Origin of the sequence: Candidatus Amarolinea dominans, from assembly GCF_016704685.1 — a bacterium.
Classification (GTDB): Bacteria; Chloroflexota; Anaerolineae; order SSC4; family Amarolineaceae; genus Amarolinea; species Amarolinea dominans.
Genome location: NZ_JADIZS010000014.1, coordinates 1 through 183,785, shown reverse-complemented (window position 1 = coordinate 183,785; position 183,785 = coordinate 1). Strand labels below are relative to the sequence as shown.

The window sequence follows — 183,785 nt, the reverse complement described above, 5'->3', positions numbered from 1 at the left end:
TGGCCTGGCAGTTCGAAGCCCGCGGGCACATCGTCATTGAGACGCAGAAACTAGCTGAAGACAAACTCTTTGAGATCGCCCTGGAAGCCGGCGCCGATGATATTCAGTTTGCCGACGGGGAAGCCGATATCTACACCAATCCCGGTGATCTGCAACTGGTACGTGAGGCTCTGACCAAGCAGCATTTGCACATCACCGTCTTCGAGCTGATCATGGTGCCCAAGACAACCCTGGCCATCGAGCCGTTCGATGCGGTGCAGGTCATGCACCTGATGGAAAACCTGGAGGAGTTGGACGACGTGACGAAAGTCTACTCCAACCTGGAAGTGACAGACGAGGCGCTCGCCGCGATGGAGGAGGAGTAGGGGAGACGGAGAGAGAGCGGAGACCGGAGAAGCGGAGAAGCGGAGAAGCGGAGAAGCGGAGAAGCGGAGAAGCGGAGAAGCGGAGAAGCGGAGAAGCGGAGAAGCGGAGAAGCGGAGAAGCGGAAGAACTCCCTTCTTCCACGAAACCCGATCTCTGATCCCTGATCTCTGTTCTCAGAGTGGAGATCAGGGGTTGTTGATTCTTGGGGTTGATCCTGGCACGGCATCCACCGGCTATGGGTTGGTGGATGATCCTGATGATGTGTTGACTATGGTGGCTTATGGGGTGATTTCGACTACACCCGCGCACACCATGCCGGTGCGCCTACGTTCGATTTATGAACAATTATCGGGTATCATCAGTCAATTTCACCCGGAAGCCGTGGCGGTGGAGGAGCTTTTTTTCAGCCGCAATGTCACTACGGCGATTGCGGTGGGACAGGCGCGCGGAGTGGTTCTGCTGGCCGCCGCAGAGGCGGACATCCCGGTGTTCGAGTACAAGCCCCAGGTGGTCAAGCAGGCCATCGTGGGCTACGGAAGGGCCGACAAGGCTCAGGTACAGCAGATGGTACGTATGCTGTTGAACCTGGAAGAGATTCCGCGGCCAGATGACGCCGCCGACGCTATCGCCATTGCTGTTTGTCATCATCATTCAGCGCGTTTCAATACGTTGCTTGCACGCGCTTAGAAACAGCGAGGAGGAGAGTTTCATGGCACCAAAGACGGCCTCAGACGTTCAACATCACTGCCGCATCTTGTTGGCCGAAGATGAAGCACCTTTACGAAACCTGATTCGGCTGTCGCTCGAGACCCACGGCCATACCGTTTTTGCGGCCGCCGACGGCGTGGAGGCGCTCCAACTGTTCGAGAAAACGCCAGTGGACCTGGTCATTCTGGATGTCATGATGCCTCGCATGGATGGTTTTCGAACGTGTGAGGAGATTCGCAGGCGTTCCGATATTCCTGTCATCATGCTGACCGCCTTGGGCAGCGTGGACGATGTGGTGCATGGCTTCGAATTGGGCGCTGACGATTATATTACCAAACCGTTCGCCTTCAAGGAAGTGGATGCCCGCATCCAGGCCGTCCTGCGCCGGGTCGAATGGACCGAACAAGCACCGGCCATACAGATCTTGCGGATTGGCCGCGTGACGCTCAATACCAGCCTGCACCAGGTCATGGTGGAGGGCGAAACGATCCACTTGACGCCGATCGAATATCAACTACTGTCTTATCTGATGACGCGGGCCAACAAGCCGACCTCCAAAGAGCAGCTGTTCCGCGATGTATGGGGCTACGACGTGATGGGCGGCACTAACCTGGTCGAGGTTGGCATTCGGCGCTTGCGCGAGAAGATCGAAGAAAACGCCTCCAAACCCACCCACATTTTAACCGTGCGCGGGGCCGGTTACAAGTTTTGCGAACAGCCCGGCCTGGAATGAGTCACCGCAGCACGATGGATCAACCTCAGCGCGGGGCGCCAGCTGGACGCCAGGGACAGGGAGGCAGAAGATGATCGCTCGTCTGCGTGGACAAGTCGTGGCGCGTGGCAAAGACTATCTCATCGTGGACGTCGGCGGGATTGGCTACAAGGTGTTTGTGCCCGCCGATGTCCTGGTGAGCACGCGCACGGTCGAGGAAATCACCCTGCACACCCATCTGCAGGTGCGCGAAGACAACCTCAGCCTGTTTGGCCTTGCCAGTGAAGAAGCGCTCGATCTGTTCCACCTGCTGCTGACCGTGCCCGGCGTCGGGCCGAAAGGCACGCTCACGCTCCTGTCGGCCATGTCCCCAGAGGCAATCCGGCTGGCCGTCAGCCAGGAGCAGCCCGGCATCCTGGCGCGCGTGCCAGGCGTGGGCAAGAGGACGGCCGAAAAGATCGTCATGACACTCAGGGATCGCATCGGAACGGTGGCGGCCACCGAAGAACTGCTGGCGATGACCACCGCGGATGCCGAAGTGATTGATGCGCTGACCGCGCTCGGCTACAGCGTCGTCGAAGCACAGCGCGCGGTGCAGCGCATCCCACGCGAAATCAGCGGCGTCGAGGAACGCCTGCGCCATGCCCTCTCTCAGTTTGCCGAATAACTGTTTGACAAAAGCGATGGCCTGTGCTACTATCGCCCGGCTTGTAACAATTTAGAACTGGAAACTCATCCAGAGGAGGGGAGGGAGCGGCCCATTGAACCTCCGGCAACCTGTGATTTTCGCTGGTGCCAATTCCGGCAGGGAGTGTAGGCTACGCTCGCCTGAAAGATGAGAGTTGGCTCTCGCATCTTTTTGCGCCTGCTGGCCGTTGCCAGGGGCGCTTTTTTATTGACCGCGAGCAGACGCCCGCCGCGCGGCACGATGAGTACCCGGAGTTTTCATGCGCACGATTTGGTGGAATAGCAATAACCGCACCGTTCAGATGATTGACCAGCGCCTGCTCCCGCACCGGCTGGAACTGCCCGAATTCGCCGACTATCGGGCCGTGGCCGCGGCGATTCATAACATGACGATTCGCGGTGCGCCGGCCATCGGTGCGGCCGGTGCTTATGCCATGGCCCTGGCTGCGCTCCAAAGCCCGGCGCAGACACGCGATAGCCTGTTGATTGACCTGCAAGCCGCCAAGACCGTGCTCGATGCGGCCCGTCCCACCGCCGTCAACCTCAGTTGGGCCACCCAACGCTTGCTCGACCTCGCGTATCACCTGGTTTTGCCAAACATGGATGACCTCCGCAGCGCTTTGCTGGCCGCGGCCGAGCGCCTGGCCGACGAAGATGTCGAGATCAACCGGCGTATGGGCGCGTTCGGCGCGGCCGTCATTCTCGATGGCGCCAACATTTTGCACCATTGCAACACCGGCTCGCTGGCCGCGGTGGACTACGGCACCGCGCTGGGCGTCGTGCGTGCCGCCGTCGAACAGGGCAAAAAAGTACACGTCTGGGTAGATGAAACTCGCCCGCGCCTGCAGGGCGCGCGCCTGACCGCCTGGGAACTGATGCAGGACGGCATCCCCATGACCCTGATTGCCGACAATGCCGCCGGGCACCTGATGCGGACCGGCAAGGTGGATGTGGTGCTGTTCGGCGCCGATCGGGTGGCGGCCAATGGCGATGTGGCTAACAAAGTGGGCAGCTACAGCCTGGCCGTGCTGGCCCAAGAGAATGGCATTCCCTGCTATTCCGTGGTTCCCACCTCCACGGTTGACCTGAACCTCCCCTCTGGCGACCACATTCCGATCGAGGAGCGGGCGGCCGACGAAGTCACCCATGTCGGCGGCGTCGCCGTGGCGCCAGCCCAGGTACCCGTGTTGAACCTCGCGTTCGATGTGACTCCGCATCGTTACCTCACCGGCATCATGACCGAAGAGGGTATTTGTTATCCGCCTTTCACCGTCAGCCTGCGCCAGGCCAAAGAAGCCGCCGAAGCGCGCATCCGGGCTGCGCGGTCGCGCAGCCGGGCTGCGCGGTCATAGGGGCGGCAGAGCGTAGGAGGAATTACAAGAACGATGGCTGTCGTTGTTACCGGATCGCTGGCCTATGATTACATCATGTCCTTCCCCGGCCACTTTACCGATCATATCCTGCCTGACCAATTGCACACCCTGAGCGTGAGTTTCCTGGTGGACTCGATGCGCCGCCAACGCGGAGGCTGCGCCGCCAACATTGCCTACAGCCTGCGCCTGCTCGGGGCGCAATCCTATCTGTTCTGCACGGCAGGCCAGGATTTTGGCGATTATCAGCGCTGGCTCGAAGACCAGGGGATTGATACCTCGGGCATCACCATCTACCCCCAGGATTTCACCGCCTCCTTTTTTGTCAACACCGACCTGCGCCAGAATCAGATCGCCTCGTTCTACACCGGGGCGATGGCCCGCGCCTCTGAGCTTTCTCTGCGTGACCTGCGCCGCGCCGCTGTTGACCTGGTCATCATCTCGCCCAACGACCCCGCGGCCATGACCAAGTACGCTCAAGAAGCGGCGGACCTAGCCATCCCCTACATTTATGACCCCAGCCAGCAGATCATTCGCCTATCTGCTGAGGACTTGTTGATCGGTATGCGCCACGCACGTATTCTCACCTGCAACGATTATGAGTTCGCCATGATCCAAAACAAAACGGGTCTTGACGAACAGGCGCTGCGGGCGCTGCTGCCCACCATTGTGGTGACCCGCGGCGAACACGGCTCGGTGATCTTCGATCGCGGCGCCCAGGTTGAGATCCCGGTGGCGCTGCCGGAAAAACCGGGTGAACCGACCGGCGTGGGCGACGCGTACCGCGCCGGCCTGATCGTCGGCTTCCTGCACGGCTTCCCCTGGTCGGTGACCGGGCGCATTGCCAGCCTGGCCGCCACCTATGTGCTGGAGCAGCATGGCACGCAGGAACATCACTATTCTTTGGCCGATTTTGTGGCACGCTACCGCCGCGTCTTTGCGGACACGCCCGAATTGGAGGCGCTGGCGCAATCGGCGGCCGCCAGCAGCGCCCAGTAGGGCCATGTGGCACGTTGACAACCTGAACGACCCCGAGACGCTGCTCGCCTTCCTGCAACGCGATCGCGCCTACGCCGCCTATGCCATTGGCGACCTGGAACCGGCCCTCTTTGGCGCCTGCACCTGGTTCGGGGCTTGGCGCGGCGTGACCCTGCACACGCTGGCGCTGGTCTATGCCGGGCTGCAGCCGCCCGTGCTGTTCACCATGGGCGCGCCGGCGGGCCTGCAGGCGATTGTCGCGACCGCCGCGCTGCCGTCAACGGTGGTCATTGCCAGCCGCTGGCAGCATGTGCCGATCTTACAAGCGCGCTACGCCTTCGACGCATTGTCCCCCATGCGGCGCATGGCCGTGCAGCCGCTTGATTTCCGGCCCATCGTGGGCGCGACGCCGGTGCAACGCCTGCACCTGGACGCGGCGCCGGCCCTGCAGGCGCTCTATGCGCTTGGCGGCGAGCACGCGCCCGATGCCTTCAGCCCATCGCAGGTGGCCGAGGGCGTTTTTTATGGAATTTTCGCGGGCGCCGAGCTGGCAGCGGCCGGGGGCACACACCTGGTCGCACACCAGTTGGGGGTGGCCGCAGTGGGAAACATCTACACCCATCCCGCGCACCGCGGTCACGGGTTCGCAACGAGCATTACCAGCGCCATCACAGCGCAGTTGCTGGCCGACGGTCTGACCGTTGTCCTCAATGTCAGCGAGCACAATGCACCGGCATTGGCCGTGTACACCAAGCTCGGCTATCGTTCCGTGTGTCGGTTCGCTGAAGGGGAGGGGAGAGGTCAGAGATCGGAGATCGGAGATCAGAGACCAGAGAGCTGTGTGGAGAGCGGTTGATTTGTGGTTGAAAGTGAGGGGTGAGGGGTGAGATTGGAGATTGGAGATCGTGAGGAGTGAGGAGTGGGGAGTGAAACGATGGAGTGGAGCGTGGGCATACGCACCCCGTATTACGCATTACGCATTGCGTATTACGCATTACGAAAACCCTATAATTGAGTTAAGGAGTAGATTGTGACACAGAATTACGATATCAAGGACCTTGAGTTGGCGGAGAAGGGGCGTTATCGGATGCAGTGGGCGGCGAAGGAGATGCCGGTGCTGGATCTGATCGAGGAGCGCTTTCGCCAGGAACAGCCGCTGCGCGGGCTGCGCATGGCGGCCTGTCTGCACGTGACGGCCGAGACCGCGAATCTGATGCGGGTTTTGCAGGCCGGCGGCGCGGAAGTGGCCCTCAGCGCTTCCAACCCGCTTTCCACGCAGGATGACGTGGCCGCGGCCCTGGTAGCCTATTACGAGATGCCGGTGTACGCCATCAAGGGCGAAAACAACGAGACCTATTATAAGCATCTCAACGCGGTGCTGGACATCAAGCCGCACATGACGATGGACGACGGCTGCGACCTGGTGTCAACGCTGCACAAGACGCGCACGGAACTGCTGCCGGGTATCCTGGGCGGCACCGAGGAGACAACCACCGGTGTGATTCGCCTGCGGGCGATGGCCGCGGAAGGCGCGCTGAAATTCCCGGTGATGGCCGTCAACGACGCCATGACCAAGCACCTGTTCGACAACCGCTATGGCACCGGTCAATCCACGATTGATGGCATCATTCGCGCCACCAATGTGCTGCTGGCCGGCAAGAACTTCGTCGTGGCCGGCTACGGTTGGTGCAGCCGCGGGATTGCCAGCCGCGCCCGTGGCATGGGCGCGAACGTGATTGTGACCGAAATCCAGCCCTTATCCGCCCTGGAGGCGGTCATGGATGGCTTCCGTGTGATGCCGATGCGCGAGGCGGCCGTGGTGGGCGACATCTTCTGTTCGGCCACCGGCGATATCCATGTCTTTGATAAATCCCATTTCGAGGTCATGAAAGATGGCGCCATCCTTGCCAATTCGGGCCATTTCAACGTGGAGGTCAACATCCCGGCCCTGGAAGGCATGTCCAGCGAAGTGCGCCGCGTGCGCGAATTTCTGGACGAATATCACCTGGAAGATGGCCGCAAGCTCTATCTCATCGGCGAAGGGCGCCTGGTCAACCTGGCCGCGGCCGAGGGCCATCCCAGCGCGGTGATGGACATGAGCTTTGCCAACCAGGCGTTGGCCGCCGAATTCATCGTCAGCCACCGCGAGCAGCTGCAAAACAAGGTCTACACCGTACCCGTGGAGATTGACCAGGAAATCGCCCGCTTGAAGCTGAATGCGATGGGCATCCGCATTGACACGCTCACAGTCGAGCAGCAGGAGTATCTGAACTCCTGGCAAGAGGGGACGTAGGAGGGGGGATTCGGAGACCGGAGACCGGAGACCGGAGAGGAGACCGGAGACCGGAGACCGGAGATCATCCGCCTTCCACGGCCCGACCGTCTCAGATCTCATACCCCTGGATAATGAGAAATGATAAGAGGGGAGTAAGTTGAAATGACAACGACGTTTATGGCGTCGCCGAAGCTGTTCTATACGTCAGAATCGGTGACTGAGGGACATCCTGATAAATTGTGTGATCAAATTTCCGATGCGGTGCTGGACGCGATCATCGGTGCGGACCCCAATGCCCGTGTGGCGTGCGAGTGTGCCACGACCACCGGCCTGATCTGCGTGATGGGTGAGATCACCACCAGCACGTATGTGGACATTCAGACGATTGCGCGCGAGACGCTGCGCAACATTGGCTATACCCGCGCGAAGTACGGCTTCGATTGCGACACCTGCGCGGTGCTGGTTTCGATCAAGGAACAGTCGGCCGACATTGCCCTGGGTGTGGATAAGGCCTACGAAGCCAAGCACGGCGAAATCTCCGACGAGGCGATCGAGGCCATCGGCGCGGGCGATCAGGGTATGATGGTGGGCTTTGCCTGCAACGAGACCGAGGAGTTGATGCCGATGTCCATCGTCCTGGCGCATAAGCTGACGCGGCGCCTGGCGCAGGTGCGCAAGGATGGCGAACTCACCTACCTGCGGCCGGACGGCAAGTCCCAGGTGACGGTGGAGTATCACTACGGCAAGCCGGTGCGTGTGGACGCAATCGTGATCTCCACGCAGCACGCGCCGGATGTGACGCAGGACGAAATCCGCAGCGACATCATCGAGTACGTCATCAATCATGTCATTCCCGTGGCGATGATGGATGACCAGACCAAGATCTACGTCAATCCGACCGGCCGCTTCGTCACCGGCGGGCCGTTGGGCGACGCCGGTCTGACCGGGCGCAAGATCATCGTGGACACCTACGGCGGTGTGGCCCGGCATGGCGGCGGCGCCTTCTCCGGCAAGGACCCGACGAAGGTGGATCGCTCCGGCGCGTACATGGCCCGCCACATTGCCAAGAACGTGGTGGCGGCCGGCCTGGCGGACCGCATCGAGCTGCAGATCTCCTACGCCATCGGCGTGGCGCGGCCGCTCTCCCTCAGCATCGAAACGTTCGGCACCGGCCGCGTGCCAGACGAGCGCATCGTGGACTTGATCCACCAGCACTTCGACCTGCGCCCGGCCGCGATCATCCGTGACCTCAACCTGCGCCGGCCGATCTACCTGCAGACCGCCAGCTACGGCCACTTCGGTCGTCACGACCTGGACCTGCCGTGGGAAAAGACCGACAAGGCCGCAGCCCTGCGCGCCGAAGCGGGACTGGGGTAAGGGCCTCTCCTCATCCCCCGGCCCCTTCTCCTCTCCGCGCAGCGGAGAGGAGAAGGGGGGAAGAGGGGAAGAGCGCGGCTGAGGTGTGGTCCGGTCTCCTGACCGGACGACGTCGTCCCCGTAGGTCCGCCCTCCTGACCGGACGACGTTGTCACGCCGGCGGGCCGCCGGGTAATCGTCCAACCTTGCGCAGGCCCGCCGGGTAAGGAGCGGGTGTCGCGGGGGCGATTTCGACTTGCCCGGCGATTCGAGCGGCAGCCAGCCTGCGCAAGGGGGCAGCCCGACCATGTAAGGTCAAACGGCGGAGGCGGATGGCGCTACCACCACGCGCAGGCCGTAGTCCTCAAGTCCGAAATTGGGAGGATTTCCATGGCGCAGGGCACAGCGCACGCGTGCCCGGCTGACAAAGTACGATCCGCCGCGCAGAACGCGGCTCTCAGACGCCGCAGCCGTCAGGTTCTCGCGCTCTTCTCGTTTGGCGCCGCTCGCGGGGTACGGGTACTTGCCATACAGCGACCGCGCCCACTCCCACACGTTACCGCTCAGCTCCTCCACCCCATACACACTCGCGCCGCCGGGAAAACAACCCACCGCGCTCGTGGTCCCGATCCCGCTCTCGTCGTAGTTTGCCCGATTGGCGTCAGGATCGTTGCCCCACGGGTAGCGCTGCCGTTCCTGCGGATTGAGATGCAATGGCGGCGTTTCCTTGCCGATTGACCCCTTCGCAGCCGATCGAATCAGCGGTTGCGCCGGAATCTCCACGCCGCCGCGCGCCGCCTTCTCCCACTCCGGCTCGTTGGGCAGCTGCACCGCCCAGCCGGCCGGTATCTGCCCTGCCAGTCGTTCATTTAGCCAGCGCGTGTAGGCCAGCGCCTCGTACCAACTTGTCCCAACGACCGGATGATTCGCAACATGGTGTGGCTCGCCAAAATCGTACGGCTTCTGGCGCGGCCCCTTGTCTCGCCACCCCGCGAACCCGGCTACACTCCACAAACCAGCCGCCTCTGCCTCGCGCCAGTAGCGCGGCTCGCGGTAGCCGCCAGCGGTCACAAACTCCTCAAACTGCGCGTTCGTCACCGGGTAGCGGCCGATCCAATAGCCGTAGGACAGATCAATCCCTTTGGGGGATTCGTCCTTCCCCGCATCCGGGTCGTCCTGGCTTCCCATCCAGAATGATCCCGCCGGGATATAGCAGAACTCCATCGCCGCGCTGGACAACACCTCATCCCGCGGGTCGCCCAGTCGCGCCAGGAGCACCCCGGCTTCGGCGCGTTCGCGGGGCGTCAGCGCGCCGGAGCGCATGAAGGCCAGCAGCCACTGCTGACCGCGGCGCAGTACGGCCTGATAGTGACGCTGCCCCAGGGCCTGCGCAGGAAAGTGCAGCTCCAGCAGGGCCTGGCCGGCGATGACCGCCACGCGCCAGCGCGTCGCGGCGATCTTGGGATCATCCGCGGGCAAATCCGGAATCAGCGCGCTGACGACGGCGACCGCGCCGCCCAGGCCGCCGCGCTTCTTCTTGCCGGCCGCCAGGATAGCCACCTCACGCCACCAGGCAGGGTCGTCATTGACCAGGCGCACCAGGGTTTCGGTGGCGTCCGGTTGATCGGCCAGGTAGCAGGCGGCCAGGAATTCCTGGAACGAGCGATGCGGAAAGGCGTAGACGCCGGGGCGCCGCGCCAGCAGCAGGCCGGCGCGTTCCCGCGGGTAACGCAGCAGAGCTTCGGTATCTACCTTGCCCAGCAGCGGCTTGAACGCGACCAGCACCTCCCCCTCGCTGATATCAGCCGCCTCATCCCCGGCCGTGGTCGCGGCCCGCTGGCGCCGATGAACGGTGTAGGCCAGGGTTTGCAGCGCACGGCGAATCTGATCCTTGCCCACCTGCAACACCTGGGCGATGCCAGGTTCGATGACTGGCTGACCGTCCGGCCCGTTCACCTCTTTGGCGCGCTGCCAGCGTTCGAGCAGCAGCTCCACTGTTTCTTCGTACAGGTCCGCGCGGTCCGCGGGCAGCTCGCCCCAACTGGAGTGCAGCGTGGCCATCAGGGTCAGCAGCAGGGGCCGCGAGGCCAGGTCCGCCAGGTAGGGGCGGTCCTGCAGCGCCTGGCGCAGAAGGCTGCCGCGGGCCTGCGCAACGGCCAGGCTCAGGCCCACCGCGGGCGCGGCCGCTTCGTACCAGCGCGCAATGAAGCGCTCTACCTGTTCGGGTGCAAAGGGCGCCAACGTGAGCACCCGGAAACCGGGCAGGCGCCACTGCGGGTCGGCGTACGCGTAGGGTCGCGCGGTCACCAGCAGGCGCGCGGCCGCGGGCAGCATGGCGGCCAGCGCTCGCACGGCTTTCAGGATTGTCTGCCGCCGCTGGTTGGCCTCCGGCACTTCGTCCAGGCCATCGAGCAGGAACAGGCCGCCCTGCTGCAGCAGGCGAGTCTGCAAATGGCGGAACACGCGATCGGCCGCGTCCTGGCCCAGGCGCCGCGTCACATCGGTCTTGAGCGCGTCCCACAGGAGCTGGCCGGCCGCAGAGGGGTTGGCCGGCGCTTGCCAGGCCGTCACTTCGCGCAGGAGCAGGCGCACCGGCAGCAGGCCGGAGAAAGCCGCCGGCGTGCGCGGACTTTGGGTGGCGAGCAGAAAGGTGAGGTAGCTGACGAAGGTGCTCTTGCCGGAACCGGCGTCGCCGAGCAGCACCAGGGCGCGGGCGTCGGGCGCGGCCACGGCATCCAGCAGCGGCGTGCGGTCGCGGCCTTCGCCGCGGGCCAGGCGCTGCGCCAGCTCGCGCTCGTCCTGGTCCCGGCCCAGGGCCGGCGTCACGACATCGAGGTCCACGTAGACGTCGGGCAGCGCAATCTGCCGGTCCTGCGTGGTGCGCACCCATTTCGGGTCCATGACGCCGAGGGGCAGACGGCTGCACTCCTCGGCCAGCGCACGCAGGTACGCGGCCTGCAAGACATCGAGCGGCACCTTGCCGACCGGCGCCTTTTCGTAGACCGCGCTGACCCATCTCTGCCACGGAAAATTGAAGATCGTGACATTGCCGTAGATTTTTTCGGCCACGACGCTGCCGCCGCTGGCGGCCTGCGCGCCGGCGCCCTGGGCAATGGCGCCAGAGCCGGTCAGGAGCGCGTGCTGCTGGGCGGTCAGTTCGGCCTGCTGCTGGTTGACCCACGCGTCGCCGTACCGGCTGCGCAGCACTTCCAGGGCCTGCACCTGGCCCTGCAAGTCTGCCACCTGCGCCTGCAGCGCGGCGTCCTGGGCCAGGGCCGGCGCCAGGTCCGGCGCGGGCGACCGAAAATCGAAGACACCGCCGTGGCGCGAGTAGAAATTGGGCGCACGCTGCATCACCTGGCGCCAGAGGTCCTCTGTCACCCAGAAGAGCAGGCCGTGGGGATGCACGGTGTAGGCCTCGCGCTGGAAATCGAGATAACCGAAGAGTTCGGGCAGGGCCTGTTCCAGGCCGGTGAAGGAGATGACCAGGCGCTGCGCCTGGGCGGCCGGCGGCAGTTCGTCCAGGTAGCCCAGCGGATCGCGCCGCGTTGGGCCAAGCGCGTAATCGAGGATTTGCAGGTTGAGGCACAGCGCCAACTCGGCGCGAATGCGCTGCAGATAGGCGGTGGAGGTGAAGCGGGCAAAGACCCAGGAACTGCGTTCGACCTCGTTGAAGTGCAGCGCCAGGCGCTGCAGGTTTCTTTCGTGTGCCGCGTCGTCGAGCATGACTTTGGTTCCCTCTGTGCGATCAGGTCGCGGGCGTGACCTGCCCTCGTGCCCGGCTGGCCTGTTCCTGATCCAGGAGAGGAACTACGATCGGGTGGACATCGCACCAGCGCCGGTCGTTGGCGTATTCGAGCAGGCTCAGATTGTGGAGCACTTCGCGCACGGCCTCTTCATTTTCCAACCCCCCCCCCCCCCCCCCCCCCCCCCCCCCCGCCCCCCCGCCCCCGGCCCCCGCCGCCCCCCCCCCCGCGGCCCCCGCCGCCCGGGCGCCGCCCCGCCCCCGCCCCGCCGCCCCCCCCGCGGCCGCCCCCCCCCGGGCCCGCCCCCGCGGCCGCGCCCGGTCCCCCCCCCCCCCCCCCCCCCGCCGCGCCCCCCCCCCCCCCCGCCCGCGGCGGCGGGGGGTGCCGGCCCCGCTGCTGGCCGCCGCCCGGGCCCCCCGCGTCCCCCCCGCCCGCCCCCCGGCGCCCGCCCCCCGGCCGCCCCGCCCCCCGCCGGCCCCCCCCGCCCCCCCCCCCCCGCCCCCCCCCGCCCCCCCCCCGCCCCCCCCCCCCCCGGTGCGGCGCCCCCGCGCCCCCCCCCGCGCCCCGGCGGCCGCGGCCTGGGGGGGCCCCCGCCCCCCCCAAACCCGCCCCGGACCTCCCCCCCGCCCCCCTCGCCGGCTGCCGCGAGGCGGTCACCGCCAACCCCCCCTGCCCGCCGTGCGTGCAGCCGGGGGCGTTCCGCCCAGGGCGGCCCGCCGGGCGGCGCGCCCCCCCCCCCCCCCGCCGGCCGCCCCCCCGGCGCCACCCAAAAGCCGCGCGCCCGCCCCTGCGGGCCGGGGCCCGCCTCTGGCCCCCCCCCCCCCGCCCCCTGCCCTGGGGTCCCGTCCGCGTCCCGCCGCCGCGCGTGGTGGGGGGTAAAGCGGGTGAGAATCCGCTGCCCGTCCGGGTCCACCCGTTTCCGTGCGCCAGGCCGCCCGGAAGTGTAAAGAAAGTGGTCCCCCCCCCCCCCCGGCCGGGCTGCCCCGCGCCGGCGGTGGCTGCCTGCCGCCCGCCCGGGCTCGCCTGCCTCCCCCCCCGTCGCCCCCCCGCCCCCCCCCCCCCCGCCGCCCCCCCCCCGCCGCCCCCCCCCTTTTTTTTGATAGTTCCGGCGGGGCGCCCCCCCCCCCGCCCCCCCCCGGCGGCGCGGCCCCCCGCCCTCGGTGCTAACTTTGCCTTCCAGTTTAACAAAGAGCAGATTGAAATTGGCAGACAGGCTGGCATCCACCTGCGGTTCGATGATTTTCTCCAGGACAATTTCTTGCGTGAACCAGCGATACACATCATCGAGCAGGGCATCGCCGATCAGGGCGCGCTGGCGGCGACGGAGAAGGCGCTGATCGGTGACCTGGCGGAAGAGGCGAATCGCCATAGAGAGTAGCAGATCGGTGTAAGTTACGTCCAACGGGTCGAGCACGCTTCGCACCGAGAATTGAACGGTAAGGAATTTGTTGCCCAAGACAGACGTGAGCTTGTTCAACTCGGTTGATTTGCCGCTGCCCCGATGCCCGGTAAACAGAATCTTGACCGGTTCATGTTGATCTTCCAGAAAGATGCGCATCGGTTCGATCTGGCCCTTGGGGCGCGCCACGTAGAATTCAGCGAGGCCGCGGCCCTGCAAAGGCTCGTTGTGGACGAAAACGTTCATGACTTCGGTGAGATTCGTGGCGATCATGGGTATCTCCTGCTTGGAAAAAAGCGACAGCACGGATGAGCAGGATCATACATCATGGTGGGCGTTGGTGTCAATCCCGCGCCGCGTCAGATTTTGCCACGAATTGCACGAATTGACACGAATGGGATTGTCGCCCGCACCCCACCGAATGAATTCGGTGTCTGATACTTAAGCGGGTTGCGGTGGTGGGAACCTGTCTTGACAGCGGAGGTTTGCTCAACGCAGGGACGCCAGGGCGCAGGGACGCAAAGGATATTCGGAAGAGCGCTGCACACCCACGGGTGGTTCAGCCCGTCAATTCGCTCTCCGCAAATTTCACGAATTGAGTCGTCACACCCCACACCAACCTGCTTCAGCAGGTTTCGGTGTATCAGACCGTGAATTCATTCACGGGTGTGTATCATACCGTGAATTCATTCACGGGTGGCTCAGCCCGTCAATTCGCTCTCCGCAAATTTCACGAATTCAGCCGTCATACCCACACCAACCTGCTTCAGCAGGTTTCGGTGTATCAGACCGTGAATTCATTCACGGGTGTGTATCAGACCGTGAATTCATTCACGGGTGTGTATCAGACCGTGAATTCATTCACGGGTGGTTCAGCCCGTGAATTCGCTCTCCGCAAATTTCACGAATTCAGCCATCACACCCCACACCAACCTGCTTCAGCAGGTTTCGGTATATCAGACCGTGAATTCATTCACGGGGTGTATCAGACCGTGAATTCATTCACGGGGCGGTGTATCAGACCGTGAATTCATTCACGGGTGGCTCAGCCCGTCAATTCGCTCTCCGCAAATTTCACGAATTCAGCCATCACACCCCACACCAACCTGCTTCAGCAGGTTTCGGTGTATCAGACCGTGAATTCATTCACGGGGTGTATCAGACCGTGAATTCATTCACGGGGCGGTGTATCAGACCGTGAATTCATTCACGGGGCGGTGTATCAGACCGTGAATTCATTCACGGGACCGCCGGGCAATCGTCCAACCTTGCGCAGGCCCGCCGGGTAAGGAGCGGGTGTCGCGGGGGGCGATTTCGGCTTGCCCGGCGATTCGAGCGGCAGCCAGCCTGCGCAAGGGGAGCCCGCCGCCGAATGAATTCGGCGGCTGTCACTTCACCACCGGCAGCTCCGCGGGCACGACCGAGGGCAGCGGCACATCGGCCAGGTTGATGACTGCGGCGCCCGGGGGTGGGTCGAAGGTGAAGAGGGCGGCGTCGAGCGTGGGGTTCAGCTCGATCTCGCCCTGCACCTCGGCAAAGCCGCGCACGGTGAAGTTGCCGTAGGTCACTTCGATTTCCACCCGCTGCGGCAGGTGGGTCTGCGCATCAATGTAGAACACCGTGCCGATTCCTTCCAACTTCTGCGTCGGGTCCGCAGTCGGCTTGAAAGTCACCTGTACTTTGTAGGTGGCCCGGCCGGCGATGGTGGCCGCGCCCTGGTTGACCGCTTCGGTGTCGGTGAAGCCGCGCGCCATCAGCTTTTCCACAAACCCGGCAATCTCGCGCAGCTCCGGCTGACGGCCCAACTGGCTTTGCAGCAGGCTGCGGTCCGCGACCAGCACCAGGTCATCGCGCTTGCTGTAGGCCCAGCCTTGATCGCCCGCGGTCACCGCGAGGATGCCATCCACGCTGCCCAGGTCGCTGCGCAGTTGAATGCGGCGCTGACCCGGGCGCTGCGCCCAGACCTCGGCCGTGCCGGTCACCGGCCCCTCCGCGGAAGCCACCTGGAAGCGCAGGGTCAGGTGCGCGCTCTGAGCGTCAGCGATGGCCTTTTGCATCTGCGTCATCAACTCCGCGCCGCTTGGGCCGGTGGGCGTGGGCGTGGCAGCGGGTGTCTGCGCCGCGCAGGCCGTCAGCGCCAGCAGCAAAAGCCCCATCAAGAGCAGGGTCAGACCCTGCGTTCGTGTCTGTTTCATCTGTTTCATCTGTTTCATCTGTTTCTTTCTTCGCCTCCGTATTCTCGTGCGCTCACTTGGGTGGGAACGTCTTGGATCCCAACAGCTTGCCGGTGCGATCGAAGCTGGCGGTGTAGGTCCAGCCCTGGTAGACCAGGCCGATCGTGGCGCAGTATTGGCCGGCGCGATCGGTCGCGCTGTACCAAGTCCAGTCGGCAGAGGCGCCGGGCGCGATGGCCGGGACGTTGTTGGGGTCAATGCCGTTCTCCCAGCCGTCGGCCTTGGAGTAGAAGCTCGCCAGGTACCAGCCGTCCTCGGAGCCGTCCGCGTTGACAATCTGAACGCTGGGCCGGTATTCGGGCCAGCGCGCCGCGCGCTTGGACTTGTTGACATAAATCATGCGCGTTTGACACCAGCGGCTGTCGCCCTCGCGCCCCTCGTACGACATATCGGCCCAGGTGATTTGCAGCGGCGAGGCCGCGGTGGTCGTGGCGGGCGGTTTGGTGGCAGTCGGTTTTGGGGGCGCAGACTTGGCGGGCGTTGGTGTCGCCGCGGCCGTGTCGCCGGAGCCGCCCACGCTGGCGCCCCCGACAATGCCGCCGGCTGCACCCGCACCCGCGCCGTTGGTCTTCATGCTGTCGGGAATGGGGCATTCACCCGGCGTGCCTGGCTTGCCGGTGGAACTGGCGATGCCAAAGACACCGTTGGCAATGGGCACCCATTTGCCGGCTTCATCTTGCAGGAACATCGTCACCAGGAAGACGCGACCGCCCACATCCTGATTGAACGACACCGAGGCATGGGGCAGGGTGTTGGGCGCCAGCACCGCGCGCGCGGTCGCCACCGGGTCTTCCTGCACGGTGTTGTCAACGGCTTCCTGCCAGATCACCACGACGGGCAGTTCCTGTTTGACCGTGGCCGGCAAATAGCTGTGAACCGTGCGCGTGCCTGTGCGGAAAATGGGCGGGTAACCGGGGCACTGGCCCGGCAGATCATTTTTCCATTCGTAGCTGCTGTAGAGCGTCAGCAGTTGATCCTCCTGCCCGCGTGCGGTCAGGGTGGGGCCAGACCGCTCCGCCGGCAGAGGCGCCGCCGCCGCCATCAACGGCCACAACAGCAGCACCATCGTCAGCAGTCCCATGCATCGCCATCGAAAACCAGACTTCATCATGTACCTCCATGTACCTTTTTGAAAATCGAACTCATACCGATATCTCCCACCCCGAATGACACTCACTTACACGAAAACAAATACCAATTCGTGAAAATTCGTGAAATTCGTGGCAGAAAACCTCTGCGAATCAACGCGCATCCTGTCGTTTGAGGGCCACGACGGTCAGCGCCATACAGACGACGGCCAGCGCCAGCAGGATGCCCAGGTTCTGCCGCAGATAGGCGCTGGAATGGTCGAACGGGAAGACCAGCGCCTCCACCGGCATGACGTAGCTGGCGATGCGGTGCAACTCCGGCAGGTTGATCGTCGCGCCCATGGCCTCGATGCCCCAGCGGCTGAAGGTCAGCCAGGAGACGAAGCGGGCGCTGCCTTCGAGCTTGAAGACAACGCCGGCGAAGACGATCTGCGGAATCAGGAAGAGCGGCATCAGGCTCATCACCCGGTCCTCGCGGCCCACCGCGGCCGAGAGCAGCAGGCCCAGGCAGGTGGAGGCAAAGGTGACGAGGAGCACCGCGGCGAAAATCTCGATCACGCCGGGCAGGCCGCTGGCGCCCACGGCCGGGAATTGCCCGCGCAGGTGAACGATGGCGACCAGCAGGCCGGCCTGGACAATGCTCAGCGCCAGCAGAACCACCAGCTTGGAGGTGACGTAGGCCGCCACGCCCAGGTTGACGAACCGCTCACGGCGATAGATCGGCAGCTCCTTGACGATCTCGCGCACCGCGTTGATCAACCCGAACCAGGCCGCAATGCAGGCCAGCACGAACAGAACCTTCTGCATCTCCGCCAGGTCGCTCACCTCCACATCGAGGCCCTGGTTGAACAGCCCCGGCTTCATCACCAGGAAGAGCAGCAGGGCGATCAGCGGCGCCTGCAGGAGCAGGAAGAGCAGATTGCGCCGGTCGCGCAGCATGATCGTGACGTAGCGCTCGATCAGGATGCTGGTCTGGCGGCTGAAGGTTGCCAGGCCGGCGCGCCAGGGCGTGGGCCGCGCGACAGGGACAGGCGCGGCCTGAGCCGTGGTCGTCGCAGACTGGCGCTGATAGCCGCAGTTGGCGCAGATCATCTGCTCTGGCGCCAGCGGTTCGGAGCAGCGCGGGCAGGTGGTCGCCAGGCGGCGCTCGATGTAGGCCGCGTAGAAGCCGGATGCCTGGAAGGCCTGCTGCCAGCGGTCTGGCTCCAGCTCCACCAGGTGATAGATTTCGGCAAAGTCATGCACACCGAAAAAGGTCAGCGCCTCGGTCGGCGGGCCGTAGAAGATCAGGCGGCCCCGTTCGGCCAGGAACGCGACCAGGTCGCAGTCCTGGATGTTGTCAGTCGCGTGCGTGACCAGGATGACGGTGGTGCCGGCGTTAGCCACCTGGCGCAGGGTGAACATCATCCGCTTGTCCAGGCCGGGGTCCAGGCCCGAAGTCGGTTCGTCCAGGAAGAGGATGCCGGGCGCAGCGATCAACTCCACGGCCAGGCTGATGCGCTTGCGCTGGCCGCCGCTGAGCTGGCGCACCAACACCGTGCGGCGATTGCTCATCGCCACCTGCTGCAGAACGGTCTCGACCCGCTTTTCGATCTCGGCCGGGCCGGTATCGGGCGGCAGGCGCAGGCGGGCGACAAAGCGCAGCGCCTCTTCCACGGTCAGCTCGCGGTGGATGATGTCATCCTGGGGCACGTAGCCGATGCTTTGGCGGTAGGCATCGAAGTTGCGGTAGAGGTCATCACCGTTGATGAGCACGCGGCCATTCACGGGCCGGAACGCGTTGAGCGCGTCGAGCAGGGTGGATTTGCCGGTGCCGCTGCCGCCAACAATGGCAATGAACTCGCGCGGATGAATGACCAGGGAAACGTCGCTGAGCAGCAGCTTGAAGCCGCTGTCGCCGGCGCTCGCCTTGGCTGCGGGCACCTGTTTGCGCAGGCTCACGCCATCCAGGCGGATGCCGGCGCGGCGCAGATCAACCAGCGCCAGGTGGTGACCGTCGTAGCGCAGTTGTACCGAGCCGATCAGGATATCATCGTCGGGCTGCAGAGCATGCTGCGCCACGCGTTGGCCGTTGACGAAGGTGCCGCTGGCGCTGCGCAGATCGCGCAGGAGGTGCGTCTGCCCCAGCGGCGTCACCGTGGCGTGGAAGGCAGAGGCGGTAGGGTCGTTGATGACCAGGTCGTTGCGCGGGTCGCGGCCCAGGCTGATCTCGTGCGTCAGGCTGACCTGCGTGCGCTGGCCGGGGCTGGCGGCCGCGGCGTCGAAATAGAGCAGGGAGACGAAGTCTTCGGCCGGGCCGGGGATGCGCACGATCTCGCCGTTGTCGAGCTTTTCATCCACTACCGGCTGGCCGCGGCAGCTCAAGCCGTTGGGGCTGCGCACCCACTGGCCGTCGCGCTCCTGCCCGTCGAGCAGATGATAGCCGTCGGCCTCCAGGCGCAGGGTCGCGTGGTAGGGCGCCACGGCCGGCGCTTCGATGACGATGTCATTGCCATCGGGATGGCGCCCCAGGCGCAGGACCGGCGCGGTCAGGGGCGCCGTCAGTTGATGACCGGGCCAGGCAATGATCAGTTGTCGGTCGCTCTGCGCAGCATCAGGATTGGGCATCGCGTCGTTTCACCTTTCAGGTCGAGGCGGCTGGCGTCCAACGTGCGCCCCGACCTCGTTGATGCCCTATTGTAGCAGAGGATCGTAAAGAAATCGTAAATTGCGGAGCGCATCCTCAGACTCTTGCCACGAATGACACGAATTCACACGAAGACAAATACCAATTCGTGAAAATTCGTGAAATTCGTGGCAGAGACCGTTTTCCCTCTTGCCACGAATTACACGAATTCACACGAAAACAAAAAACAATTCGTGGCAGCTACAGCTTCATGAACTTGTTCGTCAGATAGCGCATGAAGGGGCCGGCGTCCAACTCGCCGCCGGTGGCGCGCTGCAGCAGTTCGTTGGCGCTGAACTTGCGGCCATGCATATGGATGTTGCTGCGCAGCCAGCCCAACAGGTTGCTGAAGTCGCCGCGCCCGATGTCGTCCCAGAGCGCGGGGAACTGACGCTGCGCGGCGTCGAAGAATTCCGCGGCCATCAGGTTGCCCAGGGTGTAGGTGGGGAAGTAGCCAATGAGCGCCTGCGACCAGTGGACATCCTGCAGCACGCCGTCGGCGTCGTTGGGCGGCGTGATGCCCAGGTAAGCGTCCATGCGTTCGTTCCACAGCGCGGGCAGATCGGCCACACGCAGGCTGCCGTCCAGCAGGCCGGTTTCCAGCTCGAAGCGCAGCATGATGTGCAGGTTGTAGGTGACCTCGTCCGCGCCGATGCGAATCAGCGAGGGCTGCACGCGGTTGACGATGCGGAAGAAGGTATCCAGGCTCACGTCGCCCAGCGCGTCGGGGAACGCGGCCTGCACCTGGGGATAGAAGTAGTTCCAAAAGGGCCGGCTGCGGCCGATGACGTTTTCCCACAGCCGCGATTGCGATTCATGCACGCCCAGCGAAGCGCCGTGACCCAGGGGCGTTCGCCCCAGCGCCGGGCTGACGCCCTGTTCGTAGAGGGCATGGCCGGTTTCGTGCAGCGCGCTGAAAAGGAAATAGGCCAGGTCGTCCGCGAGGATGCGCGAGGTGATGCGCACATCGTCCATGCTGAAGCTGGTGCAGAACGGGTGCGGCGCGGCATCGTGGCGCCCACGCGTAAAATCGTAGCCGAAGCGCCGCATCAGGTCGTAGACCAGGGTGCGCTGGCGCTCCACGTCGTAGCGCCGACGCAGCACGCCGTCGTCCACGGCCGCGCCGTTGGCCCTGATGGCCTGCAGCAGGCCGGTGATCCGGGGCCGCAGGTCGTCGAAAATGACCGTGATCTGGCCGGTCGTCATGTCCGGCTCATACTCGTCGAGCAGGGCGTCGTAGGGATGCTCGTCGAACCCCAGGTAATCGGCGCGCTGCCGCGCCAGGGCGAACATGCGCTCCAGGTTCGGTTGGAAGAGCTTGAAATCCGAGGCGGCCCTGGCCCGCACCCAGGCATTGTGGCTCAGCGCAGCGGCCTCGGTCATTTCGGCCACGAAGCTGGCCGGGATTTTGACCGCCCGCTCGTAATCGCGCTGTGTGACCTGCAGCAGGCGGACCTCGTCGCTGTCCGGCGGCAGGTCGGCCGCGGCGCTGTGCAGATCGGCCAGCAGGCGTCCGGTCTCCTCGGCCACGAAGATTTCATGCGCAAGGCGGTGCAGGGTTGCCAGTTGACGGGCGCGGGTGGCATCGGCCGCCGGCGGCATGTAGGTTTGATGATCCCATTCCAGCACGGCGGCCGCGCGTCCCAGGTCATCTACCTGGGCCAGGCGAGAACGTAGTTGTTGCAGTTGTGTTTCCATTCCAGCAAATCTCTTTACGCGAGTTGTTTTGCTGAAAGATTCAGGCCGGCTCTTGTCTGAATTGGGTTTCGTACAGGCTGGCATAGAGGCCATCCTGCGCCAGTAGTTCTGCGTGCGTGCCCTGTTCCACCAGCCGGCCCTGGTTCATCACCAGGATCAGGTCCGCGGCCAGGATGGTGCTCAGGCGATGGGCGATGACCAGGCTGGTGCGGCCCTGCATCAACGGCTGCAGCGCATCCTGGATCAACGCCTCGGAATGCGAATCGAGGTGACTGGTGGCCTCGTCCAGGATCAGCACGGTGGGATTCTTGAGCAGCACCCGCGCAATGGCCAGGCGCTGTTTTTCGCCGCCGCTGAAGCGATAGCCGCGCTCGCCCACAATCGTGTCGTAGCCGTCCCTCAGGCTGGCGATGAAATCGTGGATGTTGGCCGCGCGGCAGGCCGTTTCCAGCTCGGTCTGGGTAGCGTCGGGCCGGGCGTAGAGCAGGTTGGCGCGCACGGTGTCATGAAACAGGTACGATTCCTGCGTCACCATGCCGATGGTGTGGGCCAGGGTCGCGCCGGAGAGGTCGCGCAGGTCATGGCCGTCCAGGGTGATCTGCCCGGCCGTGCAGTCATACAGCCGCGGCAGCAGGTAGGTGACGGTGGTTTTGCCCGCGCCGGATGGGCCAACCAGGGCTACCAGTTGGCCCGGCTTGATCTCGAAGCTGATGTCGTCGAGCGCCAGCAGGCGCGGGGCCAGGGTGGGCGCCGGCGCTGAGATGACCGGGTCGCTTTCCTCTGCGTCCCCTGGCCGCTCATCGCGGCCAGCCGGGGGCGCGGCCGGTTCCTCGCTCTCCCCGGCCTGGGCCGCGAGCGCCAGACCGGCTGCGCCATAGCCAAAGGAGACGTGTGAGAACTGCACATGGCCGGCCACCTGCGGCAGCGTGACCGCGCCCGGCCGGTCGGCAATCTCCACCGGCAGATCGAGGTATTCGAACACCCGCTCGAAGCTGACCATGGCGGTCTCGAATTCGACGCGCACGTTGGCCAGCGCGGAGATGGGGCCGTAGAGCTGACCCAGGTAGTTGACGAAGGCGACGATGGTGCCCACGGTGAACGCGCCTTGCAGCGCCAGGCGGCCGCCCCACCAGAAAACCAGCGCGCTGCCGATCGAGCCAACGATGCCGAGGCCCAGGAAGAACCAGCGGCCGACCAGGGCGCGGCGGATGCCGATGGCGCGCACATTGGCGTTGATCTGACCAAAACGCTGCACCTCGTCCGCCTGGCGGCCAAAGAGCTTGACCAGCAGCGCGCCGTTGACATTGAGCGTTTCGTTCATCAGGGTGTTCATGTTGGCGTTGTATTCCATCGCCTTGCGCGCAATGTCACGCAGGATGACGCCCACGCGCCGCGTGGGCAGGAGGAAGAGCGGGAAGATGGCAACGGCAAGGATCGTCAGGCGCCATTCCAGGGAGATCATGATGGCAAGCGTGGAGATCAGGCCGATGACGTTGGTCACGATGTTGACCAGGGTGCCGGTGACCGCGTTCTGCGCGCCGATCACGTCGTTGTTGAGCCGCGACATCAGCTCGCCGGTCTTGGTGTTGGTGAAGAAGCGCAGCGATTGGCGCTGCATGTGGGTGTAAAGCTCCTGGCGCAGGTCATAGATGATGCCTTCGCCCACGCTGGCGCTGAGGAAGCGCTGCCAGACGCTGATCAGGCCGCTGACGATGGGGATGGCGATCATGCCGAGCGCCAGCCAGTTCAGCCGCGTCAGGTCGCGGTTGGGGATGGCGTTGTCAATCAGGTCGCGGTAGAGCAGCGGCGGCGCCAGGCCCAGGACAGAGGTGAACGCGATGATGAGCAGCATCAACGCCGCGCGGGGCAGGTAGGGGCGGGCATAGCTCGCCACACGGCGCAGCAGGCTGCGGGTGATCTTCGGTTTGCCCTTGGTCTCGTCGTAGCGCAAGAATGCCGACCAGTTGCCGTGTGCCATCGCCCTCCTGATAATCTCTCCAGTGAGCCTCGTCATGAAACAGGCGTGGTTCCGCTATCCCGCCAGACGGGTCCGCTGACTCCACTCGATGTTCGAGATCGGACTAGCCGCCAGGCCGACCAGCGCCGCCAGCAGCAGGAGGCTGCCGCAGCCCAGGCCGGCGAACCGGCTCTTGGTGCGCGTCTTCTTCGCCACTGCAAAGCGCTGGCCGCACGTGGGGCAGCGCTCGCTGCCGTCAGGCACCGGCTGGCCGCAGTTGTAACATTCCATCGCTTGCTCCTCCCCGCTTTTCCTCACGCCTCGCCGGCATTGGTGAGCGGCAACACCAGCGAAAAGGTGCTGCCGACCCCTTCCGCGCTGGTGACCAACATCTGGCCGCCGAGCACTTGGACCAGTCCATGGGCAATGGCCAGCCCCAGGCCGGCGCCCTGCTGCTCGTACTGCGAGCGGTTGATCTGCTGCAGCACATTGAACAGGTGCGGCAGTTCGCCGGACGCCATGCCGACGCCGTGATCCACGACATCAATGCGCACCGTGTCGCCCTCGCGGAACGCACGCATCCACACCTGGGCAGCGCGACCGCGCGAAAACTTGATGGCATTGTCCAGCAGCCGTGTCAAGATGTCGGTCGCATAGACAGGGTTGGTGCGCACAATCAGACCGGGTTCCGCGGTCACGCTGACGGTGATATGCGCTTCGGCCGCCTGCGACGCACGCGTCCTGGCTGCGTTGTGTACCATGTCCGCCAGGCTGACTTCCCCCTGGTTGGCCAGCATGGCTTCCTCCATTTGATTGGTTTCCAGCCGCACCAGCAGCAAGAAATCCTCGACCAGCCGGTTGAGCCGCTCGCTCCCGCGGCGAATGCCGCGCAAGAACTCCTGAAAAGAATTGATGTCAATGCCAGGCCCGGACATCTCCAGCAGCTCGCTGTAGCCCTGGATGAAGGTGAGCGGTGTGCGGAATTCATGGCTCAACGTGCGCACGATGGAGGACTTGAGGTCGTTGATGGCCGCAACCGAGAAGGTCTCCAACTGTCGTGAGCGCTTCAGCTTGCCCTCGACCGCCACCAGCAGGTCTTCGGAGTCGAACGGCTTGGTCAAATAGTCATCCGCGCCTAGCTGCTTCCCCATACGGACGTCGGCCCGTTCCCCTTTGGCCGTCAAGAAGATGAAGGGGACGGCATTCCACGCCCGGTTTTGGCGAATCGAATCGTACAACTGATAGCCGTCCATCTGTGGCATCATGATGTCCGAGATGATCAGATCGGGCGTGTGGGTGCCCATCAGGGCAAGCGCCTGGTCGCCATCACCGGCCGTCATCACGTCATAGCCGGCCAATTCCAGAATGTCGCGTACGCCATCGCGCATGGCGTCATTGTCTTCGACAAGCAAGATACGCTGTTTGGATATTGCCATTTGATCCCTCACTCGCTCCACCCAATCCCAAAGACAGGCGGCAGTTCATCGCTGAGTACGAACCACGCCGGAGAATCAGCAGGGGTCTGCCAGGGCGCCCGCAACAAGGCGCCCGTGCCTTCGATGCCAAAGATCGTCAGCGGGGCCAATTTGATTTGGCGCAGGTCAAGCGGCGCCGCGATGGGCGCGGGGAACCAGGTGCGGCCGCCATCCTGACTGCCGATGAGGGCCGGGTGTCCGGAGGTGGTTCGAAGCAAGCCGGCGCACTGAGCCGAGGATGCCGCGGGGAATGCGCTGACTGCACAGGCGGCCCGTGTATTCCGGGCCAGTTCCCAGGTGGCGCCATCATCGGTGCTGCGCTGAAGTCCGTCATCTGCAGCCAGTAGGAGCAAGCGGGGCAAGGCCGTCAACTCATGCAGGCGTCCGGCGTTGGCAAGAGAGACCAGCCAGGTACGGCCACCATCGGACGAGCAATGCAACGCTCCTCCGACGCCGGCGTCAAGCACATAAACCTGTCCGGTCTGAGTGGGGTGGGTCACCACCTGGGGCGGCCTGGGCGCCGCGGCGGCCGCCAACGCCAGGTCGGGCAACGGTTCCCAGGTTTCGCCGCCATCACTGCTGCGATAGACTGCGGCCGGCAGGGTGGTGACAAAGATCACGCGCGGGTCGGTGGCGTCGAAGGCGATGCTGTGTACATACGGGCTTTCCAGCCCCCGACTCATGGGGCGCCAACTGCCGCCGCCGTTGACACTGCGAAACAGACCATGCCCATCCGCGCCGGCAAAAATCACGTCTTTCTGATGCGGACTGACGGCCACCGTCCAGAACGCACGCCCCTGCAACTGCGCATGGCGCACCTGCCAGTCGGCGTCGTCTCGCCGCATCACCCACACGCCATCCGCGGTGGCTGCACACAAGCGCATAAGAATCGTTCACCTCAACCCAAGTATAACCTCGTCTGCACGAGAACGCAAACAGCCCTACGCCATCAGCTTACCGCCGTCCACGTGAATGGCCTGGCCGATGATGTAGGCGGCGGCCTCGGAGGCCAGGAACAGGACCAACGGCGTCACGTCTGTCACCTCACCCAGGCGCCGGGCGGGGATTTCGCTCAGCCAGCGCGCCATCTGCTGTTCGTTGTGGCGCAGATGTTCGGTCATGGGCGTGACGATGACGCCCGGACAGACCGCGTTGACCCGCACGCCATAGGCGGCAAACTCACGCGCCGCCTCTTTGGTAAAACCGACCTGGCCGGCCTTGCTGGCGGCATAGCCCGAGCGCAGATAGAGCGGCTGCGCCTTGCCGGCCGTCGAGGCGATGTTGATGATCGCGCCGCGGCCCTGCGCCTGCATGATGCGCCCGACGGCCTGGGTACACAAGAATGTACCCTTGAGGTTGGTGTCCAGCACCACATCCCAGTCGGCCTCGCTCATCTCCAGGATCGAAGCCACCGGCTCCACGCCGGCATTGTTGACCAGGATGTCCACATGACCCCAACGCGCCAGGGCTGCGGCCACCAGGGCGTCAACAGCGGTCCGGTCGCGCACATCGGCCGTCACGGCCAGCGCGTCCGCGCCTTGCGCGTGCAGCTCCGCGGCCACCGCCTGCGCCGTCTGCGCATCGAGGTCGTTCACCAGGACGGCGGCGCCGGCCGCAGCAAACGCCAGCGCCAGGCCACGGCCAATGCCGCGCCCGGCGCCGGTGATGAGAGCCACCTGCCCAGTAAAATCAAAGGTGAGCATGATTCCCGCTTCTCAGGCAATGACGCCCAGCGCGCGGCCGGCGCGGGCAAAGGCCGCCAGCGCATCCTCGATGTCTTCCGCCGTATGCGCAGCCGTCACGTTAGCACGGATGCGGCTGGTGCCATCCGGCACGGCCGGCGGCAGGACGCTCAGGGCAAAGATGCCATCTTCCTGCAGGAGATGGGTCATGGCCATCGCGCGCTCGTCGGTGCCCACGATGACCGGGATGATGGGCGTCACCGTGCGGCCGGTGTTGAAACCGAGCGCCTTCAGCCCGCCCAGGAAATGCTCCACATTGCGCTGCAGAATCGCCTTACGCGCCGGCGCTTCTTCTTCCAGCACCTCGAACGCAGCCTTGGCCGCGGCCGCGACCGGCGGCGGCAGCGCGGCCGAAAAGACAAAGGCCCGCGCCACATGCTTGAGATAGGTGATGGTGCGCTTGTCGCCGGCGATGTAGCCGCCAATGGCGGGAATGGTCTTGCTGAGGGTGCCCATCTTGATGTCAATCGCGCCGGGCATGTCGAAGTGCTCCTCGATCCCGCGGCCGGTCTTGCCCAAAACGCCCAGGCTATGGGCCTCATCAACCATCAAGCGCGCACCGTAGCGCCGGCACACATCCACCAACACCGGCAGGTTGACGATGTCGCCGTCCATGCTGAAAACGGCATCTGCCACCACCAGCTTGCTCACGCCGGCCGGCGCCTTGCGCAGCTGCCGCGCCAGGTCATCCATGTCGTTGTGGCGAAAGCGCACGAACTCGGCGCGACTCAACAGGCAGCCATCCACGATACTGGCATGGTTCCATTTGTCAGACAGCACCCAATCGTTACGCCCCACCAACGTGGAGATCGTCGCCAGGTTGGTGGCATAGCCGCTGGAGTAGGTAATGGCGTCGTCTGTGCCTTTGAAACGGGCGATGGTCTGCTCCAGCTCCTCATGCAAGGTCAGGGTGCCGGCCAGGATGCGCACCCCATGCGTTCCGGTGCCGAAGCGATCAATCGCCGCCTTCGCGGCTTCATTGATCTTGGGATGATTGAGCAGTCCCAGGTAGCTGTAGGACGCAAACATCAGTTTCTTGCGGCCACGCACCAGTACATGCGCGCCGTCAAGTTCGGCTACGGGCTGCAAAAAGTAATAGACATTATCTTCCTGACCACGGCGCACGCGTTCGGCCATCTCATTGATGCGCCACTGCACCGTATCTTGCCAGGAAGTCGGCTCCGTCGGTTGGTCTGGGGCAGCAGCCAAAGGTTGTTGCAACATGGTAATCTCCTGCTTCGACTCTCTTCTCTTGTCACGCGGCAGCTTTGCCACCACCACAACACGGCGTTTTGCGCGCAATATCGCCAGCGAACAGGCTTCTGTGGACAGAAACATCGGGAAAAACACGCGCCCGTGACAAAGGTTACGGGAAGTTTAACACAAGGGTATTGCATTTACAAGGTAGGCATGTCCCTGTTATAATGGGGCAGCAACTTCAACCACGGAGGCGGATCAGTTTCGATGCGACCAACCTTCGACGCGCTCATGCTGGCGCTGCTTGTCATTGCCCGTGTACGCATTGACACCCTGGCCGATGCCGCGGTGCTGCCCCTGCGCTTTCAGGATGTGGCGCGGCAGCCGTTCCTGGGCCGGCTGCTCTCACCGGCTGCCATGAATGCCTTCGGCGCGGTCTACGCCGATCCCCTGGCGCTCGTGCTCATCGCGATCAGTTTTGTCAGCCTGGCCCTCTACCTGGTGGTGGACGGCCTGCGCGACCGCCTGTCGGTCGGCCTGACCGCGCGCCTGAAATGGCTCCTGCTCATCGTGATCGTGCTGGCAACCGTCGTCGCGCCCACCCTCAAGCTGATCCTTCTGCGCCAGGGCAGCGGCCCGGCCAGCTACAGTCACGACGGCGGCGTCATCCAGACCGAGGCCACGATCCAGTTCTTCCTGGACGGCCGCAACCCCTACCAGGCCGACTACACCCAGACCCCGATGGCCGAATGGGGTTTCAACGAGTACCGCACCGCGCTCTACCATTACCCCTACCTGCCCTGGACATTCGTCTTTTCCACGCCCTGGTACCTGCTCAGCCAGGCCCTGCTCGGCTGGTACGATCAGCGCTTCGTCTACCTCCTGCTCTTCCTGCTGATGCTGGCGCTGACCCCCGGCCTGGCGCGGCGCGGCGAAGCGGGCGATTCGCCCCACGCCGGTTCCCCCGCGCTGGCGCTCACCGCGCTGCTGGCGCTCAACCCCATCATGGCGAACGACATCCTCTTTGGGCAAAACGACAGTTTTGTGCTCTTTTGGCTGCTGCTGGCGCTCTGGTTCTGGCGCCGGGCCAATTCTGCGCCCGCGCTGGGCTGGCTTTCGCCGCATACGCTCTCTGCGGTCTGCTTCGGCCTGGCCTGCGCCAGTAAACCGACTGCCTGGTTTCTGGCGCCCTTCTACGCCCTGCTGCTGCTGCGATCAGGCTTGGCTGACCGCCGCCTGGCTTGGCGCGGCCAGTTGACCGGCTTGATCTGGCGACTGCTGCCGGCCGTTGTGGCCTTCGCCGCCCTGGTGTTGCCCTACGCCCTGTGGGATTTCGACGCGCTGCTGGATGATGTCTGGCGCTGGTCCAACGGCACGGCCAGCCAGGCCTATCAAATCTGGGGCTGGGGCGCCAGCAACTTCGTCCTGGCCCTGGGGCTGGTGCGCGACCGCTTCGCCTACTGGCCGTTCTGGATCCCGCAACTGCTGCTGGCGGGACCGGCCCTGGTCTGGCTGCTGCGCCGGCAGTGGCTGGACAACAGCCTGGCCGGCGCAGCCTGGCGCTACGGACTCTTCCTCTTCTTCTTCCTGCTCGTCTCACGCTTCCTGAACGAGAACTACCTCGGCTTCATCCTGGCCTTCTGGGCGCTCGGCTATTTCGGTGCAGACCATGAATGAATTCACTACTGACGATCTGCCGCCATCCGGCTATGATTCGGACCAGAAAGAGGTATTTCGATGATGGAATCATTCGTCCCAACCAATCACGTTCACCGCCGCTTCAACCCGCTCACGGGCGAGTGGGTGCTGGTCTCGCCGCACCGCACGCAGCGCCCGTGGCAAGGCCAGGTGGAAAAACTCCCGTCGGAAACCCGCCCCAGCCACGACCCCACCTGCTATCTCTGTCCGGGTAACGGTCGCGCCGGCGGCGCGCACAACCCCCTGTACGACAGCACTTTCGTCTTCACCAATGACTTTGCCGCCCTCGTGCCCGACACCCCCGACGGCGAGGTGGACGATCCGCTCTTCCGCGCCGCGCCCACGCCGGGCGCCTGCCGCGTGATCTGCTTCTCGCCACGTCATGACCTGACCTTGCCCGAAATGCCAGTCGCACAGATTCGGGCCGTGGTAGATGTGTGGGCCGCGCAATCCGCAGAACTGGGGCAGACCTATCGCTGGGTGCAGGTGTTCGAGAACAAGGGCGCGATCATGGGCTGCTCCAATCCCCATCCCCACGGCCAGGTCTGGGCGCTGAACGCGCTGCCCAACGAACCGGCCAAAGAAGAGGGCCAGCAGCGCCGCTATTACGCACAGCACGGTCGGCCGCTGCTGTTGGATTACGTGGCCCGCGAACTGGACCTGGCCGAGCGCGTGATCGTGGCGAATGACGACTGGGTTGCACTGGTTCCCTACTGGGCAGTGTGGCCGTTCGAGATCCTGCTGCTGCCGCGGCGGCCGGTGCTGCGCCTGCCTGACCTGGGCGCCGCGCCGCGCGCCGCGCTGGCAGACATCCTCAAGCGCCTGCTCACGCGCTACGACAACCTCTTCGAGACCTCGTTCCCCTACTCGATGGGATGGCATGGCGCGCCCTGGTCAGCCGGCGACTACAGTCACTGGCAGTTGCACGCGCACTTCTACCCGCCGCTGCTGCGCTCGGCCACCGTCAAGAAATTCATGGTCGGTTACGAGATGTTGGGCGAGGCGCAGCGCGACATCACCCCCGAACAGGCCGCGGCGCGGCTGCGCGAGGTATCGGAGATTCATTACAAAGTCGCCGCCGAATGAATTCGGGGCGAAGGCGTCCTGCTGCCCCCCCCCCCCCCCCCCCCCCGGCCCCCCCTCCCCGGGCTCCGCCGCCCCGCGCCCGCCCGCGCCGGGCCGGGTGCTGGGGCTCCCCCCCCGCCCTGTCCGCCCGCCCGGCCCCCCCGTCCCCGGCCCGTGTGAGGCCATCCCCCTGTTTACGACTCCACAATCAGTTTCCCGCGCAGCATACCCATCTGGCACTGGAAGCCGTACTCGCCCGGCTTGTCTGGCGTGAATTCAATGCTGACTTCCTCGCCTTCCGGCAGCCTGGCGCTGCGGCTGAAGTCGGGGAAGAGCACCGTTTCGGAGCAGGAGGAGCTTTCCTGGCGGGTGAAGCGCAGGCGCACCGGCCGCCCGGCCTTGACGACGATGACATCCGGCGTGTAGCCGCCTTTGACGGTGACGGCGACTTCCTGGGCGCCACCTGCACCAGCAGTGGCGCGGGTTTGGCCTTTCGGCGCGAACCAGAAGAACCAGGCGATGAAGCCGCTCACGGCGATCCCTGTCAGCGTGACGGCGATTTGACTTGCAGTCATGGGTCGTGTACTCCTTTGTTCTAGCGGGCGCTGAACCGCGGCTTGAACGCGCGCAGCCGGTTGGCGTTGGTCACCACGGTGACGCTGGAGAAGGCCATTGCGGCCCCGGCGAGCAGCGGGCTGAGCAAGATGCCGAAGAACGGGTAGAGCAGCCCCATCGCCACCGGCAGGCCCAACACGTTGTAGATGAACGCGCCGACCAGGTTCTGCTCGATGTTGCGCATGGTCGCCCGGCTGACTTCGATGGCCGTCACCACCCCACGCAGGCTGCCTTTGATCAGGGTGATATCGGACGCCTCGATAGCGACGTCCGTGCCCGTGCCGATCGCCAACCCCACATCGGCCTGCGCCAACGCCGGCGCGTCATTGATGCCGTCGCCCCCCCCCCCCTGCGCCAGGGCGGTGTCCTTGCCGACCTTGGTCGTGCGGAACTTGAACGCGCCGGTCTTGTTGAGCGTCGCGCCGATCACTTCGTCACCCGCCTGCTTGCTGACCGGCAGCGATTCGCCGGTGAGCATGGACTCGTCCACCGCCGAGCTGCCCTCCAGGATCACGCCATCCACCGGCACCTTTTCGCCGGGGCGCACTTGCACCACGTCGCCGACCAGTACCTCTTCGACCGGGATGTCAAGTTCCTGACCGTCGCGGATCACGCGGGCGGTCTTCGCCTGCAACCCCATCAGCTTCTTGATGGCCTCGCTGGTGCGGCCCTTGGCGCGCAATTCAAGCGCCTGGCCCAACACGACCAGGGCGATCACCACGGCCGCCACGTCGTAGAACGGCTCCGAGGTGCCTTCGGGGAACAGGCGCGGGAACAGGACGGCGACGGTGGAGTAGAGCCAGGCCGCGCCCGTGCCGAGCGCGATCAGGGTGTTCATGTTGGCCGCGCGGTGCTTGAGCGCCGCCCACGCGCCGGTGAAGAAGTGGCCGCCCGACCAGAAGAGCACTGGCAGGGTCAGCAACGCCGCGGCAAGCCAGGCCAGGCGCAAGGTCGCCATGTTCCAGTCGCGCACGAACGGGATGTACTGGGGGTAGGCCGTCAGCAGCACCGGCACCGAGATGAAGGCGGCAAAGAGGAACTTGTGGAACAGGCTGCGGTACTCGCGATCGTGCTCCGCCTCTTGCTTGTCAACCGGTTCCACGCTGGCGGCCGGCCGGGCCTGGTAGCCCCAGTCCTGAATCACGCTGTGGAGTTGTGCCAGGGTGGTCTGTTGGGGCAGGTACGCGACCGTGGCTTCCTGGGTGCCGACGTTGACGGTCGCGCTGAGCACGCCCGGCGTCGCCCGCAGGTCCTCCTCGATGAAGCCGACGCAGGACGCACAGCGCAAGCCCGCGATACCGATGCGCGTCTGCGCGCCGCCGGCCCGGAAACCGGCCGGCCGGAGCGCCGCGGCCAGGGCGGCGGTGGTGGCGCGTTGTGGGTCGTACTCGACCGTGACCACGCTCGCGCCGATGTTGGCGTGCGCGCTGCGGACCCCCGACACGCCGGCCACGGCCGCCGCGACGGCCTGCCCATCTTGCTCCCGCTTCAGACCGAGCACTGGCAGTTCGACGCGGACCAGCGGCAAAGCCGGGTTGAAGCCGGTCGTGGCCGAACCAACCGGCAGCGGCGTCTCCGTCGCAGCAAGCGTTGCCTGCGCGTACCGGTGCGGGTCGGCGTCGAACTTCTCGACGCACTTGGGCGAGCAAAAGTAAAACGTCTGCCCCATGTGCGCGCGGCTGGCTACCGCGTCCTGGGGTTCGATATCCATGCCGCAAACGGGATCTTTGACCATGATGCCAGTTCCTTTCCCGGCGCCTTTGCGCCAAGTATCATGATAGCAGATCAACCCGTTCCGTACACGCGCCGATTGCTGGGAATTGCCATACGCCGAACGACCTATGGTCACCTGGACCGCCAGAATCTCGGTTGTGCAGCCTGGATCCCACGTGGACCCATTATCAAAAAAACAGGAGATCCATCGCACTCCGCCCTCAATCCGGCGCAGCAGGCGAACTAAGGGCGGGCTGCTCGACCTCGCTGGCAATCGAGCCGGCGAGCAGCCCGCCCTGCACGGCGAGACAGCTCAGGCCGCCCGTGGTTAACCCGGTGATGAAGGCAAGGATGATCGGGCATAGCTTAGCGTTTTCCACCATCCCAGACGACGAACGGCATATTGACGACGATCCCTGGCTGCTCGATCGTGACTTCCCCGGCGTCCTTCGCCGCCATGACCTCCGCTACCGCCTTGAGCTCGCGCGCCTTGGCCGGATCCGCCCAGGTCACCGCGTTGATGTTACGGAGCGGGCTGTAACCGTCGGTCCCCGGCGGATTGGGGAATACGTCCGACTGGAAGCCGAACGGCCCCTTGCCGGCCACCCCATTGGTGAACACGTAGACCTGCGCCAGCGCGTCGGCGGGCATCTTCGCCAGCGACGGGACGAAGATCACGGGCGACTTCATCATGCTGGTCAGCTTCTCGGCGACGCCGGAATCGGATGCCTCGGTGTGGACGAAGAAGATCTCCTTGCCCTCGGCCCAGGCCTTGCCGGCCGGCAGTGCGGCGGTGGGTATCCGCTCGGTTTGGGGCGTGCATCCCGCCACGACCAGGACGGCGAATACGGCTACGAACAAGAGGACGGCAAATCGTTTAGTTTTCATCTTTTTCTCCTTGAAGGTGGTTAGGGACGTACCCTTGGGTCGCCCCCATTCGGGCAGGTGCGAGGCCATGCCTTTACGATCAAATCTTCTGCCCGCGCAGGCGCAGGCTGTTGCTGACCACAAAGACGCTGCTGAACGCCATGGCGCCGGCTGCCAGCATCGGGTTCAGGAAGCCCAGCGCGGCGGCCGGGATAAGGATGATGTTGTAGATGAAGGCCCAGAACAGGTTTTGCTTGATGGTCCGCAGGGTCTTGCGCGAAAGTGAGATGGCGCGCGCCACCCCGCGCAGATCGCCGCTGATGAGGGTGACCGGTGCAGCTGCCATCGCCACGTCGGTGCCGGTGCCGATCGCGAGGCCCACGTCCGCCTGCGCCAGGGCCGGCGCGTCGTTGACGCCGTCGCCGACCATCGCAACCACTGCGCCGGTCGCCTGTAGCTTCTTGACCTCGGCCGCCTTACCTTCTGGCAAAACCTCGGCGAGTACCGTATCCACGCCCACCTGGCGGGCGATCGCTTCGGCGGTGCGCCGGTTGTCGCCGGTGATCATCGCGACCTGCAAACCCATGCGGTGTAGGTCGGCGATCGCAGCCTGTGAGCTGTCCTTGACCGTGTCGGCCACGGCGATCACGCCGCGCACGCTGCCGTCGGCCGCGACCAACATGGCGGTCTTGGCCTCGGTCTGCAGGCGATCGACGACGCCTGTCAGGCCGTTCAGTGCATAGCCCCGCGCGGCCATCATACGCAGATTGCCGACGGTGATGCGGTGGCCATCCACCTCGGCCTCCACGCCGTGGCCTGCCTCGGCCCGGAAGCCCTGTGGTTCGGCGAGGATGAGGCCGAGGCGACCCGCTTCGGCCCAGATCGCTTCGCCGAGGGGATGCTCGCTGCCCTTTTCCACCGAAGCGGCGTAACGCAGCAACTTGTCAGCCGCGAACTCGCCATCGGTGACGATGTCGGTCACGGCCGGTTGGCCCTTGGTGATGGTTCCTGTCTTGTCCAGCACGACGACCTTCACCTTGCCGGCGCGCTCCAGGGCTTCGGAATTGCGGAACAGGATGCCCATCTCCGCGCCCTTGCCCGTGCCCACCATGACGGCGGTCGGCGTGGCCAGCCCCATCGCGCACGGGCAGGCCACGACCAGCACGGCGACCGAGTAGATCAGCGCGCGCGTGAAGACGGTCATGTCGGAGTTGATCGGCAGCGCCGGGCCGAAGAAGTACCACCCGAGAAAAGTCAGCGCCGCGATCCCGAGCACGATCGGCACAAAAATGGCCGAAACCTGGTCGACCAGCTTCTGGATCGGCGCTTTGCTGCCCTGCGCTTCCTCCACCAGGCGGGTGATCTGCGCCAGCGCAGTCTCCTTGCCGACTTTGGTCGCTTCAAACTTGAGCAGGCCGAGCTTGTTGAGGGTCGCGCCGATCACCGGATCGCCGGGCTTCTTCTCCACCGGCAGCGATTCGCCGGTGAGCATCGACTCGTCCACGGCCGAGCGCCCCTCGACGACCACCCCGTCCACCGGGATCTTCTCGCCCGGCCGGACGAGCACCACGTCGCCGACCATGACGTCGTCCACGGGGACTTCCAACTCCACCCCGGCGCGTACGACGTGCGCAGTCTTGGCGCGCAACCCCATCAGCTTCTTGATCGCCTCGCTCGTGCGCCCCTTGGCGCGCGCTTCGAGGAACTTGCCCAGCTTGATCAGCGTGATGATGACGGCGGCGGTTTCGAAGTAGACGTGCCCGCTCAACCAGCCGAAAACAACCGGCAGGCTGTAGAAGAACGCCGCCGAGGAACCCAGCACGATCAACACATCCATGTTGGCGGAGCGGTTGCGCACGGCCTTGCCCGCGCCGACGTAGTACTGCCAGCCAACATAAAACTGCACCGGGATCGCCAGCGCCAGCAGCAGCCAGTTGAACCACGGCTGGGGTGTGGGCATCCCGTGTACGGCTGAGGTCGAGGCGTAGAAGAAGGGTGGTAGCAGGCCCCAGTCCATGCCCATCGAGAGGAGGAAGAGCGGCACGGTGAAGATCACACCGATGATCAGCAGGCGCCGCTGGTTGTCGATTTCTTCCTGGCGGGCGGCCGCCTCCGCATCCTCGGCATCGCCGCCCAGTTCCAGCGCCTCGAAGCCCGCCGCGGCCACCGAGCGGCGGATTTCCGCTTGGCTGATGACCGTGGGCACGTACCGGACGCGTGCTTTCTCGGTCGCGTAGGTGACCTGGACTTCGAGCACACCTTCGAGCTTGCGCAAGGCGCTTTCCAGCCGCCGCGCATCGTTGTCATCGTCCAGGCGCTTGATGATCAGGTCTGCCTCGCCGGTCGCGACGCCGTAGCCCGCGCGTTCGACGCGCGCGATCAAATCGGTCAGCCCCAGCTTGGCCGGATCGAACTCCACGGCGGCGCGCTCGGATGACAGATTCACGGAAGCAGTCTGGACGCCATCCAGTTTTTTCAGATTGCGTTCCACCGTGCCAACGCAGTTGGCGCAGGTCATGCCGGTAATGGGCAATGTAAGCTGTCTAGACAAATCTACCTTCTCCTATTCTGGGACCCAGCCGTGTTGATCGCGGTTCAGAACCGATACGCAATATATAACATCCGCTGACCGGGCGCAACGGCCGTCCGGCGCGGAACGACCGCGCTATTTGGCGCGTCAAGCGGGACGCGTCTGCCTGAATAACGCTGCGGGCAAGCCGCGCGGGGCGTTACCGGTCTGGGGGCGCCGGTTCCATCCCCGGGTTCCAGCCATCTGGCGTAAGGGAATGATCGCAGTTTGAAGTAGAGACTCGTGGGGACCGAAGGGGATATGGCGGAGCGCGGCCCGAGCACACCGCAGGTGAGTGTAGGTGCGGCCGCCATCGTCGTTGCGGCTGTCTTCCTGTGGGTCGGCATCGGTCAGCGTAAGCCTGGGCTGCCAGGCGCGCAGAAAGTCGCAAACCACGCCGAACCCAGGCGCGGCCCTGAGCCGCACTCGTCAAGACATAAACTGAGTCCAGAATGAGCCTCGCACCTCCGTCTGGAAACTCTAGTCGGATGTGTTTCCCGCTGGAGGCAATCATGCTCATCGCTCAATAGCCGCTCATCTGGATCACTTGAGGCTTGCAATCACACGCTGCAGTCTGGTTCTGGCTTCCACGGCAACCTCGTGCGCCATCGGGTCTTCTTTGAGGACGCCAAGGATTTCCACCGGGTCCGCGGCGGTGACAACAGAACCTTCGCCTTCTTCGTACACGGTGACATTGCAAGGCAGCAGCAAGCCCACGTCCAGGTTGGCCGAGAGCGCACGATGAGCGAGCGGGGGATTGCACGCGCCCAGGATCACATAACGGCGGAAGTCCGCGTTGATTTTCTGTTTCAGTGTGGCCTTCACGTCAATCTGCGTCAACACGCCGAAGCCTTCTGCCTTGAGCGCATCCGTGGTTTTCTGGACGGCTTGCTCGTAGGGCAGATTTATTCTAGCGCGTATACCAATATCAGTCGCCATAGGGTTTTCCTCCTTATCAGGGTAGTGTTTTGAGGTAGACGATCACGTCGGCCAGATCGTCGTCGCTGATTGTCTAGCGCGGCATGTCCGACTTCAACTGCGTGCCGTCGGGATCTTGACCCTTCACTACCGCCAGGCGGAACTTTTCGAGGTCGAATTCGCCCTGCAAGACCGCCCAGCGAATGTGCTTGGCGTCCATCACTTGATTCATGCCCATGCGGTGTACGCCGCCCCGCCCATCCGTGCCGTGGCACGAGGCGCACGCCAGTTGCCCGCTCCCCATCATCCAGCCGCTCGACGCCGGGCCGCCCGTGTAGGTGATGGCCGTACCGCGTTCACTCGTGGCGGTGAAATAGATGCGTTCACCGTTCGTAGGAACAGCATAACCGAAGGGATCGGCCCTGTCATCAGCGCAAACGATAGACCCGGTATAGCAAAAAGGCCGCTTTTCTGGGCGGACCTTTTAACTTTTGTCGTACGATGTTTGGTGTAATCGTGGCCGGAATCGGTCTGTCGGGATCTCATTCTGGGGTTGTGACGCCCGGCTGGATTTACCCCCCAAGGTCCACGGCGCGACGGAGCGACTTACTTACGGCCGCGATCAGTCTACCCCCACGTGCCAGGCACTTCGCAAGTGCCTGGCACGTCCGCTGATAGCGCGCGATCCACGATGGGCAGCAGCCAGAAGATCAGGCCGAACGCGGCCAACAGGCCGGTGCCCAGCCGCGCCAGGGAATTGAAGGAACCCCAGGCGTCCCCCGCGTAAAACGTCGGCGGCAGCAGGTTGCCGGTCAGGACCGCCAGCCAGGCGTTGCTCTGGCGAAAGCCGGCGGTCACGCCCCACAGGTCGCTGATCACGTGCGTGATTCCGGCGGATCAACTGTGTGCTGACTCACAGGCCCTCTCGGGCTACCCGCCATGCCCCATATTCTGTTCCATTGCCGGGAGCTTCAGTTCGATCTGACCCGACAGGGCCGGGGCTGGCGCAAGCGGCAGAAAACTGATGCCGTTCGGCGCTGCGCCGGTCGGCGTTCGGGCGACGATCTTGCGGGCTGCGATGTCCAGCACCGCAATGTCGTTCCCATACAGGTTGGTGATGTACGCATAGCGACTCGACGGCTCGATCACGACGCCATGCGCGCCCTGGCCGGTCGGCACGGTGTCCAGGACGGTGAAGGTGGCCGTGTCAACAATGGACACCGTGGTGCTCGGCTTATCCTTCGTGCCCTGGTTCGCCGCCAGCAGATACTTGCCGTCCGGCGTCACGTAGACCTGGATCGGGCCGACGCCGACCTGGACTTTACCGGCGAGCTTGCGCGTGCTCACGTCCACCTTGCCCACGGCGTTCTCGCCGTTGAGCGAGACGTAAACGAACCTGCCGTCCGGGCTGAAGCCGACCTGCACCGGCTTCTGGCCGACCTCGATATCGGCGACCTTGCGGTTGGTCGCGGTATCAATCACGCTCAGGGTGTTGTCGTTGACGTTGGCGACATACACCCACTTTCCGTCAGGGCTGGGGCGCAGGCCGTGGGGGAACTTGCCGACCGGAATCGTCGCCGTGACTGTCATAGCAGCCGTGTCTATCACCGTGATCGTGTCGTCGCTGCTATTGGTCACGTAGACCGTCTTGCCGTCGGGCGCCAGGATGACGTGAGCCGGGTCGCGGCCGGTCGGAACCACGCCGCGCACCGTGTAAGTCGTCGGGTCAATCGCCACCGCCAGCGCCGAGTGCCCACTGATCGCCCAGACGCTCTTGCCGTCGGCCGCGGTCTGGAGGTTGTGCGGCCCGGGGATGCCGGTCAGCGTGGCGGCGACCTGGTTCGTAGCCGCGTTGATGACGCTGATGCTGTCGCCGTCCTCGTTGGCCACCCAGACGCTGCCCTGGACGCCGATTCCTTGCGCGGCCGCCGGGTCGGTGACATTCACCAGCGCCACCAGCCCGCCCGGCTCCGTGCCATCGTTGGTGACATGGTGCAGCACGTGGCAGTGGAACATCCAGGTTCCCACGTTGTCGGCCACGAATTCGATGTCCACCAGCTCGCCAGGGTTGACCGGAACCGTGTTGCGCACGATCTGCTGCTCCGGCGGCAGCGGCACACCGTCGTAGGCCACGATCTTGAAGTTCATGCCATGCAGATGCATAGGATGCGTGAATTGGCCGACGTTCGCCAGCCGCACGCGCACGCGCTGGCCCTTCCCCACCTCGATCGGCGCGGTTTCCGGGAAGCTCTTGCCGTTGATGGTGAAGTAGTTCGGCTCGCCGCCGGCCATCGGCATCGCCGGATAGGTCTGGCCGTCCGGTCCGATCCGCCACTCGGAGAGCATCCAGGTCACGTCCACTGCGGGTGTGTTGGTCGGCGGGGTCTTTGGGTCTACGATGAACGGCGCGTACAGGCCGACCATCACCTGCTTGTCAGCGGCAATGTGTGAGTGATACATGAACGTGCCGGCCGGCGGCGCGGTGAACTCGTAGGTGAAGCGCGCACCCGGCTGAATCGGCGTGACGCCGTCCATGGCGTTGGGAACCGGGATGCCATGCCAATGGATGCTGGTGGCTTCGGGCAGCTCGTTCTTGAGGACGATGCGCACCTTGTCGCCCTCGGTGACGCGGATCATGGGGCCGGGCACCGTGCCGTTGTACGTCCAGGCGGTCACCTTGACGTCCCCCAAGATCGCCCAGCGTACGGGGCTGGCGGTCAGCTCGAAAACTTTGACGCCGTTCTCGACCTTGAAGGTCAGCGGTTGGCCGCCGACTTTCGCCGTGGCCTCTGGCACGCCGGCCGAGGGGATCGCGGCGCCGTGGCCGCTCATCCCACCCATGCTGTCCATGCTTCCCGCGCCGCCCATCATCTGCATCATCTGTGACATCATGCCCATCATCTGTGGCATCATTTGGCCCTGGGCGTCGGGGGACATGGTCTTCATCATGGCCATCATGTCCTGCATCTTTGCCATCATACCCATCATGTCGCCTGACATAGGCATCGTACCTGACATGGGCGTGGTGCTGGTGATCGCGCTGCCAGACCCCATCATGCCTTGCATCATCTTCATCATCTCGGCCATCATGCCCATCATGTCACCCGACATCGGCATCGTACCGGACATGGGCATTGTGCCGGTGACGGCGTTGGTAGATCCCATCATGCCGCCCCGGTCCATCGGCATCGTGCCGGTGACAGGGGCGGTCGTGGCCATCCATGCGTTTTCGGAGAAAACGCAGCCCATGTTGCCGCCGGTCGCCGCGCCGGCCGGCCCCAGGTCCCAGGCGAACTTGCGCTCCGGGACGCCGGCCAGGTTACGAATCACTACGGTGATGCTGTTCACGCCCTCCAGGATCGGTTTTCCTGCCGCGGTTACGCTGGGGAAGCTCAACGTGCCTTCCACGTGGTGTCCGCCGCCGGCCGGGGCCTGCCACAACTTCGTCGTCACTTCGTTGTCGCCAATCTTCAACACGGCCAGCTTCGCCAGGTCACCACCCAGCTCCACTGAATGCGTATCCATGACAACCTTGAAGTCGAGGGTGCTGGCTTTGGCGTCGCCCAGATTCAGCGGGGTGATGTCAACGGTCACCGCGCCGGCCTCCGCGCTCTGAGTCAGATTGCCCGTCGGGGCCGGCGCCGCCGGCTTGGCCTGAGTTGCTGCAGGCGTCTGGGTTGGCGCCGCCGTGGGTTGTGTGGCGGCGGCTGGGGCCTGGATCGGGGTGGCGGTCGGTTGTGCGCCCGAGCAGGCAGCCAGGATCAAGGCCAGGAGGGCCAGGCTGATGAAGACCGCCAGCGAACGGACTGTGCGCCGGCTCGGTTGGATGTGATGCAAGGTCATGTGGGTTCTCCTCACTCGAAAGAAATTCTAGCTTCGGCAGGGAAGCGCCGCGTCTCTGCCAACGGATACCTTCAGATTACCGCAAACTGCCGTCCGGGGTAAGCGCCAGTATGCGCATCAGTCGTCGGGCCAGCAGCACCAGCGCCAACAGCCCAACCAAAGTCACAAGCCATACCGGCGCAGCTAAGTAGAGCACCGCGGCGAGCGCCGCGAGCGGCACCAGGCAACAAACGGCGAGCAGAGGGACGAGCATCTTGTAAACAGTCTGGTTGCGCATGGCAGTCCTCACCTCGAAATCGGACTTTCTCAGGCTGGCGAGGTCTATGATAGGAAAAAGGCGCTGCGATGTACAGCGCCAGGCGGCGCGTCTTGCGCTCAGCCATTCGGCGCGATTGTGGGAAGCGGAACGAGGGCGCCGTTGCGCTGTGGGAGGAGGTGCAGGTGAGAAATGGCAGATGGGCGGCCCGTGGGCCCTTCTCAGCCGAGCAGCGGGAGCTGCGCGGTAATGGTGACGCCCTGACCGGGGCTGGACGTGATCGTGAGCTGCCCACCGTAGAGCAGGACACGCTCGCGCATGCCCATCAATCCGAAATGGCCCCGGTGGACGAGGTCGGCCGGCGGATCGGGTGGGGTGAAGCCGCGTCCGTCGTCGCGGGTGACCAGTATGAGGTGCTCGGGGGTGAAGGTCACATCCAGCCAGACGTTGCGGGCTTGCGCGTGGGCGGCCACGTTGGCGAGCGCCTGCTGCACGATGCGATAGGCCGCCATCTCGACGTCGGGCGCCAGCCGCACCACCTCGCCGTGGACCGTCAGATGCAGGCACAGCCTGTGCCGTTCCTGCATCTGGGGCGGCAGCATCTCCAGCGCCGGCACGAACCCGAGATCCTCAAGGTAGATTGGGCGCAGATCGCCGATCAGCTGGCGCAGGCTGGCGATCTCCTCGTCAATCAAGCTGTTTAGCTCCTGAAGGCGCGCACCAGCGCGTGCCGGGTCATGGCCGAGAGCTTTCAGGGCCATCTGGCCGCGTTGCTTGAGGGCGATCAGCCCCTGGATGGTAACGTCGTGCAGCTCGTGGGCCAGGCGGGTGCGCTCCGTCTCTTGGCCTTGAGTGATGGCGCTCAGATAGTTCCGCATGCCGCTCTGGTAGGACCGGATGCGCTCGGCCATCTGGGCCAGGGTGATGCGCAGGTCGTCAATTTCCTGCACGCCGCCCACCGGCTGCTCGATGGCATCGAAATCGCCCCAGGCGACCCGCGCGGCCCGGCGATCCAACTCCTGCAACGGCCGCACAACGCTGAGCACGCCGAAAGAGACAGCCAACAGCGCAACTACCGCCACGAAGAGCAGGAGCAACGGCAGCACCTCGACCGTGCTCATGCCCATCGCGGTGATCGTGTGAACATCTTCGACGGTTGCCAGGGTCCAGCCCGGGGGTTCCACGTGCGCATACGACACGAGCAGTTCCCGCCCCTGGCGATCGCGCAGATAGGTCGAACCGGTGCTGGCCGGTGGCAAGCTGCCCAGCACCGCCGAATCCACAGCCAGACCGGCAGGGTCATGGTGGTGAACGCGCCGCCCGGTCTGGTCCAGGACGAACATGGCGCCCTGCATCTGGCCCTCTAGCAGTAGATTGCTTTCGGCCAGGCTCAGGGCCTCCACCGGCAACGCGCCGACCAGGACTTTCCCGCCGGACGCCGGCACGGCGATCAACAAGCGCGCGGTATCGTCACCGGGCAGATCGGTCTCGTATTGCGTCTGGCCGACAGCCGCGGCGCGTGCGGCCAGGAGGCGCGCCGTGTTGCTCGCCGCCCAAGCAGTTGCGGGCGGCGAGGCTGCCACGAGTGCGCCCTGGTCGTCCAGCCAGGCCAGGCCACCGGTGAAACTACCAATAGCATCAAATGGTTGATCTGATAGGGTTGCGGGGAGCTCGGCAGCGGGTAATGCCGCCGCCAGGCGGGCCAGCACGGCGACCTGTTGCGCGATCTCGCGGCCTAAGCGGTTTGCTTCGGCAGCCGCCACGCCCCGGTCGCGATCTTCTACCAGGCGCGTCATCGCCTGGCGATGGCGCGTGACGCCGGCGAGTGACAGTGCGATCAACACCACTGCCAGCGGCAGGATGGTCCAGAGCAACAGTTGGGCGCGCAGGCCGCGCAGGAGCCGATGGCGCCCACGTGGCGGTCCGGTTGACTCAGGCGTCATCCAACACCAGCCAGCCCAGCTTCAGCGCCTTCGTCACCGCCTCGGTGCGGCTGGCAACCGCCAGCTTGCCGTAGATGCTGGCTAGATGCCCCTGCACGGTGCGATCGCTGACGCCCAATTCGGCTGCAATCGCTTTATTGGTCAGGCCGTGGGCGGCCAGGCGCAACACCTCCAGCTCGCGCTCGGACAGTGGCTCGACCTGCTTGGCGGCCGCCGCCGGTTTGCCGGAGGTTATCTGCGCAACCACCTTAGCGGCGATATCTGGAGCCAACACCTTGCCGCCGCTCGCCACCGTCTTCACCGCCCGCACCAGATCGTCAGGGTCGCTGTTCTTCAGCACATAGCCGTCGGCGCCGGCGCGCAGCAGGGCGAAAACGTACGGATCCTCATCGTAGGCGGTGAGGATCAGCACCCGAATCTCCGGGTAGGCGGCCTTGATCTGGCGCGTGGCCTCGATCCCGTTCACGCCGGGCATCTGCACGTCGAGCACGACCACGGCCGGCCGGTATTCGCCAGCCAGGCGCACGGCCTCCGCGCCGCCGGACGCCTCCGCCACCACCGTGACCTCGCCGTCCTCTTCCAGGAACTCACGGATGCCTTTGCGCACGATGGCGTGGTCATCGGCGAGCAAGACACGCAAGGGTACAGAACTCGTCATGGCACACTGTCCTCTGTCACGCGACAGGATTAACGTTGAACCAGGGAGCGTCCGCTGGCTTCCCAGGCGACCATGGCGCCGACCAACCGTCGCGCAGCGATATCGCTCATCCGGCCGCTGCGGCAGTATAGCACAATCTTGGCGTCAGCTTCAAACGCTCAGCTTCTGCCGCAACGCATCGAACTCCTGCGCTGTAATCTCGCCGGCCGCCAGCCGGCGCCGCAGGGTCTCCAGCGCCGTGTCGGGCTGCGCGCTGCGGCTCGCTCCGCTCTGGCCCGAACGCGTCAGCGTCACAACCAGCCAAACCACCAAACCGATGATCAGCCCCCAGAACAGGAGCATGCCTAAGCCACCCCAGAGGCCCATGCCCCAACCCCATCCACCCATCATAAATCTACCCTCACTTTCTGGATCAAAGCGGCAGCGCTCAGCATCTCGCTACGCGCCCTTTCGCAACCTGGTCTCTATCGTCGCGCATCCCGGGGGGGCATGCCAGGGCTTTTCGGCGCGGAGCGCGTTAGGCCATTCGGCGCGGTGATGAGAGGACCTTGAAGGTCTTCGAGACCTCCGAGGTCCGATTAGCTTACTCGGTGACTTTGACCAGCGCCACCAGCCCACCTGGCTCCGCACCGTCGTTGGTGACGGGGTGCAGCACGTGACAATGGAGCATCCAGGTTCCTACGTTGTCGGTCACGAACTCGATGTCTGCCAACTCGCACGGGTTGACGGGAATCGTGTTGCTGTTGCTCAGGCGGCAACGGCATACCGTCGTAGGCCGCGATCTTGAAGTTGATGCCGTGCAGGTGCATGGGGTGCGTGACCTAACCGACGTTCGCCAGCCGCACGCGCACGCGCTGGCCCTTCTTCACCTCGATCGGCGCGGTGTTTCCTGACTCCGCAGCTTGTCCGGCGCAGCATTTGACACACATGCCCAATCGCGGTATCATTTCCATACTTGAGCAAGTATGCAACTGTTGACTTATTGAGAGCGGTCTCACCGGAGATGGAGAGAATGCCTGGAATAGAGACCCTTGATATTCCTGTAGCCGGCATGGATTGCGCCGAATGCACACAGCACGTCCAGCATGCAATCGCGGCGGTTACTGCGCCAGCGCCAAGTTCGCTCGCCACTCATTGGATGATATGTAGCCGTCGTGTGATGCCGCGTCGGCTGCCTGGTAAAGGAGAGTTCGGATGCCTGAGATCGCCCTGAAGACCGTTCCGCCGCCAGTCGTTGAGACCCAGGATGACGTCTGCGAAATCTTGTACGTTGACGAGGCCCGCGTGCGGGCGGTTGCCAGCCGGATGCCAACCGCTGCTGCCATCACGCACGTTACGGATATCTTCAATATCCTCGCAGACCCGACCCGCGCCAGGATCGTGTTCGCACTCTCCCAGGCCGAGCTGTGCGTCTGCGACCTGGCGGCGTTGGTAGGCATCAGCGTGTCGGCCGTCTCCCATCAACTGCGGCTATTGCGTAGTCTGGGGCTGGTCAAGTTCCGCAAGGAAGGCCGGCTGGCCTACTATACCCTGAGCGACGCACATGTCGAACAGTTATTGGGCGATGCCCTGGCGCACGCCCAGCATCTACGCAGAGAGGCCTAGCGAATGTCCGCATCCACCCTTCAATTAGAAATCCCCGTCGTGCTGCCTCACATCGAGGACGAACGCGACCAATGCGTGGGCCGGCTCACCGAGCTGATCGCCGCCCGCAAGGGCATCCAACAGGCTCATATCGAGCGCCAAAACGGCCAGGCGTTGGTCTGCCTGCACTACGATCCCAATCTGCTGTCTCTGGAAGCCGTGCAGCGCCTGGCGCAGCGGGCCGGCGCACAGATCACCGACCGTTTCCATCACATCCACCTACCCATCGCGGGGATGGACTGCTCGGACTGCGTGACGGTGATCGAGCACGGCGTGGGCCGGCTCGACGGCGTGCTGACGGTGAGCGTGAATTACGCAGCCCAGAGCATGCGCGTAGAGTTCGACGGCCAGAAGGTCAACCAGGCGGCCATCGAGCACCGCGTGCGTTCGCTAGGCTACACCATCCCGGTCGCTGGCTTGCGGAGCTGGTTCCAGGAGAACCGGGAACTGCTCTTTAGCCTGGCCGCGGGGCTGCTCGTGCTGCTCGGTTGGGCCGGGGGCGGCTTCTTGGGGCTGCCTGGGCCGGCGAGCCTGGCCTTGTACCTCGGCGCCTATCTCCTCGGCGGGTGGGACGTCGGCCGCCACGCCTTCCACGCGTTGCGCGAGCGGCGCTTCGACACCGATCTGCTGATGGTGATCGCGGCCTTGGGCGCGGCCGCGTTGGGCGACTTCGCGGAGGGCGGCCTGCTGCTGTTCCTGTTCAGTCTGGGACATGTGCTGGAGGAACGCGCCCTCGATCGCGCCCGCGCAGCAGTACGAGCACTGGCAGACCTGGCCCCAAAGACCGCCCTCGTCCGCCGCGATGGAAAAGAGCAGGAACTTCCCGTTGAATCTTTGCGACTCGATGATGTCGTCATCGTCCGCCCTGGCGTGCGCATTCCCATGGATGGCATCATCCTGGATGGAAATTCTGGCGTGGACCAGTCCTCGGTGACGGGCGAATCTCTGCCCATTGATAAAGCGCCTGGCGACAATGTTTTTGCAAGCACGGTCAATGGCGAAGGCGCGCTGGAAGTGAAAGTGACGCGCCTTGCCAAAGATTCAACGCTTGCCCGCGTGATGAAAATGGTCGAGGAAGCCCAGGCGCAAAAATCACCCACGCAACAAATCGTCGAAAAATTCGAGCGGGTCTTTGTTCCCGCCGTGCTGGTCCTCACCGCGCTGATCATCATCGTTCCCCCGTTGTTCAGTTTTCCGTTCCACGACTCTTTTCTCCGCGCAATGACTCTCCTCGTCGCTGCCTCGCCCTGCGCCCTCGCGCTTGGCACGCCTGCCACGATCCTCGCGGGCGTCGCGCAAGCCGCGCGCAACGGTGTGCTGGTCAAGGGCGGCGTGCATCTCGAAAACCTGGGTCGTCTCAAAGTCATCGCCTTCGACAAAACGGGTACGGTGACTCATGGTCAGCCTGAGGTAACGGATATCGTCGTGGTCCCAGCCTCGGGGTGGAAGGAGGCGGATTTATTGTCCCTCGCCGCGGGAGCGGAATCACGATCCGCGCATCCCCTCGCCCAGGCAGTCGTCCGCTCGGCTCAGACTCGGGGTCTGCCTGTTTCCGTTATGGATGAAGTCGAGTCGCTGACGGGACGCGGCTTGCGCGCCGTCTCGAATGGCAAGACGGTTTGGATCGGCAATCAAAAATTGATGGGTGAAGCGGGTGTGCCGCTCTCCCCCGACGCGCTCGATCACTCGCAGTCATTTCAGCAGGCGGGCAAGACTTTGATGTGGGTCGCAGTGAATAATATGTTGGTTGGTTTGATTGCTCTCGCCGATACCTTGCGCCGCGAAGCCGCGCCGACCATGCAAGCGCTGAAACAATTGGGCGTGGCGCATACCATCATGTTGACGGGCGACAACGCGCGTTCCGCCTCCGCCATTGCCGCTGAAGTTGGGCTGACGGAATTTCGCGCTGACCTGATGCCCGAAGATAAACTGACAATCATTCGCGATCTTGTAAAGGAATATGGACAGGTTGCCATGATCGGCGACGGAGTGAACGACGCCCCCGCGCTAGCAAATGCGACGGTGGGGATTGCCATGGGCGGCGCAGGGACGGATGTTGCATTGGAAACAGCCGACGTTGCCTTGATGGGCGATGATCTGTCCAAACTGCCTTTTGCTGTTGGGTTGGGACGCGCCACCCGCGCGATCATTATGCAAAATCTGTTCATCTCTCTCGGCGTGATTGCCCTGCTCATCATCACATCGTTGACGGGCATCGTCAGCATCGGCATTGCCATCATCTTCCACGAAGGCAGTACGCTGGTCGTTGTGGCAAATGCTTTGAGGTTGCTGGGATATCAGGAGAGAAAGTAATATGGAAACCGTCACAGATTGGGTGGTGAGTGCAGGTTCAGCGGTGCTCATGATCGTTGTGATAGGTAGTTGGCTTGTCAGTGTTCGCTCGCAGAAATCGGCGCGGACTATATCGAGCCGCTGGTTTGCTTTGCCAGCCTGGGGACAGGTCATGCTCGGATTTACGACGATTGCCATGTTTATCTGGCTCGGTTCCGTGTTGTGGATTCCCCTGCCTTTACGCCTGTCAGAACCTGGAACAACGATTCTGCGCTCCATCGGGCTGGGGATCTTTCTCGTCGGGTTGTTCCTCCCGTTATGGGCGCGCTGGGCATTGGGCGCTGTGTACGGGATCAGCACAAGTTCGTCCGCACCATTACAGGAGAAACATCGCCTCGTCCAGCGCGGACCGTATGTTTTCATCCGCCATCCGATGTATCTTGGCTACTGGCTGGTGATACTCGGAGTCCTGTTGACGTATCGCACGTGGACGCCGCTGGCGTTGCTGGCAATGACTGTGCCATCGTTTCATCGTCGGGCGCGGCGCGAAGAAGTTTCGCTTGAAGAGACATTCGGCGCGGAGTGGCATGCCTACGCGGCAAGAGTGCCGATGTTCCTTCCGCGCTGAAAAAAGAAATCGAAGGAGACCTCGCGGAAGAAGCGCCAGCGAACTAGAAGGATTGGATGTAAGAGAGGTTGTGATGAAAAGTAAGGCGAATGGGCGGCTAAGCAGACGGGAGTTTCTGGCCGCAAGCGTGGCCACGAGTGGCGTGGCCATTCTGTTTGCGGCCGGCGTCGCCGCGCAGGAACACACACCAGTGGCTGACCACACCGGCGTGGCGGCGGTCCCTGCTGCGGGGATGGCCCACGGTGAAAACAGCGGGCTGGTCGGCGAGGTGAATTTGGCGAATTTCGACCCGACCGAGTTTCTGTATGACTTCGACTGGGGTCAGGAGAGTGTGGCGCCCGATGGACGGACCGTGCGCGAGTGGCAGATTGCTGCAGTTGACAAAGAGATCGAGGTGGCGCCGGGCGTGTTCTTCCCCGCCTGGACCTACAACGGCCAGGTTCCAGGGCCGACGTTTCGCTGCCGGCAGGGCGACCTGTTGCGTTTCCGCTTCCGCAATGCCTCCGCTCATCCGCACACCATCCATTTTCACGGCATCCATCCGCCGAGCATGGATGGCGTGACGCCGGTGGTCCCGACCGGCGGCGACTTCGTCTACGAGTTCGAGGCCAAGCCGTTCGGGCTGCATCTGTATCACTGCCACGTGATGCCCCTCAAGCGGCACATCCACAAGGGCCTCTACGGGGCGTTCATCATTGATCCGCCAGCAGGCCGTCCGCCGGCGAGGGAGATGGTGATGGTGATGAACGGCTTCGATACCAACTTCGACAACGAGAACGAGGTCTACGCGGTCAACACCGTCGCGTTCCATTACGTCAAACACCCCATCCAGGTCAAGGTAGGCGAGTTGATCCGGGTTTACCTGGTCAACGTGACCGAGTTCGACCCCGTGAATTCCTTCCATCTGCACGCCAGCATGTATCGGCTCTACCGCACCGGCACCAACCTGGAGCAGTACGAGTACACTGACAACGTGATCATGGGGCAGGGCGAGCGTCACGTGCTGGAGTTCACCCTGGAATACCCCGGCCAGTACATGTTCCACGCGCACCAGAGCGAGCTGGCCGAGCTGGGTTGGATGGGCCTGTTCGAGGCCACGGCGTGAGGACCGAGGTGACATAATGACTACATCAGAGAAAAGGATCACTGCCGGGGGCCTGCCCCTTTGGGTCTCCGGTCTCATCCCGCTGGTCGCGTTGGCGTTGATGCTGGCGGTTTTTGCTTTCGGCAACCCACTTGCGCTCTTCAAAGCGGATTTGCCCCCCATCGAAAACCTGACTTTCGAGCGCATTACTGTGACATCGGCTGGCTTCGAGGCGCACCTCATCAACGGCGGGCCTGATCCGGTGACGGTGGCGCAGGTGATGGTGGATGATGCGTACTGGCAATTTCGGATCACGCCGGCGGCGGCGATCCCCCGCCTGGGGCGGGCGGTGTTGTCCATCCCCTATCCCTGGGTGGCGACCGAGCCGAACCTGATCCGCATCGTCACCTCGACCGGGGCCACGTTCGAGGGCGCAGTCGCCATCGCCACGCCCACACCGCAGCCCGGCCTGGCTGAGTTCGCGGCCTACGGCTTGCTTGGCGTCTACGTGGGCATCATCCCGGTGGGCCTGGGCCTGCTCTGGTATCCGGTGATGAAGCGGATGGGCCGCAAGTGGCTCGGCGCCGTGCTGGCGTTGACGCTGGGGCTGTTGGTGTTCCTGTTGATTGACACGCTGTTGGAGGCGTTCGAGGTGGCGGCCGTGCTGCCCGGCGCATTCCAGGGGATTCCGCTGGTGCTCTTCGCCGCCCTGCTGACCTGGCTGGTGCTGCTGGCGATCGGTTCGGGCCGGCGCAATAGGACAGACGCTTCATCTCCCGCTCGCCGCGGGGTCTACTTGGCAACCCTGATCGCCTTCAGCATCGGCCTGCACAATCTGGGCGAAGGCCTCGCTATCGGCGCGGCGTTTGCGCTCGGTGAAGCCGCGCTCGGATCCTTCCTGGTGATCGGCTTCACGCTGCACAACATCACCGAAGGCATCGGGATTGCGGCGCCGCTGGTGTCTGGAAAGCAGACAGGCGAGGCAACCACCGCAGCGGTTCCCGAAGGTCCGGCTTTGTTGACCTTCCTGGGACTGGCGCTGCTGGCCGGATCCCCCGCGATTCTCGGCGCCTGGATCGGCGGCTTCGCCTTCTCGCCGCTGCTGGCCAGTCTGTTCCTGGGCATGGGGGTCGGCGCCATCTGGCAGGTCGTTGTAGAAGTAACGGCGCTGCTCAAGGGCTACGCCGAGCGTGAAGGCGCTTCGCTTTACTCATGGGCCAACGTCGGCGGCTTCCTGGTAGGTCTACTCATCATGTATTTCACTGCGCTCTTGGTAAACTAAGCACAGTTAGGCGCTACCCTCAGTGACTCCGATGAGATAACTTAGCCTGTTTTCGACACCCCAATGGGTAGTAGGTCATCAGGCACTTGCCACAAGTCGTCGCGTAGAACGTTTGAGCGAAAACAGAACTGTTCCTACAGGTTGTGTGCGATTTGCCAATGACCACAAGCTGTTGTATAAAAACATCTGTTCTATGTCGAAAACAGGCTTAGAGTACAAGGCTGTAGCGGGAAACAGGTCATGCGGTCGTGCTGTGGCACATCCCTGTGCCACAGCACGAGGCGAGCTCCAAATCTGCGGTGGCTGCTGGCGTGGTTGTCGCGCCAAATGGCGCACTCTCCTTGCGCCGGACGGCGCTTACGGCCATGATGCCAGGCAAGTATACTACCGTTGCTTGTTGATGTTAGCACCATTCTTCACAACAAAAGGACTTCCGCGGAGCAACACCTTGTCAAAACGACTCTTCTTTCTACTACCGGGCCTCATCATCGGCAGCTTTCTGCTGGCAGCCTGTACCGCGGGTGGGCAACAGAATAGTCAGGTTAAACTGGCGTCCGTTTCAAGCCTGCCTAAACAGATGCAGGATGCGCCCGTTGCTGTGCGCACGGCCTACCAATTCGCGATCACCAACCCTGACGCCTTGCAGAACGTGCCGTGCTACTGTGGCTGCGGGGCCATTGGGCACAAGAGCAACCTGGCTTGCTACATCAAGGAGTTCGGCGCGGACGGCAAGCCGGTTTTCGACGATCATGCCATGGGTTGCAGCATCTGCGTGGACATCGCCACCGACGTGATGAAGATGACCGGCGATGGTAAGTCGCCGGCCGCTATCCGCCAGCAGATCGTGGACACCTACAGCAAGTTCGGGCCGGCCAACCAGTGAGCAGAGGGCCAATGGCAGAGAGCAGAGGCCGCGCGGTGGGCTTGCCGAGCGTCCCCAGGACGCGCTGGTGGGCGGCTGGAGTCACCATGTCGCTCGTGTTGTTGACTTTACTGGCGCCTCTGCCGGTGATAGGCGCGGCGCCGCAGGAGCGCCACATCACGATCTCGGCTCGCAGTTTTGCGTTCGAACCGGGGACGGTGCGGGTGAACCGAGGCGATACGCTGATCATCAACCTGGAGTCCACCGACGTGGTGCATGGATTGTATGTGGACGGCTATGGTCTCGCGACCCAGGCCGAGCCAGGCCGGCCAGGTCAGCTCACCTTTGTCGCCGACCGCAGCGGGGCCTTCCGTTTTCGCTGCAATGTGGCGTGCGGCAACCTGCACCCATTCATGATCGGCAAGCTGGTGGTCGGCCCGAACCTGACCTGGCTGCGAGCGATCGCAGCCACGCTGATCACGGCGGTCGGCGCGATGACCGCCTTCTGGAAACGCTGATGCGCTACGCCATTTCGGACGTCCCCATCATCAAGCGTATGCTTCGCTCGCGCTGGCTGCAGTGGAGTCTGACTGCGCTCACGCTGCTCTTCTTCGTGCTGGCCATCATCGCGGGGCTGGTCGGCACGCCGGCCGGCAACCGCAACTTCGGCATCGTCTTCGTCTGGATCGTCTGGTGGGCGCTGTTGATCCTCCTGTTGCTGCCGTTCGCGGGCCGGTTGTGGTGCGGCGTCTGCCCCATCCCCGCGCCGGGCGAATGGCTGCAGCGGCGCGCACTGGTGCAGCCGCGGCCGGGGGGTAAGCTTTACACCCTCGGCAAGCAGTGGCCGCGAGCCTTGCGTAACATCTGGCTGCAAAACGTGGGCTTCCTGGGCGTCGCGCTCTTTTCCACGGTCATCCTGACGACGCCTCTGGCCACCGCACTGGTGCTGCTCGGTTTCATGATCGTCGCCATCGGCACCAGCCTGGTCTTCGAACGGCGCACCTTCTGCCGCTACCTCTGCCCGGTCGGCGGTTTCATCGGGCTTTACAGCCAGGTCGCGCCGATCGAACTGCGGGTGAAGGATACCGCGATCTGCGCCGGCCATACCGAAAAGACCTGCTATACCGGCAGCGATGAAGGCTATGGCTGCCCCTGGCTGGTCTTCCCCGGCAGCCTGACGAACAATATGTCCTGCGGGCTATGCACCGAATGCCTGAAGACCTGCACGCGCGACAACATCGCTCTCTTCGTGCGCCAGCCCGGCGCCGACCTCCTCAAGACCACCGGCCACAAGCTCGATGAGGCCTACAAGGGTCTGATCATGCTGGCCTGCGCCTTCATCTACTCCACGGTGCTGATCGGGCCATGGGGCGTGCTGAAAGAAACCGCGCGGGCGGTGGGCACGCCGGGCTGGTTCGCCTACGCCGGCATCTTCCTGGCGCTGAACCTGGCGATCCTACCTGGTTTGTTCTGGCTGGCCGTGCGCGGCGGACAGTGGATCAGCCAACCCGCGAAGACGACCATGCGCAAGCTCTTCTCCGATTACGCGGCCACCCTGGTGCCGTTGGGGCTGACCGCCTGGATTGCGTTCTCGCTGTCGTTCGTCCTGGTGAACTTCTCGTATGCCTGGTCGGTGCTGTCCGATCCGCTGGGCTGGGGGTGGAACCTGCTGGGCACGGTGGGCCTGAAATGGACGCCCTACATCCCAGGTCTCGTACCCTACCTGCAAGTGCCGGTGCTGCTGATCGGCCTCACCGCGGCGATCGCGCTCGCGCTGCGCACGGCCCGCCAACACGGCCAAACGCCGTGGGCCGCAGCGCCCGTGACGGTCTTCTGTACCGCTGCGACGCTGGGGCTCTTGGGCTTGTACCTGGCCTGAGAATCGAGAACGGGAAATCAGGGGAACAAAGAAAGCGATGAAACACGTCCGATCACGAATCAAGGAGGAGTTGTTCGCCCTGGGGGTCGTCCTGGTCGTGCTGGTGGCCTTCCCGGCCGGCATCTTTGGCTACCAGGCGTGGCGGACGGCCTCGGCTGGCGTCAAGATTGTGGAGATCGTGGCCCGCGCGCCGGAGCAGGGCGGGTTCAGCCCGGACCGGTTGAGCCTCCGGGTAGGTGAGACTGTCAGGCTGCGCATCAGCTCGCCGGACGTGGTGCATGGGTTGACCATCCCTGGCCTGGGCGTCAATGTCAATGATATCTACCCCGGCAAGGTGGTTGAGGTGGACGTGACGCCGGACAAGCCGGGGCGTTATGCCTTCGCCTGCACCCGCTGGTGCAGTGTGGATCACTGGCGCATGCGCGGGGTCATCGAGGTCACGGGAGGTTCGCCGCCGGTGATAGCGACCACAGAGCCGCCCCTGTTCCAGCAGCTCGGCATTGACCTTGACGCCATGCCGCACGAGGCGCATGCCACGCCCAACGCCACACCCTCAATCAGTGTGGGCGCGGCGCTGAATGTGGCGCTGCCGCAGGATCTGACCGACCCGGCCACACGCCGTACGCTTGCGCCCGCCGGCGCGTTCGATAACCTGCGGGCCGATCCCGCCAACGCCGCGCTGAGCGATGCCGATGTTTGGAACCTGGTGGCGTGGGCGTGGATGAAGGATGTTTCGCCCACCGCGCTCGCGCGCGCCGCGACGCTCTACGCCCGCGATTGCGCGGCCTGCCACGGCCCGGATGGCAAGGGGAAAGGCCCGGCCGGCCTCAATCTGCCCGGCTTGCAGAAAATGGACCCCGCCATGCCGTCAGGGCCGGCCGACTTCACCGACCCTGCGCACATGCTGGCGGCCAGCGATGTGCTGCTCCAGGGTAAGCTGCTGCGCGGGGGCATGGGCACCGGCATGCCGGAGTTCGGCTCGCTGTATACGGACGAAGAACAGTGGGCGATGATCGCTTATCTCCGAACGTTCCTGTTCGCGAAATAAGGCCCCAACTGAGATTAGTAAGGAGGAATAGATGTCTACGAAGGCCAATCCAGTCCCACAGGGCCGCAAGGTCAAGACCCCGCCCCCAAAGCGCAGCAGCCTGCCGCTCTATGTGGCCGGCGGCGCGTTGCTCGTCATTGTCGTCGGCGTCGTGCTGTTGGCGAGCGCCGGGCGCGGCTCGTCCGGTACGAGCGTTCCGGCACAGGTTACCGGCAGGCCAAGCCTCGTTGTCGATCGGGAGCAGATTGATTTGGGTAAGGTGCCCCTTGACATACCGGTCAAGGCCACTTTCAAGCTTAGCAACGTCGGCGACCAGCCGCTGCAGATCGTGAGCCAGCCGGTCGTCGAAGTCAAGCAGGGCTGCTGACCGCCCAAAGCGGTCGTCGGTTCGACGACCATCCAGCCAGGGCAGAGCACGCAGCTTTCGATGGAATTCATGATGCACAAGGGGATGGAGGGTCTGCACGACTTCCGGGTGAAGGTGAAAACCAATGACCCGGTGAAGCCGGAAATGGAACTGGTCGTGCTTTCCGATTGGGGAACGTAACCTGGTCAGGGTCGAACCAGGGAACGGCCGCCGGCCTCCCATGCGACCATGCCGCCAGTTACGTCGTAGACGTTTGTGTACCCCAGTTCAACCAGGCGCCGCGCGGCAATATCGCTCATGCGGCCGCTGCGGCAGTAGAGAACAATTTTGTCATCCCGGCCGGGCAGCTCCGCCAGGTGTTGATCAATCTGATCGAACGGAATCGAAAGGTCGGTTTCCGGCAGATCACCCTCGAACGGAACATGGACGTTCACCAGGGTGAAGTCCTTCGTATCCGCCAGCATTTGGGCCAATTGATCTACGTTGATGCGGGTGAGAGCGCCAGACGATGCAGCCTCCGGCGCCACAGACTGCGGCGCCGGAGGCGCCGAGGCGCAGGCGCCCAGGATCACGGCTGCCAGCAACGATAGAAGAAAGACAGAGTGCTTTTTCATCATATTTCCTCACAGAACTCACGCAGTGCTGACAACAACGGCCACGAATGACACGAACGAGCGCGAAGTTCGGGGGGCTTTTCGTGCCAGTTTGTGAAATTCGTGGCCGAAAATCAGGCTGGTGGCGCAACTTCCGTTTCTTAGCCTGTTTTCGACACCCCAATGGGTAGTGGGTCATCAGGCACTTGCCACAAGCCGTCGCGTAGAACGTTTGAGCGAAAACAGGACTGTTCCTACAGGTTGTGTGCGATTTGCCAATGACCACAAGCTGTTGTGTAGAAACATCTGTTCTATGTCGAAAACAGGCTTAGTTGCGCGCGGCCAGTTGGCGGTCAATCATGAAGAGGGCGGCCGGTGAATCGCCAACCATCTTCAGTTGCTCCACAACGCCGGTGGCATTCTTCTCTTCTTCAACCTGCTCGTTGATGAACCAGTGTAACAAGACCTGCGTCGGATAGTCAGCCTCTTTCACAGCCAGGGCATACAGGTCATGGATGGACTTCGTCACCTTCTGCTCGTGGGCCAGGACTTCCTCGAACGCCAGCAGCGGCGAGCCAAAGGCGGTGGGCGGCTGCGCAATCGCCTGCAGCAGCACGGCCCCGCCGCGCTCGATCAAGAACTCGAAGAACTTCATCCCGTGCTCGGTCTCTTCCGCGCTCTGCTTGCGCATCCATTGGGCCGCGCCCGGCAGATTCTGGTTCTCGAAATAGGCTGCCATGGACAGATACACGTAGGACGAGTACAGCTCTTTGTTGACCTGCTGATTGATGGCGTCCTGCATCGTTTTGCTTAACATAATAGGTTTCTCCCTGATTTTTAGATACGTTCCATTGCGTCCTGCAGTGCAGCAACGCTGATGGTATGACGGCATTGTCTCACATTTGGACACCAAATGCAACCGTTTCGTAACTGCTCAGCCTGCCTGGAATTCAGACAGGATTCACAGGATTGACAGGATATTCGAACTCTCGTGCCGATAGTTTTGCACACCACAGAGCAAGAATCCTGTTCATCCTGTTCATCCTGTCAAATCAACTTGCAGGGTGAGCAGTTACACCGTTTCGGTTTTTCGGGAGGCAAATTTGGTGTGTGCCTGTGCATCTGGTAGAATCGTTTCGATCTGACAGAAGAATCAAGAAAGAACAGAAATCGAGTATTTTTTATGAGCGCAAATCAATTCGCCTTTCAAGATGTTATCATGCGCCTGCAGCACTTCTGGGCCGAGCAGGGCTGCCTGATCTGGCAGCCCTACAGCGAAAAGGTGGGCGCGGGCACGATGAACCCGGCCACCGTGCTGCGCGTGCTGGGGCCAGAGCCGTGGAACGTGGCCTACGCCGAGCCCAGCTTCCGCGCCGACGACGGCCGCTACGGCGAGAACCCCAACCGCATGCAGATGCACACCCAATTCCAGGTCATCCTCAAGCCTGATCCGGGCAATCCGCAGGAACTTTACCTGCAAAGCCTGGAAGCCATCGGCATCGAACGCCGCAAGCACGACATCCGTTTCGTCGAAGACAACTGGGCCAGCCCCGCGCTGGGCGCATGGGGCCTGGGCTGGGAAGTCTGGCTGGACGGGCTGGAGATCACGCAGTTCACCTACTTCCAGCAGGCCGGCGGCGTGCCGCTCGATCCCATCAGCGTGGAGATCACCTACGGCCTGGAGCGCATCGTCATGTTCCTGCAAGATGTGCGCGAGGTGTGGAAGATTGACTGGGACGGCCGCCGCACCTACGGCGATGTGCTCCTGCAACCGGAGATCGAGCACTGCCAGTACAACTTCGACGTGGCTGATGTGGACAACCTGCGCCAGATGTACAACCTGTTCGAGGCCGAAGCCAAGAACGCCCTGCGCCATCACCTGGTGATCCCTGCACACGACAACGTGCTGCGCTGCTCCAATACCTTCAACATCCTCGATGCCCGCGGGGCTGTCGGTGTGACCGAGCGCGCCAGCTACTTCGCCCGCATGCGCGACCTCGCGCGGCAGGTTTCAGACGAATACCGGCAGCAGCGCCAGCGCCTGGAGTATCCGTGGCTGGCCGAAAGCAGCACAGCCGCCGCCGCTGCCGTCTCCGCCGGTCAGGCCGCTGAATCCCCGGCCCCGGCGGGGACCGCGCAAGACCTGCTCTTCGAGATCGGCGTGGAAGAACTGCCCGTGGATGATGTGGTCTTGGGCAGCGCTCAGTTAGAAACGCTGGCCCGCCAGCGCCTGAGCGAGGCTCGCCTGAGCTTTACTGCGCTGACGACCACGGGCGCGCCGCGGCGCCTGGTGTTGCAGGTACAAGGGCTGGCCCCGCGGCAGGCCGACGACGAACAGGTGGTCAAGGGGCCGCCGCTCAAAGCCGCGTTCGATGCGCAGGGCCAACCGACTAAGGCTGCGGAGGGCTTTGCACGCAAGTACGGCCTGGCCGTGGCCGACTTGGTGCGCCGCAGCGATGCCAGCGGCGAATACCTGTACGCGGTACAGACCATTCCTGGCCGGCCGGCGCCGCAGGTGCTGCGAGACCTGCTGCCGGCGCTGGTGTCCAGCCTGAGCTTTGGCAAGCCCATGCGCTGGAACTCCAACGGCGTCGCCTTCACGCGGCCCATCCGCTGGTTCGTGGCCCTGTTCGGCAGCCAGGTCATTCCCTTCACCTACGGCAACGCCAGCAGCGGCCGCACGACACGCGGCCTGCGGCCGGACAACTCGCCGGCCATTGACATCGCGCAGGCGGCCGACTATGACCAGGCCATGGCCGGCGCGGGCGTAGTGGTCGAACGGACGCAGCGCCGCGCCCTGATCACGCAGCAACTGGCCGAGCTGGCCGCGACGGTGGGCGGCGAAATTCCGCACGATGCCGCGCTGCTCGATGAAGTGACCGACCTGGTGGAGGCGCCGTGCGCGCTGCTCGGCTCCTTCGACCCGGCCTATTTGAGCCTGCCGCGCGAGGTGCTCATCACCGTCATGAAGAAGCACCAGCGCTACTTCCCGGTCATGCGGGCAGGATCGGAACAGATGTTGCCCTATTTCATCACCGTGGCCAACGGCGCGCCCCGCGATCCAGACGTGGTGCGGCATGGCAACGAAGGGGTGATCCGGGCGCGCTACGCGGACGCAGCCTACTTCGTGCGTGAGGACCGCAAAAAGCCGCTGGCGGCCTACAATCCCCGCCTGGCGACCATGACCTTCCAGGAAAAGCTCGGCTCCATGCTCGACAAGGCGCAGCGCCTGGAAGGGATGACACCGGTCCTGGCTGAACGCCTGGGCCTGAGCGCAGATGAGACCGCGACCGCCGTGCGCGCCGCGCAGCTCAGCAAGGCCGACCTGGGTACCCAGATGGTGACTGAGATGACCTCGCTGCAAGGCATCATGGGCCGCGAGTATGCGCGTGAGAGTGGAGAATCAGAGGCAGTGGCAACGGCCATCTTCGAGGCCTATCTGCCGCGCTTTGCCGGCGATCGCCTGCCCCGCGCCAAACCGGGCCTGGTCGTCGGCCTGGCGGACCGGCTGGACAGTCTGCTCGGCCTTTTCAGCGTGGGCCTGGCGCCTACCGGTTCGGCCGATCCGTTCGGGCTGCGCCGCGCGGCCCTGGGCATCGTCGCCAATCTGATCGAACACCAGGCCTTCTTCTCGGTGCGCGGCGGCCTGGCGCTAACCGCGCAGCAATTGCCGGCGCCAGTCTCGGCGCAGGCCGGTGAGGATGCCGCCGTCTTCGTGGCGCGGCGCCTGGAGCAGATGCTCAAGGATCAGGGTTTGCGCTTCGATCTGGTGGATGCCGTGCTGGCCGTGCGGGCCGATGATCCGTACCGGACCTTCCGCACGGTGACGGCGCTGCAAGACGCGCTTCGGACCCCGGCCTGGCCGGCCGCGCTGACCGCGTACGCGCGCTGTAAACGCATCGTGCGCCCGCTGACCGAGCGCTACCCGCTGGCGCCGGACGCATTGACCGCGGATGTCAGCCGGCAACTCTATGAGAGCTACCTGGTGGCGCAGGCGCAGATTTCGCCGGACAGCGATGCGGACGTGCTGGTCAACGCGCTGATCGGCCTGACGGCGCCCATCAACCGCTTCTTCGAGCAGGTGATGGTCATGGCCGACGACCCTGCGCAGCGCCGCGCCAACCTGGGTCTGCTGCAGTCCATCGCCGCGCTGGCGGATGGGATTGTGGATTTGAGCAAGGTGCAGGGATTTTAATTTATCTTCTCCACGCTCGGCTGCCAGCCGGCGGCGGCGATCATGTCCTCCAGTTCGGCCGTGGTGAGGACACGCCCCTTGCCGGCTACGGCGGTCAGCGCGGCTTCCATCATGTTGGTGCCAAAAGAGCGGCCTTCGATGCGCGGGGTGCTGGTGATCAAATAGGCGATGCCGCGCTGGCGCAGCAGTTCCACGTCGGCCGCGGTCGTGGTGTTGGTAACGATGATCTTGCCCGGCAGGCGCTCCGGCAGGTGGCGCTTGATGTACAGAAAATCTCCGGCCACCACGCTGCCCCATTGATACCACGACTCGAATTTGGGCGTGATCTTTTCTTGCGAACTGCCGGTCGGATAAAGTACACTGATCGGCAGCAGGCCCATGATCGGCATCAGCACCCGCGCCAGGCGGCGCAGCGCGGGCAGGCCGCGCACCGGGATGGGCAGCCCGACGCCGAACATCAGATCGCCGAAAACCACCTCGAAACCGGCGCTGGCCAGCGACTGCGCCATGCCGTAGCGATCCACCGCCAGCGTCATGAACGCGCGGCGGTCGAGGATGGGCGTCTCCAGCCGCGGCTCGGCCATCTGCATGACGCGCTTCTCCATCGTATGCTTGAGGCCGCGACCGTCTACGGCTGGGGTCTTATGCACATTCCTGATCAGGCTCAGGCCAGAGCGCAGCGGGTACTCTCGATCTTCCAGGCGCAGGTAAAGCTCGACGCCGCCGACGCCAAACGCGTCCACCTTGCCGTCGAGTTCGGTAAAGAGGCGCTGCGCCTTACGCTCATCGCCGTCACAGCCGCGGCGCTCGATGCGCACCTGCTCGCCCAACAGCTCGATCTCAACCGTTTTATCCCGTGTTGAACTGCCCAGACTGATCGAAACCGCGTGTTTCATCCATTCGCTCCTTTGCCCTGTATGGTATAATTCTGAAGGTTCATCTATCATCATTATAACACAGGACAACTATGATCCCAACCAAACTTCGTTTGCACAACTTCATGTCCTACGCCGACGCCCCTGCGCTCGATCTGCGGGGCATTCACCTGGCCTGCCTGGCCGGTGAAAACGGTCACGGCAAATCCGCCCTGCTCGACGCGATCACCTGGGCGCTGTGGGGCAAGGCGCGTGCCCGCAACGACAACGACCTCATTCGTCAGGGTGAAGGCGAGATGGAGGTCGAAATCGAGTTCGAGCTGTACAGCAATCTCTACCGTGTGCTGCGTAAGCGCAGCGGCAAGGGCGCCGGGCGCACTGTGCTCGAACTGCAGGTGCGTGCGGCCGATGGCTTCCGTGTGCTGACAGAGACCTCGGTGCGCGCGACGGAGGCGCGTATCGTGCAGCTTCTGCGCATGGATTACGAGACGTTCGTCAACTCGGCCTATTTGCAGCAGGGCAAGGCCGATGTGTTCACCACCATGCCGCCGGCCAGTCGCAAGGCGATCCTGGCGCAGATCCTGGGGCTGGATGCGTATGAGGAGTTCGAGGCGCGGGCCAAGGAGCTTCTCAAGGATGCCGAGCGCCAGGCCGATGCGGCGCAGGCGCAGTTGGGCGAAATCGAGCGCGAGCTGGCCCGGCTGCCAGAGATCGAGGCGTTGGCGCAGACCGCGCAGGGCCAGGTGGCCGATCTGGCGCTCAGGCTGCGCACGGCCGAGGCTATGCAGCGCGCCACGGAGGAACAGCGCCAGGTGCGCGTCAGTGCGCAGCGTGAGCTGGACGATCTGGCGCGGCGCCTGGCCCAGGTGAAGCAGGACATGGACGGCACGCAGCGCGACCTCGCCGGCCGGCGCGGCCGCCTGGATGCGTTCGAGCGCCTGCTGGCCCAGCCGGAGGAGATCGAGCAGGGCTATGCGGCGCTACAGGCTGCGCGCCAGGCGGAGGCGGGCTGGCAGCAGCGGGCTTTGGATCATGCCCGGCGCCGCGCGGCCAGCAGTGAGCTGGAAGCGACGATTGCCCGGGCGCGCGGCGAAATCGAGTCGCGCCAGCGCGTGGCCCAGGCGCGCCTGGCAGACTTGCAGACGCGCCGCGAACGGGCAGCCAGCGCCCAGCAGATGCTGCAGCAGGCGCAGGCCGATTTGGCGCGGCTGGATGGCCTGCAGGTAGAACGCTCCGCGGCCGAGGCAGCCCAGCGTGAAGCCGGCGAGGAGCGCGCGCGCCTGGAGCAGGTCAACAAACAGCTCAAGCAGGAGATGGATGCGCTCAAGGAGCGCCTGAATGACCTGGAAAAGGCCGAGGCCAACTGCCCACTCTGCCGCCAGCCCTTGAGCAGCCACGATCACCAGCGCGTGCTGGCCGAATTCCGGACGCAGGGCCTGGCGTTGGGCGACCAGCATCGGGCCAATGTGAACAGCAGTAAGGCCCTGCACGAACGGCAACGCCAGTTGCAAGAGCAGGTTGCGCGCCTGGACATCGCGCTGCGGCAGCGGCCGGCGTGGGAACGGCAGAAGGCGCAGGCTGAAACCACCATCGCCGAAGCGACCCAGGCCCAGGCTGAGGCGGTACAGCAGGAGCAGACGCTGGCTCAACTCGCCCAACAACTGACGCAGCGCGACTACGCCAGCGCCAGCCAGGTTGAGCTGGCCGCACTGCAGGCGGAGATGGCCGCGGCGGTCTACGATGCGGCCAGCCACGCGGCGACCACCCAACAGGTGGCCGCGCTGGCGGGCTGGGAACCGCGCTGGCGTGAGCTGGCGCGGGCGCGGGAGGAACATGCCGGCCTGGCCGCCCAGGTGGGCGAGTTGGAACAGCGCCTGGCGCGCTGGCAGGCCGCGGCCGCGGCCGATCAGGAACGGGCAGACGCGCTGCGCGAGGCCGTGGCTGAGCTGCCGGGCATCCACGCGCAGTTGCGGCAGCAGAGCGCGGAGATCAAAGCGTTGGAGAGCCAGTTGGAGCGCGCGCAGCAGAACCTGGGCGCGGCGCGTCAGCAGATCGAAACCTGCCGGCGCCAAGCCGTGCGCCAGGTTGAGCTGACCGAGCGTCGCCAAAAGCTGAACGAGGAACGGGCCATTTACGACGAGTTGAAGCTGGCCTTTGGCAAGAAGGGCGTGCCCGCGATGATCATCGAGGCGGCCATTCCTGAGATCGAAGAGGAGGCCAACCGCCTGCTGGGCCGCATGACCGATCAACGCATGAGCGTTCAGTTCCAGTCGCAGCGCGACACCAAGAAGGGCGACACCATCGAAACCCTGGACATCATCATCAGGGATGAACTGGGCGTGCGGCCCTATGAGATGTACAGCGGCGGCGAGGCTTTCCGCACCAACCTGGCGATTCGCATCGCCCTGAGCAAACTGCTGGCCCGGCGCGCCGGCGCGCGGCTGCAAACGCTGATCATTGACGAAGGCTTTGGCACCCAGGACACCGCCGGCCGCGAGCGCCTGGTGGAGGCCATCACCTCCATCCAACAGGACTTCGAGCGCATCCTCGTCGTCACCCACATCGAAGAGCTGAAAGACCAGTTCCCCGTGCGCATCAACGTCGTCAAAGGGCCGGGAGGGTCGAGCTTTTCGATTAGCTGAGGCCGGGCATTGGCGTCTTGGCGTTAGAAAAGCGTCCTCTGCACCGGCATCACCCGTCGGGCATGGTCTCCGGGCACAAGAATACCACCCGAACATCGTGCTGCTCGAGTGGTTCTCGGAAGTACCACCAATCGGTATCGAGCGCGTTGAGGATCGGCGGCCGTTCCGGGTGAGCCAAAGCAACCGCTACGAACTTGCGGTCGGAGCGGTCGAAGCCAGCCAGACGCAAGTCTTGAGGGAATTCGGCGAATTCCTGATCTTCCTCTGACGCCAGCGATGCTGTGATGTGAACCTGTTCGCAACGCTGGGGATTGTGGCGATTGATCAAAGCCCATTTCAGAAAGCGATCGCCGACGCCAGGCTGTCCCGATGATTTGAGGTGGCGCTGGTATTCACGCAGGATGCGCCAACCGTCGTCCAACACCAATGTGTGCCGGCGTTCGATCTCTTTCAACTCGCGAATGCATGTCTCGATGCAGCCCGGTGTGGCTTGAGACGACATCTTATTGGCTGCGATCGGGACATTGGTATCTACGATGACCTTCATGCCGTTTGCGTGGCCTCTTCTGCCTGCTGGCGTCGCATCTCGGCTTCTGCCATCGCGGCCAACTCGCCAAACTCATCCCCAAAGAAGTCCTGCGGCCAGTTGGTGATGTTGCCGAACCGGTCAAGCTGCAGCCGCTCCAGTCTGGATGCGCCGTCCGCCATCGTGGTGAAGTAGAGCGCGGCCTGTTCAGGGCGTAGTTGCTCCTCGGCTATCCGTCTCTGCAGCCGGCGCATGAGATGCTCGCTGTGGCTCTCGAGGATGATCTGAATGCGCCGTTCCTTCATTACTTCTACGAAAACATCAGCCAGGCCAGCTTGCACGGCCGGATGTAGATGGATCTCCGGCTGTTCCAGCAGAAGGATAGAGCCTTCTGGCGCATAGTAGCACAGCACAAGCACTGGCAGGACTTGTGATACTCCAAAACCGACATCGGTGATCAACACTTCGGCGCTCCCTGCGGTTTGCCTGACCTTGACCTCGTATTCGCGGGCAGAGGGAGTTACAGCTTGTAGTGTGAAATCGAACACCAGGCCGAGCCGTTGGAGCCATGCGGCCACGCGATGCTCCAGCGGTCGTGCCCCGAAAGCGTCAACCGAATCCATCGAGCCATTGCGCGTCCGCGCTGCGATCAGCGCCGGAATGGCGCCCTCGCCCCTGGGACCAACATCGCCGGGCACAGCGCCTGTCCATAGGTAGCTCCGATGGGGATATTCCCGCAGTGGTCCCAGGTAGTACAAGCGGTCGAATAGCTTTTCGAACGCAGCCGTGAAATCTTCGATGTCTTCTGCCTGGCTGCGCGATGCCTCCACTTCTCTGGGAAAACCATAGAAACGATCCGGCGCAGGCAGATTACCGGGCGCTTGCAGTTCTTCCTGGTTCGGATACCCCTCGGCAACCAGGCAATAACCCGGAACAAGGCCCAAGGCGCGCTCGCGAAAGCGATAGGCAAAACGTTCGACATGCATCACGTCGAGTTCTCCAGCGCGAACCGAGCGAATGGCAGCGCTGAAGCTGAGTTCGTCGGTGGGAGCGGTTGCCTGTACCTTGCGCGGAGATGGCTGGGCGGATAGCCCCGGCAAGCGCATGCCGAAGGGACGCCAGTGCAATTCGAAGTCCAGCGCGCGCTCAATCTGGTGGCGGTGAAGAATGTCGTGGAATGAGCCCAGGCTGATCAATGACCGCTCGTCGCCTAGATGGAGCACACGCTGCCGATCCTTGCTGTCCACAGTCTGCTTGAGCAGGAGCAAGAATTGCAGGATACTGGTCTTGCCTGAACTGTTGGCCCCGAACAAGCCGGTGATCGGCGCCAAGCGCATCTCCCCCGTGTCGGCCCAGGACTTGAAATTTCGAATGTGCAGGGAAGTGATCATGACAGAACCTCCAAACTCCGGCAGCCTGCGCCTTGCTGGCCACCGCATATATTATACCTCATAGCCCAAGCAATGCTGACGATGAGATAGCCAAGCTACCGCTGCACGTATTTTATACTGCAAGCGGGAATAGACTTCACTTTTCCGCCTACGGAAACAGGCGCAATTCGTGCCCGCTTGCAGTATACCACACAACCCGCTGACGCATGCACCATCAGCGCCTCGTCGAAATCTGGCGCGGACGGCGCATCCACCAGGGCCAGGAGCCTGCGAGGCGGGTCATGATGTGGCCCAGGTGTGACTCTGTTTGTGTTTTCAGTCGAGGCTGGCAACCAACCAGCGGGCCTGGTAGGCCGCTAGTTCGATAACTGCTGCGCCTGGCGCGGTCTCCTCGATCAAGTCGTGAATGGCCCCGGCGCGGTGCAGACCGGGGATGGCTCGCGGCGCAGGAATAGTCTGCGGCTGAGAGGAGACGTTGACCAGGCACAGCACCGGCCTGCCCGCGCCAGGCGGTGTGCGCAGCACTGCGAAGACCGCCGGTCCCAGGTCGTGTACCTGTTGGTCTGCGGCCGGGTGAAAGGCCGGCTCGGCCCGGCGCAGCCGCAGCAGCCGGCGCAGGCCGTCGAAGACGCGGCGCTCATGCCGGGCAGGATCGGCCAGGATGGCTTCCAGGGCAGGCCGGTCGAACTTGCGGCGGTTGAGAGAGCGCGCCCGGCCGGTTTCGGCAAAGCAGTCATGGCAGTTGCGGGAGCCGAAGAGGCTGTGGGCGTAAATCCCAGGTACGCCGGCCAGCGACAGCAGGATGGCTTGTGAGGCCAGGAAGCGCGGCGCGTCGAGATGCGCATCCGGCGCCGCAGGGTCGTTCAGGAAGTCGTACAGCGTGATGTTCAGTTCGTACACGCTGGTCGAGCCGTCCGGGTTGGCCTTGACCGAGGCGCGGCCGCCGTGAGCCAGGGTGCGCGCCACCAGCCCCTGCACCTCGGCGTCGCCCAGGATGCCGCGCGCGGGCAGCACGCCGATGCCATCATGGGAGGCGATGAAATTGAAGAAGGCGGCGCCCGGCGCAGGGGGTTTCAGCGTGGCCGCCCAGTGCGACAGGCGGCCGGCGTCGCCGGTTTGCAGGGCGTGCAGCGTCAGCGGCGCCAGTGAAAAATTGTAGACCATCTGCGCCTCATCGGTCGCGGCCGTCCCGGCCAGGGGCGCGCCGAAGTAGCTGATGTTGTCCGCGTGCGGCACGTTGGTTTCGGTGATCAACAGGACGCCCGGCGCGACCGCGTCCAGCACGGCCCGCCACAGCTTGACCACGGCATGCGTCTGCGGCAGGTGGATGCAGGGGGCGCCGATCGTTTTCCAAAGGTAGGCGATGGCATCCAGGCGGATGATCTCCGCGCCGTGCGCCACGTAGTGCAGGAGCACGTCGGTCATCTCCAGCAGCACCTGCGGGTTGGCGTAGTTGAGGTCAATCTGATCCGCGCTGAAGGTGGTCCAGACGTGGCGCGTGACAACGGCGGGCGCCAGGGCGGGTTGGGGCCTGGTCTCACCTGTGACCGGCGTCAGCAGCGGCAGTGCGCGCGGCCGCACGACCTGGGACAAATCGGCCGCGGGGTCGGCCTCGATGAAGAAGTCGCGGTAGGGCGCCTCGCCCCGCCGGTAGGCCTGAAACCAGGCGCTGTGCTGCGAGATGTGATTGGCGACGAAATCGAACATCAGGCGGCCGCGTTCACCGATGGCGGTCACATCGTCCCAGTCGCCCAGCTCAGGCGCAATCTGCCGGTAGTCAACCACGGAGAAGCCGTCATCGGACGACGAGGGAAAGCAGGGCAGGAGATGCACCCCGCTGATGGCGCCGGCCAGGTGGTCAGAGAGAAAGGCGGCCAGCGTCTGCAGAGGAGGGCGGTCCGCTTCACGAAACTGGTCCGCGTAGGTGATGAGGATGGCGTCGCGCTCGGTCAGCGGCGCCTGGCTGCGCGCCGGACGCTGGCTGCGCTGCCGACGGAACTCGTCCATGCGGCCGGCCAATGCCGGCCAGACCTGGGCCGCGGTTTCCTCGCCGTAGAGAAGGGAGAGCCAACGGACGATGCGGATGTTGGGATCGCTCATGTCATGATTCATGATCGCATGGTGCTCATATTTCTTCCTGACTCACCGGATCAGCGACGCCAGCAGCGGGGTTACGGCCTCGAAGGAAAAGTGCTGGCGGGCCAGGTGATAGTTCGATTCTACCATACGCCGCCGCCGCACGGGATCCATGATGGCCTCGACGACAGCCTCCACCGTCTCGGAGGTGATGGCCGCCAGGTTGGCGGGGTCAGCGGCCGCATCAATTTCCACCAGGTCGAAGCCCAGGGGCGCGATGTCGGCTGCGTAGACCGGGTAGCGGTTGACCAGGGCCGGCAGGCGGAAGTAGAGCGTTTCGAGCAGGGCATTGCCGAAGCCTTCGATCAGGCTGGGGTAGGTGACGAAATCGGCATGAACGTAGGCATCCCACAAGGTGAAGCGGCCAGCGGTCGCCTCTGCCTGGGGTGAGAAATGCTGCGCGGCGTAGATGATGGGCACGGCGGCCCGCGCCGCCTGCGCCCGCAGTTGCTCCAGGTAGCCGAAACCCTCATCGCCCGCGTGGTGACTGATGACCAGCACCGGCTCTTTGCCCAACAGCCGCGAGCGCGGCTGCGTTGCGCGCAGCCGCCGCACCAGCTCGATCGCCAGCTCGATGCCCTTGCGGCTGATGACACGCGTGGGCTGCAGGATCAGCAGGTGGTCGCTGCCCAGGCCGAGCGTGGCGCGCAGGCCGGCGTTGGCCGGCGTCATGGCCGGCGCGGCGGTTTCGAAGTCGAAGATGTTGGGCAGCAGCACAGCCTCGACGCCCTTGCGTGCGGCCAGGGCCTGCTGCGCCAGCGAGTTGATGACCAGGTGCCGCAGCGAGGGCAGAACCGGGGGGAAGCAGCGCGCCAGGATGCCGGGGATGCAGTTGACGGTGAAACGCGGTCGTTCCCAGGCCAGGTCGTGGTTGTGGGCCAGGGTGGGGATGCCGGTTGCGGCGATGAAATCGGTCAGCGCGACGCCCAGCGCCACGTGCATGGGGATGGCGAGCGCGTTCTGCACGAACAGCATGTCCACGCGCTGTTCTTCGACGAAGCGCGCCAGGGCCGCGGTCAGCCGGGCCGCCTGGGCCGCGATGCGCTCTTCGAGGCCAGGCGCGGCCTCGGTTGCGCCAAAGCTGTGATCGTGAATCCAGCGCGCCTCCGGATGGGCAAAGTGCATTTCTGGCACGAGCTGTCCGGGCGCGGCGTCGGCGTCCAGCTCACCCGCGCAGAAGCAGCAGTCGTGCCCCAGGCGCCGCAGAATCGTCGCCAGCTTGGCGATTTCCAGCGAGACGCCGTCGGTTCCGGCGATGCGGGTCGAGATGAAGGCGATGTTCATAGCAGTGTTTCCGGTCTGATGCGTGATGCGCAAATAGGCACATCCTTCGCGCAAGCGCTTATTTCGGGTACAGTGCCCTTTTCGTTTCCGGGTCAATCCAGCGGATGTTGTCGGTCGGGAAGCGCAGCCAGACTTCGGCGTCGGCGTGCGTTTGGAAGCTCGGATGGGTGGACACCTTGATGCGATGCCCGCCAAAGGCGACGGTCAGCAGGTTCTGGGAACCCAATGGTTCTACGACCAGGACGGTGGCCCGCAGCGCATCTTCGGCCGGGCTGGCTCGCGTCTCCATGTTCTCCGCGCGGATTCCCGCCAGGATCGGCTTGCCGTCGTAGGCGGAGAGGATTGGCGCCATGGCCGGGCTGCAGGTCAGGCTGAAGTCGCCGATGCGCACCACGGTGCGGCCGTCCTGGCGTTGCACCTGGCCCGTCAGGAAGTTCATGGGCGGCGTGCCGATGAAACCGCCGATGAACTGGTTCGCCGGACGGTCGTACACGGTGGTGGGAAAGTCCACCTGCTCGATGATGCCGTCGCGCATGACCGCGATGCGATCTCCCATGCTCATCGCCTCGATCTGGTCGTGGGTGACGTAGATGGTGGTGGCGCCCAGTTCGGCCAGCAGCCGCTTCAGTTCGGCCCGCATCTCCAGGCGCAGCAGCGCGTCCAGGTTGCTCAGCGGCTCGTCCATCAGCAGCACCTGCGACTGCATGGCAATGGCGCGCGCCACCGCGACGCGTTGGCGCTGGCCGCCGCTCATCTTGGAGGGAAAGCGATCGAGCATCCCCTCGATGTGCAGCAGTCCGGCCGCGCGGCGCACACGGTTTTCGATTTCGGCCTTGTCCAGCTTTTGCATCTTCAGGCCAAAGGCGATGTTGTCGAACACATTCATGTGCGGGAAGATGGCGTAGCTCTGGAACACCATGGAGATGCCCCGCTCACGCGCGGGCAGGTAGGTCACATCGCGGCCGCCGATGCTGATGCGCCCTTCGTCGGCCATGCCCAGCCCCGCAATGGCGCGCAGCAGGGTGGTCTTGCCGCAGCCGCTGGGGCCAAGCAGCACCATGAACTCGCGGTCCGCCACGGTGAGCGAAATATCGTTCACTGCCAGGAACTTGCCGAACCGCTTGGTGACATTCTCGATTCTGATTTCAGACATGCTCGTACACCTGTCAGGCTATTTGCTGATCTGTCCCCACATGTTGAACAGATACTTGCGGATCGCGAAGATGAAGATCACCGAGGGCAGCAGCATGAAAAACCCGCCGGCAAACTTGTAGGCCTCCCCTGACTGCCGCAGCGAGACCAGCACCTGGGCGGGCAGGGTGCGGTTCTGCACGGTCAGCACTGTGGCTGCGAAAACCTCGTTCCACGACATGACGAAGGTGAAGACGGCTGCGGCCGCAATGCCCGGCAGCACCAGCGGCAGCACCACGCGTCGAAAGGCCTGGAGCGGTGTGCAGCCGAACACCTGGGCCGCCTCCTCCAGTTCGTAGGGGATGCTGGCGAAGACGCTGCCGATCACCAGGATGGTGGTGGGCAAGGTCAGGGCGGTGTGCATCAGCGCCAGGCTGTAGACCTGATCGTAGATGCCCAGGCTGATGAAGGTCACGGCCAGGGGGATGGAGAGGATGACCACCGGGAAAGCGCGCACGGCCAGGATGGCGAGGCGAAACGCGTCGCGACCGCGGAAGAGGTAGCGGGATGTGGCGTAGCCGGCCGGCGCGGCGATCAGCGTCGAGAGCGTCAGCGTGATGAGCGCGACCACCACGCTGTTGATGAGGCCGGGCACGATGCCATACGATCCCAGGAAGAACGACATGGTGTCGAACGAGAAGGGGATGAAGGGCAGCACGCCTTTGGGATAGCTGCGCACCGTTTCGGGCGTGGTCAGCGCCATCGAGGCGATCAACCAGATCGGCGCCAGCACCCACAGCGCCAGCAGGATGCCCACCAGGTAGGTGAAGGCGCGCCCCAGAAGCAGACGACGCCGGGCCTGGCCGCGCACGCGCGCCATCTCAGCCGAAACCTGGGCGCCGGAAAGAGCGGGAGGGTGAGCGGTTGTCATGGGCCGGCCTCCTCTTGGCTGCGCACCATGCGCAGGTAGAAAACAGCGGTAAACATGGAAATCAGCAGGATCAGGGCGGCGTACGCGGCGGCGACGTTCATGTTGCGCAGCGTGTAATACTGGCGATAGGTCTCGTTCGCCAACACCGTGACCACCTCGCCGCCGGAGAGTGCAATCACCACCGCGAAGACCTGCAAGGCGAGGATGGTGCGCAGAATCAAGGCGACCTGGAGGCTGGGCTTGAGCAGCGGCAGGATGACATAGCGCACGCGCTGCCACAGAGTGGCGCCGAACACCTCAGCGGCCTCCAGCACCTCTTGCGAGATAGCCTGCAGGCCGGAGACCACGATGACCATGACGATGGCGGTGGCCCGCCACACCTCGGCCAGCCAGACGGCGATGATGATCCAATGGCGGGTGTCCGCGGTGAGATAGGGCTGCGAAGCGCTGATCAGACCCAGACCTTGCAGGATGCTGTTGAGATAGCCGCTCTGGGTGAAGATGGAATACCAGACGATGCCCACGGCCAGGTCGGACGCGGCCAGGGGGATCGCAAAAATGGAGAGGAAGACGGTGTTGAACTTCAAGCGGGCCTGGATCACCAGCGCCATGATGATGGCGAGGATGAACTGCACCGGGATGATGATGACCATCAACAGCAAGGTAGTGCTCAGCGCCGGCCGGAAGAAACGGTCGTTGAGCATGCGCTCGATGTAGGTGGTGGTGAACTGGCCGGTGTCGCCCTGGTCAACCCGGCCGCTGACGCCGTCGCCGTAGACTTGCAGCAGCCGTGACGGCGCCCAGCCGGTCAGCGTTCGTTCGTCGCGCTGACCCTGCACCTGAAACCAGACCTCCAGGGTGGCCTGCTCCGAGATGCGCACCACCGCGCCGCCGGCCAGTTTACCGCGCACGGCGCTCGTCTCGTTGGGGTCAACATACAGGCTGGTGAGGGGGTCTGCGGCGGCGCCCAGTTTGGGCCGCACCGTGCCTTCGACCGGCGCGCCCTGCTCATCGGTCACGCGCACGCGGATGCGGCTTTCGGGCGTCCATCCCTCGACGCGGCTGCCGGCGGGGTCGTTGCCCTCGATGCGAAACCACACCTCGGTCAGCGTCTCTCCGCCGGTCAGGTCGGCGGCCGCGGCCATGATGCTCTGGCGATCGAGCAGGATCACCTGGCTGCCCTGGGGCAAGGCGCCGGTTGTGCTGCTGCCGGTAGAAGCCTCTGCGCGCAGGGTCAGCAGCGCTCGCTCGTCCCACACTGCCAGCCGGATGGCTCGCACCATCGGCCAGGCGAAGAAGATCGCCAGGTAGATCAGCGACGGCAGGATCAGCAGATAGGGCGCCCATTGGCGCTGCGTCCGGCGCGTTCTGGCCGGCGCGGCAGGTTCGGTGGTCATTGTCCTGCTCCCTGGTCATGCTTCTGCGGACCCCTGGCGGGTTTGCGCTCCGCCAGGGGCCAGAAGGATGGACCGATCCCTGGCTTGCGGCCGGTCAGCGACCGGCCGCAAGCGATTCTTACGATTAGCGCGCGTCACCTGGCAGGGGCCGGTGGAAGGTGGATCGGGCGCCCAGCAGGCTGCGCCGGTCTCGTTCATCAGCGCCTGCAGACCGGCGGCCTCTTCAGCCAGCACCTTGCCGGCCGCCTCACCGTTGAGGACCACCCGGTCGAAGGCGTTGCGGAAGATCTGGTTGATCTCGCCGCCGCGCGCGCCCAGGCCCACCGGCAGCAGGGCCGGCAGCGCATCGGCCGAATTGGCCTGGGCCGTCACCGCGCCCAGTTCGATGGCCACGCCCTTGGGCAGCTTGGCTGTGCTGACGCCGCCCACCACCGGGAAGAAGCCCAGCTCGCGCAGGATCTGCTCCTGCACGCCGGGCCGGGTGAGGTAGTCAATCAGGGCTTTGGCGTTGTCCGGGTTGGGCGCAGTCTTGGGGATGCCCAGGCCGACGACGACCGGCATGAAGCCGCGGCCGGCCGGGCCGGAGGGCGCAGGGAAGGCCACGAAGTCGTCCGGTTTCTCGTTGAACGCGTTCAGCAGGCGGGCTGTATGATCGAAAGCCACCCATACGTCGCCGGCCAACAGCGGTTCCTGCATGAAGCTGTAGTTGATGGATTCGGCGTGGACGTAGGGCCACAGGTCATCGTGCAGCCAGGTGAGCATTTCCTCGGCCGCCTGGCTCTGGAAGTTGCTGACCATGCCGCCCGTGAATGAAGGCCACATGTAGCCTTCCAGGAAGCGGTGGAACAGACCAGCGTGGGGCAGACCGCACAGCGCTTTGCCCTCGCCATCGAAGATGGCCTTGCACCAGGCGCCGAGCTGCTGCCAGGTCAGGGCGTTGACATCCGCGCCAGCCGGCAGGTACTTCATGGCGTCCTTGTGCGCAGCCATGATGTAGGTGGCCTGCATCCACGGCACGTAATACAGATAGTCCTCTGAGCCGAGCAGGCCTGTCTCCGTGAAGGCCGGGGCAAAGCTGCGGCTGGTCGAAAGGTCCTCGGCCAGGTCAATCATGTTGACCATGGCGTTGGTCTTTTGCAGCGGCGGGAAACTGCCATGCAGCGCGCCCACCACATCAATCGTGCCCTTGCCGGCCTGCGCCTCGGCGTTCACCAGGTCCAGCAGCGGCCCTTCCTCCGAGCCGGTCACATCGAATCCGGCCTTCTTGAGGATGGCGCGGAATTTCTCCTGCTCCTCCACCGGCACGAACTGAGTCGAGAAGAAGGTCACTTTGATCGGTTCGGCCACCAGGGCCGAGGCCGGCGCTTTCACCTGGCAGGGGCCATCCGAAGCTGGATCGGGCGCCCAGCAGGCGGCGCCGGTTTCGTTCATCAACTTCTGCAGGTTGGCGGCCTCTTCGGGGAGCACATTGGCGATCTGCTCGCCGTTGAGCACCACGCGGTCGAAGGCATTGCGGAAGATCTGGTTGATCTCGCCGCCGCGCGCGCCCAGGCCCACCGGCAGCAGGGCCGGCAGCGCGTCGGCCGAATTGGCCTGCGCACTGACCGCAGCCAGTTCGATGGCGGTGCCGGCCGGCAGGTCAGTGGTGGAGACGCCGCCCACCACCGGGAAGAAGCCCAGGTCTTTGAGGATGCGGCCCTGCACCGCCGGGGAGGTCAGATACTCGATGGCCTTCATGGCCGCGGCGGGGTTGGGTGCGGTCTTGGGGATGCCCAGGCCAACGACAACGGGCATGAAGCCGCGGCCGGCCGGGCCGGCGGGCGCGGGGAAGGCCACGAAGTCGTTCGGTTTCTCGTTGAAGGCTTTGATCAGGCGCGCGGTGTGGTCGAAGGCCACCCACACCTCGCCGGCCAGCAGCGGTTCCTGCATGAAGCTGTAGGTGATGGACTGCGGGTTGACATACGGCCACAGCTCATCGCGCATCCAGGTCAGCATGGACGCGGCCTCGTTGCTCTGGAAATTGCTGACCATGCCGCCGGTGAACGAAGGCCACATGTAGCCTTCCAGGAAGCGCTGGAACAGGCCGGCATGGGGCAGGCCGCACAGCGGCTTGCCGGCGCCGTCGTAGATGGCCTTGCACCAGCCGGCGAACTGCTGCCAGGTCAGGGCGTTGATGTCCGCGCCGGACGGCAGGTACTTGATGGCGTCCTTGTGCGCGGCCATGACATAGGTGGCCTGCATCCACGGCACGTAGTACAGATAGTCCTCGGAAGCCAGCAGGCCGGTTTCCAGGAAGGCCGGGGCAAAGCTGCGGCTGGTCGCGAGGTCCTCGGCCAGGTCGGCCAGGTTTGCCATCGCGTTCACTTTTTGCAGCGGCGGGAAGCTGCCGTGCAGCGCGCCGACCAGGTCAACCGTGCCCTTGCCGGTCTGCGCTCCGGCTGTCACCATGTCCAGCAGGGGGCCTTCCTCCGAGCTGGTGAAGTCGAACCCGCCCTCTTTGAGGATGGCGCGGAACTTCTCCTGCTCTTCCACCGGCGCAAACTGGGTCGAGAAGAACACCAGGCTGGACAGATCTACCTTTGGTGCTTCGGTCGGCTTGACCTCAGGCGCCGCAGTCGGCGGAGGCGCCGTGGTGGGGGTGGGAGCGGCGGTGGGCGCAGGGGTTGGCGTGGAACCGCCGCACGCGGCCAAGAGCAGCGCAATCACAAGCAGCGCCGTCAGACTGAGTAATGCCCCTCGATGGGGTTGCATGTTTTTTCATGATTCTCCTCCCTGGAAAATGGGTTTGCTATGCTGCAAGCGGGAATAGACTTCACTTTTCCGCCTACGAAAACAGGCGCAATTCGTGCATGCTTGCAGTATATCCATGAGCCATTTCGTCAGCAGCGGTGAGCCGTGGCTCATAGATAACTCCTGAAATGCAAATGACTATCTCTCCAAACGAGGGTTCTTCAGGTCTGGCTGTTGCGGTGGCTCACCTCCTCTGGACAAGCGGGGGAAATCTGACGGACAAGCGGGCGGAATCTGATGGACAAGCGCGGGAATCTGATGGAAAAGCGGGGAGAACCTGACTCGCCGGGACTCAATGACCCACGCTGCCGCACGATTGGCGCACGACCAGCGCTGGCTCCAGGATGACCTGGGAAGGGGACAGGTCTTCCCCCTGAATGAGCTGGATGAGCATCTCACACACCATCTTGCCGATGCGGTAGATCGGCTGGTGGACGGTGGTCAGCGGCGGGTGCGAGTGTTCGGCCATCGGGATGTCGTCGAAGCCGGTGACGGCGATGTCGCGACCGATGACCAACCCCCGTTCCTGGATGGCGCTCATCGCGCCCAGGGCCATCAGGTCGTTACAGGCGACTACGGCAGTTGGCAGCTGAGAACTATCGAGCAGGCGAGCGGCTGCCTGGTAACCGCCCTTCTGGGTCAGATCACCCAACACAACCAGCGCTTCAGGCAGCGCCAGGCCGTGATCGGTCAGCGCCTGACGCAGGCCGATCAGGCGCTGTTCGGCAAAGAGCAGATCGGACGGGGGCGCCAGGCACGCCAAGCGGCAATGGCCCAGGCCGATCAGGTGCTCCGCGATCAGGCGCATCCCCTGGATGCTGTCCACATCCACAAAGGGAAAATCGAGGTCGTTCTCGGTGCGGCCAAAGGCCACGAAGGGAAAGCCGGTCTCCTCCAGGTAACTGATGCGCGTGTCTTGGCGCCGGGTGCGCACGATGACGAAACCATCCACCTGGCGGCTCTGCACCTTCTGGCGGTAAACCTGCATCTCGCGGTCGCCCGGCGCCTGGGTCGAAACGAGCAGGTCATAGCCGTGCTCGGCCGCCATGTTGCCGACGCCGGCCAGGAACTCGCTGAAGAAGGGGTCGGCAAAGCGCGGGCCAAAGGTGGGCAGAATCAGGCCAATGGTGTCGGAGCGGCGCTTCTGCAGGCGCTGCGCCAGCAGGTTGGGGGTGTAGCCCAGTTCGCCGGCCACGCGGCGCACCAGCGACTTCGTCTCAGGGCTGACGTCGTCGTAATCGGCCAGAGCGCGGGAAACGGTCGTAATGGACCTGCCGGTGCGTTGCGCAATTTCCTTGAGCGTAGCGGACATCGCCGTTCCTTCATCCAAAACTACCCAAAACCACCCAAAACCGCCCAAACCCATCCAAGCCAAATCGAACCAGTCTGAATCAACCTGAACCCAACGAGACAAGAGACAAGACCAGCGCAGAGGAGAACCAAAACGTTTCGGATGATTCGTATCATACACCAAAACGTTTTGGTTGTCAAGAGGTCCGGCGATTTTTCGCCAGAATGGTTCATTGACACCCCAGGCCGGTCATGCTATGGCGCGCCGCGTGCGCCCTAGATTCTTGGCCGCCCGCTCGGCGTTCGCCTGATGGTGAGGAGGCGCATGGGAAAAGTCATCGTGCTCGAAGCCCCCGCTGTGATCGGTTACGAGGAATACCCCGACCGGCCAACGACCCATTGGGGGTCACTGTTCGGACAGGAGACCGCCCAATCTCTGAACGGTTACGATTTGGGAGGAAGAACGATGAGACTCAGGACGGCCATCCTCGGCTGCGGCGGGTTTGCGCATCGCCATGCTGCGAACCTGGTGGGCCAGGCCAGCAAATTCGAGATTGTTGCCTTCTGCGACCGCCATCCGGAGCGGGCGCAGGCTCTCTCCGCTCGATACACGGACGGACGGGCCGCGGTCTTCAGCGATCATCATGCGCTGTTGGCGGCCGCGGCGTTAGACCTGTGCGTGGTCTGCCTGCCGCCCTACGGTCACAGCGACGAGGTGGAAGCGGCCGCGGCGCGCGGGGTTCATCTGCTGCTGGAGAAGCCGATCGCGCTCAGCTCAGAGCAGGCATGGCGCATGGTCGCGGCCGCGGAACGAGCGGGAATCAAGACCCAGGTGGGCTTCATGACCCGTTTTGGCGCGGCCATCGCGCGCTTCAAGCAGATGCTCGATGCGGGCGAGACCGGTCCGGTGGGCTTGATGAGCGCCCGCTACTTCTGCAACCAACTGCACGCGCCGTGGTGGCGTGATCGCGACAAGTCCGGCGGCCAGTTGGTGGAGCAGGTCATTCACCTGTTGGACTTGATGCGCTACGTGATGGGCGAGCCGGCGACGGTTTACAGCTTGCAGAACAACATGTTCCACCGTCACATGCCCGATTACACGATCGAAGATGGTTCGGGTACGGTCATCGGCTTCGAGAACGGCGGCATCGGCGTGGTCTACGCCAGCAACGGCGCGATTCCCGGCCGCTGGATCAACGATTATCGCATCGTGGCGCAGAACGTGACGGCCGACTTCACCGACGCTAACCATGCGAACTTCACCTACACGGCCGGCCCGCTGCTGCACACCGAGATCGTTTCTGCAGACGTGCCCTACCATCTGCAGGAGCTGCTCGATCTACACGCCGCCATTGTCGAAGACCGCCCCCCGGTCACGCCGATCCGCGAGGGCGCGCTGTCGCTCGACCTGGCCCTGGCCGCCAGGCAGTCTGCGGAGACGCGCAGCGTCGTGACGATAGCAAGGCCCTCACAGGCAGAGTAGATCGAGCAGGCGGCGCCAGCCCGAACGCGTGCTGTGCCAGGCGCCGACAATGCCGTAGGACACGAAAAGCACGAGCAGGATGGTGATGACGCCGATGACGAGCAAGGCAGACTGGCCGAAGGTGTTGGAGAGCCAGTAGCCGAGCAGTTGCAGCACGCCGGCGCCCAGCGCGGGGCCGATCAGCGTGCCAACACCGCCGATGATGGTCATGAGCAGCGCATCAGAGGTATGAGTGATGGGCTGAGCGTCATGCTTCTTGATAACTCCTTCTGAGTTGAAGATACAACTCGAGAAAATGCAAAAACAGGCTGAGCTATTCCGAGTTGGAATTTCCGGAGTGAGGATGGGCATTTCTCGATACATGCTGAGCGTGCTAAAATACTTGAAATTGGCTTTCGTCAACAGTATTTCGGTGAGAGGGCGCATTGCATGGCCTTGCTTGCAGTGTTCGAATGGAGATGAACATGTCATCTATGGCTAGTAGTGAGAACACGACAACGATCGAACATCCTTCGAGTACGAACAAGTTGCCCTCCTATACCCATCGTTTCTTCTGGGACGTTGACCCGATGCAGCTCGAAATAGACGAGCACTATCGTTATGTCGTCGAGCGACTATTGGAATATGGCGATCTGCCAGCGGTGCGGTGGTTGCTCGCCTTCTTTTCTCCTCAAGATATCATTCCCGTGCTACAAACCAGCCGGCGGCTATCTCCGTTCAGTGCTAACTACTGGGCTCTCTTCTTTGACGTGAACAAGGAGAACATATTGTGTTTGTCAACGCCCTCCCTCCGGGAACCCAAGCCAATCTGGCCCTACTAGCCGAGGCCTGCCTCAAACCATGACAACATGCTTAGTGATCGGCGCCACCGGTTTCATCGGTGGGCAAATTGCACGAGCTGCGGCGGAGCGCGGCTGGCAGGTGCGCGCCCTGCGCCGGCGACCGCAGGCGGTGGGCGCAATTGGCGATGTGCCGGTTGACTGGCGCACCGGCGATCTGGCCGACCGCGCCAGCCTGACCGCGGCCATGCGCGGCTGCGAGGTGGTGTTCCACGCGGCCGGCGCCTATCCGCATGGCGCGGCCAACCTGGCGCAGGAGATCAACGCGGCAGAAAGCCAGGTGCGCACCGTGTTGCAGGCGTTCACTGAGGCCGGCGCCGACCGCCTGGTCTACACCAGCTCCTTCACCACCATCGGCCCGCCGGGCGAGCCGGGGCGCCTGGCCGATGAACGCGATCCCTACCTACCCGGCTCCGCGCAGGAAGCCTATCACGAGGCCAAATGGGCCATGGAAGTCGCCGCGCTCCAGTCTGGCCTGCCGGTCGTGGCGCTCTGCCCCACGGCCGTCTTTGGGCCGGGTGATGTGCATCTTTCCGTCAGCCAAATTCTGCTGCTGGCGGCCAAGGGACGCATCCCGGTCTATGTAGATGCCACCTTCAACATCGTGGATAGCCGCGACGTGGCGCTGGCGCACATCGCCGCGGCCGAGCAGGGGCGGCCGGGCGAGCGCTACCTGCTGGGCGGCCACAATGTCACCCTGTTGGATAGCCTGGCGTTGACAGCGCGCCTGGCTCATGTGGCCCCGCCGCGCCTCAGGCTGCACCCGCGCCTGCTCGACGCCATCGTGGCCGTCGGCCAGGTATTTCCCATCCGCGGGCTGGGACATCTGCGCACCATGCGCCTCTGGCAGCCGTTCGACAATGCCAAAGCGGTGCGCGAACTGGGCCTGGCGCCGCGTCCCCTGGAAGAAACGGTGGGCGACGCGCTGACCTGGTTCAGGACAGTGGGTTATCTGTAGGTGGTCGCGTTCGATCTGCAACCGCTGCTCTTTGGGCTAATCGTCCTGCTGGCGCTGGTCGCCGGCGGAACGGTTTGGCTTGACCGGCGGCGACGCGGCCGGCGCCACCCCGGTTTTGATCTTTCCCTCCCTGCGCTGAACGAGGCGCCCTTTGCTGTGTTCTGGCTGACCGAGACCGGCGCCATCCCGTTTGCCAACCCGGCCGCGCAGCGCCTGCTGGGGCTGACCGCGGCAACGGGGACATTGCCGGAGGCCGAATGGGCAGATCGGCTGCTTGCTGACGCCGACGCGGCGCGGCATGACCCCGCGATCGCCGGCCGCTATCGCATCGTGCCGCTGCCGCCGAACCGCCTGCTGCGCTGGTGGGCCGGCGCCGGCGGCAAACTGATCTTCCTCTTCGACGCCACCGAGCAGCAGCGGGCCGAACAGGCCGCGCGCCAGTTGTTCAACGACCTGTCGCACGAGCTGCGCACGCCGCTGGCCACCATCCTGACCCACGTGGAGGTGCAAGGACTGGCGAACCTGCCGGAGGTGACGCGCCAGGAATCGCTGCGCCTGCTGCGCGAGGAGGCACAGCGCGCGGCGCGATTGGTCAACGGGATGCTGGAACTGGGCCGCCTGGAAACCGGCGGTGAGCTGACGTCGCGACCGGTTGATCTGCTGGCCGTGGCCGAGGCCGCGGTGCAGCAGATGATGCCCCAGGCCGAAGCCCGCGCCATGCACCTTTCGCTCGAGGCCGGTACGCCTCTGCCTGCCACAGCGGGCGACGCCGACCAACTGCTGCGCGTTTTCCTCAACCTGCTCGACAACGCCGTGAAATTTGGCCGGCCTGGTGACAAAGTTACGCTGGCGCTGCGCCGCGAACCGCCAGGCGTGCGCTGTGCCGTCTGTGACACCGGCCCTGGAATTGCAGCCCAACACCTGCCCTTCGTCACGCGGCGCTTCTATCGCGCCCATGCGCCGGAGCAGGCGGGCAGCGGCCTGGGGTTGGCCCTGGTCGCAGAGATCCTGCGCCGCCACGACAGCACACTGTACATCGAGAGTCGCACACAAGGGGATGCCACCGGCACCTGCGTCAGCTTTGTCCTGCGGGCCATGACCCTTGAGGATGGGCAACCATGAACGGAAAACGACGAACCTGGCTCCTGCGCCTGGGATGGGCGCTGGGCCTGCTGGCCCTGGCGATCGGCTACTGGCTCATTCCCATCCGTGGTCAGGTGACTTTCTCGTCGCAAACCGGCCCGTGGGATGAACCCTGGCCCCGCTGGCGCGTGAACCCGTCCACGCCGCAGGCGGGCGAAGCCTTGACCGTCCAGGTTACCGACCTGGTGGCCTGGCCCAACGTGCTGGCAACGGTCAACGGCCGCCCGATTTCGGTGCAACCCTGGGGAGATGGCCGCCTGGGCCGCTTCACGTGGGCCTTTGTTTTTCCGGCGCCGGCGGATGATGCGCTGGAGATCGTCTTCTACAGTCACTGCGACAGCGGCTGCCAGGAACGCAGCACGCTGAGGCTGGGCAAGCAGCCGGGCGCCCCCACGCCTGGCGAGGCGCGGCCGGCGAGCCAGCTCTGCGCCGTGGCTGCCAGCCCCACGCGCGACTGGCACGGCCGCAGCGGTTGGGATGTCGAGTTGACCTACGCCCGCCTGGCCGAGGAGCGCTTTTGGGGCATTGACGATCTGGCCTGGCGTGTGCAGCAGGCGACGGCCAACGGGCTGCACGTGCTGGTGCGGGTAGATTATGACCAGGAGCAAACCCTGCCCGCGACCGGCGATCAGGCGGCGCTGACCGGGTATTTGGACTACCTGCGGCGCCTGGCGCGCGACGCACGGCTGGCCGGCGTCTATGGCTATGTCCTGGGCAGCGGCTTCAACGAGGCCGGCAGCAATGCGCAGGCCGGCGATCACCCAACCACGCCGGCGTGGGTTGCACGCCTCTTCGATGGCTATGGCGAGGATCCGAGTCACACAGACAACGCCGTCCAAATCATACGTGCCGAGCACCCCGGAGTACGAGTGCTGGTGGGGCCGGTGCGTCCCTGGAGCACCGATCAGGACAGCGACCGGCGCGCCGCCATTGACGCCCCCTGGCTCAACACGATGAACGCCCTGGTGGCAGCCCTGGACGAAGGCGCGCAAGCCAAACTGGCGGCCGGCTATGCGCTGGTCGCGCCGGACGGATTCGCCCTGCATGTCGCGGGGCGTGTCGGCGAACTGGGCGCAGCCGAGCCGTCCACCGATCAGCGCCGGCCGGCATGGAACGGCGCGCAGGCCGGCTTTCGCGTCTATCGCGACTGGCTCGACATCATCAACGCCTACGCGACCACGCGCGGGCTGCCGGTCTACATCACCGCCACCAATACGTTTGTGACCGATGAAGGCGTGCCACCGGCCCAGAACTACCCGACTGGCTGGCTGACGGCCGCGCTGGCGGAGATCAGCCGGGAGCCGCAGGTGCAGGCGCTGTGCTGGTTCCTGGACGAGGACCGCTCCGGCGACCCGCGTTGGGACCTCTTCAGCCTGACCCGGCAGCCCGGTCAACTGGCCGCGGCCGCCGCTGAGTTCGATGCGCTGCTGCGGGGCAACTCGACGCCGTAACGCCCTTGAAAACTCCGGCCCCCAGGCGGCCCCTGACAGATTTTTGGGATGAGCAAGCGATGACAAACCCAATGATTCATGTGGTTCTGGTTGACGATCATCCCGCGCTGCGGATGGGACTGCGCATCATGCTGGAGCAGGCGCCGGACATCCAGGTGGTGGCCGAGGCGGGCAGCGGCGCGGAAGCCCTGGCCTGCATCGAAGCCCTGCGGCCAGAGGTGGTGGTGCTGGACTGCCAACTGCCTGGCATCAGCGGCATGGAGGTCGCCGCCCAGGTGCGCCGCCTGGGCCTGCCGGTGCATATCCTGGCGCTGAGCGCGTACAGCGATGACCAGGTGGTGCAGAGCATGATCCAGGCGGGCGCGCTCGGCTACGTGTTGAAGGACGAGGCGCCGGCGGTCATTGTCGCGGCGGTGCGCGCCGCGTCCCGCGGTGAAGGGCGCTGGAGCGCCGCCGTGGTGACTAAACTGGCGGCCTGGGCCGTGCGCCCGCCGCCGGCCGCTGAACTTACGGAGCGTGAGCGCGACGTGCTGCGCCTGCTCGGCCGCGGCTGGGACAATCAGCGCATCGGCGCCGAGCTGCACATCAGCGAACGCACCGTGCGCTTCCACCTGCGCAACATCTACGACAAGATCGGCGCCCACACCCGCGCCGAAGCCGTCGTTTGGGCTGTCAATCACAAGCTATAGTTTGTCAGATAAAGACTTGGGGTTCACGATCCGGACTCGAGGCTTCAGCCGGTTATTCTGGGCTACGAGAGCCACCGGCTAAAGCCTCAAGTCCAGAAGATTATCTGAACATCTATGTAACTGCTCACCCTGCAAGCCGATTTGGACAGGATGAACAGGATGAACAGGATTCTTGCTCTGTGGTGTGCAAAACTATCGGCACGAGAGTTCGAATATCCTGTCAATCCTGTGAATCCTGTCTGAATTCCAGGCAGACCCAGCAGTTACCCCTGTGTGAGCCATTTGGTCCCAACCTGTTCGGGTTGGACTTTCATCCTGCCAAAACTGGCAACTCCTTCCTGTCGTCCTGCCCGTTGTCCTCACACCGCCCCCGCGCGATACTCTCCTCACCCGCACCTGTTTCACGCGTTCCCCCCACCGGCATCACCCCCCTTCCCCTACAGATCCCCCCTCCCTGATCTCTGATCTCTGATCTCCAATCTCTCCCCCAAGGACTAACCCATGCTTCGCACCGCCGACACACACCCCTGGCGCATCGCCGATACGAACTGGCTCCAAGTGGGCGCGCAGCTCGCGCTGGCTGGCCTCTGGCTGGCGCTCTTCCGTCCCGTGGGTGACTACCTGCTGATGATCCTCAGTCACGAGCACTACCACACCAACCAGATCATGCTGATTGGCATCCTCGTCCTGGCCGTGCAGCAGATGGTCGGTCGTCCGCTGCGTTTGCGGCTGGACGCGCCGCCGCGGCTGCACTGGCCGCCCCTGCTGCTGGCGCTCGGCGCCAGCCTCGGCTTCCTGGTCGTCGAACGCTTCCTCGACGTCAACAGCTTCTCCGCCGTCCTGGCCGGTCTTGCCACCTACGGCCTGCTCGGCCTGTGGATGCCGCTGCCGGCCTGGCGCCGCAGCCTGCCCGTCGCCCTCCTGCTCATCGGCGTGCTGCCCTTTGGCGATCATCTGCAGACGTTCATCGGCTACCCCATGCGTATCGTCACCGCCGCCATCGTGCGTGACGGGCTGGCCGCGGTCGGCGTTCACACCGTGGGCGTTGACACCATCCTCGTCTTCGAAAACGGCATTTCCCAGGTTGACATCCCGTGCAGCGGCGTCAAGAGCCTCTGGTCTGGCATGATGTTCCTCCTGGCCGCCACCTGGATTCGTCACAAACCGATCAACCTGCGCTGGCTGCTGGTGGCCGGCGTGTTTGGCGTGCTGCTGTTTGCCGCCAACCTGGCCCGCGTCACCGCCCTGGTTGTCGTTGGCCCGGTGGCCGGCTGGCCGCTGCTGGCCGAGATGCTGCACCTGCCGCTGGGCGTGCTCGGCTTCGTGGCCGCCTGCGCCGCGGCCGTGGCCCTGCTCGATCGTTGGGTCGTGAGCGCAGCGCCGCCGGCGGTTGCGCGCAGCGCCCGTCAACCCGCCTGGCTGACGCCCGCGCTCATCATCGCGGTCGCGGCCCTGGCCTGGCTCTACACCCCGCGGCCCGCGGACAGCGCCGGCGCCGCCATCACCCACTGGCAGTTCCCTGCGGAACTGTCCACCCAACCGCTGCCGTTGACCGCCGCAGAGCGGGACTGGCTCATGCGCGACGGCGCGGAGGCAGCCGAACGCTGGCGCTTCGACTGGCGCGGCCTGCGCGGCTCCTTCATCATCGTCACCAGCCGCACCTGGCGCGCCCATCACCAGCCGGAGCGCTGCTTCGAGGTCTACGGCCTGTCGCTGGACGATTCGCGCACGCACCTGGTTGACAGCGACTTCCCCCTGCGCTTCGTGGCCCTGGGCGATGGCGACCATCACAGCGTGCTCAGCGCCAGCTACTGGTTTCAATCCACCACGGCCACCACCGATGACTACGGCGCGCGCATCTGGTCTGATCTGTCAACGCAGCGCACGCGCTGGGTGCTGGTGTCCATTCTTTTCGATAGCGTGGTTGACCCATCTGCCGTGGATGTTGCCGCGCTCTACCGCGGCCTGCAGCAGGCCGTTGCACAGAATTTGGTGGATTCGTAATTGTTCCGGCTGCGCGGCGGCCCAGGTGAGCGATTGAAATCGCGCCTGACGGGCGTACCGCCGGGCGTCCACCTGCGTGGACGCAATGCACTACTTAAGGAGATTGATCAATGACAGACACATCGCCTTCTAAATTTCGCCGTTTCGTCACGGCCTCGTTCTGGGGTTACGGCCTGTTTTGGTCGTGGAACCTCATCTTCCTGGCCTTCATGGCCTTCGGATTCGCCCCTCAACTGTTGCCCAACCTCATCAACAGCGTGCGCACGACCCAGGCGCCGCCGGAGTTCCTGCTCTACGCGCTGTTGATGACGCTCATCCCGCTGGCCGCCGTCGTGCTGGGACTGACCACCCTGCGCCGTGAGCCGCGCAAGCTGCTGGTGCTCGGCTACGGCGTCGAAGGCCCGCTCTTGCTGCTGCTCCTGGCGCGCTTCTTCGTCGTGCGCCAGGCCACGGCCGCGATTTCGCTGACGCTCGCCCTGGCCGGTCTCGGCCTGCTCACCCTGCTCTGGCAGCTTCTGGACCGCAAGATCAACGAGCGCGGACCGTGGGCGTCTGCGCTGCGCCTGGCCGGCCTGACCCTGATGCTGATCCTGGGCGTGTACGCGGCCGTGTGGCTCGCCTTCTATGTCGTTCCCCTCACAACCCTGGTTGTGGAAAGCCTGCTGCATTTCCTGGGCGAGATGTCCCAACATCTGCGCGAGCTTTACCAGGCGCTAACCAGCCCAACCTTCTGGCGCGACCTGCTGCTCAACTGGCAACTGCTGCCGCTGATGGTGTTTGGCGGCCTGCTGGCAGCCTATTCTGGCACCCTGTTGGTGGCCCTGCCCATCGCGGTAACGGTGATCTACGCCCGCGCCTGGCTGGCCGGCCTGGCAACGGCCCGCGCCCGCCTGGGCCGGCCTTTGGCTGCGCTCGTACCGGTCGCGGTGCTCCTGCTGGGCGGCGGTCTGCTGCTGCTGCTCAACCGTCAGCCGCAGGGCAAGGCGTTTGCTCTGCTGGCGCAACCGCCCGCCTCCCCCATCGAAGCACAGGCCCTGCTCAACCGCCAGGACGAGATTCGCGCCGGCCTGCTCAACGCCTACCTGGCCCCTCAGCGCTACATCAGCGCGGTGGGCGAGGTGCGTCATGTGCGCGATCTCTACGCAGAAGCCTTCAACATCCCTTCCGATCAGGCCGGGCGGGTGCAGGCCCTGTATGAATCGGTGGCGCAGCCGCTGCTCTATCAACCGGTCGAGCCGATCCAGCCCAATGCCGGTTGGGACAACCAGGCCCTGCAGCGTGAACCGGCGCAAGCCGCCGAACTGTACGAATCGTTCTTCGACCGGCCGCTGGTCGAAGCGGAACGCCCGGCCGTGGTGGCCGCGGTGCGTGCCACCTGGAACGTAGACGCGGCACCATGAGTGCCTGGCAGGCGGTGGATGATCGCGAGGTGCGTCTCCTGCGCCAGGAGGTGACTGTCACCCCACAGGGCGATTGGGCCGAGATCGAGCTGATCGAGGTCTACCAGAACGTCACCGCGCTGCGGCAGGAGGTGGTCTACTACTTCAGCCTGCCGGAGTCGGCCGTGGTCACCGGGCTGTGGTTAGGCCCCAGCGCGGACCGCGAACATCGCTTCGCCTATCGCATTTCCCCGCGCGGCGCGGCTCCAGGCCGTGTACCGCAACGAGGTGCGCCGCCAGATTGACCCGGCGCTGGTGGAGCAGATCGGCCCGCGGCAGTATCGCCTGCGCATCTTCCCCATTGATCCGCAGCAGATCGAATACGAACCGAACAGCCTGCGCGGCACGATCCAGGAAGGCGAACCGCTCTACATGTGGCTCACCTACCGCACCCTGGCCGTCGAAGGCGCCTGGCCGCTGCCGCAGATGAGCGAAAAACTCAACGTCTATTGGGATGACGCCACCGTGCGCCTGCTCAACGGTCAGCCGCTGGCGCTGGGCGCTGCGGCCGACGAAATCTGGCTGCCGGCCAGCGCCCCGGCCGCCAATGCCGGCGCGCCGGCGACGCACCGGGTTGATTTCCCCGGCAACCGCACGGTCATCGCCCGCCCGCTCAGCGCAGCCGTGCAGCCCGGCCTGCCGGACAAGGTGCGCCTGGCCGTGGTGCTCGATCGCTCGCGCAGCATGGCCGATCAGCAGGCCGCGCTCGAGGCGTCGTTCGAGCGCCTGCGGGCGCTCCTCAGCACAGGCGCGCAGGTTGATATCTACCTGACCGCGTCGCCCTTCCGCGGCGAAGCGCCCTCGCTGGTGCGCCTGGAGGACTTCGACGCCCGCTCCATCCTGACCTTCGGCGGGCAGAACGCGGCCGAGCTGCTGGCGCAGTACACCGATCTGCGTCGCGACCGAACTTATGACGCGGTGCTGGTGCTGACAGACGGCTCTGGCTATGCGTTCGGCGAGGGCGACGTGACCGTGGCCCCATCGCCGGCGCCGGTCTGGCTCGTTCACCTGGGCGGCTTCCCGCTCGGCTACGATGATCCGACCCTGGATGCGGTGCAGGCCAGCGGCGGCGGCGCCGCGGCCAGCGTGGATGAGGCGTTGACCCGGCTTGCCATCGGGCTGAGCGGCCAGGCCGAAGGGGTCATCACCGACATCGTGGATGGCTACGAATGGCTGACCCTGTCCACGGAGATGGCGAACGCGCTGAGTTCGGTTGGCCCTGAGGCGCTGGCCGACGCCAGGCAGTTTGCGCCCTTCGCCGCGCGGCGGCTGATCCTGGCCGAGATGCAGGCCGGGCGCAGCCGGATCACCGACCTGGCCCTGCTCGACCGCCTGCACGCGGTGGCGGTCAACGACAGCATCGTGACGCCGCTGTCTTCGATGATCGTGCTGGTCAACGCGCCGCAGGAGCTTCTGCTGGACAAACTGGAGGCGCAGGACGATCGCTTCCAGCGCGAGCATGAGGATGTGGGCGAGACGATTGCCGCGCCGCCCGTGGCTGCCGTGCCGGAGCCAGAGGAGTGGCTGCTGATCGGCCTGATGGCCGGACTGCTGGTTTGGTACGGCCGATCGAAACGGAGAGAGACTCGCCTGGACGCCGCGGTCCAGTAAAGATGGGGTACACGGATTAACACAGTCTGAGCGACTCTTGACAGGTCGCGCTGGTCTTGTTACAATGCGCGCCGCCAGCAACCAGCACAATTGCGGGAGGCGCTCATGTCAAAACCGATTACACCGGCGGTCAGCGGACAGGAAATCGTCCGTTGACCGCCGGCTCATCCTTCATCAAGCCGCAGTACGGCGGCCGCTGCTTTGCCGACCTGCCCTCCACGATTCAGTACCTGTTGACCGGCGCAGGCCGCGCGGCGCTGGCGCCGGAGATCATGGCCGGGCTGGCCGACCGCTACGACACGATCATCTTCATGTTCATTGACAGCTTCGGCTGGCGCTTCTTCGAGCAGGCGGCGCCCGATTATCCGGCCCTGCAGCGTTTCGTGCAGCACGGCCGGGCGGAGAAGATCACCGCGCAGTTCCCCTCCACAACCGCCGCGCACGTCACCACCATCCACAGCGGCCTGCCTGTCGCGGCCAGCGGCGTCTACGAATGGTTCTACTATACGCGGGAGGAGATGGAAATCCCCCTGTTGATGATCGAGATATGAGAGATTGGCGACTGTGATTTGTCGTTTCGCGGGAGTTTGGGTTACAATACAAGCCCCTGGATCACTTCCCATCAATGCACCGTTTCGATTCAATCAAGGAGGATTTGATGAAGCAATTGCGTTTTCTCACCATCATTGCGGCCCTTGTCCTGCTGGCAGCGCTACTCGGCTCTGCTGCGCTGGCCAATACGACCGCCGTGTCCACGGCCGCAGGCCCTGCGGACACGTTCAACCTCACCCTGCTGCACACCAATGACTTCCATGCCCGCGTAGACGGGCAGAGCGGCATCGGCGGTTCGGCCCGCCTGGCAACCACCATCAACGAGTTCCGCGCCGCCAACAACAATGTCATGTTGGTAGATGCCGGTGACCAGTTCCAGGGTACACTGTTCTATCGTTTGTTCAAGGCCGACATCATCACCCAAACCATGAACCTGCTTGGTTACGACGCGATGACCATCGGCAATCACGAGTTTGACGATGGCCCCGGCCAACTGGCTCGCCTCATCAACGGCGTCAACTTCCCTGTGGTCAGCGCCAACATTGACGCCAGCGAAGAGCCGCTCCTCGCCGGACTCATTGCGCCTTCGGCGGTCGTCACAATCAATGGCGAGCAGATCGGCGTGGTGGGTGTCACCACGCAGGAAACACCCATCCTGTCCAGCCCTGGCCCCAACGTCCACTTCTCGGACGAAGTGGCGGCGGTACAGGCGGCTGTGGATCAGCTCACGGCCCAGGGCATTAACAAGGTTGTGGTGCTGACGCACATCGGCTATGTTGAAGACGTCGCGCTGGCGCAGGCCGTGCATGGTGTGGACATCATCGTCGGCGGCCACAGTCACACCTTCATCTATACACCAGAGACGGCGCCTGTCAACGGTGACATACCGGTTGGCCCGTATCCGACGGTCGCCAATGGCACCGACGGCAACCCCGTGCTCGTGGTCACCGCCTTCCAGTGGAGCCGCTACCTCGGTCATCTGGATGTCACCTTTGACGAGACCGGCGTGGCGACGGCCTGGGGCGGCGATCCCATCTACATGGGCGCCGCAGTGGCGCAGGACCCGACCGTGCAGGCCCTGGTAGATTCCTATCGCGCCGAAGTGGACGTGCTGCGCAACACCTTCATTGGCGAAACCACGGTCGAGCTGCCCATCATTGTGGGTGGTCAGCAGATCTGCCGCGCCGGTGAGTGTCTGATGGGCAACCTGGTGACGGACGCCATGCTGCGCCGCGTCAACATGATTGACCCGAATATGCACTATGACTTTGCCATCACCAATGGCGGCGGTCTGCGTGCACCGATTGACGTCGGGCCGATCAGCATTGGCGAAGTCTTTGAAGTGCTGCCCTTCGGCAACACCATTGCTACGTTTGGCTTGCGCGGCAGCGATGTCGTGGCTGCCCTGGAAAACGGCGTCAGCCGTGTGGGCCTCGGCAGCAATGGCCGCTTCCCGCAGGTCAGTGGCATCCGCTTCAAGTTCAATCTGAAGTTCCCGGTTGGCTCCCGCGTGAGCGAGGTGGAAGTCTGGGATGGCACAAGCTACCAGCCCATCGAGCCGGATCGCGTCTACAACGTGGCCAGCAACAACTTCATGCGCCTCGGCGGTGACGGCTATACGGTCTTCTTGACCAACGCCATCAACCCGTACGACTTTGGGCCGGGGCTTGAAGATGCCGTGATGGACTACGTCACCGTCATGTCGCCCATTACGCCCATGATTGAAGGACGTATCACCCAAGTCACCGTCACCGATGCCATCCAGGTCGTCCCAACCACCGCGATGGTGGGCGAGACGGCTACCGTTAGCGTGAGCACCAGCAACACCGGTGGCGTGAATGGTATCATGCACATCGTCCCCTTCGATGCGAACCAGGTTGAGTACGTGGAAGGCAGCGCCACGAACGGCGCCTTCCCGGTGCGCGTACCCCTGAACGTGGCGATGAACCTGCTGAAGAATGGCGGCGCCGCGGCCCTCAAGGCGGCTGCACCTGAGACCAGCGGCGTGGTTGCTGTGGCCTGGGTTGGCAATCAGGCGCCTGATCAGACCGTGGCGTTTGACTTCCAGCTCAAGGTGCTGCCAGGCGCCGCGGGCGCCGGTGTCAACCTCACCGTGAAATCCTACGTGCTGAACACCGAAGTGGGCTCGGCCACGACCACGCTCAGCGTGCCGGCGCTCAACGCCTATGAGATGACATTCCAGAACGGCGCCAATGGCTACAGCGGCACCGATGACACCTACCTCGATGCCTGGATGTCCACAACGACCTACGGCGCGGGGAGTAACTTCTACATCCGCCAGCCGGGCATCAAGACCGCGCTGGTCAAGTTCGACCTATCGAGCGTCACCGCGATGGCGCAGGTCAGCCAGGCCCAGATCGGTCTTTACGTCACCTATGGCAGCGGCAACGCCGTCACCATGGAAGCCTACGAAGTCACCAGGGTTTGGGCGGAAGACAGCGCAAGCTGGATGGACGCCGCGGCCGGGATGCCGTGGGAAATGCCGGGGGCGATGGGCCCCAGCGATCACGCCGCGACGTTCAGCGACCGCGTCTCCTTTGGCGGCGGCGGGCGTTGGGTCTGGTTCGACGTGACCAGCTCGGCCCAGATGTGGGTCGGTGATCCGGGCAGCAACAACGGCATCGTCATCATGGGCAGCGGCGCGACCAACTCCGAACTGGAGTTCACCGCGTCCGAGTACGTCGTGACCTTTGTACGACCGCAGCTCAAACTGATCTACCAGGCGCCGTGAAGCAATCAAGGCTGGGCGTGGGAACACATCCTGCCTGCATGAGATTGGCACAGGCATAGAGACGTAAGAATCAAACAAGGCACCGGGCTTTCGATCTGATCGAAAGCCCGGTGTTTTTGATGCGCCTATGGCAGCGCTTCCGTGATGCGGCCCTGGCAGCGATCGCCAGGGGGTGGCTGGAGCGGAACGAGATTGCGTATACGGAGGCGTAGGTCCGTGGTCTCAGAGAAGCTGGACCGGGAGTCATAGAAGTCGCCATGCAAGAATCAGCTTGAAGCCCTGGCCTGCTCGTCTCGCGCCATGCTCTCCTCCCACGTCAGGCCGGCATCCAGGTCCGGTATCAGGAAGCGGACGCCCTGGTTGTCGTTGGGATTGAGCCGCAACATCAGGGCGAACACCTGATGCGCCGCGTGCGTCTGGCCCAGACGCCAGAGACAAAGCCCCTTGCCGTGCAGCGCCCGCATATAGGGTCGCGAGTCCAGGTCCAGCCAGAACGGCCCTTCGTACGTCTTCGGATCGCCAATCGTGCGCGCCAGCGCAGCCGCCTCGCCGCGCTTGTAACAGGCCAACGCGTCTTCCACCCGATTCTCCTCGAGGCGCAGGATGCCCAGATGCACCCAGGCGTCGGCATGACCTGCATCCAGGCGCAACGCTTCCCGGTAGTATGCCTCGGCTGCAACGTTCCATCCCACCCAGCGGTGATCCATGCCGCGGTCGAACAGGTACTCGCCCCACGCTCGACGCATCGCCTCGTCGTCATCTCGAAGCGCCAGCCGATAGTCGCCTGGAGGACTCGGGTAAGCGTGAGGATCAGGCCGCACCTTCATCGTGCGTTCCAGGCTATCCACAGTCTTCTCGGCCAACCGGAAGCTATGCTCCCCGACGATAAAGTCCATGTCGCCGCGCAGAACGGCCTCCAGCGGGTCGGGAGGCAGCGGGTCGCTATAGGCGCCCCGCACGACCAAACGGGGGATCAGGTAGTAGTCGGGCAGGCCGTCGCGCGCTTCACGCAAGACCTCGACGGCTGCATCGGTCAGCGCCTGGTTACGCGCCGCCATGGCGGACTCATCGCGTGTGTCCTGACGCGCCAGTTCGATGGCATAGCGTCGTTCTGTCACGTCGAGCACGCGCACGATCAGGGCGTCGTCGGTTGTGGCGCTCTGCTGGCGGAGCCAGTCCGCCAACGTAGGGTTTGGTAGGAAACCCCAGGCGCGCAAGCCGCAGATGATCGATCTGGGCTGGGATCGTGAAGCCATCGCCCGCGACGAGCGTTACCTCGTGGGGTCGCGCAAGGACATCGGCAAAGAAGGTTGGCCAAAACGCCAGCAAGTCCTCCTCGTGGAGGATTACCTGGCCGGACGCCAGATCCAGGTCGGTCAACGGCTGGCGGAAACAGTTTGCGGCCAGGCTATGCGGCCACCACACGTAGTGCGCCGGCCGGCCGCCCAGGCTGATCGCCAGGGGTAAGCTGCCCAGCGTGTTGCGGATCGTTACCTCTGGCTTGGCGGTATCTACCGGTCGCAGCAGGCGCACGCGCGCCAGGATTTCGGTCAATGTAAGTGCCCGCTCCGCGAGGCGCAACACCTCGGCGACGGTTTGGGAAATCGAGAGGCTCATGAATACTCCTTTGGTAACTGCAGTTCAAGCTGACCACAAACAGAATATCACAGTTCATGGGTGGTGTCAATCAAAAAGCCGGCTATTTCTGATTGACAGCAACCCGTTCCCGCGCTACGATACGGGCGCATTAGAGTTTATGTACAATAAGAAGCCGTGTAACGGCATCCCTCCGCCGCCCCTGAATCGTCCCAACTGGTGGGGCGTACACGCCATTTCAACGCACATTTCTTGATGTCAGTGGGGAAAAACCTTATTGTGCATAAACTCTATTGCACAGTGAAGGAGCCATGTTCACAGCCCACTGCCTCACGCCGGCGGCCGCCGGCAAGACAACCTGTGTGCTGAACGCTGCCCGGCAGGCGGCTACAAAGGCCGGCCGGCATTGTACTGGAGTTCTAATGGAGTTCTAATGGAGAAGCAACTGATGACTAAAGTTGTCCACCTGCGTGACGTCATGAGCGAGATGCAAGTGATGAACGACGAGTGTCTCGCCTTCTTGAACCGGGTCACCGGCGAGCTGTGTACACTCGCCGGCGAGGAAATCCGCGCGGTCGAGGGAGATCGTGACCTGGAGGAGTATCCCGATTGGCAGCACGACGACATTCGTCAGGCTGACGAGATCCTCAACTCCGAAGACTGGCTGGAACTGCCAACTACGTACGACATCCACGAGTGGGAGATCATGCGCGACTTCTCTGACGCCGTGGACGATGAGCGGCTGCGCAACGAACTACTTGACGCCGTCCACGGCAAAGGTGCATTCCGGCACTTCAAGGATACGATCCGCTATCGCGGCATCGAAGATGCCTGGCAGCGCTTCCGTGATGCGGCCCTGGCAGCGATCGCCAGGAGTTGGCTGGAGCGGAACGAGATTGCGTATACGGAGGCGTAGGTCCGTATTCAAGGACGACGCTTGCGGCTAGTTCTTGGAATGCTCGGCGCCAGGGAGATTAACAGCTTCGTTCGGCACTTTGCAGCGTCAAGGTCAGGTTGATTTGCCGGCTCACCGTCGGGCCGTGGATGTGGATCTCGTATTTCGGTGCATCGGATGGCTCGGTAGGTTTGACCGGCTCATCCGGCTCCTCAGGTGGTGCAAGCCCTCCCTGCCTTCTCCGCGTAGTATGCCATTAGCCGCTTGGTCAGCCGGTCGTACTCGCTCTGGCTGGTGAATTTGAGCCGTTCCAGCAGCAGATCGGGAAAGTCGTCGGTGCTGTTGACCGTAAAGGTCGCGGCGGGGGTCTCTGCCTGGGCGCGGCTGGTTGCGGCCAGCGCCGCGGGGCCAATGGCCGCCAGCAGACCAGCGGCGGTCAGCGCGACCAGGATGATGATCGTGCGCGGGGAGCGGTACAGACCCTGGATCATGGATGGTATCTCCTTCAGTGCGAATCATTCACCCGCCTGCCCCGGCAGCGCCAGGCAGAAGGGCGGCGGAGATTGTACCGCATCAGGAGGAAATGTCAATGGCCTGGCGGGGGACAATGGTTGTGCTTGGTGTCTTAACAAACCCGTCCACCTTATTCTAGCCATTGCCCACGCCTGGCGCTAGATCACCGAGAGCCCGATGGACCTAAGGTACTCAAATGTCTCATCATAGAACTCCGGCTTGCGCGTTGCGTCTTCCTCGTCCCCGGGCGGAACAACAATCACCATGCCTTGTCTCGCGCGCGTCAACAAGACCCGATAGGCGTTCTTGAGATATTGTTGACGTTCACTTTTGTGAATACGTGTCCACTTGCTGCCCACGAAGGACCAGTGCAACCAACCAGCGGGTGAGAAGCGAAAATCAGCATCCCAAGTCACACAAACCCAATCTAGCTCAAGCCCTTGAATCTGAAATTCGGTTGCCACATCCTCAAGATAGTAGGATGAACGCGTGTCTTCTTTACCATCAAGAAACCAATGAATAGGGTCAACAGGAGAGCGGACATCGATTGCGTGGGGTTTCAAGCGCAATGCCTGGGATGAAACGATAAGTCCATAACGTTCAGACCCGCGCGCTTGCTCCTTCAGCCAGCGCTTCGCTTTGACGAGGTCTCTGGTGAGCACGATCGGATAGCTTCTCAGTTCGGCTAGAGTCTGCGCGGCCTCCTCGGACTGGATATCCAGGATCTGTTTGATTAGGAGTGAGACTTTCTCAGCCCGAAACGAGCGTAGGGAAACGGACAGATGGAGTTCATCCTTGAAGAAGACTTTGGGCAACTCTTGGATTTGTCGTAGGGTCGCGGATGCAGCGTACTCACTATCGTGCAGATGCGGCGAAATGTAGACGCACCAATGGCTGAAAGATCGTTTCAGCGCGTCCAACCACTCGGAGATACCGGCTTCACCGGTATTGATCTCCTGTCCACCACCTACGAGACAGACCACGATCGCCCAATCGGGATGACGGTCCAAGCATGAAATCAGAAACTCTGGCTCGGATAACGCAAAACCTGCTATGTTCCTTTTTTGGCGCATGAACGTCGCCGTCTGTTGTTTGTCCCACGCTCGTTGCGCTTCATCAAACAGGGCGACATGCTCTAGCGGCGGCCTGCTTTCGTCGATTAGGCACTCGTCGCGGAAGTTATGAACATTCTGCACGAAGAGCTTGACCTCGCTAAGAGCCTTGCTCTTCGTCACTTTGTCACCTTTTTGCTTGGCCCGTTGAACTTGATCTCGCGCCAAGGCCTCGCGCAGAACCGCGACAAGTGGTCCATTACCGGACAGAAAGACGCTATAGAGTTCGCTGTCTTTGTCGATATGGATCGTCGCCACGTTAAGACCAACTAACGTTTTGCCTGCACCAGGCACTCCAGTTACAAAGCAGATGGCTTTTTGGGATGAACGTCGTGACGCGACAATGATGTCCCCGATTGCTTGGGCAGTGTCTCGCAGATTGATGGCGCCTGCGTCGCTGCGAGAGATTTCACTGACAGAATGGCCATTGTACAGCGCGATAGCCGCTTCAATGATGGTCGGTACTGGTTGATACCGTCCAGATTCCCATTGATCAGCAGTGATATCTGGCCCATCTGACAGAGCCAGTACCTGTTCGATTATTGCTTTCAGTAACGCAGGGCTGCTCTTGATTGGCAGCAATAAGCGGTCAGTATCGTTCCGAAATCCAATTGTGGCAGATTCAACCTTGGCAAGCGTAGCGATCAAGATCGGGACAATGTGAGCGGCGTGGCTCGGTTCGTGGAAGTTCTGCAGGTCAAGTGCATAGTCCCAGACTTGGTCTATAGCATATGCAGGGAAATGATGCTCACCGACCTTGAATTCCAGCACGAAGATGACGGACTTTATTAGCAGGACGACATCGATGCGTCTCCCCATCCGGGGTATAGCGTACTCAAAGTAGATTCCCCCTTCATATGCGGTTAGTGTCGCCTGAAGAATGCGTATTTCCTCTACCCAGGCATCGCGCTGAGTCTGCTCTAGCGCAAACTCGTTGGCCTGCACCAGTCGCGCAAGTACGTCACCGGTGCTCTTCCGGCAAAACGATGAAATGGCATCTGAGTAGTAAGAGCGATTCATCGCGCTACACTCTGATTAGTGCGTTCCAGCCTGGCGAGGTTCATGTCAATGCCTTGCAACATCATATGTCTATGCCTTCGTGACCGCATCTCAGTAGCATTGATGACGTTTGCTACGATCTCTTCCGAGTCAGGGTGCGCAATCGGTAAGCTTACCGCTCGACGGAGTCACGTCAGGATCGCCGTTCTCCAGAGCGGCATCAAGATAGGCCGCCCTGTCGTCTTCAGTTCTAAGATGCCCGGTAGCACCCAAAGAACGGGTTTCGATGGTCTTGTGTGTCATACTTGATGAGACAAACTACGGCTCACCCTCAGCCATGAACTCCAACGCCGCCTGCGTCATCAAGCCCAACCGGGACTCGCCGCGGCGTGCGGCGGAGCTGTCTATCCGGCTGAGAACACGCTCTGTGATGGTCACGTTGACGCCGTAATCACTATCGGGTCTTTGTGAACAACACATGGAACTCGAGTATCGCCACCCGGATGGCAAGCCCCGGCCTGTGTGCAGAAGGGCTGAACGGACCGGCGAACTGACGAGTCGCCCCTTGCGATCACGCCGAAGCCCGCCGGCTGGGACTACCCAGCAGGCAGCCCTCCACGACTTGCGGCTAATCGAACATGGACGCTACACCTGCAAACGCTATCAGCTAATCAGGAATCTCATTGACGCTCGCCGGAGCGAGCGTGGAATTGACCGTAGTATAGCGCAGGTCACTTCAGGCGACAAGTGATTGGGCGTAACTGCAGCAGTTCCAAATGTATATTTGAGCCAAAATCAGTTAAAACAGTAGCGTTTAATAGCACAGGCAAGAGGGAGTGATCTATGGCAGCGACGCTAACCTTTGACGACTGGCAGCGCCATTCTGGCAAGTGTTCGAGTTATTGCAGAAGGGTGATGACCTGCAAAAGTATCAGGGCTGCTTCGGTCGCTGGTTAGTTGCCATAGATGGCACGCAATACTTCGGTTCGCAGAAGATTCATTGTCCGCAATGCACGACGCGCGTGGTCAACGGATGCACGCACTATTCGCACGTGCTGGTTGCGCCGGTGATCGTCGCACCGGGCGAAAACCGTGTGATTGCGCTGGAACCCGAGTTCGTGCAACCGCAAGATGGGTGCGAGAAACAAGACTGCGAGTTGCTGACCGCATCCAACCACTCCTGATCGCATCGTGTCGGCCATGATGTCACCCCCCGGCCTCCACCTACACCGTGGCCCCCATCCACACCCCCAGTCTGCACCTGCATTTAGAATTCTTGCGGCGCGCTCGGTTGATAGCTTGGCTTTGACCTGCCTTCACGCCGTCCCCTAAAACCAGGCATCCACAGCCGCACGGGTTTCCGGGCTAAAAGCAGCGAACTCTTCGTCGGTGATGAGGTTGTGTTGACGCCACAGGACCAGGTGGCTCAGGGCATGCGAGCGACTCCACCTGTTGAAGCTGTCGGCCACCAGTTGATCCCGCTCCTGGATATGGCGGTACAACGCCAGATAGGCGGAGTGGCAACCGCCATCTTCGGCTGCGGCGATCAGGCCCTGCGCCTCGTCCAGGATAAGTCGGCACAGCCGTTGCAGCGCCGACGCCTTGAGTCGGGAAAGGTGTCTCCAATCTCCCTCGGGAAATAACATCGTAGCCTCCCAGTCGCCTTCTAATTCGAGAGCAGATCAAGAGGCAAGTTGCTCTTCGATCTGCGCTATCCCTTCTGCCGCCTGCTCCCGCGCCGCCGCAAGCTCCTGCCGGCGCTCCTCGAGCACGACCTTCGTTTCGCTGTCCAGCGTTCGCCCCAGGTCCTTGTCCAGCGCGGCGATGCGCTTCGAGAGCGTCTCGTAGCGGCGCTGCCATTCGGCCAACTGCTGCTGAGGATGACGCTGCGCGATGGACCCGCTCGCCGGCCCGCGGCCGCCTGTGACGATGTTGCCGCCGCTGGCGGCCTGCGCGCCGTCGCCCTGGGCGATGGCGCCGGAGCCGGTGAGGGTTGCTTGATAGGAAGTGCTGGTCTGAGGACGCGCCGGCGCTGCATCTGCGTCTGACGCCAGCAGCCGGCCGGCAAATTCCCGGTAGCGCGCCGGGTTGATCTCCTGGATCAGCGCGGCCAGCCGCGCCATCTGTCCGCTGCGCGGCGTGATCGAGCAGGAGTTGCACGCGCTGATGGCGCGTCTGCCCCGCGGCGAATTGATCGTAAACCGGCCGGAAGTGATCGAACGCCAGGGCTGTGAGCTCGTCTTCGCTGAGGGCCGCGCTGATCAGGTCACGCAGCGCAGCCGTGTTGTACCGTGTGGTCACAGGGTCGCTCCTTTGCTGACAGATCGAGCCACAGAATAGCACAACTCCGGCAGCGCGTCAATCGAGCCGCGGCGCGCTCGATGGGCGGCAATGGCAGCGGTCCACGCTGATGCGGGCAAGCAATGAAATCAGTCATCTTCGTTCTCTTCGCACCGACCTGCGCAACGCGCCCGCAGTTGTCCGAAAGCCACAGGCAGTTCCGGGGCCGGCTCCGCATACCCCAGTTCTTCCCAAATGGCGATCATGCTGTCGCAGAACCAGATGGTTTCGTCTGGATGACCGTCTTCGGCATGTGCGGACCATACCGCGACCAGGTAGTCGAGCACCTGCGCCAGGGTGCGTGCGTTGAAGGAAGCCGCGTAGGCGCAGGCCTCGGCATAGTGACGCAGCACAAGCTCGCTGTTCGGTTGGGCCGTCAGGCGCTCCAGGTCTCCGCGCAACTGGCAGATCCAGGTCTGGCAATCGGGGTATTCCGCGCTCTCGGCGATCACCCAGGCGGCATCGAGATGGGTACTTGCCTCCTCCCACTCCTCCCGCAGCGCGGCCAGTCTGGCCAGACCGAGCCAGGTGAACGCCTCGATACGAGCATCCCCCTGCTCCTGCGCCAACGCCAGCGCCTCTCGATAGGCATCCTCGGCTTCGGTGTGTCGGCGAAGAGTCAGGTAGAGGCCGGCCAGATTCAACCAGGTGTGCTTCAGGCTGCGCCGGTCGCCAGCCGTCTGCTTGCGTGCCAACGCAGCCATATAGGTCGCTTCGGCTTCGCCATGCAGCCCCAACGTCCTGTAGGCGTCGCCGAGGCTGGTCAATACCTGACCCTCCAGGTGCGCATCGCCCAGATCGCGCGCCAACGCCAGCGCCTCCTCGTGGTAGTCCCGACCCTGCTGGTGGTTCCCCAACAGCCAGGCAACGTTGCCCAGGTTGGTCAGCGCCTGCACCTGTCCGTAGAGATTACCGGTCACCTGGAAGGCTGCCAGGCTGCGCTCGTAATGCCCGGCCGCGGTTGTCCACTCACCACGCGCCTCGGCGACCAATCCCAGGCTGTTGATCGTCTCAGCCAGCCCGTGGCGGTCGCCCAGCGCCTCCTGAATGGCGGCGGCAGCCGCGTAGAGCTCGGCTGCCGCTATCAGTTGCCCGCGCGTCCAGGCCACCGAACCGCGGTTGTGCAGCAGCGCAGCCTCGGTTTCCCGATCGCCCGCCGCGCGAGCGATGTCCAGCGCTTCCGAGAATCGCTCATCGGCCGCGGCGAGCTGGCCCTGGCCGTACAGGGCCAGGCCCAGGCCATTCAGGATGCCGGCGCGCGTGGGCGCGCCTGGCAGCTCCTCGGCCAGCGCCAGCGCTTCGTGATACAGATCGGCAACCTCCGCCAATGGCCGGTCGAGCCGGCGCAGCACGTTGGCCAGGCCGTTGAGCGCCGCGACCTGCCCGCGCACGGAGCCAGCCGCGCGGTGCAGAGCCAGCGAGCGTTGATAAGCTGCGGTGGCGCCCGCCCAATCCCCGCGCTTGACCAGCAGTGTGCCTTCCGAATAGCGAACCACGCCCTGCGCGTTCTCGTCCAGCGAGCGACCTTTGAGCATTCGCAGCAGAATCGCTGCCCGGTCGAGTTGCCACCCATCGCATGCCGCAAGGAACGTCGCCTGCCAGCGCGCCAACGCCCCCGGCGCCTGTGCGGACAGCCCGGTCGCGATCATCTCGATCTCATAGTCGGCTTCATGGTCGTGGTTGTGGGTCTGTTGGCTCATTTTCCGTAAAGTGCTGCTGCGCCTGGGCGCTATCCCCGATGATCACTCCCTGGGCCGGCCCGTGGATGTGGATCTCATACTTGGCCGCGGCCGGGGTCTCGGATGATTTGGCCGTCTGGTTTGCGCTCTCCGGTTCTTCAATTCCGGCCTTCTCCGCATAGTACGCCATCAGCCGCCTGGTCAGCCGGTCGTACTCGCCTGAGCTGGTGAACTTGAGCCGCTCCAGCAGCAGCTCCCGGATCTTGTCGTGGAACTTGAGACCGTAGGGGTGGCGCTCCACGAAGGAGTGCCGTTTCAGCTTGTCGTAGATCTTGCGTGCGTCATCCTGGCTGATTTGCAGGATCACGCTGATCGTCTCTGGGTCGAACCAGCGCGCTACCACGCCCTTCTCCAGGAATGCCTGCACCTCAGCGACCCGCCCGCGGCGCAGGATGCGTTCCAGCAGCTCGGTGGCGATCCGATCTCGGTCGGCGCTGCTCTCCAGCGCGCCTACCTGCTCCCAGCCACCAGCTTCCTTCGCCAGGTGCCGCACCAGCACGAGCAACAGCGGATAACCGCCGGTGAAGCGGTAGACCTCATCGAGCGCGACCGGATCGGTCAGACCGTAGTGTCGCAGGTAGGCCTTGGCGTCCACTTCATCCAGCTCGCGCAGCGGTTGGCTGCTGACCGCGTCGCCGTGCTCGCTCCAGTCGAAATTGACCCGGTGCAGCTCATTGCGACCCAGGATCACGAGCCGCGCCTGGGCGGCAGACCGGGCGCCAGCGTCCGGCAGACCCAATCGTCCAGCCCTTCCATCTCCTCATAGGTGTCAATCAGCAGCGCGACCGGCCGGCGCAGCTCAGTTAAGCCGGCAGCCAGGCCATTCATGAAGCTGCTGGTCAGCGCGCGTTCGGCCCCGCGCAGATAGCGCTCCATGGCAAAGCGGTTGCTGGCCGTGCGCTTGACCGCCTCGGTGACCGCGCCCCCCAGGCCGCCCAGGATACTTCCCAGGCCGGCGGGGTCCTTGACGTTGCCCACGACATCGAAGAGTGCCGCGATCCCCCCGCCCTGCTGCAGCACCTGGTTGATGATCAGGTAGTCGTGGAACTGCCGGTCGAACGCGCGCAATCCGTCTGCCAGCTTCTCGCCGGCCGGGCTGGCGGTTAATCCCGTCATGAACAGGCCCAGGATGCGATCAGGCGTCAGGTCGGGCTGGATGCCGTCCACGGCTGCCATCGGAATGCCGCGCGCCTGCGCGTGGCCCAGCAGCTTACCGCCCACCACGGTCTTGCCAATGCCACCGGGGCCGTAGATCTCCAGCCAACGGTAGGGCGTGCGGCCGGCCAGCAGGTCATCGAACAGTGCAACCTCGGCCTGGCGGCCGACGACGAACTCAGGTGTTGGCATCATTCTCCTCCTGATCAATTTCCTCGACGGAAGCCGCTTCTGCATCCGATTCGTCGCTGGTTTCCCTCACCTCTGTGATCAGTTCCAGGTTGCGACGTACATCGGCGGCCGTGACCATATCCCCGACAGATTCGAGAACCGCCAGTGCGTCCGACCAGACGGCATCGGCAGCTTCGATCTCGTACTGGCGAAACAGCACGCCACCCAGGTTGTTGCGCGCTTGGGCCGCCTCGCGGCGGTGGCCCAAGCGGTCGTAGAGGCCGACCGCCTGCTCATAGTTGCGCCGCGCCAGCGCCAGGTCACCGGCGGCCCGCGCAAAGTTGTTCACTTCCCACTACCTCATCGTGTCTTCCAATGGCCAAGGTGAGATTGCGCAGCGCCTCCTGAATACCGCGTTCGTCACCGAGTTCCTGCGCCAATTCCAGGCTTTCCTGAAAGAATGCCAACGCTCTGCCATAGTCTGCTTGCGCGTAGGCTAACCCACCGAGGTTGTTGAGCAACCCGATCTTGTCGAACACGACATCCAGTTGATCCATCGAGTTCAGCGCCGACTGCCAGAGAGCCGCTGCCATGTCAAGGTCACCTTCTTCGTAGGCCACGTTGCCCAGATTGCCTTCCACCTGGGCGTGCAAGTAAGGATCGTCGGCCACGGAAGCGAGGAGATCGAGCGCGCCTGTAAGCGCATTGCGGGCCTCGATCAACCGGCCCGTTCGCCAAAGGGCTTCCCCCAGATGGTTGAGCATGAAGGCCGCCTGTTGGTGATCCCCCAGCGCTTCGGAGGCGCTGAGGGCTTGCCGAAAGTAGCCGACCGCCTGATCTGTTAGCTTTTGATGCTCCAGGTCCAACCCGACATGGCTGAGGCTCTCGGCTACCAAGTGCGGGTTCTCAACGACCCGCGCAAGCACCAACGCTTGTTCGTGGGCTTCACGAGCATCCTCGGCATTACCTTGCAGGCGCAGCACCATGCCCAGGTCGTTGAGGATCAGGACACCGTCCTCGACCTCTTGGCTGCCTTCGAGCAGATCCAGCGCTCGTTTGAACCGCTCCGTTGCCCGGTTCCAATCGCCCAATTGCGCCTCGAGCATCCCTTCGCAGTGATGGACCCGGGCGCGATCCGCCGCGCTCAGGGTGAGCTGTCTGATCCCACGCAGCAGGCGCCGGGCCTGGGTCAGTCGCCATGAGACCCGCGTATCATCGAACGCATCGAACCACAACGCGATGCCGGCTTCATTGGTCGCTGCCAGGTACAGCCACTCTGCTAGATAGATCTCCGAATCGCTGTTCACGTTCCTGACTTCCCGGCACGTGCCCCGGCTACTGGCTGAGGAATCAGGCCGTTGATCTCCGCGATCCCATCCTTCACCCACTCCGCCAGTTCCATCTGCTCCCAAAACTCGATCACATACCGGCACACGAACGCGGCGTCCTCCGCCTGGCCATGCTCGATCAATTCTCGCACGTTGCGGCCGATGGTGTCCAAGCCCATACGGTAGCGCCGCTCGTCGCCGTGCTGGCGAGCGACCGCAGCCGCGGTGGCGTAGTAATTGTACGCTTGCAGCAGCCGTTCGTCCATTGCGGCATCACCCAAGAGCCAGGCGATGGTCACGAGCCAGCGACCAGCATCGTGCTCCTGCGCCAGGTCCCACGCTGGCCGCAGGATTTCGGCGAGCTGCGCTACTCCCTGTCCCTCATCGCGCGCGATCACGCCGAATTTGTAGAGGGTTTCGACCTGGGCGAGGATGTCCCCGCGCCGGCGCTGCAAGTCGAGCGCCTCGGTGAGCAGCGCCCGGGCCTCGTCGAAGCGGCCTTGCATCGAACGCAGGATTGCCAGCCCGCCCAACGCCCTGTCCTGCACGCGTAGATCCCCCAACTGGCGGCCTGTCTCCACGGCCGCCAAATAGAGCGATTCGGCCTCGGATCGCCGGTCCAGATCGCGCAGTGCGCTGGCCAGATTGACCTGGCTGATCCCGATATCCGCTGTCGCGCCCGCGACTTGCTGGAGCGTCAGGCTGCGCTGATGGGCCGCCAACGCGTCTTCCAACCGGTGCTCCAGACCGTCCACCTGCCCCAGGTTGCCCCACATCAGCGCCTGGCCGCGGACATCTCCCAACGCTTCGTAGTGGGCCAACGCCTCGTAGTAACACGAACGCGCCTGGTCGAGCTTCCCCTGGATTTGATAGACTGCACCCAGATTGCCTAGTGCCTGCGCCTGGCCGCCCAGGTCTTGCACCTGTTGGGCTGCTCCCAGGCTTTGAGTATAGTAGTCGCTGGCCTGGTCGAGGCGCCCCTGCTGTCGTGCCAGCAATCCCAGACTATTGAGCACATCAACGATCGGCCGTTGGTCGCCGAACCTGCGGAAGATCTGGAGCGCCTCTACGTACGATGCGGAAGCCCGTGCCAGATCACCGCGGCGGCGATAGACCTGCCCCAGGTTGATTTGCGTCCGGGCCACGCCTTGCGGCTGGCTCAACCGATCGTACAGCGCCCGGGCCCGCTCCAACTCAGCGGCGCCGGGCGTATCATCGCCCAGGCTGACGAGCGCCAATCCCAGGTTGTTGCGCATCATCGCCTCTTCGCTGCTGCCGGCCCAGCCAGGTAACAAGCGTGCCAGCGCCTGCCGATAGTAAGAAACGGCCTCACCCAACGCACCGCGCCTGATGGAGCGTGCCTAAGTCGTTGAGCACCCGGCTGGCGTTGAAATCGTCGCTGGTCTCGTCGAATAGCGCCAGGCTGCGCAGGAAATCAGCCTCGCCGCGGTCGTAGTCCTCCAGCAGCAGCTCCAACAGCGCCTGGCAGCGCAGCGCAATGGCCTGGCTGTGCGGCGAAAGCTGGACGCCGCTGCGCTTGATGCCGGCCAGGAGCAATCTGCATTCAGCGACTGCATTGTCCATCCAGGCATGCACAAAACGGTCGGCCCAGCGGTAGGCGCCGGCGTGTTCGTCCTGGGCGATGGCGAGCCGGAAGAACTCGATCTGATGAGCGCTGCCTGGCGCTGGACTGGATGTCATGGTCGTCTCTTCATGCCTCGTTTGATTCTTCCAACAGAGCCTCCACCTGGTTGAGCACAGCGGCATGGACAGGAGCATTCGAGTGTCCGTGGATTTGCTCCATCGCTACGGCACGCCGCAGAAAACCAACCGCGTCCTGGAAGTTACCCTGTTGACCAAGCAGCATACCGAGATTCCAACTGCCGGTTGCTTCTGAGCGCCAATCTTCTGACTCTCGCGCGACATCAACGGCCCGGCGATAGAGGGTTAATGCCTGTTCGAGGTCACCACCGGCGAGATACGCATTGCCCAATGCGTTGAGTACCATGCTGGCTGACCGTAGATCGTCGAGATTTGTGAAAATCGTCAGAGCCTGCTCTTGGTTAGCTATGGCGCCTTCCAGATCGCTCATCGCGAGAAGGATTGTTCCAAGATTGCTCAAGAGGCTCGCTTCTCGTCTGCGGTCTGGAATCTGGCGAGCGAGCACCAGCGCCTGTTGATAGAGTTCAGCGGCACGCAACCGGTCACCGGTTTCCGCATAGGTCGTGGCCAACCCATCGGTCAAAGCACATTGGCCGGCACGATCTTGGATCTCTTGGGCCAGGGGCAGCGCCTCTTCGAAGCACTTACGCGCTTCGGCGATCTCACCAAGGGTGAGGTAGAAGTTACCGAGGTTGCCCAGGATCGTCTCCTGGTGCCAAGGGCTGCTCGCAGCGCCTCTCGCCAGCGCCAGCGCTTGCTGAAAGCGAGCAAGCGCCTGATCATTCTCACCGACCAGCCCACACAGAGTTTCTAACTCGCTCAGCCACGACATCTCGCCGTCCGCATCGCCAATCATCTGGGCCAACCTCAAAGCTTGCTCGGCATAGTGCATGGCTGTCGAGACTCGACCCATTATCCGGTATGCTCCAGCCAATCCACCCAGGCATGTGCTCTCATTGTCGCGGTCTCCGATTCGTCGGGCTATATCGAGCGCCTGTTCGTAGGCCTCGATGCAAGCGCGGATATCGCCAGCCATCCCACGTGCCAGTGCCAGGTTGATCAGCGCCGTTGCCTCGGCGTGCCGATCCGCGCTTTCTCGCGCGATCTGGAGCACCTCTTCCAGGCGTGGGACAGCCCGGTCGAGATCGCCAGCGTCCAGATAGAGGTTAGCCAGGTTGCCGAGTGCGGAACCTACGAGGCCCTGGTGGCCGATGGTACGCGCCAGTTGAAGCGCCTCCTCGAGACAGTCGGCAGCTTTCTGATTCTGGCCCAACGCCGCATACACCCGCCCCAAGCGGTCCAGCCATTGGCTTGCGTCCTTGCGATTGCCGGCCTGATCGGCGATGGTCACGGCCCGCTGCAAATAGGTCAGCGCGCGTTGGGGTTGGCCAATTGCCGCATACAGCTCGCCTACGCGGCCGAGAAGAGCGCCTGTGTAGACCTGGCCGGGAAATGCTTCCGCGAGTGCCAGTGCCTCCTCATAGATCGCCAATGCCTTCTCTCTGTCACCACGCAAGAAATGGGAGTAGCCCAGATTCTCCAGCAACACGCCTTCGCGAAGCTTGTTGCCGGCTTCCTGCACCCAGGGCAAACCCTGCGTGATCCAGGCGATGACCGTCGTCCACAGTCCCAGCGGCGCCATCGAGGGCAGCGCCGCGTTGAGATAGACGAGCAGAGTGCTCGCATCACCCAAGTCTTGACCGGCCTTCCATGCACGCTCGATCTGCGGCCATTCGGACTCAAACCAGGCCGGGTCGCCGCGGCGAGCTTGCATGTTCATCAAGATGTAGTCCAGATGCCTGCGCCAAGCTGCACTCATCACCTCACAACCCCATCCCCTCCATCATCTCCGCCGCGTAATCCGCCAGCAGGGCGTGCATCCAATAACGCGCCCCGCGGCGTTCAACCAGGCCGCGCTGGATGAAGCGGGAGATTGTGGCTTCGGCCTCCTCCACCGGACATTCCCACACGTAAGCCGCCGCGTTGATCTCCCAGGTCAGCGGGTCGCCGCCGAAGACCGAGGCCATGGCGAAGCGCTCCTGGTCGGTCCCATCCAGCCGGGCGACGCTCATGCCGAGGATGGCTTGCAGCGAAACCGGCTCTTCCTCCGTCAATCCTAACCGCCCTTCGGCCTGGAGCAGCTTCAGACGGGCGTCCCGCTGCTCGATCAGCTCGCCGAGCAGACGCGCCATGCGCGCCGGCACGTCGGCCTCGACCGCCAGGAGCCGACCGGCCAGGGTGAGGGCCAGCGGCAGATACTCCAGCCGCTCGCACAACCGCTGCGCGCTGCGCTCGTCGGCGATCACGGCTTCTGGGGCAAGGCGACGCAGCAACGCCAGTGCAGCCTCCGGCTTGAGTACATCCACGCGCAGTGTGCGGTCGCGGGTGGCCAGGGCATAGGCGACCGGCGTCTCGCGCGTGGTGATCAACGTGCGGCAGTGCGGGCCGGCCACCGTGAAGTAGCTGCCGTGCGCGGCCTCCCACACATCATCCACGATGAGCAGGGCGCGCCTGCGATAGAGCACCGCCCGCAAGCGGTCTCGGCAGGCGGTCTCGTCACGTTCCGGCAGCAGGTCCACGCCCAGCGCGCGGCCCCAGCCATCCAGCAGGATGCGCAGGGTCGGCTGTGGCCCGAGCGCTGCCCAGAGGACGCCGTCGGGGAAGAGTTCGGGCATGATCGCCAGTCGGCCCAACGCCGCAGCCAGGGTCGTCTTGCCGATGCCGCCCAATCCGCGCAACGCCACCGGCGGAACATCGGCCGCGTCCGTGTCTCCCAGTTGCAGCAGATCGAAGACGCGCGTCAGGTCATCATCGCGACCCAGGATTCCCTGCGGTGGCGGCGGCGGCGCCATGAACGGTGGGGTGGCTCGATCGCGCGGGCCGGTCGAGATCACCTGCGCGCCATCGCCGATGGCGAGGTCGTAGACGTTTCCATGAATGGTGACCTGATACTTGGCAGCTTCGGTCATGGGCCAGCCTCCTTCGCTGAGATGTTCATCTCTCTACGTCGTCGCCTGATCGCTCCACGCGCGCGCCATCACCGATGGCCAGGCCCGATGCCTTGTCAATCTTGATGTTGTACTTGCCGCTCTGCACCGTGTTGCGGTCGCCGGTGACGATCGTGCTGCCAGTGATATTTTGCGCGGCCACGGCGCGGTCGCCTGACGCGATGATCGTCACGCCGGCTGCCTGCGCGGCAGCCCACTGCTGCCCGATCTCTCGCGCCAGATCATCGTCCTCGGCCAGCAGCTTGCGCAGTTGCTGGCGTAGGGTCGCCTGGGCATCTTCATTTTCCGGCTCAGTGACGGCGTCGGCCACGGCTTCCTGGGCGGCCGACTTGGCCTCGACTTTCGGCCGCAGCCTGCTCCACAGCCCTTTAGCGCGCTCCCACGCGTCGCCGCCCAGCTTCTTGCCGGCCTCCTCGGCGGCCTTTTCCCCTGCTTTGAGCAGGTAGGGCAGGAAGGGGGTCAGAAACAGCGTGATATCTTTGGCCAGTGTTGCGATATCCATCGTGAACCTCCGTTTATGTGTGTTGGGCCGGCGCCTCAAGAATGTATCAGCCGGCTTCGGATCTCCAGTAATGCTTTCCGGTCGCGAGATATCTGGGGCAGGTCACACTGCTCGTCGAGCGTTACCGCCTCGGCCAGCGCGATTTCGGCCCGGCTAAAGTCACCCAGATCAGTGCAGAGGATGCCCAGGTTGTACAGCGTGTGCGCCTGGCCGGCCACATCTTCGATCTGGCGGCGCACCGCCAACGCTCGTTCGTAATAGTCCACCGCTGCGGCAGGATCGCCCTGCGCGCTGCTCACTGCGGCCAGGTTGTTCAGTGTGGCGCCGGCAGCCAGGAGGTCGCCTGTTTCGGGGCGCAGGGCCAGCGCAGCCTCCAGGGCCGCCCGTGCGCCAGGCAAGTCGCCGCGGTCGAAACGGGTTGCGGCCAGGTTGCTCAAAGCAGTGGCTTCCATCTCCCGGTTGCCGACCTCGCGGGCAGTGGCCAGGGCGGTCGCCAGATGCTCAGCAGCAAGGTCGAGTTCGCCTTGGGCGCGTAACACTGCGGCCAGGTTGTTCAGCAGCGTGGCCTCACTGTCGCGGTCGCCGCTGGCCTGGACGAGCGCCAGCGCCTGCTCGTAAGCAACTCTGGCCTCGGCAAGGGCGTCACGCTCCAGATGCAACCCGCCGATGTTGGCCAGCGCCGTAGCCTGACCCGCCCGGTCGCCGGTGGCTTGGTGGCGCGCCAGCGCTTGCTGAAAGTACGCCAACGCGCGACGCCAGTCGCCTAGCGCCTGGTAGGTCGTACCCAGGTTGTTGAGTAGGGGCGCTTCTGTGCCTGTCACACCGGCTTGGCGTTGTACCGCCAGCGCCTCCTCGAACAGCGCCAGCGCTCGTCGTGGTTGACCGCGCGCCCGCGCCAGCAACCCCAGGTTATTCAAGACGGCCGTCTCATGGCCCCGGTCGCCGATCGCTCGCATGAGCGCCAGCGCCTGCGTCAACGCCGCTTCCGCTTCATCCCGGCGACTCATCTGCAAGTAGAGCTGCCCCAGGTTGCTCAGGGTGCCGGCCTCGCCCATCCGGTCGCCGGCCTCCCGTTCGATGACCAACGCCTGTTCGAAGCGTTCGGCGGCTTCGCCCCACCGGCCAATCTGCATCAATGTCGTTGCCAGGTTCTGCAGTGTGATGCCTTCACCTGCCCGGTCTCCGGCCGCCTGGCGGAGCGGCAAAGCCTGCTCATAGAACGCGATTGCCTGGGCATACTCGCTCAGATCGTCATGCACCAATCCAAGGTTGTTCAGGGTCACCGCCTCGCCGGCAACCGGCCCGACCCGGCGGCGCACTGCCAGGGCTTGCTCGAAGATCTCCCGGGCTTCCCCGTATCGTCCCAGGTGCCGATGACACAGCCCGATATCGTTGAGCAACCCACCGACCAACGCCTCGTTGCCGATGCCCTGCGCGGCCGTCAGCGCCCGCCCATTCCAGGTCAGCAGATCGGCCCACAGCCCGCGTCGCTCCAGGTAGCTATCCAGTGCGTTGAGGTAGCCGAAGATCAGATTGACCTGCTCGTCGGCCGTCAACCCCGCGCTGCCTTCGCTCGCCACCGTCCACCCGCGGCGGATTTGCGCGAATTGATCACCATCCAGCGCCTGCCAGTCATCCTTGTGCTGGCGGGCGTAGGCGAGGTAGTAGCGGGTCATGCGCAGCTCAACAGAGGTTCTGGCTCCACGGCTCACGGCCACCACTGCCCCACGTCCATCACCGCTCTCGCCACTTCCCAGACCGCACGTGAATCCATGACCGGCGGCACAATCATTCGATGTTCCTTGCTGAACGAAAGAACTTCACCTCGTGGTCCCTTCTGAAAGTGGTTCCACAAATGAGTGTTCAGGGCATCGCGAATGTGGCAATATGTAACTTGCTGTACTTCAGGCGCGCATTGCGGGGCCATCGCAGCCAGCGCACGGATACGAGCAAGATCGTCCTCGATCGACTGCGCCGCCACTAGACCTTCCGCCAGCAGCCCACTCGTCAATTGCGGCGCCAGCGCCTCCAGCGCTCGGACGCGGGACCATTCATCCCCTATAGCATTTGTTACCGTCAGGCCATCCGCCAACAACTCGCCTGACAGTTGCGGCGCCAGCATCGCCAGAACTCGTGCGCGAGACTCCTCGTCGTCGATGGTCTTGGCCGCCACTAACCCTTGGGCAAGGACACGCATCCGCGACTTTCCCGTTAACCGCGGCGCCAGGGCTACCAGCGCTCGCACACGATACCACTTGTCCTCAATGGCCCGTGCCTCGGCCAGCCCCCGCGCCAGCAACTCACCGGTTAACTGCGGCGCCAGCGCGGCCAGCAATTCCGCACGATCCCCCTCGTCCCAAACGGCCGCCGCCGCCGCTAGGCATTCCGTTACTGCTTCTTTTCGCAACTTGCCTGTGAGCTGTGGTGCCAAGGCAGCCAAGACTTGCGCACGAGACCGCTCGTCCTCGATGGCCCTGGCCGCCTCAAAACCTTGTGCTAGCAGCTCACCCGTCAGCTTCGGCGCCAGCGCCGTTAGCACAGCAGCGCGAGACTCCTCGTCCTCCATGACAAGAGCCGCCGTCAAGCCCTCTTTCAGCTCCCTGCCAGTCAAGTTTGGCGCGAGCGCGACTAGCACGTCCGCGCGATGTCCTTCGTCTTCGATAGCTGCCGCCGCTTCAAGCCCTTCCTCTAGCAGCTCGCCCGTCAATTGCGGTGCCAGCGCCGCCAGCGCAGCCGCACGATGCCACTCGGCCTCGATAGCCAACGCCGCCGCAAGCCCTTGCATGAGAAACTCGCCCATCAAGTCCGGCGCCAGCGCCGCCAGTGCATTCGGCCGGGCTTCTTCATGCTCGATAGCCTGTACTGCCTCAAGCCCCTGGGTCAAAGCTTGCTCCCGCAGATGGCCCGTCAGGTTCGGCGCCAGCGCCGCAAGCATTTCTGCGCGACGCAACTCGTTCTCGATGGCCTGTGATGCCGCCAGTCCATGTGTCAATGCCTCGTCTCGCTGCGCGGCTGTAGGTACGGCGCCAAGGTCGCCAGCACGTCCACACGAGACTCCGCGTCTCCGATCGCCAGCGTCTCGAGTCCTCGAGTCCCTTAGCCAACAGCTCGTCCGTCAGCCTCGACGCCAGCGCCGCCAGCGCAATTTCACGATAATCCCCGTACTCGATGGCCAACGTCGCCGCAAGCCCCTGTGCCACCATCTCGCCTACTAGGTACGGCGCCAGCGCAGCGAGTGCATGAGCGCGAGGCTCCTCGTACTCGATTGCGCGCGGCATAGCCAGACCCTCTTCCAACCGTTCGCCCGCTAGGTGCGGTGCCACTGCTGCCAACGCTTCCACACGAGGCCACGCGCCCGTGATTGCCTGCGCCGCGGCTAGCCTCTGGGCCAGCAGTTCTCCCGTCATCTGCGGCGCCAGAGCGCGAGAATCTTCATCCTCAGTGCCTTCAGCTTCCGCAAGAACCTCCGCCGGCAGCTCACCTGATAGTTGCGGCGCCAATGCTGCCAGAACTAGCGTACGAGATTCCTCATCCAAAATGCCCTGTGCCGATGCCAACCCCTGCGTCACCAGTTCACCCGTCAGCTGCGGCGCCAATGCAGCTAAGACTTGCCCACGCGATTCCTCATCCCCAATCGCCTGCGCCGCTGCCAGACCCTGCATTACCAGCTCGCCCGTCAGCTGCGGTGCCAATTTAGCCAGCACACGCGCACGGTACCACTCAGCCTCTATGGCCTCTGCCGCCGCCAAGCCTTCTGCCACTGCCTCATTTCGTACTTCGCCCGTCAGTTGCGGCGCTAGCGCGGCCAACGCATCCGCACGCGACCACCTATCCCCAATCGCCTTCACCGCCGCCAGACTTCCCTCCTCAGCTTCGCGTCGTTTCTCAGTCGTCAGTCCGCCCGCGGACAAGATCGCCCGATACATGCTCGCTCGCTTCTCGGCTTCAGGCACCTGCGCCGCCACCGCCAATGCCTGCGCCGCTGTCCACAGCCCTGTCTTCACTGCCCGCCCTACCAGCGCCGGCTCGTAGTTCCCTTGCTTGCGAGTTTACGCTGGTGACGATCAGTGAATACCGTATGCACTGCGCTAGCACCGCTTCCTGACGGCCGTCAGACTTCGGCACCTGCACGCGTCGATATGCCTCCTGCCACGCCACCACTACATCCGCCACATACCTGGCATAACTGCCCTCAGCCCGCAACTTCGCCTGTGCCCATGGCTGCTGGTGATCGCCATCTCCCTCTCCCACCAGCTCGTGCAACTCGTCCCATCGCCCCGCGCCGGCCAGATGCTTCGCAAGATTCCGATACATATAGGACTCGTCCAGAGCGGCGATTTGAGATAGCACGACGGTACCAGAATCCATGCTACATAACGACTCAAAACCAAGTTCTACCCCTACCTGAGTCGCAAGTTCATTGAGCAAAAGTATTGCCGCTGCAATCCCCGTCGGATCATCCTTGTCATTTGCCACCAGCAGCCGTTTCTCCAAGATGCAAAATCTATCCTGCAGCTCCGGCTTCCTTTTCTTGATCATGACCTCCAGTTGCTGCAAACCCAGCACATAGTCTATCTCAGCGAATTGCCGCGACGCGCCTACTGCACCTTTCAGGTGTGCATGCATGATCTGCCACTGCCGCAGTAGGTCATCGGCGATCTTCCTCCGAGATCGCAGCAGATCGATCTTGTCGAACGTCTCACCATGTGTTTTGGCCGACTGCGCTACTTGCGACATTCATACACCTCTGGTGTCCGTGACCCATTGCTCTTTCAACGTTCGCCAGACTATTCTCTGGGACCGGGTCATTGCGGGCTCTCCGCTTCACTGAGATCCCGCGCTTCATCCTTGGCCGCCAGGAAATCTTGAAAGCTTTGATGGTAGATCCGATATCGCATCACGCCTGCCACCGGATCCTCGTCGAGAAACTCCCGCCAGTCTCTGATTGCTGACAATACCCGAGCCGGCTTCAACTTTGCCCACGATGCGATCTGCCACACAGTCACCGGCTCCTGCGCCATGGCCAGAAAGCAGATCACCGGCTGGCGATAATCGACCCACATGTCCTCGTCGATGGCTCGGATCTGCCGCCAGTGGCGCTCGTAGTAGTCCTTGAGGCCCTGAGGTAGCTCGGCCAGCGTTCCATGCCGGAACTCACCGCGCTCGATGGCCGGCAGGACGTAGCGGAGGTACATGAAGTTGCCCTCGCTTTTGGGCTAGCATCGTCTTCACGAAGGCCTCGACCGTCGTACCCCAGGCGCTTAGACTGGGCTGCATGACCTCCCGCTGGGCAAACTGCCTGATGTAGGCGCGCACGTCCTCGCGGTTGGCATCCGAGTCCGGATCAAGGTAGAAGATCTGCGACCTGTCCACTTGCAGCGGCAGCCCCTCCTTTCGTCGCATGGTTACTGCGACGAATACGCCTGGGGGAAGTGCGGGCGGCAGCAAAAGCACGTTCTCCCCCGTCCGTCCGCGCCAGTCGACTTCGTCCAACGCGTCTACCAGGATAAGCACCTGCTCGCCCGCCGCCAATCCCTCGCTCACCTCTTGCAGCAGCGCGCTCAGAAAAGCGCTGTCGCGCGAGGCTTCCGGCGGTAGCCAGGCGGGGCGGTCGAGTTTGTACCTGGCGATCAACTGGGCGCATATGTTCTCCAGGAACTGGTCAGCCCGGTTGATGCCCTGGGTGCTCACCACGAAATGATGCACGTATTGGCCGGCTTGCACCAGATGCGCCATCAGGGCGCTCTTGCCGATGCCGGCCTCGCCTTTGACGATAAAGTAGCCAGCTGGTGTCCTTTCCATGAACTGATCCAACGCGTCGAAGACGAAGCGCCTGCCCACGAAACCCTGGGACTTTTCCTCAATCAAGGTGGTGAATGTGATTAGCTTGTGGGCCAGTGGCGCGTATTGATCGCTGAGGAAGGTCGGATAGATCGTGTTGTGACCGCCAATCACTATGCCGCGGGCATCCTTGATGGTCACAGAGTACTTGCTCGTAGTGGGGTCGGCTTCAGTCATCTCGTACCTCGTTTGCTCAAAATGGCCTGCTCAGTTGGCGACTCATCTGTTCTGGCGTTTTCCTGGTTCTATCAAGAGCCAAGTTGCCGCTCGATCTGCGCCATTTCTTGGGCAACCTGGTCTCGCTCTGTGACAGCTCTTGCCGCCGTTCCTCAGCGTCAGCTTGGTCTCGCCGTCCAGGGTTCGGCCCAGGTCTTTATCCAGCGCCGCGATGCGGTTCGATAACGTTTCGTACCGGCGCTGCAGCTCAGCCAACTGTTGCCGCCAATGCCGCTTGGCCGCGTCGCCGCTCGGTGGCTGATGGCTCCCAGTTCCGCCCTGGCCGGGGCGCGAGGATGGCTCACCGCCGAACACCTGCGTCACCTGCGCCTGATCCCCGATCACCAGCCCCTGCGCGCTGCCGATGTGAATGTTGTACTTCCCTTGCTGCACCACGTTGCGATCACCCGTAACAATGGTGCTGTCGCTGATGGTCCCGGCGGCCACGCTGCGCTTGCCGCTGGCATCGATAGATGGCTTGTGTACCGCCGCGGCTCCTTGGGCAGGCGAGAAGCCGGCGCCGCCCAACCCCTTGCCGCCCAACAGCAGCGCCACCGCAAAGTCCTCAGTTGCCGTATCGAAGAAGGGAGTCTGCTCGGCTTGGCAGAGGGCACTGGCGCTCTCAGGCACCGCCTTGCCCAGGTGGCTCATCAGGTTGGAAACGCGCACCGTGGTATCGCCGGGCTGGTTGCCCGCGCCCCGCAGCGCCTCGATCAGGTGATAGGTGTAGAGGCTCAGGCTGCCGTCGGGTCGCACCCACGACTGCTGGCTGCCGGTGGAGGAGCTGAACACGGCCCGTCCCGCGCCCTGCTTCAGTTCTTCGACCAATCCCTTCGGCAGGGCGGTCTGCGTGAACCCCGACGGCAGCTTCATGGCCGGCCGGTCCTTGGCGCTGGCCATCCCGGCGGCATGGCAGCTATCCACAAAGACCAGCAGTCGCTTCACCCCGACCTGCCGGAGCGCGGCGGTGAAGTCTTCAGCCGGGAGCGCGCTGCCGGCCAGGTCGAACGGTTCGACATCGTGCGGCAGGAGGTAATACTTGCCAGAGTCATCCGCCACCCAGCCGTGGCCGGAGTAGAAGACCACCGCGGTGGCGTCGCTGTCGGCCGCGGTCTGCCGGGCCAGCCAGGTCAGGCCGTCGAGGATTGCCTGCCTGGTGGCGCCCGCATCGTGCAGCAGGCGAATGTGTGCGTCGTCGCCAGGGTAACCGCACAAGGCGGGGTCGGTCAAGACCGCCCGCAACGCGTGCATGTCTTTGACCGTCACCGGCAGCGAAAGCCTGGGGTACGCGCATTCGCCCACGCCGATCAAGAGAGCATAGCCGTGAGAAAACTCGTTGGTCTTTGGACGACTGGCCATCATCAACCTCCCTCGCTCATGCGCAGGCGTTCCTCGATCTGCGCTATTTCCTCCGCCGCCTGCTCCCGCTCCTCGACAAGTTCCTGGCGGCGCTCCTTGAGCACGATCTTCGTTTCGCTGTCCAGCGTTCGCCCCAGGTCCTTGTCCAGCGCGGCGATGCGCTTGGAGAGCGTCTCGTAGCGGCGCTGCCATTCGGCCAACTGCTGCTGCGGATGACGCTGCGCGATGGACCCGCTCGCCGGCCCTTCATCGCCGCGGCCGCCTGTGACGATGTTGCCGCCGCTGGCGGCCTGCGCGCCGGCGCCCTGGGCGATCGCGCCGGAGCCGGTGAGGGTTGCTTGATAGGAAATGTTGGTCTGAGGACGCGCCGGCGCTGCATCTGCGTCTGGCGCCAGCAGCCGGCCGGCAAATTCCCGGTAGCGCGCCGGGTTGATCGCCTGGATTAGCGCGGCCAGCCGCGCCATCTGCTCGCTGCGCACGGCGTGATCGAGCAGAAGCTGCACGCGCTGATTGCGCGTCTGCCCCGCGGCGAATTGATCGTAAACCGGCCGGAAGTGATCGAACGCCAGGGCTGTGAGCTCGTCCCCGCTGAGGGCCGCGCTGATCAGGTCACGCAGCGCAGCCGTGTTGTACCGTGTGGTCACAGGGTCGCTCCTTTGCTGACAGATCGAGCCACAGAATAGCACAACTCCGGCAGCGCGTCAATCGAGCCGCGACGCGCTCGGTTGATAGCAATGGCAGCGGTGATAAGCGCCCGCGCTCCCAGCCTGTGACGCTCTCTTTGGCGTCTATTTTCTGATCCAGCCTTGTATGCTATAATACGGCTCGGAGGAATCCAATGGCAACGTACAAAATCACACTGGAGATCGAGCATCTGCCCGAAGGCCCGTATTTGGGGACGAGTCCCGATCTGCCGGGCCTGATCGTGCAGGCTGAGACAGCGGAAGAGGTCATTCGCCTGGCGCCAGACATCGCCGCCGACTTGATCCAGGTCATGCAGGAATCTTCTCTCTGTCATTCCGCATCATCCTGGAGGCATTCCCAAAGGGACGCTCAACGCGATCCTGAAACAACTGGGCATTGACCGAGACGAGTTCGACAACGCCTGAGGCAGATCTGTTCCCAGACCCGCATCTCAAAACCACAACATCTTCACGATCTGCGCTATTTCCTCCGCCGCCAGCTCCTGGCGGTGCTCCTCAGCAAAGGAATCCGTGTCAATCTGTGTCAATCCGCGTACCCCCTGCTCCCCTCCACTGAAAGGACACGAACATGAACCGCAAGAACAACCGCCTGGCCTGGCTACTGATCGCGCTGGCCGCGCTGGCGCTGTGGATGATGAACGCCAGCCAGCCCGGCGCCGCGGTCGAGGGGTGCCTGGCCGGCTGCGCCACGGCCACGCGGCCGGACGATGGCTGCGTGCGCATCGTTTCGCTCAACGTGCTGCACGATTTCCCCCACTTCGCCTTTCTACCGCAGCGCCTCGATCTGATCGCGGCCGAAATCCGGCGTCTGGATGCCGACATTGTGCTGCTGCAGGAAGTGCCGTGGACCTGGCGTGGCGGGCTTGGTGCGGCCTACCTGGGGCAGGCCAGCGGGCTGAACCACGCCTATCTGCGCGCCAACGGCAACCGCTGGGCCATTCTCTTCGAAGAAGGTGAGGCTATCCTGAGCCGATTTCCCCTGCGCGACGTGAGGTTTACTGAACTGCGGCCACGCGAAGCGCCCTTCCAGCACCGCGTGGCCTTGAGCGCGGTCGTGGACACGGCGTTGGGGCCGCTGCGCGTCGTCAGCACGCACCTGGCGAATCAAAATCCCGCCGTCAACCAGGAGCAGGCGTCGGCCTTAGCCCACTTTGTCGCCGCCCAGCCAGGGCCAATCATCATCGGCGGCGACTTCAACGCCACGGCGGACAGCGCCGCGATCCGCGCCCTGCAGCCAGCGTGGGTGGACAGCTTTGCCGCGGTGCGGCCCGATGATCCCGGCTTGACCTGTTGCGTGGATGACTTGACCGCGCCGCCGGACGAGCCGCTGGAGGAGCGCATTGACTATCTCTTTCTGACGCCGGGGCCAGCCTCCGCCTGGCGTGTGCGCGCCAGCCAACGCCTCTTCACCGCCCCCCAACTCACCCCCGCTGGTCGCATCTGGGCATCAGATCATATCGGACTATGGCTGGTGCTGGAACGCTGAACAGAGACCGGAGACCGGAGAAAGGACACACGATGTCCAAACATCGAATTCGTCAGAGCGTACTCATACTATTGATCTCCTTGCTGCTGCCACTGCTGTCTGCATGCAATGACGAGCCGCCGGCCGCGACGGCCACGCCACCACCAACTGCAGGTGTGCAGGGTAATCCCAAGACACCGCTGTCGCCGACCAACCGCACCTACCACAGCCCTGACCTGGCCTTCAGCCTGGATTACCCCAACGATTGGCGCGTGTCGGATAAGAACGCCAGCAGCGACGGTGTGATCTTCTACGTGAGCGACCGTGAGACCTCGCTGTGGGTGCAGCGTCAGGAATTCGGCGGCGCCGCAGACGCGGCCAATCGCGCCGGCATCGCCTATCTCAAAGGCGTGAACTCACGACCAGGCATCAGCCAGGTTGTGTATCAAAACGAACCCACGGCCTACCGCGCCGGCGGCCTCGATGGCCTGAGCTTGGACTTCAGCTACGTAGCCAGCAACAAAATACCGCAACAGGGCATCTTCATTGCCGTGACTACCGACGACGGCCAGACCTATCTCTTGAACTTCGAAGCGCCACAGGCTACCTATCGCGATGAGGTCAGCATCTTCGATTCGATGCTGCAAACCCTGCGCATCAGCGGCGTCGTGGTTGGTCCCTCCAACCCAGTCAGTAAACCGCCAACGGAACGTAGCGCAGAGGCCGAATGGCTCATCATGCTCTACGTGGACGCCGACGACAACATCCTCGAACGTGACATGATGGTTGATCTCAATGAGGTCGAACGCGTCGGCTCCAGCGACCAGGTGCATATCGTGGCCCAAGTGGATCGCTACAAGGGGGCGTTCAGTGGCATGGGCAACTGGACATCCACCAAGCGCTTCTACATCACCAAAGATGACGACCTGGGCAAACTCAATTCACCAGAGTTGGCCGACCTGGGGGAACTGAATATGGCTGACGGCCAGACCCTCAGCGACTTCATCACCTGGGCCCTGGTCAACTATCCGGCGCGCAAACACGCGTTGATTCTGTCCGATCACGGCTCCGGTTGGCCGGGCGGCTTCAGCGACCCGGCGCCTGGCGGTCAGGGGCGGGACAAGTTGGCGCTGGCAGAAGAGATGGATGACAACCTGTGGCTGATGGAGCTGGACACAGCGCTTGACGCCGCGCGCCAGAAAACCGGCCTGGACAAGTTCGAATTGATCGGATTCGACGCCTGCCTGATGGGCATGTTGGAGGTCTACACCACCCTGACCCCCCATGCCCGTTATGCCGTGGCTTCGGAAGAAGTGGAACCGGCGCTGGGCTGGGCCTATGCCGGCTTCCTCAGCCAGTTGATCGCCAACCCGGCGATGAATGGCGCCGACCTGGGGCGCACCATCGTCAACAGCTACATCGCGCAGGATCAACGAATCCTTGATGCCACCGCGCGACGCCAGTTGCTCAAAGAAAATGACATGGACGAGAGCCTGGATTCGCCCAGTGTGGTCAAAGAGTTCAGCGTGGATGTCACCCTGGCCACGGTTGACCTGAACGCCATCCCCACGCTCAACCAAGCCGTGAATCGCCTCAGCACCCAACTGGCAGGCCTGGAGCGCAGCAAGATTACCAGCGCCCGCGCCAACGCGCAGGGCTTCGAGAACGCTTTTGACGAAAGCTCTGCGTCTCCCTACATTGACCTGGGACACTTTGTGAAATTGCTGCGCTCGCAGAGCGGCAGCGCCGCGGTCAAGCAGGCGGCGGACGCCGTGCTGGCGGCGATGGGACAAGCCGTTGTCGCTCAACGCCACGGGCCGGAGCGCCCCGGCGCGACCGGTATCTCGATCTATTTCCCCAGCCGTACGCTCTACCGCACACAAGATAATTGGCAGTATACGCGCATTGCCAGCCGTTTTGCGCAAGTTTCTGGTTGGGATGATTTTTTGGCTGCGCATTATGGCAGCCGGCGCAGCGATGCGGCGCCCAAACGCACCGTTACCCGCTTCGCGGCGCTGAGCAAGCCGATCCAGATCGAGCCACTGCGCTTGTCCGCGACCACGGCTGCAGCCGGCCGGCCCATCAATCTGCAAACCACGATCAGCGGTCGGAACTTGGGCTTTGTCTACCACTTCATCGGCCGCACACTGCCTGAAGAGCAGGCCATTCTGATCGAGGACATCGCCTATGTCCAGGCCGCTGATACGCAGGAGATTGACGGCGTCGCCTATCCAGCCTGGCCGGCGGAGGATGTGGCGGTAGACCTGGACTGGGAACCGGTGCTGTTCAGTATCAGTGATGGCGTCGCCGCGGTGCCGGCGCTCTTGATGCCGGCGGCGTACGGCGACACCCCAACTTACGCGGTTGAAGGTATCTATCGCTTCGCCGATGGCAGCTCGGAGCGTTTTGCGCGCATCTCCTTTCGCGACGGACGCCTGACCCAGGTGCTCGGCTATCCGCGGCTGAGCAACCTGGGCGCGCCGCGCATCATCACCCCGGCGCGTGGCGATACGTTCACCGTGCTGCAGCAAATGCGCAAGGTTGCCAGCACCGCCATGGATCCGTTCGATGCCGGCAGCGAGCAGGGCGCTGCCTACACGCGTGAAGGCGGCACGCTCACCTTTGGCGACACGGCATGGACTGTGGTCGAAAGGCCGGCGCCGGCCGGCAGCTACGTGATTGGTGTGATTGCCGAAGACCTGGATGGTCAACGCAGCGCGCAGTTCGACACGGTCTTTGTGGAAAATGCGCAGGCCGTGGCGGTGAATGGTTTCAAACCCTACACCAACTCCGCCCTTGCCATCGCCCTGCTCTACCCCGCAGCCTGGAGTGTGGAAGAGGACGCGGCCAACGACATGGTCTCGTTTACCGACGATGAGAACGGCGCGTTGGTTCTTGTCGTGCGCGATAGCTACCCCGACGCCGACAGCGCAGACGCCGCCAACGCTCAGGGGTTGGCCGACGCGCTGGCCTTGTTTACGGCCGACAGCGAACTGAAGAACGTGGTCGTCGCACCCCAAGCAGAATCGGTGCTGCTGGGCGCGTACCCAGCCATGCAGCGCGGCGTCACGTTTACCCTGGATGGCGAGCCGCTGCAGGCGCTGGCCGTCGTCTCTTCGCCCACGCGCAATGCGACATTCACCGTTCTCCTGTTGAGCGCGGCGGCCGATTTCACGGCCATGCAGGCCACCTTCCAGCCCCTGCTTGCCAGCTTCGACATCATGCTGACGGGCCTCAGCAAGGAGCCGTTGGGATCGCCCGCGCCCAACATCCAGCGCGTCTTGTGGCAAGACACCTTCAACACCGATGACAGCGGCCTAACGGATGACAGCGGTGATTGGGGCGCGGCTGGTTATTCTGCGGCGGGTCAATACGCCGTGAGCTTGAACCCCTATGGCGGTCCCCTCTATGACTACTATCCCGCAGAAAGCCTACCCGCCAGCTTTGTTCTCCAAGCCGCGACCAGCTTCAGCGGCGCCGCCAACAACGGCTATGGCCTGATCTTCCAGGTCACCGATAGTGAGCAGTTCTACAGCTTCCAGATCTCGGGCGATGGCTTCTTTGGCCTGGATCGCATTGATGACGCGGAAACCGTGACGACCTTGATTGACTGGACGCCGTCGGATTTGATTCTGACAGCAGAACAGGCTATCAACACGCTGACCGTGGCCGGTGATGGCGGCGCGTATCGCCTGTACATCAACGGGCGACAGGTGGCCCGTTTCAGCGACGACCGCTATCAAGGCGGCTCCTTTGGACTGATTGCCGATAACTACGATGAGCAAGCCCCGGTCAGCTTCACCTTCGATCAACTGACCATGGGCACACCTTGAAACCAAAAAACGAATCAAGACTCATGACTGGTATCAATCAAGAGGGTTGAACGACGAGGGCACAGCCTGCCAGTGGACCCTGGGCGTGGGATGGCTTGACCTCAAGAGGACATGATGAACCGACAATCGCTGACCACCTGGCGCCAGCTTGCTACCATCCTGGCCGTGCTGCTGATTGGCGCCGTGGCTCTTGGGCTGCGGCTGCGCGCGACGCAATTGCTCCCCATTGACTACGACGAGGATGACTACCTCGGCGCAGCCCAACGCTATGCCCAGTTCATGGCAACGGGTGATGTGCAGGGTCTGGTGGATTATGCCTACAACTATGAACACCCCCCGCTGACCAAGTTGGTTTACGGTGTGGCGATTCTGCCGCTGCCGCCGGCGCCGCTCTTACCTGAGCAGTCCTCGACCCTGCCGCCAGCCAAGTCCCTGCCACAGCCCCATTTTCGGATTGCCCGCACGGTGTCGGCCGTGATGGGCACGCTGGAGGTGCTGGCGCTGGCGATCCTGCAGCCGTTGGCCGGGCTGTTGCTCGCCGTCCATACGTGGACGATCAAGTACACCAGCCAGGTGATGCTGGAACCGTTGCCGGCGCTGACCAGCCTGCTGACCGTGCTGTTTTATGTCAAATTTCGCCGTAGCCGCAGCTCCGGCAGAATTCCGGCTGCCACCGGCTGGTCAATTCTATCGGCGATGGCATTGGGCTTGACAGCCTCGTCGAAGTATACGTACTGCATCGTGGGACTTGCGATCGTGGCCGATGCCGTTTGGCTTGCGCTCGCTGCCAGGACGCCGCGTGACGATGCAGGCGCGCCCAATCACCATCTGCGTGCTGTCATCTTCGATCTGCTCCCGTGGGGCCTGATTGCGATTGCCATCTTTTTTGCAACCAACCCACGCCTGTGGTCGGACCCGTTCGGGCGCCTGGCGCAATCGTTGCTGTACCACGGCGATTACGCGCAGAGCGCCCACGTGCGTCAGTTCAACTTTCCCTTCTGGCAGCCGTTGGTCTATTTGCTGGGACCGGTACCCTGGCATCCAGGTGTCTTCGTTGTCATGCTGGACATCTTCATCACGGTTCTGGCGGGCCTGGGGCTGGGCCGGCTGTGGCGGGAATACCGGGTCTGCGCGTTGTGGCTGGCCATCGGGTTGGGTTTCCTGCTGATCTGGCCGACGAAGTGGCCGCAGTACATCCTGACGATCACGGCGCCGCTCTCGTTGGCGGCTGGACTGGGCATGCAGGGCGCGCTCTGGGAGCCGCTACTGCGTTCACTGCAGCGCCGCAGGGCGCCGGACGGCCCGGCGCTGCGCACGGCGGGAGACCAGCGCATTGCCCGGCGCGATTCAAGGCGCGCCTTGCCCTGGCTCGTGCCGGGGATCATCGCGCTGAGCCTGCTTGCGCTCTTTCCACTGATCTACCAGGCGGCCGTGGCGTTGACCGACTTCAACGCCATCTCGATCCGGGATGGGATTCAGGGTGGGGTGTGGCGGGCGGTGTGGCAAGGACTGACAGGGCAGGCGCAACCGGTAACGGTGGCCCTCTTCGACAGCATGACTCGGACAAAGGAAGTCCATTGGGCCGGCCCCACGGTGCTGGGTCAACTCCTGGGAGGCGCTGCGCCCGACCTGCTGGCCTTCAACCTCCTGTGGGTGGTTCTGTCCATGTCGCTGCAGGCCGTGTTGGGGGTGGCGGCCGCGTTGATGCTTCATCGGCGCGGCGTGCGTTGGCGTAATTTCTGGCAGACGATTTTCATCCTGCCCTGGGCCATCCCCGAGTTCATCGGCGCGCTCATCTGGCTGCGCATCCTTGAGCCGGGCTTCGGCTGGCTGGCGCTGGCGCAGGCTATTCCCGCAGACGCGCTGCGCGCCCAATCTGTCGCAGGCCCGGACGCGACCCTGGTGCAGTTGCTCGTGGCCGCCACCTGGTATGGCTTCCCCTTGATCATGCTGGCCGCCACGGCCTCCTTGAAGCTGACGCCAGACGAGGTCTACGATGCGGGCGCGATTGACGGCGCCGTGGGCTGGCAGCGCTTCCGTTGGATTACCTGGCCCCTGATGCGGCCGTTGCTGGCCCCCGCGCTCTTCGTGCGCGGCATCTTCGCCTTCAACCAGTTCTACCTGTTCTACACGATGCGCGTGGAGCCGCCCACCATCACGCTGGCCACGGCATCCTACTACCTGTTCGCACCCACCGGCAATTTCGGCGGCCAGTTTGCCGTCTCGGCCGCGATCAACATTTTCACGGTTCTGGTGCTGCTTGGGCTGATCTTGTGGCTGGCCCGACTGACGCGCGGCGCAGCGACGGAAGAGGTGACCTATGTATAGACTGACCTGGTGGCAGCAGGTGCGTTACCAGGCGGGCCTGACCCTGATTGGCCTGTTCGTACTGATCCCGCTGTGGGGAATCATTTACCTGGCGTTCGATGGGGGCGTCAAAGGCTGGCCGACCACCTTCCGGGTATGGCCGGAACAGTTCACGATGGACGTGTTTGTGCGGATGTGGGAGAAGCCGGCGCAGGGCATGCCATTCCTGGCGCTGCTGCGTAACAGCCTGATCGTGTCGGCCGGCGCGGCGCTGCTATCGGTCGCTTTGGGCGCCAGCATGGCGTATGCGTTCGCCCGCTATCGCTTCCCTGGCCGGCGGCTGGGGTTGTTCGGGCTGCTGCTGGGTGTGCTGCTGCCCCCGGTTGCGCTGATGGTGCCGCTCTACCTGCTTCTTTCAGCCCTGGGCATCCGCACGACCCTCTTTGGGCTGACCCTGGTCTACACGTCGTTCGCCATGCCGTTTTGTATCTGGAACATGCGCGCCGCGTTTCAGGCGGTCGCGCTCGAGCTGGAGGAATCGGCCTTCCTGGACGGCGCCTCGCCGTGGGTTACGTTCTGGCGCATCACCCTGCCGTTGGCTTTGCCAGCCATCGCCGTCGCCGGGCTGATCGCCTTCCTGATTGGCTATTCGGAGTTCGCCATGGGCTGGCTCTTCGTGGACAAAGCGCAAAACGTGACACTGGCGATGGCGATCTCGGGTATGGTCCAGTCGTCTTACCTCGATTCGTGGGCCAACCTGGCGGCGTTGGCACTCATGATGAGCCTGCCGGTCGTCGTCATTTTCCTTGCCGCGCAACGCTATCTGATCAATCGGCTGCTGCTGGGGCCGGTGGAAAGCTGAACGGAGAACGGAGATCAGAGATTGGAGATTCGTGTGCGAGACCGGAGATTCGTGTGCGAGACCGGAGATTCGTGTGCGAGACCGGAGATTCGTGTGCGAGACCGGAGATTCGTGTGCGAGACCGGAGATTCGTGTGCGAGACCGGAGATTCGTGTGCGAGACCGGAGATTCGTGTGCGAGACCGGAGATCGAAAATCGAAAATCGAAAATCGGCCTGCCTCTGCCGTATTGCGCTTTGTCCGTGTACTTGGACAGCTTCTGCCCTTGCGCTATAATACATCCCAACAAAACAAGTGTTCGCTCTGCACTCTGCACTCTGCATTCTGCACTCTGCACTCTGCGCTTTGCACTCTGCACTCTGCACTCTGCGCTCACTCTGCACTCTGCACTCTGCACTCTGCACTCTGATTGGTGGGGACTATGCCTGATTTCAAAGTCGTCTCTGATTTCCAACCGACCGGCGATCAGCCGAAGGCTATCGAGCAATTGGTGAAGGGGCTGCGCGAGGGCTTTCAGCACCAGACGCTGCTGGGCGCGACGGGTACGGGCAAGACGGCCGTGATGGCCTGGGTGATCGAACAGGTGCAGCGGCCCGCCCTGATCATGGCGCACAACAAGACGCTGGCCGCGCAGCTCTACAGCGAGTTGAAAGAACTGCTGCCGCAGAATGCGGTCGAGTACTTCGTCTCTTACTACGATTACTACCAACCCGAAGCCTACGCGCCCAAAACCGACACCTACATCGAGAAAGACTCCCAAATCAACGAGGAGATTGACCGCCTGCGCCTGGCCGCGACCTCGGCCCTGCTGAGTCGCCGCGATGTCGTGATCGTGGCTTCGGTGTCGGCCATCTACGGTCTGGGCAGTCCGGAGGATTACGGTCGCGCAGTGGTCAATTTGCGCATGGGCAACACCATTCGCCGCGACACGGTGCTGCGCGAGTTGGTCAGCATCTATTACGACCGTAACGATGGCACGCTGCAGCGCGGCAAGTTCCGGGTGCGCGGCGATACGTTGGAAGTCCTGCCGGCGTATGGCGAGCAGGCTTATCGCATCGAGTTCTGGGGCGATCAGATCGAGCGCATCACCGAGGTGGACGCGTTGACCGGTGAGGTGCTGCAAGAGCATCAGTCCGTGGACATCTACCCGGCCAAGCACTTCATCACGCCGCAAGACAAGCTGGTGGAGGCGATGCAGGAGATCGAAGCAGAGTTGGAAGCCCAACTCAAACAGTTCCGGGCCGAGGATAAGCTGCTGGAAGCGCAGCGCCTGGAGCAGCGCACCCGCTATGACCTGGAGATGATGCGCGAGGTGGGCTTTTGTTCCGGCATCGAAAATTACAGCCGGCCCCTGGCCCGGCGTCCGGCCGGCGCGCGTCCCTGGACCCTGCTCGATTACTTCCCGGCCGATTGGCTGCTGGTGGCGGATGAGAGCCACATGACGATCCCGCAGATTGCCGGCATGTACCGCAGCGACCGCAGCCGCAAGGAGGTGCTGGTGCAGTACGGCTTCCGCCTGCCCAGCGCGCTCGACAATCGCCCGCTGACCTTCGAGGAGTTCGAGTCGTTGCTCAAGCAGGCGATCTACACCAGCGCCACGCCTGGCCCGTACGAACGCAGCCATTCCAGCCAGATCGTCGAGCAGATCATCCGCCCCACCGGTCTGGTGGACCCGCAGGTCATCGTGCGGCCGACCAAGGGGCAGATTGACGATTTGATCCGGGAGATTCGCCTGCGCACCGCGCGGGGCGAGCGCGTCCTGGTCACTACCTTGACCAAGCGCATGGCCGAGGACCTGGCTGAGTATCTACGCGAGGTCAACGTCAAGGTACACTACCTGCACTCGGACATTGACACCCTGGAGCGGATCGAGATTCTGCGTGACCTGCGCCTGGGCGTGCATGATGTGGTGGTTGGCATCAACCTGCTGCGTGAAGGACTCGACCTGCCGGAGGTTTCCCTGGTGGCGGTGCTGGACGCGGACAAAGAAGGCTTCCTGCGCTCGGAATCGGCGCTCATCCAGACGGTGGGGCGCGCGGCGCGCCATATCAACGGCACGGCCATCTTCTACGCTGACCGGGTGACCAATTCGATGCAGAGGGCGATGGATGAGACAAGCCGGCGCCGTGACATTCAAATCGCGCACAACAAGGCGCACGGTATCGAGCCGCGCAGCATTAGCAAGTCAGTGCGTGACCTGACGCAGCGCGTGGCCGGCGCCAGGATGGTGGCCGAAGCACGGCCGGTCTACCAGGTGGGCGGTGAGGATGGCGCGCCGACCAGGGCGCTGTCTCTGGCCGCGCTGCCCAAAGATGAAGCGGCGCGCATCATCAAGCAGTTGGAAAAGGAGATGAAGACCGCCGCACAGTCGCTGGAGTTCGAGAAGGCCGCGCAACTGCGCGATCAGATCATCGAACTGCGCCGGGCCATGGAAGACCTGGACAATTCGCCGCTGTGGGAGAAGATTCGTAAATTCGAGAAGGGCGGGAAGTAGCTCGGGTCTTTCGCCTGGTTTTTTTTGACCGCAGGCCGCGCGTCGTGTTATGATGACCGTGTGCCCATACCTGGATTGCGAGGAAATCACATGCCATCACTCCGACTCGGACTGAATGTCGGTTACTCCGGCGCCAAGATCGAACTCCCGCTGGAAATGATTCAGGAGGCCGACCGCTTGGGCGCCTACGTGGTGTGGACGGCGGAGTCCTACGGCTCCGATGCTGTCACGCCCCTGGCCTGGCTGGGCGCGCTGACCCGCCAGATTCACCTGGGCACGGCCATCATGCAGATGCCGGCCCGCACCCCCGCCAACACGGCGATGACCGCGATGACGCTCGACCAACTGAGCAGCGGACGCTTTCTGCTCGGCCTGGGGCTTTCCGGCCCGCAGGTCGTCGAGGGCTGGCACGGCCTGGCCTACGGCAAGCCACTGGGCAAGACACGCGAGTATGTCAGCATTGTACGTGACATCTTCAGGCGTGAGGCGCCGCTGGTACATGACGGCGAATTCTACCAGATTCCCTACCTGGGCGCGGACGCCACCGGGCTGGGCAAGCCGTTGAAGAGCATCCTGCATGGCCGGCCGGATCTGCCCATCTACCTGGCGGCCATCGGCCCCAAGAATGTCGAGATGGCGGCTGAAATTGCCGATGGCTGGTTGCCCATCTTCTTCTCACCGCGCCATTACGCGCAGACCTACCAACCTCAGATCGAAGCCGGCTTTGCCAAAGCGGGCGGAGGCAAGAGCCTGGCGAACTTTGACATTGCCCCTTCGGTGCCGGTATCGGTCGGCAAGGATGTGAACAACGCGCGCAACCTGGTCAAGCCGTTCCTGGCGCTGTACATCGGCGGCATGGGTGCGAAGGGCAAGAACTTCTATCACGACCTGGCCTGCCGCTACGGCTACACCGACGCGGCCAATCAGATTCAGGACCTGTATCTGGCGGGCAAGAAATGGGAAGCCATGGCCGCGGTGCCGGATGATCTGGTGGATGATGTGGCGCTGTGCGGGCCAAAAGAACGCATCGCCGAGCGCCTGGAGCTTTGGCGCAACAGCCCCATCACCACACTCAACATCGCCACCCTGACCATCGAGGGCTTGCGCGTCATGGCTGAACTGCTGCTCTGACAAGGGCTACGGCTACGGCACCGAATTACGCCCACGCAAGAAGTCCCTCACCAGCCCCCACACCGTTCTGGCCCAGGTGACGCTGTCGCGCGATAGTCGCGGCCACTGCACGGCAGCCAGCGTGAGCAAGAAGGCAATCAGCAGCAGCCCCAACTCCCGGTAAAACCACAGAACTAACAGCACCGCAGTCACGTCAATGACGCGCAGGAAAATGATGGTGATGGGCTTGCGCTGTACCAGGGCCGCCACGATCAGCGCCAGCAAGGTGTAAGCAATGCCAAGCCACCACGGCAGGAACCCCGCCAGCAGGATGAAAGCCAGCGTGGCCCAGGTAAACACCACATCCACCGCAAACTCGTGACGCCCCAGCCAGGATGGCTGGCGGTTGGGAATGCGTCGGGCCATGAAGCCATCCAGATTGTCGCTGATCCACGCGACCATGGCCAGGATGAGCGCCATCGCGACAGCATCCCGCCCCCGCGCCACACCTAGCGCAACGATGAGGGCCGCCAACAGAAGACGACTTGCAGTGAGAAGGTCTGGAATCCAATTCATCATACCTGTTCACCATCAGTTTATTGAGGAGACGAAGACCCTGAAGGTCACCCTGTCCCCGGAAAACTCCCGGCAGATCAGAGGTGCGTGTTCATGGAGGCAACCTGTCAGGTGACTGCGGGCTGTCTGACAAAGTCCTGTGCGGTTGTGACGCGGATGATCTGTCATAATCAGCCCGTCAGTACGATTTGGCGCTGTTTGTCACAGAGATCATCGTGTCCCGTGTGCCGATGAACGACCCGACCGTTACGGAGGTTCACATCATGTTTACTATGCTTGTCGTGTGTTTGATCATGACTGTCTTGATGTGTACTGCGCTGGCAAACTGAGTTCGCCGGTGCGACACATCCCGTTGACGGCCCTACCCTGGTCGCTCGCCCATCCAGGCTTCGATGGGGGCACGCCGGCAAAAAGCCCGAAATGCGGCCGCCTCCGCCAGCAGGGCCTGCAGTTCGGCCTGCGCAATGGTGCGTGTGGTTTCCTGTGCTGCTCCGTCCGTGGACAGGCTGCGATCCACAGCCTTCACAGCTTCCACAGCTTCCACAGCTTCCATGGCCGGAGCCAGGCGGACCCGGTCGCCGGTCTGCCAGCTCACCACCTGCAGGCGTCCAAACAGTTCAAGCCAGGCCAGGCCGCGGCGCACGGCCAGTTCCCGTTGACCCAGGCCGGCTGCCACCGCCGGCACGTGCAGTTCGCCCCCGCGTCGGGCGATGGCATACTTGGCCATGCCGAGCAAGTTGCGTAAGAACAGTTCCAGCCGGTCCTCGGCCGTTGCCAGATTGACCAACGCGAGTTGCGGGGGCGCCACGCGCTCCAGCACTCGCTCCAATTCGGCCCGGCCCGGCGGCGCGCTCCAGATGATCAACGGCCGACCGGCGTCCAAACTGCGTCGGTCGCGCACCGGCCCCTCCAGCGCCACATGACCCTCGCCCCAAATCTGCCAGGGTTCGCCGCTGTTCAACAGGCGGCGCACCTCAGCCAACGGATCAGGCAGCCCGCGCAGATCGGTAATCGGTATCGCGGCAGGCGCAGCCGTCACCTCCACGGCAGCGGGCCGGCGCAGGCGCACGGCGCGCATGACCAGTTGCAAGGTGGTATCGCCCCGGTATTCGTTCTGCGCCAGGGTGTAGGCTACATCCAGCGTGCCTTCCGGCAGGTCGGCGTCCGCCCCTCCCCACCATACCACATCCTGCATATGGCCTTGCGCGTCGGCAATCGTCAGCTTGCGATGGCGACGGTTGCGGCCGATCAGGCGATGTCCCTTCACTGTCACCTCGAAGGTGGCCAGCGTGACCGGCGGATTGCCTTCGCCAAAGGGCGCCAGGCGATTCAATTCTTGCACCAGTGGCAGGGACAAATCCTGCAGTGGCAGAACGGCATCGAGCGCCAGCGCGTAAGCATCTTCCGGTGTGGTGCGCATGGTGGCGATGGTGTTCGACAGCGCCCGACGCAGCTCAGGCACGCGCTCCGGTCGCACGGTCAAGCCGGCCGCGCCAGCATGGCCGCCGAAACGTTCGATCAGGTGTGCATTGGCGGCAATCGTCGCGCCCAGGTCAACGCCGGGCACCGAGCGCGCCGAGCCACGCGCCAGCCCATCCGGAGCCTGCGTCAACAGCAGCGCCGGGCGCCGGTACTGCTCGGCCAGGCGGTTGGCGACGATACCAAGCACGCCGGGGTGCCAGTGCGGATTCAACAGAACCAGCACCTGCCCATCCAACAGCGACGGCTCGCGCGCCAACATCTCCTGCGCGGCCGCTTCCACTTGATCGCACAGCAGCTTGCGTTCGTTGTTCAGCCCTTCCAGTTGAGCAGCCAGGATGCGCGCCGTGGTCGCATCCGTGGTGGTCAGCAGTTCAACAGCCTGGGTGGCGTCCGCAAGACGGCCCAGCGCGTTGAGCCGCGGGCCAAGCTGAAAGCCGATTGTCTCGGCATCCACGCGCAGGGGGTCGAGATTGGCCTGCGCCATGAGCGCCTGCAGGCCGAGGCGCGGCGATTGGCGCAGTTGCAGCAGGCCGCGCTGCAGCAAGTAGCGCGTATCGCCTACCTGCCGCGCCACGTCAGCCACGATCCCCAGCGCGACCAGGTCTAGCAGGCGTGCCTCAGCGCCGGGACGTCCTGCGCGGCTGTAGAGCGCCTGCATGAGGATGAAGGCCACGCCGACGCCGGGCAGTTCGCGCAGCGGATGTGCCCTTGCCAGCAGCTTTGGCTCAACCAGGGCTTCGACGCGCGGCAGGTCGGGCGGCAGGTCATGATGATCGGTGACAATGACCTGGACCCCACGCGCCCGTGCCAGGGCGATGGCCTCATGCTCCGCCACACCGGTATCGCAGGTCAGCAGGAGATCAACGCCCTGGGCCAGCAGCTTCTCCAGCGTTGGCAGCTTGATGCCATGACCGTCGTTCAAACGATGAGGAATGACATAGAGCGGCTGCGCGCCCAGCTCGCGCAAGGCGTCTACCAGGAGGGTTGTGGCCGTTTGCCCATCCACGTCGAAGTCGCCCCATACGGCCAGGCGTTTGCGCTGTCGGATGGCCTGCCAGAGCAGATCAGCGGCTGGCGTCACGCCAGGCAGGTCTTCCGGCGGCGCGGGGACATAGCGCTGCCAATCCAAAAAGGCAACGGCCGCCGCGGGGTCGGCCAGCCCCCGGCGCGTCAGGATGTCGGCCACCAACGGGTGCCCGCCAACGGCCGTGCGCAGCGCCGCAGGCGCCGTGACCACCGAAGGTTCGATCCAATGTCGTTGCGTCATATCAGCCGCCTCCTCTGTTATTGTAACACGGACAGGAGCGGGCGCATAAAGGGCGGAGGGCAGAAGGATGAATGATGAAGGATGAAGGATGAAGGATGAAGGCGTTCAGAGTTCCAACAGGCGTGCCAGCGCATCCGGGCAGTGGCTGGGCACGATTTGGATGTCGGGGTTGGCTGCGGTGAAGCCGTGCAGGCGGTTGATGGTATCACGCAGGCTGCGAGGGTCATCGGCAATGAAGTTCACAAAGGAGGATGGCGGACGCCGCTCGACAATGGAACGCGTCAGCCAGCAACTGTCGGCCACGAAGAAGAGGCGGCCGCGGGTGGTGTGCGCCAGCAGGCCAACCTGGCCGCGGGCATGACCAGGCAGGCGCACCAACAGGGCACTGCCGTCGTTGAACAGATCGTAGGTGGGGCCGAGACCCGCCAGCGGTGGGCCATTGAACGCGGGCAGTAGGTGAACGCGGCGGGCAAAATCGGCCGGCAAGAGGGCTGGAATGAAGGCCCGGCGCAGGGCAGCCAATCCGCTCAGTGGGGCCACGGCCTGATAGGCTTCGGTCAGGGCGACGAAGCGCGCCGCGGCAAAGTCGCGCAGGCCGGCGATGTGATCGGCGTGAAAGTGCGAGATGATGACCTGACCGATGTCCGCGGGGGCGAGGCCGAAGCGGGGAAGCTGTGCCGCAACAGCCAGCTCCGGTCGCAGGCGCAGCGGCGTGGCCAGGCGGTAGAGCAGATAGGGGAAACGCCGCGTCGCCTCCAGCATGGCCGGGGCATAACCGGCGTCCCACAGAAACCAGCCGTGCTGCGGATGGCGCAGCAGCGCGACGAGGGAATGGCAGGCCATTTGCTGGCGCGCTCCACCCTCGATGAGGTGGTGCTCAGAGGCCAGGCAATGGCCGGTATCGAGAATGAAGCAAGCGAGTGGTTCGGTCACGGCGTCCCCCGGCTACATATGACGCAGCGTCTCTTCGATGCCCGCGGCCACGGAGACCAGCGGGCGGTACCCCAGGTCCTGCCGGGCCGCGCGGATGTCGTAGGTCTGCGTACAGGCCAGAATGCCCGCGGTGTAGCGCGTCAGCAGCGGGTCGCGGCCACTGAATCGGGCCTGCGTTTCCATCAACGCGGCCGCCAACCGCACCAGCGGCAGCGGCAGCGAGCGCCGGCGCAAGCGCAGGCCAAGCCGCGACAGCACATAGCGGATGACATCCCAGAGCAGGAGATGCTCATCGTTGGTGATGTGATAGGTGCGGCCAATCGCGGTCGGGGCCTGCAGCGCCAGCGTCAGCGCGTGCGCCACGTTTTCTACGTAGGTCAGGTCAACCAGGTTGTGCCCGTGACCGATCTGAGGCAGGCGCCCGCGCCGCGCCACCGCAACCAGGTTGGGCAGCAGGGAGCGATCGCCAGGGCCAAAGATGGCCTTGGGGCGGATGATGACCGTGGGCAGGCCCTCTTGTGCCGCCGCACGCACGCGATCCTCACCCAGTTTTTTCGTCAGCGCGTAGACCGATTGAAAGCGGCGGGGAAAGGGCGCCTCTTCGGTTGCATTGACATGGCTGCGGCCGTCGAAGATGACGCTCGGCGAAGAGACGTAGATCAGGCGGCTGACACCGTGCTGCTGGCAAGCGGCAATGACCGCCTCGGTGCCGCCGACATTGATGGCGTGGAAAGCGGCCGGTTGCCCCCAGGCTGCAGACAGGGCGCCGGCGTGAATGACCGCATCCACCCCGGCGCAGGCGGCGCTGACTGCCGCGGCGGTGCGCAAATCAGCCACAACCGGCACGGCCCCTTGCGTCAGCAGGTCGGTCGCTGTGGCGAAGTCGCGACCGAGCAGGTACACCTGGTGCCCCTGGGCCAGAAGTCTGCGTGCGGTGTGTTGACCGAGAAAGCCGGTGCCGCCAGTCACGAGTACGATCATGGGCAAGTCTCCCTGTGGTTGGCGCGCTGAAGCAGATGGCGCGACGAGACGACGGATCATCGGCTCTGTGGGAGTTCCCGTGAAAGTATCTACCGGCCGCGCAGGCTTAGCCGGCGTCCCGCATCGTCAGGATGACTGGAACAGTGGCCAAGAGAATCCGCAGATCGAGCCAGAAGGTACGGTTTTCGATGTACTCGATGTCCAGGCTGGCGCTGCGATCGAAGGGCAGGCTGCTGCGACCGTTGACTTGCGCCAGGCTGGTCAGCCCGGGAGTCACGTCAAGGCGGCGCATGTGCCACTCTTTGTAGTAGGCTAGTTCGTAGGGCATCGGCGGCCGCGGCCCCACCAGGGACATCTCGCCGCGCAGAACGTTGATCAGTTGCGGCAGCTCGTCCAGGCTGGTCTTGCGCAGAATGCGTCCAACCGGCGTAACGCCCTGTTTGATGATAGCTGGCTTGAAGATGTGCTGGCCGTTGTGGTCGCTGGCGCCGTTCTCAGTGTCGCCATTCAGGTATTGCTTGACGAACTCCTGGTGCGCGGCCAGATGATTGACGCCATTGTACATCGAACGGAACTTGAAGAAAGAAAATGATTTTCCGTTCTTGCCGGCGCGCGGGCTGACAAAAATCATCGGCCCGGGCGAGTCCAGCTTGACAGCCAGCGCAATGATGAGAAACAACGGCGACAAAAGGATCAACAAAAGCGACGCCACGACAATGTCAAAGGTACGCTTGATGGCCAGATAGACCCGTTTGTTCATCATCTTCTGCACCCGCCTCCGCTGTGCGGCCTGCTCATCATCCGTCAGATCGAGCAGTTCCAGCCAGCCGATACGTTGGCTCCCCCTTCTTCGAATGCCTCCCCCGATCATGGAATACCCCTCCTTGTGAACATCTTTAGAACGCCGGCACCCAATAGTGTATCGTCAATTTGGGCCGCTGGGCGGCCACGGCGAATTGGGCGCTGGCCATGGCAAACTCTACATTTGCATTTTCGCTGCCGGCAGTGGCTTTCAGAGTCAGGCCGTAGTTGGTCTGACGGTTGACTTGCCAACGCCGCAGCACGTGCGTCACATCTACAGAATACCAGCGACCAACCGCATTGATGGGCGTTGCGGCGGTCGGGCCGTAATCACGATCCTGTCCGGGGTCATTGGCGCCCGGCGCCGCCCAGCGGGTGGATGCCGTGGCCTGTTCCCAGGTCGCCGTCGCTTCTGACCAGGCTCGCTGCAGGCCGTAGGCCTGCAAAACCAGGTCAGTCGGCAGGCTGCGCTCCACGACGTAAACTGCCAGGCTGACCGACACCACCTGGGCCGTGGTGGGCAGGGGCGCCAGACCAAAGCGCAGGAGCGGTGTCTTCTCATCCACTTGGGCGCTGCGGTTCCAGCGCGCCAGCAACATGGCTGCGCTGCCCTGCGCCGTTGTTGGGTTCCAACTGTCCAGCGTCGTGTCTTGCTGGTCGCTGAATCCATTCAGCCCCATCTGCAACACCAGCGTCTGCACCGGCGGCGTGGGCGTCGGCGCCATGCGCCATCCCACCAGGGGGAGGCGCCGGGGGCCAGGTGTCGGCGTGGGGGTCATCGTCGGGGTCGCGGTTGCCGTCGCGGTTGGCGTGCGGGTGGCGGTTGGCGTCGGTGTGCCGGTTGGTGTGGGGGTGGCCGTGGCCTGGGGGCCAATTGGGCACTGAATCGCCAGGTTGAATGCCCCTGCGCTGCCCTGATACCCGTCCACCACCAGCACGTAATCCTGTCCGGCTGGCAGATTCAGCAGTTGTAAGCTGTTGTCGCCAGCCGCCAGGCACGTGGCCGGATCAGTCGAAGCCAGCAGGAAGAGATCCAGGTCAACCGCCGGCACGAGCGACGCCAGGCTGATGGTCACCGCTTGCGGCTCCAGGAAATGAAATTGGAAAACCGCTTCCGGCCCGCTTTCGTTCCAGTCGCTGCGGCAGGCGTAGGTCGCCACGTTGGACGGCTGCCCGCGTGTGTCGGCCCGCAGGCTGCTACCGCAGAAGACCTCTGGCGCCTGGCTGATGTCCACCGTGGGCACCGGGGTGAGTAAGCGCTCAGCCGTGGGTGTTCCCCCAGCGGCGTGCGCCCCGGTGACCATCAGCACCGCCAACACGCACAGGACGACGCCAACGGCAGAGAAACCGGGCGGCCGTGGCCAGCCCGACTTGCGCCAGCCTGCTCCTGCCATGCTCAGCGACCTATCACCGGGAGGTACCACTGTAAAAAGCGCGCATGGGCAAAATGGGCCGTGACTGTTTCTGTATTCGCAATGTTAAACGCGCTGACCGCATTACCGATCATCGCATAGCCGCCGGGCACGATCGCTTCCTGCACCAGGTAAGCGCCGGGGTCGAGTGACATGAACTGATAATAACCGCTGCTATTGCTGGCTACGGTTGCCAGTTGAACGTCGGCAGCGTCCAGTTGGCCGTTTTGATTGGCATCACGATACAGCCGAATGTCAGCGCCCTGCAGCCCTGGCTCACCCGCGTCCGGCTGACTGTTACGATTGACATCCAGGAATACCAGACCCTGCAGATGTGCCTTGGGTGTGTCACCGAAGTTTTGCGTGAGCACCACCCCCGCCTGCACCACCAGCAGCCAACTGTTGGGGCTGGTGGAGGTGTAGCCAATGGGGTCGGTCTCGATCACCTGGTATTGGCCGGGCGTCAAGGTTGTGAATGAATACGCGCCATTGGTCCCGGTTGTGACATGGCTGAGGTCGGTGCTGCCACGACGCAGCGTGATGATGGCGCCGGCCAGGGACTGCTCACCGGGATCGAGCGTCCAGTTCTGGTTCAAGTCCTCGAACACCACGCCCTGGATCGAGCCTACGCTCGGCGTCGCCGTCGGCGTAATCGTTGGCGTCGGGGTTTTGGTTGGTGTGTGGGTAGGGATGGGAGTCCGCGTCGGCGTTGGCGTCAAGGTGGGGGTGACGGTCGGTGTCCGGGTAGCCGTGGGCGTGGGCGATGGAGTCGGTTCGATCTCGTGCAGCAGCAGCTTGACATCCACCAGGTGAACCCAGTCGTTGCCGTCGCCGCGGGAGTTGATGCGAAAATCGCTTTCAGCCAGGCTGCCATCGTCCGCGCGCAGGCCCTTGCCCATGCGCGCATCGGTGATATGGAAGGTCGCCGTCTTCCAGGTGCGGCTGTTGGTCTTGGTCACATAGGCGTTGCCCGCACCGGTGGGTGTGGCCGCGCGCATGACGCCGCCAATGGCCTCATAGTCAAGCGCCCAGGTGTCGGTGCCGATGTCGGCGTACGTCACCTTGATGTCAACCGTGTTTTTGCCCACCGTAATGTAGTCGGGATGCACGCGGAACCACATGTACGGGTTGCCGGACTCCTGATCGGTGCGCCGCGCCACCCAGCCTTCCATGCCGCTGGGCAGGTTGGTGTTATAGGCGTTGGTATTGCAGTAGGCAGGGCCGGCGCCGGCCGGCGCACCGCAGTTGCCCAGGCCGTAGACATACGACGTGGAAAAACAAGGAATGCCCCCGCAGTTCGTTGACCAGCCGGCCGCCGGGTTGATGGCCGGGTCCGAACTGATGTACGGGTCGTTGGACTCCGGCACGGTGCGGCCACCGAGGACGTTGTCATTCTGATAGAGCCAGAACTCGAAGTTGCCCAACTGCGGGAAGAACGACGATTCCTCGAACGCGTAGTCGTAGTAGATGGGGTTGCGGTGGTCGCGCATCACTACCCACACGCTTGGGGTATTGCCCAGGTTGGCGCCTACGTAGGGCCGCCAGCGCTGGATGATGTTAAGGTACTCGGTGCGATCATTGTTGGGGGGCGGGGCGGGGTAAGGATTCGAATTGTCTTCTACAAAGAGCGACTGATCCAGGCGCAGATAGTACGCGTGCTTGTCCAGTCCGCTCAGCAAGCCCCAGTAAAACGAACGCGGGCTTTGCAGCATGTACCAATAGGTCTCGAAGACCGTCGGCACCTGGTTGTAGTGCAGGTTGAGCACATCGTACATGCCGCAGTTCTGACAGCCGGACAGGCCGTCGCCGACTTCAGCAAAATTAAAGTCGGGGGTCAGGCCGTTGAGTGAGATGCCGATGCCCAAACTGGCGGCATAATCACCTATGTCGCGGCGCTCGCTGACCTGGTAGGTGAAGGAAGCGATCTGCACCAGCAGTTGCTTCTTTAGCACCCGACGCCCCTGGCCGGCATCGTACACGCTAAAGGCATCGTAGAAGGCATCTACAACCTCCGCCGTGTAATCACGCCAGGCGCCCGAATAATTGGTGATGCCATCGGCATGCATGGCCAGTTCCATAATGTATTTGTCTTCGCTTGAGTTGACCATGTGCCCTTCGCCGTAGGTGCCAAAGCCCATGGCGATGAACTCAAGCCGCGTATCGTTGATGTAACGATCGCCGTAGTATTGCGCGAGTGCCTGGTAACGCTGCAGGAAGGCTGGGCGCCAGTACATGGGCAAGCGCCGGTGATCCGCGCCCGGGTCCGCACAGGCCGGGCCAGAAAACTTACAAATCTCGAACGTGTACTGATCTACGTCCGAAACCGGATAGCTCGCTGTGTCCCACATGTAGACAGGCAGATCGCGCACGCCCGTTTCATACGAGCGGCCGCCGCCGTAAGGGCTGATAGCAAAGGCGCCCTTCTTGCCTTTGGCCGCTGATTGACTTACAAGCGCGTTGACGCGGTCAGGGCGATAGCTGCCATAGCCAGACTCCAGGTAAGCCCACGACCAGTTCATCACGGTGCCGTCCAGGTGGTAACGGTTGGTATCGGCCGTGCCGTACCAGAACGATGCATCGTCCTTGAAATAGATGCCAGGACGCGTGGCCGGCAGGCCAGGCGCGGCCGGCGGCGCTCCCTCAGGTGTACCCGCAGGGACGGGCGCATCCTGGGCCGTGGTGGCGCCGGCCGTCGGGGCCAGCAAGAGCGCGGCCAAACAAATCAGGGCCAAAGCCCATTGAGTCAACGTACGCTGTGTCATGTTAAATCACTCCCGCGTGCAGTCTGGGAGAACGGCAGCCAGCGGTGGGCAACAATGGTTTTTTCAAGCGAAGCATACCGTCCATGTATTTTTTACCTCTCGCTTGCGCCCGTGGGCGGTCAGGCGTCAAGCGTTGTGCGACGAGCACTGGTGATGACCCAGGGGCTGAGCGCCGGCATGCGATCCAGGCCCACGAGTCGTTCGATGGCTGCGTACACCGGTAACAGTCCGGTATCCGAAAACCGGAGCGTCGGCGCCCAGTTGTAGCCGAGATGGCGCTCAACCGTAAAGCCTGCCGTGTGCAGCCGTGTCTCCAGGTCAACGGGTGTCGAGACATATTCGAAGCGGTGCCACGACTGTGGTTCCATACGCCCTAGAACGAGTAACAGGCGCCGGAGCCATCCTTTGTACGACAGGCGGTTGGTGGAGGTCATAATCAGCCAACCTCCAGGGCGAATAATCCGGTGTACTTCACGAAAGAACCAGTTACGACCATCTTCCACGTAGAAAGGAACCTGGATGCAAAGAGCGGCGTCCACACTGGCGTCGGCCAGGGGAAGCATGGACGCGGCAGGGTCTACCAACTCCGCTCGAATCGAGCGATCTTTTTGACGTAAGCGGCGCAGCGGGATGATCGAGACATCAGTCACCGTCACATCGAAGCCGTGCTGCACCAGGGGAATGGCGATGCGCCCTGAACCGCCCGATAAATCCACGAGACGATGCACGGAGGGATCACGTGCCAGGGTTGACAAGATAAACTGACGTTCTACCGTATCCAGGTATTGCCCCAGGGCGACGGTGTTGAGCCAGTCAGGGTGATATTCATGATCTATCTGGGCTGCAGACAAGCGTTGTTTGACTCCAGGTTGGAATGCGAATTTTTAGCTGAAAACTTCTTTGTCTGCCGCTATTCTATGACAGACAGATGAGATTTAGATGAACAACAGGCCGGGGGATGATGACATTTTGTTCACCAAGACGACTATGACCCGTATCATGTAGGGCCAGAGATAAAATCCCGTAAACAAAAAATCACCCTCCAACGCGTCGCTGCGAGGAAGGCGCCAAGAACCGGGCAATCTTAACACAGCCCAAAACCTTTGGCAAATCAAAATTCCGGGTTAGGGGATCACGCGTTGTCAGGTCAATCGGATGATCTGGTGCGTGCGGCCTGATTCGATGATTTTCTCGGCCAGCAGGACCGCGCGCAAGCCCTCAGCGCCATCAATCAGCGGCGTATGATCTTCGACCACGGCGCTGATGAACGCCTCAAGTTCGGCACGCAGCGGCTCCTTGCGCTTCAACTCATATTTCACCACACGACCTTCGCTCACCCCCATCAGGGCGGTCAACCCTTCCCACTGGCCGTTACTGGCGCTGCTGTTCTCGAAAAATTGCAGCTCCTGCGTCAGGTAGTTGACGACAAACATGCCGCGCTCCCCGATGATGGTCAGCTCACGGAACTTCTTGGGCGTCAGCCAGTTGATGTCTAAAACACCGACCGCGCCATTACTGAATTTCAGGACACCGGACAGCAGGTCTTCATGCGCGGCGTGAATCTCGCGCTGCGTTTCCGCATACAGCGATGTGATGCGGGCCTGGGTCAGATACTCCAGGATGTTGACTTCATGCGTCGCCAGATCGAACACCACGCCCACATCTTCTACGCGCGGTGGGAAGGGGCCGACGCGCCGCGAACGCAACTGAAACATGCGGCCCAGTTGTCCTTCGTCCAACAGGCGCTTCAGCTCGACGACGGCCGGGTTGAAGCGTTCGATGTGGCCCACCGCCAGCTTGCGGCCGGTGCGACGCGCGGCATCCAAAATCGCCTGGCCATCAGTGACCGAGAGCGCCAGCGGCTTTTCCACGAACACATGGCTACCGGCCTCCAACGCGGCCACGGCCACCGGCCGATGCAGGCGCGTGGGCACTGCCACCGACACGACATCAGGTCGTTCGATGGTCAACATCTCTTCGAAGTCGGCGTAAGCCTCCGCCTTGTACGTCCGCGCTACCTGCGCCGCCGCTTCGGCATCGAGATCGGCCACGGCCGCCAGGTGAGTTTGCGGCATTTCGGCAAAGATACGCGCGTGATTGCGCCCCATGGCGCCCACCCCTACGACGGCAACTTTCAGCATAGATTCTCCTGCCAATCGGGGAGTTCAATTTCCCGGCCGCACGCCGGGCACACCCCGACGGAATTGGCGACGGTCAGACGGTTGGCGCAGTGGCAAACATAGCCGACCAGGCGGGCCGGATTGCCCAGCACCAGCCCATGATCGGGCACGTCATGGGTGACGACCGCGCCGGCGCCGACCAGCGCCCAGCGCCCCACGGTAACGCCCGGCAAGATGACGCTGTTGGCGCCCAGCGAAGCCCCGCTGCGCACCAGGGTCGGTGTCACGGCCCAGTCGCTGTCACGTTTCAACGTCCCATCCGCGTTGATGGCCCGCGGCAGGCGGTCGTTGGTGAAGCAGACATGCGGCCCCACAAAAACGCCATCTTCCAGGGTGACGCCGTGATAGACTGACACCTGGTTCTGAATCTTGACGCGGCTGCCGATCTGCACGCCGTAGTCAATATAGGCCCCTTTGGCGATGATGCACTGCTCGCCCAGCCGCGCGCCCTCACGTATCTGCACCCAGTTCCACACGGTGGTGCCTGCGCCCAGGGTGGCCTGGGGCGACACCTGGGCCGTGGGGTGAATGAATGGCGCCGGCAGGGGCGCATCGTGGCTGCTTGCCTGTGTCATACTTGGATGATCCATTTCCGATAAATCTCATAGGCCTTGACCGCCAGACCGTACCAGGGCGCATGAATCTTGACACTGCGTCCATAATTCACCAACTGACCGCCGAAGCGTTCCTTGAAATCACGCACGCCATACGGCTTATCGGGATGCCCGGCGCCGCCAAAATCAAAAACGCTGAACCCCTGCGCGTGACCCCATTGCAGGAGATGCCAGACCAGAAAATCGTTCGGGTAGAGGCGCGCAGCCTCACGGTCGGCGCCGGCATACCAATCGAGCAGACGGCCCTTGTAAAGCAATGATGCCCGCCCACCGATGGCGACACCGTCAGCCATCGCCAGCACAATCTGGAACTGACCCAACGGGCCGAGCACCTCGAACGCCCGCCGAAAGAGCGAAAGATCGGTCAGATACACGCCAGCATGTCCATACACCTTGCGCAGCAGGCCGTAGAATGTCTCGACCCCCGCCTGGTCGCTGACCGTCAACGCGCTGACGCCTTTTTTCTGCGCGGTGCGCACATTGCGCCGCGCGCTGCTGCTCAGTCCGTTCCACAGCGCCTCTTCCGACTGCCGCAGGTCAATCAGGAAGTTCAGGTGCGGCTCCCAGCGAAAATGGGCCGCCTCCAGCCGCGCCTGCCAGGCCATCACATCCGCCTGATGTCGCAGCTCGGTGAAGAGGGAGCGCCCCCAGGCCCGGCGGTTGACCACCGCCAGCAAGGCGTCCAGGGCGTCTTGCCCCGCAGGTTCAGGTGCAACCAACATGCCGCCAAAAAGCACCGCGCGCGTGGTCAGCGGCCGCAGGAGGCCGCCCAACACCGTGGTGTGGACGGCAGGCCACAGGGCCATGAGTTCGCCGCTGGCACGGTCCACCGCGGCCAACGGTCGCGAGGCCCAGCCCTCTGTACCCGCCGCCACATCGTCGAAGGCCGGGGTGTGAAAGATGTTGCCGTCGGGATGGCCGGCCACGAAGCGCTGCCAGGCCGCCCGTTCGGGCTGCCCGGTCATGATGAATGTCAAACCCCTTACTCCCACGAGCAGCCCGCTGCGGCCGCGCCGGCCCCTGTCAGCTTTCGGACAGGCGCCACAAATAGTCCCAAAACGTCAGTGAATCAATATCTCCGCTGACCACCAGCGCACTGCGGGCTGCGTCCGGCCAGCGGCTGAAGCGCAGCAACGGCACATCTGGCGCCTCCACCCTCTGCACGGCCGTCCGCGCCTGCGTCGCCAGGTCGAAGGTTTCCCAGTCGAAGTAAACCGGGTAGAGCGCCCGTTCCGGGCTGATCTCCACGACATAGCCCTGCTGGCGCAAGAAGCCCAGCAGTTCCTGCGCGCTGCCAGGGGCCAGGCCGATAAATGGGCGCAAATCGCTGCGTACGACGAACGATTCCGCGGTCACGTCCGTGACGTGCGGCCAGCGGGAAGTCAGCGGCGCAGCGTGGATGTTGCCCGCGACGGTTTCAACGATCAAAGGCCCTTGCGCCAGCACCCGCGCCGCGACGGGCGCGTTCATGCTGACCTCCCAGCGACCGTCGCCCTGGCCCTGCAGGTGAATCTGGCACTGCGGGCGAATCTTCCACCATTCTGCCACCTCGGCCAGGGTGGTGATCCAAACGGCCGGCTGTAAGGCCCGCGCGGCGGTCAGCACGGCGTCCAGCGCCGGCGCACCCCCGCGTCCGCGTTCGGGGTGCAGTTGCAACACCAGCAGTTCACCGGCCTGATGGCTGGCCGTCAACATGGCGCGCCAGATGGCTGCCATGTCGGCCGCGGCCAAACCCAGCCGATCCACCAGCATCTCGTCATCGGGCAGCGAGACGGGAATTTCCACCAATCCTTCGGGCAGCAGATAGGGCAGAACCGGCGCGCGGCCGGCATCCAGCGGGCGATAGAAATCGAGTATGGTCTGGATGACCGGCGCTGCGAGCTGTTCTGGCGACAAGACGGGCCACAGGGCGCAGGTGCTGCTGTCGTAGGTGAAGCCCTGGGAAAACAGCAGGCGCAGCAGATCATGATTCCAGCGCAGATAGGGCGCCCGGAAGCCGACGGCCGGCACGTGATGCTGTGCGAAGGCCTGGCGCGCTCTGATCACCTGATCGCGCTGGCTGGCCGGTGACCGCTGGCTCAGATCCACGTGATGGTAACTGTGGACAGCCACTTCGATCCCCAACGCGGCCAGGCGCTGCAGAGGCAACGGGTGCCGCGCCAGGGCCACGGCCGTGGTTGGAAAGCTGGCCGGCGCGCCGTGCCGCGCCAGGACCTCGACGATCGCGTCGAGCGCGGCGGTGAAGCGGGCCGGGGTTGGCCCCAGACGCGCCAGCAGCAGGGCAAAGCGCCGCGGCACATGCCAGAGGCCTTTGGATCGGAGCAGATGGGCAAGTACGCCAGCGTCCAACGGTTGTATCACCTACCGGTTGAGTCCGGGCACATGCAGGGCGAGGGTGGCGGGGGTCAGATGCGGCGACCGGCGCAGGGTCCACAGGGCCGCCAGGGTGACGCAGAGCATTGCGCCCAGGGAGAGCGCGTAGGTGAGCCACGGCGAGGGCAGCGGGAAGCGCCCGATGAGGTGCTGAAAACTGGCCGCAAAACCGGCGCCTGCCAGCAGCCAGCGCAGGCCAACCGGAGCGGCCAGGTGGGTTTCGATCAAGACAGCGATGAGCAGATAGACGACGATGAAGGCCGGGGCCATCAGGCGCTCGTTGTCGAAGCCGAAAAAGGTGCTGACCAGGATCAGCGCCAGGTAGAGGAGCAGGTAGCGCTGGCCGCGGAAGAAGGCCAGGGTGCTGCGCCAGAAGACCAGGGGGAGCAGGCTGACAGGCAAGAACGCGTTGCCCAGGAGCCGCAGCCAGGTTTCCGGGAGGAGCAGTTTGGGCGCGGCACGCGCCAACTGCGCCGGCAGATCGAGGCCGCCGGTGTGACCAACGAGCAGGCGCAGCGCCAGGAAGACGGCCAGGCCCGGCAGCATCGCCAGGAGCGCAGGCGCGGCCGTGCGCAGCCAGGAGCCGGCGCTCGATCAGGAAGGCCAGGGTGACGGGCAGCATGATGAGTACGGTTTCACGGCCGGCCGCGGCCAGGGCGAAGATCAGCGCGAACAGCGGCCAGCGCAGGCGTGTCAGCGCCCACAGAAGAACGACCAGGCAAATCAGCGACAGCAGGTCATTGAGGGCAAAGAAGTCCCAGACGTTGAACCCGAAGAGGTGCTTGTTGAACACGAAGAGCAGGGTTGCCAGCAGCGCGACCGGCGGGGTGAGCGGCCAGGCCAGCAGGAAGAAGTAGGTCAGGACGACGAGCGCCAGCGCGGCGGTCACGGTCAGCAGATAATAGGCCGCGGCGTCGGGCAGCGGCAGCAGTCCGGCCAGGTAGGGACCGAGCAGACGAAAGGCGAAGGGCTGCTGCACGGCATCGGTGATGGCCGGCGCGGCCGCGCTGATCTGACGGTAGTGGTACAAATCCCAGGAGGCATACGGCTCGCGGCCATAGGGAATCTGGCCGTACAGGAAGATCATACCCGCAGTGACCAGGAGCAGAAGCAGCAAGAATCGCGACGCCTGAGCGCGCCAGATGACAGGTTTCATGTGCCAGGGATTATAGTCAGGTAATGAGATCGGTCAAACACGTCTTCCGATGTTTGATTGCGGGCGCGGCCAAAAAATTTGTGTCAGCCGCGGGCGGGGCGGTGACCATGGAGGATGAAGTCCATGATGATCTCTACGAGCTGGCCCGGTTCTTCGTGATAGGGGTTGAACGATGCCGTGCGCGCCTGGGCGATGGCCTCGGGCAGGCGGGCCAAATCCTGGCACCAGACGAGATGGCCGCGGGCGGACATGGCAGCCAGCAGGTCGTCCTGATGATCGTCGTAGCGGTCATGATTGCTGACGCCCACCAGGCGCTTGCCCTTGCGCAGCACCTCGGTGACGACGCCGATGCCGCCGTGCGATACGATCACGTCGGCCTGGTCGAAGTACGGTTCGAGCGACGGCGCAAAGCGGAAATGATCCGCATGTTGGGGTACGAACGCGCCATGCCCGATCTGCAGCAGCACCTGTTCGCCGGCCGCTATCAGCGTCGGCGCCAGTTCATCCATGGCCTGAATCAATGAGTTGAAATCGCCCGCGCCCACGGTGACAAAGATCATACCAACCGTCCTGCATAAATCGCCTGCGGATAATCGTCCAGCAACTCCGGCCATTGCACAAAAAAGAGATGCGCCAGGCGCTTCATCAACCGCCCGGTCAACGACAGCCGGGTGACGCGCGCGCCGCATTCGATGAAGATCACGCGCGCGCCGAACAGTCTGGCCCACAGCGCCACCGGCACCGCCACGGCCGGCCCAGAGGTGATGACCGCATGTGGTCGCGCGGCCAGGATGACGAAGAAGGACTGCACGAGCGCCAACAGGCTGCGTAAGATCTCCTGCCAGAGGGCATACGATTTGTAGCGCGTGCGATTCACCCAGAAGATGGCGCCGGGGATGCGGATGCGCTGGCCGGAGACGTTGTCTTCACGCGTGATCAGATACTGGTAGGTGAACGGCGCCCCGTGCGCAGCCAGCATGTCCACCAGGCGCAGAATCTCCGCGGTGTGCCCGCCCTGACCCAGGATGACCAGGACACGCCGGGGGCGACTATCATTGTGAATCATCGCAGCACCTCATGATAAACCGCGAGCACCTGCTGAGCGGCCGCCGCGCCCGATAGATGGCGGATGCGGCTGCGACCGTCGGTGCGGCCGCCAAAGGCCAGCGCCGACGCCAGTTTGTCGGCCACGCTCTCCACCGTCGGCGCGGCCAGGTAGCAGCCGGCCGTGTCGCGGATCACCCCCGCCACGTCGCCCACATCGGTGGCGACGATCGGCAGGTTGCAGGCCATCGCCTCCTTGATGACCATGGGCGAACCTTCGTAGCTGGAGGTGAGGCCCAGCACGTCGGCCGCCTGCATGAAGAGCGGCACCCGTTCGTGCGGCTGCCCGCTGGCGATGAGCAGGTCAACCGGCTGCCCGGCGGACTGCAAGCGGGCCACGGCGCCCTCGAGCAGATGTACCTGCTTCTCCGGCCGCGGCTCGCCGACGAAGACCACCAGTTGACGCTCCGCCGGCAGGCCCAGGGCGGCGCGCGCAGCCGCCTGCTCGCCTGGCGTGAACAAGTCGAGATCAATGCCGCAGGGAATGACCGCCACGTGCGGCAGGTTCATGTGCAGATCATCGAGGACCCGCGGGGAGGTGACGATAACCCAGTCAGCCAGACGCGCCAGCGCGCGCGAGAGGGGCGGCGTCCAGCCCACGGCCACTTCACTGCCGTGCAGGGTCAACACCAGCGGCCAGCGGAGCTGACAGCGCGCCAGCACCCCGCTCAGGACGTAGTGCGCATGCACCAGGTCATAGCGCTGGCGGCCCAGGCTGCGGCCTAAGACGGCGGCCATGCCGGCCACGTAATTCAAGGTGTGGCGCTGGCCGTCGGCGAAGAGGACATCCATCTCCACGCCCAGACCGCGCAGGGCTTCCACTTCGTCATGCACAAAGGTGCCGAAGTGGGGCCGGCGGGGCGAGGGGTACATGTTGGTCACCAAAAGAACGCGCATAGAAAAAACTCACCGACCGGGGGCTGATGGACTGCCGGCGGCGAGCCGGTAGAGGGAATGATACCTGGCAGCGACCACGGTTGGCAAAAATCGTGCCAGCGCAACCTGGCGCGCCTGCGCGCCCAGGGTCTGGCGCAGGTCGGCGTCACGCAGCAGCGCCAGGGTGCGGCCGGCCAGGGCTGCGGCGTCGCCCACCGGGACCAGGTAGCCGGTGACGCCATCGCTGACCAGGCCGGGAATGCCGCCCGCGCGGGTGGCAACCACCGGCCGGCCGGCCGCCATCGCTTCGGCGACGGCCATCGGCACATGATCGTGCCGCGAGGGATGGAGGAGCACGGCGCTGTCGCCCAACGCGGCGACCACGTCCGCGGGCGGCGCCAGCCCGGTCACGCTGATGACCTCCTGCAGGCCGTGCCGGGCAATGGCCTGCATCACCTGCGCATGGTAGCCGCGGTCGGCAATGCTGCCCAGGCAGCGCAGGGTGACGGCCGGCTCCTGTTGGTGCAGCAGCGCGAGCGCGGCCACCAGGGTGAGTTGGCCCTTGAGCGGCACGATGCTGCCGATGGCGATCAGGCGATGGCTCTGCGCCGCGGGCGGCAGGGCAAAGAAAGCGGTCGAGACCGGATTGTCCACGCGGTGAATCTGGCCGGCCGTGTGCGGCCGCAGATAGGCTTCGCCAAAGGCGCTGAGCGCGGCCACGTGCGGGGCGCGGCGCAGGGCCAGGCGTTCCAACGCCAGCAGGAGGATCAGAGCCAGGCGCTGCTGCGGCGGCGCGGGCTGGCGCAGTTCGCGGCCGGCCAGCCCATGCACGGTGTAGAGGGTGGGCAGGCCGAGGCGCAGGGCCGCCACCGCGTAGTCGGCATTGTGGGCATGCACGACATCGGGCTGAATGGCGCGCAGCACACGGCTGACCCGGCCAATGTTGGCGAACAGGTTGGGGATCAGGCGCTGCGGCGGGGAGGCCAGGGCATGAAAGGTGACGCCGTTTGCGCTGTAGGTGACATCATGCACGACTTCGGGCCGCGTGGAAACTACGTGCAGTTCCAGGTCGGGGAGCGCGGCCAGGCCCTGCACCAGGTTGACCGCGACGCTGTCAATGCCGCCGATCACCTCGTCCGGCCGGGCCGGGTAGAACGTTGCCAGCGCCAGGCGCAAGCGCTCGGCGCTCATCGCTGCCTCACCTGTTGATAAACGGCCCGCGTGCGCAGGGCCACGGCCAGCGGATGAAAGCGGCCGGCCGCTTCGGCGCGGGCGGCCGCGGCCAGGCGCAGCGCCAGCGCCGGGTCATCCAGCACGCGGCGCAGATTGGTCGCCAGGCCGTTGATGTCCGCGGCTGGCGAGAGCAGACCGGTGCGCCCGTGCTCGATCATGTCGGGGACGCCGCCCACGGCCGTGGCGACGACCGGGCAGCCGGCCGCCATGGCCTCGGCGATGGTGACGGGCGCGGTCTCCTGATGCGCGGCCAGGGCGACTGCGGTGCAGCGCGTCAGTTCGGCGCGCATGGCCGCGGCGGACAGGCTGCCCAGGAAATGCACGCGGCCGTGCAGGCCATGCGCCTGCACGGCCTGCACGCAGGCTGCGCCATACGCCGGCTCTGCGCCCATCTCGCCGGCCAGGCGCAGTTCGACGCGCTCATCGGCTGCGGCAACCTGCGCAAAGGCGTGAATGAGGTCCAGGATGCCCTTGCGGCTGATGATGCGGCCGGGGCAGAGGAGGGTGGCCGGCGCGGGCGTGCGCGCGATGTCAAAGAAGGCGGCGTCCACCGGGTTCTCGATGGCGGTGATGCGGCCGCGCCGCGCCAGCCAGGGGAATTCACGCAGCAGATAGGGGCTGATGACGATGATGTTCTGCGCCCGCGCCAGGCTGTAGCGCTCGTAGACGCGGTCGAACGTCCAGCGCAGCCGGCCGGCCAGGCTGCCGCCCTGGCTGGCCAACCGCGCCTCCTGCGCCACGACGCCATGAATGGTGACGACGGCGGGCAGGCCGCTGGAGAGCGCGGCGTCCACGTTGGCGCCGGCGCTGTGCGCATGAACCACGTCGGGCGCGACGCTGCGGATGGCCCTGCGCAGCCACCACCAATCGGTGCGCAGCAGGAACAGGCGGCCCAGGCGCATTTCCGGGACGCGATGAACCGTGACCCGGCCGTGCTGCTCCTGCGTGATCTGGCTGACGGCCGGGCTGCCGCTCAGCACATGGATTTCCATGCCCGGCAGGCTGGCCAGTTCCCGCGCCAGGGTGACGACGACGGCTTCGACGCCGCCGACGATGCGCGTGGGATCGGCCGGGTACTGGCCCAGCATGGCGACGCGGCAGGGCGCGGCGTCAGGCGCGGGCGGCGGCATGTTCAGCCATGCCATAGACGGCTCCCATGAAAAAGTAGAACATCAGGCTGGTCAGGGTGCCGGTCGCGACATCGTAGGTCAGCGAGGTGCCGAGCATGATGAGCAGGACGGCCCAGCCCCCGGCGATCATGCTGTGCAGGACGCGGCGGGTCGGCTGCGCCAGGCGGGGCGCGGCGACCGAAAGCGCCAAAGATCGAACGCGATGACGGCAAAGCTCAAGAGATAGGGGGTCAGCGCCAGCAGGCCGCCGGAGGTCAGGACGAAGAGGTAGGAGTTGTGCGGCGCGGGGACGTACTTGGCGATGCGCGGCAGCAGGCCCTGGTCGAGCGCGACCAGGCCAAAGCTGGCATAGCCGATGCCGAAGAGCGGGGCCTGTCGCCAGAGGGCCAGCGACACCGTCACGTTGTTGAGACGATCCTCGACTGAGGCCTCGTCGGCCAGGCGTTCTTCGATGATCGGCTGCTGACTGAGGATTGGCCAACTCAAGACGCCCACCAGCGTCAGCATGACCAGCGCCGGCAGCAAGGTGCGGCGCAGGCGGCCAAAAAAGGCGGAAAGTACCACCACGGCCAGGGCCACGCCGGCCCAACTGGCGCGGTTGTAGGTGTAGAAGGCCGCCACGACAAAGGCCAGCATGAGCAGGACGATCAGGCCCTGCGCCAGGCGTCGCTTCTCGGTCGTCAGGAGCAGCAGGCAGGCCACCACGCTGAAGGCGAGCGGGATGCCGAAGAAGACCGGGTTGCCGAGCAGGCTGACCACGCGGCGCAGACCGGTGCCGTAGGTGAACTGCACCGTGTCCAGGGCAAAGAGGACGCGGCCGGTCGCCTGTTCTTGCAGCACAAGGAAAGCGAGGTAGGCGCCGATGATGACCAGGGTCAGCAGAACGAGGCGCGCCGCGGCCGGCGTCTGCACCAGGTTGCGCGCCAACACGTAGGCCAGAAACGGCAGCAGGTAGGCATCGAACGCGGCCTGTACCCCGGCGCTGGCGCCGTAGACCGAGGACAGGCCGCTAAGCACGATGGCGGCGCCAAAGAGCAGCAGCGTCACATCGAGCAGGTTGGGGAGCGCCAGACGCCGGCGCCGCCGCGCGGCCTGCGCCAAGAGCAGGATCACCGCCCAGCCGGCGGCCAGCCGTGCCAACGCCAGGTCGGGGATGCCCGCGCCCAGGTGAATGTCGAGATTCCAGAAGGGTGCGAACGGTGAGATGGCGATCCAGGCGGCCAGGCCGAGCAGCGGGTCAAGCGTGACGAGCAAGAGGGCAAAGGCCACCGCGACCAGCGCCACCGTCAGCGGCAGGCGCTGCGCATCCCAGAGGGTGAGGCCAAGCGCCAGGCCCAGGGTCACGATGCCGGCAGCCAGGGCCGTCCGTTGCAGCCACGGCCACCAGGGTGAAAATGGGCGGGCAGGTGCGTTCATGGCGTCCCACCTGGCCAGGCGCGGCCAGTCTCGCGCCAGATGTCGTCGTACATGGCTTCGACGCCGGCCACATGTTGGGCGAGCGTGTAGTGCGTTTCGACCCGCTCACGGCCGGCCGCGGCCAGGCGAGCGGCTTCGAGGGATGCTGCCAGAGGTCGGTCAAGGCCGCGGCCAGGGCGGCGGCGTCGCCAGGGGGAACCAGCAGCCCGTTGACACCCGACTCGATGATCTCCAGCACGCCGCCGGCCGCACTGGCGATGACGGGGCGCCGGCTGGCCATGCCTTCGATGACGACGCGGCCGAACGGCTCCGGCTCGATGGCGCAGTGGCAAAGGACATCGAGCGTCGCCATGACCTGCGGCACATCGTCACGTTGCCCGGCGAAGGTGACGCGATCGGCGATGCCCAGTTCCACAGCCAGGCGGCGCAGGCTCTGTTCCAGGTCAGGTTCGGCCACGTCCGGCGCGCCCACGATGAGCAGGTGCGCGGTGGGGCACTGGCGGGCGAAGGCGGCGAACGCGGTCAGGGCGACGTGATGGCCCTTCCAGGTGACCAGGCGTCCCAGGCTGCCCACCACAAAGGCATCATGCGCAATGCCCAGTTCCTGGCGCGCCGCGCCGGAGCGTAAAGTTGGCGGGAAATCGTCGGGGTTGACGGCGTTGGGCGCCACCTGGCCGCGACGCACCTGCGCGCCTGCCTGGCGCTGTTGCTCAGCCACGGCCTGCGAGATGTAGATGAACCCGTCTACGCGCCGGGTCAGCCAGCGGTCGGTCCAGGTCAGCGGGTCGAGGGCGCGCACATGGCAGACGATGGGGCGCTGCAGCCAGGAAGCGGCCAGGATACCGGCCCGGCTGACCGGCACGATGTCATTGAGATGCACCAGGTCAGGCTGCACGGGGGCCAGCAGATTGCGCAGGCGCCGCGCCTGCGGCAAGGTGTCAGCCAGCAGGCGACGCAGCGCGCCCGCGCCTTGCCAGGCCGCGAGGAAGGCCGGCAGCCGGCGCAGACGTGCCAGGGGGCCGCTGCTGCGCGCCCGCTCGACCAGGGCGGGGTAATCATCGCCCAGCCCCTGCCGCGAGCCGATGGTGAGCACACCGCCCGCGAAGAAGCCGCTGTCGCGAAAGCGGGCGACGGCCGGGTTGGCTGCGTTGAGAACCACGGCCAGGCGGTAGAGCGGCGCGGGGTCATCTCCCAGGCGGCGACGTTCAGCCAGCCCCTGCGCCAGCAGCAGCAGGCTGACGATCGAGCCGCCGGGGCGCGGGGCCAGGTCAACAAAGGCGATGGTGTGCGGACGGTCGTTCACGGTGTGTGTACATGCCGGGGGGCCGGCCGGCTGGCGGCGCTGTCCTGGCGCAGGTTTTTCGCAAATTCGAGCACGAACGCCAGCACGATGCCGGCCAGTAGGGCCAACAGCGCCCCGACCAAAGCCAGGCGGGTGGTTTGCGAAGGGGTGGGGTCGGTGGGGATGCGCGCCGGCTCGATGATCTGCAGGAAGCCGGAATCCAGGCCCTGGTTTTCTTTGAGACGAGCTTCGGTCGCTTTGTCGGCCAGGAAGGTAAACGCGTCGTTGGCCCGTGCGACCGCGGCCTCCAGGTTGTCATATTCGGTGTGCAGGCCGATGAGGGATGACATCTCTGTGGCGCGCTGGGCAATCATCTGGTCATAGCGGGCCTGCGCGGCGCGCGCCTGTTGACTGCGCACACGCTGCTCGGTGACCAGGTTTTGATAGCGCAGCGTCTCGTCCTGATAGGTGCGCGCCCACTGCTGGCGCGCATCGGCGCTCAACGAAGCGCCGAAGTCAGGCGTCACCGTCGCGCCCGGCGCCGGCGTCGTGGGTGTGGGACGCGGCGTGCGCGGGTTTGGCGTCGGCACGGGGGCCAGCAGGGCAACGACCTGCGCCTGCGCCTGGTCCGCGGCCGCCTGGTACAGATCAAGCGTGGCCTGCGCCTGCTGCTCTTCGATCACCGCCTGGTCGCGATCCAGACGCAGACGCCGCAGCTCAGTTTGCAGGGTCGCGATTTCCGCGGGCAGCGATTCGATGCCGTTGGCAAGTCTGAACTTGAGAAAGGCATCCTGCGCAGCGGTCAGCTTCTGGCGCTCAGCGGCCAGTTGCGCTTCGATGAACTGCACACTCTGGTTGACCGGGGAGAGACGAAACTCCCGGTAGGCCTGCAGCGCAAAGTTGACATAGGTCGTGGCGATTTTTTCGGCCAGGTCCGGTCGCTCCGCGGTGGCGACCACGCTGACGAAATCGTCCTGCTCCTCGAAGATCATGCGCTGCTGCAGGGTGTCCGCGTCCAGCGCCAGCCCCAGGTCGCCGATGGTTTGCCAGGCGATGTTGCGGCCGCGCAAGAACGAAAAGAACTCCTCGCGCGTGTTGATGATCTGCTCGCGCCCGGGCAGCGCAGAGGATGGCGCGAACAGGCTGACCGCTTCGGTTTCCACGGCCAGCACGCGCAGACGCACGCGGGCCTGATAACTGGCGGGCGCGGTGTAGCCCAGGTACAAGATCGTGGCGACGGTGACGAGCATCAGCAGGCCAATCAGCCAGGCCCAGCGCCGCACCACATGGATGCTGTTCAAGAACTCGTTATTCATCTCGACTCCGCCATGCTCCGCTCGTCATTCGACCAGGAATTCCAAATGTGGTCGCTGAAGACATCTGGAATGGAGGCTTTAGCCGGTTATTGGGCACTTGAGAACCCTGTGGCAGACCGGCTGAAGCCTCGATTCCGGGTACATTTGGATTTGCTGTCATTCGACCGGCCGCGCAGCATGGGGCATGTGTTACTGACCAGGATTTTGCGCACCCAGTCCCCACTTGGGCATCACCTCGGCGCGGTGATGGATGAGCATCGGCAGGCAGTCGGGGCAGATATGGAACGTGCGGCCCGCCATGCGCCAGGCCGCCACCGGCACCTGGTTTTCATCGCGGCCGCAGTTGATGCAGGCATTGATCGTGGTGTCATTCATGAGTATTCTCTCGTCCACTCCTCTGTTCACTCGAATTCTTCGGCTTTCTGGTTCGGGATTCAATTCTACCGCAAAAACGGTTTCTCGCCAATCATGACCCCGATGTGCAAATGTCGCCCTTCCCCCCTTCTCCCCTTCTCCCCTTCTCCCCTTCCCCGGTCGAGGTGAGGTCACAACGCCTTTTGACGCACTTTTGGCCCTGTGCTATCATGGAGCCTGGCTACGAATGACCAATAATTTATATTTACACGCGGAGTATCATGAATATCCTGGGAATTTGCACCGAAGGCCCACAGTCAACCGGGGCCTGTTTACTGATAGACGGCAAGCTGATCGCGATGGCCGAAGAAGAGCGTTTCGTGCGCATCAAGCAGGCGCCGGGCCTGCTGCCTACACGCGCCAGCCAATACTGTCTGAAGGCCGGTGGGCTGAAGCTGAGTGACATTGATGCGATTGCGGTATCGTGGGATGTTGCCAAGTACACCGATTTCATGCCTCGCTTCTATGACGATGTCGAGCGCCGCTACGGCGACAAAGGTTGGCTGACCTACATCAGCGAAAAACAGATTTTACAGCGCTTCCAGCCGGACTACGTGCAGCATCGCATCACCGCCAGTCTCATCAAGGGTGCGGACCGCGGCCAGATGCGGCCCGTTCGCTATGTGGGCCATCACAAGACCCACGCGGCCGCGGCCTTCTGGTCGTCCGGCTTCGATGAGGCGACCATCCTGACGATTGACGCCAGCGGCGAGGAGCAGTGTACGGTGATCTGGCACGGCAAGGGCATGGAAATCACGCAGGTCGAGAGCTTCGACATTCCTGATTCCACGGGCTGGATGTACGCGGGCCTGACCGAGTTCCTGGGTTTTCGGCCCTACTCGGACGAGGGCAGCGTGATGGGGCTGGCCTGCTACGGCGCGTACGATCCTGAGATCGCCGCACTCTTCGAGCGCATTGCGCCCATCTCCCCGGACGGTAGCTATCGGATTGATCCGAGCTACTTCTTCTTCGGCGCGCACACGTACGGCGACCGCTACACCGACAAGCTGGTGCATGAGCTGGGACTGCCGTTCAAGTACGGGGATGACATCACGCCGCGTCAGCAGAACATCGCCTGGGCCGTGCAGGATCGCCTGGAGCAGATCGCGGTGGGGCTGGCGCGCCGTGCCGTGGCGCGGACCGGCTGCCGCACGCTGTGCCTGGCCGGCGGCGTGGCCTTGAACTGCAAGATGAACCGCGTCATCCTGGACAGCGGCGCGGTGGATCGGCTCTTCATCCAGCCGGTGAGCAACGATGCCGGTTCGGCCCTGGGCGCGGCGCAGTTGGTGGCCGCGGAGATGGGCGACGACCCGCGCTTCGAGCAGCGCCTGGTGCATTACGGGCCAGACTACAGCAACGCCGAGATCAAGGCGGTGCTCGATGGACACAAGCTAAGGTACGAGTATCTGCCCAACGGCCGCCTGGAGCGCCGCGCCGCGGCGCGCATCGCGCAGGGCGGCATCGTGGGCTGGTTCCAGGGGCGCATGGAGGCCGGGCCGCGCGCGCTGGGCAGCCGTTCCATCATCGCCTCGCCCATTGGCGCGGCGGTCAAGGACAGGATCAACGAAGCGGTCAAATACCGCGAACCGTGGCGACCGTTCGCGCCCTCGATCAAGGCGGAGCGCATCGGCGATTTTGTGCTGAATCCCATCGAGGCGCCGTTCATGATCCTGACCTTCGACGTGCGCCCGGAAGTGGCCGATCAGATTGCCGCGGTGGTGCATGTGGACAACACCGTGCGTCCGCAGACCGTGCGCGCCGAGGACCTGCCGCGCTGGTACCGGGTGATTGACGAGTTCGAAAAGCTGACCGGCGTGCCGATGATTCTCAACACCAGTTTCAACGTCAAGGGCGAGCCGATTGTCAACACGCCGCAGGACGCGGTGCGCACCTTCTACGGCAGCGGCCTGGACGGCCTGGCAATCGGCGATTTCTGGCTGGAAAAGTAGGGGCATAAAGGGCATAAAGGGCATAAAGGGCATAATGGAATTTCGGTATCATGCGACCGGTGATGAAGATGGGGTGCGCGTCGTCAAGATCGAGCAGGATGGCGAGCGCTACCGGGTGACGGTGGACGGCCGGGCGTATGCGGTCGAGGCGCAGCGGCCGCAACATGGGGTCATCGTGCTCAACATGAACGGCCGGCGGACGCGCGCATGGGTGGCGCACGATGGTCTGCAGCGGCATGTGGCGCTGACGGGCGCGCGTACCTACATTTTGCGGCGACCGGACCCGCGCACCAAACAACGGCGCCGCGCGCCGGGCGCAGCCGACGGTGGCCTGGAAGCGGCCATGCCAGGCCAGGTGCTCGATGTGCTGGTGCATGTGGGCGACACGGTGGAGCGTGGGCAGACGCTGCTGCTGCTCGAAGCGATGAAGATGGAGCTGCGCATGGTGGCTCCCTTTGCCGGCCAGGTGCGCGCGGTGCGCTGTGCCGCCGGTCAGGTGGTGGAACGGGGGCAACTGCTGGTTGAGTTGCAGGCCCTCTGATTTTCGTGCAATCACATCTACTTTGTGATACAATAATGATCCATTTCATAGCGGCCCATTGCCTACCGCCTTAGAATTGTCTTGAAATGGAAACGGACGCGACGTACGACGTGAATCAGGCCAGAAGGCGATTGCGTCTTACGCCCTGCCCAATCTCATCGGCACAAAGGTTATTTCAGGAGGAGACTCTCAATGTCAAGCACAACGGCTGTGCTAGATCACCCGGCGCCCGCGGCGGCTCCGGCCAGGCCGGACGTCGTCAACGATTTCTCGATTGTTGTAGCGACCCCCAATGGCTCCGGGAGCCAGACGGCCAACATTTCGATTATTCGCTCTATTTTTCGCATGGGCATTCCTGTCAACGGCAAGAACCTCTTTCCATCCAACATTCAGGGCCTGCCCACCTGGTACACCATTCGGATCAGCAAGGACGGCTACATTGCCCGCCGCGAAGGGACTGAGATTCTCGTCGCCTTCAATGAGAAGACGGCGGAGCAGGACCTGGCCAGCCTGCCGGCGGGCGGCATCTGCATCCATCCCCTCGAATGGAAATTTGCCCGCAGTCGCACCGATGTGACCTACTACGGGGTTCCGGTCAAAGAATTTGTCAAGGCATCAGGCGCCGAAGACAAGATCAAGAATTACATCGCCAACATGGTCTACGTAGGCGCCCTGGCCTATCTCCTGGGCATTGACCTGGAAGATGTCAAGGGCGCCCTGCACACCCAATTCGGCGGCAAAACCAAACCGATCAACCTGAACCTGACTGTGGTCAAGATGGCCTACGACTGGTCGGGCGCCAACCTGACGAAGACCGATCCCTTCCGCGTCGAGCCTATGGACAAGACGCAGGGCAAGATCATGATCGAAGGCAACATCGCGGCCGCCTTAGGCTCCGTTTTTGGTGGCGTGCAGGTGGTGGCCTGGTACCCGATCACCCCGGCCACCAGTGTGGCCGAGGCGCTGAACGAGTATTTGCCGCAGTTGCGCATGGACGAAAACGGCAAGCCCACCTTTGCGGTCCTGCAGTCGGAAGATGAGATTGCCGCGATCGGCACGGCGATTGGCGCCGGTTGGGCCGGCGCGCGCAGCATGACCTCCACCTCCGGCCCTGGCCTCTCGCTGATGACCGAATACGCGGGCATGGGCTTCTTTGCCGAAGTGCCGGTGGTCATCTGGGATGTGCAGCGCATGGGCCCCAGCACCGGCCTGCCGACGCGCGTGGCGCAGGGCGATGTGCTGATGGCCTATACGATGGGTCACGGCGACACCCGCCATGTGGTACTCTTGCCCAGTTCGGTGAGCGAATGTTTCGATTTTGGTATCCAGGCCTTCGATCTGGCCGAGCGCCTGCAGACGCCGGTTTTCGTGCTGAGTGACCTGGACATTGGCATGAATCTGTGGATGAGCGACCCTTTCAACTATCCTGAGAAACCGCTCGATCGTGGCAAGGTGTTGACCGCGGAAGACATCCAGCGCCTGGGCAGTTGGGCGCGCTTCGAGGATGTGGATGGCGACGGTATCGGCTACCGCACGCTGCCCGGCACCAAAGATTACCGCGCCGCCTACTTCACCCGCGGCACCGGACATAATGCCAAGGCGGTGTACAGCGAGCGGCCAGACGACTGGGAGCAAAACCTGGCCCGCCTGTACAAGAAGCACGATACCGCGCGCACCCTGGTTCCCCAAACCGGTGGTGGATGACGCGGCGGCTACTAAGATCGGCATCATCTCGTATGGCTCGGCCGACCCGGCTGTGCTGGAGGCGCGTGACCGGTTGCGCAAGCAGGGGATCGAAACCAACTACCTGCGCGTGCGTGCGCTGCCCATCGAGGAGACGCTACGCGAGTTCGTGGCGCGGCATGACCGCATCTACGTGATCGAACTCAACTTCGAAGGGCAGATGGCCGAGATTTTATGCATGGAACTGCCCGAGTATGCACCCAAACTGCGCAGGCTCACCAAGTGCGACGGCCTGCCGCTGACCGCGCGTTTTCTCACCGAGTCCATCATGGAGCAGGAGCGATAACATCATGGCAACTCCACTTCCAACCACCACGACCATCGCCGGTCCGGACGGCAAGACCAGGACGAACGGCAATCTCAAGCTGAACCTGGTCGGGCTTGAACTGAAGGATTACGACGGTTCGCCTTCCACCCTGTGTGTCGGCTGCGGCCACAACTCGATTTCCAATCAGATCGTGCGCGTGGCCTATGAGATGGCGCTGAAGCCGCACGAGGTCATCAAGCTGAGCGGCATTGGCTGCTCCAGCAAATCGCCGGCCTATTTCTTGAACCGGTCGCACGGCTTCAACTCATTGCATGGCCGTATGCCCTCGATTGCCACCGGCGCCTGCCTGGCCAACCACACCCTGCGCGCCATCGCCGTCAGCGGCGACGGCGACACCGGCAGCATCGGCATCGGTCAGTTCAAGCACCTGGTGCGCCGCAACGTGCCCATGGTGTACATCATCGAAAATAACGGCGTCTACGGCCTGACCAAAGGCCAGTTCTCGCCGACGGCCGACATCGGGCAGGTGCTCAAATATGCGGGCACCAACGAATTCCGGCCGATTGACCTGTGCATGGAAGCGCTCATTGTGGGCTGCGGCTTCGTCGCGCGCTCCTTCGCCGGCGACGCCAAGCAGGTGCGCGAGCTGCTCAAGGCTGCACTCAGCCACCGCGGCACGGCCGTGATTGACATCATCAGCCCTTGCGTCACCTTCAACGATCATGACGAGTCAACCAAGAGCTACTCGTATGGTCGCACGCACGAAGAGCCGCTGCACGAGGTGACGTACATTCCCGCCTATCAGGAAATCACGGTGGATTACGAGCCGGGCACGGCCGTGGATGTCGAAATGCACGACGGATCGCACGTCCGGCTGAAGAAACTGGACACCACCTACGACCCGACCGACTGGCTGCAGGCGGTGCAGGTTCTACGCGAGGCCGAGACCACGCGGCAGATCATCACCGGCCTGATTCACATCAACCCGAACCAGCCCACGCTGCCTGATCTGGTGAATATCGCCGATCAGGAGCCGCTGGCCACGATGGCTAACGAAAAGCTGCGCCCCTCGCGTGCGCAACTTGCCGCGCTGATGCGCGGATTGGCGTAATCTGTCCATCAAAACGCACCTGCGAGCCGTAAGCCCGCAGGTGCGTTTTTCTACACGCAGTGAGCAAGCGCTTGACCACTCTTCTTCTTGTACGACATGCCACCAACGATTGGGTTGGTGAGCGCCTGGCCGGATGGACACCTGGTGTCCATCTCAACGCGGCCGGTCAGCAGCAGGCGCATGAGTTAGCAGAGCGCCTGGCGCACATTCCGATCAAAGCGATTTACAGCAGCCCGCTGGAGCGCGCCCTGGAAACCGCGGCGCCCCTGGCTGACCGCCTGCGCTTGCCTGTGGAACAGGATCCTGACCTGGGCGAAGTGTACTATGGGCAATGGACAGGCATGCCACTCAAGGCGATGCGCGAGACCGATCTCTGGCCGCTGCTGATGATCGCGCCCAGCCTGGCGCGCTTTCCTGATGGCGAGAGTCTGCTGGAGGCGCAAACGCGCGTCATTGGTGCGCTGGAACGCTTGCGCAGAACGCATCCAGATGATACTATTCTGGTCGTGTCGCACGCTGACATTCTCAAGGCGGCCGTGGCCCATTACCTCGGCCTGCATCTGGATCTGTTTCAGCGACTCGTGATTAGCCCGGCGTCCGTCACTGTGCTGCGTTTTGCAGCGCCTGGCCACGCTCGCCTGGAACATTTCAATGACACAGGCGTGCTGCCCAGTTTTGTGGAAGAACAGCAGAAAATTCCGTAAACGACGTTGCGCCAATAGTTGTGTAAAAAAGGAAACAGATATGCCGCAGTTTGATTACGATTTTGATCCGGTATCTCGCATCACCGTTGGCGCCATTGGCCGGCCGGGCCAACGCGACTTCTACTTGCAGGCGCGTAGCGGCCTGCGCGTGGTGACGTTGAAAATTGAAAAACAGCAGGTACAGGCGCTGGCGATCGGCATCTCCCAGTTGCTCGAACAGGTTGGGGATGTGCTCCCCCAACTGCGCACCGATTTGGTCAACGTCAACAACCCGCGCATGACCCTGGAGGAGCCGGTCTATCCGGCCTTTATGATCGGGCAGATTGGCTTGGGCTACGATGAGGCACGCGCCCTGGTGATCATCATTGCGCAGGAGTTGGTGGTTGAGGATGCCGAAGGCAGCAGTCAGGCGGCCCTGGCTCGCTTTGTGGCCGGGCGTGAGATGATGCGCGACTTCAGCGAACATGCCCTGGCCCTGGTGGCGGCGGGGCGCCCCACCTGCCCGCTATGCGGTCAGCCCATTGACCCGCGCGGGCATTTTTGCCCTCCCAGCAATGGACACAGCACTTCGTTGATCCAGTAGGCGTGACTTGCTCATCATTTTCGTCACGCCGAAACCTTGATTTTGTTTAGCAGAGGAGGATTTATGGCAGCATCTGCAATGAGAATGAGCCGGCTGGCTTTTCCGACCGAGGCCGGCCTCTGGCTGCGCAGCCAGCGCTGGGACTTGACCTTCATTACCCTCAGCGTTATTCTGGTCCCCTTTCCCTACCTGGCCTGGTTGGCGCTCAACACGTTTGGCTTCAACACGGACCTGACCCGCAACGTCATCAATGGCCTGGTCGCGCTGGCCGTTGGCGGGCCGCACATGTACTGCACCTTCACGCGTACCATGTTGGATCGCGACTTTATCGAAAAACGCCCGGCGTTCGCCCGCTCGACCATCGCCATCCCGCTGATTGTCATTACCCTCGCCCTGTTCAACCTGGAACTGCTGCTGACCGTCTTCTTCTTCTGGGCATCGCTGCACGTGCTGCATCAGATTGTTTTCATCATCGGCGTGTATGACAAGAAGCGGCGGGACACCTTGTCATTGCCCAGCCGGGTCATTGACTACGCGGTGGTGTTGACCAGCCTCTACCCCATTGCCGCCTACCGCCTGACCATCAGTCGTGATCTGTTGATCGGCACCAATGACCTGGGCAAGTCCATCCCTGAATTCCTCAAACAGCCCCTGTTCTTCTACCTGGCGGCCGCCACGTTTGGCCTGGCCTTCGTCCTCTTCATCGCCAAGACGATCAAAGAATACCGCGAGGGCAGCCTGCATGTGCCCAAAGCTGTCTTCATCCTGGTGACCACCATCACGTCGTTCATCGTGCCCTCGCTGGGCAACCTGGACACGGCCTTTCAGGGGATGAACACCTGGCATTCGTTCCAGTACCTGGCCTTGACGTGGTACATCAACCGCATTCGCATCGAGAAAGGGGAGATGCATGCCCTGTCCATCGTCAAGCGCGTTTCGCAGGCGGGCGCGGCGCGTTCCTACTATCTCCTGATGGTCGGCTTCACCGTGGGCACCGTGGCCGTTGGCGCGCTCATCTTCGTGGTGCTGCGCTTCGGCGCCGCCATGAGCGTTAGCGCCTCCTTTGATCGCGCCTACTACATCTCCGTGCTCTCCTTCCTTTGGATGCACTATTATCACGATCACTTCCTCTTCACCCAACCGCAGGCCATGCTCAACGTCCCGGCCGCGGCCCTGGCCGCTTGAAAGACAGATAAAGAAACCGGACTTTGCAAAGTCCGGTTTCTTTGTTTTGCAGATCTGCTCTGCAGCCTGCCTCTGTCACAAGTCACTGCGCACTGTCTGCGAATTGTCGTCCATCTCGATGGATCAGCGTCACTTCACATGCTGACGCCCGCTTGGACTCATCTCAATCATGGTCATTTATGCTTCACCATGCAGCGGCTCGCCCAGGAACGGGATCGCGCCATAGCGGCCAAGCAAATAGCCTTTGGTCAGGGCTTCGTCCCTGCGCGGGCTGTAGTCCAGCAGCGGGTACAGATGCGAGCAGCCCTGGCGGTCTTTCTCCACAAACCAGACCTGGTCGCGCCGGCGCCGCGCTCTCCACCATCGCCCCGTATTCATCGTGTGTCGTCCCCCAGAAGCCATCGTCATAGTACGCAGCCTTGTAGGCAGGGCGCAGCTCGTCAGGCAGTCGTGACAGGGCCTGTTGCTAAACGCTCCAACGGCCATCGCTTCAGTCGCCGCCGGGAGTTCAGCGATGACCACCGACTGCCAATTGCATCGGCCTGCTCGGCGGTGCAGCACTCACAATTGGCGCCACGTGCAGCATAAACTCTACTTTGACGGTTTCAAAGGGAAATTCAACGACCATCCACCGTGCGATCAATCAGACCCGCATTGAGCAAAGCCGTCATATCACCGTGAACAGCCTTCACGTCACGCCCGACACGGCGAGCCGCCTCGCGAATTGAAATGGGTCCCGCGCCACACATGACTTTGAGCAGTTGCCATCGTCTGCTGGTAAGCACCTGCCACAACAACTCGGGGGTGGCGAAACCGATGTGCGCCTCGTGTTCTGCACGACCGGCATTCATGGTGTGCGCTGCGTCAGCCAGCGTCTCGGATAGTGATCGAACTTCAAGCACGACCGTGTTCATCGTTCCACTAGAATCTCTCCTGGATGTACCGGTGCAAACTTAGTAGTCATGGTCCTCAGCCTCTCACGCTCAATGATAGTCCGTCACTTCGACATCGTAGGCGTCACCCTCCTGCCAACGGAAGCAGATGCGCCACTGGTCATTGATGCGGATATCAGCAGCTTGTCGAATCTTGGGCACGATGATCTGGTTCAGGCAACCGCATACTGCATGTGCTCGACAAGCTTCTGTTGCAGCCATAAATTCGCTAACGTCTCGACCTGCACGCCGCGTCGGTAAGCCTGCTTTTCAAGCGCCATGAACAACTCAATCTCGATTGGCACAGCACACGCCATAGTAAACTCCACATCGGGCAGGTCAGGATTGTCGAATTCGGTGAAATCGTGGGTATCCCAGAACTCACCCACGCCTTCATCGGTATCTGCCTGTGAAATGTTGCTAAATTTACTTGCGTCCATAGGTTCTACGCTCTCTCTCGCTCATCTCACGCGCACTGATAATAACGGCCGTCTGGCTAGTTGGCTTATAGATGAAGAATACAGCCAGATAGCGGCCTCCCATCGTATGTCCGAAACTCACATACACATTTTCTCCGTCGGTATGGCCCTTCTCCGCAAAGCGAATCCGGGACCTACCAAGTAATACCTGACGGGCTTCACGATCGGTGACGCCATGCTTGGCCTCAAGTTTCTCTTCTATGTGTTCAGGACACAAGATGGCTACAATCTGCATATTCCACAACCTCTATCTCGCCCTGAAAGTCACGGTTTCGTCGCGGGCGCGCAACCGATCGCGGTTCTTCCACGACCCTGAGTCTACAACCATCCTCATGAGTTGTCAAACAGCTCGATCGTGACCGGTCCCCCCGCTGCGCGCGGGCGCGTAACGGCGCCGGGCCGTCGTCATGATGACGCAGCCGCCGCGCCACGCGCACGCGCTGCACGGCGACGCCGCGTCCGCGACTTCCACCAGGTATCCCCGCTGCACCAGCGTTTGCAGCATGCCTGCGAGCGCCGCCTGGTTGATGTCCAGGCGCTGCGCCAGGTCCTCCAGGCACAGCGCGCCCGTGCTTTGCCCCAGGGCGTCCAGGATCTCGTGCAGCATCAGGCGAACCCCGCCAGGCGACCCACCTGAAAGACGAGTACCGCTGCCAGATACGCTGTGCCGGTCTGATAGCCGGCTGAAAATGCGGCCCAGCGCCACCCAAACTCGGCCTTGATCGCGCCCAGGGTGGCTGCGCACGGCACATAGAGCAGGACGAACACCAGGTAGGAAAGCCCGCTGAGTGGCGTGAAATGCTGACGCAGCGCGCTGCTCAGGGCCGTGTCGGTGGCCGGCGCGGCCGGCGCGATCCCGCCCAATCCGGGCAGCAGGCTCAACAGGGTGCGGCCGGCCTGCAGGGTCGCCTTGCCCAAACCGGTGACGATGCCCAGCAGCTCCGCGCCCACGTTGGCGTTGGACAGCGCCGGCGCGGCGGGCGCCTGCGGCGCGTAGATCTGCGCCAGGGTGCTGACCACCACCTCTTTGGCCGCCAGCCCGGTGACCAGCGCGCCGGCCGCGTCCCAATGACCGAAGCCGGCCGGGGCCAGCAGCGGCGCCACCGCCTGGCTGATCTGGCCGAAAAGGCTGTGCCGCTGATCCTGTACGCCCCAGGGCAGGTTGAGCAGCAGCCAGATAACCAGGGAGGCCACCAGGATGAGGCTGCCGGCCTTGCGCACAAAATCGCTGACGTTGGCCCACATGTGGACGCGCAGGCTGTGCCAGGTGGGCAGACGATAGGGCGGAAGCTCCAGCACAAACGCGCTGTCCGCCTGCTGGCGCAGCACCGTGTTGCTGAGAAGGAGACCGGCCAGCGCGGCCACCACAATTCCGGTGGCATACAGCGCCCAGATCAGGGTGCCGGACTGCTCACGAAAGAAGGCCAGCCCAAACACCACGTAGACCGGCAGCCGTGCCGAGCAGGACATCAGCGGCACCAGCAGCGCGGTGAGCACGCGGTCGCGGCGGTTTTCCAGGGTGCGCGTGGCGTAAATGGCAGGCACCGCGCAGCCGAAGCCCAGGATCATTGGCACGAACGATTTGCCGTGCAGCCCCATCCAGCTCATGGCCCGGTCCATGACAAAGGCCGCGCGCGCCATGTAGCCGCTGTCCTCGAGCAGTGACAGGAAGAAATAGAGCACCAGCAGGCCTGGCACGAAGGCTAGCACGCTGCCCACGCCGGCCACCACGCCATCCACCAGCAGCGATTGCAGCCAGGCCGGCGCCTGCAGCAGGCTCAAAAGCGCGCTGAGCCAACGCCAATCGGCCCGTTGATGACCCCATCCACCCAATCGAGATAGGGGGTGGAGACATTTTGCACCACGTGAAAGATCAGGTACATCATGCCCAGGAAGAAGGGGATGCCGAGCCAGCGGTGCGTGACCACGCCGTCAATGCGGTCGGTCAGGTCCAGGCGGGCCGGACGGGCCTGGCGGATGACCTGACGCGCCAGGCCGCGCACAAAGCCGTAGCGCTGATCGGTGATGGCGATGTCCACCTCATCGCCGTAGAACTGGCGCAGGCGCTGTTGACTGGCCTGCACGGCCGGCAGCACAGGCGCAGGTGCGGCGAGCGCCGCGGCGGGCTGCATCAGCGCCAGCGGCAGCTCGCCCTCGCCCTCCAACAGCTTGAGCGCGACCCAGCGCGTGAGCGGCGATGCCTGGTCGTCCACACCAGCCGCCGGCGCCGGCAGACTGCGAGCATAGGCTGCGCCGACGTGGGCAATTTCAGCCTCGATCTCACGGCCATAATCGAGGCGAAACGCAGGGCGCGAATCCTCCGGCGCGTGCGCGGCCGCCTGCACGCTGCTCAGCAGCTCATCCAGGCCGCTGCCGCGCCGGGCGACCATGGGCACGACCGCAATGCCCCCAAGCAGCGCAGACAGCCGCGCACAGTCGAGCTGCAGGCCGGCGGCATCGGCCATATCCACCATGTTGACCGCCAGGACCAGGTTCGCGCCCAGTTCGAGCAGTTGCACAGTCAGGTAAAGGTTGCGTTCCAGGTTGAACGCATCCACCACGTTGATGACCACCTGCGGACGCTCCTGCAGGATGTAGTCACGCGCAATGACTTCTTCGGGCGAATAGGCAGACAGGCTGTAGGTGCCCGGCAGGTCAACGACCGTCATCTGCGCGCCGCTGACGCGTGTGCAGGTTCCTTCTTTTTTCTCAACGGTTTTCCCCGGCCAGTTTGCCACATGCTGCTGCAATCCGGTCAGCGCGTTGAACACCGTGCTCTTCCCGGTGTTGGGATTGCCCGCCAGCGCCACCGTAATTTGCGGTCTTGCCATGTCCATCAAGACAGCATCTCCACGTCCACAAAGCTGGCGTCGTGCGGCCGCAGCGCCAGGTGATAGTTCTTGATGCGGTATTCTGTCGGGCTGCCCAACGGCGCCAGGCGAATAACTGCGATTTCCTCGCCGGGCAGCAGGCCCATGTCGAGCAGGCGCCGGCGAAAGGCGCCGATGCCTCCAATGCGGCGGATGATGCCGCGCTGTCCCGGTTGCAGTTCATTCAAGCGCATGATGGATACCTCATGGTCTGGTGATCTTATTGCGAACGATTTGCAGGAAGGATTCTAACACGCCTGCATGGCGGCAGATATGATCTACATCATTGGCGCGCCAGCCTGCCGGGCCTGAAAACTTGGCGCTGGGCCGGAAATGTGCTACAAATAGCCGCAACATTCAGCGGGAAGCACAGAGGGGAGCACAGAGACTGGCATGAGCGAGCCAACCCAGCGTAAACCGACCATCGTCGTGATTGCCACCGGCGGCACGATTGCCATGCGCATTGATCCGATCAGCGGCGGGCCGGTGCCCACTCTCAGCGGCGCCAATCTGGTGGCCGGCATTCCCGCGCTGGGCGACCTGGGCGAGATCATCGTCGAGGAGTTTGCCAACATTCCGAGCGAACAGATGCAGCCGCACACCTGGCTGCAACTGGCGCAACGCATCCGCGCGTTGACCTCGGTGGATGCCGCGGGCGCACGCCTGTCCACGCGGCAGCGACCGCGCGGCATCATCATCCTGCACGGCACCGACACCATGGAAGAGACCGCCTTCTTCCTGGATGTGACGGCGCCGACCGACGTACCGGTTGTGCTGACCGGCGCCATGCGCGCGGCGTCGGACCCCGACCCGGATGGGCCGCGCAATATCGTGGATGCGGTCACTGTGGCCGTTCACGCCAGGTCGCGCGGGCGCGGCGTCCTGGTCGTGATGAACGGCAACATTCATTCGGCGCGTCGGGTGACCAAAATTGACACCTCGGACGTGGGCGCGTTTCAGTCGGTGCTGCCGCCGGACCTGGGACGCATCCATGCGGGCCGCGTCCATTACAGCGGCGCCTGGTCGCCGCGCACCCATGTGCCCCTGCCCACGCACCTGCCGCGGGTAGACATCATTCCAATGTACGCCGGCGTGGACGATTTTGCGCTCAAGGCCGCGCTGGCGGTCGGCGCGGCGGGCCTGGTCATCAACGCGGTGGGCGCAGGCAATGTCAATGACGCCCTCTTTCAGGGTATCTTGCAGGCGCTCAATGCCGGCATTCCCGTGGTGATTGCCAGCCGGGTGCCTTACGGCGAAGTACGACCGGTCTATGCCTACAGCGGCGGCGGCATTGCCCTGCTGCGGGCAGGCGCGATCTTTGCGCGCGATCTCAATCCGCAGAAGGCACGCGTCTTGCTGATGGCCGGACTCGGCGCCGGCATGGCCTCCCCCGCGCTGGTCTCGTTGTTCAACCAATAGCAGATTCTCATCACGTGAGCAAATTTGCCAAATAGAGTGACACCCTCTACACTTGCGGCCGAAAGCATCAAGGAGTTCTCACACAAAGGCGCAAAGGATTTGATTGGTGTCCCTGTGTTCCCGGTGTCTTGGTGTGAGTATAGCTTGTCCGGGTTGGGTTTTGATCGAAACAAATGGTTCAGATCGTTGAGGCAGCACGTCTGAAGGCCCGTACACATCGCCTGGCTGTTGTGATTGGCCTCGTCTTTGTGGGTCTCGCGCTTTGGTATAACGTCACCTTGCCCATCGGTGAATCCGATAACGAGGCGTCTCACTATCGCTATATCCAGTACATCAAGACCTATCGCGACCTTCCGCCTGCCTTTTATCAGTGGCCTGCCCCGCCCTCAACCGATCAGTGCCAAAGCCCATCAAGCACCGATGTGCAAGATCCTGAGCATCAATTCCGCCAACCTCCCCTCTACTACCTGCTGACCAGCGTCGCGTTCTTCTGGCTCGATACCAGCGACCCCTGGTGGCCGCCTACGAATCATTACAGTGTCCATTCGAACCATCCGGACGGCGGCTATAACGTGGCGATTCACACCGAGCGTGAGGCCTTTCCCTACCAGGGAACCACCCTGGCCGTGCGGCTGATCCGCGTGCTTTCCAGCCTGTTTGGCCTCCTGGGGCTGATTGCCGTCTATCTCACCGGCCGCCTGATCTTTCAACCAGGCCCGTCGCCCCTTCCCGCCCTCATGATGGCGGTCGTCGGTTTCGTGCCGACTTACACCTTCGCCGCGTCGGTCATCAACAACGACATCCTGGTCGGTGCGCTGGGGCTTTGGTGCATCTACTTCTGCGCTCTCAGCGTTCGGTCGGGGGTGCGCATCCGCTCCTTTGCCTTGGCGACTATCTGCATGGCGCTGGCTTTTCTCACCAAGTACAACGGCGTCATTCTGCTGCCCATCGTCACGCTGACAGGCGTCGTCCTGCTCGTCCGCTCGTGGCGAGCCGGCAATGCGCGGCTCAACCGCAGCCTGCGCGCCCTCGGCCTCATCATCGCCATTCAGACCCTGCTGCCCTCCTGGTGGCTGCTGCGCAACAAGCAGCTCTACGGCGATTACTTCATCAACTACCCCAACATGATCCAGCCCTTCACGACCAAGATCTCATGGCTGGGCGCCTTCACCGTACCGGAGCTGGTGACGCGGCTGACCAACGGTGTCAAGTTTACCTTCATGACCTTCTGGGGGCTGCTCGGCGCCGATTTCGTCGTGCTGCCGGAATGGCTGCTGAATCTGCTGGCAATTCTGACCGGCCTGGTCGTCGTGGGGATCATCTATCAGCGCCGGGTCAGGCGGGAGAGCGGGTCGCTCAACCGGTTGGCGCTCATCAGCCTGCTGGTGATCGTCATCAACTGGTGGTTCCTCTATTTCCTGATCAATTTACAGCCCGCACGCGGCCGCTACTTGCTGCCCATGTTCTCGGTGATGGGTTTCCTCCTGATCTGGGGCAGCAGTGCGCTGCGCACGCGGCGCTTCCCCTGGCTGGGCGCGTATCTGACGGCGGGCGCCATCATGGCGATGGGGCTGTTCGTCCCACTTGGCGTGCTGCGTCCCACCTACGCGACGCCGGCGCTGGCGGCCGATGCCGCCCTGCTGCCGGGCGAGCAGGGCACCTACGCCCATTTTGGGGACATTGCCGAGCTGGTGGGCATCGAGGTAGAGCCGGCCAGCGTGGCGCCGTTCGAGCTGCTGGACGTGACGCTGGTCTGGCGTGCGCTGAAAACAACGCCCAACAACTACGTGGTTGGGGTGCATCTGATGGCCGCGGACAAGACCTACTTCGGCGGCGCCGCGCATCTGCCGGGGAAGGGCAACTTCGCCACGTCGTTGTGGCAGCCGGGCGACATCTTCCGCGATCGCTATCGTTTCTATTTGCAGGCTGCGCCGCCCGGCACCCTGCCGATTGCGGGCCAGGTCAAAATTTCGATGTACTGTCCCAACGCCAACTCGCAACCCGACATCCCGGTTCTGGATGCGGCCGGAAACGCGCAGGGCGACGCGGTCTACAGCACACCCATTCGGATTGGCCTGTCAGCGCCAAACCCGCCGCCCCAGGGCGATGACCCGCCCCTGGCCCGGTTCGGCGATGAGATCGCATTGCAGCGGGTCACGGGCCTGTCGCCCGGCCTGCACCTGGGCGCAGAACTGGCGCTCGACTTCACCTGGCAGGCGCTGGCGCATCCACGCGCCGACTACACCCTCTATCTGCATCTCCTCGACGGTCAGGGAAATTTCCAGGCCGGCGCTGACAAATCGCTCACGCAGGAACGTTACCCGTCTGGCATGTGGCTGGCCGGTGAAACCATCACCGACACCCACCGCCTGACCATCCCGGTGGCGACGCTGCCTTCGGGGACCTATCAGCTCACGGCCGGGCTGTACGATCCGGTCACGCAGGAGCGGCTGCCGCTATCCGCCGACGCCGCCCAGGCGCACCCGGATGGACTCCTGCTCGGAACCTGGCAATTCACCCTCTACCACGCGTTCACGCCGATGGTCATCATCTCGCCGACCGCCAAGCCGGGCAAGTAGGCGATTCAAGGCAAGCCAGAGGCTTGCGTTACCGTAGGTCACGCCTCCGGCGTGACGACGTCGTCGGCGATGAATCACGCTTCGGTGCGCCAACGAGGCAAGCCGGAGGCTTGCGTTACGGCAGCGACTCGATCAGCCGCAGATGCTGACCTGCAATCGCCGGCCAGGTGTACTGCTGGCTCAAGGTTCGCGCGCCGCTTGCCAACTGGCCGCGCAGCACGGGGTTGGTCATGATGTCGGTCACGGCCGCGGCCAGGGCTTCCGCGCTGGCCGTGGGCACGAAGTACACGTTGGCGCCATCGCTGAAGCCGGGCAGGGGCGCGGCCGGCTGGGTGGTCACGATGGGCAGGCCGTGCGCCAGGCCGGCCATCAGGCTGCCGCGGCTGCGCCCGGCGCCGTCCTGGTAGGGCAGCACGCACACGTCCGCGGCCAGCAGATGGGCCGAAACCTGGTCCTCCGACACGAACCCGGTCCAATGCACGCGGTCTTGCAGCCCAAGTTCGGCGATGCGCCGGCGCACATGCTCCAGGTAGCTCTGGTTGGTTGGATCGCTGCTGCCTACCTGCCCGCCGATCATGACCAGGTGCGCTGGTCGGCCCTCCTGCACCAGCCGCGCCAGGCAGGCGATGAGCGCCTCTCCGCCCTTGCTGGCGTTGAGAAAGCCAAAATAGCAGAGCAGCCAGTCATTGTGACCCAGACCCCAGGCGCCGCGCCAGGCGTCCCGCTCGAACCCGGTCGGCGGCGCGCAGGCGATGTTGCTGCCGATGGGGATCATGGCGACCGGCCGGCCGGGTGAGCGGCCCGCTGCACGGTCAGCGAACGGCGGCAGGCCCCAGCGCTGCAAGGCCTGCCAGTCCTCCACGTTGGTGGCGATGGCGGCATCGCTCCGCTGCGCCAGCAAACGCACCGCGGCCAGGCGCAGCGGCCCGGCCTTGGGGAACAGATACGGGAACTTGAGGTCGTGGAAGGTGGTGATGAGGCGCGGGCGCCGGCGTCCCAGGCGCAGGCGCAGCCAGCCCGGCAGCAGGTTGACGGCCGGGTGCAGGCCAAAAGCCGCGGTCTGATACTGAATGAGAACCACCGCGGGCTGAATCTGCCGGATGGCGGCGACCACCGCAGACCAGGCACTCCAGTCCCAGCGCGCCACGGTGACCGCGGGGCGCAGCGCATCTGCCGCGGCCGGCGCCTGAACGTCCGCCGCGGCCGGCCGCGTGGTCATGATCTCGACGCGCTGACCTTGCGCGATCAGCGCTTGCGCCAGGAGGTTCGAGTAGTCGCCCACGCCGCCCTGCTGCGGCGGAAATTCGCCGGTGAGCAAAAGAATGGTCATGGCGCCCTCAGCCGTTCGTCCGACCTGGGCTGCGGCCTGGCATCTTGAGTCCGCTCTTGAGCAGCCCCCAGGTGGCCGCAATGCGTTCGCGGCGCAGCGGGCGTTTGTGCCCCAACAGCCATTTGACCGCCTCTTCGAGCAGCATCCAGGCATAGGCGGCCAGCAGGAACAGCCGCAGAGCGGCGGCCGCCAGGCGTCCATGATATTTGCGCACGTAGCGAATCTTGCTGGCCTGGAAGCGCAGATGGCGCGCGGCCACCATCTGTTCGCTGGACTTGCCCTCGTGGTGAATCACCGCGGCCTCTGGCGTGAAAATCACCTGCCAGCCCGCCTGCTTGATCCGCCGGCACAGGTCAAGCTCTTCCGAGTACATGAAAAAACCTTCGTCCCAACCACCCACCTGATCCATCACCGCGCGCGGAATCAACAGGCAGGCGCCCACCAGCCAATCTACCGTTTGCACAGCCGGCGTCTGGCACATCTTCCAGGCGATAGCGCCGCGCCCACGGATTGTGCGGCCACCACTGTTCCAGCAGGGTGCTCTCCCAGAAGGTGGTCGCCAGGGTAGGAAAGCGGCGGCGTGATGACTGCACACTACCGTCGGGATAGAAGAGACGCGGTCCCACCACGCCGGCCTCGGCATGGGCCTGCATGAAGCGCAACATCGCAGCCAGGCTGCCCGGTCGCACCTCGGTGTCGGGATTGAGGAAGAGCAGCCAGCGCCCGCGGCTGCGCGCCATCGCCTGGTTATTGCCACGAGAGAAGCCGGCGTTGTCAGGATTGGCTTGCACCTGCACCCAGGGAAACTGCGCGGCGATCATCGTCAGTGTCGAATCGGCCGACGCATTGTCCACCACGATTACTTCGAGCATGGCCGGCGCACCGCCCGCGGCCAACGGCAGTTGACGCACGTGCAGCCAGGCCGTTGGCTCTGACTGCGCGGCGATGGAGTCCAGGCAGCGGCTGAGCAGGCCGGCAACGTTCCAGGAAACGATCAGCACGGAGAGATCGGGTGCTGGCGTGGTTGCGGCCGCGCGGGCCGTTTCGCCCACCATCAGCGGTGACGGCCCAGGGTAGCAGTTGCCATCTCCAGCAGCGCACTGCGGGTGTCGCTGGCAGGCAATGGCTGCAGTGCGGCCACAGCCTCGGCAATGAAGGATGCGGCCTCGTCATAGGCACGGGCAATCGCGTTGGATTGCGCGATGTGCGCCACCAGGTCGAGCGTCGAGGTATGACCGTCAGCCGCGGCCCAGGCCTCCAACTGCGCCAACAGCGCGCCGCGATCGGGCGCGTCCTGGATGAAATAGAACACCGGCAGTGTCACCGTCCCCTGGTGCAGATCACTGCCGGCCGGTTTGCCCAGGACAGCGTCGGTACTGGTGAAGTCCAGGATGTCATCAATGATCTGGAAGGCCATGCCCAGGTGATAGCCGAAAGCGCGCAACCGCTCGACATCTTCCTCGCGTGCAGCGCCGAGCACCGCGCCCCCTGCGGTAGCCGCCGCAAACAGTGAGGCCGTCTTGGCATAGATGCGCTCGTAGTAGGCGTCTTTGGGCTGATCCCAACGATAGCGGGCCGCCAATTGGCGCAACTCGCCTTCACAGATGACCTTCAACGTCTCCGCAAAGAGCGTGATGACACGGACGTTGCCGGTCTCTGCGGCAAACGCGGCGGCGCGCGCGAACAGGTAATCGCCCGCCAGCACCGTCGCCCCGCTGGTCCAGGAGGCGTTGAGCGTGGGGTTGCCGCGGCGGATGAGCGCATTGTCAATCACGTCATCATGCACCAGGGTAGCGGTGTGCAAGGTTTCAACCGCGGCGGCCAGCGCGATGGCCTGGTTTGACATGGGCGCAAACAGGCGCGCGGCCAGCAAGGCCAGCAGCGGGCGCAGGCGCTTGCCGCCGCTGGTGATGAGCGAAAGAAAGGCTTCCGCCAGGGGAGGGAAAATGTCCTGCTCATTGCCGCGCATCTTGGCCTCGACCGCGGCCAGATCAGCGGCGACCAGGGCCAGGGCCGCTGACGGCTGACTGGTGGCAGGGGAGGATGAATGGCTCATGGCGAGCTCCAGGCAAAGAATTCGCAGGCCGTCGCCGTGGTCTGCGCTGCCACGTCGGCCAGCGGCCGGCCCAACAAGCGAGACACCGCCTCGGCCACCAGGGTGACGCGCGCCGGCTCATTGCGTTGCCCGCGCCAGGGGTGTGGCGTCAGAAACGGGGCATCGGTCTCGAACAACAGACGGTCGAGCGGCAGTTGCGTCACCAGGGTGTGCAGGGCGCGGGCGTTCTTGAACGTGACCGGGCCGGCGAAGGAGAGCAGGAACGGCCAGGTCAACGCTTCCTGGGCCTGGGCCAAATCGCCGGAAAAGCTGTGCAGCACGCCCCAGAAGCGCCGCGCCGCCAGTGGCGACTGGCGGGTCGCGTCCGCGTGAATCCAGGCGCGCAGCGTGCTCATCACATCGGCATGGGCCTCGCGGTCGTGAATGATGACCGGCTTGCCCAGCCTGGCCGCCAGGGCCAGTTGCGCCTCGAAGGCCGCTTGCTGAATTGGGTGTGGTACGCGCTCCCAGTAATAGTCCAGGCCGATCTCGCCGATGGCCACTACCCGCGGATCGGCGGCCAGCTCGGCCAGCTCTGCCAAGAAACCCGGCTTCTGCTCGCCCAGGTCATTGGGGTGAACGCCCGCCGCCGCGTAGACACCGGGGTACGCGTGGGCCAACGCCACGCACTGGCGGCTGCTCGCCAGGTCGGTGCCGATCGTCACCAGCCGCGTCACCCCGGCCGCAACCGCCCGCGCGATAACCTCCGGCCGATCAGGGTCGAAGCTGTTCCAGGTCAGATGACAGTGACTGTCAACGAGTTCCAGCGCCATGAACGATTAGCCAGCTATACCGGCCAGGCGCAGCCCATCCTGCAAGATGGCCTGCACCGCGCCTTGATCCATGGTCTCAGTGTAGACGCGAATGAGCGGCTCGGTGCCGGAGAAGCGAATCAGCAGCCAGCCCCCATCCTCCATGACGAATTTGTAGCCATCCGTCGTCACCTTGTCCACAATCTTTTTGCCGCCGACCGATGCGGGCTGCGCGGTGTCCAGCCCCTTGCGCGCAGCCGCGGCGAAGGCCAGGTCCGGCAGACGGAAGTCAATGCGGTCATAGTAGTGCGGGCCGCCCACCAGATTGAAGAGGCGATCGAGAAGCTGCGTTGGCCGCAGGCCGGTGCGCACCATCAGGTCGAGCAGATACAGGTTGCTCAGGATGCCGTCGCGCTCCGGCACGTGATTGCGGAAGGCGTAGCCGCCGCTCTCCTCGCCGCCAATCAGCGCATCGTATTTGATCATGGCCGGCGCCACATACTTGAAGCCGACGCCGGTGTGGATGACCTGCACGCCGAAGCGTTGGCCCAGTTTGTCGAGCATCGAGGTGGTGCTCAGGGTCTTGACGATCGGGCCGCGCTCGCCGCGCACGTCCAGGAGATACATCGCCAGCAGGGCGTAGACGCGCAGTTGATCCACGAAATCGCCGTTCTCATCGCCCCAGCCACAGCGGTCCGCATCGCCGTCGGTAATGGCAATCACATCGGCGCCGATCTTGCGCCCCGCGGCCAGCCCGGCGTCCACGTTGGGCGGGATCGGTTCCGGCCGCGACATCTCCGGGAAGATCGGGTTGCGCTCGCTGTGTACTTCGAAGACCTCGGTCTTGGCGCCGCTGAGCAGGCGCGTCAGCCAGCCGGCGCCGTTGCCCCACATCGGATCCACCATGATCTTGAAACCGGCCTGCCGGATCGGCTCCAGGCTGACCAGGCGCTTGAGCTGTTCCACATAGGCCGGCACCGGGTCGAATTCCATGATCAGGCCGGCGTTGACGCCCGCCTTGAAGGCCATCTGGCGGCAGCTGCTCGCCTCGGCCGGGATGTGCGCTTCGATCTCCTTTAGGCCGGCGGGATCAATCGCGCCGCCGTTGGGGTCGCGCACCTTGTAGCCGTTATCGGTGGGTGGATTGTGGCTGGCCGTGATGTTGACCGCGCCAATGCCGTGGCGCAGCTTCACCGCGTAGGCGATGGTGGGCGTGGGAATGCCACCGCCGCAAAAGTGCGCGGGGATGTCGTTGCCGGCCAGCACTTCGGCCACGGTCGCGGCAAAATGCTCTGACAGAAAGCGGCGATCGCCGCCGACCACCACCCCGCGTCCAACTTCCGCCGGCGTATAGGTTGCCTTCAGGTAGTCAGCAAAGCCCTGCGTGGCGCGCCGCACGCTGTCGAACGTATAATCCTCGGCAATCGCGGCGCGCCAGCCATCGGTGCCAAATTTGATTTGTACTGTCACGCTTGTCTCTCCTGGAATTTTTCGCTCAGCGCTTGAGCCGCGTGATTTCGGTCACGTCGGCAAAGCGCCTGCCTGCTTTCAGCGCCTGCAGATCCGAGTCAACCATCGTCGTGATCAGTTCCTTGAAGCTGACCATCGGCTCCCAGCCCAATTGGGCGCCGGCCTTGCTCGGATCGCCCACCAGCAGGTCCACTTCGGCTGGCCGGTAGAAGCGCGGATCACTCGCGACATAGTCCTGCCAGTCGAGGCCCACATGGCTGAAGGCCGCCTCGCACATGTCCCGAATCGAATGGGTCTCGCCGGTGGCGATCACGAAGTCGTCCGGCTCATCCTGCTGCAGCATCTGCCACATCGCGCGCACGTAATCGCCGGCAAAACCCAGGTCGCGGCGCGCATCCAGGTTGCCCAAATGGAGACTGTTCTGCTTGCCCAGCTTGATCGCGGCCACGCCGAGCGAGATCTTGCGCTCCACGAACTCCAGGCCGCGTCGCGGCGAGCCGTGGTTGAACAGGATGCCGGAGGTGGCGTGCAGGCCGTATGACTCGCGGTAGTTCACGGTGATCCAGTGGCCGTACACTTTGGCGACGCCGTAAGGACTGCGCGGGTAGAACGGCGTGCGTTCGGACTGCGGCACTTCTTGCACCTTGCCGAACATTTCACTGGAGCTGGCCTGATAGAAGCGAATGGTGGGATCCACCAGGCGGATGGCGTCCAACATGCGGGTGACGCCCAGCGCAGTGGATTCGCCGGTCAGCACCGGCTGCTGCCAGGAGGTGGGGACGAATGACATTGCGGCCAGGTTGTAGATCTCCTGCGGCCGGAATTCGGTCAGGATGCTAATCAGGGAGGCCTCATCCAGCAGATCACCCTGCACCAGGGTCACTTTGTCCTGAATATGTTCGATGCGATCGAGGTTGATGACGCTAATACGGCGAATCATCCCCACCACATCGTAACCCTGCTGCAGCAGAAATTCAGCCAGGTACGACCCATCTTGCCCGGTGATACCGGTAATCAACGCACGTTTTTGTGCCATCGAATTCGTTTTGTCTCCTTGTTCGATTTTCGCTCTCCGCTCTACACCCGCCGCACGCGCTGGCGCCAGTCGTTGAGCACATCGGTCAGGCTGGTTTCAAAGCTGATCTCTGGTTGCCAGCCGCTGACGGCCCGAAAATGGCGCGCGTCGCAATAGCTGACCGGCACATCCGAGGGGCGCAGGCGGCCGGGATCGGTTTCCACCGCGATCGGGCGGTCTGACGCGGCCAGCAGAAAGTCCAGGATGGATTGAATGCTGCGCGGTTGGCCGCTGCCGACGTTATAGGCCTCACCGGCCTGACCCTGCTGCGTAGCCAGCCAGTAGGCGCGCACCATGTCGCGCACGTCGGTGAAGTCGCGCTGCGCCGACAGGTTGCCCACGCGCACAAGCGGTGGGCGCTGACCGGCCTCGATCTCGGCGATTTGGCGGGCAAAGGCCGAAGCTGAAAAATCATCGCTTTGACCGGGGCCAAACTGATTGAACGCCCGCACCCGTATCACGTCCAGTCCGTAGCTCAAGAAATACTGCTGGGCCATCAGGTCTTGCGCCGCTTTGCTGACGCCATAGGGATTGTGCGGCCGCAGCGGGGTCTCCTCGTCAATCGGCAGGTCTTCGGCCTGAATCTTGCCATATATCTCATTGGAGCCAACCGCCAGCACGCGACACGTTGGCGTTTGCTTTCTGACCGCTTCCAGCAGGCTGAGCTGCGTTTGGACGTTAAGCTCAAAGGTGGTCCACGGTTGTTCCCAGGAACCGCCCACATCAGACCAGGCCGCCAGGTGCAGCAGGTAATCAGGCTGCACCTTCTGGATCACCTCGCTGACCCACAGCGGGTTGCGCAAGTCGCCGCGCCACAGGGTCAACTGCTCGCGCAGATCCAGGATGCGCCAATCATGCCGGTGCACGATGCCATGCACCTCGCACGCGGTATGACGCAGGAGGTAGGCGGCCAGGTGGCTGCCGGCAAAGCCGGCGATACCGGTGACAAGTGCGCGCAAGATCAGGCCCTTCTGCTGACTCAGGGGCAATGGACACGGCAACTCTAAGAGGCTGCCGGCCTGCTGACAACCCACGACGCAAGGCTAATGCCAGACGATTATACCATCCGCCGATAAGCCCTCCAAGTTGGTGCATGGTTCGCTGCTGTGCGCGTCAACAGACTTCCGAAGTCTGGCGGACTTCGGAAGTCTGTTTGGGTCTGTCAGGCTCAGGCGGTGGGGCGACGCACACGCCATGCCAGCGCGCCGGCTGCGGCCAGGACAGCGGCCGCCATGACGACGAGCAAGGCGTTGCCGGGGAGCGTCTGCGCGTCGAGTCCGCTGACGGTCAGCGCGGTCGGCTGCGCGGCCTGCACCGCCGCCAACACGTTGATTTCGCCATGACCCCAGGTGTTGTTGGGAATTGTGGCGCCGGGCACGCCGCCACAGTCCTGCGTGGCCGTACGCGGCGTGGCCGTCGAATTGAAGAGGGTCTCAGTGGCGTCAATGTCGCCGACCAGGAACGCGTGCGCCGACCAGAGCAGCGCCAGCGCACCGGCGACGTGCGGGCTGGCCATGCTGGTGCCGCTGAGGGAGCCATAGGTGCTGCCGACCAGGGACGAGCGCACGCTGACGCCGGGCGCCGCAATGTCAGGCTTGAGCAGGTTGGTGAACGCGGCCGGGCCACGGCTGCTAAAGCTGGCAATGACGCCGGTGGGGGCCGAAAACGCGCCCACGGTGTAGACGGCATCATAGATGGCAATGGGGGTGTTGACCGTGCCGCAGGCCGAACCGCTGTTGCCGGCCGAGGCGACAACCATGATGCCGGCCGCGCGGGTGGCGTTCACTTCGTTGACCAGGTCGTTCGCCGGGTCATCGCAGTTCTCGCCACCAGAGGTGGGCGGGCAACCCCAGGAGTTGTTGATGACATCAGGCGCCAGGGCCGGATTGGGGTTGGTGCCGACCAGGGTGGTGGGCGCGATGAAGAACTGGAAGCAGTCCGCATACCAGGCACGCGTCCCCCAGCCCTGGTCATTCATGTTTTTACAGGCCACCCATTTGGCGCCTGGCGCCGCGCCGATCTGGTTGCCGGCGCCGTCATCGCCCACCATGGTGCCGGTGGTGTGGGTGCCGTGACCATGGGTGTCGGTCGGCACCAATTGCCAGAGGCAGTTGTTGCCCGGCGGAATGAACGGACTGGACGCGCAGGTGCCGTCGTGCCAGTTGTAGTTGTGATCGGCTACCGAGCCGTCCCAGCCGCGGTACTGCGACTTGATGGCGGGATGATCCCACTGCACGCCGGTGTCTCCGCTGGCGACCACGATGCCTTCACCGTGGAAGCCCAGTGCCCACACGTCGGGCGCCTTGATGCGGATCAAACCCGGCTCGACAGCCAGCGGCGCGGCGCCGGAGGCGCCGTCCTCCGGCCGCGGCAGCACGAACTGGTGCGCGGTGTTGGCCTCCACGCTGCCCACATCGGCGCGGGCGGCCATCTCATTGACCAGGGCCAGATCGCCCTGCAGCAGGATCATGTTGCTGATGAAAAAGGACTTGTAGGCGATCCCGCGGGCACTGAGCGTCGCCAGCAGATCGGCCTGCGTGCGCTCGGCCGTGGACGTGAGCGCATCGAAGACGAAGGCGCCTTTGGCCAACTTGGTCGGCAGCGCAGCCGCGCCGCTGAGATCGGCCTGCTCGCGCATCACGACAAAAAAGAGGGCGGTTCCGTTGGCGGCCAACTCCTCCAGCAGATTGACCGACACCTTGCCTTGCAGCTCTTGGGGAGCCGTGCGGGGTAGGGCCGACGCCATCGGCGCCACCAGCAGCAGCGCCAGCAGCACGGCGAGCACCAACACATGAATCCAGGGTTTGACTTTCAGCATGATCGAAACTCCTTTCAGCGAACGACGGTCGTGGTTGGGGGGAGAGGTTGAGAAGATGGGCTATTGTAGCAAGCAGACGGTTTATCGTCAAACAAGCGGACTGATGTTTGGACAGGATTGACTGAACGAACCCCGCCCAGGGTGACAAAAGTCATTGTTTTCGCCCTCACGCGGTGCGACAATCAGGTCACTGCGGTGAGCGTCGAGGCAGCGAGGGTGCGGGAGGTAGATGATGGTAACAAGCAAGCCAACGCAATGGGCAGAGGTGGATGAGCAAGGACGCCTGGTCTTGCCTCCAGGGATGGCGGCCCGTTTTGGGCTGACTCCCGGCGCCCGCCTGCGGCTGGAGGACGACGACGGTAAGGTGCGCCTGCACCGGCCGCTGACCCACCTGGCGCGCATCTACGTGGAGCCAACCATTTATTGCAACCTCGATTGCATCACCTGTCTGCGCAACGTCTGGGATGAACCCCTGGGCCGCATGAAGCCGGCCACCTTCGACCGCATCCTCGAAGGCATCCGCGCGGTCGAGCCGCGGCCGCTCGTCTTCTTCGGCGGCATCGGCGAGCCGCTTTTTCACCCGCAGTTGGCCGACATGGTCGCCCGCACCAAGGCCCTGGGCGCGACCGTGGAACTGATCACCAACGGCACCCTGCTCAACGACAAGAAGGCGCGCGAGTTGATCGAAGCCGGCCTCGATGTGATTTGGATTTCGATTGATGGCGCCACGCCGGAGAGTTACGCCGATGTGCGCCTGGGCGCCGAGCTGCCCCACGTGCTGGAAAACATCACTCACCTGCGCCAGATCCGGCCCGGCGGCCATCACCCCCAGCCCAAGATCGGCATCGCGTTCGTGGCCATGAAGCGCAACATCAAGGACCTGCCCGCGGTGCTCAACCTGGCGCGGCGTTTGGGCGCCAGCTTCTTCAAGGTGAGCAACGTCCTTCCCTACACCGAGCAACTACGCACGGAGATTCTCTACGATCACCTGCTGAACGACATCGCCTACATGCCCTCGGCCTGGCTGCCGCATCTCAGCCTGCCCAAGATGGAAATCAACGAAGACACAGCCCCGGCCATCTTCCAGGCCTTTCGCAGCGGCTTCAACGTCAGCCTGGCCGGGCACAACCTGGGCGGCAATAACGATGTCTGCAACTTCGTTGAGAGCGGCGCGCTGGCCGTCGGCTGGGATGGCGGTGTCGCACCCTGCTTGCCGCTGCTGCACAATCACAGTCACTTCCTCAAGCAGTACCAGCGCGTCTCACGGCGTCACATCGTGGGCAACGTCAATCAGCGCGACCTGCTCGACATCTGGCACGACCCATCGTACGTCGCCTACCGCGAGCGCGTGCAGAGCTTCGCGTTTGCACCGTGTACATTTTGTGGCGGCTGTGACTTGATCGAGGGTAACGAAGAGGACTGCCTGGGCAACACCTTCCCGGTCTGCGGCGGCTGCCTGTGGGCGCAAGGGGTCATTCAATGCCCGTAATTAAGCCTGCTCCACCCAGAGCAGGGAGGCCACCTCATGGCCGATGATCTGCGGTTGGTCGCCGACCACGACATGTAGCGGGCCTCTGAACGGCGCGCGCTGCTGCAGCGTGATACGCACGCCGGGGCGCAAGCCCAGTTCGGCCAGGTAGCGCAGCAGGGGGGCGTCTCCGTTGTGGGTCACCCGACGCAGGGTGTACGCGGCGCCCACCTCCCCTGCCACCAGCGTGCGGGTCTGGTAGCCACGGATACTGCCGTCTTTGGCCGGGATGGGGTCGCCATGCGGGCAGTGTGTCGGAAAGCCCAGAATCTCCTCCATGCGGTCGCCCACCACCTCTGAAATCCCGTGCTCCAGGCGGTGCGCTTCCACATCCACCTGATCCCAGGTGAAGCCAAAGACCTGGATCAGGAACACCTCCAGCAGGCGATGATGGCGCACCAGACGGCCGCCCTGCTGGCGTCCCTCCGCGGTCAGGCCGATCTGGCGGTGCGGCAAGTGCGTCACCAGGCTAACTGCAGCCAGGCGCTTGGTCATGCGCGACACCGCGGTATCGCTCACCTGCAGGTAGGACGCCAGCGCGCTGGTCGTCATGGCCTGCTCCCGATTTTCCAGCTTCCACAGGCCCGCCAGGTACTCGATCATCGCCGCGGTCAGTGTGGTCTCAGGCATCGGACCTCCGCGCACCCAGAAGCCGGGTTTCTGGTCGCCGGGTTTGTCGCTGCATCGTGACGTTGCTGCCTGATTGAACCATGGTTCAATTATAAGTTGACCGTCAGGCCCTGTCAAAGATAGACATTCAGGCCCGCCAGCCGCCGCGACCCACTTGACTTTGCGCGGCAGCGTAGTTACACTAGCATCGTTATTGCGAATCGTTCGCAAAAAGCCGCGACACGCCACGCACCCCATCGCCGTGCGCGTCGCGGCCATCTCGAAACACACAAGGGAGGTCATGTCACCGCATGTTACCTGCATTCTTACTGGCTCTGCGTGAAGGGTTGGAAGCCGCCCTCATCGTGGGCATTGTCCTGGGCGCTCTGCGCAAGTTGGGTCACAACCGCCAACAGGGATCCGTTTGGCAAGGCGTCGTCGCTGCTGTGGCCGTCAGCCTGGTGGCCGCGCTGCTGCTTTACGCCGTCGGCCTGAAGATGGAAGGCGCGGCCGAACAAATCTTCGAGGGCGTGACCATGCTCCTGGCCGCCGCCATCCTGACCTGGATGATCTTCTGGATGCAGACGCAGGGTCGCCGCATCAACCGGGAGCTGGAGACCGGGGTACGCCAGGCGGTCAGCGGCATGGGTGGCAATAAGGGCCATTGGGCCTTGTTCAGCGTGGCCTTCATTGCTGTCCTACGCGAAGGCATCGAGACCGCGCTCTTTCTCACCGCCACCACCTTTACGGCCGGCGGGCAGGCCACCCTGCTGGGCGCGCTGCTGGGCTTGAGCGCGGCCGCGGCCCTGGGCTACATCTTGTTTGCCACCACCCGCCAGTTGAACGTCAAGCGCTTCTTCCAGGTGACGAGCGTGCTGTTGATCCTCTTTGCCGCCGGCCTGGTCGCGCACAGCATCCACGAGTTCAACGAAGTCGGTTGGATTCCGGCTGTGGTCGAGCATTTGTGGGACACCAACGGCCTGCTTGACGAAAACTCCGGTCTTGGGCTGATCCTCAAGGCGCTCTTTGGCTACAACGGTAACCCCTCGCTGACCGAAGTGCTCGGCTACGTGGTGTATTGGGCCGCGCTGATCTTCGGCGTGCGTCGTCTGCCCCAGGCGCTGACCGCACCCGGCGCCGGCCAGGCCATCCGCTGAGCCTGCGCACAGATCGAGCTTGGAACAAAAATCGCCGCTTGCAGCAAGCGGCGATTCTGTTTTATGCCCATCTCACAAATGCCGCCCCTGGAATTGCTGGCTGCACGCGCGTGATTTGTTCAAGAAGCACGTCCCTATGGTATAATCCGGACTATCCACCAGGTTTTGTAGGGGCATCATTATGGCAAAACAACGCGCAAGCCTCAAGGGACGTGGGCCCGAAATTCAGGGATGGGGCAAAGGCACGGCCAACGCCGAAGCTCGGCCGGCGCCCGTCCTTGACGCGGCCACGTCATCACCTACGCTCTGGCCCGGCGAGTCGCGCAACGGCCCAGGGCCGGCCCTGCTAACGGCCGGCATCGAGGCAGCCCTGGCGCTCGAGGCCGATGCCTCTGAGGCGCCGGACAGCGATCTGTTCGTGGAAATTCCAACCATGTTGCGCAGCGTGCCCGCCATGCCGCCGCGCGAAACCCTGACGCCGGCCACGCGGGGTGTGAGCGCCCCGGATGCCGACAACGCCATCGAAATCCCCGGCGACGAGGCGCCCCTGGATGAGGTTGACGTGCCGCCAGACGCCCCGTTGGCTGAGGCGCTGCCCGCCATGCGCATCACGCCGGCGCTGCCCCCGCCCGTCAAACCCGCGCCGGTGACAGCCCCTCCTGCGGCCGTCATCGCGCCTGCCATGCCCGCACGACCGCTGCCCCATGCTCCGCCGATCGCCGCTCCCCTCGCCGGCCCTGCACCGACGCCCCAGCCGACACCAAAACCACCCAGCGAGGACAAGCTTATGGACGACCTGCTTGCTGCCGTGCCCGGCGCCGCGGATGACGCCTTGACCGAGGACATCTTGGCGGCCCTGCCGCCGACGGCCGGCTCGCCGCCGCCTGCCAGCGATGCGGCCGAGCCAATCACCACCGTGCGCAGCCCGTTACCCCCATACAGCGGCACACCGACCCTTGCGCCATCGGTGGGCCTGGCCCCGGTGGTGATGGAACCGACCACGCCAACCCCGCAGCCGCCGGGCGGCCCCGCGCCGGCCCGCTTGCGTGTGGGCGGCCTGGTGCTGGAAGGCCCCCTGACCGGC

The 183,785-nt window shown here is 63.9% G+C and carries 157 protein-coding genes, 5 pseudogenes and 1 riboswitch; of the genes and pseudogenes, 59 read left to right on the top strand and 103 right to left on the bottom strand.

Annotated elements, in window-relative coordinates:
* From IPF85_RS10840 to metK, 9 genes are all read left to right on the top strand, one after another.
* Positions 1-365, top strand: a 365-nt coding sequence (locus IPF85_RS10840; RefSeq protein ID WP_343408101.1) for a YebC/PmpR family DNA-binding transcriptional regulator, incomplete at its 5' end; no start/stop codon positions are given.
* A gap of 193 nt (positions 366-558) precedes the next feature.
* The gene (ruvC, locus tag IPF85_RS10835; RefSeq protein ID WP_343408100.1) at positions 559-1,053 is read left to right on the top strand and encodes a crossover junction endodeoxyribonuclease RuvC; all 495 of its coding nucleotides are present in this window, start codon (positions 559-561) and stop codon (positions 1,051-1,053) included.
* 22 nt (positions 1,054-1,075) lie between these two features.
* Positions 1,076-1,807 carry a response regulator transcription factor gene (locus IPF85_RS10830; RefSeq protein WP_343408099.1) on the top strand — a complete coding sequence of 244 codons (732 nt, stop codon included), beginning with the start codon at positions 1,076-1,078 and terminating at the stop codon, positions 1,805-1,807.
* A gap of 70 nt (positions 1,808-1,877) precedes the next feature.
* Positions 1,878-2,453 (top strand): Holliday junction branch migration protein RuvA, encoded by a 576-nt coding sequence (gene ruvA / locus IPF85_RS10825; protein WP_343408098.1) that lies wholly within the window; start codon positions 1,878-1,880, stop codon positions 2,451-2,453.
* A 62-nt stretch (positions 2,454-2,515) separates the two neighbouring features.
* A riboswitch (SAM riboswitch) is annotated at positions 2,516-2,628 on the top strand.
* Positions 2,629-2,733: 105 nt separating this feature from the next.
* Positions 2,734-3,825: an S-methyl-5-thioribose-1-phosphate isomerase gene (gene mtnA / locus IPF85_RS10820; protein WP_343408097.1), complete on the top strand. Its 1,092-nt coding sequence runs from the start codon at positions 2,734-2,736 to the stop codon at positions 3,823-3,825.
* A 33-nt stretch (positions 3,826-3,858) separates the two neighbouring features.
* Positions 3,859-4,842: a carbohydrate kinase family protein gene (locus IPF85_RS10815; protein WP_343408096.1), complete on the top strand. Its 984-nt coding sequence runs from the start codon at positions 3,859-3,861 to the stop codon at positions 4,840-4,842.
* A gap of 4 nt (positions 4,843-4,846) precedes the next feature.
* A complete protein-coding gene (locus IPF85_RS10810; protein ID WP_343408095.1) occupies positions 4,847-5,677 on the top strand; it encodes a GNAT family N-acetyltransferase in 831 nt (276 codons plus the stop codon).
* A 174-nt stretch (positions 5,678-5,851) separates the two neighbouring features.
* Positions 5,852-7,114, top strand: coding sequence for an adenosylhomocysteinase (ahcY, locus tag IPF85_RS10805; protein WP_343408094.1), 1,263 nt, complete (start codon positions 5,852-5,854; stop codon positions 7,112-7,114).
* A 144-nt stretch (positions 7,115-7,258) separates the two neighbouring features.
* On the top strand, positions 7,259-8,473 hold the full coding sequence (metK, locus tag IPF85_RS10800; protein WP_343408093.1) for a methionine adenosyltransferase: 1,215 nt from the start codon (positions 7,259-7,261) through the stop codon (positions 8,471-8,473).
* Between the two features lie 294 nt (positions 8,474-8,767).
* Here metK and IPF85_RS10795 read toward each other — a convergent pair whose 3' ends face one another.
* Complete coding sequence (locus IPF85_RS10795; RefSeq protein ID WP_343408092.1) at positions 8,768-12,178, bottom strand: SUMF1/EgtB/PvdO family nonheme iron enzyme; 3,411 nt, start codon at positions 12,176-12,178, stop codon at positions 8,768-8,770.
* A gap of 22 nt (positions 12,179-12,200) precedes the next feature.
* The gene (locus IPF85_RS10790) at positions 12,201-12,341 is read right to left on the bottom strand and encodes a hypothetical protein (protein ID WP_343408091.1); all 141 of its coding nucleotides are present in this window, start codon (positions 12,339-12,341) and stop codon (positions 12,201-12,203) included.
* A gap of 1,388 nt (positions 12,342-13,729) precedes the next feature.
* Here IPF85_RS10790 and IPF85_RS10785 point away from each other — a divergent pair.
* Positions 13,730-13,909 (top strand): hypothetical protein, encoded by a 180-nt coding sequence (locus IPF85_RS10785; RefSeq protein WP_343408090.1) that lies wholly within the window; start codon positions 13,730-13,732, stop codon positions 13,907-13,909.
* Positions 13,910-14,985: 1,076 nt separating this feature from the next.
* On the opposite strand, the gene IPF85_RS10780 is transcribed toward IPF85_RS10785, so the two are convergent.
* The 10 genes from IPF85_RS10780 to IPF85_RS10735 form a co-directional block, all read right to left on the bottom strand.
* Positions 14,986-15,792 carry a hypothetical protein gene (locus IPF85_RS10780; protein ID WP_343408089.1) on the bottom strand — a complete coding sequence of 269 codons (807 nt, stop codon included), beginning with the start codon at positions 15,790-15,792 and terminating at the stop codon, positions 14,986-14,988.
* Between the two features lie 52 nt (positions 15,793-15,844).
* On the bottom strand, positions 15,845-16,912 hold the full coding sequence (locus tag IPF85_RS10775; protein ID WP_343408088.1) for a hypothetical protein: 1,068 nt from the start codon (positions 16,910-16,912) through the stop codon (positions 15,845-15,847).
* 160 nt (positions 16,913-17,072) lie between these two features.
* Positions 17,073-19,526 carry an ATP-binding cassette domain-containing protein gene (locus IPF85_RS10770; protein WP_343408087.1) on the bottom strand — a complete coding sequence of 818 codons (2,454 nt, stop codon included), beginning with the start codon at positions 19,524-19,526 and terminating at the stop codon, positions 17,073-17,075.
* Positions 19,527-19,785: 259 nt separating this feature from the next.
* Positions 19,786-21,282 carry a carboxypeptidase M32 gene (locus IPF85_RS10765; protein WP_343408086.1) on the bottom strand — a complete coding sequence of 499 codons (1,497 nt, stop codon included), beginning with the start codon at positions 21,280-21,282 and terminating at the stop codon, positions 19,786-19,788.
* Between the two features lie 40 nt (positions 21,283-21,322).
* Positions 21,323-23,260 carry an ABC transporter ATP-binding protein gene (locus tag IPF85_RS10760; protein ID WP_343408085.1) on the bottom strand — a complete coding sequence of 646 codons (1,938 nt, stop codon included), beginning with the start codon at positions 23,258-23,260 and terminating at the stop codon, positions 21,323-21,325.
* A 54-nt stretch (positions 23,261-23,314) separates the two neighbouring features.
* Entirely contained in the window at positions 23,315-23,530 is a 216-nt protein-coding gene (locus IPF85_RS10755; RefSeq protein WP_343408084.1) for a hypothetical protein, read from the bottom strand.
* Positions 23,531-23,553: 23 nt separating this feature from the next.
* A complete protein-coding gene (locus IPF85_RS10750) occupies positions 23,554-24,675 on the bottom strand; it encodes a response regulator (RefSeq protein WP_343408083.1) in 1,122 nt (373 codons plus the stop codon).
* 8 nt (positions 24,676-24,683) lie between these two features.
* Positions 24,684-25,598 carry a hypothetical protein gene (locus IPF85_RS10745; RefSeq protein ID WP_343408082.1) on the bottom strand — a complete coding sequence of 305 codons (915 nt, stop codon included), beginning with the start codon at positions 25,596-25,598 and terminating at the stop codon, positions 24,684-24,686.
* Between the two features lie 57 nt (positions 25,599-25,655).
* Positions 25,656-26,417 (bottom strand): SDR family NAD(P)-dependent oxidoreductase, encoded by a 762-nt coding sequence (locus IPF85_RS10740; protein WP_343408081.1) that lies wholly within the window; start codon positions 26,415-26,417, stop codon positions 25,656-25,658.
* Positions 26,418-26,429: 12 nt separating this feature from the next.
* Positions 26,430-27,680 (bottom strand): aminotransferase class I/II-fold pyridoxal phosphate-dependent enzyme, encoded by a 1,251-nt coding sequence (locus IPF85_RS10735; protein ID WP_343408080.1) that lies wholly within the window; start codon positions 27,678-27,680, stop codon positions 26,430-26,432.
* Between the two features lie 240 nt (positions 27,681-27,920).
* On the opposite strand from IPF85_RS10735, the gene IPF85_RS10730 reads away from it, so the two are divergent.
* Together IPF85_RS10730 and IPF85_RS10725 are read left to right on the top strand one after the other, a co-directional pair.
* Complete coding sequence (locus IPF85_RS10730) at positions 27,921-29,330, top strand: hypothetical protein (protein WP_343408079.1); 1,410 nt, start codon at positions 27,921-27,923, stop codon at positions 29,328-29,330.
* A gap of 63 nt (positions 29,331-29,393) precedes the next feature.
* Complete coding sequence (locus IPF85_RS10725; RefSeq protein ID WP_343408103.1) at positions 29,394-30,437, top strand: UDP-glucose--hexose-1-phosphate uridylyltransferase; 1,044 nt, start codon at positions 29,394-29,396, stop codon at positions 30,435-30,437.
* A 173-nt stretch (positions 30,438-30,610) separates the two neighbouring features.
* Here IPF85_RS10725 and IPF85_RS10720 read toward each other — a convergent pair whose 3' ends face one another.
* From IPF85_RS10720 to IPF85_RS10660, 13 genes are all read right to left on the bottom strand, one after another.
* Positions 30,611-30,991 carry a cupredoxin domain-containing protein gene (locus IPF85_RS10720; RefSeq protein WP_343408078.1) on the bottom strand — a complete coding sequence of 127 codons (381 nt, stop codon included), beginning with the start codon at positions 30,989-30,991 and terminating at the stop codon, positions 30,611-30,613.
* 20 nt (positions 30,992-31,011) lie between these two features.
* Positions 31,012-32,766 (bottom strand): HAD-IC family P-type ATPase, encoded by a 1,755-nt coding sequence (locus IPF85_RS10715; RefSeq protein ID WP_343408077.1) that lies wholly within the window; start codon positions 32,764-32,766, stop codon positions 31,012-31,014.
* Between the two features lie 344 nt (positions 32,767-33,110).
* Entirely contained in the window at positions 33,111-33,632 is a 522-nt protein-coding gene (locus IPF85_RS10710) for a hypothetical protein (RefSeq protein ID WP_343408076.1), read from the bottom strand.
* 79 nt (positions 33,633-33,711) lie between these two features.
* Positions 33,712-36,162 carry a copper-translocating P-type ATPase gene (locus tag IPF85_RS10705; RefSeq protein ID WP_343408075.1) on the bottom strand — a complete coding sequence of 817 codons (2,451 nt, stop codon included), beginning with the start codon at positions 36,160-36,162 and terminating at the stop codon, positions 33,712-33,714.
* A gap of 561 nt (positions 36,163-36,723) precedes the next feature.
* On the bottom strand, positions 36,724-37,119 hold the full coding sequence (locus tag IPF85_RS10700) for a DUF302 domain-containing protein (RefSeq protein ID WP_343389505.1): 396 nt from the start codon (positions 37,117-37,119) through the stop codon (positions 36,724-36,726).
* 73 nt (positions 37,120-37,192) lie between these two features.
* Positions 37,193-37,405 (bottom strand): hypothetical protein, encoded by a 213-nt coding sequence (locus IPF85_RS10695; RefSeq protein WP_343408074.1) that lies wholly within the window; start codon positions 37,403-37,405, stop codon positions 37,193-37,195.
* A gap of 320 nt (positions 37,406-37,725) precedes the next feature.
* Positions 37,726-37,977 (bottom strand): hypothetical protein, encoded by a 252-nt coding sequence (locus IPF85_RS10690; protein WP_343408073.1) that lies wholly within the window; start codon positions 37,975-37,977, stop codon positions 37,726-37,728.
* A gap of 51 nt (positions 37,978-38,028) precedes the next feature.
* A complete protein-coding gene (locus IPF85_RS10685) occupies positions 38,029-40,941 on the bottom strand; it encodes a multicopper oxidase domain-containing protein (protein ID WP_343408072.1) in 2,913 nt (970 codons plus the stop codon).
* A 76-nt stretch (positions 40,942-41,017) separates the two neighbouring features.
* Complete coding sequence (locus IPF85_RS10680; protein ID WP_343408071.1) at positions 41,018-41,218, bottom strand: hypothetical protein; 201 nt, start codon at positions 41,216-41,218, stop codon at positions 41,018-41,020.
* A gap of 200 nt (positions 41,219-41,418) precedes the next feature.
* Entirely contained in the window at positions 41,419-43,140 is a 1,722-nt protein-coding gene (locus tag IPF85_RS10675; protein WP_343408070.1) for a histidine kinase, read from the bottom strand.
* Entirely contained in the window at positions 43,130-43,798 is a 669-nt protein-coding gene (locus tag IPF85_RS10670) for a response regulator transcription factor (protein WP_343408069.1), read from the bottom strand. The genes IPF85_RS10675 and IPF85_RS10670 overlap by 11 nt, the downstream gene beginning before the upstream one ends.
* A 150-nt stretch (positions 43,799-43,948) precedes the next feature.
* Positions 43,949-44,140: an SHOCT domain-containing protein gene (locus tag IPF85_RS10665; protein ID WP_343408068.1), complete on the bottom strand. Its 192-nt coding sequence runs from the start codon at positions 44,138-44,140 to the stop codon at positions 43,949-43,951.
* A 241-nt stretch (positions 44,141-44,381) separates the two neighbouring features.
* On the bottom strand, positions 44,382-44,492 hold the full coding sequence (locus IPF85_RS10660; protein ID WP_343408067.1) for a multicopper oxidase domain-containing protein: 111 nt from the start codon (positions 44,490-44,492) through the stop codon (positions 44,382-44,384).
* 500 nt (positions 44,493-44,992) lie between these two features.
* Here IPF85_RS10660 and IPF85_RS10655 point away from each other — a divergent pair, with 500 nt between their 5' ends.
* The 10 genes from IPF85_RS10655 (at position 44,993) to IPF85_RS10610 (ending at position 54,884) form a co-directional block, all read left to right on the top strand.
* The gene (locus IPF85_RS10655) at positions 44,993-45,403 is read left to right on the top strand and encodes a metalloregulator ArsR/SmtB family transcription factor (protein ID WP_343408066.1); all 411 of its coding nucleotides are present in this window, start codon (positions 44,993-44,995) and stop codon (positions 45,401-45,403) included.
* A 3-nt stretch (positions 45,404-45,406) separates the two neighbouring features.
* Entirely contained in the window at positions 45,407-47,755 is a 2,349-nt protein-coding gene (locus IPF85_RS10650; protein ID WP_343408065.1) for a cation-translocating P-type ATPase, read from the top strand.
* A gap of 1 nt (position 47,756) precedes the next feature.
* Positions 47,757-48,362 (top strand): isoprenylcysteine carboxylmethyltransferase family protein, encoded by a 606-nt coding sequence (locus IPF85_RS10645; RefSeq protein WP_343408064.1) that lies wholly within the window; start codon positions 47,757-47,759, stop codon positions 48,360-48,362.
* A 73-nt stretch (positions 48,363-48,435) separates the two neighbouring features.
* Positions 48,436-49,467, top strand: a complete 1,032-nt coding sequence (locus tag IPF85_RS10640; protein WP_343408063.1) for a multicopper oxidase domain-containing protein — start codon at positions 48,436-48,438, stop codon at positions 49,465-49,467.
* Positions 49,468-49,483: 16 nt separating this feature from the next.
* Positions 49,484-50,728, top strand: coding sequence for a metal transporter (locus tag IPF85_RS10635; RefSeq protein ID WP_343408062.1), 1,245 nt, complete (start codon positions 49,484-49,486; stop codon positions 50,726-50,728).
* A 448-nt stretch (positions 50,729-51,176) separates the two neighbouring features.
* Positions 51,177-51,611, top strand: coding sequence for a PCYCGC motif-containing (lipo)protein (locus IPF85_RS10630; protein ID WP_343408061.1), 435 nt, complete (start codon positions 51,177-51,179; stop codon positions 51,609-51,611).
* Positions 51,612-51,622: 11 nt separating this feature from the next.
* Positions 51,623-52,108 carry a hypothetical protein gene (locus IPF85_RS10625; protein WP_343408060.1) on the top strand — a complete coding sequence of 162 codons (486 nt, stop codon included), beginning with the start codon at positions 51,623-51,625 and terminating at the stop codon, positions 52,106-52,108.
* A complete protein-coding gene (locus tag IPF85_RS10620; RefSeq protein ID WP_343408059.1) occupies positions 52,108-53,469 on the top strand; it encodes a 4Fe-4S binding protein in 1,362 nt (453 codons plus the stop codon). The genes IPF85_RS10625 and IPF85_RS10620 overlap by 1 nt, the downstream gene beginning before the upstream one ends.
* A gap of 37 nt (positions 53,470-53,506) precedes the next feature.
* Entirely contained in the window at positions 53,507-54,517 is a 1,011-nt protein-coding gene (locus IPF85_RS10615; protein WP_343408058.1) for a c-type cytochrome, read from the top strand.
* Positions 54,518-54,548: 31 nt separating this feature from the next.
* Positions 54,549-54,884: a hypothetical protein gene (locus IPF85_RS10610; protein WP_343408057.1), complete on the top strand. Its 336-nt coding sequence runs from the start codon at positions 54,549-54,551 to the stop codon at positions 54,882-54,884.
* 185 nt (positions 54,885-55,069) lie between these two features.
* Here IPF85_RS10610 and IPF85_RS10605 read toward each other — a convergent pair whose 3' ends face one another.
* Positions 55,070-55,498, bottom strand: a complete 429-nt coding sequence (locus IPF85_RS10605) for a rhodanese-like domain-containing protein (RefSeq protein ID WP_343408056.1) — start codon at positions 55,496-55,498, stop codon at positions 55,070-55,072.
* A gap of 307 nt (positions 55,499-55,805) precedes the next feature.
* Positions 55,806-56,294, bottom strand: coding sequence for a ferritin (locus tag IPF85_RS10600; RefSeq protein ID WP_343408055.1), 489 nt, complete (start codon positions 56,292-56,294; stop codon positions 55,806-55,808).
* A gap of 366 nt (positions 56,295-56,660) precedes the next feature.
* Between IPF85_RS10600 and glyS the strand changes: the two genes are divergently transcribed.
* Positions 56,661-59,672, top strand: coding sequence for a glycine--tRNA ligase subunit beta (gene glyS / locus IPF85_RS10595; RefSeq protein WP_343408054.1), 3,012 nt, complete (start codon positions 56,661-56,663; stop codon positions 59,670-59,672).
* Here the strand turns inward: glyS and IPF85_RS10590 are convergent.
* Positions 59,669-60,568: a quinate 5-dehydrogenase gene (locus IPF85_RS10590; RefSeq protein WP_343408053.1), complete on the bottom strand. Its 900-nt coding sequence runs from the start codon at positions 60,566-60,568 to the stop codon at positions 59,669-59,671. The two genes, glyS and IPF85_RS10590, sit on opposite strands and share 4 nt — an antisense overlap.
* Before the next feature lie 71 nt (positions 60,569-60,639).
* Between IPF85_RS10590 and IPF85_RS10585 the strand changes: the two genes are divergently transcribed.
* The gene (locus IPF85_RS10585; protein WP_343408052.1) at positions 60,640-63,189 is read left to right on the top strand and encodes an SMC family ATPase; all 2,550 of its coding nucleotides are present in this window, start codon (positions 60,640-60,642) and stop codon (positions 63,187-63,189) included.
* 49 nt (positions 63,190-63,238) lie between these two features.
* On the opposite strand, the gene IPF85_RS10580 is transcribed toward IPF85_RS10585, so the two are convergent.
* The 9 genes from IPF85_RS10580 to IPF85_RS10540 form a co-directional block, all read right to left on the bottom strand.
* On the bottom strand, positions 63,239-63,736 hold the full coding sequence (locus IPF85_RS10580) for a hypothetical protein (protein ID WP_343408051.1): 498 nt from the start codon (positions 63,734-63,736) through the stop codon (positions 63,239-63,241).
* Positions 63,733-65,106, bottom strand: a complete 1,374-nt coding sequence (locus IPF85_RS10575) for a DUF3696 domain-containing protein (RefSeq protein WP_343408050.1) — start codon at positions 65,104-65,106, stop codon at positions 63,733-63,735. Before IPF85_RS10575 ends, IPF85_RS10580 begins: the two co-directional genes overlap by 4 nt.
* Positions 65,107-65,421: 315 nt before the next feature.
* Complete coding sequence (locus IPF85_RS10570) at positions 65,422-67,218, bottom strand: sugar phosphorylase (protein WP_343408049.1); 1,797 nt, start codon at positions 67,216-67,218, stop codon at positions 65,422-65,424.
* 30 nt (positions 67,219-67,248) lie between these two features.
* The gene (locus IPF85_RS10565; RefSeq protein ID WP_343408048.1) at positions 67,249-68,526 is read right to left on the bottom strand and encodes a glycosyltransferase family 4 protein; all 1,278 of its coding nucleotides are present in this window, start codon (positions 68,524-68,526) and stop codon (positions 67,249-67,251) included.
* A 58-nt stretch (positions 68,527-68,584) separates the two neighbouring features.
* Positions 68,585-69,679, bottom strand: a complete 1,095-nt coding sequence (locus tag IPF85_RS10560) for an ABC transporter ATP-binding protein (RefSeq protein WP_343408047.1) — start codon at positions 69,677-69,679, stop codon at positions 68,585-68,587.
* An 18-nt stretch (positions 69,680-69,697) separates the two neighbouring features.
* A complete protein-coding gene (locus tag IPF85_RS10555) occupies positions 69,698-70,588 on the bottom strand; it encodes a carbohydrate ABC transporter permease (protein ID WP_343408046.1) in 891 nt (296 codons plus the stop codon).
* Entirely contained in the window at positions 70,585-71,985 is a 1,401-nt protein-coding gene (locus IPF85_RS10550) for a sugar ABC transporter permease (protein WP_343408045.1), read from the bottom strand. The genes IPF85_RS10555 and IPF85_RS10550 overlap by 4 nt, the downstream gene beginning before the upstream one ends.
* 15 nt (positions 71,986-72,000) lie before the next feature.
* Entirely contained in the window at positions 72,001-74,736 is a 2,736-nt protein-coding gene (locus IPF85_RS10545) for an extracellular solute-binding protein (protein WP_343408044.1), read from the bottom strand.
* 331 nt (positions 74,737-75,067) lie between these two features.
* The gene (locus tag IPF85_RS10540; protein WP_343408043.1) at positions 75,068-76,087 is read right to left on the bottom strand and encodes a LacI family DNA-binding transcriptional regulator; all 1,020 of its coding nucleotides are present in this window, start codon (positions 76,085-76,087) and stop codon (positions 75,068-75,070) included.
* A gap of 303 nt (positions 76,088-76,390) precedes the next feature.
* Here IPF85_RS10540 and IPF85_RS10535 point away from each other — a divergent pair, with 303 nt between their 5' ends.
* Positions 76,391-77,548 (top strand): Gfo/Idh/MocA family oxidoreductase, encoded by a 1,158-nt coding sequence (locus IPF85_RS10535; protein ID WP_343408042.1) that lies wholly within the window; start codon positions 76,391-76,393, stop codon positions 77,546-77,548.
* On the opposite strand, the gene IPF85_RS10530 is transcribed toward IPF85_RS10535, so the two are convergent.
* On the bottom strand, positions 77,534-77,758 hold the full coding sequence (locus tag IPF85_RS10530) for a hypothetical protein (protein ID WP_343408041.1): 225 nt from the start codon (positions 77,756-77,758) through the stop codon (positions 77,534-77,536). The two genes, IPF85_RS10535 and IPF85_RS10530, sit on opposite strands and share 15 nt — an antisense overlap.
* 254 nt (positions 77,759-78,012) lie before the next feature.
* Between IPF85_RS10530 and IPF85_RS10525 the strand changes: the two genes are divergently transcribed.
* From IPF85_RS10525 to IPF85_RS10475, 11 genes are all read left to right on the top strand, one after another.
* Positions 78,013-78,369: a hypothetical protein gene (locus IPF85_RS10525; protein WP_343408040.1), complete on the top strand. Its 357-nt coding sequence runs from the start codon at positions 78,013-78,015 to the stop codon at positions 78,367-78,369.
* 19 nt (positions 78,370-78,388) lie between these two features.
* Positions 78,389-79,345: an NAD-dependent epimerase/dehydratase family protein gene (locus IPF85_RS10520; RefSeq protein ID WP_343408039.1), complete on the top strand. Its 957-nt coding sequence runs from the start codon at positions 78,389-78,391 to the stop codon at positions 79,343-79,345.
* A complete protein-coding gene (locus tag IPF85_RS10515) occupies positions 79,346-80,467 on the top strand; it encodes an ATP-binding protein (protein ID WP_343408038.1) in 1,122 nt (373 codons plus the stop codon). It abuts the gene before it with no gap.
* Entirely contained in the window at positions 80,464-81,939 is a 1,476-nt protein-coding gene (locus IPF85_RS10510; protein WP_343408037.1) for a hypothetical protein, read from the top strand. Before IPF85_RS10515 ends, IPF85_RS10510 begins: the two co-directional genes overlap by 4 nt.
* A gap of 59 nt (positions 81,940-81,998) precedes the next feature.
* Positions 81,999-82,628, top strand: a complete 630-nt coding sequence (locus IPF85_RS10505) for a response regulator transcription factor (protein ID WP_343408036.1) — start codon at positions 81,999-82,001, stop codon at positions 82,626-82,628.
* A gap of 501 nt (positions 82,629-83,129) precedes the next feature.
* Positions 83,130-84,632 carry an exosortase O gene (gene xrtO / locus IPF85_RS10500; protein ID WP_343408035.1) on the top strand — a complete coding sequence of 501 codons (1,503 nt, stop codon included), beginning with the start codon at positions 83,130-83,132 and terminating at the stop codon, positions 84,630-84,632.
* Between the two features lie 110 nt (positions 84,633-84,742).
* Positions 84,743-86,032: a TIGR02921 family PEP-CTERM protein gene (locus IPF85_RS10495; RefSeq protein ID WP_343408034.1), complete on the top strand. Its 1,290-nt coding sequence runs from the start codon at positions 84,743-84,745 to the stop codon at positions 86,030-86,032.
* Complete coding sequence (locus IPF85_RS10490) at positions 86,029-86,316, top strand: hypothetical protein (RefSeq protein ID WP_343408033.1); 288 nt, start codon at positions 86,029-86,031, stop codon at positions 86,314-86,316. The genes IPF85_RS10495 and IPF85_RS10490 overlap by 4 nt, the downstream gene beginning before the upstream one ends.
* Positions 86,285-87,682, top strand: a complete 1,398-nt coding sequence (locus IPF85_RS10485; protein ID WP_343408032.1) for a TIGR02921 family PEP-CTERM protein — start codon at positions 86,285-86,287, stop codon at positions 87,680-87,682. The genes IPF85_RS10490 and IPF85_RS10485 overlap by 32 nt, the downstream gene beginning before the upstream one ends.
* Positions 87,683-87,834: 152 nt before the next feature.
* A complete protein-coding gene (locus tag IPF85_RS10480) occupies positions 87,835-88,233 on the top strand; it encodes an alkaline phosphatase family protein (RefSeq protein ID WP_343408031.1) in 399 nt (132 codons plus the stop codon).
* Between the two features lie 107 nt (positions 88,234-88,340).
* Positions 88,341-90,986, top strand: a complete 2,646-nt coding sequence (locus tag IPF85_RS10475; RefSeq protein ID WP_343408030.1) for a 5'-nucleotidase C-terminal domain-containing protein — start codon at positions 88,341-88,343, stop codon at positions 90,984-90,986.
* A gap of 266 nt (positions 90,987-91,252) precedes the next feature.
* Here the strand turns inward: IPF85_RS10475 and IPF85_RS10470 are convergent, their stop codons facing one another.
* Both IPF85_RS10470 and IPF85_RS10465 read right to left on the bottom strand, forming a co-directional pair.
* On the bottom strand, positions 91,253-92,170 hold the full coding sequence (locus IPF85_RS10470) for a hypothetical protein (protein ID WP_343408029.1): 918 nt from the start codon (positions 92,168-92,170) through the stop codon (positions 91,253-91,255).
* On the bottom strand, positions 92,052-92,603 hold the full coding sequence (locus tag IPF85_RS10465) for a hypothetical protein (RefSeq protein ID WP_343408028.1): 552 nt from the start codon (positions 92,601-92,603) through the stop codon (positions 92,052-92,054). The genes IPF85_RS10470 and IPF85_RS10465 overlap by 119 nt, the downstream gene beginning before the upstream one ends.
* Before the next feature lie 427 nt (positions 92,604-93,030).
* Here IPF85_RS10465 and IPF85_RS10460 point away from each other — a divergent pair, with 427 nt between their 5' ends.
* On the top strand, positions 93,031-93,498 hold the full coding sequence (locus IPF85_RS10460; RefSeq protein WP_343408027.1) for a UPF0158 family protein: 468 nt from the start codon (positions 93,031-93,033) through the stop codon (positions 93,496-93,498).
* A gap of 191 nt (positions 93,499-93,689) precedes the next feature.
* Here the strand turns inward: IPF85_RS10460 and IPF85_RS10455 are convergent, their stop codons facing one another.
* Both IPF85_RS10455 and IPF85_RS10450 read right to left on the bottom strand, forming a co-directional pair.
* The gene (locus tag IPF85_RS10455; protein WP_343408026.1) at positions 93,690-93,968 is read right to left on the bottom strand and encodes a hypothetical protein; all 279 of its coding nucleotides are present in this window, start codon (positions 93,966-93,968) and stop codon (positions 93,690-93,692) included.
* A gap of 180 nt (positions 93,969-94,148) precedes the next feature.
* The gene (locus IPF85_RS10450; RefSeq protein ID WP_343408025.1) at positions 94,149-96,122 is read right to left on the bottom strand and encodes a DUF2075 domain-containing protein; all 1,974 of its coding nucleotides are present in this window, start codon (positions 96,120-96,122) and stop codon (positions 94,149-94,151) included.
* Positions 96,123-97,045: 923 nt separating this feature from the next.
* On the opposite strand from IPF85_RS10450, the pseudogene IPF85_RS10445 reads away from it, so the two are divergent.
* Positions 97,046-97,258: pseudogene (locus IPF85_RS10445) on the top strand (ISNCY family transposase); the annotation flags it as partial.
* A gap of 171 nt (positions 97,259-97,429) precedes the next feature.
* Here IPF85_RS10445 and IPF85_RS10440 read toward each other — a convergent pair.
* The 19 genes from IPF85_RS10440 to IPF85_RS10350 all read right to left on the bottom strand — a co-directional run bounded on the left by IPF85_RS10440 (position 97,430) and on the right by IPF85_RS10350 (position 116,066).
* Complete coding sequence (locus tag IPF85_RS10440; RefSeq protein ID WP_343408024.1) at positions 97,430-97,747, bottom strand: peptide ABC transporter substrate-binding protein; 318 nt, start codon at positions 97,745-97,747, stop codon at positions 97,430-97,432.
* A gap of 36 nt (positions 97,748-97,783) precedes the next feature.
* Positions 97,784-98,224, bottom strand: coding sequence for a hypothetical protein (locus IPF85_RS10435; protein ID WP_343408023.1), 441 nt, complete (start codon positions 98,222-98,224; stop codon positions 97,784-97,786).
* Between the two features lie 306 nt (positions 98,225-98,530).
* Positions 98,531-100,141: a tetratricopeptide repeat protein gene (locus IPF85_RS10430; RefSeq protein WP_343408022.1), complete on the bottom strand. Its 1,611-nt coding sequence runs from the start codon at positions 100,139-100,141 to the stop codon at positions 98,531-98,533.
* On the bottom strand, positions 100,110-100,871 hold the full coding sequence (locus IPF85_RS10425; RefSeq protein ID WP_343408021.1) for a hypothetical protein: 762 nt from the start codon (positions 100,869-100,871) through the stop codon (positions 100,110-100,112). Before IPF85_RS10425 ends, IPF85_RS10430 begins: the two co-directional genes overlap by 32 nt.
* On the bottom strand, positions 100,868-101,530 hold the full coding sequence (locus IPF85_RS10420; RefSeq protein ID WP_343408020.1) for a hypothetical protein: 663 nt from the start codon (positions 101,528-101,530) through the stop codon (positions 100,868-100,870). The genes IPF85_RS10425 and IPF85_RS10420 overlap by 4 nt, the downstream gene beginning before the upstream one ends.
* Positions 101,514-101,855, bottom strand: a complete 342-nt coding sequence (locus IPF85_RS10415; RefSeq protein ID WP_343408019.1) for a hypothetical protein — start codon at positions 101,853-101,855, stop codon at positions 101,514-101,516. The genes IPF85_RS10420 and IPF85_RS10415 overlap by 17 nt, the downstream gene beginning before the upstream one ends.
* Positions 101,827-102,813: a tetratricopeptide repeat protein gene (locus IPF85_RS10410; RefSeq protein WP_343408018.1), complete on the bottom strand. Its 987-nt coding sequence runs from the start codon at positions 102,811-102,813 to the stop codon at positions 101,827-101,829. Before IPF85_RS10410 ends, IPF85_RS10415 begins: the two co-directional genes overlap by 29 nt.
* The gene (locus IPF85_RS10405; RefSeq protein WP_343408017.1) at positions 102,810-104,129 is read right to left on the bottom strand and encodes a tetratricopeptide repeat protein; all 1,320 of its coding nucleotides are present in this window, start codon (positions 104,127-104,129) and stop codon (positions 102,810-102,812) included. Before IPF85_RS10405 ends, IPF85_RS10410 begins: the two co-directional genes overlap by 4 nt.
* Before the next feature lie 34 nt (positions 104,130-104,163).
* Positions 104,164-104,535 carry a hypothetical protein gene (locus IPF85_RS10400; protein WP_343408016.1) on the bottom strand — a complete coding sequence of 124 codons (372 nt, stop codon included), beginning with the start codon at positions 104,533-104,535 and terminating at the stop codon, positions 104,164-104,166.
* 10 nt (positions 104,536-104,545) lie between these two features.
* The gene (locus IPF85_RS10395) at positions 104,546-106,276 is read right to left on the bottom strand and encodes a tetratricopeptide repeat protein (RefSeq protein ID WP_343408102.1); all 1,731 of its coding nucleotides are present in this window, start codon (positions 106,274-106,276) and stop codon (positions 104,546-104,548) included.
* A gap of 43 nt (positions 106,277-106,319) precedes the next feature.
* Positions 106,320-107,465 carry an NB-ARC domain-containing protein gene (locus IPF85_RS10390; RefSeq protein ID WP_343408015.1) on the bottom strand — a complete coding sequence of 382 codons (1,146 nt, stop codon included), beginning with the start codon at positions 107,463-107,465 and terminating at the stop codon, positions 106,320-106,322.
* A gap of 25 nt (positions 107,466-107,490) precedes the next feature.
* Positions 107,491-108,006 (bottom strand): hypothetical protein, encoded by a 516-nt coding sequence (locus tag IPF85_RS10385; RefSeq protein ID WP_343408014.1) that lies wholly within the window; start codon positions 108,004-108,006, stop codon positions 107,491-107,493.
* A 35-nt stretch (positions 108,007-108,041) separates the two neighbouring features.
* The gene (locus IPF85_RS10380; RefSeq protein WP_343408013.1) at positions 108,042-109,682 is read right to left on the bottom strand and encodes a tetratricopeptide repeat protein; all 1,641 of its coding nucleotides are present in this window, start codon (positions 109,680-109,682) and stop codon (positions 108,042-108,044) included.
* Positions 109,683-109,714: 32 nt separating this feature from the next.
* Complete coding sequence (locus IPF85_RS10375) at positions 109,715-110,998, bottom strand: apoptotic protease-activating factor (RefSeq protein ID WP_343408012.1); 1,284 nt, start codon at positions 110,996-110,998, stop codon at positions 109,715-109,717.
* Positions 110,999-111,951: 953 nt separating this feature from the next.
* Positions 111,952-112,743, bottom strand: coding sequence for a hypothetical protein (locus IPF85_RS10370; protein WP_343408011.1), 792 nt, complete (start codon positions 112,741-112,743; stop codon positions 111,952-111,954).
* 68 nt (positions 112,744-112,811) lie between these two features.
* Positions 112,812-113,201 carry a hypothetical protein gene (locus IPF85_RS10365; RefSeq protein ID WP_343408010.1) on the bottom strand — a complete coding sequence of 130 codons (390 nt, stop codon included), beginning with the start codon at positions 113,199-113,201 and terminating at the stop codon, positions 112,812-112,814.
* Entirely contained in the window at positions 113,161-114,024 is an 864-nt protein-coding gene (locus IPF85_RS10360; RefSeq protein WP_343408009.1) for an ATP-binding protein, read from the bottom strand. The genes IPF85_RS10365 and IPF85_RS10360 overlap by 41 nt, the downstream gene beginning before the upstream one ends.
* Before the next feature lie 42 nt (positions 114,025-114,066).
* Positions 114,067-115,422, bottom strand: coding sequence for a caspase family protein (locus IPF85_RS10355; RefSeq protein WP_343408008.1), 1,356 nt, complete (start codon positions 115,420-115,422; stop codon positions 114,067-114,069).
* Between the two features lie 2 nt (positions 115,423-115,424).
* Entirely contained in the window at positions 115,425-116,066 is a 642-nt protein-coding gene (locus IPF85_RS10350) for a hypothetical protein (RefSeq protein ID WP_343408007.1), read from the bottom strand.
* Positions 116,067-116,260: 194 nt separating this feature from the next.
* Here IPF85_RS10350 and IPF85_RS10345 point away from each other — a divergent pair, with 194 nt between their 5' ends.
* The 7 genes from IPF85_RS10345 to IPF85_RS10315 all read left to right on the top strand — a co-directional run bounded on the left by IPF85_RS10345 (position 116,261) and on the right by IPF85_RS10315 (position 128,217).
* Positions 116,261-116,506 carry a DUF1902 domain-containing protein gene (locus tag IPF85_RS10345; protein ID WP_343408006.1) on the top strand — a complete coding sequence of 82 codons (246 nt, stop codon included), beginning with the start codon at positions 116,261-116,263 and terminating at the stop codon, positions 116,504-116,506.
* A gap of 188 nt (positions 116,507-116,694) precedes the next feature.
* Positions 116,695-117,612 (top strand): endonuclease/exonuclease/phosphatase family protein, encoded by a 918-nt coding sequence (locus IPF85_RS10340; protein ID WP_343408005.1) that lies wholly within the window; start codon positions 116,695-116,697, stop codon positions 117,610-117,612.
* Between the two features lie 32 nt (positions 117,613-117,644).
* On the top strand, positions 117,645-121,424 hold the full coding sequence (locus tag IPF85_RS10335) for a clostripain-related cysteine peptidase (protein ID WP_343408004.1): 3,780 nt from the start codon (positions 117,645-117,647) through the stop codon (positions 121,422-121,424).
* Positions 121,425-121,538: 114 nt separating this feature from the next.
* Positions 121,539-123,752 carry an ABC transporter permease subunit gene (locus IPF85_RS10330; protein ID WP_343408003.1) on the top strand — a complete coding sequence of 738 codons (2,214 nt, stop codon included), beginning with the start codon at positions 121,539-121,541 and terminating at the stop codon, positions 123,750-123,752.
* Positions 123,745-124,593, top strand: a complete 849-nt coding sequence (locus tag IPF85_RS10325) for a carbohydrate ABC transporter permease (protein WP_343408002.1) — start codon at positions 123,745-123,747, stop codon at positions 124,591-124,593. The genes IPF85_RS10330 and IPF85_RS10325 overlap by 8 nt, the downstream gene beginning before the upstream one ends.
* Before the next feature lie 420 nt (positions 124,594-125,013).
* Positions 125,014-127,086, top strand: coding sequence for an excinuclease ABC subunit UvrB (gene uvrB, locus IPF85_RS10320; protein ID WP_343408001.1), 2,073 nt, complete (start codon positions 125,014-125,016; stop codon positions 127,084-127,086).
* A 90-nt stretch (positions 127,087-127,176) separates the two neighbouring features.
* Positions 127,177-128,217 (top strand): LLM class F420-dependent oxidoreductase, encoded by a 1,041-nt coding sequence (locus tag IPF85_RS10315; RefSeq protein ID WP_343408000.1) that lies wholly within the window; start codon positions 127,177-127,179, stop codon positions 128,215-128,217.
* 12 nt (positions 128,218-128,229) lie between these two features.
* Here IPF85_RS10315 and IPF85_RS10310 read toward each other — a convergent pair whose 3' ends face one another.
* The 13 genes from IPF85_RS10310 to IPF85_RS10250 form a co-directional block, all read right to left on the bottom strand.
* Complete coding sequence (locus IPF85_RS10310; RefSeq protein ID WP_343407999.1) at positions 128,230-128,775, bottom strand: hypothetical protein; 546 nt, start codon at positions 128,773-128,775, stop codon at positions 128,230-128,232.
* 358 nt (positions 128,776-129,133) lie between these two features.
* Entirely contained in the window at positions 129,134-131,521 is a 2,388-nt protein-coding gene (gene recJ / locus IPF85_RS10305; protein WP_343407998.1) for a single-stranded-DNA-specific exonuclease RecJ, read from the bottom strand.
* A gap of 105 nt (positions 131,522-131,626) precedes the next feature.
* Positions 131,627-132,454, bottom strand: a complete 828-nt coding sequence (locus IPF85_RS10300) for an MBL fold metallo-hydrolase (protein WP_343407997.1) — start codon at positions 132,452-132,454, stop codon at positions 131,627-131,629.
* Between the two features lie 12 nt (positions 132,455-132,466).
* Positions 132,467-133,435 (bottom strand): NAD-dependent epimerase/dehydratase family protein, encoded by a 969-nt coding sequence (locus IPF85_RS10295; RefSeq protein WP_343407996.1) that lies wholly within the window; start codon positions 133,433-133,435, stop codon positions 132,467-132,469.
* 106 nt (positions 133,436-133,541) lie between these two features.
* Positions 133,542-134,306 (bottom strand): sugar transferase, encoded by a 765-nt coding sequence (locus tag IPF85_RS10290; RefSeq protein WP_343407995.1) that lies wholly within the window; start codon positions 134,304-134,306, stop codon positions 133,542-133,544.
* 25 nt (positions 134,307-134,331) lie between these two features.
* The gene (locus IPF85_RS10285) at positions 134,332-135,630 is read right to left on the bottom strand and encodes a DNRLRE domain-containing protein (protein WP_343407994.1); all 1,299 of its coding nucleotides are present in this window, start codon (positions 135,628-135,630) and stop codon (positions 134,332-134,334) included.
* A 2-nt stretch (positions 135,631-135,632) separates the two neighbouring features.
* Positions 135,633-138,410, bottom strand: a complete 2,778-nt coding sequence (locus tag IPF85_RS10280; protein WP_343407993.1) for an SdrD B-like domain-containing protein — start codon at positions 138,408-138,410, stop codon at positions 135,633-135,635.
* Between the two features lie 119 nt (positions 138,411-138,529).
* Positions 138,530-139,261, bottom strand: coding sequence for a class I SAM-dependent methyltransferase (locus IPF85_RS10275; RefSeq protein ID WP_343407992.1), 732 nt, complete (start codon positions 139,259-139,261; stop codon positions 138,530-138,532).
* 291 nt (positions 139,262-139,552) lie between these two features.
* On the bottom strand, positions 139,553-140,551 hold the full coding sequence (locus IPF85_RS10270; protein WP_343407991.1) for a Gfo/Idh/MocA family oxidoreductase: 999 nt from the start codon (positions 140,549-140,551) through the stop codon (positions 139,553-139,555).
* The gene (locus IPF85_RS10265; RefSeq protein ID WP_343407990.1) at positions 140,545-141,180 is read right to left on the bottom strand and encodes an acyltransferase; all 636 of its coding nucleotides are present in this window, start codon (positions 141,178-141,180) and stop codon (positions 140,545-140,547) included. The genes IPF85_RS10270 and IPF85_RS10265 overlap by 7 nt, the downstream gene beginning before the upstream one ends.
* Complete coding sequence (locus IPF85_RS10260; RefSeq protein ID WP_343407989.1) at positions 141,162-142,181, bottom strand: GNAT family N-acetyltransferase; 1,020 nt, start codon at positions 142,179-142,181, stop codon at positions 141,162-141,164. Before IPF85_RS10260 ends, IPF85_RS10265 begins: the two co-directional genes overlap by 19 nt.
* 46 nt (positions 142,182-142,227) lie before the next feature.
* Positions 142,228-143,553: a polysaccharide deacetylase family protein gene (locus tag IPF85_RS10255; RefSeq protein ID WP_343407988.1), complete on the bottom strand. Its 1,326-nt coding sequence runs from the start codon at positions 143,551-143,553 to the stop codon at positions 142,228-142,230.
* 12 nt (positions 143,554-143,565) lie between these two features.
* Positions 143,566-144,123 (bottom strand): hypothetical protein, encoded by a 558-nt coding sequence (locus IPF85_RS10250; RefSeq protein ID WP_343407987.1) that lies wholly within the window; start codon positions 144,121-144,123, stop codon positions 143,566-143,568.
* 22 nt (positions 144,124-144,145) lie between these two features.
* On the opposite strand from IPF85_RS10250, the gene IPF85_RS10245 reads away from it, so the two are divergent.
* Positions 144,146-144,757 (top strand): hypothetical protein, encoded by a 612-nt coding sequence (locus IPF85_RS10245; protein WP_343407986.1) that lies wholly within the window; start codon positions 144,146-144,148, stop codon positions 144,755-144,757.
* A 59-nt stretch (positions 144,758-144,816) separates the two neighbouring features.
* On the opposite strand, the gene pssE is transcribed toward IPF85_RS10245, so the two are convergent.
* From pssE to IPF85_RS10195, 10 genes are all read right to left on the bottom strand, one after another.
* Entirely contained in the window at positions 144,817-145,293 is a 477-nt protein-coding gene (gene pssE, locus IPF85_RS10240; protein WP_343407985.1) for a PssE/Cps14G family polysaccharide biosynthesis glycosyltransferase, read from the bottom strand.
* Positions 145,290-145,799 carry a PssD/Cps14F family polysaccharide biosynthesis glycosyltransferase gene (gene pssD / locus IPF85_RS10235; RefSeq protein ID WP_343407984.1) on the bottom strand — a complete coding sequence of 170 codons (510 nt, stop codon included), beginning with the start codon at positions 145,797-145,799 and terminating at the stop codon, positions 145,290-145,292. The genes pssE and pssD overlap by 4 nt, the downstream gene beginning before the upstream one ends.
* Positions 145,796-146,734: a glycosyltransferase gene (locus IPF85_RS10230; protein WP_343407983.1), complete on the bottom strand. Its 939-nt coding sequence runs from the start codon at positions 146,732-146,734 to the stop codon at positions 145,796-145,798. Before IPF85_RS10230 ends, pssD begins: the two co-directional genes overlap by 4 nt.
* 9 nt (positions 146,735-146,743) lie before the next feature.
* The gene (locus IPF85_RS10225) at positions 146,744-147,904 is read right to left on the bottom strand and encodes a glycosyltransferase family 4 protein (protein ID WP_343407982.1); all 1,161 of its coding nucleotides are present in this window, start codon (positions 147,902-147,904) and stop codon (positions 146,744-146,746) included.
* The gene (locus tag IPF85_RS10220) at positions 147,901-149,091 is read right to left on the bottom strand and encodes a glycosyltransferase family 4 protein (protein WP_343407981.1); all 1,191 of its coding nucleotides are present in this window, start codon (positions 149,089-149,091) and stop codon (positions 147,901-147,903) included. Before IPF85_RS10220 ends, IPF85_RS10225 begins: the two co-directional genes overlap by 4 nt.
* Entirely contained in the window at positions 149,057-149,266 is a 210-nt protein-coding gene (locus IPF85_RS10215) for a hypothetical protein (RefSeq protein ID WP_343407980.1), read from the bottom strand. The genes IPF85_RS10220 and IPF85_RS10215 overlap by 35 nt, the downstream gene beginning before the upstream one ends.
* The gene (locus IPF85_RS10210) at positions 149,203-150,420 is read right to left on the bottom strand and encodes an O-antigen ligase family protein (protein ID WP_343407979.1); all 1,218 of its coding nucleotides are present in this window, start codon (positions 150,418-150,420) and stop codon (positions 149,203-149,205) included. Before IPF85_RS10210 ends, IPF85_RS10215 begins: the two co-directional genes overlap by 64 nt.
* Complete coding sequence (locus tag IPF85_RS10205; RefSeq protein ID WP_343407978.1) at positions 150,314-151,795, bottom strand: glycosyltransferase; 1,482 nt, start codon at positions 151,793-151,795, stop codon at positions 150,314-150,316. The genes IPF85_RS10210 and IPF85_RS10205 overlap by 107 nt, the downstream gene beginning before the upstream one ends.
* Positions 151,792-153,090 carry a hypothetical protein gene (locus IPF85_RS10200; RefSeq protein ID WP_343407977.1) on the bottom strand — a complete coding sequence of 433 codons (1,299 nt, stop codon included), beginning with the start codon at positions 153,088-153,090 and terminating at the stop codon, positions 151,792-151,794. The genes IPF85_RS10205 and IPF85_RS10200 overlap by 4 nt, the downstream gene beginning before the upstream one ends.
* Before the next feature lie 189 nt (positions 153,091-153,279).
* The gene (locus IPF85_RS10195) at positions 153,280-153,465 is read right to left on the bottom strand and encodes a hypothetical protein (protein ID WP_343407976.1); all 186 of its coding nucleotides are present in this window, start codon (positions 153,463-153,465) and stop codon (positions 153,280-153,282) included.
* A 260-nt stretch (positions 153,466-153,725) separates the two neighbouring features.
* Here IPF85_RS10195 and IPF85_RS10190 point away from each other — a divergent pair, with 260 nt between their 5' ends.
* From IPF85_RS10190 to IPF85_RS10155, 8 genes are all read left to right on the top strand, one after another.
* Positions 153,726-155,453 (top strand): carbamoyltransferase C-terminal domain-containing protein, encoded by a 1,728-nt coding sequence (locus tag IPF85_RS10190; RefSeq protein WP_343407975.1) that lies wholly within the window; start codon positions 153,726-153,728, stop codon positions 155,451-155,453.
* A gap of 34 nt (positions 155,454-155,487) precedes the next feature.
* Positions 155,488-155,994 (top strand): biotin/lipoyl-containing protein, encoded by a 507-nt coding sequence (locus tag IPF85_RS10185; protein ID WP_343407974.1) that lies wholly within the window; start codon positions 155,488-155,490, stop codon positions 155,992-155,994.
* Positions 155,995-156,186: 192 nt separating this feature from the next.
* The gene (locus IPF85_RS10180) at positions 156,187-157,698 is read left to right on the top strand and encodes a 2-oxoacid:acceptor oxidoreductase family protein (RefSeq protein ID WP_343407973.1); all 1,512 of its coding nucleotides are present in this window, start codon (positions 156,187-156,189) and stop codon (positions 157,696-157,698) included.
* Entirely contained in the window at positions 157,688-158,023 is a 336-nt protein-coding gene (locus IPF85_RS10175; protein ID WP_343407972.1) for a hypothetical protein, read from the top strand. Before IPF85_RS10180 ends, IPF85_RS10175 begins: the two co-directional genes overlap by 11 nt.
* A 4-nt stretch (positions 158,024-158,027) precedes the next feature.
* The gene (locus IPF85_RS10170; protein WP_343407971.1) at positions 158,028-159,116 is read left to right on the top strand and encodes a 2-oxoacid:ferredoxin oxidoreductase subunit beta; all 1,089 of its coding nucleotides are present in this window, start codon (positions 158,028-158,030) and stop codon (positions 159,114-159,116) included.
* Between the two features lie 71 nt (positions 159,117-159,187).
* On the top strand, positions 159,188-159,820 hold the full coding sequence (locus tag IPF85_RS10165; protein WP_343407970.1) for an MSMEG_4193 family putative phosphomutase: 633 nt from the start codon (positions 159,188-159,190) through the stop codon (positions 159,818-159,820).
* 40 nt (positions 159,821-159,860) lie between these two features.
* Positions 159,861-160,403, top strand: coding sequence for a DUF3090 domain-containing protein (locus tag IPF85_RS10160; RefSeq protein ID WP_343407969.1), 543 nt, complete (start codon positions 159,861-159,863; stop codon positions 160,401-160,403).
* A 63-nt stretch (positions 160,404-160,466) separates the two neighbouring features.
* Positions 160,467-161,588, top strand: coding sequence for a hypothetical protein (locus IPF85_RS10155; protein WP_343407968.1), 1,122 nt, complete (start codon positions 160,467-160,469; stop codon positions 161,586-161,588).
* Positions 161,589-161,765: 177 nt separating this feature from the next.
* Here the strand turns inward: IPF85_RS10155 and IPF85_RS10150 are convergent.
* The 9 genes and pseudogenes from IPF85_RS10150 to IPF85_RS10110 form a co-directional block, all read right to left on the bottom strand.
* A pseudogene (locus IPF85_RS10150) lies at positions 161,766-161,933 on the bottom strand (ATP-binding protein); the annotation flags it as partial.
* 163 nt (positions 161,934-162,096) lie between these two features.
* Positions 162,097-162,502: pseudogene (locus IPF85_RS10145) on the bottom strand (DNA-binding protein).
* A gap of 69 nt (positions 162,503-162,571) precedes the next feature.
* Positions 162,572-162,655 (bottom strand): annotated as a pseudogene (locus IPF85_RS10140) (type II toxin-antitoxin system RelE/ParE family toxin); the annotation flags it as partial.
* Positions 162,656-162,693: 38 nt separating this feature from the next.
* Complete coding sequence (locus IPF85_RS10135) at positions 162,694-162,960, bottom strand: CopG family antitoxin (protein ID WP_343407967.1); 267 nt, start codon at positions 162,958-162,960, stop codon at positions 162,694-162,696.
* Positions 162,947-163,234 carry a BrnT family toxin gene (locus tag IPF85_RS10130; RefSeq protein WP_343407966.1) on the bottom strand — a complete coding sequence of 96 codons (288 nt, stop codon included), beginning with the start codon at positions 163,232-163,234 and terminating at the stop codon, positions 162,947-162,949. The genes IPF85_RS10135 and IPF85_RS10130 overlap by 14 nt, the downstream gene beginning before the upstream one ends.
* A 105-nt stretch (positions 163,235-163,339) precedes the next feature.
* Complete coding sequence (locus tag IPF85_RS10125) at positions 163,340-163,606, bottom strand: helix-turn-helix domain-containing protein (protein WP_343407965.1); 267 nt, start codon at positions 163,604-163,606, stop codon at positions 163,340-163,342.
* Positions 163,606-164,781 carry a ferrous iron transport protein B gene (gene feoB, locus IPF85_RS10120; RefSeq protein WP_343407964.1) on the bottom strand — a complete coding sequence of 392 codons (1,176 nt, stop codon included), beginning with the start codon at positions 164,779-164,781 and terminating at the stop codon, positions 163,606-163,608. Before feoB ends, IPF85_RS10125 begins: the two co-directional genes overlap by 1 nt.
* Positions 164,778-165,836 carry a ferrous iron transporter B gene (locus IPF85_RS10115; protein WP_343407963.1) on the bottom strand — a complete coding sequence of 353 codons (1,059 nt, stop codon included), beginning with the start codon at positions 165,834-165,836 and terminating at the stop codon, positions 164,778-164,780. The genes feoB and IPF85_RS10115 overlap by 4 nt, the downstream gene beginning before the upstream one ends.
* Positions 165,836-166,063 (bottom strand): FeoA family protein, encoded by a 228-nt coding sequence (locus IPF85_RS10110; protein WP_343407962.1) that lies wholly within the window; start codon positions 166,061-166,063, stop codon positions 165,836-165,838. Before IPF85_RS10110 ends, IPF85_RS10115 begins: the two co-directional genes overlap by 1 nt.
* A 199-nt stretch (positions 166,064-166,262) precedes the next feature.
* Here IPF85_RS10110 and IPF85_RS10105 point away from each other — a divergent pair, with 199 nt between their 5' ends.
* Complete coding sequence (locus tag IPF85_RS10105) at positions 166,263-167,288, top strand: asparaginase (protein WP_343407961.1); 1,026 nt, start codon at positions 166,263-166,265, stop codon at positions 167,286-167,288.
* Between the two features lie 173 nt (positions 167,289-167,461).
* Positions 167,462-169,867 carry a glycosyltransferase family 39 protein gene (locus tag IPF85_RS10100; protein ID WP_343407960.1) on the top strand — a complete coding sequence of 802 codons (2,406 nt, stop codon included), beginning with the start codon at positions 167,462-167,464 and terminating at the stop codon, positions 169,865-169,867.
* Positions 169,868-169,982: 115 nt separating this feature from the next.
* Here the strand turns inward: IPF85_RS10100 and IPF85_RS10095 are convergent, their stop codons facing one another.
* The 9 genes from IPF85_RS10095 to IPF85_RS10055 all read right to left on the bottom strand — a co-directional run bounded on the left by IPF85_RS10095 (position 169,983) and on the right by IPF85_RS10055 (position 179,407).
* Positions 169,983-171,197 (bottom strand): glycosyltransferase family 4 protein, encoded by a 1,215-nt coding sequence (locus tag IPF85_RS10095; protein ID WP_343407959.1) that lies wholly within the window; start codon positions 171,195-171,197, stop codon positions 169,983-169,985.
* Between the two features lie 7 nt (positions 171,198-171,204).
* Complete coding sequence (locus IPF85_RS10090) at positions 171,205-171,606, bottom strand: glycosyltransferase family 2 protein (RefSeq protein WP_343407958.1); 402 nt, start codon at positions 171,604-171,606, stop codon at positions 171,205-171,207.
* Positions 171,551-172,252 (bottom strand): glycosyltransferase, encoded by a 702-nt coding sequence (locus IPF85_RS10085; protein WP_343407957.1) that lies wholly within the window; start codon positions 172,250-172,252, stop codon positions 171,551-171,553. Before IPF85_RS10085 ends, IPF85_RS10090 begins: the two co-directional genes overlap by 56 nt.
* Positions 172,252-173,253, bottom strand: coding sequence for a polyprenyl synthetase family protein (locus tag IPF85_RS10080; protein WP_343407956.1), 1,002 nt, complete (start codon positions 173,251-173,253; stop codon positions 172,252-172,254). Before IPF85_RS10080 ends, IPF85_RS10085 begins: the two co-directional genes overlap by 1 nt.
* Positions 173,250-174,065: a TatD family hydrolase gene (locus IPF85_RS10075; RefSeq protein ID WP_343407955.1), complete on the bottom strand. Its 816-nt coding sequence runs from the start codon at positions 174,063-174,065 to the stop codon at positions 173,250-173,252. Before IPF85_RS10075 ends, IPF85_RS10080 begins: the two co-directional genes overlap by 4 nt.
* 6 nt (positions 174,066-174,071) lie before the next feature.
* On the bottom strand, positions 174,072-175,514 hold the full coding sequence (locus IPF85_RS10070; RefSeq protein WP_343407954.1) for a phosphoglucomutase/phosphomannomutase family protein: 1,443 nt from the start codon (positions 175,512-175,514) through the stop codon (positions 174,072-174,074).
* Between the two features lie 25 nt (positions 175,515-175,539).
* On the bottom strand, positions 175,540-176,550 hold the full coding sequence (gmd, locus tag IPF85_RS10065) for a GDP-mannose 4,6-dehydratase (protein ID WP_343407953.1): 1,011 nt from the start codon (positions 176,548-176,550) through the stop codon (positions 175,540-175,542).
* Between the two features lie 41 nt (positions 176,551-176,591).
* Positions 176,592-177,548, bottom strand: a complete 957-nt coding sequence (locus IPF85_RS10060; protein ID WP_343407952.1) for a GDP-mannose 4,6-dehydratase — start codon at positions 177,546-177,548, stop codon at positions 176,592-176,594.
* A 209-nt stretch (positions 177,549-177,757) separates the two neighbouring features.
* Positions 177,758-179,407, bottom strand: a complete 1,650-nt coding sequence (locus IPF85_RS10055) for a S8 family serine peptidase (protein ID WP_343407951.1) — start codon at positions 179,405-179,407, stop codon at positions 177,758-177,760.
* 229 nt (positions 179,408-179,636) lie between these two features.
* Here IPF85_RS10055 and IPF85_RS10050 point away from each other — a divergent pair, with 229 nt between their 5' ends.
* Positions 179,637-180,896 carry a radical SAM protein gene (locus IPF85_RS10050; RefSeq protein ID WP_343407950.1) on the top strand — a complete coding sequence of 420 codons (1,260 nt, stop codon included), beginning with the start codon at positions 179,637-179,639 and terminating at the stop codon, positions 180,894-180,896.
* Here IPF85_RS10050 and IPF85_RS10045 read toward each other — a convergent pair whose 3' ends face one another.
* Entirely contained in the window at positions 180,897-181,565 is a 669-nt protein-coding gene (locus IPF85_RS10045) for a metal-dependent transcriptional regulator (protein WP_343407949.1), read from the bottom strand.
* Positions 181,566-181,855: 290 nt separating this feature from the next.
* Here IPF85_RS10045 and IPF85_RS10040 point away from each other — a divergent pair, with 290 nt between their 5' ends.
* Both IPF85_RS10040 and IPF85_RS10035 read left to right on the top strand, forming a co-directional pair.
* Positions 181,856-182,701, top strand: a complete 846-nt coding sequence (locus tag IPF85_RS10040) for an FTR1 family protein (RefSeq protein ID WP_343407948.1) — start codon at positions 181,856-181,858, stop codon at positions 182,699-182,701.
* A gap of 181 nt (positions 182,702-182,882) precedes the next feature.
* A pseudogene (locus IPF85_RS10035) lies at positions 182,883-183,785 on the top strand (hypothetical protein); the annotation flags it as partial.

What these genes read in the sequence shown, in the direction of transcription:
- IPF85_RS10830 (WP_343408099.1), top strand. Translation starts at nt 1,076, where the DNA reads ATGGCACCAAAGACGGCCTCAGACGTTCAACATCACTGCCGCATCTTG.
- ruvA (WP_343408098.1), top strand. Translation starts at nt 1,878, where the DNA reads ATGATCGCTCGTCTGCGTGGACAAGTCGTGGCGCGTGGCAAAGACTAT.
- mtnA (WP_343408097.1), top strand. Translation starts at nt 2,734, where the DNA reads ATGCGCACGATTTGGTGGAATAGCAATAACCGCACCGTTCAGATGATT.
- IPF85_RS10815 (WP_343408096.1), top strand. Translation starts at nt 3,859, where the DNA reads ATGGCTGTCGTTGTTACCGGATCGCTGGCCTATGATTACATCATGTCC.
- IPF85_RS10810 (WP_343408095.1), top strand. Translation starts at nt 4,847, where the DNA reads ATGTGGCACGTTGACAACCTGAACGACCCCGAGACGCTGCTCGCCTTC.
- metK (WP_343408093.1), top strand. Translation starts at nt 7,259, where the DNA reads ATGACAACGACGTTTATGGCGTCGCCGAAGCTGTTCTATACGTCAGAA.
- IPF85_RS10795 (WP_343408092.1), bottom strand. Translation starts at nt 12,178, where the DNA reads ATGCTCGACGACGCGGCACACGAAAGAAACCTGCAGCGCCTGGCGCTG.
- IPF85_RS10785 (WP_343408090.1), top strand. Translation starts at nt 13,730, where the DNA reads ATGTTGATCTTCCAGAAAGATGCGCATCGGTTCGATCTGGCCCTTGGG.
- IPF85_RS10780 (WP_343408089.1), bottom strand. Translation starts at nt 15,792, where the DNA reads ATGAAACAGACACGAACGCAGGGTCTGACCCTGCTCTTGATGGGGCTT.
- IPF85_RS10775 (WP_343408088.1), bottom strand. Translation starts at nt 16,912, where the DNA reads ATGGGACTGCTGACGATGGTGCTGCTGTTGTGGCCGTTGATGGCGGCG.
- IPF85_RS10770 (WP_343408087.1), bottom strand. Translation starts at nt 19,526, where the DNA reads ATGCCCAATCCTGATGCTGCGCAGAGCGACCGACAACTGATCATTGCC.
- IPF85_RS10765 (WP_343408086.1), bottom strand. Translation starts at nt 21,282, where the DNA reads ATGGAAACACAACTGCAACAACTACGTTCTCGCCTGGCCCAGGTAGAT.
- IPF85_RS10760 (WP_343408085.1), bottom strand. Translation starts at nt 23,260, where the DNA reads ATGGCACACGGCAACTGGTCGGCATTCTTGCGCTACGACGAGACCAAG.
- IPF85_RS10755 (WP_343408084.1), bottom strand. Translation starts at nt 23,530, where the DNA reads ATGGAATGTTACAACTGCGGCCAGCCGGTGCCTGACGGCAGCGAGCGC.
- IPF85_RS10750 (WP_343408083.1), bottom strand. Translation starts at nt 24,675, where the DNA reads ATGGCAATATCCAAACAGCGTATCTTGCTTGTCGAAGACAATGACGCC.
- IPF85_RS10745 (WP_343408082.1), bottom strand. Translation starts at nt 25,598, where the DNA reads ATGCGCTTGTGTGCAGCCACCGCGGATGGCGTGTGGGTGATGCGGCGA.
- IPF85_RS10740 (WP_343408081.1), bottom strand. Translation starts at nt 26,417, where the DNA reads ATGCTCACCTTTGATTTTACTGGGCAGGTGGCTCTCATCACCGGCGCC.
- IPF85_RS10735 (WP_343408080.1), bottom strand. Translation starts at nt 27,680, where the DNA reads ATGTTGCAACAACCTTTGGCTGCTGCCCCAGACCAACCGACGGAGCCG.
- IPF85_RS10730 (WP_343408079.1), top strand. Translation starts at nt 27,921, where the DNA reads ATGCGACCAACCTTCGACGCGCTCATGCTGGCGCTGCTTGTCATTGCC.
- IPF85_RS10725 (WP_343408103.1), top strand. Translation starts at nt 29,394, where the DNA reads ATGGAATCATTCGTCCCAACCAATCACGTTCACCGCCGCTTCAACCCG.
- IPF85_RS10720 (WP_343408078.1), bottom strand. Translation starts at nt 30,991, where the DNA reads ATGACTGCAAGTCAAATCGCCGTCACGCTGACAGGGATCGCCGTGAGC.
- IPF85_RS10715 (WP_343408077.1), bottom strand. Translation starts at nt 32,766, where the DNA reads ATGGTCAAAGATCCCGTTTGCGGCATGGATATCGAACCCCAGGACGCG.
- IPF85_RS10710 (WP_343408076.1), bottom strand. Translation starts at nt 33,632, where the DNA reads ATGAAAACTAAACGATTTGCCGTCCTCTTGTTCGTAGCCGTATTCGCC.
- IPF85_RS10700 (WP_343389505.1), bottom strand. Translation starts at nt 37,119, where the DNA reads ATGGCGACTGATATTGGTATACGCGCTAGAATAAATCTGCCCTACGAG.
- IPF85_RS10695 (WP_343408074.1), bottom strand. Translation starts at nt 37,405, where the DNA reads ATGATGGGGAGCGGGCAACTGGCGTGCGCCTCGTGCCACGGCACGGAT.
- IPF85_RS10685 (WP_343408072.1), bottom strand. Translation starts at nt 40,941, where the DNA reads ATGACCTTGCATCACATCCAACCGAGCCGGCGCACAGTCCGTTCGCTG.
- IPF85_RS10680 (WP_343408071.1), bottom strand. Translation starts at nt 41,218, where the DNA reads ATGCGCAACCAGACTGTTTACAAGATGCTCGTCCCTCTGCTCGCCGTT.
- IPF85_RS10675 (WP_343408070.1), bottom strand. Translation starts at nt 43,140, where the DNA reads ATGACGCCTGAGTCAACCGGACCGCCACGTGGGCGCCATCGGCTCCTG.
- IPF85_RS10670 (WP_343408069.1), bottom strand. Translation starts at nt 43,798, where the DNA reads ATGACGAGTTCTGTACCCTTGCGTGTCTTGCTCGCCGATGACCACGCC.
- IPF85_RS10665 (WP_343408068.1), bottom strand. Translation starts at nt 44,140, where the DNA reads ATGCTCCTGTTCTGGGGGCTGATCATCGGTTTGGTGGTTTGGCTGGTT.
- IPF85_RS10655 (WP_343408066.1), top strand. Translation starts at nt 44,993, where the DNA reads ATGCCTGAGATCGCCCTGAAGACCGTTCCGCCGCCAGTCGTTGAGACC.
- IPF85_RS10650 (WP_343408065.1), top strand. Translation starts at nt 45,407, where the DNA reads ATGTCCGCATCCACCCTTCAATTAGAAATCCCCGTCGTGCTGCCTCAC.
- IPF85_RS10645 (WP_343408064.1), top strand. Translation starts at nt 47,757, where the DNA reads ATGGAAACCGTCACAGATTGGGTGGTGAGTGCAGGTTCAGCGGTGCTC.
- IPF85_RS10640 (WP_343408063.1), top strand. Translation starts at nt 48,436, where the DNA reads ATGAAAAGTAAGGCGAATGGGCGGCTAAGCAGACGGGAGTTTCTGGCC.
- IPF85_RS10635 (WP_343408062.1), top strand. Translation starts at nt 49,484, where the DNA reads ATGACTACATCAGAGAAAAGGATCACTGCCGGGGGCCTGCCCCTTTGG.
- IPF85_RS10625 (WP_343408060.1), top strand. Translation starts at nt 51,623, where the DNA reads ATGGCAGAGAGCAGAGGCCGCGCGGTGGGCTTGCCGAGCGTCCCCAGG.
- IPF85_RS10620 (WP_343408059.1), top strand. Translation starts at nt 52,108, where the DNA reads ATGCGCTACGCCATTTCGGACGTCCCCATCATCAAGCGTATGCTTCGC.
- IPF85_RS10615 (WP_343408058.1), top strand. Translation starts at nt 53,507, where the DNA reads ATGAAACACGTCCGATCACGAATCAAGGAGGAGTTGTTCGCCCTGGGG.
- IPF85_RS10610 (WP_343408057.1), top strand. Translation starts at nt 54,549, where the DNA reads ATGTCTACGAAGGCCAATCCAGTCCCACAGGGCCGCAAGGTCAAGACC.
- IPF85_RS10605 (WP_343408056.1), bottom strand. Translation starts at nt 55,498, where the DNA reads ATGAAAAAGCACTCTGTCTTTCTTCTATCGTTGCTGGCAGCCGTGATC.
- IPF85_RS10600 (WP_343408055.1), bottom strand. Translation starts at nt 56,294, where the DNA reads ATGTTAAGCAAAACGATGCAGGACGCCATCAATCAGCAGGTCAACAAA.
- glyS (WP_343408054.1), top strand. Translation starts at nt 56,661, where the DNA reads ATGAGCGCAAATCAATTCGCCTTTCAAGATGTTATCATGCGCCTGCAG.
- IPF85_RS10590 (WP_343408053.1), bottom strand. Translation starts at nt 60,568, where the DNA reads ATGAAACACGCGGTTTCGATCAGTCTGGGCAGTTCAACACGGGATAAA.
- IPF85_RS10585 (WP_343408052.1), top strand. Translation starts at nt 60,640, where the DNA reads ATGATCCCAACCAAACTTCGTTTGCACAACTTCATGTCCTACGCCGAC.
- IPF85_RS10580 (WP_343408051.1), bottom strand. Translation starts at nt 63,736, where the DNA reads ATGAAGGTCATCGTAGATACCAATGTCCCGATCGCAGCCAATAAGATG.
- IPF85_RS10575 (WP_343408050.1), bottom strand. Translation starts at nt 65,106, where the DNA reads ATGATCACTTCCCTGCACATTCGAAATTTCAAGTCCTGGGCCGACACG.
- IPF85_RS10570 (WP_343408049.1), bottom strand. Translation starts at nt 67,218, where the DNA reads ATGAATCATGACATGAGCGATCCCAACATCCGCATCGTCCGTTGGCTC.
- IPF85_RS10565 (WP_343408048.1), bottom strand. Translation starts at nt 68,526, where the DNA reads ATGAACATCGCCTTCATCTCGACCCGCATCGCCGGAACCGACGGCGTC.
- IPF85_RS10560 (WP_343408047.1), bottom strand. Translation starts at nt 69,679, where the DNA reads ATGTCTGAAATCAGAATCGAGAATGTCACCAAGCGGTTCGGCAAGTTC.
- IPF85_RS10555 (WP_343408046.1), bottom strand. Translation starts at nt 70,588, where the DNA reads ATGACAACCGCTCACCCTCCCGCTCTTTCCGGCGCCCAGGTTTCGGCT.
- IPF85_RS10550 (WP_343408045.1), bottom strand. Translation starts at nt 71,985, where the DNA reads ATGACCACCGAACCTGCCGCGCCGGCCAGAACGCGCCGGACGCAGCGC.
- IPF85_RS10545 (WP_343408044.1), bottom strand. Translation starts at nt 74,736, where the DNA reads ATGCAACCCCATCGAGGGGCATTACTCAGTCTGACGGCGCTGCTTGTG.
- IPF85_RS10540 (WP_343408043.1), bottom strand. Translation starts at nt 76,087, where the DNA reads ATGTCCGCTACGCTCAAGGAAATTGCGCAACGCACCGGCAGGTCCATT.
- IPF85_RS10535 (WP_343408042.1), top strand. Translation starts at nt 76,391, where the DNA reads ATGGGAAAAGTCATCGTGCTCGAAGCCCCCGCTGTGATCGGTTACGAG.
- IPF85_RS10530 (WP_343408041.1), bottom strand. Translation starts at nt 77,758, where the DNA reads ATGACCATCATCGGCGGTGTTGGCACGCTGATCGGCCCCGCGCTGGGC.
- IPF85_RS10525 (WP_343408040.1), top strand. Translation starts at nt 78,013, where the DNA reads ATGTCATCTATGGCTAGTAGTGAGAACACGACAACGATCGAACATCCT.
- IPF85_RS10520 (WP_343408039.1), top strand. Translation starts at nt 78,389, where the DNA reads ATGACAACATGCTTAGTGATCGGCGCCACCGGTTTCATCGGTGGGCAA.
- IPF85_RS10510 (WP_343408037.1), top strand. Translation starts at nt 80,464, where the DNA reads ATGAACGGAAAACGACGAACCTGGCTCCTGCGCCTGGGATGGGCGCTG.
- IPF85_RS10505 (WP_343408036.1), top strand. Translation starts at nt 81,999, where the DNA reads ATGACAAACCCAATGATTCATGTGGTTCTGGTTGACGATCATCCCGCG.
- xrtO (WP_343408035.1), top strand. Translation starts at nt 83,130, where the DNA reads ATGCTTCGCACCGCCGACACACACCCCTGGCGCATCGCCGATACGAAC.
- IPF85_RS10495 (WP_343408034.1), top strand. Translation starts at nt 84,743, where the DNA reads ATGACAGACACATCGCCTTCTAAATTTCGCCGTTTCGTCACGGCCTCG.
- IPF85_RS10490 (WP_343408033.1), top strand. Translation starts at nt 86,029, where the DNA reads ATGAGTGCCTGGCAGGCGGTGGATGATCGCGAGGTGCGTCTCCTGCGC.
- IPF85_RS10475 (WP_343408030.1), top strand. Translation starts at nt 88,341, where the DNA reads ATGAAGCAATTGCGTTTTCTCACCATCATTGCGGCCCTTGTCCTGCTG.
- IPF85_RS10465 (WP_343408028.1), bottom strand. Translation starts at nt 92,603, where the DNA reads ATGAGCCTCTCGATTTCCCAAACCGTCGCCGAGGTGTTGCGCCTCGCG.
- IPF85_RS10460 (WP_343408027.1), top strand. Translation starts at nt 93,031, where the DNA reads ATGACTAAAGTTGTCCACCTGCGTGACGTCATGAGCGAGATGCAAGTG.
- IPF85_RS10455 (WP_343408026.1), bottom strand. Translation starts at nt 93,968, where the DNA reads ATGATCCAGGGTCTGTACCGCTCCCCGCGCACGATCATCATCCTGGTC.
- IPF85_RS10450 (WP_343408025.1), bottom strand. Translation starts at nt 96,122, where the DNA reads ATGAATCGCTCTTACTACTCAGATGCCATTTCATCGTTTTGCCGGAAG.
- IPF85_RS10440 (WP_343408024.1), bottom strand. Translation starts at nt 97,747, where the DNA reads ATGTTATTTCCCGAGGGAGATTGGAGACACCTTTCCCGACTCAAGGCG.
- IPF85_RS10435 (WP_343408023.1), bottom strand. Translation starts at nt 98,224, where the DNA reads ATGGCGCGGCTGGCCGCGCTGATCCAGGAGATCAACCCGGCGCGCTAC.
- IPF85_RS10430 (WP_343408022.1), bottom strand. Translation starts at nt 100,141, where the DNA reads ATGAGCCAACAGACCCACAACCACGACCATGAAGCCGACTATGAGATC.
- IPF85_RS10420 (WP_343408020.1), bottom strand. Translation starts at nt 101,530, where the DNA reads ATGATGCCAACACCTGAGTTCGTCGTCGGCCGCCAGGCCGAGGTTGCA.
- IPF85_RS10400 (WP_343408016.1), bottom strand. Translation starts at nt 104,535, where the DNA reads ATGACATCCAGTCCAGCGCCAGGCAGCGCTCATCAGATCGAGTTCTTC.
- IPF85_RS10395 (WP_343408102.1), bottom strand. Translation starts at nt 106,276, where the DNA reads ATGAACATGCAAGCTCGCCGCGGCGACCCGGCCTGGTTTGAGTCCGAA.
- IPF85_RS10390 (WP_343408015.1), bottom strand. Translation starts at nt 107,465, where the DNA reads ATGACCGAAGCTGCCAAGTATCAGGTCACCATTCATGGAAACGTCTAC.
- IPF85_RS10385 (WP_343408014.1), bottom strand. Translation starts at nt 108,006, where the DNA reads ATGGATATCGCAACACTGGCCAAAGATATCACGCTGTTTCTGACCCCC.
- IPF85_RS10380 (WP_343408013.1), bottom strand. Translation starts at nt 109,682, where the DNA reads ATGACCCGCTACTACCTCGCCTACGCCCGCCAGCACAAGGATGACTGG.
- IPF85_RS10370 (WP_343408011.1), bottom strand. Translation starts at nt 112,743, where the DNA reads ATGTCGCAAGTAGCGCAGTCGGCCAAAACACATGGTGAGACGTTCGAC.
- IPF85_RS10365 (WP_343408010.1), bottom strand. Translation starts at nt 113,201, where the DNA reads ATGTACCTCCGCTACGTCCTGCCGGCCATCGAGCGCGGTGAGTTCCGG.
- IPF85_RS10360 (WP_343408009.1), bottom strand. Translation starts at nt 114,024, where the DNA reads ATGACTGAAGCCGACCCCACTACGAGCAAGTACTCTGTGACCATCAAG.
- IPF85_RS10355 (WP_343408008.1), bottom strand. Translation starts at nt 115,422, where the DNA reads ATGGCCAGTCGTCCAAAGACCAACGAGTTTTCTCACGGCTATGCTCTC.
- IPF85_RS10345 (WP_343408006.1), top strand. Translation starts at nt 116,261, where the DNA reads ATGGCAACGTACAAAATCACACTGGAGATCGAGCATCTGCCCGAAGGC.
- IPF85_RS10340 (WP_343408005.1), top strand. Translation starts at nt 116,695, where the DNA reads ATGAACCGCAAGAACAACCGCCTGGCCTGGCTACTGATCGCGCTGGCC.
- IPF85_RS10335 (WP_343408004.1), top strand. Translation starts at nt 117,645, where the DNA reads ATGTCCAAACATCGAATTCGTCAGAGCGTACTCATACTATTGATCTCC.
- IPF85_RS10330 (WP_343408003.1), top strand. Translation starts at nt 121,539, where the DNA reads ATGAACCGACAATCGCTGACCACCTGGCGCCAGCTTGCTACCATCCTG.
- IPF85_RS10325 (WP_343408002.1), top strand. Translation starts at nt 123,745, where the DNA reads ATGTATAGACTGACCTGGTGGCAGCAGGTGCGTTACCAGGCGGGCCTG.
- uvrB (WP_343408001.1), top strand. Translation starts at nt 125,014, where the DNA reads ATGCCTGATTTCAAAGTCGTCTCTGATTTCCAACCGACCGGCGATCAG.
- IPF85_RS10315 (WP_343408000.1), top strand. Translation starts at nt 127,177, where the DNA reads ATGCCATCACTCCGACTCGGACTGAATGTCGGTTACTCCGGCGCCAAG.
- IPF85_RS10310 (WP_343407999.1), bottom strand. Translation starts at nt 128,775, where the DNA reads ATGATGAATTGGATTCCAGACCTTCTCACTGCAAGTCGTCTTCTGTTG.
- recJ (WP_343407998.1), bottom strand. Translation starts at nt 131,521, where the DNA reads ATGACGCAACGACATTGGATCGAACCTTCGGTGGTCACGGCGCCTGCG.
- IPF85_RS10295 (WP_343407996.1), bottom strand. Translation starts at nt 133,435, where the DNA reads ATGATCGTACTCGTGACTGGCGGCACCGGCTTTCTCGGTCAACACACC.
- IPF85_RS10290 (WP_343407995.1), bottom strand. Translation starts at nt 134,306, where the DNA reads ATGATCGGGGGAGGCATTCGAAGAAGGGGGAGCCAACGTATCGGCTGG.
- IPF85_RS10285 (WP_343407994.1), bottom strand. Translation starts at nt 135,630, where the DNA reads ATGGCAGGAGCAGGCTGGCGCAAGTCGGGCTGGCCACGGCCGCCCGGT.
- IPF85_RS10280 (WP_343407993.1), bottom strand. Translation starts at nt 138,410, where the DNA reads ATGACACAGCGTACGTTGACTCAATGGGCTTTGGCCCTGATTTGTTTG.
- IPF85_RS10270 (WP_343407991.1), bottom strand. Translation starts at nt 140,551, where the DNA reads ATGCTGAAAGTTGCCGTCGTAGGGGTGGGCGCCATGGGGCGCAATCAC.
- IPF85_RS10265 (WP_343407990.1), bottom strand. Translation starts at nt 141,180, where the DNA reads ATGGATCATCCAAGTATGACACAGGCAAGCAGCCACGATGCGCCCCTG.
- IPF85_RS10250 (WP_343407987.1), bottom strand. Translation starts at nt 144,123, where the DNA reads ATGCTGCCGGGCCTGGCCGTCTTCCTGGCGCTGCGCCTGCTCGTTGGT.
- pssE (WP_343407985.1), bottom strand. Translation starts at nt 145,293, where the DNA reads ATGATCTTTGTCACCGTGGGCGCGGGCGATTTCAACTCATTGATTCAG.
- pssD (WP_343407984.1), bottom strand. Translation starts at nt 145,799, where the DNA reads ATGATTCACAATGATAGTCGCCCCCGGCGTGTCCTGGTCATCCTGGGT.
- IPF85_RS10230 (WP_343407983.1), bottom strand. Translation starts at nt 146,734, where the DNA reads ATGCGCGTTCTTTTGGTGACCAACATGTACCCCTCGCCCCGCCGGCCC.
- IPF85_RS10225 (WP_343407982.1), bottom strand. Translation starts at nt 147,904, where the DNA reads ATGAGCGCCGAGCGCTTGCGCCTGGCGCTGGCAACGTTCTACCCGGCC.
- IPF85_RS10220 (WP_343407981.1), bottom strand. Translation starts at nt 149,091, where the DNA reads ATGGCATGGCTGAACATGCCGCCGCCCGCGCCTGACGCCGCGCCCTGC.
- IPF85_RS10200 (WP_343407977.1), bottom strand. Translation starts at nt 153,090, where the DNA reads ATGAATAACGAGTTCTTGAACAGCATCCATGTGGTGCGGCGCTGGGCC.
- IPF85_RS10195 (WP_343407976.1), bottom strand. Translation starts at nt 153,465, where the DNA reads ATGAATGACACCACGATCAATGCCTGCATCAACTGCGGCCGCGATGAA.
- IPF85_RS10190 (WP_343407975.1), top strand. Translation starts at nt 153,726, where the DNA reads ATGAATATCCTGGGAATTTGCACCGAAGGCCCACAGTCAACCGGGGCC.
- IPF85_RS10185 (WP_343407974.1), top strand. Translation starts at nt 155,488, where the DNA reads ATGGAATTTCGGTATCATGCGACCGGTGATGAAGATGGGGTGCGCGTC.
- IPF85_RS10180 (WP_343407973.1), top strand. Translation starts at nt 156,187, where the DNA reads ATGTCAAGCACAACGGCTGTGCTAGATCACCCGGCGCCCGCGGCGGCT.
- IPF85_RS10170 (WP_343407971.1), top strand. Translation starts at nt 158,028, where the DNA reads ATGGCAACTCCACTTCCAACCACCACGACCATCGCCGGTCCGGACGGC.
- IPF85_RS10160 (WP_343407969.1), top strand. Translation starts at nt 159,861, where the DNA reads ATGCCGCAGTTTGATTACGATTTTGATCCGGTATCTCGCATCACCGTT.
- IPF85_RS10155 (WP_343407968.1), top strand. Translation starts at nt 160,467, where the DNA reads ATGGCAGCATCTGCAATGAGAATGAGCCGGCTGGCTTTTCCGACCGAG.
- IPF85_RS10135 (WP_343407967.1), bottom strand. Translation starts at nt 162,960, where the DNA reads ATGGACGCAAGTAAATTTAGCAACATTTCACAGGCAGATACCGATGAA.
- IPF85_RS10130 (WP_343407966.1), bottom strand. Translation starts at nt 163,234, where the DNA reads ATGCAGATTGTAGCCATCTTGTGTCCTGAACACATAGAAGAGAAACTT.
- IPF85_RS10125 (WP_343407965.1), bottom strand. Translation starts at nt 163,606, where the DNA reads ATGCTGCACGAGATCCTGGACGCCCTGGGGCAAAGCACGGGCGCGCTG.
- IPF85_RS10115 (WP_343407963.1), bottom strand. Translation starts at nt 165,836, where the DNA reads ATGGACATGGCAAGACCGCAAATTACGGTGGCGCTGGCGGGCAATCCC.
- IPF85_RS10110 (WP_343407962.1), bottom strand. Translation starts at nt 166,063, where the DNA reads ATGCGCTTGAATGAACTGCAACCGGGACAGCGCGGCATCATCCGCCGC.
- IPF85_RS10105 (WP_343407961.1), top strand. Translation starts at nt 166,263, where the DNA reads ATGAGCGAGCCAACCCAGCGTAAACCGACCATCGTCGTGATTGCCACC.
- IPF85_RS10100 (WP_343407960.1), top strand. Translation starts at nt 167,462, where the DNA reads ATGGTTCAGATCGTTGAGGCAGCACGTCTGAAGGCCCGTACACATCGC.
- IPF85_RS10095 (WP_343407959.1), bottom strand. Translation starts at nt 171,197, where the DNA reads ATGACCATTCTTTTGCTCACCGGCGAATTTCCGCCGCAGCAGGGCGGC.
- IPF85_RS10090 (WP_343407958.1), bottom strand. Translation starts at nt 171,606, where the DNA reads ATGGATCAGGTGGGTGGTTGGGACGAAGGTTTTTTCATGTACTCGGAA.
- IPF85_RS10085 (WP_343407957.1), bottom strand. Translation starts at nt 172,252, where the DNA reads ATGGTGGGCGAAACGGCCCGCGCGGCCGCAACCACGCCAGCACCCGAT.
- IPF85_RS10080 (WP_343407956.1), bottom strand. Translation starts at nt 173,253, where the DNA reads ATGAGCCATTCATCCTCCCCTGCCACCAGTCAGCCGTCAGCGGCCCTG.
- IPF85_RS10075 (WP_343407955.1), bottom strand. Translation starts at nt 174,065, where the DNA reads ATGGCGCTGGAACTCGTTGACAGTCACTGTCATCTGACCTGGAACAGC.
- gmd (WP_343407953.1), bottom strand. Translation starts at nt 176,550, where the DNA reads ATGGCACAAAAACGTGCGTTGATTACCGGTATCACCGGGCAAGATGGG.
- IPF85_RS10055 (WP_343407951.1), bottom strand. Translation starts at nt 179,407, where the DNA reads ATGCTGAAAGTCAAACCCTGGATTCATGTGTTGGTGCTCGCCGTGCTG.
- IPF85_RS10050 (WP_343407950.1), top strand. Translation starts at nt 179,637, where the DNA reads ATGATGGTAACAAGCAAGCCAACGCAATGGGCAGAGGTGGATGAGCAA.
- IPF85_RS10045 (WP_343407949.1), bottom strand. Translation starts at nt 181,565, where the DNA reads ATGCCTGAGACCACACTGACCGCGGCGATGATCGAGTACCTGGCGGGC.
- IPF85_RS10040 (WP_343407948.1), top strand. Translation starts at nt 181,856, where the DNA reads ATGTTACCTGCATTCTTACTGGCTCTGCGTGAAGGGTTGGAAGCCGCC.